We start from the raw sequence: 230,686 nt of genomic DNA, 5'->3' as shown, positions 1-230,686 counted from the left end.
AATCGTAATGTGCCATACATACTGCCTACTTCTGTTAGATTGATTTCATCTTTGTTTGAATGAATTTCTAATGCAGAAGTATTTTGAACCTCAATTTCGCTACCGTCACTTACGATATGTAGACTCTTGGCATCTTGCATATCGAAAGCCCCATTTTTAACTTCTATTGTACCGTAGTTTAAATTGCGAGCTTTGACTTCACCGTATTCAATCGAAATAGTCGCCTTGTTCAAATTATCATTGAGCCACATGTCACCATGTTCTATTTGTGATTTTAGCTCACCTTGCCAACCTTCAATAAAAACATCGCCAAATTTATTGGTTATATCAAGTTCAGCCTTGACAGGTAAGTATATTTTGTAGTCAACCTTGATAGTGCTTTTATCGGTATCGAACGGATTCGCCTTTTCGAAGAGCTGAGTAAAAAATCCTGAAGACTCTTCCTCAATTTCATAAGTAACCGAAACATAGTTTTCGGTATGTCTTAGAATAGGCTTAATACGTCTAAGCACTTCTTGGGCATCTTCTTTCTTTTTATGCTGTACAGAGATATTCATCGTAATAGAGAGTTCCTCTTTGTTCCAGCCATAAATATTGATGTTGCCATACTTATTTTCAATATTGAACTCACCGATATCGGTGAATGGGTAAGTCTTCGCCAACTTTTTACTAACTACCTCCTGAGCGTTCATAGCTAGTGTCATTGTGGCTAGTGCTAGTAACGAAAATACCAACCTTTTAGAGAGTATAGCCATAATCTTCTTCTTTAATTTTTGATTCATTCAGTTGGCGCAATAAATTCTCTATCAATTCAATACGCTTTTTATAGTTTGCAATAATTGCTTCCAGCAAAAGTTCGTTGTCAAGATTATTTCTCATTTCTATTTTGAGCTCATCATATTCCCTATCCAAATCATCCATAAATGAGAGAAACTCCGTTTTTTCAGCTTCACTTAGTTGTTTGTTTTCTTTGATTAAGTTTACCTGATAGGCTACCAAACCTTGATAGTGTGTGTCGATGTCATTAAGTTCTTGCGATACGAAGGTGTTAGAACCGGTTTGATTATTTCCGTAGAAGGTTATTCCAATGATTCCCGATAAACCTATAAGCAACAATACAGCGGCCGCCACTTGTATAATAGACCTTCTCCATAACGGAATCACCTTTTTCTGTTCATTTGATAATTTCTGCTCTATTTCGGCCCACATCTTACTTCTGTCAGCCCTATGTTCATCGAATTGTTCGAGATTCTCTCGTATGTGTTTTTCGAAATTGTCCATCATAGTTCTTTTATAATTTCGATTAGTTTCTTTTTGGCCCTATGGTATTGAGATTTTGAGGTAGATACGGTAATTCCTAAAACTTCTCCAATCTCCATATGATCATAGCCCTCAATTAAATAGAGGTTTAAAATTTGTCTATACCCTACTGGTAGTCGGTCGATACCCTGCTTAACCTTTCTAATGTCGACCGCTTCTTCCTTACAATCTGTCTCCTCATCAGTGATATGAAATTCATGTTCTTGCATAGGAGTCAAAGGCACTCGTTTAATTTTTAGGAAGTTGATACATTTATTGATGACAATCCTTTTTAACCAAGACCCAAAAGTACTCTCGTACTTGAACTGATCAAGATTCTTAAAAGCGTCAACAAAACTGTCTTGTACCACATCTTCGGCATCTTCTTTAATTCGAAGGAAACGCATACCTATATTATACATAGCATCGACGTAAAGCTCATACAATTCGTATTGTGAGCTTCGGTCACCTAGCTTGCTTTTTTCCACTAATGCCTTATGTGTAAATCGAATTTCGGTTTCCAATTATTAAAGGATGGCGATTGTTATGTCGTATCAGTTCAATATCAAAGACAAGATAAAATATTCAAGGTTGCATCATCCCACAAATTTTTTAATTGACAGGGTGCTGATTTATAAATACGGTCAGTGTCTTCTTTGTTTTTGAATATTTTCTTTTGAAATGCAACCAATTGATTTTTCATCTGTCAGTAAGGGTGTTCAACAATCAAAAAACAAATAGTATGAGCATATCAAACAAAACGAGAATACCCCCATTGATTAAAATTTGCATTGGCATCATCAGTTTGACAGCTGCAATTTTTACGGCAAATGCACAGCAGAGCTTTACTATAAATGGGTCGATTACCGATATCGATAATGGCGAAACCCTTTTTGGAGCCTCAATTTTATTGGAAGGTACCACCATTGGAGTGGTAACTAATGAATACGGTTTTTATTCATTATCCGCGCCTTCCGGTCAGTACAACTTGATCATTTCGTATATGGGCTATCATAGTCAAGTAAAAGAGATACAACTTAATCGTGACCAAAAATTGAATTTTGAGCTTGCCGAAGAATCAACCCAGTTAGAAGAGGTCGTGGTTACGGGAGACGAACCTGAAACCGTTGTGCTCAGAAAACCTGAAATGAGCGTGGCAAAGATGAATATTGGAACGGTTAAACAAATGCCAGTAGTTCTTGGGGAAGTGGATATTCTGAAGTCCCTGCATATGCTACCAGGCGTAACCAATAATGGAGAAGGCTCAGGCGGATTACACGTAAGGGGAGGCGCCCAAGATCAAAACCTTATTTTATTGGATGAGGCTATTATTTACAACACATCGCACCTTTTCGGCTTTTTTTCGGTGTTCAATGCCGACGCTATAAAAGACATGAAACTCTACAAAGGGGGCATACCGGCAAAATTCGGGGGAAGAGTCTCTTCTGTTTTGGATGTCAGACAAAAAGATGGCAACAATAAAAACTTTGAGATAAACGGTGGTGTCGGTGCTATTTCAAGTAGGTTGGCGGTAGAAGGCCCTTTATTCAAAGAAAAAGGATCCTTTTTGGTTGCCGGAAGAACATCTTACGCCCATCTATTCTTAATGTTGGCCGGCGAAGAAAACAGGGCTAGTTTTTACGATTTGAACTTAAAAGCTAATTATGAATTGACCGATAATGATAAGGTCTATCTCTCCGGTTATTTTGGTCGTGATGTTCTTAAGTTCGGCGATATTTTTGACAGCTATTATGGTAATTCTTCTGGTAACCTGAGGTGGAACCATATTTTCAATGACCGCTTATTCTCTAATATGTCTGCCATTGTAAGTAGATATAATTACAAAATTGGGTTTGATATGGAGGATTTTGATTGGCTGGCTTCCATCAATAATTATAATTTGAAATATGACTTCAAGTACTACTTTAACGATAGGTTCAAACTAGACTTCGGTGCCAGTGGAATTTTTTATGAATTTGATCCGGGTAGGTTAAAACCAACTTCAAGTGAATCTTCGATAAATCCGTTGGTATTAGATCAGAAAAAGGCCTTGGAATCAGCCTTGTACGTAAATGCCGAACAGAAGCTTTCTGAAAGAATATCACTCAAGTACGGCCTTCGTTATAGTCGTTTCAATCGGCTTGGCGGACAAGTGATGAATGAATATTTGAATGATTTGCCGGTACGCTACAATTCCGCATTGGGTATTTACGAAAGTGGAGTTGTTATCGGAGAAACCTATTACGAAAAAGGAGATGCCATAGAAACATTCGACAACTGGGAACCTAGAATAAATATTGCCTATCAATTAAACGATAATTCTTCGGTGAAGGCAGGGTTTTCAAGGGTGGCCCAATACATTCATTTACTATCGAACACAACTTCAGTTACGCCGGTCGATGTTTGGGCACCTAGTGGAAAATTCATAAAACCCCAATTATCAAATCAATATGCACTTGGTTACTTCAGGCACATCAATGACCAGGCCTATTCGGTCGAACTAGAAGGTTACTATAAAACGGTCGATAATCGCATCGATTACATTGACGGCTCAGAGCTGATAGGCCAAGAGACTATTGAAACAGAAATATTGAATGGCGAATCAAGGGCATATGGCCTAGAATTGCTCTTCAGGAAAAATAAGGGCGATTTAACGGGTTGGGTCGCCTATACCTTGTCAAAATCGGAACAGCGTACACCAGGTGGAAGGGCAGGAGGCTTGGGTATTAACAATGGCGACTGGTACAATACTCCCTATGACCGCACCCATGATGTTTCGGTGGCAGGCACTTACCGATTAAATGAAAAGTGGAGTTTTGGTACCAATTTGGTTTTTCAAACAGGCAGACCGGTCACGTACCCCAATGGCCAATATGAATATGAAGACATATCGGTAGCTAGCTACTCCGACCGTAATTCTGACCGCTTGCCGGCCTATCATCGTTTAGATTTATCGGTCAACTACCAACCTGACAGAAGAGAAAATTCTCGCTGGAAAGGGGAGTGGGTCTTAGGAATTTACAATGTGTATAATCGCAAGAATGCGGCTTCAATTTCTTTTGGCCAAAATAGGGAGACAGGTGCTAATGAAGCTACCAGAACGGCCATATTCGGTATTGTACCGTCCATTACTTACAACTTTAAATTTTAGGATCAAATGAAAAATTATAAAAATCATTTTTTGGCATTATTGAGTACGCTACTGTGCATATCGTGTACTGATGTGGTAGATGTTGATGTTCAGACGGCCCCTACGCGTTTGGTCATCGAAGCAAGTCTCGATTGGGAAAAAGGTACGCAAGGCAATGAACAAACGATTGACTTAAGTGCTTCCACAGAATTTTTCAGTAGCGGTAATGCCCCGATAATTACTGGTGCAATCATTCAGGTTACTGATTTGAACACAGGTGATTTATTTGATTTTGTTGATCAAGGCAACGGCAGTTATTACACTGATGAATTTATTCCCGCTGTTGGGCATAGATATCAATTGGAGGTAATCTATGAGGATGAAACCTATATCGCTGAAGAAACCTTATTTGCTGTACCTGACCTTACAGTCGTAGGGCAATCAAAAGAAGATGGTTTTAGTGAAGACGATCTTGAGGTAAATATGACCTTGATAGACCCAGAGGAGGAAGGCAACAGCTATTTCTTTAAATTTTGGAAACGGGGAGACTTGCTTCCCGATTTTGAAGAATTTGATGATGAATTTGTTAATGGTAACAAGGTTGATTGGTTCTACGAAATCGGTGAGGATGATGATACCGACGAAAAGGAAGCCTTTCAACCAGGAGATACGGTAGATATTTCCTTTTATGCCATATCACCTGCTTATCTGAAATACATGCGAATTCTAATCAATCAAATTGGGGGAATGGGTCTTTTTGAATCTATCCCGGTATCGGTTAAGGGCAACTGCATCAACTTGACCAATGCCGATAACTATGCGCATGGGTATTTTAGGGTTACCCAAGTGGTCAAAACGAGCTACACATTTGAGTGATTGAGAAGAGGGGAGGAAACATATTTTAGAAAAGCAGAAATCTATCTTCCTTCCCTAACTTTATAATTACCACCAAACTACAAATAGCTTTTGAATGGTTCCATCATTCTTTTTGAGCCAAAGCATAGGTGAATTTTCATTGATCATTCTCAGGTTAACTTCCATTAACGTCTCAAAATGCGACATCCATTCTACAGTTTTATGAGGCCTTATGACCCATTGCCATTTTTTAGGCATGTAGTAGTGATAACCTCGAAAAGCTGAACTCTCAAAATCTTTGAACCTAATCCAAAAGCCAGATAAACAGGCTTTGTTCAAAGGTCTAATATGGCTTTGCTCTTCTAGATAGTGATGGAATAGTTGCGCCTTAAAACAGCATAAATGGTGTATGCAGTTAGGGTCGATATTCTTTGAAAACAGAACTTTTTTCCCTTCCTCGCTGTGCAATAATTGAAATTGACGATTCTTGATTTTTTCCATTTTGGTAAAGAACATGTCTCTTCTGTTCGGGCCCATTAAACGATGTATCGGTTCTGAAATAGCACTATCGATTACATAAAACTTATAGGTAAGTTCTACGTGTATTTGTTGAAAGGTCTCTTTATTACCAAGAATAAAATCAATCTCACCTATGGTTTGTTTGCCAGAAAGAACGGGTTGATTGTAGAGAAGAATTTCATATGCACCGGACCTTTCAATAAGGTCTTTAAAGACAAATTCCATTTGATGCCCTAATCGCATTTTGGCAGGTATAGTTTCCGTGAACGGTGGTTGCAGGGTTACCTCAGGAAAATGGAATTGTTCAATACCAAACTGCTCGTTCAACCATAATGGTTTTGTTCTGTAAAAGCCTTCATGTAATGAGTTCACCATACTCGATTAAAATAGTTTGAATATTGTCTTCATCAAAATAAATCAATTGAATATGAAGACCTAAAGATTCCCTTTTTATTGTCTATCTTGTACGTTCAAGCCTTAAGAACTAAACTAAATATTACTACCAAATGAATTCCAACAGAAGAAATTTTATTAAAAAATCATCGATAGTAGGTGCGGGCATTACCTTGGTGCCTTCTTTATCGAAAGCAAACCTCTTGGGCCCGTCAAGACCTTTTGATGCGCAGTACATGGGTGGGTTTGCCGCTCCTAAAATAGATAAGGTTCGATTTGCTTTTATAGGTGTTGGTGCCAGAGGCTCTGGCCATGCCAAACAAATTGCGGCCATTGAAGGTACCGAAGTGGTGGCCATTTCCGATTTATATGAAGATTTGGCCCAAAGATCGGCAGATGCTTGCAAAGAGGCGGGCAAGGGTCAACGACATAAAAAAATAAAGCTGTATACCAACGGAGAGGAAGATTGGAAAAAGATGCTTAAGGAGCAGAAACCCGACGCTGTCATCATCGCCACCCCATGGAAACTGCATGCCCCTATGGCTATCGAGGCGATGAATTCGGGGTCTCATGCTTTCGTTGAAGTACCATTGGCACTTACCATTGACGAAATGTGGCAAATTGTCGATACTTCTGAAAAGACGAAAAAGCACTGTATGATGATGGAAAACGTCAATTACGGTAGGGAAGAACTTCTATATCTTAATATGTGCCGTCAAGGTGTCATTGGTGAACTTTTGCACGGTGAGGCTGCTTATATTCACGAACTACGCTCTCAAATGAACGAAGTTGAACGTGGTACGGGCTCTTGGAGAACCTATCATTACGCGAAAAGAAACGGAAACCTTTATCCAACCCATGGGTTGGGTCCCGTGGCACAATACATGAACTTGGCACGTGGTGAAGATAATTTCAAATTCATTAATTCTTTTTCATCGCCGGCCAAGGGAAGAAAATTATATGCTGAAAAGAATTTTCCTGCCGATCATCAGTGGAACGAATTAGACTATAAAGGTGGTGATATCAGTACCTCCATCATTAAAACCGACTTGGGAAGAACGATTATGGTTCAGTGGGATGAGACGAGTCCGAGACCTTACAATAGGTTAAACCTCATTCAGGGCACCAAGGGTACATTGGCCGGTTTCCCTACGCGTATGGCCATCGAGGGGGGTATTGAAGGAGCTACCGAAGACCATCACCAATGGGCTGAAGGCGACGGTCTTGCCAAGATTTATGAAAAGTATGAGCACCCTCTCTACAAAAGGTTGGGCGAACTTGCGGTAAAAATGGGTGGACATGGCGGTATGGACTTTATGATGCTATACCGAATAGTTGAATGTCTAAGAAACGGCGAACCTTTAGACCAGAATATGTACGAAGGTTGCCTATGGAGCGCGGTGGCACCGCTAAGCGAAGCTTCAGTTGCAGCTAATGGCGCCCCACAAGAATTTCCTGATTTTACCAGAGGTAACTGGAAATCTACTGATGAACTCGCTGTAGTAGAATGATATTAATACAGATAAGGGATTGGCCTGCAACCAACGGTGGGCCACTTCCTTACCGTTAACATTTCCTAAAAATAGAGGTGTTCACAGCTAAAAACACTAATTTTATGTAATGGCTATGAATACTAGAAACGGATTTCGCTTCACCCCATACGAAGCTCCCGAACAAACCCCATTTGAAAGACTTTTTGAAATTTTCCAAGAACTCATCACGCACACTTCTGGCGATTTTGATGAGGCGATAGATTGGTTGCGAGAGCTTGATAAAGAATATGAGCTTACCGACGACGATTATACTATCGACGATTTTATTGAAGAACTAAAGGCGAAAGGGTACATCAGGGAAGAGTTCAAAGATGGTGGCGGCGAAATGGGCGATGGGCAAGAAGGTGATGAAGGAGATGGTTCTGGAAACGGAAAAATTTCGATTACTGCCAAACTAGAAAGATTAATTAGGCAAAGAGCCTTAGATCAAATCTTCGGTAAATTAAAAAGACAAGGTTCTGGCAACCATAAAACGGGCAAATCTGGCCAGGGTGATGAACATACCGGTGATTTAAGGGAATATCGCTATGGTGATGGCCTAGAGCATATTTCAATGACCGAGAGTTTGAAAAATGCCCAAGTTAACCATGGTATTGGTAGTTTCTCTCTTAGCGAAGAAGATTTGGTCGTCGAAGATACCCAATACAAAGCGCAGATGAGTACGGTGCTCATGATCGATATCAGCCATAGTATGATACTTTATGGTGAAGACCGAATCACACCTGCCAAAAAGGTGGCAATGGCTTTGGCCGAATTAATTACTACCCGTTACCCGAAAGACACTCTGGATATATTGGTTTTTGGTAATGATGCTTGGCCGATTTCCATTAAAGAGCTCCCTTATTTAAAAGTAGGCCCATACCATACCAATACCGTTGCAGGTTTACGATTGGCTATGGATTTGTTGAGACGAAAAAGAAATACCAATAAGCAGATTTTTATGATTACCGATGGTAAGCCGAGTTGCTTGAGGCTTCCTGATGGTAATTACTATAAAAATAGTGTGGGCCTAGACGATTATATAGTCGAGAAATGTTACAACATGGCCCGTCAGGCGCGTAAACTTCACATTCCCATTACCACCTTTATGATTGCCCAAGATTCTTATCTAATGCAATTCGTTAGGCATTTTACCGAAGCCAATAAAGGAAAAGCCTTTTTTACAGGGCTAAAGGGTCTGGGTGAAATGATTTTTGAAGACTACGAAGCCAATAGAAGAAAACGTATAAAATAATTGCTATAAATAGTATTGTTTGCGCCTTTTGCAAATGATAAAATAGATACAAACCGAGAAGAGAATATGAGTATTGATCATTTGAAAATAAAAACCTTGGGCGATTTAAAAGCATCGGGGTATCGAAGTAAGAATATTAAAGATGAGCTTAGGGATAACCTGCGAGAGCAAATCAAGAACGGAGAGGATAGTTTTGAAGGTGTATGGGGTTACGAGAACTCGGTCATTCCACAATTGGAAAGAGCTATACTATCTAGACATAATATCAATTTACTAGGGTTAAGAGGGCAGGCCAAAACGCGGTTGGCCAGATTGATGGTGCATTTGCTGGATGAATGGATACCTGTTGTCAAAGGTTCTGAAATAAACGATGATCCTTTGCGGCCCATGTCTCGTTTTGCTGTGCAGTTGATTGAAGATAAGGGGAATGAAACCCCAATTATTTGGCTGCATAGAAACGAACGTTTTTCTGAAAAATTGGCAACCCCAGATGTGACGGTGGCCGATTTGATTGGCGATGTCGACCCGATAAAAGCGGCGAATCTTAAATTATCGTATGCAGATGATAGGGTCATTCACTTTGGTATGATACCTAGGGCCAATCGATGCATTTTTGTCATCAATGAATTGCCTGACCTTCAAGCCCGTATTCAAGTGGCGCTCTTTAATATTTTAGAGGAAGGCGATATTCAGATTAGGGGTTTTAAATTAAGAATGCCTTTGGATATTCAGTTTGTTTTCACGGCGAATCCTGAAGATTACACCAACAGAGGTAGCATTGTTACACCTCTGAAAGATAGAATTGGTTCTCAAATTTTGACACATTATCCTGAGTCTATAGAAATTGCACGAAAAATCACTGAGCAAGAGGCCCATTTAGACGATAGGCAATCGAGAACTGTATATGTACCCGATATGGCCAAAGATTTATTGGAGCAGATTGGTTTTGAAGCACGCAACAGTGAATATGTAGATGCCAAAAGTGGGGTCAGTGCGAGAACCAGTATCACAGCTTACGAGAACTTGTTGAGTACAGCAGAAAGAAGGGCTCTTCAAACAGGTTCTGAAACAACAATGGTTCGATTAAGTGATTTTATGGGTGTTATACCAGCAATAACCGGAAAAATTGAGTTGGTCTATGAAGGTGAACAGGAAGGTGCCGATTCCGTAGCGGAGATTTTGGTCGATGATGCGGTGAAAAGTTTGTTTCCTAATTACTTTCCGGCGATTAATAAATTAGAGAAAAAAGATGCCATCACCCCGTATGATGAATTAGTTACGTGGTTTTTTCAGGGGGAAGGGTTTGAATTGTTAGACGATTTTACCGATGAGGAATACAAAAGGGCGTTGGACAGTATTCCGGCACTTAATCAATTGGTAAAGGAGTTTCAACCTGATTTTCCAAAAGAGGATGTTTACTTTTTAAAAGAATTGGTTTTGTGGGGGCTGGTATCCCACAAAAAATTAAGCAAAAGTCGCTTTTCCGAAGGGTATCAATTTAAAGATTTATACGGTAGTTTTATAAGCGGATTATAAAAGAAAGTTTTCAAAAGCCCCGTTCACCGGGGCTTTTTCTTTATGAGATTTGATATGCCGGTAAATGAAAAGTAAAAGAGCTTCCTTCTTTTGGTTTACTTAAAACGGTGATAGTGGTGTCATGTAAATCCATTATTTTTTTGACAATGGCCAGGCCAAGTCCGTAGCCATGTTTCTTTGCATTTTTTTCTACTTGCTTGTACCTATCAAAAATAAAAGGTTGCTCGTTAACAGGTATGCCCGTACCTGTATCGGTAAGGTCAATTTCAATATTGTTTCCTTTTTTTTGCAATGACAGCGTCACATGTCCGCCGGCTTCGGTATATTTCAAAGCATTTTCGATCAAGTTCTGCAATGCCCTTTCTACGAGACTAACATCGGCATAGACCAAACAGTTGTCCTCAGGATTATCCATTTTCAAATCAATTTGCTTCTTGTCTGCCAACACCTTGAATTTGGCAATAAGATCGTGAGAAAGCTCGGTGATAGAGAACGGTTCTTTAATGGGAACCACTTGTTCCGCTTCCAATTTCGAATATTCGAAAAGCTGGTTGATAAGATTGGATAGGCGGTCTACATTGTCGTGAGTAATTTGAAGGTATTCGTCTTTCTCAACTTCTGAAAGGCTATCCCTTTTGATCTGTAGCGTTTCGATATAGCCTTTTAAAATGGCCAGTGGCGTTCTCAGATCGTGTGACACATTGGCTATCAGTTCTCTTCTCAATTGGTCGACCGATTGCATCTTGTCCATATTACTAACGATACTATCGGCCATTTCATTAAAAGACTTTGCAAAAACTTCAATATCGGATTTCTCGGGGTTCTTAATGCGAGCTTCAAGGTCACCATCGTGAAACCTACGTACGGTTTGAGTAATCAAACGCAGATTTTTAGTCAAGAACCAAATGGCCAACAAACCGATTATAGCCGAGAAAATCATGGTAAGAATGGTCGCTCCAATCCCCAATCGAGCGAAATATTGGCTCATTAGGTTATCGCTTACTTCTTGAAATTTTTTTCCGGCCAAAACGATGTAGATAAATCCTTGATGACCATCTACATTATAGGGTGCAGCAGAAAAGATCTTCTTTGCACCAGGGTTTCTTGGATCGTCTCCGAGAACAAATTTTTCCCCACTATCGGCAATAAATGATTTTACAGGAGCCAAATCTACCTTTTTTGCCGCATTCTTATCCTCGGGATCAAGAACCACGGAATAAAGTATATCTCCCTCCTGACCTAAAAGGTATACTTCGATACTTTGATTAACGGCCATCATATCATGCATGAGATCACCGAACAATTCTTTGTTGACACTTCCGTCGGCTAAAAAGGGCGATGCTCCACTGAATTTTTCGGCTATAACATGATTGGCGATATCGGCATTTAACCGTTGAGTGGTTTCTTGACTGTATTTATTCGCAAAATACCCCGTAATGAAAATATAGGATGCCCCCATCAAAAGCACTAAAAGAACGAACGCCAGCCACAATTTTTTGACCAATTTGGGTGTTAAGGTTTTTTCTCTTGTGCTCATAACGATATATCTTCATTGAATTTGTAACCAACTCCCCAAGTAGTTAGAATGTAGGAAGGATTGGCCATATCTGATTCAATCTTAGCCCTTAACCGATTGATGTGCGAGTTTACGGTGTGTTCATAACCATCAAAATTGTATCCCCAGATGATATTTAGAAGTTCGGTTCTTGTATAATTTCGGCCAGGGTTCGAGGCCATTAATACCAATAGCTCGAATTCTTTTGGTGAAAGATCAACTTTGTTCCCTTCGATTAGAACCTTTCGCTTGTCGACATCGATATGCATACCCTCAAACGACATATCGCTTGAATTCCCTTTTGCTTTGCCCTGTTGATTGGTTCTTCTCAAAACAGCCTTGATTCTAGCCAGAAGCTCCCTTATACTAAAAGGCTTGGTTATGTAATCGTCCGCACCTATTTCAAGCCCTAGTACGCGGTCTATTTCTTCTGATTTGGCCGTTAGCATTATAATAGGGGTGCTTTTCTGTGCTCTTATTCGTTTACATATTTCAACACCATCCATTGTAGGCAGTGTTAAATCAAGTAGAACCAAATCATACGAATGTTCTATGGCCATTTTTAGCCCTTGGGCACCATCAACGGCCTTGTCGGTCTTGTAGATTAAATCCGTTAGATGAATCTCCAACAACTTGATGATTTCCGGATCGTCTTCTATAATTAAAATTTCTTTCATCATCTCAAATACGAATGAAAACAAAAAGTATCACACAATTATCACGGCGATAATTGTACAATCAAAACACTTACTAAATCTTTAATACAATAACCTTCTGTCTAAGAGTCAGTCGTTCAAATAGTTGAAAGCTCACAGAAAATTCACAGAAATTCGATAAAAGTTGATTTTTATGTGATTTTGTGATGATATAGTATGGCTTAGTTTGTTTTCAACATAAAACGACATTATTATGAAAACAAAAAGACTATTACCAGTATTCTTGGGGGCCGCAATGGTTGCCTTTACAGCATGTGAAGAAGAAATTACAAGCACTGAAATTGATGAAAACGTACAATCTGTAACAGAGGGTACAGAAACTTCATCGGTAGATTCTGAAGAAAACGTAGAAGAGGAAATGGAATTGAATTCTGCTGATTTTACCGTAACAATAGAAAATGTGGTAACTCCAAAACCCATTTTTGAGAGCGGCGTGTTTGCCGTACCTATGGGTAAATCAGAACCTGCACCATTATTTCCTGGTGAAGCGTATGAGTTTGAGATAAACGCGGGCCCTCATGTATTGCCGGGCGATGGGGGCACCAGACTGTCATTCGTTACCATGTTTGTACAGTCGAATGACCTATTTTATGCTCCTAATGAAGAAGGTATCGCTCTGTACGATGAAAACGACTTACCTATTTGTGGTGACGGCCCTGTTGATATAACTGACCAAATTTATCTTTGGGATGCCGGTACTGAAGTGAATGAAAAAACCGGGGGACCTAATCAAAAGCCGCAACAGGCACCAGAAGCGATGGACCAAGGGGAAGAAGAAAATGGTGTGGTTACCCGAATAACCGATAATAGCTGTTCTTTCGGCAATGTGCTTCCTGAAAATAATGACGTTATAAAAGTTACTATTGAGTTAATTGCTCCTGCCAGGTTCAAGGTGAGAATTAAAAATGTATCCGATTCAAACACTATTGCTGTGCCCGCTATGGGAAAAGATGCTAGGGCCGCAGTACCCATCTCGCCCGGAGTGTATGCCGTTCATACAATACCAGCACCATTCTTTGTAGAGGGAGAGGTTGCTTCTGGCGCCGGATTGATAGGTAGTACTTCAGGCGTCGAAGATGTCGCGGAAGACGGCTTTCTTGATGATTTACTTATGGATACGAAAGCTGCAACAGGTTTGATTGTGCCACTTTCACCTGGGGTTTGGGCTATACACAAAGATGGCGATATGCCATTATATGAAAAAGGTATGGCCGATTTTGGTGAAGGATTGGAGGGAATTGCCGAAGATGGTTCGATTGCCATGCTTTCAGAGTCTTTAATGAATAAAGAAGAATTGATGCAATATGGCATTTTTAATACACCTGTTGGAGCATCCGAAGCAGGACCCATCGGTCCGGGGAATAGTTACCAATTCTCTTTTACGGCAGAAGAAGGTTATAACTTATCGATTGCAAGTATGTTTGCCCAAAGTAACGATTGGTTCTATGGATTTAAACCTGAAGGTTTACCCTTGTTTAAAGATGGGGAAGCGATGTATGGTGATATGACCGGATATGTTTACCTCTTTGATGCAGGCACCGAGGCAGATGAGCACCCAGGGGCAGGTTTGACCCAAGTTATTCGCCAAGGAAATCCGAATACAGGACCGGAAGACCCTAATTATACGGTGAGAATAGTCAATGGAGATGAGTTTGATAATATACCTGCAACCTCACATGTTATAAAAATTACTATCGAATCAGAGTAGGCAATGAGTTTAAAATTAAAAGGCTGGGGTTTAAAACCTGGCCTTTTTTTATTGTTCCCAAGAATCTATATGTCTGCTGATATCATCAAAATTATAATCCCCAACCAATTTTTTCCTATATCCAATGGCCAAGACGGTCATGAATATTAGAAACGTCTGTAAGACTAGAATAACTAGTGCCATTGGTAAAAATGACACTGGAATGACGTGGTTTTCAAAATCGGTGTAGCTCAAAAGTGTGTAAACTGTTTTGGCTAAATAAAATAGATATACCAAAACCACTGCATACAGTATATATTCTATAGTACGCATTTGAGGGTCGGTATCTTCATATTCAGTGATTTTAAACCAGAGAACATAGAGAAATACCAAGTGTACCAAAGCGATAATGGGAAATGCAAAGTTCTCAGGCCTAAAAACGGGAAAAGTCTGGGTATAGAGTCCGTAAAAATTAAGTACTGATAATGCCACCAACGTTACAATAGATAGTTGAATGGTTATCCTCCATGTGAAAAGCTTCTCAACTAGTTTCATAGTAAAGTAATCAAGATTCGATTGACAAAAAATAACAACGAATCTTAAAATTGGTTTATTGGATTAATTCGATAAACCGCACTTTTTGTAGTCTTGACTACCCATGCGGGGGAACTTACTTAGTCGATTTAAATGGAAAGATAGAATTATTATAAAGAGAAATTTAAAAAAATCGTTGACTACCCTAAATATCCCTTCTTTAGTGCATTTTTTGAAAACAATATAAGTAATACGCTGATAATTATGATGATGATAGGAAATATCATAGCCGATGTTCCCATTACTTCAAAAGTATTGCTCAAGAAAAACTGATATACGTTTTGGGCCAGTACTCCAATCAACGAAATGATAAACGCGGTGATTGCCCATTTCTTGCGTAGTAATAATGCAATAGCCCCTAACACGCCAGACCATACCGCTATAGCAAAAGAAGCGGTTACCCAAGCTGGTCTTGTCTCATAAAGAAGTCTTTGCTCTTCTGGTAATTGAGCCAGTGCCTCAGTTGACATAAAGGCATCGACGAGATATGCCATGGCCCCGATAACATTCCATATCAAGGCAAGAATGGCCACTACCCAGAAAACTGTGCCGGGTTTGTTCAGATGGGTTGTCATAATGGTGGTTTTAAAAGGTTGTCTTTACAAAATACAAAAAAATGGCTAGTTTGGTCTCAAATAAAAAGCATGTACAGTACCCGACATTATTACTTGATAGATGTACAATATTTAGGGTTTAGGTATAGTGGTTGGCAGAATCAACCGGGGCAAAAAACGCTGGAATCAATGCTACTCAAAACGTTGAAATTCGTTTTACCCAACAGAAGCTATAAAATATTAGGGGCTGGCAGAACCGATGCAAAAGTTTCTGCATTGGCCATGAAATTTGAACTTTTTTTAGAAGGGGAGGAGTTGAAGAATCTAAATGAGTTTAAGGAGACGTTCAACCGAAATTTACCGCCAGACATTCGAGCGACGAACATTGAAAAGACAACTGCGGACTTCAATATCATACAAGATGCAAAGGATAAGGAATACGTTTATCTATTCTCTTTCGGTGAAAAGAACCATCCTTTCTGTGCTCCTTTTTTAGCCAATATCATTGAACCTTTAGATATTGATTTAATGAAAGAAGGCGCTACACATTTTTGTGGCACCCACGATTTTTCTGTTTATACTGCACGGTTACGAGAAGGAACAAAGACCGTTAGAACCATCGAATCATGTTTTATCAAAAAAAACGACCTTATTCAAGCCAGCTTTTTTCCTGAGAATAGTTACGCATTACATATCAAAGGTGCTGGTTTTATGCGGTATCAGATTAGAATGATAATGGGAGCTCTAATACAGTTGGGCAGGGGAGAGCTATCACTTGAAAATATTACAGATTCGCTTCAACCGAACAGTGGTATAGAGCATACTTTTGTGGCGCCGGGTTCCGGCCTTTTATTAAATCGATTGGATTATCGATAAAGCCATTAAAATCGCATCTTGCTATCTTTATAAAAATACCTGTAGCTATGGCAAAGCCAAAGAAAAGAAAATTGCTTTCAAAGTTAAGGCCCCGTAAACAGTCAAAATTTGACAAAAAAATGGGCAAGGCCCCTGGTACCATCACGTATATGGGCAAACGAGAGGGAAAACCCAGTGTGGTCAATATCATGGAATATAATAACGATGACCTGAATATTACCAGCCCTGGTGATATAGAGACCATCGTAGCCCATCGTGACCCTCCGATGACCTCATGGATCGATATCATAGGTATTAGTGATGAACAGTTCATAGAACAGGTGGGCAAACGTTTTGGTCTGAATTCATTGGTAATGGAAGATACGGTCAATCCGCATCAAAGGCCTAAGATAGATGAATATGAAGAGTACATTTTTGGGGTCTTTAAAATGCTCTATATTGATGATGATACCAATGAACTTGTATATGAGCATGTGGCATTAATCTTATTGGAAAATTGTGTTTTGGTATTTCAAGAGTTGGAAGATGATGTATTTGCCGGGGTTCGAAGTAGGGTCAGAAACAAATCGGGACGTATAAGAAGTAGGGGGGCAGATTATTTATTTTTTGCACTCTTAGATGCCATTGTCGATAACTACTTTGTCATTTTAGAATTTTTGAACGACAAAATCGAAACCCTTGAAGAATTGGTCTATCAAAACCCCACCCAAGAAATTGCCCATGAAATTCAAGACCTAAAAAAGCAGGTATTAAAGGTGAGAAGGTGGATCTCGCCCGTACGCGAATTGGTCGGTAGACTTATCGATTCTGAAAACCCATTGATTACGAAAGATACCAAAGTATTCTTAAGAGATGTGTTGGATCATTCCCTTGAAATCAATGAAAGCCTACAAATCTATCGTGAAATGTCGATGAGCTTGATGGAGATGTACATGAGTAATATGAGTAACAAGATGAACGAGGTAATGAAGGTACTGACCATTATGGCATCTATATTCATACCCTTGACTTTTATAGCTGGTATTTATGGTATGAATTTCGACCATATGCCCGAATTACACTGGGAACACGGCTACCCAATGGTTTGGGGCATTATGATAGTTTTGTTTATCGGTATGATGATTTACTTTAAGCGTAAAAATTGGCTTTAAGCCCATATTTCCCTTCTTGAATGGTTTCAAATTTTGTTGCAATGAGCTAAGCAAGGTACTTCACCGACCGTAAATTGCAGCTTTAATCATAAAAGAGAAAATATGAAGTATACAAAGCAAATATTATTTTCTTGTTTGTTGATGGTAACAGGCGTTATGTGCGCCCAAGGAATAGACAGGGAAATTTCAGAGGAGACCACTGAAAAGAAATATGAAATGTATGAAGAAGGCAAATTGGTCAAGAAATCAGTAAAGATTCATACAGTGGTGAAACAGGATATCAAATTTGCCGAAGAAGACGAAGATAAAATCGACGCCAGAAGGGTTATAACTCCCAAAAAAATCTTCAAAACGGTGAGTATCGATAATGATACCGATGAAGATTATGACGAGGTACTTAAATTTAGCTACACTTCTGAAGCCAACAAAGATTTTCTATTCGGAACCAATGACAATGAGATTTTCAAGGCCTTAGAAAATAGTAAGTACTTAAATGTGGGCAATAAAGAGAATATGACTGAAAAAAGTCTTAATTCTTTAATTGTTATAACAGACGATAATGGACAAGTAGTTGAACTGGTACTTGAAAAACACGAAGAAATGTAATTCTGCAATACACTTATACTTGAAGAGAAGCGCTTTTGGGCGCTTCTTTTTTTGTCACATACCTAATTAAATTAGTATTTTTCTTTCCATTGAATTTCCGTTTTGAATGAGACGATTAAAAAAATGGGGCTTGGTCTTGATAGCTATTTATGCCCTTGTAACCCTGCTGGCCTACAATTTTCAGGAAAGGTTGATTTTCTTTCCATCCAAAATGCCCTTAAACCACGAATACGATTTCTGTCAGTCTTTCGAAGAAATTTTTATTGATACAGAGGATGGAGCTCGATTGAATGGAGTACACATTAAGCAGCCAGAGTCAAAGGGAGTAATAATTTATTTCCATGGAAATTCCGGAAACGTTTCACATTTGATACATGTAGCGAACATGTTTTCTCGAAACGGATATGAGTCTATTCTAATTGACTACCGAACCTACGGAAAAAGCACAGGTGAGTTGAGTGAGTCGGCCCTATATGAAGATGCTCAACTTTTTTACGATTACGCCAAGAACAGATATGACGAAAAAAACATATTGGTATACGGCCGCTCTTTTGGTACCAGCATCGCTACCTACCTAGCTTCTATGAACAAACCCAAAAAGCTAATTTTAGAATCACCATTTTACAGTGCTGTTGATTTAGGTCAGCATCGCTTTCCTTTTCTGGCAGTAAGCCTGCTATCTAATTTCAGGTTTCCTACGTACAAATATATCAAAGACGTAGAAGGGGAGATTTATATCTTTCACGGAAAAGAAGATTTCGTAATTCCCTATGATTCATCTAAACGCTTGTTTAAGGCCATTCCCGGTACTAATAAGCACTTGATTACCATCGAGAAGGGTGGCCATAACTACCTTCAAGATTATGAAGCATTTAAAAATGGTATGAAACAGGCCTTAAATTGATCAACCAAAAAGGTCGGAAGATAAATAGCGGTCACCTCGATCACAAACAATAGAAACGATAATACCGCTTTCCAATTCTTCCGCCAACCTCAGGGCAGCTGTTGCCGCTCCGCCACTGCTCATTCCTGAAAAAATACCTTCTTCTTTGGCGAGCCTTATGGCCATTTGTTTGGCTTCTTCTTCACTAACTTCCATAGTTCGGTCAACTTTAGAGGCATCGAATATTTTAGGAAGGTATTCTTGTGGCCATTTTCGAATGCCGGGTATGCTTGAATCGTCCGTAGGTTGAACACCTACGATTTGAATATTGGTATTTTTTTCTTTTAAAAAGGTAGAAGTACCCATAATAGTTCCCGTGGTGCCCATAGCGGAAACAAAATGGGTTATTTTACCTTCGGTATCCTTCCAAATTTCCGGGCCGGTAGTCTTATAATGGGCCTTCCAGTTATCATCATTGGCAAACTGATTGATCATGATATACCCATCGTTGGCCACTTTTGCTTCCGCATAATCCCTGGCGCCTTCTATTCCCACATCAGAAGAAGTAAGGGTAACTTTTGCCCCATAGGCTTTCATCGTTTGCACCCTTTCTTTCGTGGCATTTTCAGGCATAACCAATTCTATATCCAAACCATAAATTCCGGCAATCATGGCAAGTGCTATTCCCGTATTTCCGCTGGTGGCCTCAATCAACTTTGAATTGGAGTCGAAATCACCACGCTCTAAAGCGCTTTTGATCATATTGAGTGCGGCCCGGTCTTTAACGCTACCGCCCGGGTTGTGCCCTTCCATCTTAAAATACAACTTAACGTTGGGGTTGGTATTGAGAACTCTTGATTCGACCAAAGGCGTATTGCCTACCAAATCGAGAAGGTTATGAGACATGCGGTAAAGTTTTAATTTTTATTTCGGGAGTGTGAAAAACTGTTGAATTGGGCGGTACAGAAGCCGTTAACCAAGCGTTACCACCAATCACCGAGTTCTCACCAATTATGGTATCTCCGCCTAAAATGGTGGCATTTGCGTAAATGGTCACATTGTTTTCGATGGTAGGGTGCCTTTTGGTTTTTTGTAAATGCTTAGCGACATAAAGTCCACCCAAAGTAACACCTTGATATATTTTCACATGGTCTTTAATAATAGCGGTCTCACCAATTACAATTCCGGTACCGTGGTCGATATGAAATGAGTCGCCGATTTGTGCTCCAGGGTTGATATCTACACCGGTTTGACGATGGGCATACTCGGTCATCAACCTAGGCACCAAAGGAAAACCTTCTAGATAGAGCTCATGGGCCAGCCTATAAATGGCTATGGCATAAAATCCAGGGTAAGCCATGTATACTTCTTCAATGGAAAGAGACGCCGGATCGCAATTGACCGTGGCTTCGGCATCTAAATTCAAACGCTTCAAAATATTGGGCAATTTGGCCACATAACTATACCAAACAGCTTTACAGGTCTTATCAACATCCCAACATGCTAAATCGACTAGCCCATCAAACTGGTCTTCCAATTTATCTAAGTTCTTTTCAACGGCAGTATCAATGTCAAATAAGGTATAGAAGAGAAGATTGGTAAATACTTCTACCTTTTCTTTTAGTTTGTACCGTAGGTTGGGTTGTTTTTTGTGTTTTTTGATTTGATCGATAATCGACTTCTTGTTCATAAGAATCTATTGTAGTCCAAAAATAGGGATTATTGCCAAAGCCGATTTCCGAAATAAGGTTAACTTTAGCATAAATAACAACCTTTTGGTCGTATGTTACAATCAACTATTACGAAAGAAACACTAAATTTTCTAAAGCTCTTAAAAGAGAATAACAATCGGGAATGGTTTACCGAACATAAAACAGAATTCAAATCTCACGAAAAACAGGTCAAAAGCTTTTTTTCAGGAATAAAGGAACACCTAGAGACTCAAGACGACATTGAAAAGATGAAGATGTTCCGTATTTATAGAGACATAAGGTTTTCGCATGATAAAACCCCATACAAAACACATTTCGCTGGTTCATTTTCACGTCTAGGTGCCCAGTTACGGGGCGGGTACTATATTCATATTCAACCGGGCGAATCATTTATTGCAACAGGTTTTTGGAATCCGAACAAAGATGATCTCTTACGAATTCGAAAAGAATTTGAGCAGGATGCTTCTGAAATGAGAGATTTAATGAATGATAAGTCTTTTAAAGATATCTGGGGTACCTTAAAAGGCGATACCGTAAAAACGGCACCGAAGGGATTTGATAAGAATCATGAAAATATAGACCTTATAAAATACAAGCAGTACATTTTCATCAGAAATTTTACGGATAAAGAAGTACTTTCTAATCAGTTTAAGGATAAGGTATGCGAATCGTTCAAGGCCATACGCCCTTACTTTGACTATATGAGCGACGTTCTTACCACTAATTTGAACGGTGAGTCACTATTAAACTAACGCCGGTTCTTCAAAAAGCTGAATTTGATCCTTGAGCCTATTAATGACCATGTTCATCATTCGCTTGTTCAATGATGACGAATTTTTAATATAAATCTCATACTCCTCGGCGGTGAATTGCCCAATAACAATTCCTTTGAGGGAATTGCGAAATTTAATGTCTTTTTGAATCGCATTTTCAATATAAAGAAAGCGCTTGTTCAATGAAAGCTCATAAAATGAGTTCTTGTGCTTTGCGATATAATTTTTGAAGACAGCAATAAATAACTCGTTCTGTAATTTGATGACAGGCCTTAAAGTGCCGTTCTGAAACTGTTCATCAGCACTCATTCCATCGTGAACTATAGCTGAAGGTATTTCTGGGCGAATGCGCAGAAGACTCTGGGTTCGATCGCTCATTTTACTGGTTTTTATAAAGGTAATCAATTACTAACCTGGCTTTGGCCATACATATATTACTTTTTAACCGGGTTATAAACACCTTTTAATCTAAATCAGGCCTGAGTTCTAATCCATCAAATATTAGTTCTTTCAGTAAAAACTAGTAGAGCAATTTTTTGAAGTACAAGTATATATGTAGCTTTATTAAAATTCTATCCAGTTAAACATGAAGTCCTCGATAAATCCTTATACTCAAGAAAAACTCTACAGCTTTAAAGAATTGACCACTAAACAATTAAAAGAAAAGCTTCAACAATCGCATGAATGTTTTCTTGAGTGGCAAGAGACCACTTTTGAGCAGCGGTCTGACCTCATGAATAGGGCCGCCAAGGTACTTGTTGAAAACAAAACTCTGTATGCCGAGACCATAAGTAAAGAAATGGGAAAGCCTATTTCTCAGGCAGTGGCAGAAATTGAAAAATGTGCTTGGGTGTGTGAGTATTATGCCGATAAAGCAAAGGACCAACTTAAGGATGAAATTATTGAAACGGATGCGCAAAAGAGCTATGTAAGCTACGAACCTCTTGGGATTATTTTGGCCGTAATGCCCTGGAACTATCCATTTTGGCAGGTATTCCGATTTGCCGCCCCCAATTTAATGGCTGGTAATGTGGGTGTTTTAAAACACGCCTCAAACGTAATGAAATCTGCAGAACTCATAGCGGAGGTTTTCACAGAGGCCGGTTTTCCTGAAGGCTGTTTTCAAAACCTAATCATTGGTAGTGACTTGGTAGAAACTGTTTTGGAAAATGAATGGGTCAAGGCTGCAACTCTAACTGGCAGCAAGCCCGCTGGAGGCTCAGTAGCCGCTATTGCCGGAAAACATATCAAGAAAACGGTATTGGAGCTTGGTGGAAGTAACGCGCTGATTGTTTTTGAAGATGCCGACCTAGATTCAACGGTAAAAACCTGTGTTCAGGCTCGATTTCAAAATACAGGTCAAAGCTGTATAGCAGGAAAGAGGCTGTTGGTGCACCAGAATATAATGGAAGAATTTGTTGACCTTTTCATTAAACAGGTGAGAGAGCTAAAAAGCGGTGATCCTATGGATGAAAACACCTATATCGGGACTTTGGCACGTGAAGATTTAGCCGAAGATTTGGAAAAACAGGTATTAAAATCCATCGAAATGGGGGCAAAACTGCTTCTTGGCGGAAAACGCAATGGTTCCTATTACGAGCCTACGGTACTCACCAATGTTACCGAAAAAATGCCCATATTCAAAGAAGAAACTTTCGGGCCGGCTATCGGTATTACTGCGTTTCAATCTGATGAAGAAGCTATTAGATTTTCCAATAATTCAGAATTCGGTCTTGGAGTAAGTCTCTTTACAAAAGACACCGAAAAAGCTTTAAAATTGGCCCCTTGTTTTGAAGAAGGTGCTGTCTTCATAAACGAATTGGTCAAAAGCGACCCTAGGCTTCCTTTCGGCGGCATCAAAATTTCAGGATATGGTAGAGAACTTTCATCACATGGTATTAGGGAGTTTGTGAATAAAAAGACGGTTTATCTTAAAAATTAAAAGAAAGCCTTTATTTTTAAAATCCTCAACAGATAACTGACAGCAATGAAATTCGGAAAAGTAGAGAATCCTGAACTTATAGATTTTACATTACCCAAAGACCATCCTGATACACAAGTAGTATTGAACAGAGATGGAAAAAAAAGTCCTTTGAACGTTTATGTCGGATGTGCCAAATGGAACCGTCAAGATTTAAAAAACTTTTACCCGAGGGGCACCAAAGATGAATTGGAGTACTATTCGAGTCAATTCAATTGCATTGAATTGAATGCTACCTTTTATCGAATTTTTCCAGGGGAACAGTATACCAAATGGTACGATAAAACCCCTGAAAAATTCAAATTTTTCCCTAAAGTATCAAATGATATAAGTCATCTAAGACGCTTAAATGATGCGGTTTACCCCATTGTTGATAGATATTTAGAAGCAACGTCGAATCTGAAAGAAAAGCTAGGTACTATTTTCTTACAGATGCACAATAATTTCGGACCTAAAAACTGGGATAGGGTAGTTCGCTTCGTAGAATATTGGCCTAAAGAATTTCCTTTGGCAATCGAGTTTAGACACACCGATTGGTTCAATGATGAAAAAGTATCGGAAGAACTTTATCATTTATTGGAATCAAATGGAATTGCCAATGTTTTAGTTGATACGGCGGGTAGAAGAGATATGCTTCACATGCGATTGACGAATAATGAAGCATTCGTTAGATATGTAGGTGCTAACCATCAAAGTGATTACGACCGAATAGATGATTGGATCAACCGATTGAGCGAATGGCATTCTCAAGGGTTGAACAACATTCATTTCTTTGTTCACCAAAATATGGAATTGGAATCTCCATTAATATCAGCTAAGTTTATTGAAAGGTTGAACAAAAAATTAGGTACAAATCTTAAAATTCCGAAAACGCTTCATAAAACAAATGACACACTATTTTAAGGGCGTTATCTTATGTAATTTTGCATCGTAAATTTCCCCTTAATAAATAGATTTATGAGATTTCATACTAGAAAATGGGTAAAACCTGAAGATTTAAATGCCAACGAAACTTTGTTCGGAGGTCGTGTTCTGGCATGGATAGATGAAGAAGCAGCCCTGTACAGTATTATTCAGTTAGAGAATAAAAAGGTCGTCACCAAATACATGTCAGAAATCAACTTCACCAGTACGGCCAAGAAAGGTGATATTGTTGAAATCGGTATTGAAGTGGTCAAGTTCGGCAAATCGTCATTGACACTTAACTGCGAAGTAAGAAACAAAATGACCCGTGAAACGATTGTAACCGTTGATAATATTATTATGGTCAACCTTGGGGATAACGGCAAGCCAAAACCTCATGGCAAAAAGAAAGTAGAATACGTTAGAGATCGATTGGGATCTACCGACGATTAGTAGCTTGCAGCTACTTTTTGAACTTCATCAAGTACGCGAAGAAGGTTATCGCCCCACAATTTTCTGATTTCTTCTTCACTGTAGCCTCGCTTGACAAGTTCTAGTGTTACATTGAAGGTTTCGGATGCATCTGACCAACCCTCGATACCTCCGCCACCATCAAAATCAGAGCTGATGCCGACATGGTCGATTCCAATCAATTCTACCATATAATCGATATGGTTTACAAAATCGGATACATTTACCGCAGGCGGGGCATCTTTCAAGCTTTTAGCCTTTTCGGTGGCTATACCGACCACTGTTTGATAATTTCCAAAAAAGGTCTTTCTTTTATCGGCATCAAGAGTAGATAACTCTGAACGGTCGTACCACGGCAATTGCAGCGAATCGGCTACTTTTTTATAGATTTCACCCATAAATGCCTGGCGTAGGGTGTCCTTTTCTTGGTCGACGTATGAACTAAAAGCAACCGTTTGAACTACGCCACCGTTCTTGGCAATCAATTTAAGTTGCTCATCGTCAAGATTCCGGCTATTGTCACATAAAGCTCTGGCAGAAGAATGTGAAGCAATAATGGGTGCTTCACTTAGTTCTATCATTTGCATGATAGCTTCCTTGGAAGGGTGCGATATATCAATCATAATTCCGACCCTATTCATCTCTTTTACAGCTTCTTTACCTAAATCACTTAAACCATTGTTTAACCATACATCATCTTCTTCACCCGTGTGCGAATCACTAAATTGGTTATGGCCGTTATGTGCAAGCGAAACATAAAGTGCGCCCATCTCATGGTACTTCTCAATGTTCTTGATGTTTCGGGCCATCGGGTAGGCATTCTCAACACCTATCATAGCCACCTTTTTGCCCTCCGAATGAATTCTTCTGACCTCTTCTGAAGTGGTCGCCAATTCAATTTTATCCGGGGCATACTCTTCACATAAGCGGTGAATGGCCTCAAACTTGCTCATGGCATTTTCCTCGGCGTCTTTGAACCCCTTATCGGTTAAAGAATCTTGCCCGGTATAGACAATCAACCAAGTGACGTCTAACCCACCTTCTTCCATTTTGGGCAGGTTCACTTGTGTTGAGAGGCGTTGAGTATAATTTTTTTCTGAAGTAAAGTTACTGACATTAATATCGTTATGGGTGTCTATCGTAATAACTGCATTATGTATTCGTCGTGCGGTTTCTTCAAATGATTCCTCTTTTTTATGAGGTTTTTCGTTACATGAAAAAATCGTTAAAAGACCTAATAAATAGACTATTTGCCGCATACTGTAAGAATTTATACCTACAAATAAAGCATTTTGACAACATATATAATAGCATAGGTAACATTTAGTTGCCCTGCCTTATAGAAATAGGGAATTTTAGCAATATAAACAGCTTATTCTGTGAAATTGTCAAAGTTTTTCATGTGACCGAGCGGTTTAGAAATCCCAAGTCTAACAACTCAAATTAAAAATACAGTTTGAAACCTAAGAACCTACTTGACCATTTATGTGATATGGAAGCTCAATTAGTGGATTTTTCTTATGAAAATTTCACTGCCGAGGAAGCCGAAAGGGTGAGAAAATCTTTTCTATTGTTCAAAAACACCCTTTACAAAACAATCAATCCCTCTGAAAATCTTGAGCATAAAGAATATTTGAAGACCTCGCCGTTGCCCGAGAACCAGTCGGGCGATTTTGATATGCAAACCTACGACGCCGTTGTTCGGCATTACGAATCATACAATTCAGTACTCAAATCTTTAAAAATCGATGCCCCCATGAAAAGCGAAATTTATAGTTCTATTTTCTCTGGAAGCACTCCAACCCAAACCACCAACAGGCTCTATATTGACCTTCAACCCATATTGGACGATTGTATGGGCGAGATGGAACTTTTAGATGAACTTTTGCACCTCTACGAAAAGAATGCCCTAGAATTCATCGGCCAAGCCAAAATTCACATTCAAAATACCGACTACGACCGTTTAAAGCTAGCGGCACATAAAATTAAGGCCGGTTTGGCAATGTTGAACACGAATGACCTTTACACCATCATCAACCAAATAGAGCAGACCTGTAAGACCGATAACGATCCCAAGCACTTGCAGTTTTTGTACAATTGTTTTGTTACGGAATTCCCGGCAGTACAGAAAGCCTTGCATAACGCATACGAAGATTTAAAAAAGTTAAATCAATAGAATGATGAAGAAGAGCTTACTACTAGCCGAAGATGATGAGCTACTGGCCTCTTTACTCAATTTTAGATTGAAAAAAGGAGGTTACGATGTGACGCATAGTGGCGATGGCAAGCAGGTCAAAGAATTTCTTGCCCAAAAAATGCCCGATATCATAGTCAGCGACATCATGATGCCCTATTTCTCGGGTATGGAACTTATCGACTATGTACGAAACGAACTGAAATCGAATATTCCGATAATCATCATATCCTCTGCAGGAAATGAAGAAAATGTGCTCAACGCTTTTGAGTTGGGCGCCAACGATTTTATATCAAAACCAGTAAGCCCTTCAGAACTTTTGGTAAGGGTCGAAAGAGAACTCAATAAAAACTAATTTGTTCGGGGCCAAAACAACATATTCAAATATTCCATTAGTATCCGCACCAAAAATCGATACCGAAACATTGTGGATACTAACCTTGGTATTTGTTGGCCTTGCCTTACTTTACTTCATTTCTGTTTTCATTTTTAGAAACAAGATTTCTTCTACTTCCTCAAGAACCAAAAAACAGAAAAAAGAATTATCTCCGATGGTCAGTGAGTTTCTTTTCTACGAAGAGGATGCTGACAAAGCCGAAAAGTCTCACTACCTAGACCTAAAGATTCAGATAAGGGAGTTACTTAAGAATGACTTCAACAGAAAAGTGCTTACCGAAGTTCTGTTAGATTTAAGAAAAGACGTTTCTGGAGATACCAAAAAAAGACTTTTTAAGCTCTATCAAGATTTAGGGTTGGACCAAGATGCCTACGAAAAACTGAAGAGTTGGCGGTGGGAAGTCATCTCTAAAGGTATTTCACATCTGACCCAAATGCAGGTCGAGAGCGCTTATACCTTCATTACAAAATTCATCAATGACCGGCGCTCTACCGTGCGTAAGCAAGCTGAAATCGCTGCCGTTACCTTGAAACCGGAAGGAATCAATTATTTCTTGGACACCACCAGATATAAAATTTCTGAATGGCAGCAGTTAAAATTATTGGATGTACTTAGAAATCGTGAAGATTTTGAACCACCTCGTTTTAAATATTGGCTAACCAGTACCAACAGATATGTGGTATTCTTTGCGTTGCGCCTTATCAAGTTTTATAACCAGAATGATGCAAACGCAGCTTTGATCGAACTGGTAAAGCACAAAAACAACCAAATCAAGATGGAGGCCATTGGCTGCATAAAAGAATTTTTTGTACTTGATGCCAAACCTATGCTTAAACAAGTGTTCCCTAAGTGTAGTGTTGATGTCAAGATAGCCATATTAGGAGCTTTAGGCGAACTGGGCGACGAATCCGATATCGCATTTTTGAACAAAACTGCCCAGAGCGAAGGAAACTTTGCCGTTAAGAGCAAGGCTTTATCAGCCATTAATATGATTGCCCCCGACACAGTTATGCCTACAGAAGGTTTAGATAACAGGGGAATCGATATTACCCAGGATGCCAAGGAAAACGTTAACGGCGAAGATAATATTCAGCCAACCATTACAGAAGATGAAAATCATTCTGAAACCATTTTAGAGGAAGCGGCTGAGAAAATTCAACCAAATTCTACCGTTGAAGCTCCGGTAATTCCTCATTCAGAAACAGTTCCCGTAGATGTGATTTTAAGTGAATCAGAAGAATCAACCGATCAAGAAACCGTAGAAGTGAAATCCTCTGAAGCAATGGAGGAAAATGAGGAAGTTCCTAATTTTTCTACCAATGAAGAGGATGTTAATGAGCCCACCGAGATTCAGATAGAAAATTTAGAAGTTGATTTTGAGCTTATAGTTTCTGAAACTGAAGAATCCATGGTCCCCGAAGCGGAAGTAGAAACCGGAAATCTTACACCAATTGAAGAGGTAAATGATATAGAGATTACAGAAGAAGAAATAACCCACCAGCCTCTACTTGATATAAACTTTTTACCAATCGTAATATCTGAACAGCCCCCAGTTCAAAACAATGAGAAGCAAATGACAGACAAAAACGATTCCGAATATCCGCACAAGAAAATTCGCCAGATTGAGGTCAATTTTGAACAGCTAAATGGGGCTGAAGAAATAACTGAAAAAGTAAATGAAGAAACGTTTGATATAGAAGAAATAAGCTTTTTGCCCATTGTAGTAGAAAACGACAAAACCAATAAAGACAGCGTCCATCTAAAAGATGAAAGCTTATTAGAAGAAGTTCATAACCTTGATTTTCTACCAATTGTAACTGAATCTGAGGCTCAAACAAAACCTGAAGAAGAGAGTGCGGTAGAAGAATTGGATGGTTTTAAACTTTCGGATTTCGAAATTGATTTTGAACCACAAGATATTAAAGAAGAAACTAAAGAGTTTGATTTTGAGCTAAGTGGCGAATCATTAATCAATGTCGATTCCAATACCTCTAATGCCGATGATGTCATCAGTTGGCTGATGAGTCAAAATGAGATAGATGACATTGAAGTAGAGTATGAAGAAATAGTTGAAAACGAAGATTCTCAAATTACCAACGCCATACCCGAACCCATTTATTACGATGAGCATGAAGCTTATATGATGGGGTTACTAGATGATTTAGAAGAGTTAGGAGACCACCGGGAAATTGCTCTGCTCGAAGAACTTCTTGAAGATGAAAAGCAAGAATTCATTAAAGAGCGTATAGTTCGAATGATAGCTGTCTTTTCAAAAGAGAAAGATGGTCATATCTCCATGCCAAAACTACAGTTAGAGAATTTGAACCTCCCTAATTTCAGCGTATTTGCCGACTTGTTCAAGAATATCGACCGTGAGGCCAAACTAATTCTATTAGATGAAATTGTTGCTGTGGGCGATGAAAAAGAAATTGAATTTTTAGATACTCTTTTAGAGGATCCAGACCGTCGATTGCGCAAAAAAGCTCGAAAAGCATTAAAACTGTTGATCAGCAAGGTTTCGGAAAAAGAAAATCAAGAAGAGAGTAAAAAAAAAGACGAGGATGAGCAACTCACCAAAGAGCTTTTCGACAACCAAATGGCCAAAGAGAATCCTGGAGTGACCTATACCGAATCGGAATACAATGAAGTACTCGAAGAAATCGAGGCCGACGTAGAAGTAGAAACTATTGTGGATCCAGAGCTATTTGACATTGATTTCGAACTCTCAGAAGTTTTGCAAAAAACTCATACCCAACAAGTACTAGAGCTACCTGTTGTGGCTACCGAAATAACACCAAATGGGGCTTCGCTCATGTTTAAATTTATGAACTACCTAAACTTATTATAGGTAAATTTTATGGATAGTACGTTCTTCGATATCACCTTAGAATACATAAACATTGTCTTTCTAATGTTTACGGTGATATTGTTTACACTATTCACCATTATGGGATATCTATCCACCAGAAATTCCATCCATTACAGAAAAAAAAATAGTTTCGGTGACCTCTCTAAAATAATGGCTTCGCCATTATCCCCAAGCATTACAATCATTGCACCTGCCTATAATGAAGGTTTGACCATTGTAGAGAACATCCGTTCCCTGATGTCACTACGCTATGTCAATTATGAGGTAATGGTTGTCAATGATGGCAGTAAAGACGATACGTTACAGAAAATGATCGATGCCTACGATCTTGAAAAGATCGACTTTAAGATTGACCCCAATTGGAAAAACAAACCTATAAGAGGGGTGTATAAGTCGCCACATCGGGCATTTTCAAAATTGACGGTCATTGATAAGGAAAACGGTGGCAAATCAGACGCCTTGAACACTGGAATGGCTCTTTCTACAAGCCGATATGTCGGGTGTATCGATGTTGACTGTCTTCTTCTGCCAGATGCGCTTTTGCATGTTGTTAAATCATTCTATCAACGATCTGAAAAAAGGGTTATTGCCGTTGGCGGTGTCATCCGTGTGGCCAATTCCTGTATTATCGAGGGTGGCCAATTAGAAGAAATTAGACTGCCAAAAAATTGGTTGGCCAGGTTTCAATTATTGGAATACACCCGTTCATTCATTTTAGGAAGGATGGCCTGGGGTAGAATTGACAGCCTTTTGATTATTTCTGGGGCATTCGGTTTTTTTGACCGTGAAATCGCATTGGAAGTAGGGGGATACGACACCGGTACAGTTGGCGAGGATATGGAAATCGTATTCAAGATGCGAAGGCATATGCACGACCGGCGTGAACCTTATACCATAGAATATATTCCTGACCCTCTTTGTTGGACAGAGGTTCCAGAAGATGTTAAGATATTGGTCAACCAACGAGACCGTTGGGCGAGGGGCAATCTAGAAACCCTTTTCAAGCATAAAGACATGTTCTTTAACTCGAAATACGGTCGTTTGGGGCTTCTAAGTTATCCCTATTGGTTTTTTTATGAATGGCTAGCTCCCTTAATGGAGTTTTTTGGCTTTTTTACCATCATACTTTTCATGTATTTGGGCATTCTTAATTGGGATTTCTTTATCGCAATTACCGCAATGGTTTATGTGTTCTCGATTATGTTCTCTTTTTACGCCATTCTTTGGGACGTTTACAGCTATAACGAATACAAGAAAACAAAAGATATTTTGATACTCATGTTCTGCGCCATTGTAGAACCAATTGCTTTTCACCCCATTGTCGTATGGTCAGCGGTGCGTGGTAATTATAAAAAACTGTTTAAAATAAAATCAGGTTGGGGATCTCAGGTAAGAAAAGGTTTTGCCAAAGCCACCTAATTAGCATATGAACACAAGTCAGCGCGACAGATATAGTTTAAAACATTATACCAGAATGATTATCTCATTTTTTGGTAGTCTTGTTGTGCTTACGGTTTACCAATATGTCAGCCTCTATTTCAAGGGTGTGGTCGATATTATACTGAGCACCAGTTTTTTTATCGCCACGGTGCACCAATTGGGTTTTGCGTCTTTGGTGGGTGTGATACTAGTATTTCCTTTTAATTTTTGGGAAAATCTAAGGCCAAGATACGGTTTCAATCTCATTTTTGTCTTGTTGATACTTTTGCTGATTGTAGAAGCAATGCTGATCAGCTATTTCTGTACGGCTTTAGTGCCTCTAGGGTCTGATCTTTTGGGGTATAGCTTTGCCGATATAAAAACTACCATAGCCAACTCTGGGGGGCTTTCGATTTCACTTGTGGTAGGTGTGGTAATTATAATTGGGCTCTTTTTTTGGTTATACAAGATAACGAGCAAACACTACCATCATATCAGTAGAATGTATCCTTTTACCATCATTCTCATCAGTATGTTCGTTATGACTTCTTTTATCGAAGGCAAACCTATCAACCACAACAAAACCCAGTATTTAGCTCTTAACATATACGATTCGTCAACAGAGGATGCCTCCTATGATTCTGATGTCGAATACCCGTTAATTAAGTCAAAAAGAACTCAAAATGTTTTGAGGCCTTATTTCAATTTAAAAAACGAAAAACCCAATATTGTTTTCATAATGGTGGAAGGTCTAGGCCGTGATTTTGTGGGTGAGGGGGCAGAATTCGGCGGTTTCACACCTTTTCTTGACAAGTTGACCAAACAGTCACTCTACTGGGAGAATTGCCTTAGCAACACGGGTCGTACTTTTGGTGTTCTGCCATCTCTTATGGGTTCATTGCCTTTCGGCAAAAGTGGATTTATGGAATTGGAGAAATACCCCAATAAACTAACCCTTTACGGTATATTAAAAAACAATGGTTACCATACTTCATTTTATCAAGGCACTAATAGTGCTTTTGATAATGTCGATAGATTTTTGAATAGCGAGAATATCGATTTTATTCTCGACAAATCTGGTTTCGGAAATAAATATACCCTTCAAGCGGAAGATGCTGCAGGTTCTTCTTGGGGTTATCCGGACAAGGAGTTGTTCAAGAAAAGTATGAGTTTACCGAGGGATAATGAAAATCCGAGAATGGAGGTCTATATGACCATCAGTACCCATGAGCCCTTTATACCGCCACAGCAAGATAAGTATGAGCAAAAGGTAAAGAACATACTGTCATCGAGTTCCCATGAAGGAAAAACAAGAAAAGTAATCGAGAAGAACAGCAATGTTTTTGCCACTCTTATGTATACCGATGAGGCTCTGGAATATGTCTTCGAAGAATATAAAAAGAAGCCTGGATACGAGAATACCATATTTATTATAACCGGTGACCATCGATTGATACCCATACCACAGCGAAACAATCTAAGTCGTTTTCATGTACCATTGATTATGTTCAGTCCCATGCTCAAAAGCCCTAGAAAGATGAGCGCACTTACTTCGCACTTTGACGTAACTCCAAGCCTATTGGCGCTTCTAGATGGTAATTTTGAAATGAAAATGCCCAAAAAGGTGGCTTGGATGGGAGATGCCTTGGATATGAACGAAGAATTTAGGGGAAATAAGGATATCCCCTTAATGAGGAACAAAAATGAACTTAAAGAATACATCAGCGGCGAGAAATTATTCTCAGATGGAAATGTCTATAGCTTGGATAAAGAAATGAACCTTTCTTCAAGCTTTGGCGGTTCAAAAGTCGAAGGAAAACTGAAGGCTTTCAAATCTATGAATGCCTATGTAACCAACAACAATAAAATTATTCCCGATAGCTTGGCCATTTTCAGCGTACAGAAAGAAAAATTCAGCGATAGCGAAATCATTTGGATCAATAGTGTATACAATGGGGAGAATTTTGACAAGGTATATATGAAAGCGAGAGCTTTGGCGTTTGAAAAAGAGTACGATAAGGCATTGTTGCTTTGTAGGTACATTTTATCGGAATCACCAAGCCACATCGATACCAAGGTTTTGATGGGTCGAGTAAGTGTTTGGAGCGGCGATTATCCCTCATCCATCAAGATATTGAAAGAGTGTATTAAAATGAATCCTAATTATATCGATTCTTATTCGGCACTTTTTGATGTCTATTACTGGTCAGAGCGAACTAAAGAAGCTCTGGAGCTAATCGATTTAGTTGAACAGAATAGTTCAAGTGCCCATGAAATAGCCGATAAAATAGAACGAGCAAAAAGAGAGGCTCGAAAAAAGGGAATGGCGCACCAAACCAAATTAGCGAGTCGTTCTAAAGTTTCAACATTGTAGTGTATTTGTCTAAAAGTTACATAGCATCACTTTTACTACTGTTCATATCCATTGGCAGTGCACAAGATTTGGCTCTTAATGACCAAACTACACCCTCATATGAGAATGCCTATGGTTTGGCCTATGAAGGCAACCATAAGAGTGCCAAAGACATCCTTATCAAGGTAATAGCAGAAAAACCCGATGATAGTAAAGCCCGTGTTTTATTGGGAAACACATACAGTTGGGATGGCGAATATGATCAAGCAAGAATTGAATTCAACAAAGTAACATCATCAGATAAATACGATAAGGCCGCCTGGTCAGGGGCCATTAAAAACGAACTTTACGCCAAGAACGAACTAATTGCTCTAGGCCTGGCCAACAAAGCGCTAAGCTTTATTAATAATGATTCAGAACTGGACCGATTGAAAAAGATAGCCGAACAGAGAATCAATCAAACAGAATATCCCGAGAAGGGTTGGTACAATGTTGACTCTTCGATAAGCTCGGTCAAGAAATCAAATAAAAAAGGTGAGGAAGAAATGACAGAACCTGAGGATGAAACGGCTGAAAAAGAGCTTATTAAGAATAGTAATGAAGCCCAAAACGACGTCTTTAATAATAGGTTTGATATTCGAAATGCGGTAACTGTCTTTGACCAACGCTACGACCCAATGATATATACCAGTATCTCATACAGGCGACAAACTATGGCCGGTAGTATCATTCCACGATTGAATTATAGCAATCGACTAGGTAAAAATGGACTTCAGTACGATTTGGATTTTTATCCGAAATTTTCGAAAAGATTTTATGCCTATTTGAATTACGGTTATTCCAATTCATCTATTTACCCCAAGCATAAGTTCGGTGGTGACCTCTATGTTAACCTACCCGGGGCCATAGAATTCTCGGCTGGAGGACGACATATTACCTTTGCTTCCGGAAATGTTGGTGTTATAACCAATTCATTAGGGCATTACAGAGGCAATTATTATTTTTCTTTGCGTTCCTATATCACTCCCAAACCAAATAACTTGACCAAATTTTCGGGGAATTTATTGGTCAGGAAGTACCTGAAAGATGCGGAAAACTATTTCGGATTGAATGTCGGAATGGGTTACTCCCCAGAATTGAGACAAATTATTTCGGGAGATGAGCTTTTGGCAGAAACCTTACTCTATGTAGAATCTCAACGATTGAGTCTGGAATATCAGTTTACAGGAAAGAACAACCAAAACGCTTATAGGGCCAATCTAGGGGCTACCCGTCAAGAACTTGCCTTTGCTGCAGGTAAATTTTTCTACGGAATTTCCGCAGGTATCACTTATCAAGTAAAATTCTAATAAGGAAGAAAGCTTAGAGAGCTTATTTAGCTGACTTTTCTTTTGACATAGTATCAAATACCCATTTATCGGCATACATGCCGTAAACGAGGCCTAATTCATTATCATAAACATATTGTTCGTCTTTACCAGGGTCAAAATTGACATTGTAGACATAAACCTTGACCCCTTGTTCTTTTAACTGCAGCATTAGTTTCTTTTGGCTAGAAATTATTCTTCTCGATACTGCAGCATATTCAATGCCGTTAATGGACAAATAATCGGTTTTGTTGCCCTTTAACCTCATTAAGGGATCTTGAGATATAATCGTCTTAATACCATGCTGAGAAGCTTCCTCAATGGCCAATTGACTAAAAAGCTCCATCATAAGGCGCTTCTTGTCAACAAATTTATCGGCAAAAGCGACAGGGTCGTTTATTTTATCAGTAATCAAAATAGCATCGGGATGCGTTTTAAACCACTTATTGATTGCCTCCATATCCATGGTATGATAATCTCCGTAAATAGTATGTTTTTTGAATTCGGAAAGGCTAGGGGGCAGGTCACCTTGATAATCGGTGAAACGAGACCACATCTTCCAGTCATGGGCCGCTACCAAATGACCATCCGATGTCTCTATAATATCAAGTTCAAACAATCGAAATCCTCTACTATAACTATAATCCAAAGCTTCTTTTGAGTTGGTCGATTTAATACCATCAATTTCGCCACCGGCATGGGCTATATATCTGTTGTCGTTAGGCTCAAATTCATATTTGATTTTTGGAAAATAAATTTTAGTATCATCAATAGTCAGAGGTATCGAAAAAGTTTGTTCGATAGAATTATCATCGACTTGCTCGGTTATCTGAGCATCCGTCAGGTTATGCATTATATAAGCTTGCCTACTTTTAAGGCCTATAAGTTGATGAAGGCCCCATTTTTTTAGTACGGATGAATTTTTCAGATTGTCATTAGCGGCAGAGTCATGGGCCAGAATGGCAAGTTTAGAACCGTTGCCCATCATACTCTCAAGAGTTTTATCAAATTCGTCGCAGGCATCTACGCTTCCATAAGTGTCAAACGATTTGAATTCATATGTTCCCTCGCCCATAAAATGAATAATGGTCAAGCCTCTTTCTACATGTTCTGCTACCCCGTTATAAACAAAACGACTTCTTTGTTTGGCATTAAAACTATGGCTCATTAATGTTATAGATGAATTATTCTCATCTTCAAAAATCTCATTAGTTGTTATGGCAAAAAGTGAATTCGAGATAAATATCTGAATGCCCAAGAAAATAAAGCAGCTAAGGTGAATTCTACTTAATTGAATCGAATTGATCATAGTTGTAAGAAAAATGCCCGCTCGCGGGGTAATTAGACTTTAATTAAAACGATTCTTGTTTGAACCTTATTGTTCAAAAAAATATAAAATCATGAACCTCAAAACTGTTGCGACCACTATATTTTTGAGGGGTTAAGAACATTCTTCAATAAAGATATTTAATACGGTAAAAAACATTCGCTACGATATAGAGCTTAAAACTATATGATTTGAGCACTTAAAAAGTTGATTAATAATTGAGTTTTACAGAAAATTCTCATTTTACAACAAAATAGAAGTGTTACACCACAATTAATTGTAAACCCAAGAACATATAAATAGTTTTACTATGTAATCAAGCAACCCAAATTGCTAAAACATAAAAAGTCTAACTTAACCTATATACATCATGCTTTACGATACATACGGAGAAGAATACCTTTCATTCTTACAAGAACTAAATGAAATCTTAAGCGTAAACGAATTGGTAGAATTGGATTATATGTAATCCCCCCAATCAAGTCCTAATTCTTAATTTAAAACCTACTACTATGGCAAACCAAAACCCAGACAATGCCGCTTACATGAACTTTATTGAAAGCCTCAATGAAATTCTTAAAAGTCAACAGATAAGCAAATTAAATTATTCTTAGTATTTTTAGTTAATTAGTTAGTTGTACAGAAAAGGCCCCAGAGATGGGGCCTTATATTTTTATAAAAAAGTAGAGTTTGTTAGCCTAAATACGCCTTTAATAGCTTACTTCTTGAGTTATGGCGTAACTTACGTATTGCCTTTTCACGTATCTGCCGAACCCTTTCCCTAGTAAGATCAAAAGTCTGACCAATTTCGGCCAAGGTCATTGATTGTTGATCACCTATGCCATAATAAAGCTTAACGACATCGGCCTCTCTAGGCGATAATGTTTCTAATGCACGATTAATCTCAGTATTCAAAGACTGTTGCATTAAGGTCTTATCCGGTTTCGGAGACTCTCCCGATCGCAAAACATCGTATAAATTCGAGTCTTCACCTTCGCGTAGAGGAGCATCCATAGACACATGCCTACCTGAGTTTTTCATAGACTGCTTCACCTCGCTCACTGTCATTTCCAATTCTTTGGCAATTTCCTCAGCTGATGGTGGGCGTTCGTGAGCTTGCTCTAGATATGAAAAGGTCTTTTTGATTTTATTAATCGACCCAATCTTGTTCAAAGGCAATCTTACAACCCTTGATTGCTCTGCCAATGCCTGTAGAATACTCTGTCTAATCCACCAAACGGCGTACGAAATAAACTTAAAACCTCTAGTTTCATCAAAACGTTTGGCTGCCTTCACCAAACCTAGGTTACCCTCGTTGATCAAATCGGGCAATTTTAGACCTTGATTTTGATATTGTTTGGCTACCGACACAACAAATCTTAGGTTTGCAGTGGTCAAACGTTCAAGAGCAACTTGATCCCCTGCACGTATTCTCTGTGCTAGTTCAACCTCTTCGGCCGCATTGATCAGGTCTATTTTACTGATATCCTGCAAGTATTTGTCCAATGATTTTGATTCCCGGTTGGTTACCTGCTTGATAATCTTTAATTGCCTCATATATTTCGCTTATATTTATTAATACTACAAGTTCTCAGTATACACTTTTATTTGTTCTTTTCCAAAAGTTTGTCAGTATTATTATACAATATTTATGAGAAGTTTAAGATTTGAATTCCGCACGCTATTAGAACAGCAGTAATACCTTATTTTTGCCGAGAACCCGTAAAATATGAGTAAAAGAGACCTTAAAAAGTACCTTCGAGAATTACCAAAACCGGCTTTAGAAGAGCAATTGCTCGATTTATATGTAAGATTTCCCGAGGTCAAAACCTACTACGATTTCATATTCAACCCTAAAGAGGACAAACTTGTACAAGAGGCAAAAACTAAAATTGGGAATGAATATTTTCCTATTAAACGAAGAAAGCCAAAAGCCCGTCGTTCGGTCGCCCACAAATTCATAAAACACTTTCTCAAATTAGGCGTTGAGCCAGTTTTGTTGGCAGATGTGATGTTGTACAACATTGAAATTGCCCAATTGTTCGCCAAAGAAAAAAATGTAAACGAGGCATTTTATAAAAGTATGCTCAAATCGTTTGAAGAAAGTCTTCATTTTATATCAATCAATGCGTTATTACCCGATTTAAAAGAGCGTATCTTAAAAATTTATCAAGAGACTCAAGAAAGTAACTGGCCTTTTGCCGAGGGGTTTTCCCGTGCTTTGGATGTGATTGATTATTAAGGCAGTATATATCTTTACCACCCCAAAATTCATTCTTCAAGCAGTCCTGTTTTTCTTTTATAACGCTTTGCATTTGGGGCTTTCCGAAAGATAAATTTCATCCTAGCGCAATTTTCCTTTAGTTTTGCAAATTGAGGTTTGAGCGAAATCTTGAGAAAAACGACCTATAAATTTTAATACGGCCACCTACTTGGAAGTACAATCAGACAAAACCGAGAAAAAGCTCTATGACTATCAGATTCAGGATCTTCATAAGATTTTTGAACATCTTGAAAGTGATAATGAAAAAGGCAACCTACTTTATCAACTGCCCACTGGCGGCGGTAAGACTGTAGTCTTTTCAGAAATTGCCAGAAGGTATATTGAAAAGACCGGAAAGAAAGTAGTTGTTCTGACCCACAGAATAGAACTAAGTTCACAAACCTCTAGAATGCTAGAGGGTTTTGGGGTGAAAAATAAAATTATCAATAGTGAGGTCAAAGAACTGACCGACCAAGATAATTTTATGTGTTTCGTTGCAATGGTCGAGACATTGAACAACAGGCTGCAAGAAGAAAAGGTTGAAATAAAGAATATCGGCCTGGTTATCATCGATGAAGCGCATTACAATTCATTTCGAAAGTTGTTTAAATACTTCAGAAAATCGACGATTTTAGGGGTAACGGCAACACCTTTGAGCTCGAATATCAAACTTCCTATGAAAGACAATTATCAAAAGTTAATTGTAGGGGAGTCGATTTCTTCTTTGATCAAAAAGAATTTTTTGGCAAAGGCCAATGTTTACAATTATGATGTCGGTCTTCAAAGTTTAAAACTAGGTATCAGTGGTGACTATACGGTCAAATCTTCAGATGAGCTGTACAGTAACCACAACATGCTTACTAAGCTTATTTCCGCTTATAAGGATATCGCCGAAGGAACCAAAACCCTGATATTCAACAACGGTATCAATACTTCGCATTATGTCTATGAAACCTTCAAAAAAGCCGGGTATAATATTCGTCACTTAGACAACAAAAACACGGCAAGCGAACGGAAAGAAATTTTAGACTGGTTCTCGAACACACCTGATGCCATTCTTACCTCGGTAAGTATCTTGACCACCGGTTTTGACGAACCTTCGGTAGAAACTATCATTTTGAACAGGGCTACACGTTCGTTAACCCTTTATTTTCAGATGATAGGGCGGGGCAGTCGTATTCTTTCCAATAAGGATGAGTTTACTGTTGTAGATTTAGGTAACAATGTGGCCAGGTTTGGCCTGTGGGATGCCCCAATTGATTGGCAAGAAATATTTCATTTTCCTGATTTTTATTTGGAAAACATCAAGAACGATGAGGAAATCGAACGCGATTTCGTTTATGAAATGCCTCCAGAGCTTAGAGATAAGTTCAGTAAATCTGAAGATATTACCTTCGATATAAAAGCGGAATATAAAAGCGTTTTTGCTCAAGGTCTCAAATCAAAAATTGTTATTCAGCGAAGCATTGACCAACATGCCAAGATTTGTGTCGAAAATGCAGAAGATGTGTTTGACGCCCGAATCCTGGCCAAAGAGTTGAAAGACGAGATTGCCTATCGTGTAAGGCAATATTCATACTGCATCATGAATAACACCAAGAACTACAAAGAGTGGTTAGAAGAAGATTATGAGCGTAAGCTACGATCGGCCATTTCTAGAATGTTTGCAGAAAAAATGTAGTGGCCCCTTCATCGAAGTATTAGGTTGACTTAAAACGAGGTAATGCAAAAGACCAAAATACTGATTATTGGTTTTACCTGGCCTGAGCCCGCCACTACTGCGGCAGGTAATCGCATGTATGAGTTGTTGAACTTCTTTTTAGAAGAACAGCATCACATTACCTTCGCAAGTACCGCCAATAAAACCGATTTCTCCCTTAATTTGGAAAAATTCGGCATTGATGAACAACAAATCATTCTCAACGATTCTAGCTTCGACCTTTTCGTCAAGAAACTAAACCCTGATATTGTGCTTTTTGATCGTTATTTGACCGAAGAACAATTTGGTTGGCGAGTGCAAGAGCAGGTGCCCAATGCCCTACGTATTCTTGATACTGAAGACCTTCATTCCCTTCGTACAGTTAGACAATCAAGCCATAAAAAACAACGGCCTTTTGCTTTAGATGATTGGCTTACCCACGATATGACGAAGAGAGAAATAGCAAGTATTTTTCGATGCGACCTTTCCCTTATAATCAGTTCTTTTGAAATGGATCTTTTGGTAAATAAGCTTAAAATACCGCCAGAACTTTTACTACACCTGCCTTTTATGGTCGACATGAAAAAGAATTTAAATGCCATTAAGCTTCCTTTTGAAAACAGAAATCATTTTATCTGTATGGGCAACGGTCAGCACCAACCAAATGTTGACGCCCTTATTTGGCTTAAGAAGGAAATCTGGCCTCTTCTAAAAAAAGAATTGCCAAAAGCTGAACTTCACATATATGGGGCCTATTTAAAACAACAGATTCAAGAAATGCATAATGAAAAGCTGGGATTCTTAATTAAGGGCTGGGCCCAAAATGCCCAAGAAACCATGCAGCGCTATAAAGTGTGTTTGGCGCCGTTAAGATTTGGCGCAGGTATTAAGGGCAAATTGCTTTTAAGCATGCAGGCCGGCACACCAAGCGTTACTACCACGATTGGTGCCGAAGGTATGCACGGCCAATTGGCTTGGGGCGGATCTGTTGCAAACACGGCAAATGACATAGCCAACGAGTCTATAAGGCATTTTCTTGATAGTACCTGCTGGCAGGAAAGTCAGAAAAACGGATTTACTATTTTAAAAGCATGGTATGATAAAGAAATGCTACAGAATAGACTTCGAAATTGCTTAACCCATTTATCAAAAAATCTTAAGGAGCACCGTTCACAAAATTTTATTGGGGCCATGTTAAATTATCAGACCATGCAGGCAACTAAATATATGTCGAAATGGATTGAAGAAAAGTCTTCTCGCAATCAATCCCATAAGTAGTTGAACCTTAAAAACTAATTGTGTTCAAATTTTTGGTCGAAAAACTATATCTTGGGTGGTAAACACTAAATAACCATTAACACCCTTGAAAATGAAAAACTTAAATTTATTTACGATTGCCCTCTTTTTTTTAATAACTAGCCAAAGCTCTTTAGCTCAAACAACAGATATTGGTGTTATCGATAGTGCCTCCGTAGTCGATAAACGCTTAAAATTTGGATGCGGGTTCGGATTAAGTTTTGTCGGCGGTACCAACATAGGGTTAGCCCCAAATTTAATGTATGCTGTAAGTGAAAAGGTAAGTGTTGGTGCAGGCCTGCAAGGAAATTACACTTCAATAAAAGATGTACAGAGCACGACCACATTCGGTGCAAATGTCATCACTCAATATAATCCTATTCAGCGCTTGACTACCTTGATAGAATTTGCCGAGTTGAATGTAAATACAAAGAAAGAAGAGGTCACTGGCGAGATTAAAGACAGTTTTTGGGAGTCTATTCTATTTATTGGCGCAGGACTCAATATAACGGACAAAATCGCTCTTGGTGTCAAGTATAATGTACTATACAAAGATGATGAAAGTGTATATACAAGCCCCGTAATCCCCTTTGTGAATATCACCTTTTAGAGGGTGAAGGTTTAATTTTCGTTATCGAAAACTTTTAGCTTTTTGAGATATACATCAAATGTGGTGCCCCTGTCGACCTGACTTATGGCTTTAATAGTACCACCTAAGGCCTCTATTTGAGATTTGGTCATAAATAGTCCGACGCCTTTTGCCTGCGGATGGTTATGAAAAACTTTGTTCATTCTAAACAGCTGTTTTCCATACTTATCCATATCAATGCCTAAACCATTATCCTTGAAAGACAGTTTAATCTTATCTCCGACCAACTTAGAACTTACCTTTATTTTTGGCTTACGGTCAGGACTTCTATATTTTATGGCATTACTGATCATGTTCTGAAAAAGGCTATCAAGATAGATTTGGTTATAAACAATGGTATCTACCGCAGAAAAATCCATGATAATCTCTGCTTGACTATCTTCGATTTCGGCTGTCAATATCTCTTTGATCTTATGCAAAGTTTCGCTCAGCTTCAGTTTCTCCCTTTTTACCGGCTCACCTGTCTGCACTTTCAATGTGTCGACCAATGTATCTAAGGTTTGTGTCAAGTGCTCGGTTACTTTCTCAAACTTTTCAAAAAGCATCTTTTTTTCGTCATCCGTCTTAACCATTTTATAAACACTCAGAAGACCATTAAGGTTATTTACGGGAGAACGTAAATTGTGGGTTGTTATATGGGAAAAATCTTCTAGCTGATTGTTCTGCGATTTCAGCTCATTGGCCAAGGCTTCTAGCTTCTCATTAGAAGCAAGTATTTTTTCTTCGGCCTGTTTTTCTTTGGTAACATCGCGGGCAATCCAAGAACAAAGAATGCTATCTTCATTATTAATTGGGCCTACGGTTACTTTTACCGGTATTTCTTTGCCTTTTTTCGATGTCATGAACAGGTCTTCGCCGATATCGATATGCTGCACCTTGGGAGTATTGAAAAATGCCTGCCTTATCATTTTGCCCTTGTCATGAAACCTGGTCGGTATCAGCATTTTTATACTATTACCTATCAACTCTTGGCTTGAGTATCCAAATAGCCGTTGCGCCTCGTTATTTACCATCTCAATGGTAGAGTCTTGATTCAAAATAAAATTGGGGTAGGGGGCCGAGTCGATAATATTTCTAATTCTGGCCTCTTCTTTATACTGTTTGGTTATGTCTTGGCAAACGCCCACTATTTCCTCAACTTCGCCTTGCTCATTTTTGTATACCGTCTCATTTATTTTAATGGTTTTGACGGTACCATCGGCCAATATTATTCGATGAATAAAGTCGCCATATGTTCCATTTGATTCTATCTTCTTCTTATGGTCATTTAAAATTCCTCGATCATCGGGGTGCACATAACTTAGCATTTCTTCAAAAGTAACCTTACCATCTTCAGGTTTCATACCATACATGGCCAAAAGGTTTTTTGACCAAGTGGCGTATTTATCACCTGGTTTTAGATGCCAGTGTCCCATTTGCGCCTCCCTTTCGGCAAGACTTAGCAAATCATTGTTCTTTATTATCTGATTCTCAAAGTTCTTTTGTTCCGTAATGTCTTGAAAGATGCCCAAGATTTCCTTGATTTCATTTGAATCATCTTCATAGACTTCACCCGTAACCATGAGAGTTCTAACATCATTATTACCCAATATGATACGAAAGACCAATTGGTCTAATTTCTTTTCTTTCAGTGCTCGAATTCGGTATTTCTCAACCCTCTCGGCATCTTTAGGGTGAACAAATTGAAGAAGAGTCTGTATGGGAGCTTTTTCATCTTCAAATTCAATACCGAATAGTCTAAAAAGATTCCACGAACCCAAAATATAATTGGTTCCATTTTGCCAAAACCAATGCCCCATATTGGCTTTCTGCTCTGCAACATTAAGTAAGTGGTTTTTTCGAAGTATTTCGTTTTCAAATTTCTTCTGTTCGGTAACATCTTGAGATATTCCGAGAACATTAACTACTCTACCTTCCGAATCGGTATTAACTTCACCTATAACCTTGATAAATCTAATCTCGTCATCAATAATCACCCGATGTGTAAAACTTCGGTAGCTCTTGGTTTGCATGGTGATAGCCAAGCTTGCCTGAACATCGACCATATCTTCAGGGTGTACATCTTTGAGAAGCGTGTCAAGGGTAACTTTTGATCCTTTTTTAATTCCTAAAAGTTCACACATATTGTCGGAACAAGTGGCCAAATTTGTCTTTCGATCCCATAACCAATGTCCCAATTGTGCTTTTCTCTGGGCAACATTGAACAACTGATTTTTTTGAAGTAAATCACGTTCCAGTTTTTTCTGATGGGTGATATCAAGCGTAAGACCTTTGACTTGAAGGCAGCGGTCGTCTTCAAAGACAGCAGAAGCCGCCAAAATAACCCAGATGTAGTTGTTTTTTGGGGTTTTTAGGGGGACAATCTCGCAAAATGAACCTCCGTCTTCAATTATCCTGCTTAATTCATCATTAATGGTATCCTTATCGGATTCATTGACATAGAAAATATCTGTCTTATCTAAAGAAAGTCGAGAATTTTCAGGAATTTCAAGAATGTTACAGGTCACATCATCCAAAGTAGAGGTCATAGATTCAAAATCTAAATACCAATGACCAATTTTGGCGACGGAATAAGGATCGTTCTCTGTCAGATATGGGCTTTTCTGATTTTCTTTCACGTTTAACTGTTCTTGAAAGATGGGTTAGATGTTCCTACAAAAATATTTAACATTCAAAAAGAAAACTTGCACAAAGTTAGTACTTTACACCTTAAATATCAGTAATATTAGGCAATTTAACAAAAATATTTTTTTAACAGTATAAATCTTATTAAGAATTTATACCTACTTAAAATGTAAGAATAATAATATTAATTTTAATTAAAAATACAGAACGTTATATTTCAAACGTTAGAGTTCAACTTGTTACTTTAGGACATATTCACTTTAAAATAGTTTATTTTGCAATTGATTAAATAAAAAAATATGTCCGTAATAAATTGGGAAACAGCTATAGAATTCGAAGATATCACTTATAAAAAGTGTAATGGGGTAGCAAGAATAGCGTTTAACCGGCCGAATGTTAGAAATGCTTTTAGGCCGAAAACGACCAGTGAACTTTATAAGGCTTTTTATGACGCTCAGGAAGATACCTCCATCGGTGTTGTTCTCTTATCCGCTGAGGGGCCTTCTACAAAAGATGGCATTTATTCTTTCTGTAGTGGTGGTGACCAAAAGGCTAGGGGAGAACAAGGTTATGTCGGCGACGATGGTATGCACCGTTTGAACATTCTTGAAGTACAGCGTCAAATTCGTTTTATGCCCAAAGTTGTAATCGCCGTCGTACCAGGATGGGCAGTGGGTGGCGGCCATAGTCTTCATGTGGTTTGCGATATGACCTTAGCCAGTAAGGAACACGCCATTTTTAAGCAAACGGATGCTGATGTAACCAGTTTTGATGCAGGATATGGCTCTGCCTATTTGGCGAAGATGGTAGGTCAGAAAAAAGCCCGTGAAATCTTTTTCTTAGGCAGAAATTATTCGGCACAGGAAGCTTATGAAATGGGAATGGTCAATGCCGTGGTACCCCACGAAGATTTAGAGGCAACTGCTTATGAATGGGCCCAAGAGATATTGCAAAAATCACCGACAAGTATTAAAATGCTCAAATTTGCTATGAACCTCACCGATGACGGCATGGTAGGGCAGCAAGTATTTGCCGGTGAAGCAACCCGTTTGGCATATGGCACCGAAGAAGCGAAAGAGGGAAGAAATGCCTTCTTGGAAAAAAGAAAACCGGATTTCGGTAAAAATAAATGGATCCCTTAAAAAGGGTTGCTCACGAGTAGAAATAAAAAAAGCCTTCCTGCCGGGAAGGCTTTTTAATTGAGAACACACTATATGAAAAAATTAACTCCTGCTGAATTATGATATAAACATACAGCCGTTTGGCCTTAACATGAAATCTTTGTTGTCAGTCAAGGCACAGTTGTTGTCAATTTCTCTTTTTAGCTATTTTAAGCCAGAATTATCAGTTGAAGGAAAGGCAGCCAATACGTCTTTAAGAAAGGTGTTAATATTGAAATCAGGCTCTTCAGCCAATCCGGTTCTGACTATGACCAAATCTTTAGATGGAATAATAAAAACTCGCTGCCCTTGATATCCATTTGCTGAATACATGTCCTTTGGCACATCAGGGTATTTACCTTCTGCATTCAGCCAAAAGTGCCCCCCATAAGTGCCGTCGGAATGGGCGGTAGGGGTGGTTATGTAGTCGACCCATTGTCTATCGAAGAGATGCTGGCCATTCCATTCCCCCTCATTTAGGTACAGAATACCAAATTTTGCCCAGTCCCTGGTATTGGCCCATGCATATGAAGACCCTACGTAATTGCCGGCCTGATCAGTTTCTATAATCATTGAGTTCATGCCTATCTTGTCTATTAAAGCGGAATAGGGAAAGTCGAGATAAGCCTGTTGGGTTTCAAAATGGTCCCGAAGAATACCTGAAAGTAAGTTCGAGGTACCTGAAGAATAATTCCATATTTCTGTGGGCTTGGCAATGGCAGGTTTCTGCGCTTGGCCCAAAGTCATATCCGTATCTAAGAACAGCATACGTGTCACATCTGAAATTGATGAATAATCTTCTTCCCATTCCAACCCACTTTGCATTCGCAGCAGATGGTTGATGGTAATTTCTTTTCGCTCATCGGTTTTCCAATCTTCTATTGGCGCTGGTAGGTTCAAATCTATTTTATCTTGATATTCTAAAATACCGTATAGCGTGGCCAAAACACTTTTGGTCATACTCCAACCCAGCACCGGGGTTTCCGCATTAAATCCATCCACATAACGTTCTGCCACCATCTGATTTTTGTAGTTTACCAATACTGTTCGTGTTTTTTGAACCTCTGGTCTAGAAAATGCACTGTCTAAAGCCTTGTTTAATAATTGATAATCTACCTCGGGGAAAATGGTATCTTTTGGTTCTTTATTACCGTAAGGAAATGGGAGTTGAGCGGTAGATTTACTTCTAGAGGGAATTCTATAAGAGGCTTTCTCATCAAAATCATCATTGACCAAAATGCAACCGATACCTTCGAAGCAAACAGATGTACGTTGCATTAATCCGAATACGGATGCTTCGGCACTGGTTTCATTTGAGCTAACCTCTGCCAATTTGATCAAAGGAACGTTATTGTCATTAGCGTTGACCGATTCTGCACTGCGATGGGCCAAGAAAACGGTGGAGGCCATGTTCTTGGCGGCATAGCCCGATATAATATTTAGTTTGGGGTATTGGGTATAGATGACAATGGCCAAAATAATTAATACGGCCAAAAGAACTCTTTTTGCTATTTTCATTGAATCAAAGTAATGGTGAGGGTCTTTCTCTGAAAGTAAAAATAAAAGAATTTAGATTGCCGTACTTTCACAAACCTAAAATTAAATAAATGCATGTATTTGTCAGTTTGAATATTCCCGATTCGGGTATTGATTTAATGAAAGAGCAGGGTATCAAAGTAACCAAGTGGACTGAGGACATGCCCATGAGTCAAGAACAGTTTGTCGACCACATGTCACAGTTTGATGCCCTTTTGAGTACATCAAATTTTAAAATCGATGCAGAATTTTTAAAAAAGAACCAACACCTTCAAATAATTTCACAATACGCCGTCGGTTATGATAATATCGACATAAAGGCTGCGACCGATTTAGGTATTCCAGTAGGTAATGCCCCCGACTCAATGACCGATGCCACTGCGGATACTGCATTTTTATTGATGCTCGCAACTTCTCGTAAATTTCTTTTTCATCACAAACGAATCGCCAAAGGAGATTGGAAGCATTTTCAACCAAAATCAAATTTGGGTATAGAACTTAAGAACAAAACATTGGGCATTTTTGGCCTTGGCCGAATTGGTCTAGAGTTTGCCAAACGATGCCAAGGCGCTTACAATATGAATATCATTTACTTTAACCGAAGCCATAATCAAGGAGCGGAAGAACTATTGGGTGCCAAGAAAGTTAGTTTTGAAGAACTATTGACCGCTAGTGATGTTATCTCTGCGCATTGTGCCCTTACTGATGAGACACGCCATACCTTCAATAAGTCTGCATTCGAAAAAATGAAAAGTACGGCCATTTTCATTAACACATCTCGCGGAGCAGTACACCAGGAATCCGATTTGACCGATGCATTAAAAAACGGACATATATGGGGAGCCGGACTTGATGTGACCGACCCCGAACCAATGAACCCCTCTAACCCCTTATTGAATATGGAAAACGTCTCAATTTCACCTCACATAGGATCTGCTACGCAAGAAGCCAGAAACAGAATGTCGATTTACGCAGCAGAAAATATTATAGCCAAGTACAAAGGGGAAAAAATTCCTTATTTAATTAACAAAGAGGTGAAATAAGGCCTAAAGTATCTTTTTGTCGATAGTTGAAATTAGTCAAGTTCATTTTTAGTAGCACGTATGCTTTTAAATGTATTCATAAGATCGTTTTTAGTTATAGGAATCACTCTTTTCATAGGATGCGCGCCTAATAAAAAGGATAGACAGGTAGCGCTTTTCGACTCGTATTGCGCTTCTTGCCACATGGCACCTGATATTAATTCATTGCCAAAACATTTATGGAAAAACAAAGTACTGCCTGAAATGGCCGCAAGAATGGGCATACGAGATTCTACCAATAATCCATTTAAAGGAGTGTCTCTGGTAGAACAAGGCGAAATATTGAAAACAGGTGTATATCCGTCAAATCCCATTATTGCTATGGAAGATTGGAAAATTCTTGAAGAATACATTCTGAATAATGCACCAGATTCATTAAGCTCTTATCCTACAAGGCCTCTAGCGGAAGTTAAACAATTTCAGACCAAGACTTTAGCGATAGACAGTATAGAAGGAAGCAATATTTCCTATCTGAAGATTGATCAAAATAACCAGAAAATCTTAGCGGGAAGCCTTCAGGGTCAACTGTTAAGGTATGATTATGCCCTTTCAGAACTAGAACCTGTCATTAAAGCAGCTAGTACCATCACAGACTACACTCAAAAATCTGATAATACCTACCTGACCACTATTGGCTTTCTGTTACCTTCCGAGATAGCCTCCGGAGCCTTGGGAATAAAAAATGGGGAAATCATCAAATCACTGCCCCAAAAGCTTCATAGACCCGTTCATACGTTAATACATGATTTTGATAAAGATGGTATTGATGAAATTGTTGTGAGTGAATTTGGCGATTTAAAAGGACAATTGGCACTTTGGAAAAAAAATGCTGATGGCCACTTTATTGAACAAGTGCTGCTAAATCAGCCAGGCGTTATAAAAACAGAGGCAAGAGATATAAACAATGACGGTAAAGATGATTTAATTGCAGTTACCTCACAAGGGGAAGAAGGAATTACTATTTTATATCAAACGGAAGAAATGAAATTTAGACCAGAGCAGGTTTTAAGATTTCCTCCCAATTATGGTACTAGCTGGTTTGAAACGTTGGATTTTGACAAAGATGGCGACCTAGATATTATAACCGCTCATGGCGATAATGCCGATGAAACCTACACCATGAAACCGTATCACGGGTTAAGAATTCATTTAAATGATGGGCTCAATCATTTTGAAGAATCCTTTTTCTACCCCTTGAACGGCTGCACCAGGTTCTTGAGTGGCGATTTTGACCAAGACGGCGATGAAGATTTGGCGCTGTTGTCTACCTTCCCCGATTATGAAAATCATCCACATGAAACTTTTATCTATCTTGAAAATAGAAATACCAAGACATTTGATTTTAAAAGTTATAGATTGGCGGATCCCAATCTAGGCCGATGGTTTTTATTGGATAGCGGCGATATTGACCATGATGGTGATATTGATATTGTCTTAGGCTCGTTGACTTATGTCTATAGTCCCATCCCCAAAGAACTTCAGGAACGATGGAAAAATGAAAACGTCGATTTATTGATTTTAGAAAATATGTTGAATTGATTTGATAAAACTTAAAAACATATCGTCAATCTTGCTGGTCCTTACCTTTATATCTTGTGGAACTGCGGACAAGAATTATATTTGGAAAACCAGAGAAGTTACGGTTTCGGCCTATAATTCAACAAGAGCTCAAACCGATGGCCAGCCAAATATTGCGGCTTGGGGCGATACTTTGAAACCAGGTATTAAATCAATAGCCGTATCGAGAGATTTGATACCCATTGGTTTTGAATACAACACTCAAGTTAAGATTACAGGGTTTGAAGGCATTTACTTGGTCAAAGATAAAATGCACTACCGATGGAGAAATAAGATTGACGTGTATATGGGGCTAGATGTTGAAAAAGCCCGCGAATGGGGTCGCAAAAAACTAAAAGTTCACTATCGAGTTAAAAAAGACAGTCTGCCAAATACCAAATAATATGAACAAATATTTTTTACCTTCTTTATTTTTCTTGCTGTTTTTCATCAGCTGTGCGACACCCAAGCGAATTGTAGACAAGCCGATAGTTTTTGATGAAGAACGATTGCAATTGACATCTGAATATCTATTGAACAGATATGGTATTGACAAGGAAGAGCCGACCATTGAACCGAAAATGATTGTACTTCATTGGACGGCCATTCCCACTTTCGAGGGTTCATTCGATGCGTTTAAAGAAAGTAAATTACCGAATTGGAGACCGGATATCAAAAATGTAAGTGGACTTAACGTCTCGAGTCATTTCTTGGTCGACCAAGATGGAACTATATATCGCTTGATGCCCGAAGATATTATGGGACGGCATGTTATCGGGCTTAACCATGTTGCCCTGGGTGTTGAAAACGTAGGAGGAACCGAAGATACCCCTTTGACCGAAGCTCAGCTAAAAGCAAATATTTGGTTGGTAAAGTATTTAGCTGAAAAATACGATATCGACTATTTAATCGGGCATTATGAGTATACCAACTTTGAAGGCCATCCGTTGTGGCTGGAGGTCGATGAAAGCTACCGAACTAAAAAAACCGACCCAGGCGAAGACTTTATGGCAAAAGTAAGGGCTGCTACCAAAAAATTTAATTTTAAACCTGTACCCAATAAATAGACATAAATGAAATTGATTATCCTACTTTTTCTTGTGATAACGTTTACCACAGCTAACGCTCAAAACATCGATATCACAGAATCACTTTATGAAACCTACGAAAAATATAAAGAAACCGAATTGGGAAAAAGAAGAATCAAGCATGCCCAATTACAACCGCTGATTGAAAAATACAGAACCAAGGCAGGTTTTAAGGTCACCAAAGTAGGGAAGTCTATCGAAGGCAAAAGTTTAAATTTAATAAGTATTGGAGAAGGAGATACCTCGGTTTTTCTGTGGTCTCAAATGCATGGTGACGAGCCTACCGCCACGCAAGCCATATTCGATATTTTTAATTTTTTGGATAGCCCTGATTTCACCGCTGAAAAACAACGAATACTAAGCAATTGCACTCTTCACTTTCTTCCTATGCTCAACCCTGATGGTGCTGAAGTGTTTCAACGCAGAAATAGATTAGGAATTGATATTAATAGAGATGCTCTTCGTCTGCAATCTCCCGAAGGGAGAACCCTGAAAAAAGTGAGGGATAGTCTAGATGCCGATTTCGGTTTCAACCTTCACGATCAAAGTACCTACTATAATGCTGAAAGAACAGAAAAACCTGCCACTATTTCGTACTTGGCACCGGCCTATAATTACGAGAAAGAAGTCAATGAGGTACGTGCGAACGCTATGAAGGTCATCGTATTTATGAACGATATTATTCAAAAATATGCTCCGGGACAGGTAGGGAGATATAATGATGATTTTGAACCTCGAGCTTTCGGAGATAATATTCAAAAATGGGGCACCAGTGCCATTCTCATCGAATCTGGCGGGTATCCTGAAGATGTTGAAAAGCAGGAAATCAGAAAATTGAACTATGTCTCGATTCTGTCGGCCATTTATACCATCGCCAATAAAAGTTACCAAAACATTCCTATTGAAAGGTATGAAGAGATTCCTGAAAATGACCGAAAGCTTTTCGATTTGAAAATTGCCAATGCCACCTACAACCTTCTAGGAAAGGAGTATATTTTAGATGTTGCTGCCAACAGGCTAGAAGTAGACAAAGAAAAGCATAACGATTTTTGGTACAGCAGCAGAATTCTTGAGCAGGGTGATCTTTCTACCTACTACGGGTATGAAACGCTTGATGCTACCGGTTTGGAAATTGTTGCCGGTAAGGTCTATACCGAAACCCTTTCAAGTATGGATCAATTAAAATCGCTTGACCTAAAAAAAATGTTAGAGTCTGGCTACACTTATGTTCGCGTAAAAGATATCCCCAAAGAGAAGTTATCTTCCCCCGTTCCCATTCATATTATAGGGGATAAGACCAAATTACCGGATTTCAGAATGGAAATAGGCGTTAATCCTACCTTCCTTCTAAAAAAAGGCAATGAAATCAAATATGCCGTAATCAACGGATTTTTGATTGACTTTGCTAATTACAAAGAAACTTCCCAAAAGGTAAAAAATGCGATGATTTATAGGTAATCAATACGAAAACCTAACAATCATATCTGAGCCTTGCGACAACAGAAAGTAATAAGTCAACATTACGATAGACGCAATGGCTAAAAATAGTGTCAAAGTGAGCGCTTGGTACCATTTCGGCATACCTTGCAATGCGCTGTTTTCAATAATAGTGTTCAATACATCCATAATTTTGCTTTTTAGTTAAATAGCATTACGGTTTAGGATGTAGGTTTTTTCAATTTAGATATAGGGTTCTTTATGCATTAAACAACTTATTTCACGCAAACCCTAACTAAAATTCTTGTTTTCGATGAACCGCAAGAAAAAAGGGAGAACCGTCAAGTTCTCCCTTTTCCCAGATTATTAACACTGGTTTTAAACCAATTTTATGCAATTATAAGGTTTCTGCATCTAATAATGCAAAAAATTTGTCCAAATTTGGAAGAATTACAATTTTAGTACGGCGATTTTTTGCCATATTCTCTCTAGAATCGTTCTCTACTAGCGGTAAATAGCTACTTCTACCGGCAGCAATCATTTTGGCAGGATCAACGTTATACTTGCTTTGAAGGATGTCAACAACAGAAGTAGCACGCTTGACACTAAGATCCCAGTTATTACGGAACATCGCTGTATTAATGCTACGAGAATCGGTATGACCTTCTACCATTACTTCCATCGCAGGTTCTGAATTGATTACGTCGGCAAGCTTAGACAGAATTTTATTGGCCTTGCTGCTCACACGGTAACTACCGCTATTAAAAAGTAATTTATCTGAAATATTGATCATCACGACTGTCTTGTCAATATTCACATCTACATCTTCTTCATCGTCAGAAATAGATTTTTTCAAATTGTAGGAAATAGCCAAGTTCATTGAATCTTGAAGGGTTTTAGCCTCTGCTAACTTAGCCGGGTCAACATTTTTAAGTGTAGCCCTCATTTTTTTCTTTGTGTTGTTACTCATTACCGCAACATCATCAACTGTAGTATATTGGCTATCGTTGACTTCTTTTAGGGAACTGATTTTTTGGTTGTATTCGGTAACTCTGGCTTCAATCTTGGCCATTTTAGCCTCTAATTCTTCTTTTTCAACCTGAGTTTTCGTCAGTGCACTTTGGGTTTCAGAAAGGTTGGTTTCCAATGCAGTGTATTTCTTTTTAGAAACACAAGATGCCATCAAGGCTATTGAAAGTGTACCGACAATAATTGATTTCTTCATTTTGTAAAATTTAAATTATATGGTTCTAATTCATCTTAACATACGCTTCAAGTACGTTTTTCAGATGTTAAAGAGGTATTAACACACCTAATTTAAATGGATTCAAAAATCAATAAAAGGTTGTTATTAAGTAATTTGAACAAGATAAATTAATGAATAAAAAAAGTGCCCAAGTGGGCACTTTCTATTAAAATCATATATTTTCTTGCTGTTATTCGCAACCGCCAGTAAACCCGTTGGCACTGAACTTCGTTTGAACTGCACCTTGCAAACTACCGGTCTTAACTTGAATGGCTAGATTGTTATCACCACTGCCATCTCTTTTAGGGCTGCAGTATTCGAACAGGTAAAAACTATTGGCCCTTTCAGATACCAGATCCGAAATATCATTAAAGGTAGTTTCAAGTTCATCTTTGTTTCCTGCAAAAACGCTGGACGTCTTACCTAAATCTGTTAACACCTGTGTATCGATTTCTTCACCCAATCCGATAGTGAAGAAAGAAATATTAGGGTCAGCATTATCAACACGTTTTTGGGCATCTTCTTGGGTATAGCGTGATGCCTGATCCGTACCATCGGTAAAGATAACTACGGAAGCAGCACCTATTTTCTCTCCCTTGGTACTTTCAACCAATAGTTCAGAAGCTCTTTCGGTAGATTTAATGACGGCTCCATATAAATCGGTTGAAGGGTCGTTGCTAATATCTTCTGTAATACCTTGCACAGCGGCGGTTAACTCTTCTTTCGACGGAGTTAGAGGGTTCAACTCATGTAACTCTTTCTCTCCATCAAACCAGTAAATGGCCATTTTAAAAGATTCTTGGGTAGTTGCCGGCATCACATTGTTAATGAAACTGATACTCGCACTTTTAAGCTCTTCTAAACTGCTGCTCAAAACACTGTTACTCAAATCGAGCACCAAAAGAGTATTGTTACTAAATATCTGTGAATTTGGCGATATTCTTGCTTTCGACTCTGAAGTAGAAATGGTATTGAAACATTCATCGTTTCTACCTTGCTCGTAAATGGTAAACTGTTCAGCATTCAAACCGGAAACAGGGTTGCCATTGCTATCGGAAACTTTAAAGAATATAGACACCTTTCCCGGTAGGGTAGTGTACTGGTCTTGTATTGAAAGTACAAGGTCATTTTCTCCCAGATCGAGGCAGTCATCTACTGGCTTACCTTGCCCGAGTCCGTCGCCATTAGGTAAAGCAAAATTCACGTCATCATCAGCATTCCCGCATGAATTCAAGGCAATTACCGACAAAAATAAAAGGAGAAGTTTGTAGGAGGATTTCATTTTCTAAATTTTATGGTTCAACCATCAGAACGGCGAAAATCAATATAAAGTATGGCAATTCAAAAAAATAATGTTAAACATTGTTAACACTAAAGCCCCTGAATTTTGTAGCTTACACCACCAATTAAACCAAAATGACCCCAACCAACCCATTGCGAAGAAACGTTCTTCGCCTAACACCCTTATTTTGCCTTTTACTGACCAATTTTATCGTTCAAGGCCAAAAGAAAAATGCCGATTACCGACTTCATATCTCTAAACTCGTATCACCTGTAATTATTGATGGAAAAGGTGATGACGAAGCTTGGAAATATACCAACGTAGCCAAAGACTTTTTTATGGTCTTGCCTATGGATGATGGCAAGGCCAATGAGCAATCCGAAATTCGCATGGCCTATGACGAAGAGAATATATACCTATTGGCCACTTTTTATCACGGAAAAAAAGGCGCTTATACCGTAGAATCTTTGAGACGTGATTTCAGTTTTGGTAAAAATGATAATTTTCTGCTCTTTTTAGATCCCTTCAACAATCAAACTACCGGATTTTCTTTTGGGGCCAATGCCTATGGAGCCCAATGGGATGGTACCATGTACAATGGCGGAAGTGTTGATTTGAACTGGGATAGTAAATGGGTTTCGGAAACCACTCGTGATGAAGAAAAATGGGTTTTTGAAATGGCATTGCCGTTCAAATCGATAAGATATGAAGATGGCGTTTCTGAATGGGGTATCAACTTTAGTCGGTTAGATCTCAAATCAAGTGAAAAATCTAGCTGGACACCCATTGCAAGACAATTCCCCACGGCATCGTTGGCCTTGGCCGGCACTTTAGTTTGGGATACACCACCACCTTCCCCAGGTGTGAATTTTTCTCTGATTCCGTATGTTTTAGGTAACGTAAGTGAAGATTTAGAAAATGATGCCGATACCGATTATGACGTAAAGGTGGGGGGCGATGTGAAGTTCAGCCTAACATCTTCCCTGAATCTTGATTTAACGGTAAATCCTGATTTCTCACAGGTAGAGGTTGACCGTCAAGTAACCAATTTAGACCGTTTTGAACTCTTTTTCCCCGAGAAAAGGCAGTTCTTCCTAGAAAATGGCGATCTCTTTGCCAATTTCGGTTACGAAACCATTAGACCTTTCTTTTCGAGAAGAATTGGTTTAGGTGTTCCCATACATGCCGGGGCTCGTGTAAGTGGTAATCTGAATGAAAAATGGAGGCTAGGACTTATGGATATGCAAACGGCCAGTGTGGAAGAAACAGGCCTGCCAGCCCATAATTTTGGCGTGCTGTCTTTACAGAGAAAAGTATTCAGTCGATCAAGTATAGGTCTCATGTTCGTCAATAAGCAAGCGACCTATTACCCGCAAGAAAACGATTCAGTGAAGGCAATTCACCCTGAATTCAACAGAAATTTAGGCTTAGAATACAATTTGGCCTCTTCAGACAACTTATGGAACGGAAAAGCCTTTCTTCTCAAATCATTCTCGCCCGATGGAGAGAATAGGGGAGTAACCCAAGCGGCACACTTAGAATATAGAAGCCGTAAATGGAGCTGGCGTATTCAAGAAGAATGGGTATCTGATAATTACACGGCAGAAGTAGGTTATGTGCCACGAAACGGATATGTGAATTTTAATGGTTATTTGGGATACTTGTTTTTTCCAAAATCAGAAAAAATTGTTAGTCATGGTCCTCGAATTAATAGCAGTTATTATTTCAATGAAGATTTTTACAGAACTGACAATACCAGTTATCTACAGTATTTTCTAAACTTTAGAAACCGTGCCGAGTTCATGGTCTTTGTTTCTGACGACCATGTAGAACTGCTCTCACCATTTGATCCAACTCGATTAGGTATCGCCGACTTAGATACCGGCACAAAACATCAATGGAATGCGATAGGATGGGAGTATGTTTCAAAGCCTCAAAGTCTTTTTACCTACAGTTTGGCAGGTAGGTTCGGTGGGTATTACTTAGATGGAAATAGAACCAATATTTCTACTGAATTGGGCTATCGTTTTCAACCCTATGTTAGTTTAAGTGCCAGTTTAGACTATAACTATATTGAACTTCCTGCCCCTTGGAAAACCAATGAATTCTGGCTGATCGGTTCAGAAGTCGATATCACTTTTACCAATAAACTCTTTTTTGCCAATTTGTTTCAGTACAATGAGCAGACCAAAAATTTTAACCTTAACTCGAGGTTTCAATGGCGCTATAGTCCTGCTTCCGATTTGTTCCTTGTATACACTAACAATTATTTCATTGAACCTTTTGAGGGTCGAAACTGGGCACTCACGCTAAAATTCAACTACTGGTTCAATCGATGAGAGCTTTCATAAATTTGGTTTAACAAATTGTTAAAAGGCCTTAATCGTCTCTGATTTTTGGTAACTTGTTAACAACTAATCCAATGACTCCTAAAAAATCTATCTATATGCCAACGTATCAACTAAACGTAAATGGTAAAGTTCATTCTGTAGAAGCAAGCGACAATACCCCATTACTTTGGGTGCTTCGCGATGAATTGAATATGGTGGGCACTAAATTCGGCTGTGGTATAGCCCAATGTGGTGCTTGTACCGTTCACCTCGAAGGCAATGCGGTAAGAAGCTGCTCTTTACCGGTCTCCACAGTAGGTGAGAAAAAAATAACTACCATTGAAGGACTTTCAGAGGATGGTTCTCACCCTGTACAGGAAGCCTGGAAGGAAATTGATGTTCCTCAATGTGGTTATTGCCAGGCGGGTCAAATTATGACAGCTACCGCTTTTTTGGCTAAGAATCCCAATCCTTCCGATGAGGAAATCAAAGATGCCATGCACGGCAATATTTGTCGATGTGCTACTTATAACCGTATTCATAAGGCGGTATCAACAGCCGCCAAAAAAATGGTTTAACTCCTGTCATAATTAATTCAAACATCAACAAAACAAACTGAACATGTCTTCAACTTCGAATAATATAAAATTCAATCGTAGGGCTTTCTTACGAACCTCTTCTTTGGCAAGCGGTGGCCTATTAATAGGTTTTAATCTTTTCACCGCCTGTAGACCCGAGGCAAAACCTCCGGTAAACTTGGCCGACTTGAACTATTCCGATTTCAATGCCTTTATCAAAATTGCCAAGAATGGGGCTGTAACCATTTTTTCTCCCAACCCAGAGATTGGTCAAGGGGTCAAAACATCGATGCCCATGATTATAGCCGAAGAACTTGATCTACCTTGGAATATGGTGTATGTAGAACAAGGGCACTTAGATACCAAAAATTATACACGGCAAGTTGCTGGCGGTAGTCAAAGTATCCGATTTGGCTGGGATGCCCTTCGACAGACGGGAGCGACTGCGAAGCAAATGCTCATTAATGCCGCCGCAGACAAATGGGGCGTTGATGCAAGTGAAATAAAAGCCAGTGAAGGTATAATCACGAATGCTGCAGGTGAAACACTTGGTTACGGAGATGTGGTAGAAGAGGCTGCTAAACTGGAAGTTCCCGAAAATGTGGCATTAAAAGACCCAAAGGATTATAAAATCATTGGAACCGATCAGGTCAACGTTGATATTGATAAAATAATTACGGGACAACCTCTTTTCGGCCTCGATTACAAGGTTGATGGTATGGTCTATGCTTCCGTACTGAGACCGCCTGCCTTTGGTCAGGAACTGGTTTCCTTTGATGCTTCTGCCGCCAAGGAAGTTCTTGGGGTGATCGATGTCATAGAAATAGGCGAAAAGGCCAAATCATTATTAAGTAAGGAAGAAATCAATTGGACGGCTCAATTAAGCGGTACGGGCAAAGTGGTCGTTATCGCAAAGAATACTTGGGCCGCTCTCGAAGGTAAAAAAGCGCTCAAAGCCGAATGGAAAGAGGCTTCCCCCTTAGAAAGCACCGACTTTCATGATAAAAAGCTGAACGAACTACTTGATGGAAAGGAATTCGCGACCTTAAGAAAAGACGGTGATGTAGAAAAAGCGTTCTCACAAGCCGATAAGGTGTTAGAGAGAACATACGAATCACCTTTTCTGCCTCACAATTGTATGGAACCAATGAACTTCTTTGCTAATATAACCGATGACGAGATTCATTTGGCAGGGCCGATTCAAACTCCCGAAGATGCTGCCATTACCGTTGCCGAGCTATTGGGTAGGGATGTTACCGACATTAAGGTTGAAATGACTCGAATGGGCGGTGGGTTCGGTCGTAGGTTATACGGCGACTTTGTCTATGAGGTGGCCGAAATTGCAGATAAGATTAGAAAGCCGGTCAAAATGATTTCTTCTCGGGAAGACGATATGACTACAGGGGTTTATAGACCAGCCATAAAATACCGCATTAAAGCGGCCATAAAAGATGGCCAGTTAACGGGATATCAGCTAAAGGAAGCCGCCATCAATGGGAACATGTACGGATTGATTCCGAACTTCTTTCCCGCGGGTGCGGTAGAAAACTATCAAGTTGATGTTGCCAATTATACTAGCAACATAACAACTGGTGCGTGGCGTGCCCCGTATACGAACTTTTTGGCCTATGCAGAGCAAAGTTTTTTTGATGAACTGGCCGAAGAAATGGATGCGGATAAGATTCAATTGAGACTCGATTTACTGGAAAAAGTTAAAGGCACTACTGATGAGCGTATACAATATTCTCCGGAAAGGCTTCAAGGGGTCATTAAGATGGCTGTTGATAAATCGGGGTGGGGTAGTGCGCCCGAAGGCACCTATCAGGGCTTTGTTGCCTATTATTGCCATAATACCCATGTAGCCGAAGTTGCCGATGTTCAAATACAAAACGGCCTTCCTGTGGTAAAAAAAGTAACCTGTGTGGTCGATTGCGGTATAGTGGTGAACCGAACCGGAGCCATTAATCAGGTAGAAGGTGGCGTGGTAGACGGTATCGGTCATAGTATGTATGGCAATTACGCTTTTAACAAAGGAGTGCCAGAAGCTTCAAATTATGACAAGTATCGCTTGATACGCATGAAAGAGGCTCCCGTTGTTGAAACCTACTTCATTGAGAATGAACTGAGTCCAACAGGTTTGGGTGAACCAACATTGCCTCCAGCAGGGGGTGCCGTGGCCAATGCCTTAAAGGCTGCGACCGGAAAAAGAGTGTACAAGCAACCATTTATGCTTGATAAGGAAATTTGGAAAGTTACCGAAAAGCCCGTCTTAGGTTAGGTAATTTCTTTATATTCCTAAGGAAACTTAGATAGACTAGAAAAGTATGTTCGTGACCTAAATGGTAATGAATATACTTTTTGAGGTTTGGTCATTAATGAAATCAATTTTACGCATGACACATGAGCTAAAAACGATAGTGAATGCCTATAAAATGGCTAAAGAAGCCAACAGCGAATGCGTTTTGGCAACTGTAGTTGCATTAGACGGTTCTTCTTACCGGCGGCCAGGCGTTCGAATGCTTATTACCCGAACCGGCCAAATGATCGGAGCCGTGAGTGGGGGTTGCGTAGAAAAAGAAATTTTGAGACAGGCACAAACGGTATTTGAAAGTGGTATCCCGAAAATGATGACCTACGACGGTCGATACCGTCTGGGTTGCGAGGGTGTACTCTACATTTTGATTGAGCCCTTTATACCAAGCAATGAAACCCTTGCGACTTTCGACGATTTTCTAATTGCACGAAGAAGTTTTATAATCAGGGCAGCCTTTGATAAGGAAGAGAGAGAAAACAATGCGTTCGGTTCTTCTTTTGTTTTTGAAAATGAGTTTATGGGCTTAAGGCCGAATTTCAAAATGAATGAAAACAAAGATACATTCGAGCAAACAATGAATCCCTGTTTCAAATTGATCATTATAGGAGCTGAACACGATGCCGTACAATTGTGTTCCTATGCTGGTTTGACTGGCTGGGAAGTCACTATAATCGCCTCGGCTTCCGAACAAAAGAGTAAAGACGATTTTCCCGGGGCCGATAAGTTCATGACGGTCGAACCGGAAATGCTGTCTTTAGAGAATATTGATGACCAAACAGCAGTCGTTCTTATGACTCACAGCTATGTACGTGATTTAAAATACCTTTTGGCAATTAAAGAAACCCGCCCTATCTATCTCGGGCTGTTAGGTCCGGCCAATCGTAGGGAGCGATTGTTGGACGAGTTTATGGAGTACTACCCAGAAGTTAGCGACGAATTCTTTGACGCTATTTACGGCCCTGCGGGACTGAACATTGGGGCTGAAAGTGCTCAAGAAATCGCAGTATCCATTTTATCGGAAATACTTTCAGTTGTGCGAGATAAAAAACCGATGATGTTGAAGAACAAATCAGGTAGAATACATAGTTAATGAGCGATAGCCTTGAGCATATTGTCATCGTTATATTGGCCGCGGGCTCATCATCAAGAATGGGCGAACCAAAACAACTGCTTCCCTATAACCATACTACATTACTCGGAAACGCCATCGAACAGGCAAAAAAATCCGATGCACAAAAAATAGTATTGGTTTTGGGTGCCAATGCACAACTCATAGAAGAGGCACATAAAAGTGCAGAAGTAGAGTTCGTAATCAATCCTGATTGGGAAAATGGAATGGGAAGCTCAATTGCGGTAGCTGTAAATCATCTTTTGAACAACACAGGAGAGGTATACGGAATTCTTTTTATGCTGGCCGATCAGCCCTTGGTAGATTATGAGCACCTCAATAAATTAATTACTAAATTTAAAAGCGTATCCGAGTCGATAATTGCTTCCGAGTATGAAAAAAGAGCAGGAGTACCCGCAATTTTTAGTAAATCATACTATTCACAATTGTCCAAATTGGGCGCAAGGGCAGGTGCGCAGACCATTATCGAACTGAATATGAAGGAAGTGGCTACCGTAAAGTTGGGAAAAAAGTCCATTGATATTGATACCAAAGAAGAGTACCGAAACCTGTTGGAAAATAAATTATAGATGACAAAAACCTTCACTACCAGCTTAGTATTACTTCTCACCACGGCAATCGGCATCAGTCAAGAAATGGGTTTTGAAGATTACAACCCCAAGTCGACACTCATAGTTCCCGAACATAAAATTGAACAAGCCAAGTACCCTTTTATAGACATCCACAGTCATCAAAGAAATATGTCTGAACAACGGCTATTGGAGCTTGCAGCAGATATGGACCGTCTGAACGAGGCCATTATGGTCAATTTAAGTGGCGGGAATGGTGAAGGATTAAAGGAAAGCCAAAACAATATTGATAAAACATTCCCTAACAGATTTGTCCTTTTTGCCAACATCAATTTTGATGGAATTGGTAAAGAAGGATGGACTGAACGAGCTGTGACACAACTGGAAAACGATGTGAAAAATGGTGCAAAAGGCTTAAAAATTTTTAAAAGTCTCGGTCTTCGTTACAATGATACCAATGGCAATCGAGTTTCCGTCGATGATACCCGTCTTGACCCTATTTGGAGTATGTGCGGCGAATTGGGAATACCTGTTCTTATACATTCTGCCGACCCCAAATCTTTTTGGGATCCGATGACAAGCGATAATGAACGCTGGCTAGAATTAAAAACACACCCAAGGAGAATGCGAACCGATTCTGACCCTGCCCCTTGGCAACAAATTATAGATGAACAACATCGAATGTTCAAAAAGCACCCAAAGACAAAGTTTATTAATGCCCACATGGGTTGGTATGCCAACGACCTTCAAAAACTAGGAGGTCTTTTAGATGACATTCCTAATATGTACGTAGGCATAGCGGCCGTTATTGCCGAGCTGGGCAGACAACCACAAAACGCCCGTGCGTTTTTCATTAAGTACCAAGACCGAATACTTTTCGGTAAAGATAGCTGGCAACCTAAGGAGTTTCCTACCTATTTCAGGGTTTTAGAGAGCGATGATGAGTATTTTCCATATTACAAAAAGTATCATGCTTTTTGGGCTATGTACGGCCTGAACCTGCCCGATGAAGTCTTGAAAAAGGTATACTACAAGAATGCACTTGGCCTTATTCCTGGTCTAGATAACAGTCTCTTTCCAAAAGATTGAATTTCCTCTTGTCTAAAAAAACTCAAGCTTGTTAAATATTTAGCAAAGGGTTAACGACATTTATTTGTCCGCTTTTTAAAAAGAGTCGAAATTGTAGTACGATTACCCTAAATCATACATCATGTGCCAAGAGAAATGTTTTATTGTGCCACCCCACATATTGGAGGAACTTGCCAAAAGAGGAAATAAAAGCTGTAAAAGAACTTTAAACGACACTGGCCGCATTTTAGAGCGTAGACAAACCGCGCTGAACCATTTATTGGTTCGAGAACAGGAAGATGGAGCAGCAAATCGCCTTGTCTATGATTGTCAAAATAAATATCAGCAACGGGTAGAACTGGTAATGAACGAGGGCGACCAACCAACTGATGATGAAGTGGCCAATCTGGCTTATGACGGATCGGGTTTTGTTCGCGATTATTTTCAACAGACTTTCGGACTTAATTCCGTTGATGGAAACGGTATAGACATCATCTCAAACATACATTATGGCGAAAACTATAATAATGCCTATTGGGATGGAGACGAAATGACCTATGGAGATGGAGATGGCAAAGAATTCACCAATTTCGCCGGAGCAATTGATGTCGTAGCACACGAGATTGCCCATGGCGTTACCCAATTTTTGGCCAATTTGGAATACTACGGACAATCGGGTGCTCTAAACGAACATTTTTCAGATGTATTCGGCACAGTTATCAAGCAAAAGTATTTGGATCAAGATATTGAGGATGCTGATTGGTTGATCGGTGATTTGGTGGTTACTGAAGAATTTCCCGGTATAGCCATAAGATCAATGAAAGCCCCAGGTACGGCCAATGACTTTGATACTCAACCCGACCATATGGATAATTACTATAGTGGTACGGCCGACAATCAAGGGGTGCATATCAATTCAGGTATACCGAATAAGGCCTTTTATTTGAGTTGTTTAGAAATAGGTATCGATGACTGCGCCCTTATTTGGTTCGAAACGCTCAAATCACTTTGGCGAACTGCCAATTTTAATGATATGGTTGAAACCCTGATTAGTGTTGCCCAGAATTTATCCAGCGAAGGAAGGGTCAATGAGCAATCGGTAGACGCTATATCAAAAAGTTTTTCATCAGTCGGTTTAACCCCAATCGTTGTGTAATGAAATATAAGATTGAAATATCAGGTGGTTTCACGGGAATACCTAAGTTTTATGAAGGGGAGAGGCATTTGAATGAAATTCAGAAAGAGAAGCTGCTGGATTTGTTGAAAACCTCGAATAGCAAAAATTCTCCCATTCGAGACGGGCAGAAGTATTCATTTCTTTTCACTGAGGGGCAAGACATCTATACTGCCGAATTTGGGGAGAACAACCTTCCTTCGGAGCTCAGGCAAATTATGGATAGCATTATACATGCAGACTAATCATCAAGAAAGCCTGAACGTAATGAATCACTAAGTGTTAGCCTATTTTCTGACTAGGCTCAACTTCAGCATGGCCATAATCTTGAAAAATTCCGCAAGAGTATTCTTTTTTAATTAAAGAATTTGCTTCTTTTTTTTTCTTTTTGGCCAAAACTTCGATTTGTGGAGATAAGTAACCCATAACCATGTTTTTAAATGACATCTAACCTAACGAGCTGTACTCTACTTTGTTGTTCACTTTTCGATGTACCACTCAAATTCGAGGTAAAATTAGACTAGGTTTTCGATTAATTGTAACACTTTACGAAAAATTTGTGATTACTTAATCGAAAAGCCATGAGTTGTTATACCTGAAACTACATGGGCAGGGGGTTTGCCAACGTTTACAAAACCACTAATTGTTTGGCAATATAACTCTGAATCATCATCCAGTTCATTTTTAACACCAAAGCTGCCGAAGGTATATTGTCATCTTCGATAGCTGAAATGATGGCATCATGCTGATCGTTAGAGTTATAATGAAACGAATCGTTTGACATAAATGCCCTTTCATAAAAGAAAATACGTGTTTTTAAATCTTTAAGAATTTGTTGAAAAACTTCATTTTTATAGTTCTGTGTTAACAGTCGGTGAAACTCCATATAGGAGTGTACTCGATCGATAGCAGTCTCTGCATCGGCAATGATATTTCTTTGCTTCTTAAGCCTAAGAATATCCTTTTCGTTAAACTGCGATTCTTCAAGGGCCAATACCTCTAAGTGGGCTACTAGTTCATAAAGGTTTTTGGCTTCTTCAGTACTTACCTTCGCAATTACAAAACCTCTGTTTTTTATTGCTTTCACAATATGCGCCTGTTGTAGTTGGGTTAGGGCTTCTCGAATAGGTGTTACACTTATTCCCAAGACTCTTGCGACAGCGGCCAAATTTATATTCTGTCCTGGTTGCAAACGGCCCTTTTGCATTTCCTTCAGTAAATGCTCCCTTACCTTATCTCTATGATTAACAATATATGTCATAACTTCAATTAAACATCGTATACGATTTTAAATTAAAGAAAGAATTGTCATAGTTGCAAATCTATCTTCAACTGAATTATTAGATTATGATATTTAGCTTGCCTTGAATTGAGCTCGACTATAACTATAAGAAAAACCCTATAATTAAATGGCATAGACTGCATGAAAAGTGCATTTCGTCCAATATAGGCTCATAAAAACACTAAACCTCATATGCTTCCGTTCATAGAGCATAAACCTAAATTTTTGAATATGTGTTACTTAATTGCGAACACCAGAAGATTTCTGGGCCTTTCTGCCTTTGCTCTTATCCTTTTCAGCTGTAGCGATGACGGAAATAATGATTTAGAATACACCGAAGACGCTAAAGTGTCTCAAACAGAATTAAAGACAATAATCGAAACTGATAACGTTGCCAGTGTAGCCGACCAATTGGTTTCTGAGCTTTATGACAATGAACAATCGGGCACAACTGCAAAAACTGAAGAAACGTGCTATGTTGCTGAGTATTCCGAAACGGGCTTTACCTTAACCTTCGATAGCTGTAGTATTGAAGATGGCGGTGAAGTTCTAGATGGCGTTTTAAGTGTAGCATATGGTGGCGATAACGATTCATATGCTTTTGTAATAACTTATGACCAACTGATAGTAGGCAATACGTCTATTGATGGTACCAGAAGTTTTAAGGTCAACAGTTCTGAGGAAAGTCAATCAATCAGTTGGACCGTTGATAGCAAAATGGAAATTGTTCTAGCCGATGGTTCCGAAGTTTCAGAGGAAGGCGAAAAAACAATGGCCATCGTATTTGGTGAAGATTTTAGTGACGGTGCCGTTACCTTAGATGGGGAATGGATATTAAAATCTGATGGAAACACCTATATCGTTGACATCACCGATTTAATGGAAATTAAGTTCGGATGTGAGTATTTTGGTGAAGGAGTTATGGCCTTGAGCAAAAACGGGCTTGAGGTCTCAGTTGACTTTGGTGACAGTACTTGCGATGATATAGCAATGCTTACTTACCCTGATGGTACGGAAGAAGAAATCTCGTTAAAAGATTAATAAATACCAGATTTATAAATAAACGGGCCCTGCTAGATTTAGCAGGGCCTGTTTGTTTTAATAGGTTATTTTTCTATCGGTTATAGTTACGATACTCTGCCCATTGAACTCTTTTACTATTTCTTAAACTGGAGAAATAATTAAATGTTTTTGATTCTGTAACAGTTTTTCTTGATGATGCTTTCATGATGATTCGTTTTAAATGATGATTGTGATTGATGATTTTTTTTTTGATGACCTGATTAGTCCTTTTTTATTGGTTTCGTTGTCTTCTTATCATACCAATAATCGGTATTCCAACCGAAACCAATTGTGTAATAAACCCGAGGCCTTTTTAAATGAGGATGTAAACTTTTCATGACTATAATATTTTTTGATTGACTTATACAAAAGAGACGACCAAAGCCATAGCTTGTTACACACAATTGCTACCTAACCTTTTATTTATAAAATTTTTAACTTTCTGGATGTTAAGTACAAAGACTGTTTAAAGCTCGCTTGATCAAAGCGATTTTTTTGTCATAAGGTTTTCAAATACTCGAGCAAGGCCTCTCGTTCAGAATCGGTAAGAATATCTCCAAAAGTATGGCCTTCATTGCCATAACCTTTAAGCGTTGTGTCATAAGTGTATTTGTCCGTATTCCCACTCTCTTCGGAGTAGTTCCATCCAAGGTTATCCGAATCGTAATCAGTCGATTCAAAACTACGCTTCCAATATTTTGGCCTTTCGGTACTATTTAGAACATCTGCAATAGTGGGTACCGAACCATTATGAAAATAAGGAGCCGTAGCCCAAACACCATCCAGCGGAGGCGCAATGTAACCGCCTTCTGCCATAAGCATCAAGGCATTATCGCCACTGCCGAACCAACCGGTGTTGAACCAGTCGAAAAAATAATCGTTCAGTGCTGAATTTTCAGAATACCTATCTGAAAGGGCAGGGTCTGTACCGATAGTCGCCAAAGCTACCAGTAGATTTGGATACGATTCATCTTCGCCGTAACTACCATGGCATTTTACACAGTGTTCTTCGAAGACCAATTTGCCTTGCTGGGTCAAATTTGTATTTATAGAATAAGGATAAACAGGTGGTTCTAAACTCTCGATGTAAGCCAGAACATCTGGCATTTTTGAATCTACCTCTACAGCCTTATCCATTTCGGTCAACGTCAATAACGAAGAACCAATAAATGATTTGCAAAAATCTTTTCGGCCCAAGGCGTGGTAGAACATGGCGTTTTTTTTCCTTAAAAGCCACCAAGCTGGCACATCTGTGGGGATCACCTCATCATCTAAAGCTATCAACGGCTCATCAGACCACTCCAAAGTATTTTTATCCCTATGGGAAATCAAAACCTGAGTAATCCGGTCTGCGGGATTCACACCTACTACATCCGTCACCGTTGCCGGACCGATAGCCATAATTCCCTTTCTAAATTGGTCATAGGCATCCCATTCATCACTATTTTGACCATAAACAAATGAAATTCCGGTACTCACTAAAGCGATATCATCCGCTCTGTTCATCGTAAAATCAGCACTATGGTTGCCCAAACCTACAATCAGCTTATCGTCTAGAAAACCTGAGTGGCAAGACATACAATTGGGTGAAACGATACGAACCCCATTAGATGCTGTGGCAGCGGTGAAATCATGGGGTAGTTTGCTATTATCTCCAATTCTGTTTAGAAGATTTCTATTATCTTCTCCATATCCGTTGATATAAGCAGAATAGGGCACTCCGGAGCTCATATATTCTCCTGAAATCAAATACTGATAACCTATCTCTGGGTCCCCGGGGCGTTGTGTCGAAGGAGGAATTGCGTTTACCTCCAATAATGGGTTTTCTGGCTCCGGTTCCGGTGTTGGCGACTCAGGGTTTGGAGTTGGTTCTGGATCACTTGCATTATCACTGGAACATGCACATATTCCTAGTATTAAAGAACCGATAACAATCCATTTGAAACTCCTAAACTCCATCTTAACTTTTTTTGTTCAGTTGATAGCCAGAATACTACCAAATCTACGAATTATGTACATTCGATAAATTTTACTTCGGGGTTCTCACATTTTTTTCGACCAATCGTATAATCCCACCCTATCTCTTCATCGTTTTCAGGAACCTCAAATCAACAATTTTATAATCTTAATATTTAAACATTTGTTAAACCATTTATGCAGAAAAAACTCTATTTGTAACTTGCAAATCAGTTGCCAACAACACTTTTTTAAGGTGTTTTTTACTAAATTGATACAATATGGACTTGCTTAATAGAGCCGCAGATTTTGAAAACAGAAAATGGTCTGGCATGACCACTAGTGATAGAATTAACGCATCTCGTGAGGCCAAAGAACTAATTCTTTCCATCAACGAAATCTATAAAAAAACAAAAGACGAGGCCCTTATGGACCTTATGAAGCGATTAACCGTTATCAAGCGCAAGATTGAGAAACGCTTGAATAAATAGTTAATCGGCAAAATTTTAAATAACAATTAAAAAGAAAACGGCTGGGTATTCAGCCGTTTTCTTTTTATATAAATGTGTTGTACTTTAACCATGGTATAAGTCTGACTGACAGATTATGGAAACCATCATACCTTTTGGTATTTTTGAAAAAGAGATGATAATCAATAATAATATTACAAAACACTTCTTTCCCTGTTTACGTTTTTTTGGATGTCCTATCCCATATCAAGTAGGGTAAATTATTAGAGCAATTCCAGTTCTTTTAATTCTTTTTAAAAAAAGTATTTAAAAATTATCATAATTATAATTTCAAACGAAATTATTTATATATTCGAAACATCAGTTTGTGCGAAATCGTTTTCGCTATTGTAAACTGTAAGAACCCCCGATAGTAGTGTAATCGATTAAACATTTTGTCATCTCTCCTAAAAATGAGAGATGATTCGTACGCAGTTATACTCTTAATAATCACCAAAACCGAAAAAATGAAAAACCTTTTGCGAAGTAATACTTCGAGAATGTCATGGTTATTTGCATTACTTTTCCTGACAGTAATTTCAGAAGTAGGAGCGGTAGGTTCGACACCATACCGTGCTCTCTTAAAAGCGACTTATGCTTTTCAATCAGAAGTGACAGGTACTGTAACAGATTCTGATGGGATACCCTTGCCAGGGGCAACGATTGTAGTAAAAGGAACGAATACGGGTACAGTCTCCGACTTTGACGGAAACTATGTAATTCAAGCTTCCGCAAACGATATTTTGGTTTTCAGTTATATAGGGTATAAGACCACTGAACTTCCAGTAAGTGGAAATTCAACGGTGGATGCAAGCCTATCTATCGACGCCGGTCAATTGGAGGAGGTTGTGGTTGTGGGATACGGAACTCAAAAGAAGAAAAACTTAACGGGCTCTGTAGGTATAGCTGATGCCGAAAGACTAGAAAACAGACCTATTACCTCAGCAGGGCAAGGCTTACAGGGAGTTGTTCCTAACTTAAATGTTTCCATACGAAACGGTGATCCCACCCAAGGTGCCGATTTCAATATTAGAGGTTTCGAATCGATTAACGGAGGTAGCCCATTGGTATTGGTTGACGGGGTACCTATGGATTTGGAAAGAATCAATCCTAACGATATTAAGAGCGTTTCTGTACTTAAAGATGCTTCTGCTGCTGCCGTTTATGGAGCCAGAGGTGCCTTCGGGGTCATCTTGGTAGAAACAAAAAAGGGTCGCGTAGGCAAGACTAGCATCAACTTTAGCACACAACAATCGTATGCAAAACCCATTTTCAATATTGACCCGGTCACCGACCCATATGATTTGGTTACCTATTTAAACGAGGCTCAAATAAGAACCAGTGGTCAGCCAAGATATGATGAGGATTATGAAGCCGGCACTCTTAGGTATTCTCAAAATCCGATACCTGAAAATGAGTGGGGCGTAATTAACGGCAACCTTAGATACTATGGCTATAATGATTACAATAGTAAGGCCATCGCTGATTTCGCTCCTCAAAAGACGTATGATTTCAGTATAAGCGGTGCGACAGAGAAAGCTTCCTACTACGTTTCTTTTGGCTACCTAAGCAAAGACGGCTATATAAAAAATAGCGATAAGAACGAAAAATTCAAACGCTACAATGTTTTGATGAAAACAGAATACAATGTGAACGATTGGATGAGTTTAGATTCTAAAGTTGTTTTCAATGCACAAAATAGCGATAAACCACACTTCTATAATTGGGATGTTAACATCAATTCCGTGGCAAGGGTAAATGCGGTTACACCTGTACAATTTCCAGATTTGCCATATTATCAAACACCTGGTGATCGTGCAGATTACGAACAATACATCGGCAAATATTTCGGTGGAACTATATTTTTTCCATACTTAGAAGATGGTGGGAGAGACACATTTGTAACAGGCGATACGTGGTTGACCCAAGGTTTGACATTGACCCCTGCTACGGGCCTCAAAATCAGGGGTGATTTTTCATACAACACCTTCAATAGAAACGATAAGGAAGTTGCAAGCAAGATAGAGGTAGTAAGTACCGATTTGAATGCCGACCCTTTCATAACCAATGGCTTAAGTGGTAATGACTATATTCTCGAATCTAATAATCGCAACGAATATTATGTTCTCAATTCTTACGCAGAGTATGAATTTAATGCCGATCAAACTGAAAAAGATCATTTTTTAAAACTAATGGTCGGTTTTAATCAGGAATGGGGGCATCGAAGATTTTTCTCTTCAAGAGCTCAAACCCTAATTACACCTTTGATAACTAACATTAGTGCGACTACTGGCGCACAGACCACTAATGGCAATGAAAGTGATATTTCACTAAGAGGTGGATTTTATAGGGTCAACTATATTTTTAAGGATAGGTACCTCTTTGAGGCTAACGGACGATATGATGGAACCTCAAGATTTCCGAAAGAAGATAGATTCGGATTTTTCCCATCTTTTTCAGTTGGATGGAACATCTCGGAAGAACCGTTTATGCAAGGTGCTACGGGATGGCTCGACCAATTTAAAATCAGGGGGTCTTGGGGTGCATTGGGTAACCAATCAGTAGAAGATAGTAATGGAAACGACATTTTTTATCCATATATAACCAGTCTAAACTCAAATACCTCCCCTTATATTTTGAGCTCAGGAAGAACGCCTTATGTTAGTCCGGGTGGTCTTGTGAGCCCTAGTTTAACTTGGGAGACCGTGGTTAGTAAAAATATCGGTGTTGATTTGGCCCTCTTCAAAAATAAACTAGCCATCACGGCCGACTATTATATTCGTGATACAAAAGATATGTTGATGTCAGTCGACTACCCTGGTCTATTGGGCACATCTGCTCCTGCCACAAATGCGGCAGATTTAAGAAATGAAGGTTGGGAGCTATCTGTTACATGGAGAGATAGTTTTGGAGAAAATGGCAGATGGGGATTGAACTTGGCGTTGGCCGATAGTCAATCTGAAATCACGAAATACGAAAACCCTTCCGGGGCGCTTTCAGAATATTATGTCGGTCAGAAGATAGGAGAGATATGGGGGTATGAGACTGTAGGAGTTTTTCAAGACCAAGCCTCTCTTGACGCTGCACCCGATCAGGCATTCATTGATCCCAATTTTATGGTAGGTGATATGCAGTATGCCGATCTGAACGGTGACGGTAAGATTGATAGCGGTAGTAATACCTTGAGCGACCCAGGAGATAGAAGGGTAATTGGTAACACGACAGCTCGGTACTCTTTTGGTATCAACCCCGATGTTAAATTTAAAAACTGGTCATTAGACCTATTTTTTCAAGGGTTATTTAGAGATTATCTTCCTGGTAATGGTAACTGGAACGCTTTTTACCCCAACAACTCAGGAGTAACCGAAAAGTACTATCTGACCGAATCGTGGAGCCCTGATAACCGTGATGCTTATTTTGCCGCGCCATTGGTCGGTACATCGAACAAGAGAAATATTGTACCTCAGTCAAGGTATGTTCAAAATGCGGCCTATATACGGCTTAAGAACATCACATTGAGTTATGACCTTCCTTCCACCGTTCTCGACAATTTAGGCATGAGCAAATTTCAACTATTTTTGGCCGGCCAGAATGTGTGGGAATATACCAAAATGCACAAGCCTCTCGACCCCGAATCCGTTTTTACGGTTACGCAAGAATACTATCTACAGAGAATATTCACATTTGGCATCAATGCATCCTTCTAATATCAGTAAAACCTCATTATGAAAAATATCAATAAAATAAACGTACTGTGGTTAGCTACCATTATCATTTTTGTTGGCTGCAACGACGATTTCCTTGAGCGTGTTCCTCTTGACAATGTCAGTGACGCTACCTTTTGGAACACAGAGAGCGACTTACAGGTATATAACAACAATTTTTACGACTTGGCTAGAAATGATGATAATGTACCTATTATGATGGCCCATGACGATGGTTTTGATAGCAACAACATAAGTATATGGTACTTAGATGAAGCATCTGACAATATAGTGGCCCAGCATAATAGACATGACCGCTACAGAACTTTACGGGCAGGAATACACACCGTACCTGATAATGCGCAATTGTACGGATACAAGGGCTGGAACTTTATTCGCTCCTTAAACATAGGTTTGCAGAATTATGATTTGGCCAACGTTTCGGAAGAAATTAAAGATATATATAGAGGTGAGGCCCGCCTTTTTAGAGCATGGTTCTATGCGGATAAGGTTTCCAAATTCGGAGATATCACATGGATCGATACGGAATTGAGTACTGCATCTGAAGAGCTATTCAGCGCCAGAACCCCACGAAATGAGGTCATGGCAAACGTACTTGAAGATTTAAATTTTGCCACTCAAAACTTACCCGAATCATGGGGCGATGGCGGTAATCATGGTAGACTTAATCGCTGGGCCGCTTTATTACTGAAGTCGCGTATATGCCTCTACGAAGGTACTTGGCAAAAATATCATGGTGGAAGCAATGTTGAAATGTGGTTGACCGAAGCGTCTGAAGCTGCCAAAGAACTTATTGATAATGGTCCGTATTCTTTATATACTACCGGTGACACAGAGCATGATTACAATGCGTTTCACAGGCAACTGGACCTTGACGGAAACCCAGAGGTAATCTTATGGAGAAAATATGATCCAGGTCAATTTACCAATCATGTAATGTCTTATTGGCGCGGCTACAATGGGGGAGCGACCAAAAGTATGGTCGAAGATTATCTTTGTACTGACGGTCTACCCATATCACTTTCCGGATTGTATGCGGGTGACGAAAGTATAGAAACCGTATTTGAAAACCGTGATCCAAGATTAAGACAAACTATTTTACACCCTGACGATAGGGAATATTACAACTTTGGCAATAGTGCCGATTTCGAATATCCTCGGTTAACGGGTATGGTGGGCGGAGAAAAAAGTTCAACAGGTTATCATATCATCAAAGTGTATGAAGTAGAAGCTGCCTATCGTTCGTACAATACCTCTTGGACCCCGGCCATCACCCTTCGTTTAGCCGAAGCACTGTTAAACTATGCAGAGGCAGTAGCTGAACTGGGAACAATTAGTCAATCAGATCTCGATATAACGATTAATGCCTTACGTGATAGGGTTGGCATGCCGCATCTGGAACTTACCAATATACCTGATGACCCACGATATGCTGGTAGTGGTGTTTCTCCACTTATCAATGAAATTAGAAGAGAAAGAAGAGTTGAATTATTTATGGAAGGATTTAGGTATAACGACCTGATAAGATGGAAGCGGGGAGACCTTTTTCGACAGAAAGATTTAGGAATATTATGGGATGCTGCCGCTGAAGCGAGGTATGAAGGTGCTACCGTTAAAACCGCAGTAGACCCGGATTCTGGAAAAACTTACATCGACCCTTATGGTGATTCAGCTTGGGAAACCCCGCAATTTGATGAGAACAAGCACTATTTGTGGCCCATACCTTTATCCGAAATTTCTCAAAACCCCAATTTAGGGCAAAATCCGGGTTGGTAGCCTGTCTAATTTTTAAGCAATCTTAAAACAATTGAATGTTTGATAAAATCATAGGATCTAGAAAATGGGTGAGCTTGCTAGTACTAGTTTCAATAGGTTACTATGGGTGGGCCCAAAATGAACCTGCCAAAGAAGATTTTAGTCTTGAAAATCCGATATCGGTCAGGTATCTAAGTAAAAAGCTCCCAAAACAAGGCCCAAAATTGGTCTTAAATAGTAAAATAGAGAAACGTCTTAGAAAGCAAATAGCTACAAATGATGTTGTGCGAAACCTCTATGAGGCCATCAAGCTAAATGCCAATTCGATTTATGATGAACCTTTGCTCATCAGAGAGATGGAAGGAAGAAGGTTATTGCACATCTCAAGAGAGATGCTCTATCGAATGAATATGCTAAGTATGGTTTATAGAATTGATAAAGACGACAAGGCCTTGCAAAGAATTAATGATGAGCTTTTGGCAGTTTGTAGTTTTTCCGATTGGAACCCTTCACACTTTCTTGATGTTGCAGAAATGTCATTGGCTGTTGCTCTAGCGGTTGATTGGGCCGGAGAAGGTCTTCCGGAATCTACTGTAGCAATTGCAAAAAAGGCACTCATCGAAATGGGGCTGGAACCTAGTTTTAAAAGCAAACACTGGTGGATAGGAGGAGGCAACAATTGGAACCAAGTCTGCCATGGGGGCATGGTGGCAGCAGCTATCACAACAGCAGACGTAAACCCGCAACTCGCATCGAATACTATTAGTCGAGCACTCGACAGCATACCAAATGCATTGTATGCGTATGGCCCTGATGGGGTTTATCCTGAAGGCTCTACCTACTGGTCTTACGGAACCTCATTTACCGTTACGACAGCCGCTATGTTTGAAAGTGCTTTTCAAACAGATTTTGGCCTTTCCAACTATAAACCCTTAATGCAAAGTGCCATTTATAGAACCATGTGCAATGCACCTTCCAATATGTATTACAATTTTGCCGATTGTGGCGATAGTAGAAGTGATAAAGGAGATTTCACATTGGCTTGGTTTGCGAATAAAACAAATAATGGTGCATTCTTCGAAAAAGAAAGGTTTCTAATGCCAGCGGATAAGATGGGAAAATTAAGCAGGTTAGCTGCCGTCTCTTTGGTTTGGATCTCACAATTTAGCGAAGGTGATCTATTAGAGCCCCCTCTTGTTTATAAAGGTGATGGTGAAAATCCGATTTTTATTGCAAGGAATAAACCCGATCAACCATCTCAATTTTATCTAGGGGCTAAAGGCGGAAATGGAAGTACTAATCATGGTAACATGGATGGAGGCTCGTTTGTTTTTGAACTTGACGGGGTAAGATGGTCGGTTGATCCAGGTAATCAAAATTATCATAACCTAGAAAAGATAGGTTTCAAACTTTGGGATAGCTGTCAGGAGTGCCAGCGATGGACGTTGCTCACGAAAAACAACTTTGGCCACAGCACCTTGACCATTAATAATGAACTACATCAAGTAGATGGAAAAGCTTATTTTCTAAGTTACAACGATGGTAACAAGCCTGAGGCAACAATTGATTTAGGCCCCGCCTTCGGTAAATTAGTTGATTCGGCACAAAGAAAGTTCACCAAAGAGAACGAAACATCACTTCTTGTTGAAGATATACTGGTCATCAATGATTCTACCCAATCAATAACTTGGCAAATGATGACGACCGCCAAAATAAAAAAGTTAGACTCAGGTGTTATGCTCGAACAGGAAGGAAAGCGATTATTTGTGAACAACCTCAGTCATCCTGATATTTCATTTTCAGTCGTATCTCTTGACCCTCCGCCTCTACAAGTAGATCGAACGATTGAAGGGCTAAAAAGGCTTGAATTGCGTATTCCTGCATATACAGTGCAAAACAATCAAACGGAAATTAGAGTGAGGTTGACGAATGAGTCAAACTAAACATCCAAAACTTTTAAAGCTTTAGTACTAAGCCGATTTCTGGTTTCTTCGGTAATATACTTCTTCTGGTCAATTTGCTGTGGTTGGTCTATTGTGCAGAAATAACTATGGATGCTTCTTCTTGTTTTAGAGGTGTTATTAGTGGTGCCACCGTGCCAGACGTGTGAGTTGAATATAACTACAGAACCGGCCGGTGCATTGATGAGAATTTGTTTCTCATGTGGTAATAGCGGGTCGCTCAAAACCTCATCCGGTAACCGACTTGATTTATGTGTACCTGGCACGATTCGCGTAGCACCGTTATCGTTGGTAAAATCATCTAGCAACCAGATTGAATTGCAAACCTTATAACCTTGTTCCGCCACTGCATTTTTATAATCTACATGTAACTTTTGTAGTCCTTTCCCAGGTTTGGCTGCTCTGTAATTCAATGAAGACAATTTAAAATCATTGCCGAGTACCACCGAGATGGCTGCTAGAACTTTTTCATGGCTGTAAAAAATATCGAAAAGTGCTCCTTTATTCACTAAATCTGCCAAGCGATCAGCTCCTTCTTCCTTCGGGTGCCGAATATACTTTGATTCGGCAAGCTCACTTCCGGCATTTTCGCCTTCCGCATCCATTAATTCTTTAATTCTAGAATTTAAAGCAGCAACCTCGTCTGTTGTCAGCAGTTGACCTAAATTAAGGTATCCGTTCTCCTCAAGAAATACCTTTTCTTTATCTGTAATCATACTATAAAGTTAGTTTTCCTAAGTTAATCACTTCCAACGAAAAAGCATACCCTTTATCTACAGTATGTTTTTTATCCATCAAGAATATACCCAATAACACAATTCATAATGGTTCTACCTTCTTAATTTCATGACATAAAAAAAATTATGGAAAATATACTAGTAGCAGGTGCCCACGGCACGACAGGTCAAAAAGTTATCTCTCTTTTAAAAGAGTCGCAATATTTTAAACCGATTGCAATGGTTCGTAAAGAAGAACAAGCAGAAAGGTTTAAAAGTAAGGGTGTAGATTCGCGATTGGGAGACCTTGAAAAGAATTTAAACGATGTTACCAAAGGCATTGACAAGGTTATTTTCGCGGCCGGTTCCAAGGGTAAGAACCTTGAAGGCGTAGACCAAGAAGGTGCCAAAAAGCTCATTGACGAATCTAAAAAGGCTAACATAAAGAAATTCGTAATGCTCAGTTCGATAGGCGCTGGCCATCCGGAGGAATCTGATAGATTACAAGAGTATTTAAAAGCCAAACACAATGCCGATGAGTACTTAAAGAAAAGCGGACTAACCTATGCCATCGTCAGACCTGGAACCTTGACTAACGAAAAGGGTACAGGCAAAATAAAAACGGCGGATAGATTAGAAGAGCATGGTGAAATTTCTAGAGAAGATGTTGCCCAAATATTGGTAAGGGCACTGCATGACGACACGGTTATCGATAAGGCCTTCGAAATGGTCGCCGGTGAAGAATTGATAGGTGCCGCGATGGATAAGGTGTAAGGTAGGACCCTAAAGTTTAAGAAGTATTTAAATAGATTAATGGCCAAATCTTATTAACTTTTCGATATGCAACCACGATTTAAAAAATATCTTGTTTTTTTCGGATTGGGACTCTCTCTCTTTTTAGCAGTTTGCTGCGGTTCATCAAAGAATCAAACAGCGAAGCGCTCATTAGAGCTTCTTGATAGCTTGGTGGTTGCCAAGAGATTTATGGTCAGCGTTGATAGGGCCCAGCCCATGATGACGACTAGCATGCAAAGTATTGCAAATGCGGGTCTTTTTCCACCTGGCAGTGCACCTGGTCAGCTTTATCTTTCTGGCGGATACAATATTTTAAAAGTCAAGGGAGATAGCGTCGAGGCAAATTTGTCTTATTGGGGAGAACGACAAATGGGTGGAGGTTATAATACCAGAAATTCAGGTATTGAATTTAAAGGGTTGGCCGAAGATTGGGAATATTCTAAGAATGAAAAAAAAGGAAGCCATCGATTTAATTTTCAAGTAAAAAATGAAATGGAGACTTTTCAGGTGACTATCAATCTGTTTTCTCAAATGAATTCAAACATTCAGGTCAACAGCAACCAGCGTTTTACTATTGGGTACACAGGCACCGTCAAAGAATTGGAAAACGATTCCTTATAATCCCTAAAACAAACAATAATAAATAAACTACAGAATTTAATGAAGATTACTTTTTACGGACAGAATACACTGGCAATTGAAATGGGAAGTAAACATATAATTGTAGATCCCTTTATAACCGAAAACGGTCTTTCAAAAGACAAAGTGAACATCAATGATTTGAAGGCCGATTACATTTTTCTGACTCATGCCCATTTTGACCACACTTTAGATGCCGAGGCTATAGCTAAGAATACCGACGCCACCATTATCAGCAATTTCGAAATATACAGCCATTACGATGCCAAAGGTTTAAATGCTATGCCTATGAATCACGGAGGAGTTAGAACCTTTGATTTTGGTGAGGTCAAATACGTCAATGCTATTCATACCAGTAGTTTTTCAGATGGGAGTTATGGCGGAAACCCTGGCGGTTTTGTAATGTCTTCTGAAGGAAAAAGCATCTACATTGCCGGAGACACCGCTCTTACTATGGATATGAAGCTTATACCGATGTATAAAAAAATCGATTTGGCCATTCTACCAATAGGGGATGTGCTTACCATGGGAGTAGATGATGCTATAATAGCAAGTGATTTTGTGGAATGTAATCGTGTTCTTGGGGTGCATTACGATGCTTTCCCGTTTACCAAAATCAACAAATCCGATGCTTTGAAAGCCTTTAAGAAAGCTGGAAAAGAACTAGAGCTCCTGGAAGTTGGCAGCTCACTTACCGTCTAAATAAATTTTATTCGTCATCAAATTAAAAACCCCATGAATTTATTTCATGGGGTTTTCTTAACATAAGAATTCAACAAAAATCAACTAACGTTTCCGTCATTCAATGAAAAGGAGTTAAATCTTCTAACTCCTCTTCCTTAAAAATTCTTGATTTTATTACGAATCGGAGTCCCATCGGAATTTCAAGCGAAAAGCTAGAACCTCTTCCGGTTACCACATCAACGGTCAATTGGGTATGTTTCCAATATTCATATTGATCTTGGCTCATGTAAAACTCACAATCGTTTACAGTTCCTAAGAGAACATCGGTCTCGTTGAGCATCAGTTCCCCTTTGGTATAGCACATGGGTGATGATCCATCACAACACCCGCCGCTTTGGTGAAACATCAGTTCCCCATGTTGTTCCCTTAATTTATCGACCACCTTTTTAGCGGCATCCGTTATCAAAACACGTTCTATCATATTAGAAAAAACCCATGGCATTCTTATCGTGAGAAATAAGCATATTCTTGGTCTGTCTGTAATGGTCTAACATCATTTTATGCGTTTCTCTACCGATACCCGATTTCTTATAACCACCGAAAGGCGCGTGGGCAGGGTAGAGGTGGTAACAGTTGACCCAGACCCTACCAGCTTGCACGGCACGCGAAACTTGGTACGCTTGGTGCGTATCTCTTGTCCACACACCAGCACCTAACCCATATAAGGTATCATTCGCGATTTCAATAGCTTCTGCCTCATCTTTAAAGGTAGTGACACACGCAACAGGCCCGAAGATCTCTTCTTGAAACACTCTCATCTTATTATTGCCCTTTAACAGGGTAGGCTGTATGTAGTACCCACCTTCAAGACCTTCGTTATAGGCCGCTTCGCCACCTGTCAACACTTCGCAACCTTCATCTTTACCGATAGCTATGTAATTTAATATTTTCTCATACTGATCATTGGAAGCTTGAGCGCCCATCATAGTTGTCGGGTCTAATGGGTGTCCCATTTTTATGGCCTTGACCCGCTCGACCACTCTTTCAATGAATTGGTCATAAATACTTTCTTGCACCAAAATTCTGGAAGGACATGTACATACTTCCCCTTGATTGAGGGCAAACATGGCGGCACCTTCCAAGCACTTATCAAAGAATTCGTCGTCGGCGCTCATGACGCTTTCAAAGAAGATATTCGGACTCTTTCCTCCGAGCTCCAAAGTAACGGGAATGATGTTTTTAGACGCGTACTGCATAATCAATTGACCTGTAGTCGTCTCTCCCGTAAAGGCTACCTTATTGATTCTTGGGCTAGAGGCCAATGGTTTACCGGCTTCGACACCAAAACCATTGATTACGTTTAGAACACCTTCAGGTAGAATACCATCAATAAGTTCCATCAGTATCATAACTCCGACCGGTGTTTGTTCTGCTGGTTTTAGAACAACGCAGTTACCTGCAGCTAGGGCAGGGGCTACCTTCCATGTGGCCATCAACAATGGAAAATTCCACGGAATAATTTGTCCGACCACCCCTAGAGGTTCTTTAACATTCATAGAAATGGTAGTTGAATCGAGCTCACTTACCGTTCCTTCTTCAGCGCGAATAACCCCCGCAAAATAGCGAAAGTGGTCAACGGCAAGGGGAAGGTCGGCAGCCAATGTTTCGCGAAGTGCCTTACCATTATCCCAAGTCTCGGCCCGGGCCAATTCTTCTAAATGTTTTTCCATTACATCGGCAATCTTCAAAAGTCGATTGCTTCGGTCGGCGGCCGAACTATTGTTCCATGCCGGGGCGGCTTTCCAAGCGGCATCTAGAGCCAGTTGAACATCTTCTTCGGTCGATCTGGCCACCTGGGTAAAACTATTGCCATCTACCGGGGAAATATTATCAAAATATTGTCCTTTAACGGGAGCGACCCATTTACCGCCTATATAATTATCGTACTTACTTTTGAAATTGGGTTTTACCAATTCCTCTTTCTTGATAGTGCTTACATCACTCATATTCTGTAATTTTAAGGAGTTGAACTTTTGAATTATTGACTACCAAATTACTTGGTTCTCGTTCCACTTCTTAGTACGATACTATCAATCAAGTGAACTATTCTATCGAATTTTATTAAATCGATAAAAAAAGGAGGGTTGTACCATCAATTTAAAAATATAGTTAGTAGATTAAAGTGATTTTGAAATTTACGCTATGCAATTACCTGACTCATTTTATGGTTCTAGAAAGTTGGTCGACATAGTCGAAAACCAAACGACCTACGAATTGAAAGACTCGGCAATGCACATTTTTGAGACCCATGCCAAAGCAGAACTCGTGCAATTACAATTTGGTTCACCCGTGCTTGCGAGCATGTTGCAAGGAAAGAAAATCATGCATCTTAGCAACAAACAGTCTTTCGACTTTCTACCTGGTGAATCGTTGATCTTACCTTCGAACGAACTTATGTCAATCGACTTTCCTGATTCTAGCAAGAACACACCCACTCGTTGTCTCGCCCTGGAAATTGGTGAAGATCGAATCAAAAAAGTAGTACAGTTCATGAATGAACAGATGGAAAAAGCCGATGGTAATGAATGGCGGTTAATGGACTATAATTTTCATTTTACGAATGATCCGGGCCTTTACAAAATCATTCAAAGAATTGTTTATCTATATGCAGAGAAACACCCTTCTAAAGACTTTTTTGTCTCTAACATGATGCAAGAACTGATCGTTCGCATATTGCAGGCAAATACACGAAAGACATATAACGACCATAGCAAAGAGCTTTCAAGTACGCACCGTTTTGCCTATATCATTGAGTACATTAAACAAAACTTACCCCAATCGTTAACGGTTAAAGAGCTGAGTGAAAAAGCATATATGAGCGAAAGCAATTTTTATAAGGTATTCAAACAAGAATTAGGGCAGTCTCCCATCGACTTTATCAACCAAGAAAGAATTGCCAAAGCTACCGACCTGTTGAAGGATGAAGAATGCAATCTCACCGACGTTTTTCTATCATGTGGTTTTAAGAACCGTTCTTATTTTAACCGCATGTTCAAAAGAATTAACGGTACGAGCCCCAGTCAATACCAACAGCGTTTAAAGGAAGAAGGTCTGATAAATTAAGAAATCCGAAAAGGACCTTTGCTACCTCATTAACCTCAGAGAACATAGTTTTTACCGCAACAGTTTCAGATTTATAGACCGAAAGAATACTTTTATCTTTTAATTCGAAGTATGTATTCGTTTCTCAAAAACAGACACCTGTTAATCAATATATTAATAGGTTTGGCCCTCCTGAGCATACCTGTTCTAACTTCGCCTGATTTTGGTCGTGATGTATCTTTATTCAGTATTAGCGGCTTTCAACAAAGCCTAGTCTCCTATATTTTACTGATTTTCTTTTACTACCTGAACTACTACTATTTCATTCCCACGTTTTATTTTAAAAGAAAATGGTGGTGGTACGCCTTGCTAATGATTGTTTGTTATTTGATGGTAAGTAGGGTGCCCGAAGTTTTGTTTTTCAATCAACCCGAACCTAACGTACCATTTGAAGTGCCACCTCCTAATCCGTATCCTTTCAATGATTTACAACCCAGACCATTTGATATTTTTAGGTTTCGAGATTCTTTTATATTCCAATACTTAATGGTTTTGGTCTTATCACTACTTCTCAAGATGGACAATCAATTGAAAACCGTAAAAAGTGAGAAATTGAAAAGTGAAGTATCGTACCTGAAAGCTCAAATAAATCCACATTTCTTGTTCAACACCCTTAACAGCATCTATGCCTTGGCACTAACAAAATCGGACAAAGCCCCTAAGGCCATCTTAAAGTTGTCGGATATGATGCGGTATGTTGTTACCGAAAGTGACTCTGACAATGTTCCTTTGGAAAAAGAGTTAGCCTATATTTCAGATTATGTGGCACTTCAACAATTGCGTATTGGAGGTAGTTTAGACCTAACCTTTGAAATTAAGGGCAGCGCACAAGGTAAGGTTATAGCTCCCATTATTTTAATCAACTATATCGAAAATGCCTTTAAATATGGTGTTAACCCTAACGAAACTTCTAAAATTGATATTTACATTAGCGTTGATGAGCAAGGTGTTCTGCTTGATCTGACGAACATTATTTCGGTACACAAACAGACTTTATCGGAATCTACAAAAGAAGGGCATCTCAACACCAAAAAACGTTTAGACTATAGATATCCTAATAAATATAACTTGGATATCTTACAGAAAGAAAATACCTATCAGGTAAAACTTTACATTCAATTATTATGATCAAAGCGGTCGCCCTTGATGACGAATCGTTGGCACTACAAGTGTTGCAAACCTATTGTGAGAAGACCGATGAAATTGAACTAGTTCAGGTATTTACAGAGCAAAAAAAGGCCATTCGATACTTGAATAAGTTTGATGTTGACCTACTTTTTCTCGATATTCAAATGCCCGATTTAAATGGTATCGACCTTTATAAAACCTTGAAGCAAAAAACCAAGGTCATTTTTACCACGGCCCACAGCCAGTATGCGGTAGAGGGCTTTAACGTCAGTGCTACCGACTACCTTTTAAAACCCATTTCGCCCGAACGGTTTCACCAAGCCATCGAAAAGGTAAAAAGAGAACTTCGACTCGAACACAATGATGTTGACAGCACCCATATATCGATTCGGGCCGATTTTAAACTTCATCAAATAGCTTTGACAGACATTTTGCTAATTGAGGCATTGGACGACTATATTCAGATACATTTAGAAGGCGACCAACGTCTTACGGCAAGGGCAACCATGAAGGGAATTTTAAAAAAACTGCCTCAAACCGACTTCAAGAGGGTACATCGCTCCTTTATCGTACCGATCGGTAAAATCAGGTCGGTTTATAAAGACGTTATCAACATAGGTGCTTTTAAAATACCTATTGGCAGCACTTATAAAAAAGACATTTTAAAAAACCTTTAACTTTTTCAGCGCTTTTACCGCTGACAAACATGCTTTTACCTCAAAAATTGAAAAGTGACCTACCTTCATTTTAGTTTTGGGTCAAATACTAATACGAAAACTATGCAACGTAAAGAATTTATCAAGGGTTTGGGTTTGGCAGGCTTGTCGGTCAGTAGTCTATTGTTAATGGGCTCTTGCTCTAGCGACAATTCAGATTCTGTTTACGACGATGAAAGTGATACCGATTCTTCAACAGACGATTCGAGCGATACCGATACGGCTTCAAGTGATTGCCAAGTCACTCCAAGTGAAACCGAAGGACCCTTTCCTACCAAAAATCCGGAAGATTATGAAAGGGTGAATATCGTTGGTGATCGAACAGGAATTTCGTTGGATATGGATATTACCATCAGAAATGTTAATGATGAATGTAACGCTTTGACAGGTGCTTTTGTCGATATTTGGCACTGCGATAAAGACGGAAACTATTCGGAGTATGGTGGCTCAGGCATGCAGCCGACCAATTATGTCAACAATCACTTTTTAAGGGGAAGGCAAATTTCGAATTCAGAAGGTTTAGTAGAATTTACGAGCATATTTCCAGGTTGGTACAATGGCCGGTCTACACATATTCATGTTCACGTATACGATGAAGAAGGTTCTTCACTTCTAGTTACCCAGATTGCTTTTCCTGAAGGTGAAAATAGCGCTGTCGTCCGCGTCAATGCCGCCAGCGACCAAGGCTACACCAAGGGAATGAGCGGATATACTTATCATGAACGTGATAATGTGTTCGGTGATGGAGTAGAAGAGGAACTGGCCAATGTTTCAGGAAGCAACTCGGAAGGCTATACATTGACACATGATATTTATGTAAAAGCTTGATTGTAATGACATTCGTTCAAAAAGCTCGCATATTCAAATCGTTTCAGAGAGAATCGCTATTGTCGAGAACCAACGAATGCAAAAGCGTACCGTGCGGCAATTATGCACATGAACTAGGAATTCTCAAAAACTTTGATGATGAAATAGTTGCTCCCAACGCTACTAAAAGTTATAGAATGGTCGCGGGTGAATCGATGATTATCTTTCCCTTGGTCGAAAGTTTTAAGGTGGAGTTCAATAATAAAACAGTAAGCCTAAAACCTGAAGAGCTTATCATAATTCCGCATTCAGAAACCCCGACCTTAAATATCATCAATGCCCATCAATCGAAGCTAATCAACTACCTCATAATAAAGGTTGAGAAAGAATTAAATTTCAATCATATTAAATCCAACTATTTAAAATACAATTATTTTAATGATTTATTTAAAAGTGAAAGTTTAAATATCTCTTTTGGAGTTTTTGACGGCCGTGAGGAAGCAACCTATCAGATGACGAGTCCTCATCACCTTCTTTTTACGCACGTTATCAATGGTGCTTTTGAATTTCAAAATCGCCTTTTAGAATCTAAAGACTCTTTGTCGCTAGAAGGCTTCGATACCGTTGAAATGGAGTCGCTTTCCGAAAATGCCATCATTTTATTGTGCGAACTGTCCTCATCCGCACTAAATACAGTTAATTAATCCAAATATTCACTTCACCCATTAAGAACCTCATATCAAACCTTGTATTTAGATGGTATATTTTTAACAATATGCACCACCCATTTAGGATTTCTCAAAAAAAATAGCCCAAACATCCATCTCTCGTTTAGCTGCGTATTTTATCACAAAGCACGAACCAGTATTTCTTTTAGTTAGTTGTTAATCGATCCTATACTGGTAATATAAGAATTGAAATATGAAAAATCTAAACTACTTATTCACTAAGTTCGGTTACTTTATTATTGCGCTCTCTATCATCATGTGTGTTTCTTGTCGAGAGGAGGAAGTCGTAGATAAAGGTTTACCACTTCCTGTGATGAGTGTAAAGGAAACCAAAGCAGCGAAAAATTTTGAGTACATAGGTTCTATCGAGGGGGTCGAGTCCGTTGAAATAAGACCACAGGTAGATGGTATTCTTGAGCACATTTATGTTGATGAAGGAGAATTTGTCACCAAGGATCAAGTACTTTTCAAAATCAACAGTCAACCTTACATGGAAGACTACAAGAATGCAATGGCCAATGTAAATCTTGAAAAGGCAAAGCTAGAAAAGGCTCAAACCGACGTAGATAGATTACAGCCGCTTATTGACAACGAGGTTATTTCAGAAGTACGAATGAAATCTGTGAAAGCAGATTATCAAGTAGCACTATCTTCCTTACAACAGGCCCAGGCACAAGCAGCCAACATGCGTATCAACTTAGATTTTACCACTATAAAAGCTCCAGTGAATGGGTTCATGGGGCGTATTCCAAAATCCATCGGAAACGTAGTAAAGAAAACGGACTCAGAACCGCTAACCAATCTTTCAAATGTAAATGATATCTACGTGTATTTCTCGATGAGCGAGTCGGACTATTTATATTTTGAGCGGGCAAAAAACGATACATTATCAAAAAGGAATAAAGTAAACGACGAGGTAAAACTCGTACTTGCTGATGGCTCTGTTTATGAACATAATGGTAAGATTGATGCAAACTCCGGGCAGATTGACCGTTCTACCGGTTCTATTACGCTAAGGGCCAAATTTAGTAATCCGGATACTCTTCTAAGATCAGGAAATACTGGAAAAGTATTGGTAGAGGAAATTTACCCAAATGCAATACTGGTTCCACAAGGCGCTACCACTTTCATTCAAGATAAAAAGTTTGTTTTCGTTCTTGACGAAAATAATTTGGCCCAGCGTCGAGAAATTATCACCCGCGGACGATCAGGTGATAATTATATTGTTGATACAAAAAGCTTATCTCCAGATGACCGCATTGTTATTTCAGGTTTGGACAAACTAGCGTCTGGCATAAAAATAAACCCGATTCAACGCGGACAACTTACCAGCAACTTGTAATATTCCCCAAAAAATTTACTAGTACTTATTTCGTATTAAAATTAATAACGAAACAGATTAGCCAATGTTTAAAAAGTTAATAAAAAAGCCAGTATTTACATTGGTTATAACGATAGTATTGATACTTGCCGGAGCGGCCAGTATTACTTCACTACCTGTTGAACGTTTCCCCGAAATAGCTCCCCCCAGCGTGAGTGTGGCGGTTTACTACCCAGGAGGTAACGCCGAAACAGTGGCAAAATCTGTGCTGTTACCCATCGAGGAAGCCTTGAACGGTACGGAGAATATGACCTATGCAAATTCTACTGCAACGAATTCCGGTCGTGGAAGGGTAACCATATACTTCAAGCCAGGAACAGACCCCGATCAGGCTGCCGTCGACATTCAAAACCGTATTTCCGTGATTACGGAAAAAATACCCCCAGAAGTAACAGAGGCCGGTATTTCGGTTACGAAAAGAATGAAGGGTAGTATAATGACTATCAATATTTTTAGCAAGGATTCTACCTATGATGAAACCTTCCTTAATGCCTATACGCGTATCAATATAAGAAGGGAACTTAAACGAGTTGAAGGTCTTGCCGAAGCTTCTATATTGCGCCAGCGTGATTATGCCATGCGAATATGGTTGAATCCTCAAAAAATGGCATCCTATAATCTCACGCCCAGAGAGGTTTATAATCAGATAAGGGATCAGAATTTTGAAGCTGCACCGGGTAAGTTTGGTGAAAACTCAGATGAGCTTTTCGAAATTGTAATGAAGTATGATGGGCGCTTCAATGAGATTGAGGAATATGAAAAACTGGTAATAAAAACCAACAAGGCCGGTGCCCAATTGCGGCTAAAAGACATTGCCCGCGTTGAATTTGGAGCCTCTAATTATACCAGTGAAAACCGGCTTGATGGCAGACCCTCGGTGACCATTGATATAGTTCAGATGAACGGCGCCAATGCTAAAAGTATCGATGAAAGAATAAGGGAAATTCTTGAAGAACAGAAAAAACTTTTTCCTGAAGGTATTGATTACGAAATCACCTATAGTGTAAGGGATCAGATTGATGAATCGATGAGTCAGGTGATGCACACCTTGGTTGAGGCCTTTATTCTGGTGTTTATTGTTGTATTTATATTCTTGCAAGATTTCAAGGCCACTATTATTACGGCAATCTCAATACCAGTTTCGTTATTAGGTACCTTCTTCTTTCTCAACATTATTGGAGCCTCCATGAACGTACTTAGTATGTTATCACTTGTACTGGCAATCGGTATTGTGGTCGATGATGCCATTGTGGTTATGGAGGCTATTCATGAGAAAATGACGCACCATGGCCTTTCGGCCAGAAAGGCGGTTGCAGCGGCGATGGATGAAATTACAGGGGCAATCATATCTATTACCGTAGTGATTGCAGCAGTATTTTTACCCGTGGCTTTCTTGAGTGGCCCTGTTGGTGTATTCTATCAAGAGTTTGCATACACCATCATTTTTGCGGTATTGATTTCTGCAATCAATGCATTGACACTCACCCCTGTACTTACAAAAATATTCTTTGGAAAGAAAAAGCGTAAGAAGGAAAAAGAGGGAATGGCCAAAACGGTTTCGGAGCTCCGAACAGTACGAAAGGCCAAGGTTGCCAAACGTAAGGGACTACGCAAATTTGATTTAGGTTTCGATAAATTTACCAATAAGTACCTTAAAGCTGTACGTTGGTTATTAAACTATAAATGGGTTGGAGTAGGGGCCCTCGCAGTTATTATCCTATTAACAGTGTTCCTTTCAAGGGTAACCCCTAGCGCATTTATTCCGACTGAAGATGATAACTTCTTGATTTTCTCAATGAAAATGCCAGAAGGGTCATCACTACACAGAACGAATGCCGCACTGAGAAAAGCAGATTCAATTCTTCAGCTTGATCCCGCCGTTAAGGGCGTTAATACAGTGTCAGGTTTTAACGTGGTCGATAATGCCAATAGCCCATCTTCGGGATTAGGATATGTACAGTTAAAACATGCTTCTGAGCGTGGAGATATCCAAGAAATTTCGGAAGTAATAAAACATTTGCTTTCAAAACTTGATCAAATTGATGAAACGGATTTCAATATGTACCCAAGACCTACCATACAAGGTTTTGGTAATTTTGATGGGGTGCAATTCATGCTTCAGGACCGATCGGACGGTGATTTAGGTGAGTTTGGTCAAATCGTAAATGAGTTTATCAATACATTAAGTAATCAAAAAGAGGTAGATAATGCATTTACTTCCTACAATCCTAATTTCCCACAGTATCGCTTAAATATCGACTATGACAAGGCAAAGGCACTAGGTGTTAGTGTTAAAGACATGATGTTTACCGTTCAATCCTATTTTGGTCGTGTACAACCCGGAGATTTCAACCGATTTAGTAGACAATATGGGGTTTACATGCAAGCGGATATACCATTTAGGGAATCCCCAGAATCATTTAACAGCATATTTGTAAAGAGTGATAAGGGTTCTATGATACCCGTAAATACTATTGTTCGTCTTGAACAGGCCTATGGCCCTGAAGTGGTCAACCGCTACAATCTTTATAATGCCGCCAAAATAAACGTAACCCCTGCAAAAGGGTACAGTACCGGTGATGTGATGAAGAAAATTGAGGAACTGACCAGTGAAAAATTGCCTGCTAGTTTGAGCTATGAATGGACCAGCATGAGTCTGGAAGAAAAAAACTCGGGCGGTGATACGATTATTGTTTTTATAATCATTATTCTGCTGGTGTACTTTATCTTGGCTTCTCAGTATGAAAGTTTTTTACTTCCACTTGCCGTAATGCTATCACTTCCTGTGGGGATTTTTGGAGTCTTTGCCGCAATTAATATAGCGGGACTGGATAATAATATTTACGTACAGATAGGGATTATTATGCTGATTGGTCTTTTGGCGAAAAATGCCATTTTGATCGTAGAGTTCGTAGCACAAAAAAGACGTACGGGTCTTTCCGCCTTTGAGGCAGTCTTGGAAGCGAGTGCGTTACGTATCAGGCCTATTATCATGACTTCACTTGCATTTACGGTAGGTCTAATTCCTTTGATGTTCGCCGAGGGATCTTCGGCCCAAGGAAATCACTCGGTAAGTATAGGTACTGCCGGTGGAATGGTCGGGGGAATCGTCTTAGGTATTTTCGTCATTCCGGTAATGGCCTACATTTTTCAAATGTTGCATGATAAATATAACCTAGAGCGCTTTGGGGATAAAGAAATTATTGAAGATAACTAACCCGGTCACCATGAAAAAAATGATTGATATACTAGCCTCAAAAAGATTACCAAATAATGGTTCGTGGATTGGTGCTGGATTTATACTTTTTCTATTCATACTCATAAGTAGCTGTAAGGTGGGGCAAAGATATGAGCGCCCAGAGTTCAATGAAATTTCCGATGAATTCTATGTAAAAGATTCGGTTTTAAATGACTCTCTTGCAAGGACAACGATTAGTAGAGATAGCCTAATGATGTCTCAAATTCCGTGGAAGGAATTTATTGAGGATAGTATCTTAACAGCGCTTATCGACACTGCTTTAGTGAACAATATCGATTTACAGAAAGCGATGCGCAATATCGATATTGGTGAAGAGTATCTGGCGCAATCAAGGGCTAACTTTCTACCTTCTGTCAACGCAACCCCTTTAGGTTTTAGGAGGGAGTATTATTCGGAAAATTACAATAACTATGGCTCTAACCGTGCGAGACGTAATCATGGAGAAAATCCGCCAACAAGTTTATATACAGAGCGTTTGGAATATAGCTCGGCTCTACAGTCGAACTGGGAACTCGATATCTGGGGAAAACTTAGATGGAAGAAGGAAGCAGCGAGGGCAGCATTTATGAAATCCCAAGAATTCAAGAAAGCGGTACAAACCGAGTTGATTGCAGAAGTAGCATCAACCTATTATAACCTGATTATGCTCAGGTCTCAGGTTGAAGTAGCGCAGAAGAACTATGCCCTGAACGATAGTACCTATAACATTGTAAAGTTACAGTATGATGCTGGCGAGACAACTTCTTTAGCGCTAAGACAGACAAAATCACAGCAGTTAAAGGCGAAATCGTTAATCCCCCAATTAGAGCGTGAATATATCGTACAGGAAAATAAACTGAATAGATTGTTGGGCCGATCTCCAAGAAATATTGAACTGAATAGCGATTTTGACGAAGTTCAGTTTCAGAGCAAATATAATATGGGTGTTCCGATTAAGTTGATACAGAACCGACCCGATGTTGCGATGGCAGAATATGAACTGATGCGTAAAAACGCAAATGCAGGAGTCGCAGAAGCCTTAAAATACCCATCGTTAACCATTGATGCAGGACTTGGTTTAAATTCATTGGATTTTGGAAATTTAATAGACCCGCTTAGTTCAGCCTTTGCCCTGTTGAACGGTTCAATCTTTCAACCCATTTTTAATAATAGGAAGTTAAAAACTAATTATCGCGTGGCCTTATCGGAAAGGGAAATCGCTCAGTTGGAGTTCAAGGATAATTTAATTCGTGCAGTTGAAGATGTTTCTAATTCATTGACCAGACTCAATAAACTCACGGAAGAATATAAAATTGCCCAGGAGCGTATTGAAGTCACCCAAAGAGGTTTAAAGGATGCGGCTTTTCTTTTCAAAGGCGGATTTGCCAATTACCTCGAGGTAATCACCGCACAAAGTGACGCTTTGGAAAGTGAACTGAATGAGATCAATGCAAAAAGACAAATTTTAATTGCCAATATAGAGTTATATAGAAGTCTAGGTGGAGGCTGGCAATAAACCCTGAGAAAAATCAAACTTTTTGTCGGATATCATCACCTGAAAATTACCAAAAGTGATCTATCAACTACTTTGGGTCTAAAATAGTGGTAACAGCAGTTCTTATACCACTAAAGAAAACTTGTGGATTCTTAAAAAATCGTCCGATTTGGACAAAAAAAGCCCTCAAAAGGGCTTTTTTTATGCCATTCTCTTAAAATTTAAATCCAAACAGCTTTTTGTGTAGGCTATACAATGCCATCATCCATCTGTACAAATTACCCTACAATCTTTCCCGTTTCAGATTAATTTCAACTGATCTTTAAAAGGTACCCGCTCAAAAGCGGCTCTCTCCCGAACCTTCGCGATTTCAAAAAAGGAAACTTATAACTATCAAATCAAGAAAATGGAAAGAGTAAGTGTAAATGGTAGGCTCGTGCCGCTAGACGGGTCTTCAATTACCAATGAGTACACAGGTCACTTTTTAAAAGTGAGCTACAATCAGTTGATTCAAGGCCATTCAATTTTTAGCAAAGATCGGGTGGATGTTGATCCAGAAGGAATCTTTAGGTTCTTTGTGCCGAAAAAAGAACTGCTGGCCACCGAATTGATCATTGTTGAGGCATATGCCCCTGATGGTGAAATGATGGGAAGCCAGAGTTACAGCCATGGGGCTCTTAATTCTGCAGATATACCGATCGGTGCGGAAGACAACACCCAAGAACTGGAAATTAAGATCAACCCAAAGATTATCACCTTCAATCAATCTTCGCCCGCCGAATCGGCTACCAAAAAGCTGAACGGACGGGTCATCGATATATCTGGTGACGGAAAGACCTCGCACCTAGAGGTGCTCATCATGATTTCTGAAGATGCCTCTGCGGATTTTGATGTACAAAAATTCAAAACGGTATTCTCGGCGACTACCGATGGCGACGGCTACTTTTATGGTAGTGTCATCAACCAGACCGTACAACAGGCTTTTGGGGTCATCGCCGGTAGCGAAGACCAACCCATAACCATTCCGTTAGAGAACAATAAATTGCCCAAGCAGGTTCTGTTAGTTGCCGACCTGTCGGGCAGACCAGAGGAAGATGGGTGTGGCTGCTCGTCATCTACGCCCGTGCTTCCCGATGGTGAAGACTTGGTGCACTCCAACGCTTTTTCCCAAGATATAGGCGGTTCTTGTGTCGACTTTACCATACCCAACCGAACCTTGGAAGAGTTTAGCTTTTACCACACGGTTCGAACTACAGAGCCCGAAATAAAAGGACTCACCATTAACGCCAAGCAGACAAGACACATACGCGAAGAACTATTCGATATTAGCGACCATGCCTTTAAGCTAATCGGTAGAATGAACAATTCGTTCACTTCCTTATCCATGGTGCCCTATACTATCGAAGAGGATAATGCTCCCCAACAAAAAGTGGCACGGGCTACCGATGGCAATACCCAACCCGTTGCTCAAACCCTTAATGCGTTTCCGAACTATCTTCTTAAAATCAATACCGGATTAAAAACGCCGTTCAAGATTAATACCAACGACCTTATAGCCGTTGAAAACCGTTTAAGACCGGCCGATATCGTCAAGCTAGCGGCGGAACAGGCCAAAAAACGTAAAAAGCTTGAAGCGCTTCATAAAAAACTGGCCTCTGCCTATTGTGGAAAAAATGGAGTACAGGAAGCTAAAACCTATTGTGAGACCTTGGCCGAAAAAGACACGCTAGACCGTGAAGAGTTACGCTCTTTAATCGGCCATGTCGAGAATGTCAGGGCCGAAATGAACCTTTCGGCAGCCCTAAAAAAACAATTTGCGGGCGGACTATTAGATTTGGAAAAGTTGGTCGAAAAGCAAAATGCTGATGCCAAAACCATGTCCGCCGTAGGCAAAAAGATAGAGGCGCTGATTATTACGGCGGATAGCGACTCTAAAAATCCCGAGACAAAAGAAATTATGTTGGGCTATTTGCGCCGTATTGTAATTGAGCTCGCCCGTGCTGAAGAAGGTTCCACCCTTGATTTTGACCCCTGTGTCATTACCGCCAAACCCGATAATATGGGTATTCTCTGCTTGATACAGAAATTCAAGGAACTGAAAGAAACTTTACAGAACAAAAGCATCTTTACGTTGGCGGAGATTTTAGAGATCAAGGCCTACTACGATATATTTCTCAATAGCATAACCGCCTTTCTCAACCTGCTCGACGAATTTTACACATTCTACCGTTCCAACCTTCGTTTTGCCACCGAGCTTGACGATGATTATTTCTATGAGCACTACGACGAAATCAAGAACACGCTCACTAGCACCAAGCGTCAGGTTAATATCGCCCTTAAAAGGGTGGAAGAACTGCGCCGTGCCTATTTACAGAACCATCCGGGTAGGGTAGAGCTCAGTGTTGAAAATAGCATTGATTGGGACGATACCCCGACCATTTACGAAAATACGACCATTGCCAACGGACATATTCTGCATTTCAAGCAAAAGTGGAAAGCAGCCGGATATTCATTGGGTGACCTCCTATACAGCCTGCCATTGGCTCCCTGTCAAGAAAAGCATATTGCCATTGTTGACTGGGATCGCAATGAAACCGGTATTCGTACCGAAGAGCAGGTGGCTACCGAACAACTTCAGGCCCAAATTTCAAGGGATCGCGATATTACAGAAATTATGTCTTCTTCATTCGACGAGTCGATCAGTGCCTCTTCTTCCAACAAAACCTCCTCGACCAGTGCCGCCATCGGTGCCGGCGTGGGAGGTTTTCTCAAGGGCGTCTTGTTCGGTGTCGCCGGTGGTGTCGCCCATTCCGGAGCTTCCTCTAAAAGTAATGCCAACCAGAATTCATCAAGAAACCTTTCGGCGAATGCGCTCAACCGCTTGCAAGATTCTACATCGCAATCGGCATCAAGCCTTCGCAGTCAACGTAGTACGGTGGTGCAAAGTGTTTCGCAAAACGAATCGGTGAGCGTACAGACCGAGGTAATCAAGAATAACAACCATTGCCACGCCATGACCGTGGAGTATTTTGAGGTATTGAAGCATTACGCCATCGAACAAGAATTGGTCGATGTGCAAGAATGTCTTTTTGTACCCATGCCCATGAGTCATTTCGATTTCAAGAAGGTACTGCGGTGGAAGAATACCCTGCGAAAAGGAATGTACGGGCGAAAGCTTCTCCGTGGCTTTGATGCCATCGAGCGCATAGAAAACAATTATGCGAATTCAGACCTTCCCATTGGTACCTATGCCGATGTGCCGATTGAGGAGTTTACAGGTCATTTTACCATTTCTTTTGAACTGGACCGGCCCTATATCGCTGAAATCAATGAGGCCACCAAAACCGAACAATATGACCTTTCCTTACCGTTCCCATGGTTTTCGGGATGGCTCAAATTTCCTTTGGAGAGGGAAGTACCCCTCACCGAAGCTGAAAAGGACGCTATTTTTGAACAACAGTACGCTGCTGACATTGTGCGCAAGTTTATTGACCAAATGTCTTTTCACGCCATAGCCGATAACGGAAACGAGGTATTGCTCGACTTTGATGTGACGTTGTTAAGTACCTATCGAAAGGGTGTACCGTTAAAAATAAGTATCAATGCAGCGAGTGTGCCCGAGATTACACGCAGACAGATAAAACACCTTCGATTTAGGGCCAATACCGCAGTGAAATCCTCATCAAAAATCATCCTCCGCTCGGCATACCTGCATTATAGAACGGCCCATTTGAGCGAATACATTCTTCAGAAAAACAATATCAATAACGATATCATTAATTTGAAGACCGTGTCAATAATTAGTGGCACGGTACAAGTAACCGATGCCGCTTTGTTCTACACACCGATGAACAGCCGCGAAGTCCGCAATCCCCGAAAGGAAGACCGCGAAGCAGCCGATGCCTTGGTCACCTTTTTGAACGAATACCTTGAAATGTCACATAAGGTCATTTGGGCCAATATCGATAGCAGCCGCCTTTTCGGCCTGCTCGATGGGTATATCGCCCCACATAGTGGCGGAAGAAGTGTGGCCAGTGTGGTGGAAAATAAGGTAATGGGTATTGTGGGCAATAACTTGGTTCTTAAGGTGATTCCCGGGCAACGATTGGATCCTGTGTTCAGGAGCGTCGATGACCTTTTGGAATATTATCGACCAACCACCAAGCCCGACCCGTATCGTCTGAGCGTACCGACCAAAGGGGTCTATGCCGAATCGGTCATGGGCAAATGCAACAGCTGTGAAGAAATCGATGAGACCCGCCATTGGCGTTTTAGCGATGAGCCCTGCGGATGCGATGCCACCGAAATAGAACCTGTATCGACCGCTAGCCGTCGAAGCGAACCAGCCGACCTACAGCCCAAAGATTTTCCATCGAATATCATCAATATGCAGACCGCACCTGCGGCACCGGACCCAACGGGATTGGCAGCCGCATATGGATTGCTCGGCAAATCGGATGTTTTTAAGGATATGACCGGACTTGAAGGTACCCAGGCCAATGCATTGCAGGCCCTACAGACCACTTCGAAAAGTGCGACCGATATGGCCAGTATTTCCAAAGATTTTGCCAATCTGGCCTTGATGGGATCTCAAAAAGAGGATGGTGCCAAACAAATCGAACAAATCAAAAAACTGAACAAAGATGGTTATCTCAATGATGAGGAAACCACCGCACAGATTAAGAAAGTACTCGATTCGTATACGAATGCAGCCGATAAGGTTTCCGGTAAAAAAGAGGGAGAGAACAAAGATGCGCTGACCAAAGATCCTGAAATTAAGAAGGCCATTTCGAATGCCAGCAATTCAGAGAACGGAAACATCAATGTGAGCAGAACCACACCCGATGGCTCTGAAACGGTATCGGTGTCTAAAGATGACAAATCGGGAACGCCCCGTATTTTAGAGAATCCTGATTTAGATGCTGAATCCCGAAGCTTTCAACCGGCTACTTCAGCCGCTCCCGGTAATGGTAGCAAAACGGGCGAAGCCACCTTTTCGGTCAGTATTTCGAATATGCCTGCCGGTGGTTATGTAAAATGGAGCGTTCCACCTGCGAACGATGGCGATTACACCCTTAAAAACGGACCAAAAGCGACCATCGGCAAACAGGTAACTGTTCAAGGCATCAAACCGGGCCTCAGCCATATCGACGTAGAAGTGAAAAATGTGAGCGACCAAACGGTGCAGAGCTTAAAACTACCGTTGAGCATTCCGCAATTCGTAACTATTGAAGAGTCCGCAGCGGAGTTTGACCAGGCATTGACCGATTTGGGGCTGACCACTTTAAAAGATGCCATTATCGGTACGGCCAAAACCACCTGCGATCATCTATTGGTGGGCAGTAACGTACGTACCATTTGGCAACTGGGTACTTTCTCCGAAACCTTACCAGCCCATATTCCTGCGAATAAGGTGACAAAAATGACGGTTAGAAACCAGCATGCCACCGACTTGTACACCATGGGCGTTACCCATAACGTAGCCGGAGCGGTCGATAATATTGTGCCCAACCGTACCATTGATATCTATCCGAACGCGTTTGACGACTCGTTACCAAACGGAGCCGTTGACCCCACCGGATTAGATGTGGAAACACAAGCGCTGCTCATTCAGTTAAAATCGCAAGGGGTAGGGGGGGACCCTCAATTGGAGCAGTTCGCCAGTGATTTTTACGGTCGCCTAATCGGGGAAACAATGGCCCATGAAATCATTCACGCACTGTTATGGTATATTATTGAGAAAAACGGCCATAACGACCCAATGATTGCCGACGATATCATGAACAACGGTAGCCGACGCACCTATACCCAACGTACCGGGTTTGTCGATGATGCCATGCAGAGCCCCGTTGATCCCGATAACTTTACCGATAACGGTTTGGGGGCCATCAATAGGTTGCAAGCGGTCAATCAAGAGCGAATGGACCAGCATTTTCCGGTGCCAGGCGCGCGAATGACCTCCTTTAAATAAGCGTAGTAGTTAGTTTAGGTTGATAGTTGACGACCACTATTTTAAAAGGGTAGTGGTCGTTGCTTTATACGCCGGCGAACAGAAAACCCAAAAAATAGGGGGATTTGCTTGTGAGCGTTCGTCCCGCAAATTTTTACTTTTAAAGGTGAAATAGAGCCAACAGGTAATTTCTGAATGCAACAAAATAAAAACAACTGATGTTCAATATTTTAGCTTTAGATGGGGGTGGAAGCTGGGCCATTATTCAATTATTGACCCTCAAACATCGGTATGGCAATATCAAAGGGCATGAGCTGCTTCAAAATTTCGATTTGGTGATTGCCAATTCGGGAGGCAGTATCGTTTTGGCCGCATTAGCGGAAAACTATTCCCTAGATCAGGCGATCGGTCTGTTCAAGGAAAAGGAGAATCGGGAACGAATTTTTCATCAAAATGCGTTTTTAGACCGTTTTTTTCCGGTGGACCATCTACGTTTTTGGGGCATGCCGTTCGGCCCGAAGTACAGTACCGTTAAAAAGAAGGAAGCTTTTGAATACCTGTTTCCGAATAGCGATAGCGTACAGATGGAAGCCTTGCCCGAAATTATCGGAAAACCTTCCTTAAAATTGGTGGTATGTACCTATGATGCGCTGAACAACCGGGCCAAGTTCTTTAAATCGTATTCGAGCAACCAACACGGGTTTGATTCGGTACGCCTTACACAGGCCATCAACGGTTCATCGAACGCCCCGGTGCAATATTTTGATTTTCCGGTGCGGTTCAAGGCCAAGGAAAGCGAGATTTTCTATGAATTGTGGGATGGCGCCCTCGGCGGATTCAATAACCCCATTTTGGCGGGTATTATTGAGGCCCATAAATTGGGGGTAGACCTAAAGACCATTCGGGTCGTTTCGTTGGGTACCAGTAATTCGCTGATGTCGCAAGCGGATAAGGACAGCTTTTGGAAAGCCAAACAAACGGCGCAGCAATTTAGAAGAAAGAAATGGTACCTCTGGAAACTAAAGGCACAATGGCAATTTTTTAAATCGACCGTATTGAACCAGGCGAAGACCATTTTGTACCAACCGCCCGATACGGCCAATTATATGGCCATGATATTCTTAAAAGCTACAAGCGGACTCGAACCTAACGAGAATATCATTCGTTTGTCTCCATTGATTCATTTTGATCAACAAACGCCTACAGATGTCGTACCGCTGATTGAACAACTGTATTTGTTGGATATGGATTTAACCAAAGAAAACGAGATTCAATTGTTGCTGGATTGTTTTGAATCTTGGAAAAACGGACATCTGTACAACCAACCGTTAGATTTTCGTGTAGAACGCAATAATGACCTGACTTTTATTTCTGGCGATAAGTGTTTTGACGATGGAATGAAACGCTGGAAAGAGTGGAACATATAGTACTTAAAAGACCGCAACCCATCATCTACCTAAATATTCTATTTTACATAATATAAATTATAGTACAAATGCTTATATGGGTAAAACTGCGCCAATACCACCGTATTTGATATAATTGTAGATATGACTGCCTTTAGGCTCATATCGTCAACAATTATGTCATAGCAGTTTTACACGTTGGTTAGTTTCTGTTCCGCATTCGTAAGCTATAATTCTTAATGCTCGATTGCTTTTTAAAATCAAAATACTCAGGCAATTTATTTTAAACCCAATTTGTCATCGTTTACCAACGCTATTTAAAAGCTAGCCTTTGAGCTTTCTTCAAAATTCTCGTATTCAAGGAAATCTATGCAAGATTTTTTTCTACAGCATTCTTATCAGTTTGCCGCAACAGCTAACGGCAGTATTTTGGAAGGTCTAGTAGACCTTTTAAAATATGAGCGAGATGATGCGTTGGCAAAGCGAGATAATTTCTTAGCCCTTGCTAACCTCACATCTTGTTTGAAGTTTTAAGTACCTCTAACATTATGTAAAATAGGACAGAAATTTTAGAGATTAAGTATCTCTGAAATTTTGGGCCAGCTGTAGCGTTGGCATTTACCAATATGTCGTTGAAAGAAGTCTCCTTTCTTTTTTTCTTGATACGCCGAAATATATTTAGGGTGAGTCGGCGCGGTGGCGAAACAAAAAGATACTCATTCATACCTATTGTTTTTTAATGGTATTCGTGAATCTTCGATTTCAAGGCTTACAAATTCCCGATAAATATCGGGATTGGAAACAATGTACGGCTCAGCCGCTACATTTTAGGATCCATTGTAATTCTTAAGACTTCTCTAAGGTTTAAGAACCTTTTCAATTCTCAAGAAAACTAGTAACCAGCCCCCTAAAATTTTTAACGCTCCTCTCACCTACTCATTCAGCGAAAATTATCTCATGCCAATAATGTCCAAAACAAATGAATTATACAGCAAAATCTTCTTTTGTCAGGTAATCAAGTTTTAAACGCCCTTCTTCCAAAATATTATCAATGATTTTATTGGATTTAGCAATAGTTTTATCAACTCGCTCTTCTGTACAATATTGATCAAGAAGAGACTCAATGATATTTAACAACTCTTTCAAAAGCCTTACCTCTTTACTGTTTAATTTCTTTTCATTAACAAATGCTGCGATTTTTAAAATCATGGGATGTCTTGAATTGAAGTGAGCTTCACCATGGTAGGAGAACTTTTTATCTTTAAAGGATGGATGACCCTCCATATAGTTGATTCCAATTTTTTTGCTATCAAATTCTGAAAAGTTATAATAGAGATTATAAGGATCCAAGGAATTTTTTAACTCAAAAAGTTTGTTATATGCGGATTTCGAATAAGAAAGAAAGTATCGTTCTTCTATTTTGGTGAGAGAATTCCCGAATTTGCAAAATGAATTGAAAAATTGATCGATATCATTACGGTATCGGCTAGATTCGGATTTTGTCAAAGATGGAATATTTAAATATTTTGAATGTAGTTCAGCATCATTGACATCTTCGAAAATTACAAATTCTTTGAAATTTTCTTCAATTTGATTCAATGTATAATAGTAAGTTTTGCTTTTAATTAGGAATTCATAACAGAAACAATCTTTTACAAGATTTGCCATTTCTGATTTGTCCTTAAATTCTTCTGATGGCCAGTAATTATATATGAACCATCTAGTTAGCTTAACATGTTCAATACTGTTCGAACTATGATGGATAAAAAATTTATCAAAAACTTGCTTTACTAAATTTACTTCGAAAGCAGCTAACGAATTATTAACAGAATCCTGATTTACAAATTCAGTTCTACTAAGATTAATCTTCAATTTTTTAATAATATTTATTTTACCAAATGTAAAACCAACATTACTTTCATAATTATTAATTAAGACCCCTTTTTGTGAGAAAGCAATACTACCATGATCGGCACCATAGTTTGCTTTATCATCAAAAGAATTAACGTCAATTAGTTGATATAGGTTGACTGATGGTATTTCTTTAAAATTCTTCGGAACTAGTATACCTACAATACCCTCTAGCTCGCTATTACTTAAAGAATACGTCAAAGTTTCAAACATACTTGCAGTTTCACGTTGATTATAGTAAAAATGAGGTAGAATATCTTTATCGAAGTCAATAATCATTTTGTCAGAAGTCAAATTAAGCTTCTCATTTTCGTCCTCAACTGATATTGGTATTTCAGTAAACCGAAAAGTGTTTTCAACAAATTTGGATACCGTATTGACATTGAATTTTGTATGATATTTTGATTTTAAGTGCAATGTGATTTTAGTTCCCGTATTCTCTTTTTTAAAATCTTCAAAAAAATGAAAATAGGCATTCGGGTCTTTGTCAGTTCTAAACTTTAACCCTGGTTTTTCGGCTCTCTTTGTCTCCACATCGATAAATTCGCTGATGAGGAAGAAAGAAAATACACCTATACCAAATTGACCTATTGCTTGAAAATCACTTTGGACAATTTCTTGTTGATAAAAACTGCTAGCCAATTTTCCAAAATAGTTTTCGATGATAAATTCATCCATGCCCTGTCCATTATCCTCTACCGAAATGAAATCTTCTCCAATAACGATCTTTATATTAGGTTTATAGTCATTTTTGGAAAGAGTCCTTTTATAGTTACAGGCATCCACAGCATTTTGGACAACTTCCCGTAAAGCAGCTTCCTTGTTTTTATATAAATCTTCACCTATAAAAGCGTTAATTACATTTTTGACATCGAAGGAATATTTTATTCCCTTCGGATCAAAATCAATATAATTATAAATTGGTTCTAGAGTTTTTAGTTTTAATTCAAAACGCCGATTCTCAATTACATGAATTGATCTGATAGTCTTTTGACATTGTATTAATACGGATGTCACTTTATCAAATTGTTCATCTAAAGCTCCTAAAATATTATGGTCTGTACATTTAACTTCGATTAAAACCTTGTCATCCATAAAATTAATTTGTGTAGTCGCCTTATGTTTTTGCCATTCTTTTCTACTCACATCATTGTCTGGAATGTAATATTTATATAAAATATCAGGTGTTCTAAGGTTACTTATGTCGAGTTCATCAGCAATTCTCAAAATGCAGGACAAATAAGGCAAACAAACAAATTCCCTTCCGTTCTTCACAAAAAATTGGGGTTTGTAAAGTTCAAAATCATTAAGGTCTACTTTTCTATGACCTCGTGCAACCAAACCGATTGCCTCGGCATATTTAGCCGAAGGTATGTGCAATTTATTCCACTCTTCAATTATGAATTTATAGCTCAATTCATGGTGTATATCTCTTATATATCTTTCTGTTGAAAAATCTAAATTATCTTTTCTATACTGTATTAATTCATCGGTATTCGAGATTTCTTTTATCTTCTCTTCAGGAATGCACATTCCTGCATCATGTAGAATACTTGCCGTGCAAAGAATATACAACTCATCAGAGTTTAAAGAGTTAATTTCTTCTTCGGTCATTATTTCGCCAGCTAAATTTAATACCTCAAGTGTATGTTCAATAGAATGGTCAGTATATGTTGGGAAATTCTTTATATATTGCTGTAGTAATTTTGAAATTATGACTTTTGTTGCTTCAAAATCACTAAAAAGTTTTGGGTTTAATTTTTCAAGTTTGGCGGGTAATCTACTCATTGATAAAAAGTTTAAATTATTCTAAATATAATTCTTTTAACAAGAAATAAATTACGGGATTCCGCAATCAATTAAAAATATGTTTTAAAATCCCATTCCGCACACATTACCTTCCCCTCCTCCCGATAGCTATCGGGACGGGTCGCATAATAAGTGCTCCATAAAACTCCATTAACCCAAAAAGCCCCAACACTACGGTTAGGGCTTTCCATATAAAAATAGCTACTTTTTAATTCGTCTCTTTCGCGAGTGTAGGCTCTTTTATCAGTAGCTTTTCGCCTTTCTGTCTTTTACTTTTCCATGGGAGCCCGAATAAAGGGCGTAACACCCCTACCCTACGAATCAAGAGTTCGTACAGCAGGTAGCAGACGATAAAGGTGAATACGGTTAAGCATACAAACTGGGCCATGGGGTGCATCGCCAAGGGCAATAACCACCATGCGCCAAAAAACATCACGAACATATGTATAATATACACGGGGTAAGCGGCTTGGGTCAAATATACCAATACCCGACTGGGACGGTTTAAATAATGGTGTACGAGACCGAAAATGGCATAGATCCAACAATTCGATTCCAAAGCCATTAAATAGCCCGGGGCTTCCCGATTGAATTCGATATACCTAAGGGCATAAAGCCCCAATGCCAAAAGGAGGTAGCCCCACTTCCATTTTTTAACGGTCTGCCAAAAGGTAGGCCCACCATACATAAATAGGTACCCGAAAAAGAAGGCCAAAGCGCCCAAAAAGAACCCGTGCCATGTTTCCGCGTACAGCGAAAATATTTGGGGCTTGACCAGTGCGGCTTCCAACATAAAAAATACTGATACCAACAAAGGTCCTCCCGGGTGGGCCAACAACCGGCCCCATACTTTTTTGAACCGACCTTCCCCCCTATTCTTCAACGCATAAAAAACGGGCAAGAACAGCAGCACATAGCAAAAGATATTGCCCAAGAACCAAAGATGGCCCGCATGCGGGTAATAACCCAGCGGTACTTCGTTAATGGCCTGAAACAGGTACATATGCAGGGGCGAAATGGCCACAAACCCGAAAACGAAGGGTATGAGTATGCGACGGGTACGTTCACCGATCAGTTGTTTCCAGTTGCGTTTGCGCATGGCAAAATAGAGCCCCATGCCCGAAACAAAGAACAGAATGGGTATGCGCCACACGTTGAGCATGGTCATAGGGGTCCATAATCCTTCTAAGGGCCGTTCGCTTCGTACAAACCCTACGAACATGGCCCAGGGCTGAAAGATGATGGCTATATGATAGATCAATAACAGGGCGATGGCAATGATCCGTAACCAATCGATGTCGTATCGTCGTGCTGTTTCCATGGCTTTTTCCGGTCTTATTTTTTTATTGTAACATCATGGCTATCACGGGACGTGTCTTTTCCACTTCCGCAATGTCGATTTGCAGGCCGACAGGCGCCAATTGCTGCTGCATCATCTCATAAATGGGCTTCATCTGCTCAAAAGGGGCGGTAATCGTTTCGCGAGCGGTGGCCCCATAGTTGTTTTTGATGGTCTTATCGGCACCGGCATCAATCAACTTTTGAACGGACTCTACCCTACAGAAAAAAGCGGCCACGTGAAGGGCGGTTGAACCATCGTTGTTTTTGATGGATAAATCGGCCCCGGCATCGATAAGGGCGTCGGCAATCTCATCTTTTTCAAAAGTAATGGCGGTGATCAAAGGGGTCGAACCGCTGAGGGCCTCTTTTTTGTTCAGGTCGGTACCCGCTTTAATATGCTGCTGTACGGCATCAAGGTTGCCGCCCATCACAGCAGCGTTCAAATCGATATCGGGCGCTATGGATTCGGTCTGGGCGGTGGGTTGTGATTCCTTATTCCCTTTTTCTTGTCCGCACGCGGTCAAGCTTAGGGCCAAAATCAAGAAGGCATACTTACATGGGTTTACTAAAGTCATTGATGATTTTTTCATGGTGATTGTTTTTATTTGTTGAACATTAAATTTTACAAGGCAAATGTCCGCCAAGCGCCGACGCAGCACCAATCACCTATGCCGCTTTGTACATAAGCCTTGCACAGCCGATAGCACTTATGGCGCAGGCATATAAATTATGCGGCAAAAGGCGCATTTTCACCTTGAAGAACAATCGCTTATATTTGTTTTTGCCAGCATGGCGACCAACCCTTTTACTACCATGCAAGACCGACCAACAGGGCACCTTTTTACCGAACAGGCCAAGGCCATTTTGCTTGAAAACCTAGAAAACGAAAACTTTGGGGTTTCCGAACTGGCCGATGCCATGCATATGAGCCGTTCGAACCTGTTGCGCAAGTGTAAAAAGCAGACGCAGTTATCGGCGAGTCAGTTCATTCGAAAAATTAGGCTCGAACAGGCGATGGATATCTTAAAGGAATCACCGGAACTGACCGTTTCGGAAGTCTCTTACCGGGTCGGTTTTGGCAGTAGCTCGTATTTTATCAAATGTTTTAGGGAAGAGTACGGATACCCCCCTGGGGAAGTTGCCAAAATGAACCATGAGGAAAACGTTGCTACGGATGGGGATGTCGAAGCATCGGCTACTTCCATTCTGAAAAAATACCGTTGGGCCTTTTTATCCGGGGCCGCAGCCGTACTTCTACTGATCTTATTGGTGGTGGTCTTTCTTCCTTCCAAAAAAAATACGACTCATACGGAAGCTGGGGAATTAGAAAAATCGATAGCCGTTTTGCCCTTTAGGAACGAGAGTAACGATTCGACCAATCTCTATTTTGTCAATGGCCTGATGGAAGCCTCTTTGGGCAACCTTCAGAAAATTGAGGCACTGCGGGTCATCAGCCGCACTTCAGTGGAAAAATACCGTCATTCCGACCAGAATATTGCCGAGATAGCTCATGAACTGGGTGTAAATTATGTCGTAGAAGGAAGCGGACAAAAAATCGGAGATCAGGTACTGTTGAACATACAACTGATCGATGCGGCGACTGATACCCCGGTTTGGGGGCAGCGGTACACCCATGAAGTGGTCGACATCTTTGCCCTGCAAAACGAGGTGGCCAAAAAAATCGCCGATGCCATCAAGGCCTCCGTCACCCCTTCTGAACTGGAACAGATTGATAAAAAACCTACCGATAATCTGGTCGCCTACGATTATTACCTACAAGCGCAAGAACCCTTTTTGCAGCGAACGACCGAGGGACTCATGAAGGCCATTCCCCTATTTGAAAAAGCGTTGGAAGAAGATCCCGAGTTTGCCTTGGTCTATGCCGATTTAGCCGTTACCTACTATTACTTGGATCTTTTTAAGAAGGAAAAACAATTTACAGAGGAAATCAACAAGAATGCCGACAAAGCCTTGTTGTACGACTCGAAATTGACCGAAAGTCTGGTCGCCAAGGCCCTTTACTACATGCATACAGGCGATTATCGTTTGGCCGTACCGCATTTGCTTAAGGCCATGGAATACAACCCCAATTCGTCCGCTGTGGTTCAACTGTTATCCGACCTTTATGCGAATTACATACCCGATACCGGAAAATATCTCGAATATGCCCTAAAAGGAAGGCAATTGGAGGTGGCAGCAAACGATTCCGTCAGTCAGAGTTACCTCTACCTGCATCTGGGCAATGCCCTGATACAGGCCGGTTTTACCGATGAGGCCATTACCTATATCAACAAATCGTTGGCTTACAATCCCCAGAACTATTATGCCCCCTATGCCAAGGCCTATATCATGTATGCCAAGGATGGGAATCTCAAAAACACCTTAGTGGCCATCAAGAACGAATTGAAGAAAGACATCAACCGTTTGGATATTCTTCAAGAAACGGGTAGGCTCTACTATTTTCTGAAACAGTATGACAGCGCGTACGTTCATTACAAGCGCTTCGATTCCATTCGAAAAGTCAGAAACCTGAATATTTATCCCCATGAGGATATTAAAATCGCCTTTGTCTATGAAAAAATGGGCTTTGAAGCCGAGAGCGAGCGTCTCATGAACGCTTACACTACATACTGCGAGAATGACCAGTCTATCTACCAACCGGCGAGTATGGCTGTTAAATTGGCCTACGAAGGCCATGCCGACCAAGCCATTGAAGAGTTGAAGAAGTTTGCCACCAAAGACCACTTTCAGTATTGGGCGGTACTGTTTATGCGAAAAGATCCCTGTTTAGCGCCCTTACAATCGCACCCCGAATTCGAGCCGGTGATGCAAAAAATCGAAAACCGGTTTTGGAGCAACCACGAAGACCTCAAAAAGAACCTGGAAAGTAAAAATCTTCTGTAGTAAGCTAATTTACTGGTTCTCAAAAGGCAACGTTTACCCTATTCAAATTGTGAATATCTATTCTTGTTTTTAGCCCTAGAAGGTGTATGCTTCCTCCTATCTTTGGCAGCCCAAAAACAATGAAAAATGAGTGCAACCTGGTACGAGTGTAAAGTAAAATATAGAAAACTGGACGAAGCTTCCGGAACCTTGAAAGTGAAAACCGAACCTTTTTTGGTCGATGCCATTTCCTACACCGAAGCGGAAAGTAGAATTACCGAAGAAATGCAGGCCTACTTGGCCGAAAGTGAAGAGATCAAGATAACCAATATCAAAGTGGCCAACTATGCCGAGATACATCCCTTTGAGAATTCAGACCGTTGGTTCAAATCGAAAATCTCTTTGATCGCTTTTGATGAGGAAAGCGGTAAAGAGCGCAAGACGAACGAATATTTACTGGTTCAGGCTAACGATGTAAAAGAAGCCTATGACAATACCGTACAGGTGATGAAAGATACTATGGGCGATTATACCATACCGGCCATTACCGAATCGCCTATTATGGATGTTTTCCCTTACTTTTCGGGAGATGAAAATGAAATGGAGAAGCTTGAAAAATTCAATGCCTTAAAAGATTCCGTTCCCGTGAATTTGGAAATGGATGAAAAATTGGAGCTGGCCGATGTGATGGCCGACTCTGAAGAGGAGTAATCCGCACACGGACATAAAAAAATGCCTTCCAAAAACCAAGCTTCTGGAAGGCATTTCTATTTAATATGATGAAGGATTTTTTACAATCCCTAGATGGATTCTATTCAACCGTTCGATGGTTCAGGCGAATTAACTACTCATTCGATACTCCAAATTACTGGTTTCCGGTTTTTTGATTTTTTCAAGATACACGGAAATATTATGAGCCAACAGCTTGGTACGCTTGAGATGGGTATCAATAAGATTCGAAATCTGGTCAAGAGCTGTTTCGTGTGTACGAATTTTCAAATAGATGAACGTACATGAATTTTCAAGGTACGACACTTCGGTATTCAACTTATAGAAGACAGAAAAATCTTCATGGGTTTTAGGTTCTACCAAGTAAGACCCCAATTGTTTTTTAAAAAACTCAATGTCCCTCTCATTTCTATCCAATCTATTGAGCTGAACGGCAAAACTCCGCCGCAACAGAGAATTACTTTCGAATAAGCTAGCTTTCTTTTCCATCTAAAACGTTGTAGTTAAGTGTTCTTCGTGCGACAAAGGTATCTGTAACTTACTGAAGTTCTTACAATAAACAGATATTTAACCCAAATTTCACATCGAATTTACCAATCTGCAAAAGAGATGTTAATAAAGTTAATAAGTCCTTAAATTTGAAGCACTTATATTATCATTCCTCCGATTCGCCCTCGGCACAATTGATTAAATAGCTCTCTACATTCTTGTGAATTTCGCGAAATGCGTTCAATTGTTTTTTGGCCTCTACGATGTAACCACTCATAGGTATTTGGTCACTTTTGAGCCCCGTAATGATATCTTTGTTATTCTTAGAGCAACGGTCCATTGCACGTCGCAATTGATCGAGCCTTTCATAAAGACTGTAAGTGGTAGGTTCTGAGCGGTAAGAGCTCAGCTGCCCCCTTAATTGCATAAGGTTTCTTTGGTTTCTTTCCAGTCGGGCCACCAGCGCATTATTGCTGTCCGATTCCCAGTTCAGGTAGCGATTTTGTTTAAATTTTTCCATAGCAGTAGTGTTAAGATGTTGAGTTTTGTAAGAAAGTATCAGGGATGTCTTCTAAAGTTACGAAAAAAAATACTACATCGATTTCGTAAAAGTCATAAAATCAGAGTTTAACACATTTTAACTATTGGCAGTTTTTACCTGTGGCAATAAATTGTTTTTTACGGCACCATCGGGCCACGGGCTACCAGTAACTTGCAGTATGAACATAAATTTTGAATACGATAACGTAAGTGCCAGTGACCGCTTAGAGCAGTTGGCAACAGATAAAATCAGTAAACTTTTCGACAGATACGATTTTCTGGTTCGGGCGGATGTTTTCTTCAAAAAAGAAAATACCTCAAGCCCAGAAACAGGCCTCATTTGTAACATACGCCTCAGTGCACCAGGCCCTCGCCTATTCGCCGAGGCCAGTAACGATACTTTTGAGACCTCTATCAGGGAATCGGTGTCAGAGTTGGAAAGACAACTGAAAAAGAGAAAAGATAAAATGAAAAGTCACTAAACTATGGAAGATATGAGTGTATTAAGTACCGATGAAAATATGTTGACTTTGGTCTATAGCTCAAAGTCGCACTTGGGCAAGCAAGTGCTTGGCTACGTTCAAGGAGCAGGTGATGCCCTACGTACCATAGATATTGCTGAAACGAAATTGGGCCATGCCGTATGGGTAACCTTGGCAGATGGGCTCGGAAAAGACTTGGGTGAACTGTTCTCGCTCGACAATACCGAAACGTTGGATATTGAGGATAGCGATTCGTTCGATACCGATGATTGGTTAAAGCTAATCGATAACAATCCGGAGCTTTTGCAGAACCCGATTGCCATTAAAGGCAAAAAGTTTATGCAGGTCACCAGTCGCTCGGAAGTATTAAAATTCTTTGAAGTCGATTCGGCCGGTCTTGAAAAGAAGAATATGGGTGAAGAGCCGGTCACCAAGTCGACAACGAAAGACGAATCTTTTATTTAAACAAACACTTAACATCAAAAAAGCCACCGTAAAGGTGGCTTTTTCTATTGTTGGCTATCCTCATCCTCGAACTCCAGTTTGGCCATGGTCTTGGACAAACGGGCGGAATAAGGTTGGTCTATAATATCTTGTAATAATCGTTCTCTTTTACGTTCCGAGATATCGAGTGTATCAACGATATCGCGCGTGCGCCTCATATCGGCAACTCTTTCTTCCTTTAAATTGATGCGTTCTTCAGGGGTCAAAATCATCTGAGGCTCAAAACGTTCCATCACCGTATATTTGGTAACCTCATGTTCTTTTTTTGATTGCTCCTGCGCCTGAAGCGCCACATTACCTGCGGTAAATGCCATAACCAGGCATATACCCTTAAAAATTAATTTTTTCATAGGGGTTTTTCATATAGTCTCGTGAGCTAAGTTAGAAATTGGCACTAGCCATCGTATGCAAACGGGTTGAACGGCATAACAAATCGATAAAACGAAAAATTAATACCTTACCAACAACCAACAATAGTTCTTATGTTCAAAAAAGCGGTTCTCTTAATCCTATTCTGTGTCTCAGTATCAGCAATCAGCGCCCAAAATGCCCCATCCATCTCATCGGCCACCGTTTCTTTTCGATTTGAATCGAAAGGCGTAGATGGCAGCATTGGCGGTTTTAAATCTACCTCCCAAATCAATTCTAATGATCTGATCAAGGCCCGATTATCGGGTTCTGTACAAGTCGAAACCCTGAAAACCGGAAACTTTTTAAGGGATTGGTCTTTAAAAAGTGAAAAATACTTTGATGCCGACGCCCACCCAAAAATACTATTTGAAAGTAATGAAATTAAAGCAACGTCACAACACAACGTTTATGAGGTAACCGGTACTTTGACCATAAAGGGCATAAAAAAACCGATTACCCTAACTTTTGAGCAGCAAGGTAATCGGCTTATCGGTACTACCAGTCTTTATACGTCTGATTTTGACATTCAAATTAAAGATGAGCGTACCGAAAATAAGGTGTCGGTTCGTATACAACTGACTTTAGGTTCAGGCCATCTCAAGTAGTGAGCGCATTTCCTGCTGGTCGGTAGTAACACCGTACACTTTTTCATCTACTTCCATCGCCTTGGTCGCGCCTAAATTACCCACGTACAGCGGTACAAAGCCTATGTCAGAAATTAGTTGCTCCGTGACCTTTCTACTCTTTACATCTTGGGCCGCAAAGGGTATGGCAATAGGTTCCTGCTCATCAAAGGCTCTATTTTTTAGGTCTTTATGGTAAATCGTATTGAAAGCCTTGGCTGTTAAAGCCGTCGTAAACTTCATCGCCGTGTACTCAGATGCGTTTCTATTGTCATCTCTCACCTTTTGAGCCACGTCACCATCTCTTTCAGGATATGGATTGGTGGCATCAATGATAACCTTATCACCATATTCCCCGGCATAAACCTCGGCGGTCTCATCAATTGCTTTAAAAGGAGTGGCCAGTAAATACACATCTACACTTTCTTCAAAAGCATGTGCAACACTCACTGCTTTCGTGTTCTTACCACCCTCCAAAACCAAATCTTTTAATTCTTCAGGATGTCTGGAACTAAACAAAACTTCATGACCGGCCTTGGCCCAATGTTTGCCTAACGTTCCTCCTATTTTACCGCTTCCTATAATTCCAATTTTCATATTCTGTATCGATTTTATTCCGTAATCACGGAAGTTCTTTTTTATTTTTTCCTAAGCGAATTGTTCTTCTGCTTGCAACTGAAGCTCTCCCCTGGCCGGGTAATTTTCTTTTTCCACATAATCAATCATACTTAATATGTCGTCGAAAGAAGGTCTAGCAAAAGGCATGGTCTGTACCGAAGCAGCATATAGCGTTCGATCAGGCTTCACCAAGAATAATCCTGGTTCTGAAAACTGTTCGGGTTCTTTATCCGAAATACCTTTGGAAAGATAAAGTCCCCAATCGGTAGCCTGCTGCTTGGTCAAGCCATAGGCCAACGGCAATTCGGGGATATTCCATTCTTCTGCCGTTTTTTGGGCAGTTTTTTCATCATTCATACTTATGGCCACCACATTAACATCTCTATCAATGAACTTGTTGAGCTTTTGTGATAATTCTTCTAACTGCTTTTTACAAATCGGACAATGCAGCCCCCGATAAAAAACAATCATGGTAAAGGAGCCATTATCTTGGGCATCCATTTTCCATTTGGTACCATTTATTAAGTTCAATTCTAGTTGGGGTACTTTTTCTCTTGGTATTAACATGTATTAAATTTTAATGATTTAGGGTATCGACCACTACGGACACCGGTTGAATTTGGTCTTTGACCTTTTCGTAACGTCTAAGTTGTGGTCGTGTTAAAATATTCGACATTTCGGCCCTCTGCTGATCGGCCAACTGAGACAGCAAGAACATCTTATCTTCGGGAGACATTTCAGCTTTCTGAATCTTGTTCTCACGAATCAAAAATTCTTCGAGCTTTTTCTGAAACAAGAGCACTTGATCACTACCAAGCACCAGCTCGGGCTGATAAGCCCTGGTCAGGCTTTTGGCCCAGGTTTCACTGCTTTTGCTTCCCTCTTGAAAATACGTGTCTTGACCTCTCATGATGGTTACCAGTCCGAAACCGGAAAACAACAAGGCCCAAAATGTCGAATTCTTTTTCATAACATTAGTCTTTCTCTTTCCATTCGTTTTCAAATGCGAAACTTTTCTGAGGTTTTCTCTCACGCTCCGCTTGTTCCTGCTCCTGAAGTTCGTCGGACAGGTTTTCAAGTTCACCACCATAATAACCTATGGCTACAGCAGTAGAAATATGATATCCTTTCGGTACATCGAATACCTCTTGTGCTTTCTTCCAATCTACGCCGGCCATATGGTGAATTGCAATGCCCATATACTGTGCCTGTACGGTCATATTACCCATCGAAAGGCCCAAATCATGTAGCGCATGAAAGTTCTCTTCTCCCTCAGGAGTTTTCTCTTTATAAGCGGTCAACATCAATACAGGGGCGTTTTTTGCCCATTCTTGATTGAAATCGCTTAAAGTGTTCATTATTTTGTCATAACCTTCGTTGCCTTTAAAGGCATAGATGAATCGCCACGGTTGCCAATTGTAACAACTGGCAGCCCAGCGAGCTGCTTCGAATAACTTTTTCATATCATCCTCCGTCACCGGTTTCTGGTCAAATATTCTAGGACTGTAGCGCTGTTTTATCAGAGCATATAGCTCATGGTCGTTATTAGCAATTTTATCCAACGCAATTTGTTCTATCTCGTTCATATCATTCTTGTATTAAAGTTTTTCTTCAAGATAGCAGAACATGAGCCAAGGGATTGATTCATGCGATTCGATTTTTGATGGAAAAAACATCGTATCGAATGGGGCTAAGAGCAACTCAAAAGGGTCAATCGAAACCCTAATTTTGTTTAACTTCGCCGCTTCAAAACAGCTTTTTTATGTGGGTGTGGATAATCTTCATTGCAGTAGTAATCGTATTCTTGGCATTGGACCTTGGGGTATTTCACAAAAATGAACACGTTATTAAAAGTAAGGAAGCTGGTATATGGACCGCCGTCTGGGTGTCCGTAGCCCTGGGCTTCAGTGGAGTCATTTACTGGCTGTTTAGTAGTGGATTGGTCGAAAACCCTACCGGACTCACGCCGAACAATGCCGTTTTAAAGTATGTTACCGGCTATTTGATTGAACTTTCGCTCAGTATCGACAATGTATTTGTTATTGCCGTTATCTTTTCGGCATTTAAAATTCCCGCGTTGTACCAACACCGGGTCCTTTTTTGGGGCATCTTGGGCGCCATAATCTTTAGAGGATTAATGATTCTCTTTGGGGTGGCGCTGATTACCAAATTTGAATGGATTATTTACGTGTTCGGCGTATTTCTGTTATACACGGCCTTTAAGATGTTAAAGTCCGATGACAGTGATTTTGACCCGAAAAACTCATGGATTTTTAAACAGGCGAAAAAACTTTTCCCGATTACAGGTCAACTGCACGGGCATGATTTCTTTGTGAAGCGAATGGGGGTTCGGGCAGCCACCCCATTATTTATGGCATTGATAGTCATCGAATTGACCGACGTTCTTTTTGCCCTCGATAGCATACCGGCGATTTTGGCGATTACAGCGGACCCATTTATCGTATTCAGCTCGAACATATTGGCCATTCTAGGGTTGCGCTCTATGTATTTTCTTATTTCCCGCATGTTGGAGAAGTTCCGGTATATCAATTACAGTTTGGTGGTCATTTTGGCCTTTGTTGGTCTCAAAATGCTCTTTTCGCACTATATCGAGCTTCCGGAATGGGTATCATTGACCGTGATATCGGTTTCGTTGCTGGCTGGTATAGTCGCATCACTGCTCATTCCTGAAAAGGAAGGTGAAGAACCTATCTCCACCGAAGGGGAATGATTTATTTACCTTTAAATATTGAATGGTAGATTTTGCCTACTACCCAATTCCCTACAGGAAAGTAGAGCGCAAAAAACAAGGCCATACCCAAAGAGAAATTTCTGATTCCGAAGAATTGGTCCAAAAGGTTGTTGGGGTACGCATAGGAAGTCTCCAATCCATAACCTGCGAACTCCAAAATACCCATTGCGATGAGTCCGTACGCATATTGCATGTGAAAGGGCAAGTTTCTCAGCAATAATGAAATGGGAACCATGTAAAGAATATAGCAAGTGATGACCTGCCACCAATACGTAAACTTGGCAATTTCAACAGCTGCACCGAACCAGTTCATCAAGAGCCCCCATAAAAAATAGACCACACAGTAAATGGCTATCAATCGCTTATCAACGTTTAATTGTGTTTTGGCCCAAGAAATCGGTTGGTTCATAATAGTAGTGATTAGGCAAGTTTAGCGTCGATTATCTCCAAGGCATCCTTGACAGTTTGCATCTGCTCCATATCTTCATTTTCGAGCATAATGTCAAACTCATCCTCTACATCTAGTACAATATCTACCAAATGGGCCGAATTGATATTGAGCTCATTGATAAAATGGCTGTTCATTTGAATATCATCTACCGAAACATCGTCCGGTAAATAAGTAGATATGATCGCCTTAAGCTTATCGTACTTTTGGTTTTCATTCATAGGTTCTTTCCAATTTAAAAACGCTTAAAAATAGTACAAGCATTCACATCGCCAAAACCAAAACTTGCCTTGGCCAGAACCTGAACGGAATAATCCATCGTTTGGGTAGGAATTTTGGAGGGATGCACCCACTTCTCTATTTCAGGATGTAGGTCTTCACAATTGACGGTTCCAAAAAATTTGTTCTCTCGCATCTGAAGGATGGAAGCAACCAATTCAATGCTCCCGGAAGCTGCCAAGCAATGACCAAAATGCCCTTTGAAGGAATTGATAAAAGGAAAATCTTTGCCCGAACGACCTAAGGCCTGGCTCCAATTCGAAATTTCAACGGGATCTTTGGTAGTAGCTGTTAAATGCCCGTTTATGGTATCGATATCGTTGGTCTCAATTCCCGCATTGGAAACGGCTTGAGCAATGCAGCGTTGCACCGACTCGCTATTGGGGGCGGTCATGCTTCCCTCTCCCCTTTGTCCGCCACTATTGACGTGCCCACCCAACACTTCGGCATAGATGTTGGCACCCCTTTGTAGAGCGCTCTCCAAAGACTCCAAAACAAGAGCTCCCGCCCCACTGCCCGGTACCAATCCCGCAGCGGATGCACTCATAGGGCGGCTGGCCTTTTCCGGTTGATTATTATAGGTTCGAGGCAAGATGCGCAGAGCGTCGAAGCCTCCCCAGACATAAGGGCCACTATCGCTGGTACTACCTACGAGCATTCGTTTTGCTTGTCCGTTCTTGATACGTTCATAACCCATCAATAGGGCCTCTGTTCCGGTACTACAGGCAGAAGAATTACTTGTCACCTGATTTCCGCAACCTAATTTTCCCCCTAGAAAAGCACTGATACCGCTCGACATAGTCTGAGCTACCGCGGTACTTCCCAATCGGCGTACTTGTCCCTTATCAATATTATGAATGGCCTCATGAAATTTATCGACCCCTAAGGTTCCCGAACCAAAAACCACTCCGGAATCCCAATCAGGTCGGTTTTCTTCGGAGGGATGCAAACCTGCATCTGACCACGCTTGTGAACCTGCAATGACACCGTAAATAATACCGGTGGACTGGAGTCCCTTCAACTCTAATGAATTAAAGTATTTATTTAATACAGCATCGTTAACTATGGGTTTACTTGCAATTTGACAAGAGAAATTCAACTCTTTTAGTTGAGGGACGTAGCGTATGCCGCTTATGCCCTCTTGCATTGATGCCGTGAACTCGTCCAGACCGATTCCATTTGGGGCACAAACCCCCAACCCGGTAATTACCACCCTATTGCTCACTTGAGTTCTTTTTAATCATTCCTGAAATCGTTCCCTTACAAACCAATTCTTTTTGAGCGTTGAACATTCTCACTTGACACTTCAATTTATTGAACCGAAAATAGACCTTTTCAGATGTGACGGTGACCTTCTCGCCCGGAAATACCGGTGCCAAGTATTCCATTTCAGCACTGCTCATGGCGACCAATAAATTACCATAGCCCTTATCATCATCCTTCAGTAAAAATATTCCCAAACAAACAAGCCCTATTTGGGCGCAACACTCGGTTAGAAGCACTCCTGGGGTCACCGGATGATTTTTAAAGTGGCCTTCATAAAAATAGGCATCGACAGGAAAGGTATAGAACCCTTCCGTTCCATCATCACTCACGGAGTTCAATCCATCCACAAATAAAAAAGGCTCGGTATAGGGTAACTGATCAAGTATTTCTTCGTAGGGCATAGTTTTTTCATTGATTAGCGCAAACTTTCTCCTCCGTCCACGGTGATTACCGTTCCTGTAATCCATCGGGCTTCTTCCAATGTCAACAAATAGACGGCATTGGCTACATCTTCGGGTGTAGTCAACCTTTTGTTCGGATTTCGCAATAAGGCATTCTTCTTTAACTCTTCATGCTTCGGAATCATTCGAAACGCCTTGGTATCGGTCGTTCCGGCCTGAATGCAGTTTACTTTAATTCCGATAGGCGCAAACTCCAAAGCCATATTTCTTGTCAGGGCCTCCAACGTAGCCTTGGCGGCGGAAACAGCGGCATAGCCTTCCCAAGCCTTCTTATTGCCTTCTGAAGTAAAGGATATGATTCGAGCATCTTCGGCGAAAAGTGAATGCTTGATCAAATCTTGTGCCCATTCGTACATGCTCAAGGCCATAGCGTTCAAAGTCAATTGAAAATCCTGCAGGTTCAAAGAAGTGCCGTCATTACCACCCATTGGTTTTAAACTGCCCTTGGCAATGCTGTGAACCATTACTTTAATACCCGATGAAGTGGATTGTAAAGAGCCTATTTCTTGCAAAACCGCTGCTCTTTTATCGGCACGGGTAACATCAACATTAAAACTTTTCACCTGAGCACCCATTAAAGTAATTTCTTGATAATAACGTTTAATTTCTTCTAAATCAGATTTCCTGTCTCGGTGAACAATGAGAATATTATAATTCGCTTTGGCCAATTTCTTAGCAGTAGCCAAACCTAGTCCGCTACTACCTCCCAGTATCAAGGCCCAGTATTTTTTTGGTTCTTTAGACATCATCATTTGCTACAATTACCATTTTAGCAAAACCCTTTGGGCGGAAAAACCAGGTCCAAAACTCAGCATCAGCCCCTGCTCGCCCTTTTGAATATCTTTTTGCATAAACCGCTCCAAAACATACAAAACCGTGGCACTGCTCATATTACCGAATTGCCGTAGTACCTCACGGGTGTCATCGATGTTTTTATCCATTTGCCCAAAAAGTTCTTCTACCGTTTGTACAATTTTTCTACCGCCAGGGTGAAAAATCAAATGATCGACTTCCTCAATTGAAGTTCCGTTCTTTTTTAGAAACGGATGGATGATGGATGGAAAATGTTCAGCAATGGTATCCGGAACCGCAATATCCAGAACCATTTTCAACCCTAAATTCGTCAGGTCGAACCCCATCATATGAGTGGCATCCTTAAAATGGTACATCTCACCGGCTACCAATGCTGGTCCCTCTGCATTTTCTTCCGAGGATAACAAGACACAGGCCGCTCCATCGCCAAAAATGGCGGCGCTGACCATATTGGGCATGGAATAATCATTTAATTGAAACGTAGCGGTCGGACTTTCAACTGCCACTACCGCGGCCCTTTTTCCAGGATTGGACCGAAGGAAATTATTGGCGTAAATCATTCCGGAAACCCCCGCAGCACAACCCATTTCGGTAACAGGAAGCCGCACAATATCTTGCTTGAGCCCTAAATCGTTGATGAGATAAGCATCAAGGGAAGGAATCATGATACCCGTACAACTTACCGTAATTATATAATCTAACGATTCGGGTGACCATGATTGTTGCTGTAATGCTTTTTCAAGCACAGCCTTCCCCAATTTCTTGGCCTCTCGAGCATACACTTCATTTTTCTCTTCAAAAGAGGTGATGGTGAACACCTCTTCAGGCCGCATAATGCTGTAGCGCCTATCGACAGCCGCCCCTTCGAACATTTTAACCACCTTGCGGCGAAATCGCTCTTCTTGATCCGATAGCCATAAATCAACTAACGGTATGATATCTTTGGTATCCCGCCAATATGGGGGTAGTTCTTTGGTTACGGTCGTAACTCGTACATCATTCATATATTCTGCTTATTCTTACGGGTCATGACCCAGCTGTATCGAAAGGCCCATTGCCATTTAATTTGATGTTCCACAAAGGTCAACCCTTTGGACATCTCTTTGAGCTCCTTTCTCAAAAACCCCCTTTTGATGGAGGTAGCACCATCTTTTCTGGCCATTTCGGTCTTTATAAAAATAGTACTAAAGAGCTCAAATAAGTAGTACGCCCAGGTACTTCTTTGTAAATCGTTTATAATCAAAGCGATTGAAGGAATTTGTGCCAATTTCTTCAAAAAAGCTGATAATTGAAATTCTTTGATATGGTGTAAGGTCAAGGTACACAAAACAAAATCTACGGGAATATTGAGATTTTCCCAGTCGAAAATGTTTTGATTTAGAAAGACAATCTCTGGATACTCTTTTGATTTTTCTCGAGCTATAGCCAAAGCAGTTTCGTTTAGGTCAACTCCGTAGCATTTTACCTTTCGATTTTGTTTTCGGGCCTGTAAAACTACTTTTCTAAGCATTTCCCCATCCCCGCAACCCACATCTAATATCGTATACGATTCTTTGTCGAACCTGTTTATATTTTGATTCAGGTGACTTAAGGTAATTTTAGTACCACCTAAAATTCGATTGCATCGATTGATATCTTCAAAAACAGGTAGTAAGGTTGCTTTTGGTATGTTTTTGCCATCCATCAGCTCTTCTCCTTTAAATCTATTTTTTAAGTTAATCATTAGCTGATAGGTTTACCATGAGTACACTTGACCATAAAGTTTAACAACCCCGGTGTTTTGCCCACTGCCTTCAATAGTATGTTTGATAGTTTCGGTTTCAACAGTATTTTCTGCAATTGCCTGCCCCACCAAATTCTTTTCTGAAAGGCTTTCTTCCACTTACGGATATAATTTTTCTCCAATTGCTCACGGGTCATGGTGGAGCCCGAAAAAAAATCGACCAGTAACTCGGAAGCAATTTTTGCGCTATGAATGGCCATCGCCATACCGTTACCACATAAGGGATGTATGAGCCCCGCCGTATCTCCGCACATGATGATATGGTTTTCTACCGCTTGTTTTGGTTCAAAAGAAATCTGGGCGATGGTCAAAGGTTGGTCAAAAACAGGTTGTGCCTCTTTTAAGAAATTCCCCAGGAATGGGTTTTTAGACACCACCTGCTGGTTGTAATTCTCGATATTTCCGGCCTTTTGAAAGCTATCGTAGGATGCGAGATAGCAGAAATTGACCGCCCCGTTTTCAGTTTTGGATAGTCCGCCATATCCTCCCTCAAAATTATGCAAGCCTACCAGGTGTTCAGGAAAGTCCTCTAAATGATAATGGTTTTTAACAGCCATCCAACTTGATTTGTTTTGGATGAAACTTCTATCCAAAGCCTTATCAAGCACACTTCTCTTTCCGTATGCTCCGATTGTAAATATTGAAGTAATAGTTTCATTTAAACTTGTATTCACCTCAAAATAAGAATCTTTAAACAAAACATTATTCACTTGACCTATTAAAAAATGGACACCGACCTGTTGGGCCCTTTGAAAGAGATGATGGTCAAAGGCATAACGACTGATACCTACTCCTCCAAGCGGTAATTTACTTTTGACAGAGACGCCCCGAACCGTACTGAACTGCAATTCTTGAATGGACACCGCACCCTTTTCTTGCAACCCGACATCCAAGCGCTTCAAGTAGGGAACCACTTCGTTGGACACATATTCACCACAAACCTTATGATTCGGATATTCGTTTTTTTCAATGACCAGAACACTTCTCCCCTCCAATACGAGATGAATGGCAGCCGTAAGTCCTGCCAAACCACCACCAATTACGATAATTTCATAATCACATTTCACTCTTGGAAGATAGGGTTTTGTATAAAAAATCCCGACCTGCATTAGGTCGGGATTTCTAAAGGAACTTATTTAGCGGGAACAATTATCCCTTCACTTGCTGTTTTGCTTCTTCTTTCAAGGCTTCACTGGCCACAATAGCCAATTCTACCCTTCTATTCTTTGCCTTACCTTCTTTTGTTTCGTTGTCGGCAACCGGCTGCGCTTCGCCATACCATTTGGTAGTCAATCTACCGGAATCGATACCCTGCGATACCAAATAATTGCTTACCGAGGTAGCCCTACTTTTTGACAACTGCATGTTGTAATCATCAGGACCAGCACTATCGGTATGCCCTTCAACCAATACGTTCGATTTAGGATATTCCTTTAAAATATCGGCCAGACTATTCAATGTCGTCTGCGAAGTACCTTTTACATCACTTTTGTTGGTGTCGAAATACACTCCGGCATCCTCATTAAAGGTAACGTTGATACCCTCACCAACCCGTGTCACTTCAGCTCCAGGAATTTCTTCCTCGATACGCTCTGCCTGTCTATCCATTCGGTCACCGATATATCCACCGGCAACCCCGCCGATAGCGGCACCCAAAATAGCACCCAACACGGTATTATTACCATTACCTACATTGTTGCCGATAACACCACCTATGGCAGCGCCACTACCGGCACCTATCACGGCTCCTTTCTGTTTGTTGTTCGCATTCTGTACGGTTTTACAACCGACTACCATGGACATTGCCATGATGATATAAACTGATTTTATAGCTAACTTCTTCATTTGTAGTTTTTTATTGTTTATTAAACGTGTACACCACCGCAATTGGGGAACCGTTCACGTTTACATTTGACTTTAAGGTCATACTGGCACTTGATAAGGAAACAATATCCATACCGTAACCAGTTCTACCGTTAATGTCTTTTTTCTTTTCGTCGATATACTTAAACTGTAAGCGATCGGCCCCAGCTTCGTTTTCTACCACCGACCATCTAATATTACGAACTCCCGAAGGGCAGGCACCCGTACTACTGTTGATGTTGTAGTTACCCGTACTGTTGTTTTCCAAAAAATACCAAGTACTTCCTTCAAAGCAGTAGGCGTCGGCATCGTTGAACAACTTGGCTTTGTAATCACCTTGTTCACCTTCATACGATACATCATTAAGAACCCATGTTCCGTTGATGGTATCACGTTGCTGTCTTACTTCCTTTGAGAGGGAACAGGAGGTTAAGACCAGAAAAAGTGCACCTAGCACCCAACTATTCTTTATCATAATTAAAAATTTAGTTTGAATAGATACGAGAGCATCGCTTATAACGACCAGCCCTACACGTTAATCTATCGTTAATTTCGATGGCAAGATGCCACCATTTGTCGAGACAGGTGCGTTTTAAAAAGGAAGATTTTTGCTCGATTACTAATACGCAAGTAGTTCATTCAATGCCTCGGCAAACCTAGTTTTTGGAAGGTATCCATTTTCCAAAGCTTTGGCGAAGGGTATCGGCGTTTCTAAACTGGCCACCCTTTTTATGGGAGCATCTAAATATTCAAATCGATTTTCGGTAACAATGGCAGAAATATCACTGGCAACACCCCCAAAAAGGCTATCTTCTTGGAGAATAATTAACTTACCTGTTTTCTCTACTGAGACATAAATGGATTCGATATCCAACGGGCAAAGGGTACGCAAATCCAAAAGGTCGGCGCTGATATCTTTACGTTCATTTAAAACTGCCAAAGCCCAATGCACAGCGGCGCCATAGGTAACGATAGTTACATCACGACCTTCTTTTAGCAACGCAGCATGACCGAATGGAATGTTGTAATATTCATTAGGAACCTCTTGATAAATACTTCTATACAATGCCTTATGTTCAAAAAACATGACGGGATTGGGGTCTTCAATAGCAGTAGCCAAAAGTCCCTTAGCATCAAAAGGAAATGCCGGATAGACCACTTTGAGTCCCGGGGTTTTCGTAAACCATGCTTCGTTGGTTTGCGAATGAAACGGACCGGCACCTACATCGCCTCCACAAGGCATTCGAATGACTACTTGGGCAGATTCGCCCCAACGGTAGTGTGATTTGGCCAAATAATTAACAATGGGATTGAACCCTGAGGTGGCAAAATCGGCGAATTGCATTTCCATCACCGCTTTCATGCCGTTTATAGATAGGCCCATGGCGGCCTCCACGATTCCCGATTCGCAAATTGGCGTGTTCCTGACCCTATTCTTGCCGAACAACTCAACAAAACCCTCCGTCACCTTAAAAACCCCACCATACTCCGCTACATCTTGGCCCATTATCACCAAATCATTGTTTCGTTCCATCGACTGCTTTAGACCCTCTGAAACAGCATCAACAAATCGGATGTTAGAAGTAGTACCTTTTGGTTTGATTTCCTCAAAATTATGCGGATGGTATACATCCACTAATTCTTGGGTTAAATTGAATTCTACAGAGGGTTCATCAAAAGCAATTTTCAAGTGCTCACTGATTTCATCTTCTATTTTTGTCCTTAATTCTTCAATTTGCCCTTTATCGAGCAGACCCTCTCTTATTAAGAAAGATTCGTAGTTGCTTATAGGGTCTTTTTCGGCCCATTCCTGCAATAGTTCTTCCGGAACATATTTAGTACCGCTTGCCTCTTCGTGGCCACGCATGCGAAACGTAATGAATTCCAGCAGTACAGGCCTAGGGTTTTCCCGTATGGACTGGCATAAGGTCTTCACTTGGGTATAAACCTCGGTAATATTATTCCCTTCAATCGTATACGATTCCATTCCGTAGGCCTGTCCCCTATCGGATAAGCGTTTGCAATTGTATTGTTCATTGGTGGGGGTAGAGAGACCATAGCCATTGTTCTCAATACAGAACAGTACTGGTAAATTCCACACCGAGGCGATGTTCAGCGCTTCATGAAAATCTCCCTCACTCGTACCTCCTTCGCCGGTAAACACCGCGGTAACCTTTTCTCTTTCATTGATCAGATCGGCCAGGGCAATTCCATCAGCCACGCCTAATTGGGGACCTAAATGGGAAATCATACCCACAATCTTATATTCTTGCGTACCAAAATGAAAACTACGATCCCTTCCTTTGGTAAATCCGCCTAGCTTTCCCTGCCATTGGGCGAATAAACGCGAAAGTGGCACTTCACGGGTCGTAAAAACCCCTAAATTTCGATGCATCGGCAAAATGTATTCATCCGCATGCAGGGCACTCGCAACACCTACCGAAATGGCTTCTTGCCCCATGCCGCTGAACCATTTTGATATTTTTCCTTGCCGTAGCAAAACCAGCATACGCTCTTCGATCATACGCGGTTTTAGCATTCGCTCATATAACTGCACCAAAGTAAAATTGCTGATTCCTTTCTTTTGAAATTCCATGGAGAAATTTGGGATACCTTTAAATTAGTTACCAATGTAAAAGTAGAAAAAAGGCATCATTCCCAAATACGGATGTCGGCGGCATACTATGCAATATTTTTTACCTTTGCCTAAATATTAATGTTGATGCTATGAGTGCGATACCCAGTGTTGATTTAAAGGATTTCGTTTCTGAAGACCCAAAACGAAAGCAAAAATTTATAGAAGAAATTGGAGCCGCTTTTGAAAATATCGGCTTTGTGGCCCTAAGCGGACACTTCCTTTCCGATGAGTTGGTAGAAAATCTTTATACGGAAATCAAAAGATTTTTTGATCTGCCCCAAGATATAAAAGACAAGTATGAAATAGAAGGCATCGGTGGCCAACGCGGTTATACCTCATTTGGTAAAGAACATGCTAAAGGAAGAAAAGAAGGCGATTTGAAGGAATTTTGGCATTTTGGCCAGTATGTGGAAAACAATCCCAAGCTAGAGGAGGAATATCCTGATAATGTAACGGTCGACGAATTGCCCGAATTCAATGAGGTAGGTAAGGAAACTTTTCAAATGCTCGAGAAAACGGCCCAGTATGTATTGAGGGCATTGGCTCTTCACCTTGATTTAGAGGAAACGTATTTCGATGACTACATCAAAAATGGCAACTCCATTTTAAGGCCCATCCACTACCCCCCTATCACTAGCGAACCTAAAAATGCGGTTCGAGCGGCAGCCCATGGCGATATTAACTTAATCACCCTTCTAATGGGTGCCCACGGTAGAGGTTTGCAAGTACAGAACCTCGAAGGGCAATGGGTCGATGCCATTGCAAGGCCTGACCAACTGATGATCAACGTTGGGGATATGCTTTCTAGATTATCGAACAATAAGCTAAAATCAACGATACACCAAGTGGTCAATCCGCCAAAGGAATTGTGGGGCACTTCGAGATACTCCATTCCTTTTTTCATGCATCCTATCAGTGAGATGCCATTGAACTGTTTGGAGAACTGTATCGATGAAGACCACCCAAAACAATACGCCGATATAACGGCTGGCGAGTTTTTACATGAAAGACTCATTGAATTAGGATTGATAAAAGCGTAGTATGGATTTAAAAGATCAGCTTAAAAACCTTTTTCCGGATCACGAACCGCCAAAAGAAGAACCGACAGCACAGGAGAAAAGCGATGTTTGGCTTCAAGACAATCCTATTATCTGTAAATACGAAAAGAGGAAGGGAAAACCCATTACCATATTAGAGGGTTACAACGGTGCCGATAGCGATTTTAAGAAATTAGCGAAAGAGATCAAGACCAAACTGAGCGTAGGCGGTAGTTTCAAGAACGAACAGATTATTATTCAGGGAGATTATCGTGAAAAAATAATGGAAATTCTAAAAGAAAAAGGCTTTTCGGTGAAACGTGTAGGAGGTTAATTACTTCAGCAAAAAGGACCGACCTTTTTTGTCATCACTTAGTGATTTCTGTTAATTATTTTTTGTTTTTTTTGATTAAATAGTACTTTTAATCGTCAAACCCTAATCCACCCAAAATAAATGAGTTCCCTTTTGCACATCACCAATGGAGATAGCTTTACGGAGAAACTAAAATCACTTAAGCTCAAAGGCGACATTATTACATGGCGCGAGATGTTATGCGAGGGCAAAACCCTCACCACAGTGGGCAGTGAATCTTTCTGGAAAACACGCTTTGAATTTCTCAATAAAAATTACAAGGTCTCGAAATCATGGTTTATTGAAAAGACCTTAAAAGAATACCGTTCTCTTTGCAACCACAAACAACAAGATGAGATCGTACTCTGGTTCGAGTACGATCTTTTTTGTCAAATAAACATGATTGCCGTTCTGAGCTGGTTAAAGGCGAATCGAAAATACGCGCAAATTTCATTGGTATGTAGTGGCAAAGAAGACGAGAGCGGTAAACTATATTCTTTGAGTGAACTGAGCGACGAGCAATTGCTTCATCTCTACAAGAACAAAACGGAGCTTACGCAAGATGATATCGAATACGCCGATTATGTTTGGCAACTTTACTGTAGTGACAACCCGATCCGTTTAGAGAATCTTTCCGATTTTTCGGAATTTCAATTTGAGTACCTGCCTGATGCACTTCATACGCACCTGCAACGCTTCCCTAGCATTAAAAACGGGTTGAACTCTATGGAGAATAACATTCTTCAAATTGCTTTGGACAAAAAGCCTGCCTCAAGAAAGGTCTTTTTGGCCGAGATACTTCAAAACCAAGGTTTCCTAGGTTTTGGCGATTCTCAATATGAGCGTGCCATTACCAGATTAAAACCATTGTTCTCAGGTTTTAACCCAGTTCGTTTGACCAAAAAAGGAAAGGAAATCTTAGAAAAACGCACCAGTTATTATTCTTGCATTCAAGACAATGATGTTTATTTAGGTGGTGCTTTGAAATACAATTTTCTTTTTAATACCGATTCTGGTAGGATCTTAAAACTATAGTATGAAATTAAGCCCTTCGGAGCTTATTCTCAATGCCGACCAGAGCATTTACCATCTTAATCTTTTACCTCAAGACATTGCGCCTACGGTAATCACGGTAGGCGACCCAGATCGTGTTGCCGATGTTTCAAAGCATTTTGATACCATCGAACTTCAAAAAGGTAAAAGGGAGTTTCACACCCATACAGGTACTCTTAATGGTCAGCGGTTAAGCGTCATCTCGACCGGTATTGGCACCGATAATATTGACATTGTTCTTAACGAACTGGATGCCTTGGTCAATATCGATTTTAACAATAGAACTGTAAAGGACCAAAAGACCAGTTTGAACATTGTACGAATTGGTACCTCAGGCGCCATTCAACCTGATATACCTATTGACTCGTTTTTGATCAGTGAGTATGCTATAGGTTTTGATGGGTTATTGCACTTTTACGACAGCGTCGATGTTCAGGTTCCGGAAATTACGGAGGCCTTTGTTGAGCATACGGAATGGCCCAAAAGAAAATCGACACCTTATGCGGTAACCTACGACGAGAGCTTGGCCTCTCAATTGAAATCAAATCGTATACGATTAGGCGTTACTGTTACCAATATTGGGTTTTACGGTCCTCAGGGTCGTTCCCTTCGTTTGGTACCCGACGACTTGAAATTAAAAGACCGCTTACAATCATTTCAATACAATGATTTACGAATCACCAACTTGGAAATGGAGACCTCGGGTATCTACGGGCTCTCAAAATTGTTGGGTCATAGAGCAGTTTCGATGAACTGTATCTTGGCCAATAGGGCAACCGGTGAATTCAGCAAAAAACCAGGCGAAAGTGTTGATGAACTCATCCGGTATACCTTGGACAGACTTTGCCCCTAACTCCTTAACCATTACTTTAACTACCGACCAAGCAGATTGGTTATTTTTACTATTCTATGAAGGAACGATTATACAGGCACCGCGACCTAAGCTGGTTGAATTTCAATGGGCGCGTTTTACAGGAAGCCAAGGACAATAGAAACCCTCTTTATGAGCGGATCAAGTTTTTGGCCATATTTTCCTCCAATCTAGATGAGTTCTTTCGAGTGAGGGTCTCTAAGTTGAGACAGATTAAAAATGTGGAGAAATCCATTCGAAAGAAATTAAAATTACGCCCCACCAAGACTCTTAAAGAAATTATTCAGGTAGTAGAAGCGCAACAAGAGGCTTTTGGTCGCATTTTTAGCGAAGAAATTGTTCCCGAACTACGAACAAACGGTATAGACCTGATTGAAAAGCAAGATTTCACTGAAAAACAGAGTGCCGAAATCCGAACCCTTTTCGAAAAAGAGGTTAAGAAGCATGTTGAAGTTGTCTCCGTTGTAGATGGAGAAACGCCATTCTTAAAAAACAACGCTCTTTACTTTTTTGTGCGATTTGCCAATGGCGACACTTGTTTTGTCTCTATCCCCTCTAATCAGCTGAACAGGTTTATAAACCTATCCCCAAACGAGGGTCATTATCCCGTTACTTTTTTGGATGATGTCATTGCTCAAGAAATTCCTTATTTATTCAAAGACAGGGTAGTACAATCTTTTTATGAAGTAAAGCTTTCACGAGACGCCGAGTTGTATTGGGAAGATAATTTTGATGGAGATATCGCCCAACAAATCGAGGAGTCATTAGCCCAGCGACACATCGGACAACCAACAAGACTGCTTTATGATTTTCGTATGCCCGAAGAAAATCGAGAGATGCTACGCACCTTATTAGGTCTTGGCAAAGTGGATATGTTTCCTGGGGGGAAATACCACAACTACAGCGATTTCATGTCTTTTCCTGACCCAACAGAAAATCCGAAGTTGCATTTTGAACCTCTTCCTCCACTGCCCCATCCTGAATTGAGTAAAGAAAAGTCTTTATTCGAGCAAATCAGTAAACGGGACCAAATCGTTCATTTTCCGTATCATCAATTTGACCCAGTGCTGAACTTTCTCGAGCAAGCGGCTACAGACCCATCGGTTACAAGCATTAAAATCTCACTGTATCGCATCGCCAAAGATTCCAAATTGGCACAAACCCTATTGCAGGCCTTGGAGAACGGTAAAAAAGTCATGGTCTTTGTAGAGCCCAAAGCCAGGTTCGATGAGGCGAATAATTTGGATTGGAGCCGAAAACTCAAAAAAAACGGAGCCGAAGTCTATCACAGCGATTTAGAAATAAAAGTACATAGTAAAATACTGCTTATAGAGCGAAAGGAAGAACAGCAATCGGTCAAATACGCCTACATAAGCACAGGCAACTTCAATCGAAAGACTTCTAAAATTTATGCGGACCATGGCCTATTCACGGCCAACGAAAAAATAGCAACGGAGTTACATCAGGTTTTCGAAGTGCTGGAGCGTAAACGCCTGGCCCCTGTCACAAAACATCTTCTGGTTTCCCCCTTTAGCACCAGAACCCAATTCATGCAACTGGTCGATACGGAAATCAAAAATGCCCGAACCGGCAAATCGGCATCCATCCGAATAAAAATGAACAGCCTGCAAGATCAGCGTATGATCGACAAACTTTATGAGGCTGCAGAAGCTGGAGTAAAGATCAGATTGCTTGTTCGCGGATTCTGTGGTGTCCACCTAGGGAATGAAGAAGCTGCCAAAAACATCGAAATCACAAGTATCGTCGACCGTTTTTTAGAGCATGGTCGTATCTATTGGTTCGAAAATAGTGGTGAGCCAAAAATGTACATAGGGTCTGCCGATTGGATGACCCGAAACCTTGATCGCAGAATTGAAGTGCTAACTCCCATATTCGATGAAGCCGTTTTCAATGAGTTGGAATATATTTTAACCTTACAGCTGACTGACAATGTCAAGGCGCGACTGGTCGATGAAACGGAAAGTAATACCTATGTCAAAAATGAGTCCGTACCAAACCGCTCACAGTATTCGATTTACGAATATTTACACAAAAAACCTTAAAAATACCGATATCATTGACGAAAATAATTAATCGTATATGATTTATTAGAAGTCTATTTATCCATTCATCTTTATTCTACTCCAAAGGCATTCGTATCTTTGATCAAAACACTAAAAATCGGCTTCATGAAAAAAGTGAAAATAGTTGGCGTTCCCGAGCATTTCAATTTGCCATGGCATATGGCCATTGAGGATGGCATTTTTGAGGACAAGGGTATTGATTTGGAATGGACCGACGTTCCGGAAGGCACCGGAAAAATGTGCCAACTATTACAGGAAGGTCAAACCGATTTGGCTATTATTCTAACAGAGGGTATTGTCAAGAGCATAACCGAAGGCAATTCTGCCAAGATTATTCAGGAATATATCGGTTCTCCATTACTTTGGGGCATACACGTAGGCGCTAAGAGCCATTTTAAAGCGATTTCAGAGCTCAAAACCGCAAAAGCGGCCATCAGTCGGTTTGGTAGTGGAAGTCACCTCATGGCATACGTAAATGCGCAAAACGAAGACTGGGAAACCTCTAATCTTCAATTTGAAGTCATTAACAACCTAGAAGGGGCGATCGAGGCCTTAACGACTGGCCAGGGCTATTACTTCATGTGGGAGCACTTTACCACCAAACCCTTAGTCGATAACGACACTTTTAAAAGGCTGGGCGATTGCCCTACCCCATGGCCTTGTTTCGCAGTAGCGGCCACCGACGCATTTTTAAAAGAAAATGAAGGCACCGCGCGACATATCTTGAAGGGAATTAATGACTACACGCAAGAATTCAAACAAATACCCAGTATCGACAGAACTCTTGCCAATCGATACGAACAAAAATTAGAGGATATTAAAGAATGGCTTTCTTTGACCCGTTGGAGCCAAAAGTCATTCGACCCTGTCGTTTTGAGCAAGGTGCAAGACACCTTACTTTCGCTAGAATTGATTCAAGAAAAGCTTCCAAAAGAAAAACTGCTGGTTGACTTGGGATGAAATAATATTAAACTGACAGTTTTAATAAATTAATCTAAGTCTCTTTTTATAAAATACTTACATTCAATAAGTATCACCAATTAATTGGATTTTTCCCTTCTTTCGTTAATATTTCGTTAGCCCGACTAAAATGTCTATTCCCGAACCAATAGCCCCGATTGGCACTAAGAGGAGAAGGATGGCCGGAAGTCAAAATATGATGCTTTGCCTTATCTATCAATGCAGCTTTTTTCTTGGCATATCCTCCCCAAAGTAAAAAAACCAAACCTTTCTTTTCTAGTGATAATTTTTGAATAACGGCATCGGTGAAGGTTTCCCACCCCCTATTTTGATGACTGCCCGCTTCGTGCGATCGAACGGTTAAAGTCGCATTAAGAAGCAATACGCCTTGTTCAGCCCAACGCTCTAAATTTCCGCTACGCGGATAGGGTTTACCGGTATCCGTTTCTATTTCCTTAAAAATATTGATGAGGGATGGTGGATGCGCTATACCGTCTTTCACCGAAAAACAGAGTCCGTTCGCCTGTCCCGGTCCGTGATAAGGATCTTGCCCAATAATAACCACCTTGGTCTCGTCAAAGGGGCAATGGTCGAAAGCGGCAAAGACATCCTTTCCTTTTGGGTAACAGGTATAAAGGGCATATTCGGTCTTTACAAATTGGCTCAGCGACTTAAAATAGGGCTTTTCAAACTCTTTTTTCAAATGGAACTTCCAGGTCTCCTCGATGGTTATGGGCATTTTCTTTTTTTCACTTTATAGGTTCACTTACGAGCATAAAATTAATCAAAATCGAGGATTTGATTTTTAGAATGTCGGGGCGACCCATAACTAAAACAGAGCGGGAAGTGTTGTAATATGTATCTTAGTTGATGTCGCGGTAGACCCTGAACTTATAAAGTGTTGTGTTTATCAATAAGTTGATTTTATAATTCTGGGAGTATTGGAATGATGATTGATGTAGGATTTAAGATCACGAGCAAAGATGCTCGCGCCAGCAGGGGGAATCGCAACTTTAATATTCTACCCGCTTTCGAGTTTTAAAGTATTCATCCATAATAAGTAATGGTTTTTTATTAAAACTGAAACTCGTAAACGTTGGAGCCATTTTTCCTTATGTGGCTTATGACTTCAAAATTCTTATCGATACCTCCAATGCTCTCGTAAAATTTTTCATGGACTACATAAACCCTTACATAAATTTTTTCGCCAGGTGTGAATCCTCCATTTTCCAAACTTTTACCAGTGCCGGACCATGTTGAAGACGGGGAATCTACGACATAACCGTTGTAGGGTGACGAAGATTCTTTGTTTCCCCCTTGATAAGAACCCGACCCTAATCGATAGTCGAATTTTTGAAAGGAAACATCGGGGGTTCTACTAAAATAATACTCCTTGCTGACTAGCAACCACTCATCATTTTTAAAATGCAAATGTATCGTTTCCCCAAATGAGGAATTTCCATATTCAAAGAAAACAATAGTTGGTTCAACAGTTGGGTATTCCAGTAGTTCTATTGTTGATAAAGTATCAATTTTTGTAGTGTTGTTAATTTGAATAGTATCATAAGTGCCATACCCCTCTTTTTCAGTAACCATCTTGTAGCTTCCTATCTCTAAATTTTCAAGCGAAAATGTTCCCTTTGCTGACAATGAAGTTTCCTGCACTAAATTATCCTCTTTGAATAGTTTAATAATTGTCCCATCATATTCTGTTGATTTGTTGTTGGACATGTCGAAGAGGATAACGTCTCCTACAATTACACCCGTCTCTATTTCAAATTCTATTTTTGGTTCTTCCGAATCAGATTCCATATCCGTATTTGGGTCCTTATCACATGTAATTAATAATAAACCAATAAGAATGGGGAAGTATTTTAGGCAAAATTTGTTCATAGATTACAATTAATAAAGACTTAAAAATAAAGTTAACGTTTAGAAATATCACGACTACTAAAATATTTAGAACTTAGTCCTGTGGGCAAATTTTTAGGTCAAAGGGGATATTTTTGATTGACAAACATCGATAGGAAATGCGAAAATGCAACCCATTACCAGCGGAAGATTTATTTACGTGTAATTATTTTCTATTTGAGAAAATTTATAAAAATGGATATATCTCAAAGTAAAACAGCATCATAAAGTTCTGAACTTGGGCATCCCCCACTAGCGCGAGCGTCACGCTCGTGCCCACAACAATAAAAAAAAGTAAATGATTATTAGAAAAAATGAAAAACAATAACAAGACTCACCGGTCAGGGATGGGGTCGTTGGACCAATGAAAGAAACTTCAGGGACTAATAGCGGACAAATTTATTATGGTAATCAACATCAATACGAGTTCATAGAGTATTTAGGCAGCAATACATGGGAAAAGTATTTCGACGTTGAAAACATTAAAACATATCAACTTAAATAATGGAGAAATTTAATTTTTTCTACGAAAATGATAGAGGAGAACTTAACCAAATTCATGTTGGTTATAACATGCCTATTTATCCAGTCTATGATATAGATTTCACCGAAAAAAGCTATAAAAACCTTATTCTAAGAGGTAAAATCAACTTGTTATGGAGACATAAAAATGATTGGATTAGAGTTTCATCTTCCGAGAATGTCACAGGTTATCCTTCGGTTGATCAACAAAAAATTGTTTCTATTTATCATGGCGTGAATTCTAAGTTTACTTCCCCAAATAACGCTGTGATATACAACCTAGATGGCAGCATTCATAGAGTTATTGAAGTCCCTGTCCTCTTGTCCGAGAACATGATAAGAAGGATAAAGTTAAATAAAGATTCCAACCCTCCGATTGAAAGTGCCGAATATGAAGGAGGGCTTCACTTCGGAGGCTTTGATTGGGGCAAAGATGATAACGGTAATCTAATCAATAGGATCGAAATCATATATGATCGAGATTGGATTGAATGGCGTGAAATAAATGCGGAAACAGGAGAAATAACAAAACTTTTGGGCAGCGGAAGACGGTAGGCAATAAAATGAAAGAAGCCAAATTCATAATAATTTCAATTTTGTATACGCTCATTGCTGCGGTGTTTACATTCAAATTCGGGCCCGATTTCATAAAAGAAATGAACGATGTGGGAAATGTGTATCAATTTGATCGTATAAACAGGATTGACATGGATTTTAGAAGCCCCTCAAATACCGGCTTGTTACAATTAGGAGACTCTACCATAACTGTTCCCATTCGTAGAGATTTTGACACTGCTTCTTTCAAACCAAGATATCTGGAGGTGGCCCTTCAATTTGATACTTTGAACATTCAATTGGTATATGATTGGGAAAAACACTCCGACAAACGGGAAAGGCTAGTTGACTTTCTCGAAAAGAAGCGAATTATAGACAAAATTCGTCCCTTGGCAGAACAACTCCCCATTACCTTCACCACACCAGTGGACACAGAGGTGAAAGTGGTCTTGGATGAAGCAAACGATTTTAGGAGTAGAGATAACTATCTCACGCTAGATAAAACCCACGTATATGGCACCAATAGCCGTCTAAGGTATTTTTTCGGAAAGGCGATGGCATATTTAATCACTATTTGTTCGGCCTTGGCCTTGATTCTGATTGTAGTCAATGGGTATTTACAATATATGGGCCACCATAAAAAAGGAAAAAACTATTATGCTCCCTCATGGGGAGAAGGAATCAAAACCTTGTTTGGAAAAAAGGAAGGAAAATTATGAAGATCATATAATAATCTCTCTCAATAGTAATAGGGTGCTGCTCGTGCCAGCCCAGGATAAGGGCATCATAAAACAGGGAGTTTGGAACGCAAAGCACGGGAACGTTCAAATTATCCGCTTGTGAGGAATTGAAACAAAGTTTCTTGAAGTTAGGAGAATTTAGCGACCAAGCACAGCGTAATTGAAAGCCCTACTTCACTCTTACCAAAGTCTAAAACACAACCAAAACCTCTAAGCCACCAGCCAATTGCTGAATGAGGACTTACTTTTCGGCATCAATCCCTACCTTTGCCCTCGATTTTTAAAACCATGGCGGGTATACATCCAAAAACATTACAAGATTTAGAATTTCCGACGGTGCTCAAACAAATAGCGGCCCGTTGCGGTACCGAGCTGGGAAAAGCCCAAGCTTTGGAGATTAGCCCCTTTACCGATGAAGAGGCTATTTTGTCTGAATTGGGTCAAACGGCCGAATATCTTTCTTCGCTCGTCAGTGAAAACCGAATACCATCACACAGTTTTGAAGGTATCGACAAAGAATTAAGACTTCTAAAAATAGAGAATACCGTTTTGGAAATCGAAGGTTTTAAAAAAATGACCAGCATATGCCGTACGGTTTCCGTTCTTAAAAAGTTTCTTAAAAAATTCGAGGAGTATTATCCACTACTTCACCAAAGTGCCGATACCATAGAGGAAAACAAGGAAATTCCCGCAGAAATAGACCTGGTTATCGACCGTTTTGGAGAGGTTCGCGATAATGCCTCAGAGAAATTGGCAAGTCTGCGCAGGCAGATTTTACAGGTCAGGGGTAAAATTGGCCAAAGTTTCTCATCGGCCTTGAGCATGTATAGCAGTTCTGATTACCTGGACGATATTAGGGAATCGGTGGTAGAAAACCGACGTGTTTTGGCGGTCAAGGCCATGTACCGCAGAAAGGTCAAAGGTACGGTGATGGGTACCTCAAAAACGGGAAGCATTGTTTATATCGAGCCTGAAGCCACTTTGAAATACAGCCGCGAATTAAATAATCTAGAGTTTGATGAGCAAGAAGAAGTACAGCGTATACTCAAAGAACTCACCAATAAAATTCGCCCCTATTCGCCCCTGCTACGCATCTACCAGTCGTATCTGGCTCATTTAGATGTTACTTCGGCAAAAGCCAAACATGCGGTTGACATAAACGCCTTGCTGCCCAATATCAATTCAGAGAGACGTCTTTACCTTCGAGATGCCTTTCACCCGTTGCTCTTTATGAGCAATAAATTCAAGAAAGAAAAGACCTTTCCGCAGACCATCGAATTGCACCCAGAAAATCGTATTATCGTCATCTCTGGTCCGAATGCCGGCGGAAAAAGTATTACCCTTAAAACAATCGGTCTACTTCAAGTAATGCTTCAATCAGGGCTTCTAATCCCCGTTCATGAAAGAAGTTCCGTTTCTTTTTTTGATACTATACTTACGGATATCGGTGATAACCAATCAATAGAGAACCACCTGAGTACCTATAGCTATCGTTTAAAGAATATGAACAACTTCTTAAGGCTCTGTAATGACAATACCCTCTTTTTGATTGACGAATTCGGTACTGGTAGTGATCCCGAACTTGGTGGGGCTTTGGCAGAGGCCTTTTTAGAAGTTTTCTACGAAAGGGAGTCTTACGGAGTAATTACTACCCATTATGCCAACCTTAAGGCATTGGCGAACGAGTTGCCCCATGCTACCAATGCCAATATGCTTTTCGACGGAAGAACTTTAGAACCTACCTTTCAATTGGTATTGGGGGAAGCCGGTAGTTCTTTCACATTCGAAGTAGCGCAAAAGAACGGCATACCCTATTCCTTAATTAACAAGGCCAAGAAGAAAATTGAGCGGGGTAAGGTTCGTTTTGATGCTACCATAGCCAAGTTACAGAAAGAACGCAGTAAAATGGCCCGTACGGGCTCAAGACTTCAGGAAGAGGAAACCAAGGCCAAAGAAGAAGCGGCTCGTTTAGAAAAGCTGAATGCCAAGATTAAAAGCAAACTGGAAAATTATCAGGAGCTTTATGACCATGACCAGCGCATGATTCAACTGGGCAATAAGGTCAATAAGGCGGCGGACAAATATTTTCACGATAAGAAAAAGAGGCCGTTGGTTTCTGAACTATTGCGAATCGTAGAAACCGAAAATAGCAAGCGCAAGAAAAAAACGGCCAAGGAGGCAAAGGCCGAAAGGGCGAAAAAAGCGCAAGTGGCTCAAGAAGTGCAAAAAGAGGTGAAGGTCATTCGAGAAAAGAAAAAGGTAGAGCAAAAGAAAGCGGTCATCAAAGAACAGAACAAGCCAAGACCTGTCTTTAAGGTAGGTGACCGGGTGCGAATGCAAGACGGAAAAGCGGTAGGTACCATCGATTCTTTGGAGAAGGGAAAAGCTATTGTCAACTACGGAATGTTCACCACCAATGTTAGCGTAGACCAGTTGGAAATGGTTCAAAAAATGAAATAACTCTTCAAAATACGGCTTTGACAATCGTATACGATAATAGCGCTATTAGCCATTCATAAGTAGTTTTTTTACCTTAATACTCAGCAAAAACTTTTTGATTGATGGAATAAGGGTGGACCTGAAAAATGGACCGACACCAAGTTGTTGAATCGCAACTTATAGTGCCGGCCATCAAAATTACACGAACATACACTTACCTGGTTTCTTTAGAAAAGTGGTTGATCAATCCTCTTTTACTGAAATCGTCTTGCAGAAGCCCAAGAAATCTTTTTCGGAACAGTAGACCTTAAAATCCCTCTCTTTGGAAAGGTAACCAAGGTGAAATTCACCCATACGGTCCCATTGCAGTAGGGCATTTTGCAGGTCGAATTGAACATAAACATCATGCGCACCGTTTGGCGGACTTTTGGCGACCCTTTTATCATTGTTTACGGCATAGTACCCTGTTTGTGTCACGTCATTGGTTCCTGCCTTTTTATAAATGAATCGGAACCTGGTATCGTAGTTCGAGTCATTGACAACAACAATGTTCTCATGGTCATACTCAAAAGTTCCGCAGGTTTCAATATTATAATCGGTTTGGTAGCCCATTTTTGCGATGGTGTTATCCTTTAAATATTTTACGGTGTAACCGATGGGCGCACCAGGGTTTTCCCTATTGTATTCGGCACCTTCCTCAATCACGTAATAGAGTCCGCCCTCCCCTTCTTCCAGATTGTTTCCTGTAATGACCTTGGTGGCTACTTTGGCGTTTCCTCCAATGGCGACTACGTTGAAGGTAGATTCACGGATTACTTTCTCATAATTGGCATTGACCTCTCCATTAATGGTTTTCGCTTTGGTGGCATAATCCAAAACAGCTTCTAAATTGACCTCGGTGGTTGTGTCTGTGGTCTCCATACGGATCATGATGATCCTACCATATTGAACGGAACTGACATAAGCTGGCGGATTATCTTCGGAAACCAATGATTTCAGTCCTTCGGCGGTCACCTTACTCCCAAATACCGAAGCTGGGCTATCGGGCGTTTCCATCACCACATCATAGTATACTTGTCGATATAAAGAGGCGGCCACTCTTTTCTCCGTTTCCTTCGAATAATCAAATTGTGATTCGAAAGACGACCCCGTGGCCCATTCGGCGCCAACCTTTAGCGAAAGGCTCATTTGCTCCCGAGAGTAGACGGTGGTTTTTTCAAAATAGGTATCGGCATCTATAGAATACCCTTGCGTGGCTATATTCGAATTCCAATATTCCAAAGCATCATCGATTGCAGCTTGGGTATTTTGATAAGTAGGTTCGTTGATGGTCAGGTTTCCACCATCTCCAATACCCGGTAGTTCAACCCTCAATTTCACAGGGGCCTTTTCTACTTGTAGAGGCTGGGGCGCCCCTTCGAGCAAAACCCGATTACCCAGAACCAGTGCGCCCGGATAAATGACTCCCAAAGTGGGATCGAACATGACCACATTTTCAAAATTCGATTTGATATCGTGGTACACCGTTTTACATTCTGTAATATAGCCCCTGTTGGTGTTCTTTTGAGGATTTCCTTCATTAGAAGTAATGCCAGTGGTCGATTGCACATTTAAAAGGTCGGTCGGCTCATAATTCAGGTCTTTTATAAAAGCATTGATGTTTGAAGCTTCTTCATCGGTCAACTGCTCTTTGGGCTCTTCACCTTGAGGTTCTTCATTTGAGGTAGTGTCGTCTTTACTACACCCCATTAGAAATAATAGCACGAATGGCAGACATAAATGTTTTAAATGGATTGGTCTTGTTTTCATTGTATCAGGTTTTAGGATTCAACAAGCCTAAACTACCTCATAATCAATGCGAAACATAAAAACGGACATGGACAAAGCATGGACAGACGCTCAAAAATGTTATAAAACAATCTCGAACTTTCACTTACTTATCTTTAAATAAAAAAATTTAAGTATTTGATTTTCAACATATTAAAAATAAATATCTGAGAATTTATCTTTTAAAAAATATAGACCGAGCATAGACAAGTGCATTTCGACTATGGACATGCCCTTTTTACAAGAGTCATTTCTCCTTATCTTTCAAATGCTTAAACCAACCGATATGAAACTGATTATCAATCTCTTCCTTATTTTATGCCTTTGCTGTTCAACTGGCTTTTCACAAAATAGGCAACAAGAGTTGGATAGCCTGATCCAACGTGCCAAAGACCTACCGGATAATATTGAAAAGGCACAGGTACTATCACGAATTCACGAACGCATGATGTTTATGGATAATGAACGCGCCTTGCTTTTTGCGCGTGAGGCATTCGATTTGGCTCAGAAAATTAACTATGAGAAAGGGGTCGCCAACGGATACCTACAGTTTGGTAATTACTATTACAATCAGTCTAAAAATGACTCCGCGTCTTTCTTTCATCATAAGGCGCTAAATGCTTTCAAAGGAATGAAGTCTATCAGGGGTCAGATTTTTGCCTTACATTCCCTTGCGACCATTCAACGTGAATCAGGAGATTTCGATAAAGCTATAGAGACAACCCGTTCCATTCTTGACATGTATACGGAAGAAAATAGAAATAATTCCGATTTGGGTAATTTCGATTTGAGAGGTTCTGAATACGAGGTCTTGGGCGGAATATATTTTGAAAAAGGAAACTACCTCATTGCCCTGGAAAATACTCTAAAAGCTCTAAGGTTTTTTGAAGAAAAAGGAGACGAAGTTAGAACGGCCGACGCCTTAAAACAGTTAGCAGATATTGAATTTCAGCAGGAAAATTATACTACAAGCCTCACCTATGCCACCAAAGCAATTGACATATATAAAGAAAACGATGATAAAATATACTCGAGTTATGCACTAAACACAGCCGGTCTGGCTGCTGAAAAACTTGGTGATAACGATAAGGCGAAAAACTTCGTAGAAGAATCTCTAGAACTTGCCAGGGAAATGAACGTACAGAGCATGATGGCGAACTCTTTAAAGGATTTGGGCAGGTTAGTCTATAAAGAAGGAGATTTTGAAATGGCCCAATCCCTTTTGGTAGAATCTATTGAAATTGCTAAAAAGGAAGATATTAAACTCGATTTAACTGCAGCTCTTCATGAAATGGCCAACTTAAAGTTGGCCCAAAAAGAATATCAAAGTGCATTGATAGACATTAACGAGGTAATCGCCATATCAGATGAAATTAAGGCTTTACCCACCCTTCGGGATGCTTTAAAAACGAAAGCCGAAATTCAAAGCCTTTTGGGTGACACTAGCAGTGCTTATGCCAATTTCAACCGCTATGCCACTATTAATGACAGCCTCTACTCCAACCGAAAGGCACAACAAATCGCAGAACTCAAAACCATTTACGAAACCGAAAAGAAAGAGGCGGCTTTGGCACTTCAAGAAGAAGAAATAGCCGTTCTCAATGAAAAGGCGAAAGTGGACAAACTGACGAAAAGCCTATATGCTGGTGGAATGGTCGCTTTTATTGTCATTTCCGGATTGTTGTATTTCGGGTTCCGGCAGCGGATCAAAAGAAATAAGATTGCCCGTGAAAAACAGGAAGCCATCTACCAACAAGAAATTGAACACAAACAAAAAGAACTGGCCAGCCAGACCCTGCATTTAGTGCAAAAGAACACCTTTATTCAAGAGTTGATGGAGAACTTGGAGAACGTAAAAAACTCACCGGACAAGTTTAAGACCGAATTCAGGCGAATGGTCATGTTGCTAAAAAAGGAGAATGCTTCCGATAAAGACTGGGAAGTCTTTAAAACCTATTTCTCTGAAGTTCACAATGATTTTGATCAAAAGCTGAAGACCATTTATGCCGACATCAGTGAAAAAGAAATTCGATTGGCAGCCTTTTTACGCATGAACCTCACCACCAAAGAAATTGCCGCTACCCTCAATGTCTTGCCCGATAGTATTTTAAAGTCTAAATACCGATTAAAAAAGAAATTGGGACTAGGCAAAGAGCACGATTTAATGATTTTCCTCAATAATTTATGAATTACGAAAATATAGCGGAAAGTATTTTGGCCTTGTGAATTTTAGGAAAAAGCTTAACATTAGTCAATTCTACGTTTAAAGAACTGGATCAAATGCATAGTTTTATAAGATAGTACTAAGAATAAGTTGCCAATAGAAGTTTTTAAAAGCATTAACTTCACAAGAGGCAAGGGCCCCCAAAAATTTCCCATATGCAAATGAAAAAATTTACCGATTTTAAATCATTTAATAATTTCATTGGTGTTGATGAGCCAATCGATGAAGATATTGATGTTGGGCGCTATCCGGAAAACACCCTTCTAAAATCTGATGGGATTTATATTGATTTTTATCGAATTTCCTTTAAAACGAATTATATAAATCCCGACTCCCCAAACTTTGACCATACTGACCCAAAACCTATTACAGCAGTATTTTTCAATAGCCCTGGAAAACTTTATGAATGGGGGTTAGATGATTTATTTGAAGGTTTTTATCTACAATTATCAAAGAAGATAATTGAAGATAACCGTTACCTTTTTCAAAACTTTCTCGAATACGGCTACCATGAGGCCTTGTTTTTGAATGAGGAGGAAGAGAAGGAGATTGTTCTTCTTTACGAGAATTTGATGCAGAAGGCGAATAATAAAAATACAGGTCAAGATGTACTTTTGGCCTATGTGAATCTAATTCTGAATTTGGTAGAATCTTTCTATAAAAGACAGTTTTCTACAGAAGCAAAAAAGTACAACTATATAGTAAGCGAGTTTCAACAGCTTCTGAGAGACTACTATGACGGTAGAACCAAAGGCGTGCCCTCGGTACACTATTTTGCCGAGAAGATGAAACTGACACCTAATTATTTGGGTGATGTTTTAAAAACTTTCACCCATAAATCAGCAATTGAAACTATTCATGAACACATTACGCATGAAGCAAAAAAACTACTTCTCGAAAGCAAACTTACTAATTCGGAAATAGCATTTGAATTAGGTTTTGACTACCCCAACTATTTTGCCAAACTATTCAAAAAACAAACACAGCTTACCCCAAAACAGTATAGAATAAAGCAAAGAGCTCTTAACAACGGCTAGAATACCGCTTATCTGTAAAATGTTTCTTTTTTTTCAGTAAATCGTCCAGTAAGAAGTTCATATTGTTGGGTAATATTGATAAACGTATCATTATTAATATTAAAACTCTATATGATGTCACAACAAAAAATTTCTTACAAGAACACAAATAACGGGCTGATGATGTCCGCTTATCTAAATTTTCCTGATGATTTCGATGAAAATAAAAAACATCCTGCATTGGTAATAACGCATCCTGGAGGTGGTGTAAAAGAACAAACTGCGGGTATTTATGGGAGGAAGTTTTCAGAGCACGGTTTTATAACTATAGTCACAGATGCTTCTTATCAAGGTGAAAGTGGCGGAGAACCTCGTCAATTAGAGAATCCTTATGTAAGAACTGAAGATGTCAGTTCAGCAATTGATTACTTGAACACTTTAGATTATGTAGATAGTGATCGTATTGGTGCTTGGGGGATTTGTGCCGGCGGTGGCTATACGGTAAATGCTGCTATCAACGATAAAAGAATTAAAGCGGTTGGTACGGTCAGTGCTGTAAATATCGGTCATATGTTCAGCAAAGGATGGCTGGGTGACCAAGACATGAAAGATGCTATCAAGTGGCTTGAATTTGGAGCTACAGCGCGCTCACAAGAAGCAAAAGGTGATGATGTAGTTCAAATGCCAATGGCTCCAATGAAGAAAGAAGATACGCCATATACTGATTTAAAGGAAGCTTGGGAGTATTATCATACTGACAGAGCGCAATGTTCAACTGCTCCTGGCTATGGCACAGCCCGAAGCTTGACCCAATTGGTCACTTACGATGCATTTAATATGGCCGAAATCTATCTAACACAACCGTTATTTGTAGTTGCGGGAAGTGCGGCTGAATCTAAGTGGATGAGTGATGACCTGATGGAGCGTGCCGGATCGGATAATAAAGAAATGTATATTGTTGAGGGAGCGAATCATATGAAACTATATGACATTCCAGAATATTTGGACGAAGCCGTCGCTCAATTATCACCTTTCTTCAAAGAACACTTGGGAGTTTCTGAACCTATTGAGGCTTAAGACGAAATTAAGAAATGGGCCGAATAATCCCATCGGCCCATTTCTTTATTATTTCCATAAACTTATTCAATCACTTATCAGTTATTAAAATTCACTTTCCCTTTTAAGCAGTTACCTTTAATCACTATATCTTTGCATCGCAACCTTAATTTAAAAAAGGTCGCTTGATAGCAGCATGGAAAAAAACAAACAAATCATTCTTTTTGACGGGGTATGCAATCTTTGCAACAATGCCGTTCAGTTTGTCATCCAAAGGGATAAAAAAGATGTTTTTCGATATGCCGCCTTGCAAAGTGAAATTGGCCAGCAACTGACCAAAGAGCGTGGTATCGATACCTCAAAGGTAGATTCCATAATTCTCATTGACCCTGGTACGGCCTATTACACCAAATCGACCGCTGCCCTCGAAATTGGCAAACAGCTTTCAGGCTACAAGGGCATTTCATCGGTATTCGCTTGGATTCCCTCACCTATCCGCGATATCGTATATGATTTTATAGCGCGTAATAGATACAACTGGTACGGTAAAAAAGACCAATGTATGATTCCCACTCCTGAGCTAAAGGCCAAATTTTTATAGTCGATTTTCAAATCGCCTAAAAGTTGTTTTTATAGAGCCAACACCCTCTATTTCAATCAAATAATATTGTCATTCAAAACATAAAAAATTGGATGATAAAATAAAAAAGGCCGCATTTGCAGGTTTTATAGCCAAAGGTGCCGTATATGCGCTCTCCGGTTTATTGGCTCTTTTGTCCGCCTTCAATTTAGGCGGCTCAAAAGCAGGAAAGTTTCAGGTAATCGAGTTCTTAGAGCAACAACCCTTCGGAAAAATATTATTGGCCTTATTGGGGCTAGGTTTGATTTGTTATGCCTTTTGGCGGTTTATACAGAGTATTCGAGATCCTGAAGGCATTGGTTCTGATAAAAAGGGAATGGTGAAACGAGTTTCCTTTTTTATTAGTGGCGCCATTTACTTGGGCCTGGGCCTGTTCGCCATTTTTGAAATTTTTTACGAGCCGGCAAAAGGTTCGGGCGGTACGCTGGGCTTTTTGGGTAACCGAGTAAAAACCTATGCTTTTATCATCATCGGTTTTGCTCTGGCAGGAAAAGGCATTTACCAATTCATCAAGGCATATAAGGGTGACTTTCTAAAGAAGTTTCATATTAGTTCCCTTTCGGATGAGACCAAAAGAAAGCTCATCAAGAATACGGGATATGCTGGATTAATTGCCAGAGGTATTCTTACATCTATCGTAGCGTATTTTTTTCTGAAGGCAGGCCTTAGCTATTCCGGAGCAAGCTCGGAAGAAATGAAGGGTACCGGTGAGGCGTTCTCCTTTCTTCAAGAAACGACCTCAGGACCTTGGCTCATGGGAACCGTGGCGGCCGGACTCATCTGTTACGGAATTTATATGTTCACTCTGGCGCGTTACCGGCAGTTTGATGGTTAAAACTATTACCGAACCTCGTCAAGGTTATCGTCCCAATTTTTCACTTTAGGCTTGATGGTTTGCCCTACCGACTTCGCGACCATCATAGAAACAGTGGCATCCCCCGTAATATTCACAACGGTTCGCAACATATCCAATGGTCTATCGACCGCAAAGATCAAGGCAAGACCTATAGCCAATTTATCGGCAGGAAAGCCGATAGCCTCAAGAACAATGACCAACATGACCATTCCGGCACCTGGTACAGCAGCCGAACCGATCGATGCCAACAAAGCAGTTAAAACAATGGTCAATTGTCCACTAAATGTAAGTTCAAAACCAAGTGCCTGCGAAATAAAAACGGCTGCTACCCCTTGATAAAGACTTGTACCATCCATATTGATGGTGGCACCTACCGGCAGTACAAAACTTGAAATTTCCTTATCCACACCGATATGTTCCTCTACCCTTTCCATAGTGACAGGCAAGGTCGCCGCACTGGAGCTGGTACTAAAGGCCAACAGTTGAGCAGGGCTGATTTTTTGCAAAAATGTCCACGGGTTGTAGCGTGTAAAAGTACCCACAACCAAGCTATAGAATACAATCATCAGAATTAGGCCCAGAACGACCACTCCTGAATATTTTAAAAGGGCCAAAAGCAGGTCGGGATCACCAGAAGAGACCACTACGTTCGATAGTAAGGCAAAAACGGCTATCGGTGCCGATAACATGATCAGATCGACCATTTTAAGCACCACATCGTTCAACGAATCGAAAAAATCTTTTAGAGGTTTTGCCTTTTTCTCACCTATTAAAAGCATTGAAATACCCAGAAATATGGTGAAAAATATCACTTGAAGCATTGAACTATTGTCCCCAAGCGCATTAAAAGCATTATCAGGAACCATATCTTCCAAAAACTGTAGCGGTCCACTTTCTTTTTGTCTTGAAGCTTCCTCTAATTTTGAGGTAACGCCACTGTCATTGGAATAGGTTTCGGTCAATTGCGCTATGGTGTCCTCAGAAATACCGTTACCAGGTTTAATCAAATTGACCAATAACAGGCCGATAGTGATGGCAACAATCGTAGTAGCGATGTATATGGCAATGGTTCTTAGACCGATGTTCCTGAACTTTGAAATATCCTTCAAGTCAGAAATACCCTTAACCAATGATGCCAAGATGAGCGGAATGGCGATAAGCTTCAATAGCTTGACAAAAATAGTACCGAAAGGGTTGATCCAATCTTGTATGAATTTAGGTCCCCATTCAAAATTGGTCATTAAAAATCCAAAGAGGATTCCCAAAACCATTCCGATGAGAATCTTCCAGTGTAATTCCATTTTTCGCATGCATCGCTAGTTTAGGTAAGTAATATACTGTTTTTGACTTGAAAGCCGAAAAACTATATCTCGCACCTCAAAGGAAATATCAATTTCCTAAAAAGAACTATCCATTTCTTTGTATCGTGCGATTAAGCAGGGTATAATCTGCCAAAACCAAGGCCGTCATAGCCTCAACAATGGGTACGGCCCTAGGCACTACACAAGGGTCGTGTCGGCCTTTGCCTTGGGTCTGCACCTTATTGCCTTCTTTATCAATCGTCTCGTAAGGCTGTATAAGTGTAGCTACCGGTTTAAAGGCCACATTGAAGTAAATATCCATTCCATTACTGATACCGCCTTGAATACCCCCACTGTAATTGGTCTTAGTGGTACCGTCCGACTTAAATTGATCGTTATGGGCACTTCCCTTCATTTCAACACCTTCGAAGCCACTACCATATTCAAACCCTTTTACGGCGTTGATCGATAACATGGCCTTACCCAGTTCGGCATGTAATTTATCAAAAACAGGCTCTCCCAGACCAATTGGCACATTTTGCGCTACACAGGTAATAACACCACCAATGGTATCGCCCTCTTTTCTAATTTCTTTAATATAATCCTCCATTTTTACCGCCAAGGCCGGATCAGGGCACCGCACCGGATTCGATTCAATCTGCGCAAAATCAAGTTCTTGGTAAGGTTTATCTAATTTAAGAGTACCAACTTGCGAAACAAAGGCGTTGATTTTGATATCTGACAAAAATTGTTTGGCAATGGCACCGGCCACTACCCTACTGGCCGTTTCCCTGGCAGAACTGCGTCCTCCACCTCGATAATCGCGAAAGCCGTATTTCTGATCATAAACGTAATCGGCATGAGAAGGTCGGTATGAGTCTTTGATATGTGAGTAATCTTTCGATTTCTGATTGGTATTATGAATGGCAAAGCCTATAGGTGTACCAGTGGTCTTTCCTTCAAAAACACCGGAATAGAATTCGACGGTATCGGGTTCTTTCCTTTGGGTTACAATGGCCGATTGGCCCGGTTTTCTTCGGTTTAACTCCTTTTGAACTGCTTCAAGATCAAGGGTGATTCCTGATGGGCATCCGTCTAAGACCCCTCCTATTGCCACCCCATGAGATTCACCAAAAGTGGTCAGTTTAAAAATTGAACCGAAAGTATTTCCCGCCATTTAAAATCGTTAAATTGGTTAGTTGTAAAAGACGGTCGGCTACTTCAAATAAATCGGCAAGATTTACGATTTTAAAGTAACTACCTTTTGCTTTCACGCGCTCAAAGTTAATTCTTAATTAACAGTCGTGCAAAGTTATCGCCTATGCATTGATACAGAAGATAATGCATTCTTTATAGCTTGTTTACCTTTAGTTTATATGGGTTTGGTTTATTGTAATTAAAATAGATTACATTGAAAAAACGTAAACTAGAGGTTGCCGTTATCTCCGATGTTCATTTGGGTTCGCTCGATTGCCATGCCGATGAGCTCAACACCTACCTAAACAGTATTCAGCCCAAGAAACTGGTGTTGAACGGCGATATACTCGATATAGGCCAGTTTCACAAACGTTACTTTCCGCAGCCACATATGAAGGTTATTCGCAAAATACTGAATATGGCCGCTAAAGGCACCCAAGTATTCTATGTTACCGGAAACCGCGATGAAATCGTTAGAAAATTGACCGGTACCTCTATGGGAAATGTTCATGTGGTGGATAAACTTATTTTACGATTGGATGGTAAAAAAGCATGGTTCTTTCATGGCGACGTATTTGACACGCCCATTATCAAGGCCAAATGGCTGGCCAAATGTGGCAGTCTAGGTTATCATTTACTTTTCAACCTTAACAAGGGTGCCAATTACATCTATAAAAAAATGGGGCGCGAACGCCCTACGCTTTCCCATAAGGTCGAGAACGAAGGTGCCGATTCGAAATATGTTGAAGATTTTGAAAAATACACTGTTAAAATGGCGCTTCGAAAGCACTATGACTATGTGGTCTGTGGACATTTGCACCAACCTAAAAAGGAAGACTACATTACAAAAAAAGGCACCTGCACCTATTTGAATTCGGGTGATTGGGTCAAAAGCCTCACTGCGCTGGAATACAGCCTAAAAAGATGGAAACTGTACCGTTACCAACATGACAAACTATCGCCATTCTTTATGGATATGGAACTGCGTGAAATGGACATGCAAGAACTATTCGAAATCATCACCACCCAATCGGAGGCCAAACTACTGAAGCAAAGGCGAAAGAAAAAGCTTTAGCCTACAGCAACGCATTCTTTAATATGGTAACCGGGTGCAGCGCCGTTCTTTTGGTTCCGTCATAAATTTGGTGTCTACAACTGGTACCGTTCGCGGATATAATAGTATCCTCCGAACTTTTTCTAACAGCCGGGAACAATTTTAGCTCACCTATCTGCATACTTACCTCATAATGCTCCTTTTCATAACCGAACGATCCTGCCATACCACAACAACCGGAGCTTATTATGGAAACCGTGTAGTTTTTGGGAAGGTTAAGTACGTCAAAAGTCACCTTTTGATTGCTCAACGCCTTTTGGTGGCAATGCCCATGAATTTTAACGGTTTTGGCCTCTTGCGTAAACAATTCGGATGTCAGCTCGCCTTTCTGAATTTCGATGGATAAAAATTCCTCTAACAGATACGAGTTCAAAGCGACGGCATTGGTAGCCTCTGCATCATTTGAAAATCGTTTGTATTCATCCCGAAAAGATAATACGGCTGAAGGCTCTAACCCTACAACAGGCAGCCCTTGATCGGCAAATTTCTTAAGTGCCGGAATATTCTTGAGCGCCAATTTTTTTGCTTGTTTTAAAAAGCCTTTTGATAAATAAGTACGCCCGCTTTCAGCATAAAAAAGCTGAACATCGTAACCTAGTCGGGTCAAAAGTTCAATGGCATCTTTACCGAGTTCAACATCTAAATATTGACTGAATTCATCAATGTACAACACCACACTTCTTTTGGATGCAGTATATTGATTTTTATAATTTAAAAGATGGTTATTGAAATTAAAACTTGAAACTTTTGGCAAGCTTCTTTGGGGTGCCACATCAGCGCCCTTTTTCAATAAACCACCTAATAATGCGGAATCGTACACAGCATTTGTAAGACCGGATACCTTACTTCCTAATTTGTTCAATTTGGTATTGTGAGCGAATAATTTGCTTCGCAGAGAATACCCATTTTTCTCTTGATACTGGTATAAGAACTCTGCTTTTAACGCTGCAATATCAACGTTGCTGGGGCATTCACTAGAGCATGCTTTACAACTCAAGCAGTAGTCTAGCACCTCCTTTAGTTCCTTTTGGTCAAAACGGTTAGGCTGTTCCGCATTGGTCAAAAATTCCCTAAGAGCATTGGCCCGACCTCTTGTGGTGTGCTTTTCATTTCTGGTAGCGTGGTAACTGGGGCACATAGCGCCCTTCATGCTTTCGGTTTTTCGACAGTCGCCACTACCATTGCATTTTTCCGTGGCACGCAAAATTCCTTCGCTATCCGAAAAATCCATCAAGGTTTTTATTTCGGGTTCGTTGCGGTCTATTTCATATCTCAAGGATGCATCCATCGGATAGGCATCCACAATTTTTCCAGGATTAAATAGGTTCTGAGGGTCAAAATAAGACTTCACCCTTTTGAGCAGTTCGTAGTTTTTCTCACCGATCATTAAGGGAATAAATTCGGCCCTTACGATTCCGTCGCCATGTTCCCCACTAAAAGAGCCTTTGTATTTCTTGGTAAGTTTGGCCACATCGGTAGTAATATCCCTAAAAAGACCGACATCTTCCTTCTTTTTTAGGTTGAGTATAGGCCGTAAGTGCAGTTCGCCGGCACCTGCATGAGCATAATACACCGCACTTTGTCCGTAGCCCTTCATAATCGCTGTAAATTCAGAAATAAAAGCACTGAGGTCTTCGACTGCAACGGCCGTATCTTCGATACAGGCCACCGCTTTTTTGTCTCCCACCATATTACCTAAGAGCCCAAGACCGGCCTTTCTCAGTTCTATGGCTTTATTGATATCGCCTCCATACAGAATGGGATTGGCATAGCTAAGACCCGATTTTGAAATTGTAGCCTGTAAAGACTGTATCTGTTCTTGAAGGTTTTCCTCTGAATGGGCCTTCATTTCCAACATGAGCAAAGCGGCAGGATCACCCTCGACGAAAAAACGGTTTTGTAACTGCTCCCGATTGTTTTTGGTGCAATCTAAAATCACCTTATCCATCATTTCGCATAAATGCAATGAATGTTCCATAACGGGAGCCACATCTAACAGGCAATCTTCTAAAGTCTTATAATGGGTTACTACCATTGCGGAATAAGAAGGAGGCAAATCGTCGAGCTGCACCGTTATTTCGGTTGTGAAGGCCAAGGTGCCCTCAGAACCGCTCAAAAGTTTGCACATGTTGAATTCTTCTTCAGAATCTGAGAAAACCCCATTATGCAATAGTTCGTCTACAGCGTACCCCGTATTTCTTCTGTGAATTTCCGGTTTGGGAAATTCCTTTACAATCTCATTCTTTATCTCGGCATTCGAAAGCTCGTTGAAAAGCTGATTATAGATAGTTGACTCCAATGTATCTCCCTTGAGCTTTTCTTGAAACTCGGTCTTGGTCAAAGAACTGAATTCAGCTTCACTGCCATCACTTAAAATAGTTTTTATAGAAACTACTTTATCGCGGGTCACCCCGTATTGAATAGAAGTGGTACCTGATGAATTATTTCCAACCATGCCCCCTATCATACACCTATTGGCCGTAGAAGTATTGGGGCCGAAAAATAGACCGTAAGCGGCAAGATATTGATTGAGTTCATCCCTAATCACACCAGGCTGTAGCGTTATTTGCTTTTTCTTCTCATCGAAGGACAAAATTTTTGTGAAATGCCGTGATACATCAACAACAATACCATCGCCAACACACTGCCCTGCCAAAGAAGTACCGGCAGTTCTCGGAATTAAACCCACCTTATGCTCCCCTGCAAAACGAATGATTTTCTTTAAGTCTTCTTCATTTTTAGGAAAAGCAACTGCCGTTGGTATTTTTCTATACACCGATGCATCCGTTGCATATAAAGCCTTGGTAAGTTCGTCAGATAAAAGTTCACCCTGAAGTGAATTGCCCAGTGATTGGAGTAAATTTTTATTCAATTGAAAACAATTTTGCCAGCTAAATTAAGTTTTTATGCTTGAAAGGGACAGTTTAAAACTGTTTTTAGACAAAATTGAATATGATTATGAAAAAAATGAAATTAGTATTTAGTTTAATTTTCTTTACCGCCGTTTCAGGGCTCTATGCCCAAGAAATAGCAGACCACGCCCTAGGCCTTAGGCTGGGCGATAGCGACGGCTTCGGAGCCGAAATATCGTACCAAAAATCAATTGGTAGATATACCAGGGCCGAAATCGATTTGGGTTGGAGGGATAGTAGAGAGTTTGATGCCCTAAAACTGACCGGACTCTATCAATGGGTACATAACATCGACCGTGGCTTCAACTGGTTCTACGGTGTTGGTGGTGGTGCCGGAAATGTTGATTTCGAACCGCGACTTAACAATAACAATCAGCCCTACCACCCAGATGGAGGCCTATTTCTTTTCGTGGCCGGTGATGTTGGGGTCGAATATAACTTTGATTTTCCGTTGCTGTTATCACTAGATTTTAGGCCCGAACTGGGGCTTATAGGCTATAGCGATTTTGACAACAGCTTTAATTTTGATATTGCTCTTGGTGTACGGTATCAATTTTGATAAAAAATTTGCGTGCTAAAAAGGCCCTTAACGCTATTTGTTAAGGGCCTTTTTTTATTTTAGCGATATGCCTACTTTTACCGCACCTTAAAATAAAACAATGAAGAAATTAGTAGTTACATTATCTATTTTGATCGGTCTAAGTGCCTGTAACCAAAAACCTGAGGGTTATACTTTTACCGGAAACTTGACCGGAGAGGTTGAAAATGGCACCAACGTATATTTACGGGCGGTGGGTGAAAACGGTCAACCTGTTGATATTGATACGGCTACCGTCGAGAATGGCAAGTTCACTTTCAATGGGGAAATGCCTGCACCGGAAATGCACTATGTCTTCGTTGAAAATCTTATGGGTTTCACTCCTGTTATTCTTGAGAACGGAGAAATCATGATGAAGGCCCAAAAAGATAGCCTTGGTATGGCCGAGGTAACCGGTACACCTCAGAATGAGGTTTTTGTCGATTACATGGAAAAATCAAAGGAACTTACCCAAAGGGCCCAATCCATTCAGCAAGATATGCAGCAGGCAAACATGTCAAGGGATACGGCTACCGCTATTTCCTTACGTGATGAAATGATGGAACTTCAAGAGACGTATAAGGATTTTGAAATCGACTACATCAAGACCCACCCAGATGCCTTGATCTCGGCTTTATTAATCGAAAGGGCTATTGGAACCGGGGCCATTACTTCTGAAGAGGCACAGGGTATGTACGATGCCTTATCCCCAGAAATTAAGGAGACCAAGACCGCAAAGGGAATTTTAGAAAAACTTGAAGCTCAAAAAAAAGCAGAGGAAAATGAAAAGAACACCTCTATAGGTGCAAAAGCTCCTGAGTTTTCTGCACCAGATCCCGAGGGCAACCAATTGGCCTTGGCCGATGTTTTAGGAAAAGTGACCTTGGTCGATTTTTGGGCCGCTTGGTGCAAGCCCTGTCGTGCCGAAAACCCTAATGTACTAGCGGTTTACAATAAATATCATGACAAAGGACTCAATATTATAGGTGTTTCTTTGGATAGAACCGCAGACGCATGGAAGGAAGCTATCGAAGATGACGGACTTACTTGGAACCATGTTTCTAACGTGGCTTATTTTAATGATCCGATTGCCAAACTATATAATGTGAATGCCATACCTGCCGCATTTTTGTTGGATGAAAACGGAGTCATCGTGGCGAAAAATTTAAGAGGTCCTGCTTTGGAAGCCAAAGTGGCCGAATTACTGAATTAATGCGAACGTACCTAGTGGAAACAAAAATCCCCGAACCTTGGTTCGGGGATTTTTTATTGTGTATATTTCTTACTAGAATTTGTTTCTTACGTCTTCGAACTCACCTTTGATGGTTACGTTACCCAACTTTTTAACGCTTCCAAAAACATTCACTTTAGAATCGCTACCCAAGAACTCCAATGTAGAACCTTCATTAAGAATCAAATCTCCGTAAATAGTTAGGTTACCCTCTACTCTAAAAGTAGCTCCCTGATTCACGGTGATATTCTTGCGCTTGTTGTTTCTTCCAATAACAAACGTACCGTTCATTTCAAATAGACCGTTGCTATTTATATATGAATTGTTGTTTACCGTCCAAGAACCGCACAATAAAAGGGATCCATTTACTGTAATTCTATTGAATCTCTTAGCTCCTCTATAGGCTTTTTCCTCGCCTTCATTAACCGTTAACGTTGAGCTACCCCAATAAGTTGGCAAGTCTTGGCAACGAGTTTCCAAACTGGTATCAGGTCGGTTCAATTTTACGATTTGAAGACCAGCTTTACCAGAAGCTGCAAAAATGTAATCTCCTTTTGATTCTACATAATTGATGGAACCGTTCAAGTCGATGATACCCACCATATCGGTATTGTCTGCCTGCGTTTCAGAAAGACAAAGACCGGCACCACCATTGGCCATTAACAGAATATTTTCGTTGGTAGCTACGGCATTGGTTACATTATTGCTCTGCTCAGAACCTTCAGGATTGATCATAATCGGGACGTATTCCAACAAACTTCCATTGGAACGGTCATAAATACCGGCACCTTTAGAACCTTCCGATACGACAATCTTATCATCTGAAATATCTAAAGTTCTTTTACTAAAGTCCCCAAAATCGGAACTAATGGCGATTTCCTGAGACACGTTCAAGCCTTGATCCATCAAAACTACCCCAGTGCTTGCATCAAGAACAGCAACCGTTTCATTATGAAGGGCTACGGAACGTAAATCAGCAAATGAAGCATCGTTCTTAACAGATAGATTTGCTTTGTTATAGGCAGTAAGCAAACCGTCTTTACCACTTGTTACATAAACGGTATTACCTGTAATTTCAATATCGGTAGCGTTGAAACCTTCTTGAAATCCATAAGCTAAACCACCGGTATCCATTCTTCCTCCAGAAACTGGAATCTTAACTACAAAAGAATTGGATGTGGCCCTAACCGATTTTTCGGAATCCACTCCCCCTACGGCATAAACATAACCGTCATTGTATTCTACAGAGTTGATATCAGCGTTGGTGTAGTACAATCTAGAAGTTACCCTTGGGTCGTTGGGATCACTCACATTTACAATGTCGATGGCCCCGGCATAACCGTCCTCAACCGTATTATAGGCTACATAAGCGTAATCACCATCAACATGAACATGCGATGCCGTTAGGTTTTCTGCGCCACTGTACGAAGGCGGGTCAACACGGGCGACCAATGTCAAGGGGTAATCACCTGCTTCTTCATCGGCACCTTTTGCGGTCTTGCCCGTTAAAGCAGCTTCGCCGGCAATTTCCAGAACACCGGCATCATCAAACAATATACTATTTTGTAAAACGGATTCGCTCTTTTCTACCGAAACATCTTCGGAAGGATCACTGTACACCGTGGTTTCGTCGCTACAAGAAGCAGCCAACACGAGCACAGCTAGAGCTGTGAGGGAAACTCTTTTCATTACTAGTAGGTTTAATTCAATTAGATTTGGGTTCTAATCTAACGGCGAAAATAAGCGAAGTGTATATTAAAGGTCAACTTTTTTCGACCAATGGTTTATTTTCTATAGTTGAAATGACCTAAAATGTAGTTTACTGGAAATAAATCGAGTAAACTGAGTCATATCTATATCTTTCCCAATTTTTCCATGGCAAACAAAATTATAATGGGCACGGCCAATAAGAGAACCATCAAAGTTTCGTCTACCAATAATCTTGGCATGAAAATCAGCACGGTAAGATAACCGCCTATGGCGCCACCAAAGTGGGCCGTATGGCCAATATTGCCTATACGACTCTTCATACCGTAGATAGAATAAAGCAAATACCCGATGCCGAACACATAAGCGGGCATGGGTATCGGAATGAACATGATGCCTAGCTGCATATTAGGTTGCAGCAAAATAGCCGCATATAATACGCCGGTTACGGCACCACTGGCACCAACTGCGCTATAATAAGGTTCATTTTTATGGAAGACCATTGCCAATAAACTACCGGCCAGAAGACTTACGAAGTAGACAATAAAAAACTTGCCGGTACCCAACCACCCGATGATAACAGGTGCAAAAAAATAAAGGGTAAACATGTTGAAAAATAAGTGCGCCCAGTCTACATGCAAAAACCCGGAAGTAACCATGCGATCCTTTTGACCTGAATTGATGGCCGCAATATTGAACTTATAGCGTTCAAAAAATGATGTATCGTTAAAACCTTTTAGGGAAACCAAAACATTGGCAGCAATGACCACAATGGTAGCCAAATCGAGATTGTACATAGAGGACACCTTAAATTCGGGCCAAATATAGCTATATTTGCCCATTAAAACCGAACCATGCAATTGCTTGTCTTTGTCTTGGCCTACCCTCTTTTGTGGATCATTTCAAGACTTCCTCACCGCTTATTTTACGCCTTCTCAGACTTTATCTGCCTTATTGTTTATAGACTTGTTGGGTACAGGACAAAGGTCGTCAGAAACAATTTAAGACTTGTATTTCCAGAGAAACCAGAGGCAGAATTGAAATCTATTGAAAAGAAATTCTACTCACATCTTTGCGACACTTTTTTAGAAATGGTCAAAACCATGTCTATAAGCACCGAAAAGATCAAAAAGAAATACAACGTTATCAATCCGGATATGATCCATAATATCGAGAAGGAAAAAACAGTATTGGTCGTATGTTCGCACTATGCCAACTGGGAATGGAACGTAAGTATCAACAATTATTTTTGTTCTAAAGGCTACGCCGTTTACCAAAAAATAGGCAACCCCTATTTTGACCGATGGATCCGTAAAATACGCTCGCGGTGGAACACAACCCTTATTACACAAAAACAAGTAGTACCAACGGTAGTCAAAAATCATAAGAACGGAGTGAGAGGCATCTTCGGAATGGTCAGTGACCAATCTCCGCAAAAGCACTTGGCCCATTATTGGACCGAGTTTATGGGCATTAAGGTGCCCGTGGTAAACGGTGCTGAAATAATGGCCAGAAAAATGGATTTGGCAGTTGTATTTCTTAAGGTATCGAAAGTAAAAAGAGGGTTTTACGATGCCAGGTTTACTTTGATAACCGACTCGGGTTCAAAAACTTCTAAAAATGAAATTACCGACGCATTCTTGCGGCTTACCGAACAGCAAATACTGGAAAGACCAGAGCATTACCTTTGGACGCATCGCCGTTGGAAGCATAGAGATAAAGTTCCTGAAAAGTTTAAATCGGAATAGTAAATAGTTCTTGGTATATTTCAAGACCAAACAACTTATTACTATCCAAAAAAATTTAAATTATTCATGGAAATTTTTGAAACTATTTATGATGAACTTATCGGTTTTTTAGGTATTTCCCGAGCATGGGAAATTTTAAGTACCGGCAATTACGACGCCCTAAGAACTTATGAAGGCGTAACCTCTTTTATCTTACCGCTTATACCGTTATTGGTTATTTTAGAATTGATTCTCGGCCTCATCTACAAAAAGCCCCATACGAAGGTTTACCGTGTCAATTTTCTCATCTATATTTTCAATCGATTCATTGGCCGATTTATTGCCATCGCAATGGTGACACTATGTATCGGGTGGTTTCAGCCATTGGCCTTATTTCAGACAGAACCCACATGGTATTGGTTCATCTATGCCTATATAATCTGGGAGTTTGGCCATTTCATTTATCACTACCTCGGTCACAAAGTACGCCTATTTTGGTGCTTGCACTCTACCCACCATGCTCCTGAAGAAATGAACCTATCGGTTACCTACGCCCATTTTTTTCTTGAGGCACCTTATGCCGATACTATTCGAACTACAGTATGTATACTGGCAGGGGTTCAGCCAGAAATGCTTTTCATTATCATGTTTATTGACGGAACATATGGCGCATTCATTCACGTAGGAGAAAATGTAATGAAAAAGGGCCAATTCGGTTTTTTGGGAAAATACATCCTTACCCCATCGCACCATCGGGTACACCATGCTAAAAATCCACTATATATGGATACCAACTTCTGTAACCTTCTAAATATTTGGGATAGGGTTTTCGGTACCTATCAAGAAGAACACGAAGATGAAAAAATAAAATATGGAATTACTCGAGAAATGGATTCCGGTAATTTTATGGATGTCTATTTTGGTGAAATTACAGCCTTGGCCAAAGATGTCTGGTCAGCACCGGGTCTAAAAAACAAGATGAGCTATATCTTCATGCCTCCCGGGTGGCACCACACCGGAGACCATAAAACGGCAAAGGTGGTACGTGACGAATATTTCAACACCCAAAAGGTTACGGCGTAAAAACAAGCGTTGACATTACTATACAATGGTCACTGGCATAGTTCTCGCATAAAACTTGATAATCGATAACCTCCCATAAATCGGGTTGGTTGTAAAGTATATAATCGATTTTCTTTTGAGGCCCATTTGAAGGATAAGTCCCCTGCTGGGCTTCTTTATGTTCAGGTTCGGTAAAGACCGTCTTGATAATCCTGATTGTCTCGGAATCGGGCTCGGCATTTAAATCACCCAAAAGTAAAGTTGCATAGTTCGTATCATGAAATTGCTCTACCAATGCCCTAGCTTGCATCTCCCTATCTTTTTCGTCTTTCTGATGATCTAGATGGGTTCCGACAAACTGAATGGTATTTCCATTTTTGGTTTTGATAAGTGCGACTGCGGCAGCACGAGGCTCAGAATCAGGCAAATGCGGTAAGGCGATATTCTCCGTAGCAATAAAACTGTATTTCGATAAAATGCCCTCACCATACTCCCCTCCATCATAATACATCGCTCTGGCAAAAAGTGAGGCCATTTGAGTACGATAGCCTAACTCGGTCGGCAAATCATACTTTATAGCTCTTTCAGTCTTAAAGTCAACTTCTTGCATGGCAACCAAATCAGGATTGTATGATTTAATAACACCTGCGATTGAATCTAGGTTGAAATCATTCTCTACGGTCGCCCCGTGAAGAATATTGAAGCTCGTTACCCTAAGAGTATCGGTCTGCGCCCAATTTTTCGATGCAAACAAAACTACAAGAACAAATAGAATGCCCTTTGCTTTCATGATTTTCATTACTTAAATACCGGCAATATTCTTGATGTCGGCAATAATGTCATCAGCCAAAACATCTGCCTTCTCTTGAGTGGAAGCTTCCGTATATATTCTGATGATCGGTTCGGTATTCGATTTTCTCAAGTGGACCCAATTTTCAGGAAAGTCAATTTTCACACCATCGATGGTAGAAATATCCTCATTTTTATATTTATCGGCCATGGCCTTTAAAATACCATCCACATCCAATTCGGGTGTCAATTGTATTTTCTTCTTACTCATAAAATAAGCTGGATAACTTGCTCTTAATTCGGCAACAGTACCCCCTCGCTCTGCCATGAGCATCAAAAACATAGCCGTACCGACCAAGGCATCCCTCCCATAATGACTTGCTGGATAGATAATTCCACCATTTCCTTCACCCCCAATAATGGCATTGTTCGCTTTCATTTTAATAACTACGTTCACCTCTCCTACGGCAGCTGCCTCATAAGTGCCTCCATGCTTTTGGGTTATGTCCCTTAAAGCACGTGAAGATGAAAGGTTTGAAACGGTATTACCTTTTGTTTTACCCAAAACATAATCGGCACAGGCCACCAATGTGTATTCTTCACCGAACATTTCACCCTTATTATCTATAAATGCCAAACGGTCTACATCTGGGTCTACTACGATACCAAAATCGGCCTCCTCTTCAACTACCAATTTGCAGATGTCTGCCAAATGCTCTTTTAAGGGTTCAGGATTATGAGGAAATTGGCCAGTCGGTTTGCAATACAATTTGACGACTTCTACACCCAACTCCTCCAGAAGCTTTGGTATGGCGATACCCCCGGTGGAATTAACACCGTCTACAGCCACCTTAAATTTTGCTTTTCTAATGGTATCGGCATCGATTAAATCAAGATCTAGCACTTCATCGATGTGAATATCGATATACGAATCATTCTTGGTAATAGTACCCAGGTCATCTACCTCAGAGAACGCAAAATCTTCCTTTTCAGCAATCTCTAATATTTTAGCGCCCTGCTCTGCATCTAAAAACTCTCCCTTTTCATTTAAAAGCTTGAGCGCGTTCCATTGTTTCGGGTTGTGACTGGCCGTCAATATGATTCCACCATCAGCCTCTTCCAAAGGAACCGCAATTTCGACCGTTGGTGTTGTCGACAAATCTAAATCGATCACATCGATTCCCAGACCAATCAATGTCGAGACCACCAAATTTTGGATCATTTCTCCCGATAAGCGGGCATCTCTACCAATAACCACTTTCAACTTATCTTTTTTGGAATATTCTTTTAACCATATACCATAGGCCGCAGCGAATTTTACGGCATCAATAGGGGTTAAATTATCACCAGGGTTTCCTCCGATGGTTCCCCTTATTCCAGAAATAGATTTAATCAGTGTCATATTGTAGTAAAAGTTTTAGCAAATATACAGGTCTGGTATAAAACCTACGTAAGCAATTTGTAAATTCGAACCAATGAATTTCTTGGCCCATATTTATCTTTCCTTCAATGACAACGAAATCACTTTAGGTAATTTCATTGCCGATAGTATTAGGGGAAACAAATTCAAACACCTACCCAACAAAGTTCAAAAAGGCATTTTATTGCATCGGGAAATAGACACCTTTACCGACACTCACCCAATACCTAAAAAAAGCAGTAAGCGATTGCATAAAAACTACAGTCATTACAGTCGGGTCATCGTTGACATTTTCTATGACCACTTTTTGGCAAAAAACTGGCATCTGTATTGCAAAACACCTCTTGATATTTATGTTGAAAGCTTCTACGATTTATTAGAAGACCACTATGCCATTTTACCTGACGGAACCAAAAGAATGATGCCCTATATGATTGCCGATAATTGGATCTACAACTATTCTAAAATGGAAGGCATTGGCAAGGTTTTGAACGGAATGAACCGTCGTACCCAAAACCGTTCTAAGATGAACTTTGCCATTTTAGACCTTGAAAAAAACTACGATGCCTTTGAACAGGAGTTTACCGATTTTTTTGAAGAATTGGTTGTATTCGCAAAACATAAATTCATTTCGTTAAATGACTAACCTCTAAAACAAACCACCGACCATGAAAAGACCACTTTCCCTACTCCTCTCCTTCTCCCTTCTATTTTTACTGGTATTGACCAATTGCAAAAGCAGGCCTGCAGCACCAACGGGTTTAGTAACCGAAAAGGCAATGGTCGTCTCTGCAAGGGAGGAAGCCTCAAAAATAGGTGCGGAAATCATGAAAAAGGGTGGCAATGCCTTCGATGCCATGGTCGCCACAGAAATGGCCCTAGTGGTCGCCTATCCATTCGCGGGAAACTTAGGTGGCGGCGGATTTATGGTCTATAGAAAATCGGATGGTGATGTGGGCGGGCTCGATTATCGCGAAAAAGCGCCCCTGGCTGCCCATAAAGACATGTATTTAGATTCTTTAGGAAATGTCATCCCGGAAATGAGTACCAAAGGAGCCACGGCCGTAGGTGTACCCGGAACGGTCGCAGGCATTATGGCGGTACATGAAAAATTTGGGTCATTGCCTTTAGAGGAAATTTTCGAACCCATTATAGAATTGGCTGAAAACGGCATAGTGGTTACTGAAAACCAGGCCAATCGTTTTGCTGCCGTCAAAGACCGTATTTTGGAGGTCAATGATAGTGTAACGACGTTTCCCATCGATTGTAAGGTGAACGATACGGTACGATATCCTGCATTGGCGCGAACCATGCGAAAAATAGCAAAAGAAGGTCATGATGGTTTTTATAAAGGGGAAATCGCAAAAACTCTGGCCAGTTTTATTCAAGAAAAGGGTGGGTTCATCACTGAAGAAGATTTGGCCAAATACGAAGCGGTTTGGCGACAGCCCATCATATTCAATTACAAAGATTTAAAGATAATCTCCATGAGTCCACCCAGTAGCGGCGGGGTAACCATCAATCAAATCCTTAAGATGATCGAGCCTTACGACATAGGCGATTTTGATCATAATTCAGAAAAAAGCATTCAATTGTTTACTGAGGCGGCCAGAAGGGCTTACGCAGATAGAAATTATTATTTGGGCGACCCTGACTTCACCGAGATACCACTAGACGTACTTCTCGGAAAAGCATATTTAGAAAATAGAATGGCCGACTTTTCATTTGAAAAAGCTACTAAATCATCAGACATTAGCGAAGGGAGTGTTCAAATGGCAGAAAGCATGGAAACTACCCATTACTCTATCGTTGATGCACAAGGCAATGCGGTTTCGGTTACCACGACTCTAAACGGGGCCTATGGTTCTAAGCTCTACAGCGACGAACTAGGTTTCTTTTTAAATAATGAGATGGATGATTTTAGTGCCAAGGCCGGTGTACCTAATATGTTCGGTCTCATAGGTGCCGAGGCCAATAGTATCGCCCCAGAAAAAAGAATGCTTAGCAGCATGACTCCTACTATTGTTGAAAAAGAGGGCGAGCTTTGGATGGTCGTAGGCACCCCAGGTGGTTCGACCATTATTACTGCGGTTGCCCAAACCATTTTGAACGGTTACGAATACAATATGAGTATGCAAGAGGCCGTAAACGCACCTCGCTTTCATCATCAATGGCTACCTGATGTCGTTATTTTTGAACCCGAAGGTTTTTCAAACGACCTGATTGAAAGCTTAAAGTCAAAAGGTTACCTTATCAATGAAGAGCGCACACCCATTATTGGCAAGGTAGATGCCATAAGAGTATTGGCCGATGGTCGTTTAGAAGGTGGAGCAGACAAAAGGGGCGACGATACTGCGGTCGGTTTTTAAATATGAACAATGATTTTTTTACCCTTGCGATTTGTTTTTAATTTTATGCCTGAAATAAGACTCACATGACGATAGAAGTACTACATAAATTCGAATTAAACGATAAGAACCAAGCCCGCATTCGTGCCTTGTACAGGCAACTGAACGCTACGATCACCCCAAGAGCTTTACATCAGGTTTTACAAGAGGATAACCACGTCATCTTTATGGTCTGTAAAGATGAAAAAGGAGAAATTGTCGGCATTGCCCTAATGGCCACCTATAAGGTAGTTTCAGGATTTAGAGGCCTTGTTGAAGATGTGGTAGTAGATGAAGCTTACCGAGGAAAAGGCATTGGTAGAAAACTTATGGATAGCTTGTTGGAAGAAGCTCGGCGAAAAGGAATCGACGAAGTAATGTTATTTACCGGTCACCACAGAACTGCGGCTATCAACCTTTATAAAAGCTTAGGATTCAAAATAAGGGAAAGCGGGGTCTATAACCTAAGTTTTAGAAAATAACGCTACACTTTTTTTACATGCTGTAGCTGGCCCTTTAGCTCTTCCATAGATTCTTGAAGTTGCTTGAGAAGGCCTTTTTCGGTACTGGCATCCTCACCAAAGGTGATTCTACTGCTCACCTGCCAAAGCTCTTGAATTTGAAACGGTTTGATTTCGTAGGGTGGATAAGCCTCGTTGAGGGAAACCAATGTTACATTGTTCGAATTGGGTCTTCGCTCAATTTTCTTGACCAAAACGGCATCTTGTAAAACGACCACGTACATTTTATTGGGGCTAACATCATCGATATGCTCTACGGCCTTGGCCAGAACCCATTCCCCTGGCCTCAAGTTGGGCAACATACTATCACCCTCTACTTGAAAACCCCGATAAGTGGCATTTCTAAATTCCGGAATAGGCAAATCAAAGGCCGGTAACTGACGGTACCAACTGGTATCTTGAATGTTTTGCGGATATCCTGCAGCGGCCTTGGCATTCACCAGAACCATATTCTCGCGATCTTCACTATCAACGGTCACTACTTTTGGAATAACACTGGTTTGCGATGTTTCCAAATATTTGTTCTCACTTTCCCCGAACAACCACAGAGGATTTATCTTGAATTGCTTTAAAAGTTCGGCTACCACCTTACCTGACAGCTTTGTTCGACCTCTTTCTATATCGGCTGTAGTACTTGAAACCCCAAGCAGCTTGGCAAATTCGGCCTGGGTAAAACCTAAATCACGTCTGATATCTGTAAATCTCTTCAAGGTTAATTCATTCTCCATACCTATTCAAATTTTAAATCCCACTGGGATAAATTCCTTCCTATCCGCTCAAATATACGGTTTTTGGAAATATTCCAATATATTTTTTGGATTATTTCCATAATTAGGATTTATTCCATATTTTTGGAATAATTACAACATCATTATGTCGTTCGAAAGAATTAAGGAAAAACTGAACATTCTGGCCGATGCCGCAAAGTACGATGTGAGCTGTGCCAGTAGCGGAAGCACCCGAGCCAATAAGAACAAGGGGCTTGGTAATAGTAGTGGCATGGGTATTTGTCATAGCTATACCGAAGATGGGCGTTGTGTATCGTTGCTTAAAATTTTAATGACCAATCATTGTATTTATGATTGCGCTTATTGTGTCACTAGAAAAAGTAACGATATCAAAAGGGCTGCCTTTAAAATTCAGGAGGTAGTTGACCTTACTATCAACTTTTATAGAAGAAATTATATTGAAGGGCTGTTCTTAAGCTCAGGTATTTTCAAGAATGCCGATTATACGATGGAACGTTTGATAGCTGTTGCCAAAAAGCTGAGGGAAGAAGAGAATTTCAATGGGTATATTCATTTAAAATCTATTCCGGGGGCAAGCGATGAGCTAATGAGGGAAGCCGGTCTTTACGCCGACCGACTCTCTGTTAATATTGAGGTGCCTACTGTTTCTGGGTTAAAGCTGTTGGCTCCTGACAAACGTTACGAAGATTTCACCAAACCCATGCTCAAGGTCAAGAATGAAATAATTCAATACAAGGCCGAAAAAAAAATAATCAAGAGCACACCGAAGTATGCTCCTGCTGGGCAGAGTACGCAAATGATAATTGGTGCCACGGGCGAATCCGATAAAGACATCATGTACTCTGCCACGCATTACTATCAAAAATATCATATGAAACGGGTGTATTATTCCGGTTATGTACCTGTTGCGGAGGATAAAAGATTACCGGCTATCGGTTCGCAGGTGCCTCTTTTAAGAGAAAATCGATTATATCAAACCGATTGGCTCTTACGTTTTTATGGGTTTCATGTAAAAGAACTATTAAATAACCAGCATCCGAATTTAGATATGGATGTTGACCCTAAATTGGGTTGGGCCTTAAGAAACCTTCATTTATTTCCAATTGATATCAATAAGGCTCCGAAAGAACTTTTGGCACGAGTGCCGGGTATTGGTATGCAGTCGGTTCACAAGATTATGAATGCCCGAAAGTTTAGGAAATTGAATTGGGATCATCTTAGAAAAATTGGCATTGCTCTCAATAGGGCTAAGTATTTCATGATTTGTGATTCGAATAAATGGGAGAAACGTGATTTACAGGCCGACACCATAAAAGGCATGATTTTGCAAAACTCAACGGGTAAATTCCGTAAAGAATATAGCAACCAGCTTCAACTTTTCGATAAAATGGCAGTATAATATTTCAGCTATGGATAATTCAAAAATCTTAATATACGATGGCAGTTTCAACGGGTTCTTAACTGCTGTTTTTGTTGCTTTTGAAGAAAAAATCGCAGTTTCGGACATTCAGAGGGAATCAGATAGCCAAAACGGACTTTTTTCTGAATCTGAAACCGTCATTACCGATGCCACAAAAGCCAAAAGGGTATGGTTCGGTATCGATAAAAAAAGTCACTCTGCCATCACCAACATTTATTTTGCTTTTTTAAGTGAAGCCCAAGGTGTTGAAATGTTACTGTACAGATATATCAGAAAGTTCTTTGCTAAAGATAAAAGCATTGCTTTTGATTACTCAGACGGTGTCGTCTTAAAAATAAGCCAGTTGGCCAAATCGGTGGGAAGAGAAAAACACAGAATGGAGGCTTTTGTGCGTTTTCAATTAACAAAAGATGGTATTTACTTTGCCAATATAGAACCTGATTTCAATGTTTTGCCCCTCATATCCAAGCACTTTAGAAACCGCTATGCAGACCAATATTGGCTGATTTATGATATAAAAAGAAAATACGGCCTTTATTACGATTTAGAAAAGGTCGAAATAGTCACGATGGATTTAAAGGAAATCATTACCAATAGCGTACATAAAAGCAAAAGCCTTGTGGATGAAGAGTATGATTTTCAAAATTTATGGAATAATTATTTTAAAAGCACCAACATTAAAAGTCGCATAAATTTAAAGCTTCACAAGCAACACGTGCCCAAACGGTATTGGAAATATTTGAGTGAAAAAAGGGAAGTGGTCTAAACTTTTATATTCAGGTTTATATAGATACTTTTTGAATGCTTTGAGCACCACAAATAAACAGTACCAACTTCTCGATTCGCCCTTAAAACCGTACCTTTGCAGCTTTGCTATCGAAAATGATCAATTACGAAGAAAACATTGAGGTTCAAGGGGCCAGGGTTCATAATTTAAAAAATATTGACGTTACTATACCACGTGAAAAACTAGTGGTGATTACCGGTCTTTCCGGTAGTGGCAAATCGTCTCTGGCATTCGACACAATTTATGCCGAAGGTCAAAGAAGGTATATCGAAACTTTTTCTGCCTACGCCCGCCAGTTTCTAGGCGGATTAGAACGACCCGATGTCGATAAAATCGATGGGCTCTCTCCCGTAATTGCGATTGAACAGAAAACTACTTCGAAATCGCCTCGATCTACCGTTGGTACCATTACCGAGATTTACGATTTTTTACGCCTGCTTTTTGCGAGGGCCGCAGATGCCTATAGCTATAATACAGGTGAAAAAATGGTCAGTTATAGCGATGAACAAATAAAGGAACTTATTAAAGAAGATTACAATGGCAAGAAAATAAATGTTCTGGCCCCGGTAATCAAATCTAGAAAAGGTCATTACCGCGAACTTTTCGAACAAATAGGCAAGCAGGGGTTTGTAAAGGTGAGAGTCGATGGAGAGATTAAAGATATCGTGAAAGGTATGAAGGTCGACCGGTACAAAACCCATGATATTGAAATAGTAATCGATAGGCTTAAAATTGCTGATTCAGAGGAGCTAGACAAACGTCTGACCGAAACTATAAATACGGCCATGTACAGCGGTGATAATGTGCTCATGGTTTTAGAAGAAGGTCAAGCAGAGGCTCGTTATTTTAGCCGTGACCTCATGTGTCCTACTACCGGCATATCTTACCCTGTTCCCGAACCCAATACTTTTTCCTTTAATTCCCCGAAAGGTATGTGCCCCCATTGCAATGGTCTTGGCCATGTATATGAGGTAAACGAGAATAAAATCTTTCCGAATAAAAAGCTGAGCATTAAATCAGGGGGCATTGCTCCCTTGGGAGATTATAAAAAATCATGGGCCTTCAAACAAGTAGAAACCATCGCGCAACGGTATGGTTTCGAGTTGACCGACCCTATCGAAAAAATACCTCAAGAAGCTATCAAGGTGCTTCTTCATGGAGGAAATGAAAGTTTTGATGTCGACTCAAAAACCTTAGGGGTCAAGCGCACCTATAAAATCGATTACGAAGGTATTTCTAACTTCATTAAAACTCAATACGAAGAGGCGGCCACCACTTCCTTAAAAAGGTGGGCGAAAGACTTTATGGATAAAATAGTGTGCCCCGAATGTGAAGGGTCGCGCTTACGCAAAGAATCTTTGAATTTTAAGATTGGCGAAAAAAATATTGCCGAGCTTGCCCATTTAGATATTTCTGATCTTTCCGTTTTCTTCGAAGGGTTGGAAAACGAGCTAACTGGCAATCAAAAAAAGATAGCTGAAGAAATAATTAAGGAAATTAGGGCCAGAGTACGGTTTTTACTAGATGTCGGGCTAGATTACCTATCCCTAAACCGTAGCTCAAAATCGTTATCCGGCGGGGAGGCACAACGTATTCGCTTAGCAACACAAATTGGTTCGCAGTTAGTAGGTGTGCTTTATATTTTAGATGAACCTAGTATCGGCCTGCATCAACGTGACAATACGCGACTTATTCAATCTTTGGAATCACTTCGGGATATTGGCAATTCGGTAATCGTGGTCGAGCATGACAGAGATATGATAGAACGCGCAGACCACGTTATTGATATCGGACCAAAGGCCGGTAAACACGGTGGGGAAATTATATCTGAGGGTAAGCCGTCCGAATTAAAAAAGCACAACACTTTAACTGCCGGATATATCACAGGTGTTAGAGAAATTGCCGTACCCGAAAAAAGACGGGAAGGCAATGGCAAAAAGATTGTTCTATCCGGTTGTACAGGCAACAACCTTAAGAACGTTACGGTAGAATTTCCTTTAGGAAAAATGATTGGTGTTACAGGTGTTTCCGGTAGCGGCAAGTCGACACTGATCAACGAGACCCTCTACCCTATTATGAACGCCTATTATTTTAATGGCGTTAAAAAGCCCATGCCATACAAAAAAATTAAAGGTCTTGAACATATCGATAAAGTAATCGATATCAATCAATCGCCCATTGGTAGAACGCCTCGGTCAAACCCGGCCACCTATACCGGAGTTTTCAGTGAAATTCGTTCTCTATTTACCAAAACTCCTGAAGCCGCTATTAGAGGTTACAAACCCGGGCGGTTCAGTTTTAATGTGAAGGGTGGTCGGTGTGAAACTTGTCAAGGCGGCGGATTGCGTGTCATTGAAATGAACTTTCTGCCAGATGTATACGTTGATTGCGAGACTTGTAATGGCAAACGTTTTAATAGAGAAACCCTTGAAATTAGATACAAGGGCAAGTCAATTGCCGACGTATTGGAAATGACCATTAATGAGGCAGTTGATTTCTTTGAGAATATTCCTAAAATATATAGAAAACTTAAGACCATTAAAGATGTTGGTCTTGGTTATATTTCGTTAGGGCAACAATCTACGACCCTATCAGGTGGCGAAGCTCAACGGATAAAATTGGCCACTGAACTATCTAAAAGAGATACGGGCAATACGTTTTATATCTTGGACGAACCCACTACCGGATTACATTTTGAAGACATTCGTGTACTTATGGAAGTTTTAAACCGTTTGGTAGACAAAGGAAATACCATTTTGGTGATAGAACACAATATGGATGTAATCAAAATGGTCGACTACATCATTGACATTGGTTACGAAGGTGGCCGTGGCGGTGGCATGGTAGTTGCAAAGGGAACGCCAGAGGAAGTGGCCAATGACAAAAAGAGCTATACGGCCCAATTCTTAAAAAAAGAACTTCATTGACGAAATCAGTCCATTAAAGGATTCCTTTTCTAGATTTTCTAAAATAAAGCTTATTTTCGGCTCCGCCGAAGCGTAAAATAAATAGTATATGCGTAAAGAACAGCACCATAAGGGTTGGAATGAAATTAAAACGAACGATTCATGGGCCATATTCAAGATTATGGGCGAGTTTGTTAATGGGTTCGAAAAAATGGGAACTATTGGCCCCTGTGTTTCCATATTTGGTTCTGCCCGTACAAAAGAAGGCGCCCCTTATTATGAACTGGCGGTAGATATAGCGCAAAAAATCGCTGAAGCCGGCTACGGAGTTATTACTGGGGGCGGCCCGGGAATTATGGAGGCGGGAAACAAAGGAGCTAATTTGGCGGGTGGTACTTCGGTCGGTTTAAATATAGACCTACCTTTTGAACAGCATGACAACCCGTATATTGACTCTGATAAAAGTCTCGATTTCGACTATTTCTTTGTCCGTAAGGTAATGTTCGTTAAATACTCTCAAGGTTTTGTCGTAATGCCCGGTGGTTTCGGTACCCTCGATGAACTTTTTGAGGCGATTACCCTGATTCAGACCAACAAAATTGAGAAGTTTCCGATTATTTTGGTAGGAACCGAATTCTGGACCGGATTAATGGATTGGGTAAAGAATACCATGCTAGATGTCAAAAATATAAGTCCCCATGACCTCGATTTGATAAAACTAGTCGATAGTGCAGAGGAAGTTGTTGAAATCATCGATGCCTTTTATAAAGGTCGCACCCTAAGCCCCAACTTTTAAGATTAACTTGATTGTTAGGCATTCCATATCAACTATTTTGGCTTCTGCCCTTGCCATGTTGGCAACGGTGTTCTCTTTTGCCCAACACACCAATACCCTTACAGTAACTCTTGATGGCGACACCAAAGAAATAAGTGTTCAACAAGAATTCGCTTACGAGAACAATTCAGACATCATTTTGAATGTTCTTTATTTCAATGATTGGGCGCATGCCTATTCTAACAAAAATACAGGGCTTGCCAAACGGTTTGATGAAGAATTCAAGCGAAGTCTTCACCTGGCCAAAGACAGCGAACGGGGTTATACCAAAATTCTAAGTGCGGTAGATGATAATTATCGGGGTCTTCGATGGAAGAGAACCACCGAGCAAGACATCATTAGAATTGAGTTGAACTCGCCCTTAATGCCTGGCGAGTCCGCCAAATTTTTTCTCACGTACACCGTCAAGCTTCCGGCGAATAAATTCACGCCCTACGGTTACGACAAGAACAATAATTACTATTTGAAAGATTGGTACCTCACTCCCGCTTATTTTGATGGGGAGTGGCATCTATACAGTAATAAAAATTTAGAAGATCTTTACACGGGTGTCACCAAAACCAATGTCAATTTTAACTTTCCTACATCATTAAATCTGGTCTCCAACTTTGATGTATTGGGTAGCAGCAGTTTTCCTAACGGGCAAATTGCCCAACTACGGTCGATTCAGCAAAAGAATTGTGAAATCATTCTAACTTCAACGAAGAGATTCACCACCCATGTCACGCCTGAAATGACCGTTATAACCGACATAGAATCAGCTCGGTACAATGATATCGCTAAGGGAATTTCAGTAAATAGAATCACCAAGTTTATCGAAGAAAATCTAGGGGTTTATCCGCATTCGCATTTATTGGTCAGCGAGATTGATTACAACAAGAACCCGTTATACGGTATTAACCAATTACCTTCTTTTATAAGGCCCTATGAAGAACAGTTTCAGTATGAAATGAAGTTCTTGAAAACGGCCCTTATCAACATTCTTGAGGAAACACTTTTCTTAGACCCCAGAAAAGACCAATGGCTTAGCGATGCAATTGCGAACTACCTCATGATAGCATATGTAGAAGAGTTTTATCCCGATCAAAAATTACTGGGTAAACTCTCAAAGATATGGGGACTCAGAAGCTTTAATCTTGCCAAAATGGATTTTAATGAGCAATATCCGTTTCTGTATATGCTCACGGCACGAAAGAATTTAGACCAACCGCTTTTGACGAGTAATGATAGTCTGATAAAATTCAATCAAAAAATAGCGAATAAGTATAAAGCCGGCCTTGGGTTGTCGTATTTGGCCAGTTATGTGGGTAAAGACAAAGTTGATAAGGGAATAAAAACGTTCTACAAACATTATAAATTAAGTCGCGTAAAAACGCTTGATTTTGAGTCGATTTTAAAACGAATGACCAATAGCAATATTGATTGGTTCTTTCAAGATTATGTTTCGACCGACCGTAAAATTGACTTCAAAATAAAAAAGGTCGAAAAAACCGAAGATTCTCTTTACGTCACTTTAAAAAACAAAAAGGGTACCAATGTACCTATTTCCCTTTTCGGGCTCAAAAACGATTCGGTGGTCTCAAAATATTGGTTTTCAGATATAGAAACCGAAAAAACGGTAGCCATACCCCGAAAAGACGAAAAAAGACTTGTACTAAACTACGATCAGAAAATACCGGAGTTCAATCAAAGGGACAACTGGAAATCTTTGGGAGGTTTTTTTTCAAGCAATAAGAAATTAAAGTTCACTTTCTTTAGAGACTCTGAAAACCCATATTACAATCAGGTTTTTTATGTGCCGGTTTTGAATTTCAATATTTATGACGGATGGACGCCCGGTATGCGCCTTTATAATAAAACCTTATTGGAAAGGCCTTTTGTTTACGACTTCTCTCCCTCCTACTCCTTTAGGGAAAAATCATTTGTGGGCTCCGGAAGTTTCAGTTACCGAAAATACCTTAGCAAAAGTGGACTTTATGTAGCAAATTATGGTTTAGGCGCTTCAACCTACCACTTTCAGGAAAATTCACGGTATTCGAAAATAACGCCTTCTTTCTCATTGGGTTGGCGACCGGAAAACCTTATTTCTAACAAAAGGGAATTCTTGACTTTTCGGTTCGTTAACGTTTTAAGGGATAAGGATGAAAGTCTCACCGATTTTGAAACCCCCCCCGATTACGGGGTCTTCAATGCCAGATATACCAATAGAAATCCGGGAATCATCAATTACCTGTCTTGGTTTGCCGATGCCCAACATGCCAAAGATTTTAGCAAACTAGCTTTTGAGTTGGAGTACCGCCAACTTTTTGAAAATAACCGGCAGTTTAACTTGCGATTCTTTGCAGGCAAGTTCTTAAGAAACAAGACTACCGATTATACAGACCCCAATTATTTTAGCTTTGCTCTAGACCGACCGACCGATTATTTATTCGATTATGGTTATTTGGGCCGCTCCGAAGATTCCGGTATTTACAGCCAGCAGATTATAATAGCCGAGGGTGGTTTTAAATCGTTCTTGCCACAGCAATACCGATTTGCAAATGATTGGATGACCACCATAAATACAAGCGTTAATCTATGGCGTTGGATAGAGGTTTATGGAGATTTGGGCTATGTGAAAAATAAGGGTATTCCCGGTAAATTTGTTTATGATTCCGGAATAAGACTTAATCTGTTGACCGACTATTTCGAATTGTACTTTCCGCTTTATTCCAACAACGGTTGGGAAGTTGGCCAACCCAATTACGGTGAGCGAATTAGATTCATTATCACTGTTAGCCCTAAAACTCTTACGGGCCTATTTACACGAAAGTGGTTTTAAAAAGTTTGAAAAATCCTCATTAAAATCGACTATTTTTCATTTTTATTGATTTTTCATTGATCGTGACAATTTATTTTTAAAAATAAATTAGATTTTTTAAGATTTTTTGTGATTGTAAAAATGTAATTGATTTGCTATTTTTGTGAAAACCGATATAGCTTCAATGGATATTTCACCTAAGACCAGTAACGATATTTCCTTCGATGATTTCAAGACCCAGATTTTAAGTGATTACAAAATTGCCGTTCTCAGTAGAACATGCAGTTTAATGGGTAGAAAGGAAGTACTTACAGGTAAGGCCAAATTCGGGATATTCGGTGACGGAAAAGAGCTTCCGCAATTGGCTATGGCCCGTGCCTTCAAAGATGGTGACTGGCGCAGCGGCTACTACCGCGACCAGACTTTTATGATGGCGTTAGGGCTATTGACCCCTAAAGACTTATTTCACGCCCTCTATGCTACTACCGATATAGAAAAAGAACCTATGAGCGCTGGTAGGCAAATGGGCGGCCATTACGTTACCTATAGCTTGAACGAGGACGGTAGTTGGAAAGACTTGACCAAACAAAAAAACAGTAGTGCAGATATTTCTTGTACTGCAGGTCAAATGCCGAGATTATTAGGTTTGGCTCAAGCTTCAAAAATGTACCGTAACCTTAAGAACATTGACGCTTCTAAATTCTCTAAAAATGGTGATGAAGTAGCTTGGGGTACTATCGGTAACGCAAGTACGAGCGAAGGTATGTTTTTAGAAACAATTAATGCTGCCGGAGTTTTACAAGTGCCCATGGTCATCAGTATTTGGGATGACGATTACGGTATTTCTGTGCCTGCCGAATACCATGCCACCAAAGAAGACATTTCTGAAATGCTTGCAGGTTTTAAAAGAACGGATGAAAAGGCAGGTTTTGAAATGTTAAAAGTAAAAGGGTGGGATTACACGGCACTGATGCACGCATACGAAAATGCCTCTGATATTGCTAGGGAAGAACATGTTCCTGTGGTCATTCATGTTACAGAACTCACACAACCCCAAGGCCATTCCTCTTCCGGCTCACACGAAAGATATAAAAGTGAAGAGCGGCTTAACTGGGAAAAAGAAAACGATTGCAACAAAAGGTTCAGGGAGTGGATTCTTGAAACAGGTATCACCTCAGAAGAAGAATTGAGCACCCTTGAAAAAAATATTTCAAGACAAGTTCGTTTGGCCAAAAAAGAGGCTTGGTCCGAATATTTGGCTACCCATCAACCTCAGAGAAAAAAGTTGATTCAGCTGTTAGATACTGCGGCAAATAAAAGTCAGAACAAGAACTTTATTACCAAGATTAAGAATGATTTGATTGCCAATGAAGAACCTTTAAAAAAAGATATGGCAGTAGCAGCTCGTAAAGCCCTACGCTATCTCATTGGCGAGAACAATAATGAAAGGGAAGCTTTGGTACAATGGACCAATAATTTTCTAAAAGATTCTCAACCAAAATATAGTGCCGACCTTTATAATGAAGGCACCATGAGAGCGACCAATATTCCAATAGTAAAACCTTTATATGCCGAAAAAACGGAAGAGGTTGATGGACGCATTATATTGAGGGACAATTTTGAAAAACTCTTCGAGAACTACCCGAACGCTTTAGTTTTCGGTGAAGATACTGGAGCTATTGGTGATGTTAATCAAGGATTGGAAGGTCTTCAAAGTAAATTCGGAAAGTTACGCATCGCAGACACCGGCATTCGAGAAACCACGATTATTGGCCAAGGTACAGGAATGGCCTTGAGAGGATTGAGGCCCATTGCCGAAATTCAATATCTAGACTACATATTTTATGCTTTGGCCACTTTGACCGATGATGTAGCCTGTTTAAGATATCGAACCTTCGGGAAGCAAAAAGTACCATTAATTGTAAGAACAAGAGGGCATCGACTCGAAGGTATCTGGCATTCAGGTTCCCCTATGGGAGCTTTAATTCATTCCCTTCGAGGCATGTATATTCTCTCGCCGAGAAATATGACCCAGGCTGCCGGGTTCTACAATACGCTCATGAAAAGTGATGAACCCGCTATTATTATTGAAAGCCTAAACGGTTATCGATTAAAAGAAAGAAAACCGGAGAATTTAGGGGAGTTCTGTACTCCAATAGGCGTGGTAGAAACAGTTAAAAGCGGAACCGATATCACTTTGGTTTCCTATGGCTCAACCCTTCGCATAGTTGAACAGGCTGCCCAAGAGCTTAAAGAAGTTGGTATTGATGCCGAAGTAATCGATGCACAAACGCTCTTACCTTTTGATATTCATCATGATACGGTTAAAAGCGTGGAAAAAACCAATCGCCTATTGGTAATCGATGAAGATGTTCCCGGAGGCTGTTCTGCATATATCTTAAATGAAATTGTCGAAAAACAAGGTGGTTATCAATATCTTGATAGCCAGCCACAGACGCTAAGTGCCCAAGCACATAGGCCTGCCTACGGTAGCGATGGTGACTATTTCTCAAAACCTAATGTCGAAGATGTTTTCGAAAAGGTGTATGCCATGATTCACGAAACCGACCCGGATAGCTACCCAAAATTGAGGTAATTTTTTTTGGAATATTATTTCAATTTAATTTTTTCGCCAATTAGCGATTTATATCTCTGTTTTACAGACAACTAGATTTTCACATCTAAGCTTGCTTAAAAAATTGTTCAAATAAATTGCTGTCCACCATTTGGATTAAATATACCGATTGTGCTATTTTAGTAGCAATCAACGGTCTAGGCCGCTATTTGAAGAAAAAATAAATTACTTTTAAGCCTCTCTAAACAACAAAAGAACATGAACAATTCCCTACTTAAAGATATTGGCCTAGCCATTTTACGAATTGGAGCATCGGCCATGATGCTTACCCACGGTTATGGCAAATTGCAGATGCTGATCAACGGTGCCGAGTTTGGTAACCCTATCGGTATTGGTTCAACACCTTCACTTTTTTTGGCTATGATTGGGGAATTCGTTTGTCCTATCTTGATCATCTTCGGGTATAAGACCAAATGGGCGGCTATTCCTACGGCTATCACTATGGCAGTTGCCGCTTTTATAGCCCACGGTGCAGATCCATTTCAGAAAAAAGAAATGGCCTTGCTTTACCTTACCATTTTTGTTGCTTTGGCCCTAACGGGACCAGGTAAGTTCAGCGTAGATAGAAGATAGGTAATTTATCAGATTATTTTAACGAGTAACTCTTTAAGAAGGTCGGCCTGCGAAACGGTATTGGCGCCCACACCTTTTCCTTTAAGATCTATTTCTCTCAAATGAGCCACAATATTGCTCACTTTTTTCATGGGATAATTTCTGGAAGCCGTCTGAAACTCGCCCACGAAAAAGGGACTAATATGCAAAGCGCTGGCCACGTTCTTAGCAGAATGGTCGGTTAGCCCATGGTATTGCAGCAATTGGGTGAAAAAGGTGTTTAAAAGAGAGACGGTCAAGACCAAAGGGTTATCTTTTGGATTTTGAGCGAAGTAATTGATTATTCGAGTGGCTTTTAGAACATTACGCTCACCAATGGCTTTTTTAAGCTCGAAATTATTATAATCCTTACTGATACCGATATGGGTTTCGATATGTTGGGGGGTAATTTCAGATTGGGCCGGCAAAACGAACTGTAACTTTTCGAGTTCGTTATTAATTCGGCTTAAATCAGTTCCGAGATATTCGGTAAGCAGCACAGCGGCCTTATGTGAAATACCATACCCTTTCGATTTAAGATTTTTTATAATCCAATCTGAAACCTGGTTCTCATATAACTTTTTACTTTCAAAAAGAACACCATTGCTTTTTACTGCTTTGTAGAGTTTTTTTCGTTTATCGAGCTTTTTGTACTTGTAGCAAATGACCAAAACCGTAGTGGGTTGCGGTTGGTTGACATAGTCGGTCAACTGCTCAATGGTACGCGATAAGTGCTGTGCCTCTTTTACAATCACCACTTGCCTTTCAGCCATCATAGGGTAGCGCTTGGCATTGCCCACAATATCGTCTATACTGACATCTTTGCCGTATAAAACCATTTGGTTGAAGCCTTTTTCTTCTTCTGAAAGTACATTTTTGTCTATGTAAGAAGAAATAGCATCGATATAATAAGGTTCTTCGCCAAACAAGAAATAGACCGGTTTAATGGTTCCTTGTTTTATATCCTTTACTATTTGTCTAGCTTCATCCATATATAACACAATCAAAAAAGTAGAATGATGAACCCTATTCCTTAATAGGTTTAATATTTATTCTACTTTTGGGAAAACCACTTAAATTTTTGGTTTCGAAATGCTTCCTTTAAATTTTCCCGATTATAACTTTCGGTTCAAAAATAGCGAAAATAACATCCTTATTTTTGACGTCATTCGTAAAAAATTCGTAGTTCTTCAACCTGAGGAATGGGTACGGCAACATGCGGTCAATTACCTTATAAATGAAAAGAAATACCCGAAAAGTCTCGTCAATGTTGAAAAACAGTTGACCGTGAATAATTTGAGTAAGCGTTATGATATCGTAGTTTTTCATTCCACCGGAAAAATCAATCTTTTGATTGAATGCAAAGCGCCACAAATTACTATTGACCAAAAGACTTTTGACCAGATTGCACGTTACAATCTGCAACTTGAGGCTGATTATCTCATGGTCACCAATGGTTTAAATCATTTTTATTGTAAAATGGATTATGATTCAGAAAAGTATATGTTTCTAAGGGATATTCCTGAATTTAGCCGTTAATTTGCCAACGTTTTGCAGATTGCCGTAGTCATACTTAACTGGAACGGAGAACTACTTCTCGAAAGATACCTGGGAACGGTCATAGAGTATTCCCCGGGTGCCGACATTTATGTGGTTGACAATGCATCGACCGACGGATCGGTGGCCTACATCAAAAACAACCACCCAGAGGTAAAGGTAATAGTCAATTCTGAAAATGGCGGATTTACCACAGGCTACAATCTAGGTCTTCGCACTATTGAAGCAGATGTATACTGCCTATTAAATTCTGATGTAGAGGTCTCTCCCGATTGGCTGATCCCTATCGAAAAACTTTTTCAAGAGAACAAAGAGGTAGCCATCGTACAGCCAAAGATTCTCGATATGCTTAAAAAAGACTACTTCGAGTATGCCGGGGCCGCTGGCGGCTATATTGATCAATTGGGTTATCCGTTCTGTAGAGGTAGAATTTTTCAATCTTTAGAGCAAGATACGGGTCAGTACGACGATACCATAGAAATATTTTGGGCTACCGGGGCTTGTATGTTCATTAGAAAAGAGGTTTTTTGGGAGTTGAATGGTTTTGATGAAAGCTATTTTGCCCATCAAGAAGAGGTCGACCTTTGTTGGCGGGCCAAAAACAAGGGGTATAAAGTTTTTTATACGGGAGCTTCGAAGGTATATCACCTCGGAGGTTCTACCCTTAGTAATATGAACCCCAAGAAAACATTTTTGAATTTTAGAAATTCCCTTTTTTCAATTACAAAAAACTTACCGAGAAGAAAGGCCTTTACCATCATATTCATTCGCTTGCTTCTTGATGCAGTCGCCGCGATTCGTTTTATTTTTCAATTAAAGTTCAGACACTTTTTGGCCATTTTAAAAGCTCATTTTAGCTTCTACTGGCATTTTAGAAAAATGTACAAAAAAAGAGAAAAGGTGAAATTTCTACTAAAATACTACCAAACAAAATCCATTGTATGGGCCCATTTCGTACATCATATAAAGAATTTTAACGTTTTAGTAAAAGATTAACTAATTTTGGAAAAAGTAAATTTGGCGATTATATAATTTTGTCGCTTATTGTCGATAACAAAACAAATAACAAAAATTAATACTTAGTAACCCACATCACACATTATGAAAAGAATGATTTTAGGTTGTTTAGGTGCAACCCTGCTTTTAGGCTCATGCGTATCTTCTAAAAAATATGCCGATCTAGAGGCTAAACACAAAGAAACACAAGACTTGTTGAACTCTGCCACTGTTAAGCTTAACGATTGTTTAGAAGAAAAAGCTACAGCAGACTCTAGAAATAAAACCTTATCTGATCAAAATGCTTTCTTGAAAGCTAACAATCAAGAATTGATCAATAATATGGGCAACCTTACTACTTTGACTACTAAAGGTGCCGAGAATTTGGAAAAATCTTTGGAAAGCTTGAAAGAAAAAGATTTGACCATTCGCAAACTTCAAGACGCTATCACCAGAAGAGATTCTGTTAACCTATCGTTGGTACAGAGCTTGAAAGGTGTTTTGGGCAACTTGGATGATGAAGACATAGAGATCAGCGTAGAGAAAGGTGTAGTTTTCGTTTCTATCTCTGACAAATTATTGTTCAGCAGCGGAAGCTATAACGTAACCAGAAAAGCTAGAGAAGTTTTGGGTAAAGTTGCTCAAGTAGTGAACAACAAACCTGATTTCGAATTTATGGTTGAAGGTCATACCGATGATGTACCTTACAGAAGCGGTGTTCTTTTAGATAACTGGGATTTGAGTGTAAAACGTGCTACTGCCGTTGTTCGTATTCTTCAGAACGATTACAACGTAGATCCTAAGCGTATGACTGCTGCCGGTAGATCAGAGTACATTCCTGTATCTTCTTCAGAGAAATCTAAAAACAGAAGAACCCGTATCGTTGTTCTTCCAAAAATCGATCAGTTCTATAGCATGATCGAAGAGGGTATGAAAGACCCAGCAATCAATAACTAAGATTGTATTTTTAAAAAATAGCGAAAGCCGCGACCTTAAGGTCGCGGCTTTTTTTGTTTGATTATTTTCCCCGATAAATTCCTACATCGAAAGAAGGCATCTTGTATAACCGACTACATTTCATGGGCATTTAGTTCTACCAACTATACATAATTAAGATACGGTCAAACAAGATTTGTCTACACTCAATAAATTTCAATTGTCATGGCCTTGGTAATCAGATACATTTAGACCGGCTTCAAAAGCCGACTTAAACGACCTTTTAACCAACCACTATTGATATGATTCGATTGAACAAAGCAATTTTATGCTATGTATTGGCATTTTCAGTTTTCACAAGCTGTTCTAAAAGTGAAAACAACCCGGAACCTACCAATTCAGCGCCGAACAATTTTACCTTGACTGAAGTTGCCAATAATTCAGTAGAAGTCGATTTACTTCCTGAATTTACTTGGCAAAAAGCAGTAGACCCCGATGGGGACAATGTGAGCTATAACTTCTATTTGGACACTGATTCTGAACCTTCAACTCAAATAGGTAGTAATCTAACGAGAGAGTCATTAATATTGACCGACGAACTAGCTTTAAACACGACCTATTATTGGTATGTTGAGGCAAAAGATACTGAAGGCAATATCAAAAAGAGTGCAATATTCACTTTTAAGACTATAGAGCGCTTACCAAATGAATCTCCTGAAAACTTCAGCCTTCTAACTCCTGAAAATAATAGCATTGATGTTGTTACCTTGCCATTACTATCTTGGGAGCAGTCAACCGATCCTGATGGAGATAGCGTCACCTACGCCGTTTATCTAGACCAAAATGAAGACCCGAAAACCATTATTGCATCAGACCTTAGCGATACTTCTTTTGAACTTTCCAACCCTTTGGAAGGCAACAAAGTATACTACTGGAAGGTAATTGCAAATGATTCAGAACTCTCGACAGAGAGTGAAATCTTTCAATTTACAACAGAAGAAAATTTTGACGGCTCCATTTCAGCGGTTGAGAATTTTTATTCAGCCGAACATGTTCAAGCCCTAGAAGATTTAGGTATTTCACTGAATCTGGGGGATAACCCGCCAAGTTTAGAAGGTGCCTACCTGATCAGCCCAGCCATCTTGGTAGAAAGTTCCGTTCCAGGAGATGCCCCGGGAATGAGATTTCCTGATTACAGGGCTGAAATCAGCAATCAGAACAATGAAAGCCTGACTCTGGATTATTACGGGCAAGGTGGATCCCAGGTAGATGAAGGCGATGGTTCTTTCATCTCCGGAGAAGGCAATAATTTCACCATCTACTTAAAGACAACCTCTCAGATAGGCTCATACCCTGTTGAAACTACATTCACCATTTCAGGAACCGTGGTAGAAGGTGGCTTTGCCGATGTTCGATTAGCTGCTCTAATGCTTGACGACAAAGGTGACCCACAACATGTTTATATTTCTAATGATACAGGAAGACTTATTGAAGATGGAGATGGTTTTTCACCAAAACTAGAGGAGGCTGCTAAATTGATAAAAGCGAGTACAGACAAAAAAATGTTAAGTGGCGGTGTCGTGGGAACCATCAATTATAATAACTAAGAACTATAAGTGAGTGTGTTCAATAAAGGGAAGTTCTCAAAAAATATCGAGGCTTCCCTTTCCTTCTCTTACCACAAAAGGTTCGCTTTCAGATAAATCGATTACCGTAGAGGCGATATTATCTCCGTATCCCCCATCGATAACCACATCTACGAGATTTTGCCATTTTTCAAAAATAAGTTCGGGATCGGTAGTGTACTCCAAAACCGCATCGTCATCCCGAATAGAAGTTGAAACTATTGGGTTCCCCAAGCCTTCCACCAGCGCTTTGGCAATATTATTATCGGGAACCCGAATACCAACCGTTTTTTTCTTTTTAAAGTCTTTAGGTAGGTTATTGTTTCCAGGCAATATAAAGGTATAAGGGCCTGGAAGGGCCCTTTTTAATATTTTGAACGTTCCGGTATCTATTTGGCGAACATAATCGGAAAGGTTACTCAAATCGGCACAGATAAACGACCAATTGGCCTTGGCCAATTTGATACCCTTGATTCGCGCAATTTTTTCCAAAGCCCTAGAATTCGTAATATCGCATCCTAGACCATAAACCGTATCGGTCGGATAAATAACGAGACCTCCCTTTCTAAGGGCCTGTACTACTTTATTTACCTCCTTGGGATTAGGATTTTCCTCATAAATTCGAATAAATTCGGCCATTGGTCTACTACTTGGAATATGACCACCAAAGTAAAACATTTTTAGATTAAACTAACCCCTAACCATTTTACTATTAGTTCATTCCAAAGATTTGGTAACGAACAATGTTCATAATTCTTATTTCAAAGAATGAACACCAAACATATTACCTTCGGTATCAGTACCAAGACAAATAAAACCATATTCCCCAATACTCATTTTGTTCTTAAAAATTTTGCCCCCTGCAGATTCGATACGCCCTTCTTCTATGGCACAATCATCGCTATGAAAATAGATAACTGTACTATTGGCCCCTGCCTTGAAACCTGGCATATGCACTAAGGCCCCTGAACAGCCATGTTGGCTCATGTCGGCCGGAAAAGAGCGCATGACCAATATTTCTCCTGATTGCTCGTTCGGGTCCGCCAAGTTATCAAGTTTTACCTGTAAAAGGTTTTCATAAAATTTTTGGGCGCGTTCGATATCATCAACATAGATTTCGAACCAACCCACGGGATTCTTAACTTCCATTTTTTGTTGGTTTTGAATTATGTAGACAAGATAGAAAGTATAGTAGGCCTTCAACTTGACCTATGGCAAGAAATGAAATTATTTCGCCTTGCGAATGCGGCTTAAAGAACTATCGGTAATGCCGAGGTAAGAGGCAATATGTTTTAATGGCGCCTTTTGGCTTACCGACGGCCGGTGTTTCATCAGGTGTTCGTACCGCTCTTTTGCAGAATCGACAATCATGGAGGTAGAACGCTGTTTGAAATCAAAAAGGCTTTTAGACATCCACGCGCGGCCCCATTCTCTAAAGCCTTCCATTTCATGAAAAAGCTGTTGAAACTCTTCAAAATCCACTTTGTACACAGTACAGTTGGTCAAGGCCTCGATATTTTCAGAACTAGGTATGCGTTGAAAAAGCGAAGCTACTTCAATAATCAGTTCGCCTTCGGTAAAGAAGTTAACCGTAATATCTTTTCCATTATAATCGTGAACAAAAGAACGTAACAAACCGCTCTCAAGAATGTAGTATTCTTGCGGTACACTCCCTTTTTCGAGAACAAATGTCCCTTTTTTAATGAATTCCCTAGTGTGTATTCCACTAAGTTTTACAATATCGTTACGGCTCAACAAAGGATGATTGTATACCTGAGCTAAAAACGATATGTCTACGGAAGGTTGCATGTCTTAACCCACTACCTCTAATTTGGCAAAGCGAAGCAAAAGTTTCTTTACATCACCTTGATCAAACTTAATTTCGGCCTTTCTATCATTGCCCACACCTTCTATTTTTAAGACCTTGCCACGCCCAAAACGTGTATGGTTGACCAGGGATCCGACATCTAAATTTTCATCTAAAGCACTGGTGTTACCTACGGGATTTGACAGTTCTGGCTTTAATTTTCTCAATTTTCTCAACTGAGATTCATTAGGGCGCTTATGGCTTGGTGGTGTACTGTTCGTTGGTTTGTTCTGCCTTAATCTACTTTTATCTACTTCACCGAAAATATCGCTATCTACCAGTGGTTTGTAGCGATAACCCGTATCAATAGGCGTTAGGTTCTCAATATATTTCTCGTCTATTTCCTCTAAAAACCTGCTAGGTTCGGCATCTATGAGCTTACCCCAACGATAGCGATTTTGGGTGTAGGTTAAGTACGCCTGCTTTTCAGCCCTTGTTAAGGCCACATAGAACAGTCTTCGCTCTTCTTCAAGCTCACTTCGGGTGTTCATACTCATAGCCGAGGGGAAAAGGTCTTCTTCCATACCTACAATGTACACATAGGGAAATTCCAAGCCCTTGGCCAAGTGAATGGTCATTAGGGCCACACGGTCATCGTCGCCGGTATCCTTATCCAAATCTGTTGCTAACGCTACGTCTTCCAAGAATTCGTTTAGGTCGCCTTTGGCATCGACCACCTCTTTTTGCCCTTCGACAAAATCTTTGACCCCGTTCAAGAGTTCTTCTATGTTTTCCATTCGAGCTATTCCCTCTGGCGTGCCATCCTTTTTAAACTCGAGCAACAAACCTGTTTTTTTGGCCACATGCTCTGCCAAGGTAAATGCATCGGAACCTTCGTTCATGATCTGAAAACTCTTGATCATGTTTACGAAATCTTCCAGTTTACGCTTGGTGCCGGCATTTATGCTCAAATTGAGTTTGCCCAAATGCTCCATCACCTCAAAAATGGAGCGATTGTAATGATTGGCGGCGACCGTTAATTTATCTACGGTCGTCTGGCCGATGCCTCGAGCAGGAAAGTTAATGACCCGTTTTAAGGCCTCTTCGTCCTTAGGGTTGACCACTAACCTTAGGTAACTTAGTACATCTTTAATTTCTTTGCGCTGGTAGAACGAAAGTCCGCCATAAATTCTATAAGGTATATCGCGTTTTCTAAGGGCATCTTCAATGGCCCTTGATTGCGAGTTGGTTCGATAGAGTACCGCAAAATGACCATTCGGTGTATGCTGGTTCATTCGGGTATCCCAAATATTACCGGCAACATAGCGCCCCTCCTCTGCATCTGTAGGGCTGCGGTGAATTTTTATCAATGCACCGTCATCATTATCGGTCCATACCGATTTTTCTAATTGGTTCTTATTTTTGGCAATAATCGAGTTGGCGGCGTTTACGATATTTCTCGTAGAACGGTAGTTCTGCTCAAGACGGTACATTGCAACATTGTCATAATCTCTTTGAAAATTGAGAATGTTACTGATATTGGCCCCTCGAAACGAATAGATACTTTGTGCATCATCGCCCACCACACAAATATTCTGAAAACGGTCTGCCAGGGCTTTCACAATCAAGTATTGCGAATGGTTCGTATCTTGATACTCATCTACAAGAATATACTTGAACCGCTCTTGGTACTTCATCAACACTTCAGGAAACCGGTTCAACAACTCGTTGGTTCTCAAAAGAAGATCATCAAAATCCATGGCACCCGCTTTAAAACAGCGATCAACGTAATTCTGATAAATTTCTCCCAATCTTGGTCTTTTGGCCATGGCATCGGCTTCCATTAATTCCGGATTCTGAAAATACGCTTTAACCGTAATGAGACTGTTTTTGTAGGATGATATTCTATTCTGAACCTGTTTGTATTTGTAAACATCCTTATCGAGACCCATCTCTTTGATAATAGAAGCTATCAATCGCTGTGAGTCTTGGGTGTCGTAAATGGTGAAATTGCTCGGAAAACCCAACTTGTCTCCATCAAAACGTAACAACTTGGCAAATACGGAGTGAAAAGTACCCATCCATAGGTTTTTGGCTTCCGAACTACCCACAATTTGGGCAATACGTGCCTTCATCTCCCTGGCCGCCTTATTGGTAAAGGTGAGGGCAAGAATATTGAACGAATCGACCCCTTGTGCCATTAGATGGGCGATACGGTAGGTCAAAACCCTGGTTTTACCTGAACCCGCACCGGCAATTACCATTAACGGACCATCTTTATGCAATACCGGAGCCCTCTGGGCATCATTCAATTCATCGATAAAATTCTTCAAACCTAAACCTTCTTTTTTAGCGCTGTGAATTTAGCCATTATTGGGCTTATGCTAAAATTTGCCCACCAATTCTGAGGATATTCTTTTCAACAAACAAGAAACAACCAAGACTTAGGTGGTTTTGGGCGCTATGTGTATATTTAAACAAGCTAAGCTATTATGAAAAAAATACTCTTCAGTTCATTAATGTTGACTTTTTCGGGTCTTTTTGCTCAAAGTCTTCGTTTCGATAAAGATTATACTGCCATAGAACCTAAGGTCGTTGAATGGCGCAGAGAAATTCATCAAAACCCTGAACTTTCAAACCGTGAGTTTAAAACGGCCGAAAAAATTGCCGAACACTTAAAATCCTTAGGCATAGAGATAGAAACCGGAGTTGCCCATACCGGGGTAGTTGGTATCTTAAAAGGCAAGAAAAAAGGAAAGGTGATAGCACTTCGTGCCGACATTGATGCCTTACCGGTACCTGAACGTAATGACTTGCCCTTCAAATCAAATGTTACCGCTGAATTTAGGGGCGAGACCGTTCCTGTTATGCATGCCTGTGGCCACGATACACACATTGCCATTTTAATGGGGGTCGCCGAAATTCTTTCAAAACATACCGATAAGATTAAAGGCACCATAAAGTTCATCTTTCAACCGGCAGAGGAAGGCCCACCACCTGGGGAAGAAGGCGGAGCTTCTTTGATGATTAAAGAAGGTGTTCTGAAAAACCCTGATGTTGAGGCTATTTTTGGCCTTCATATCAATTCGGAAACTCCGGTAGGCACGATTAGATATAAGCCAGGTGGTACTATGGCGGCAGTACAACATTTCACCATCAATGTTAAAGGGAAACAGAGCCACGGTTCGCAACCTTGGTCGGGTATCGACCCCATTTTGATCAGTGCTAAAATAATTGACGGACTACAAACCATTATCAGCCGTGAAGCCGAACTTACCAATGAAGCCGCCGTTATTACCGTTGGCAAAATAACCAGTGGTGTCCGTTTTAATATTATTCCCGAATCAGCGGAAATGATCGGTACAGTACGTACTTTGGATTATGACATGAAAGAGCAGATCACCCGACGAATGCAAGAAATGGTGCCTGCTATCGCCCGTGCTTATGGGGGTGACGCTACTTTTACGATCAAAGACAATACCGACATTACTTTTAACGACCCCGATTTGGTCGATAAAATGCTTCCCAGCCTTCAAAAGGTAGCAGGAAAAGATAAGGTAGAATTGCAAAAAGCGGTTACCGGAGGTGAAGATTTCAGCTATTATCAAAATGAGATTCCAGGATTTTTCTTCTTTTTAGGAGGAATGGCTCCGGGTACAACCGAATCTTTCCCTCACCACACGCCTGATTTTATGATTGATGATAGCGGATTGATACTGGGGGTTAAAGCGCTCACTGAAATGAGCCTCGATTATTTAGAGTTATAATATTATCACATATAGAGTACACATATTTTTGATTTACGGAATTTTCGCAGGAAAGCAGAAAAATATATTTTTGTGCCCTATAAATTGTACCCAACATTAGAAGTATCATAATAAATCCCCATAAATGAAAAGAAATTTACTTGCTTCCATTCTACTTGTTTTCACCGTTATTTCCGTTCAGGCGCAACGCAAAAGTGATTTGATCGCTGAAATCGATCAGTTAAAAAATGAGTTGGACTCTGTGAACAATGAGCTATTGGAAACGAAAAAAACCGAACGTATTGCGGTAGCCAAGGCTGAATCTTTTGAAAGTCAGGTAAACGAATTGCAAGACGCCAACAATACCTTAATGGCTAACATGAAGAGTTTTGCCGAAGTATCCAATAAGAACAGTAACATCGTTACCAGTGCCATGGCCAGTCTAGAGGCGAAGGAAAATCAATTGAAATCGATTAAAGACGCCATTAGCAGTAATGATTCTACGGCCATTGTGGTATTGACCAATGTAAAGCAAACTATGGGAGAAAATGCCAAAATTTCTGTTTCAAACGGGGGCGTGGTTATTTCATCGGACCTGAATAGTCTTTTTGGAAGCGATACGGGCGACCAACTTACGGCCGAAGGAGGGTCATGGACAGAAAAAGTAGCCCAAATTCTAGCGGCCAATCCTAAAACTTCGGTAACGGTAGAAGGTTTGAGTATGACGGGGGATATTCATATACCCGCTCAACAAGCCTTGTCGGTGGCAAGAAAGCTGAAGGAAGCCGGTGTAGAGGCCGAACGCGTTTCGAGTCTTGGAAGAGACGGTAATTTAAAAGAAGGAATTCAAGTGAATATTCACCCTGCCTATGACCAATTCTACCTCATGGCCAGGGAAGAGATGAAAAACTAGTTTTTCAATTACTATATAGGTTGATTTTGAGAATTATTTTATCAACCTGAACAGGTAATTCACAAAGGAAGTAAAACACCATACTTTTTTTAAAAATAGACCGTTCTCTAAACAAAGTAACCGGCTATCTTCATCGATGGCCCCAAACCACCCAAAAACATGTCTGGAGAAACTATTTTACAATTTTTCGGTTTTTTATTACCTGCCGTTGTTACTGGTCTTGTCGCCTTCTATTTTTTCAAGTTACATACTCGAAACGAAGAAGGGCGAAGAAGATTTCTATTACATAAAGACACACAAAAGAATACATTACCCGTACGTTTGCAGGCCTATGAGCGAATGGCTCTTTTTCTAGAACGCATTGCCATACCTAGCTTGGTGGTTCGGGTAGCGCCTAAGTCGACCAATAAAAACGACTACGAACAGCTACTTATCAGAACTATTGAAACCGAATTCGACCACAATCTGTCACAACAAATTTATATGACCGATGAGTGTTGGAACGTAATCAAAGCGGCCAAAAGTGCTACCGTACAAATGATCCGCAAAGCGGCTATGAGCGAAACGGATGCAGCCGATAAACTCAGGGAAGACATTCTTACCGAAACGATGGACAAAGAATCGCCATCGGCCACTGCCCTATCGTTCGTTAAAAAGGAAATTGGCGAGCTCTGGTAAGCTTTTGAAAAATCTAAATAAAAGGCGAGGTGCTCTATAGTTAGAGTACTTCGCCTTTTTCAGGTTCTATCTGATTAAGTTCGGTATTCTTATATTTTGCATAGTTGAATCCGCTTTGCCACCAAGCCGTCATTTTTTCCTTATCAAAAACCAAAGAGTTGGTGGTTAAAACGGTTGGTGTATAATAAAAGTTAATGATAGCCTTGTTATGCCCCGCCGCGTACTTTCCTATTTTAATATTCTGAAACTCGATACGGTCAAGCATAAACTCAAACATGGTCGTTAACAATGAGAAAGCGTTCTTTGAAGGCAGGCGGTTCAGATGCGTCACTTCGGTCTGTAAAACTATCACATCGATTTCGGTAGCACCTCTTCTTACGGCCTCTTCAATTGGCACCATATTTCCTAGGCCGCCATCGGCATATTCACATCCGTTTTTTCGAACTAAACTCATAAATGGCGTGTAGTTGCAAGATATCCAGACCCATTCACAAAAATCTTCGTAGCTATAATCGTTGATGGATTTGTATTCTACTTGATTTAAAGATAGATTGGCCACTGTAACGACTATTTCCTTGGGTCCGTTCTTTAAAATCTCAAACTCTTCTTTGGTAAGTGTATTTTTGATGAGCTTGTGTAAATTTTTGCTTTCGCCAAAGGTTTTTCTGCCTCTATAGAAATTACGGAGAACGTTCCAGTGATTGATGCCAATCGTATGAACGCCATACTTTTTTTCAATGGTAAAGGGGCAATTGCTAAAGATGCTGTCTTGATTGACCGAAGTATAGATCTCTTTGATCTTATCTATTTTCTGTAGTGCCAAATGCGAAATCAGTAGGCTGCCTGTGGAGGTACCTAGAAAAAGATCGTACTCGCATTGCTTTTCTTGCATGAGATATTGTGCTACCCCACCCGCAAATGCTCCTTTGCTACCGCCTCCAGAAATGACCAATGCCTTCATTCTTCCTTTAATTTACTGTTTATATAACGGAAATCGTTTTGGTTTAGTTTCTTAAAAACGGTCGCTATTCTTTTTTGATATTCTTTTTGTTGCAATAACTCATCGGTTAAATTACGAGCGTATTTCTTGAACTGCCAACTATGGTGTTCGGTAGCGTCGATTAAATTCACAAGAGCATCATCGGAAAGACCTATTTCAGCTAGATATTGAAAAGCACCCATGCGAACATCCCAAGAAAATGAGGGGTCGGTATAATCGACCAGTTCATTATAATATTCATTGGTGCTTTCGGGTTTGAAACTTTCGGTAACAATGGCCAAAGTCAACCATAACAACCGAACATTTTTATTAGGCAAACCTTCTACACCCTCGGTAACTTCAAGATATTTTTCTCTGTCATTAGAAAACGATGACCATAGTTTATACAAAGCCAACTCTTGGCTTATGTAACTTTTATCACCGAGTAGCGTTTCTATATCTTCCTTAGATTCCATCGGAATATCTTCTACTAACTGAAGCATTTTTTGTCTGGTTAGTAAATCCGATTCAATAGCTGAGTTAATTAAAGCTTCTGAAGACAAGGTGCTTTTGAACTTTTCCAATAACGCTATCTTGTATTGATGAGGATGATTACCGCTTAAAACATTCTTCAATTGGTTACCATTCATCTCATTGTCAACAAATGCCCTTATCGATTCATTGTATTTCTTAAGATAGGTGATGGCTTCTTCCTCAGGAAATTTATCGGAGTTCAACCAAGACTGTTCAAATTCAGTGAGATCGGTGTTGGTTTCCGCTTTTATTTCATTCAAAAAATCTTCTATGGTCGCATTTTGAAAACTGTATTTGGTAAGGTAGCTCTTCATCCCATTTTGAAAAGCATCCTCCCCCACTCTTTCCCTTAAAATTGCCAAGGCCCATGCGCCTTTTTCGTAAAAAGTAAGACTACTCGATTTTGGGTCGGTCAAAGCTTCGCCCCGACCAGCTTCTGACATTCGGTGTAGCTCTTGAGCGGTATCCCACAATTTCCAATAGAAAAAATCATTACCAAAAACCTTTTTCTCTGCCATATATGCGTAGTAAGTGGCAAAACCCTCGTGCAACCAATGGTGATGCCCATCCTTTTCTGTTACTAGATTGCCGAACCATTGATGTGCCAACTCATGGGCGTTCACGTTGACATAGTTCTTGTCTACAAACCCTGTGGAATCGACCACATAACCCTCGGAGAAAATGGTGCAGCCGGTATTTTCCATACCAGCATATATAAAATCACGAACCGGCACCTGTTTGTAATTTTGCCAAGGGTACGTCACCCCTATCTCAGATTCTAAAAAATCAAAAATTTCTTGAGTGTATCTATAAGTGGGCTCTACTTTAAGACTATCTGAAGGATAGTAATAGTTATCGATGGAAACGCCACTCTTCGAAATAAACTTTTGTTTATTATAATTGCCTATAGCAAAAGCCAAAAGATAGCTACTCATTGGCTTTTGCATATCATACTGCCACAACGTTTTATTGAGGGAATCTTTCTGTGAACGTAATTGACCATTAGCGATAACCTCATAGTTCTTTTCGGCAAGAATGCTCACATCGAATTCTACTTTTTCTTGCATGTCATCAAAACTGGGTAACCAATGGCTGGTGTACTTTCCCTGACCTTGGGTCCATATTTGTTCGTTATGCCTAATGTTATCATCCCATCCTAAAAAATAAACTGTCTGTTTGGGCTTAGTGGTGTATGCTATTTTAAGTTGATACGTTTTATTCTTTTTGAACCTCTTCTTTAGAACAAGCCTTTTTCCGTTATTTTCAAATGCCGTTTTTTCACCATCAATACTTACCTCGTTCAAATGAATGTTCTGGGCATCTAAAAAAACAGAATCGACTGCGCTCAAAATTTTGAAGGTATAACTTACCGTTCCTTTTATTGCCTTTTCCTTTGGCAGCGGTTCAATAACCACTTTTGATTCTACAAAGTTGACATGCTGTTGATGCTGGCCATAAAACCTTCCACATAAAAAAAAGAAAACCAAAAAAAATCTAATCATAATAATTGCAGAACAAAAGGTGAACCAAATTTAGCATTTTTAATAGGGTCTGCTGAAAATGACTATTGCCATAGCTTTTGTTGCTATTAATTTGCCGAACCGCTAATTTAGTCGCATGATTGGCCAATTGCTACAAACACCTATTGCTTATTTGAAAGGGGTCGGGCCCAGTAGAGCCGAGACACTACAATCAGAGCTGGGTATTCATACCTTTCAAGACTTATTAAGTTTTTTTCCTAATCGTTACCTAGATAAAACCCAATATTACAAAATAGGCCAACTTCAACGTAGCAATGCCGATGTTCAGATTGTCGGTAAAATAGTCAACCTTAAAACCGTTGAGCAAAAAAAAGGTAAGCGTTTGGTGGCCACATTTGTCGATGATACTGGCGAAATGGAATTGGTCTGGTTTCGAGGGCAAAAGTGGATTCGTGAAAATCTAAAAATAAATGTCCCCTATGTAGTTTTTGGGCGATGTAATTGGTTCAATGGTAAGTTTTCTATGCCGCATCCGGATATGGAATTGCTGACGGAACACCAAAAAGGACTAAAAGTAGCGATGCAGCCCATTTACCCATCCACAGAAAAACTAGGTAACAAAGGCATTACCAATCGTGTTATCAGTAAAATGATCCAGCAATTGTTTATGGAAACCAAAGCAAGGTTCTCAGAAACTTTATCGGATCAATTGTTACAGGAGCTTCACCTTATGCCAAAGCCGGAAGCCCTATTGAATATACACTTTCCAAAAAATCAAGAATTATTGGCCAAAGCCCAGTTCCGATTAAAATTTGAAGAGCTGTTTTACATTCAACTACAACTTTTAACCAAAAAGGCACTTCGAAAACAAAAAATTAAAGGTTTGGTCTTTGACCAAGTCGGTGAGCGGTTCAATGAGTTTTATGAAGAACACCTTCCTTTTGAGCTGACGGGCGCACAAAAAAGAGTTCTTAGAGAAATAAGGTCCGATTTGGGCAGTAATGCCCAAATGAACCGTTTGTTACAGGGCGATGTAGGTTCTGGCAAAACAATCGTCGCGGTAATGAGCATGTTATTGGCCATAGATAATGGTTACCAAGCATGTCTAATGGCACCAACTGAGATTCTTGCGAACCAACATTTTACAGGAATCAAAGAATTATTAGACAAGGTTGGTGTTAGTTGTGCCCTGTTGACCGGATCAACCAAAAAATCGGACCGCAACCAAATTCATGAAGCCCTTGAAAGCGGGGAACTCCACATTTTGGTGGGCACCCATGCGCTATTGGAAGATAAAGTACAGTTTCAAAATTTAGGATTAGCCATTATTGATGAACAACATCGGTTCGGAGTTGCACAAAGAGCTAAACTGTGGCATAAAAATTTGCTCCCCCCTCATATTTTGGTAATGACGGCTACCCCCATACCAAGAACGCTGGCCATGAGCCTTTACGGAGATCTGGATATTTCGGTAATCGACGAGCTGCCTCCTGGAAGAAAGCCGATAAAAACCGTACACCGTTACGATACCAATAGACTCAAGGTTTTTGCTTTTGTGAGGGATGAGATCAAAAAAGGAAGACAGGTTTATATCGTGTACCCACTTATTCAAGAATCGGAAGCGTTGGATTATAAAGATCTGATGGATGGTTATGAAAGTATCGCCCGTGATTTTCCGCTGCCCGATTATCAAATTTCTATTGTTCACGGTCAAATGAAACCTGTCGATAAAGATTATGAAATGGACCGTTTTGTGCGCGGAGAAACCCACATTATGGTAGCTACTACCGTAATCGAAGTCGGCGTAAACGTACCCAATGCTTCTGTCATGATTATCGAAAGTGCCGAACGCTTTGGGCTTTCACAATTACATCAGCTAAGGGGGCGTGTAGGCCGAGGGGCAGACCAAAGCTATTGTATTTTGATGACCAGCCATAAACTTTCTTCCGAAGCCAAAACCAGATTACAGACCATGACCCAAAGCAATGACGGGTTTGAAATCGCAGAGGTCGACCTTAAATTACGCGGGCCGGGCGATTTAATGGGTACACAGCAAAGCGGTGTGCTTAATTTAAAGATTGCCGATATTGTCAAGGATAACGATATTCTCAAGACGGCTAGGCATTACGCCCTACAACTTTTAAAAAGTGACCCTCAACTTGAAAGACCTGAAAATTTAGTTGTCAGAAACACCTATATCAAAATTTTAAAAAACAAGAATATCTGGAATTACATTAGCTAAACACCTCTTTTAGTTCTGTTTTTTATTTTTAAACATCATTGTAAAAACCGAACCGAAGAATGCTAATTTGAGGGTTGAACATCGTAATTTTAAAATGTAATAATTTCTTAAAATCTTCATGTTTCACTAGTTTTGTTAGCTTAGAATTGAAAGATTATGAGTGCTAAAAAGACATTGTTCGATAAAGTGTGGGATTCTCATGTAGTCCACCAAATAGAAAACGGGCCAGATGTGCTGTTCATTGACCGTCATATGGTTCACGAGGTAACGAGTCCAGTTGCTTTTCTCGGGTTGAAAAATCGCAACATTGGGGTGATGCATCCTGAAAAAACATTCGCGACGGCCGATCATAACACCCCAACCATCAACCAACACCTTCCTGTGGCCGACCCATTATCGGCGAATCAGTTAAAAATGTTGGAAGCCAATGCCAATGAGCATGGTATTTCTTATTGGGGTCTGGGTCATGAAAAGAACGGCATTGTTCACGTAGTCGGTCCGGAGTACGGCATAACGGTTCCTGGGGCTACCATTGTCTGTGGTGACTCACATACTTCTACACATGGTGCTTTTGGCGCTATCGCTTTTGGTATCGGTACTTCAGAAGTTGAGATGGTTCTGGCCACTCAATGTATTATGCAGCCAAAGCCTAAAAGAATGCGTATCAACATCACTGGTGAACTGCAATATGGCGTAACACCTAAAGATGTGGCTCTTTTTATTATTTCACAATTGACCACTTCGGGTGCAACGGGCTATTTTGTCGAATACGCGGGCGATGTGTTTAAAAATATGAGTATGGAAGGTCGTATGACCGTCTGTAACCTTAGTATAGAAATGGGTGCCCGCGGCGGAATGATTGCTCCTGATGAAAAAACATTCGAGTATATCAAAGGCCGTGAATTTGCTCCTACCGGTTCTGCTTGGGATAAGGCGATGACCTATTGGGAAACTTTATATACCGATGACGATTCTATTTTTGATAAAGAACTGACTTTTGATGGTTCTGCCATCGAGCCGATGATCACTTATGGTACCAATCCGGGTATGGGTATGGGTATCAGTAAATCCATTCCTAACTACGATGAAACGCAGGGCGCTGCTTCAAGTTACAAAAAGTCTTTGCAGTACATGCAATTCGGCGAGGGCGATGCGATGATCGGCAAGCCAATAGATTTTGTATTTATCGGTAGTTGTACCAATGGTCGAATTGAAGACTTTAGGGCTTTTGCTTCCGTTGTAAAAGGAAGAAAAAAGGCGGATAATGTTACCGCTTGGTTGGTTCCTGGTAGCCATAAGGTAGAAGCTGCCATTAAGGAGGAAGGACTTTTGGATATTTTCACAGAAGCAGGTTTTGAGCTTCGCGAACCCGGCTGTTCTGCGTGTTTGGCCATGAACGATGATAAAATTCCGGCGGGCAAACTAGCGGTGAGTACCTCGAACAGAAACTTTGAAGGAAGACAAGGCCCAGGTTCAAGAACCTTATTGGCCAGCCCGTTGGTGGCCGCTGCGGCTGCTGTAACCGGAAAAGTCACTGATCCTAGAGAACTAATGCAAGAAGTGGTAGCCGGTTAAAAAAGAGCTTTGGGCTCATTTTTTCATACCTACCATTTATTAAATTTCAAAGAACAAAAAGATGGCATACGATAAATTCAATATATTGACTTCTACAGCGGTACCCTTACCAATTGAAAATGTAGATACCGATCAAATAATTCCTGCTCGCTTTCTAAAGGCTACCGAACGTAAAGGCTTTGGCGATAACCTTTTTCGCGATTGGAGATATAATCAAGATAATACCCCTAAGGAAGATTTTATTCTTAACAATCCTATTTATGGGGGCGAAATTTTAGTAGGCGGTAAAAACTTCGGTTCGGGCTCCTCAAGAGAGCATGCGGCTTGGGCAGTCTACGACTATGGTTTTCGCTGTGTAATTTCAAGCTTTTTTGCCGACATTTTCAGAAACAACTGTCTTAATATCGGGGTATTACCGGTTCAGGTAAGTGCTGAATTCCTTCAGAAGATTTTTGGTGAAATTGAAAAAGACCCAAAAGCCAAGTTTGAAGTGAACCTTCCTGAACAAAAAGTAACCATTTTGGCAACGGGTGAAAGCGAATCATTTGATATCAACACCTATAAAAAAGGCAATATGACCAACGGATTCGACGATATCGATTACCTTTTGAACATCAAGAAAGATATTCAAGAATTCGCAGAGAACAGACCTATCTAAAAAAATCGGCCCCAGTTTTTTCTAACTAGGGCCTTCAAAATCCTTGAATTAAAAAAGGAACGCTATAACCTTAGGGTAGAAATGAAAAGACAGCTGGAAATAATGGACACCACGCTACGCGATGGCGAGCAAACTTCTGGTGTATCATTTACCGCTTCAGAAAAACTTACCTTGGCAAAGTTGTTGTTGGATGAGCTGAAGGTCGACCGAATAGAGGTGGCTTCCGCTAGGGTTTCTGAGGGAGAGTTAGAGGCCGTAAAGCAGATAACACGTTGGGCCGACGAACAAAACTATCTTGACCGTGTCGAGGTACTGACATTTGTTGATGGTGGTGTTTCTTTGGATTGGATGGAGAATGCAGGTGCCAAATCTCAGAACCTTTTAACGAAAGGGTCTATTAATCACCTCAAATATCAGTTAAAGAAGACTCCCGAACAACATTTCGGCGAGATTGCGGAAACTTTCAAAAAAGCATCCGATAGAGGCTTTATCAATAATATTTATTTAGAGGATTGGAGTAATGGAATGCGCAACTCAAAAGAGTATGTATTCGCTTTTCTTGATTTTCTATCATCTCAGCCGGTTAAAAGAGTACTGCTACCGGACACCTTGGGCATCTTGACCCATAATGAAGTTTCTGATTATCTAACAGAGATTATATCAAGGTTTCCTAATATGCATATCGATTTTCATGGTCATAACGACTATGATTTAGGGGTTGCCAATATCATGGAAGCTGTTAAGGCAGGCTGTCACGGTTTGCATCTAACCGTTAACGGAATGGGTGAACGAGCCGGTAATGCACCCATGGCCAGTGCTATTGCGGTAATAAACGACTTTTTACCTGACGTCTCCATTGAAGTAAATGAAAAAGCACTTTATAAGGTAAGCAAATTGGTTTCGGCATTTACCGGGGTGGGCATACCTGCCAACAAACCTATTGTTGGTGAAAATGTATTCACTCAAACTGCTGGAATACATGCGGATGGAGACAATAAAAAGAATCTCTATTTCAGTGATCTAATGCCTGAGCGCTTTGGCAGAAAGCGAAAATATGCATTGGGCAAAATGTCGGGGAAAGCCAATATTCAAAAGAACCTTTTGGAATTGGGCCTTACTCTCAATGATGAAGAACTGAAAAAAGTTACCGCCCGAATAATTGAACTCGGCGATAAAAAAGAAAAGGTCACCAAAGAGGATCTACCTTACATCATTTCCGATGTGTTGGATACCGATTATCATCAAAAGGTGTTTGTAAAATCTTATGTGCTTACACACTCAAAAGGTTTAAGACCATCCACTACCCTATCTTTGGAAATAGATGGGAAAATTCATGAGGAAATCGCTTCCGGAGATGGGCAATATGATGCCTTTATGAATGCCTTGCGTAAAATTTATCATGGCCGCAAAATGGAATTGCCCAAATTGGTAGACTACGCCGTTAGAATACCTCCCGGAAGTAATTCAGATGCCCTTTGCGAAACCATTATTACTTGGGATTTCAATGGAAAAGAATTCACCTCGAGAGGTCTCGATTCTGACCAAACGGTTTCGGCCATAAAGGCTACCGAAAAAATGTTGAACATAATTTAAAACGTTGTGCGATTGGTTATGGCTTAAAAGCTAAATGCCAAAGTCAACTTGAATTTGAAAATCATATAAATGAAACTAAATATTGCCCTTTTGGCCGGAGATGGAATCGGCCCTGAAGTTATTGATCAAGCGGTGAAAGTATGCGACGCCATCGCAACTAAGTACGAACATGAAATTGCTTGGAAGCCCGCTTTGACCGGAGCTGCAGCAATTGATGCGGTAGGTGAACCTTATCCTGATGATACGCATGAAGTATGTGCCAGTGCCGATGCCGTTCTTTTCGGTGCTATAGGGCACCCTCGTTTTGACAATGATCCTTCTGCCAAAGTACGTCCCGAGCAAGGCTTGTTGAAAATGCGTCAAAAACTAGGGCTCTTCGCAAACGTAAGACCAACCTTTACTTTTCCTTCTTTAATAGATAAGTCTCCTTTGAAAAGAGACAGAATTGAAGGAACCGACCTTATTATTCTTAGAGAATTGACCGGTGGGGTTTATTTTGGTAAACGCGGGCGCGAAGATGATGGCAATACAGCATATGATACGATGACCTACACGCGTGCTGAAATTCAGCGTTTGGCAAAAAAAGGGTTTGAAATGGCGATGGCCAGAGGAAAAAAATTGTGCTGTGTCGATAAAGCCAATGTGCTGGAATCTTCTCGCCTATGGAGAGAGACCGTACAAGCTATGGAGAAAGATTATCCTGAGGTAGAAGTTTCTTATGAATTTGTTGATGCAGTCGCGATGAGATTGGTCCAATGGCCTAAAGCCTATGACGTAATCATCACTGAGAATTTGTTCGGAGATATCTTAACCGATGAGGCTTCCGTGATATCGGGATCGATGGGATTAATGCCATCTGCCTCCGTTGGTAGTGAGGTTTCCCTATACGAACCTATTCACGGTTCTTATCCTCAAGCTGCCGGTAAAGACATTGCGAACCCTTTAGCTACCGTGCTTTCAGCAGCCATGATGTTTGAAGATTTAGGTTTACAACAAGAGGCCGATGATATACGTCGTGTTGTAAATAAATCCCTTTCCGAAGGGGTTGTTACCGAAGATTTGTCCGAAGGAGGTAAATCATACAAGACTAGTGAGGTCGGTGACTGGTTGGCTAGCAATATTTAATACATTTTTTAGGTCTTACAGACCGAGAATATAAAAAACGGCTATCATTGATTTGATGGCTGTTTTTTTGTCTACTACTACCTTAGTCTTGATAACTATACTGTTTCTATATATGAATTAAGACTTTTTTTCGTTAATGATGTGTGTAAACTTTTTCTTACATATATCAATGAAAATTTTTAGAAGACAAATCACGACTAAAAGTGACATAGCCCATCTCGAGCTCTCTTTTGAACCGGATGTGGTGTTTCTTTTTGTCTCGCTATCCTACGAGGGAGTTGAGGAATCTTTAACTGAGATAACAAAAAGATATCCGAGAGCTATAATTATAGGTGGCACTACGGTAGGAGAAATTATCGGCCGTGAGGTCGTTGATGGTACCATAGCGCTAGCTGCCGTTCATTTTGAGTCTACCAAAATCCAACTATATGGTGTTGATTTGCCCGCCGAAGCGGACGAGATTTATGCTACCGGTAAAAGTTTTGCCAACGATATCGATCAAAGTAACCTTAAGCATCTTTTTATTCTCTCAGATGTTCAGACCCTTAGCGCTTCCGATTTACTCAAAGGTCTGAGCGACAACTTGAAAGGTGAAATAGGAGTTACCGGTGGTTTAGCGGGTAGAAGTACTTATATCGATTCTAATTTTATCATCGAAAATGGTGAACTCAAACGCAATAGAATTGTTGCCCTGGGTCTTTATGGTGATTCACTTCAGGTCAATTACAATGCTCGAGGAGGATGGGACAGCTATGGCGTGGAATGCTTAGTAACCAAATCTTCCAATAACAGGATTTTAGAAGTAGACGGACGCCCTGCACTTGATTTTTACAAATCCCGAATTCCATCAAATATCTTTAACGATGTTGATAACGAAGGGTTTAAATACCCAATCAAAGTTCGTAACGAACAGCATACCAATCCGGTAATAAGGGCCTTATTATCGGTTGATGAAGACGAAAAAAGTCTCATTATGTCAGAAGAAATACCTGAAGGCTCTTACGTTAGAATAATGAGGGGCAATATCGATCGATTGATTTACGGGGCCGAAACTTCGGCCAAAACAATTATAGAACGCAACGACAACGACCACCAGCTGGCCATTTTGATCAGCTGCGCGGGAAGACGAAAAGTAATGGGCGATTTGGTTTCAGATGAAATTGTGGCCGTCATGGACCAGTTTCCTGAACACACAAAGTCCATTGGCTTTTACTCATACGGTGAAATATCTCCGTTTTACGGATATAAAACCACCTCACTACACAACTTGACCATGTGCATCACCACATTTTCAGAATCATGAAGTACCATCACAAATTACGCAGACAACTGCAGTCGGCCCAACTTGATTCTAAACAGCTAGAACAACTCGCCCCGTTTTTAAAAATGGTAGATGATAGCTATCGTCTTTTCGATTTTGACATGCAACATGCCGAATCAATATTGGAAGAAAGCTCAAAAGAACTTTTCTTAAGAAACCAACAGCTAAAAAATAATGTAAAGGAGGTAAAGGGCCAATTGAACAAAGTGGCCAGCAATATCAAAGATGTAATTTTTGAAATCGACCTTAACGGAAATTGGTCTTATCTGAACAATGCCTGGGAAGAACTCACCGGACAACCGGTAAAAGAAACCCTCGGCAAACCCGTTGGGGAATGTTTGAAAAATACGAAAGGGAAGCCATTTTTAAACTTAATCAATCTAGAAAGTCCTGAAACAAATACATTTAGCAAAACCCTGGAATCACTTGATAGAAACGGTAAGAAGATTTGGCTGAAGTTTACCATCAATTGTATTAAATCTGATTTAGGCACCATTGACGGTTATATCGGTACTATTGCCAATATTACCAATCTTAAGCGAACCGAATTGCAGCTCATTAAATCGCGGGAAAAAGAAATCAAGGCCAATAAGGCAAAGGGAGAGTTTCTTTCTACCATGTCGCATGAAATCAGAACTCCGTTAAATGCCGTCATCGGTATCGCCCATTTACTTTTGATCGAAGATCCCAAGCAAGAACAAATTGAAAACCTGGAAACACTTAAGTATTCTTCCGAGCATCTTCTGGGGGTTGTGAACGATATTCTTGATTATGATAAGATTGCTTCTGGTTCACTTCATTTAGAAGAAGCCAATTTTAGTTTAAAACAGGTATTGACAACTGTTGAAAGCATCTTCAGTAACATAGCATCCAAAAAAGGAATATCCTTTAAAATAGAAAAGGATGCCTTATTGCAAGACTCTATAATCGGTGATAGCACGCGTCTATCACAAGTCTTGACCAATCTGGTGAGTAATGCCATTAAGTTTACCGAAAAGGGTCAAGTAAATCTCAAAATTAAAGTCGTTGAAGAATCGGAAGATGATTCAAAACTATCTTTTACCGTAATCGATACGGGTATAGGCATACCCGATGACAAGATTGAAAAAATCTTTGAATCTTTCGCCGAAGCGAACCCTAGTACTACGCGTCTTTATGGGGGTACAGGCCTCGGTTTGGCCATATGTCAAAAATTATTGGAACTGATGGGCACATCGCTCAAAGTGGAGAGCACTTTTGGCACTGGCTCTTCATTCAGCTTTGAAGTGAAATTGAAGAAAGGCAACCCTATTGCCTCACTTTTCGAAGATGAGTTGCACGAGAAAGATACCCCAGACCAGTCAAGCTTGTTCGGTCGACGCTTTTTAGTGGTCGATGATAATCGAATCAACCTTTTGGTGGTCGAAAAGTTTTTGAAAAAATGGGGAGTCGGCTTTGATATTGCCACTAATGGTAAAATTGCCGTGGAAAAAGCGGCTTCGAATGAATATGACTTAATTTTAATGGACCTTCAAATGCCTGTTATGGACGGATATAACGCCAGTTTGGCTATAAGAAAATTAGATAGGCCCTACACTCGAAAAGTTCCTATTTTTGCTTTATCAGCCTCCACATCTACTGCCATAAAAACCGACCTTCTGAAATTTGGTATCAACGGACTAATTACCAAACCCTTTAATCCCGATGAACTATTTGCAATTTTGTCGGAAACACTGAATAAAAAAATTGAGATTGATTTGGACTAGTGCTATAACTCAAATAAAAATTGTATTTCCTCTAAAAAGATGGATGATCAATACTGTGGATAGGTTAATAAAAAAGACCGGCTTGTTGGCCGGTCTTTTACTTTAAGAGATAATCTTTATTTAATTTCCGAAGGCCATCTTTTTTAGGCTGTACCCAGCTTTGTGCCGACGGTATAATATAATTCCTATCGCAATCATAACTCCCAATCCGGCTAAAACAGAGCCAACAACTCCTGCATATACCACGCTCAGACCAAAAGTCATTGGCAACCCTGCTAAATAAGCACCGGAAGCATTACCCATGTTAAAGGCACTCTGGTTCATTGAAGAACCGAGCATTTCATTACCTTTTGAAGTATTTATAATCGCCATTTGAATTGGAGTGGATACCGTAAATGCTGCCATACCAACTAAAAAGGTCATACCCAATACGATATACGGGTTAAATGCCAACATAGAATTGACCAATAAAAGCACCACCATTATCGATAAACTTATAGCGACAGCCCTTAAAGGCGAAAAGATTTCTGCCATTTTGGCTCCGATAAAGTTTCCGAAAACCATTCCCAAACCTGCTAAAATCATGGCATAACCTACCATATATTCACCCCAACCGGCCACATCAGTGATTAAAGGTGCTATGTAACTGTACCAAGCGAAAAAGCCTCCCGTACCAATGGTAGTAAGTGCAATCAAAGCCCACAGTTCTCCATTCTTAAGCCCTTTGTTTTCCTTAGAATAGGGCTGCGGTTTTTGGGCGGCAAATTTCGGCATCCATAACAAAATACTGGCAACGGCCAAAAGACCGACCAAGCCCACCATATAGAAAGAAATACTCCAATTATAATGGTGACCGATATATGTACCCGCAGGAACACCGATGACGTTAGCAATGGTAAGGCCCGAAAACATGACAGCAATGGCTCTTGCAGCCTTACCCTCACGTGCCAATTTACCGGCAACTACTGCTCCGATACCAAAAAATGCACCGTGTGGAAGACCCGATAAAAATCGAACCAGCAACAATGCGGTGTAATTGGTTGCAAAACCGGATAAGGTATTAAATAAAGTAAACCACCCCATCAACAACAAAAGAATGGTTCTTGAATTCATTTTAGTACTAAAACGAGTGAGCAAGGGAGCTCCTACTACTACACCCAAAGCATAAGCAGCAATAAAGTGGCCTGCTTGAGAGATGGTAATATCCAAACCCTTTGCTACGTCAGGTAAAATACCCATGATTACAAACTCCGTAAGTCCTATTCCAAAGCCGCCCACCGCTAAGGCGAACAAGGCTTTACTATTATTTATTTTTGTTTCCATAATCTTCCAAATTGTAGGTTCAACTTAAATTCCCTCTTTACTTTAAAGTTGACAACCGGGAACTTTGTCTAATTTGTTGATACAAAATTACAGTGGTTAATTTGGAAAAGACTTTACACGTTTATCCAATATATATGCAATATTACCCCTACTGGCTATTTTTAGCCTAACATAGAGTTAAGAATTAACACAAGTCTAACGATTATAAGACTTTTCTTTAACAAATATGCTGGTATTCAAGGTCTAACACTCATATGAACTTTTTTTGCATTAAAAAGAAAACCCTTGCTTCCGCAAAGGTTTCATGGTCTAAAAAAGACTAGTAAATCTATAAAATATAGTCTGTGCTTACGAAATTCGACAACTTAGCTTCCAACAACTGCTGAATAGTCTCGTTGTTCAAATCATTATCTTTAAACGCAACGAATGTTCTAATTGAAAAAGAACGAAGTGCATCATGAACGCTTAGGGTAGCTTGGGCCGAATCTTTTCTACCAGTAAACGGATACACATCAGGACCTCTTTGGCAAGAACTGTTTAGGTTTACCCTACATACCAGATTCACCAGTGTATCGATTAAAGGTGAAAGCGTATATACATCTTTGCCAAACAGACTTACTTGCTGCCCATAGTTACTTTCTGCCATATCGTTCAAAGGCTCTTCAATATCAGAAAAAGAAAGAACTGGAATAATCGGGCCAAATTGTTCTTCTTGATACACTCTCATATCTTTTGTAACAGGATGTAAAACTGCGGGCCAGATATAATTGTCAAAATGCTGCCCCCCTTTTTTATTGTTTATCTGCGCACCTTTTTGAACGGCATCATCAATCAGCTCTTGAATATAAGCTGGTTTTCCAGGCTCGGGAAGCGGTGTCAACTTAACCCCATTATCCCAAGGATTACCGAATTTAAGGGAATCCACTCGCTTAGTAAACCGTTTCATAAACTCATCTTTTACCTGCTCATGAACATAAATTACTTTGAGAGCGGTACAACGCTGCCCGTTGAACGATAAGGTTCCCGCAATACATTCATCAATGGTCAAATTTAAATCAGCATCTGGCAATATAATCGCCGGGTTCTTGGCCTCAAGACCCAACACCAATCGAAGACGGTTACTTTTAGGGTGTTGTTCTTGCAGGGCATTGGCCGATTTGCTGTTTCCGATAAGTGCCAATACATCTACCTTTCCCGTTTGCATGATAGGGGCGGCCACGGCCCTACCCCTTCCAAAGAGAATATTGACCACGCCTTTAGGAAAACAACTTTGAAACGCTTCAAGAAGAGGCGTAATCAATAGCACCCCATGTTTGGCCGGTTTGAAAATGGTGGTATTGCCCATTATAATGGCCGGAATCAACAGTGCAAAGGTTTCGTTCAATGGGTAATTGTACGGCCCTAAACAGAGTACAACCCCCAACGGACCTCTTTTTATGTGAGCATAAACGCCGTCATGCTTTTGAAATTTGGCCGAATTTCTGTCTAAGTCTTTGTACTCTTCGATCGTATCATAAATATACTCTACGGTACGGTCGAACTCTTTTTGCGAATCCGGTAGCGATTTACCGATTTCCCACATTAAAAGTTTCACTATCTGCTCGCGCTTGGTCTCCATCTTACGAACAAAATTCTCCATGCACTCAATTCTATCCTTTACATGCATGGTGGGCCAAACCCCTTGCCCTTTACCATAGGCCGCTAGAGCAGCATCTAAGGCTGCCATAGCTTCTGGTTCACCCATATCGGGTATACTGCCCAAAAGTGTAGGTTTATACTCTTCGGTGGAAGAAATACTAGAGAATACCTCTGTTACGTTACCGGCCCAAGTTTTTAATTCACCGTTTACTAAATATTTTTTCTGTTCAATGAGCTCCTTAATTTGAAACTCTTCAGGAATGCTTTTCATTAGTGGCTATATAAAAATGTATTGTCAAATTTGTTATCTAACGAAAATACGGAATAAAAAACTCAGAAATATTACTAAATCGTTGCGGATTAACTTAAATCACAGAACAATTCAATAATTTTAAATAAGATACTGAAACAAGTCTGGCTTATCATTCAGGTAATCGCCAAAAAAGTTATTGGCCTTCATCCTATCCATCAATGGGCGTAAATCTTCAGGTCTCTTTAACTCTATACCAACGATGGCAGGTGCATTTTCTCTGCTCGATTTCTTTGAATATTCAAAGTGGGTGATATCATCATCAGGACCTAAAATTTCGGCTACAAACTGTTTTAAAGCTCCTGGCCTTTGAGGAAAGCGAACTATGAAATAATGCTTCAATTTGGCAAAAAGGAGGGCTCGCTCCTTAATCTCTGCGGTTCGTGTAATATCGTTATTGCTGCCACTTAGAATACAAACCACATTTTTACCCTTTATTTCTTCAGCATAAGAGTCTAAGGTAGCAATGGTTAAGGCCCCTGCAGGTTCAACAACTATAGCATCGCGATTATACAAGTCTAATATGGTTTGACAAACCTTACCTTCAGGTACCACCACCATATCGCTCAAATTGTCTTTGCAAATCGAAAAAGTCAAATCGCCAACTTTTTGAACGGCCGCACCATCGATAAACTTATCAATGGCCGAAAGCTCGGTATTCACTCCCTTTTCAATTGATGTTTTCATAGATGGGGCTCCTTCTGGCTCCACACCTATGATCTTAGTACTTGGCGATAAAGGTTTAAAAACACCTATGAGACCAGAAACCAGTCCCCCGCCCCCAACGGCAGCGAAAATATAATCTATGGGCTGATTAAATTGCTGTAGCAATTCGAGACCTACCGTACCTTGACCTTCAATAACCTTAGGGTCATCAAAAGGATGGATAAATGTTTTGTTGTTCTCGATACAAAAATTCATGGAACTCTTGAAAGAGTCATCAAAAGTGTCCCCTTCCAATACCACCTCTACCCAGTCGCCACCGAACATTTGTGTTTGCTCAATTTTCTGTTTGGGGGTGACCGAAGGCATATAAATGGTTCCTTTAATTCCCAAATGATTACAGGCAAACGCTACCCCTTGCGCGTGATTACCAGCACTGGCACAGACAATACCGTTTTGCCGCTCTTTTTCGGTTAAGGAATTAATTTTATTAAAAGCACCCCTTATTTTATAGGACCTCACTTGGTGAAGATCTTCGCGCTTGAGCATAATGTTTGCCCCATAACGTTCAGACAACCGAATACTTTGCGTCAAAGGAGTTAAAGATGCAACCTGACTAATGGTCTCGGCAGCACTTCTTATATCTGCTATGGAAGGAAAATATGGCATAGAAAAAACCCTGTTCGATAAAAACCACCCAAAGGTAGTAGTTAATTACAGAACAGGGTTTAAATAAATTTATACAATCGGCTTCATATCCGTCATAGACGCACGTAATCTAGCGCCTACAATTTCGACGGGATGCTCACGTAAAGCTTTGTTTACAGCGATCAACTTGGCATTATCAACACCATTGCCTTCACCTTCACCAAACTTTTTACCTACTACGTCAACATCTATTTTCTTCATGAAATCGGCCAAAAGAGGCTTGCAAGCATGATCGAACAGGTAACAACCATATTCAGCGGTATCTGAAATAACACGGTTCATTTCGAACAATTTCTTTCTAGCTATAGTATTGGCAATCAATGGAGTTTCATGAAGTGACTCGTAGTATGCCGACTCACCGATGATTCCTGACTCGGTCATACTTTCATAGGCCAATTCAACACCGGCGCGAACCATCGCTACCATCAACACACCGTTATCATAGTATTCTTGCTCGGAAATCTTCATATCTCCGGCAGGAGTCTTTTCAAAAGCGGTCTCACCTGTCTCGGCTCTCCAAGTCAAAAGATTCTTATCATCATTCGCCCAATCTTCCATCATTGTTTTTGAGAAATGACCGGTCATGATATCATCCATATGCTTTTGGAACAGCGGACGCATAATTTCCTTCAATTCTTCCGAAAGTTCAAATGCCTTAATTTTAGCAGGATTAGAAAGACGGTCCATCATATTGGTGATACCACCGTATTTCATTCCTTCGGTAATGGTTTCCCAACCGTATTGAATCAATTTGGAAGCATAAGCGGCATCAACCCCTTTTTCCAACATTTTATCAAAACAAAGAATACTTCCTGTCTGCAAAAGACCACAAAGTATGGTTTGCTCACCCATAAGGTCTGATTTTACTTCGGCCACAAAAGAAGATTCCAACACACCAGCTCTGTGTCCGCCTGTTGCAACCGCATAAGCTTTTGCTTGTTCTAGACCTTTACCTTGTGGGTCGTTATCAGGATGAACGGCAATTAACGTTGGTACCCCAAAACCTCTTTTATATTCCTCTCTAACCTCAGAACCTGGGCATTTTGGCGCCACCATGATCACTGTAAGGTCTTCACGAATTTGCATGCCTTCTTCCACAATATTAAAACCGTGAGAATAAGAAAGGGTGGCACCCTCTTTCATCAATGGCATTACCGCTTTGATTACACCTGTATGCTGCTTATCAGGGGTAAGGTTGATCACCAAGTCTGCACTAGGCACCAATTCATCATAAGTACCTACATTGAAACCGTTCTCGGTAGCGTTGATATAAGATTGTCGCTTTTCTTTAATAGCACCTTCACGAAGGGTATAAGAAATATCCAAACCGGAATCTCGCATGTTGAGACCTTGATTAAGACCTTGGGCACCGCAACCTACGATGACGATTTTCTTACCTTTTAAAGCGGATACACCATCGGCGAATTCCGAAGACTCCATAAATCTACATTTACCCAATTGGGTCAGTTGATCTCTTAGCGATAGTGTATTAAAATAATTTGCCATAGTTAATTTTTCTTTTCATCCTGCCCGGCAGGAAAATGTTCAATTATTGGTTTTAAACTTTCGACGAGCGAAAATATAGATATTAATAGATTATTTACTTATTTAATTAAGCCTCTTCATAAAATTCTTGAAGAAGCGCCGAAATCTGCATTTCAGATTTTGTTACCGATATTCTTCCGGAACGAACAAATTGCATAATGCCAAAAGGCTTTAGTTGCTCGTGCATCTCATCAATTTCGTTTCTTCTTCCCGATTTAGCGATTACAAAAAACTCACGGGCCACGGTGACGATTTGAGAATTATTGTCTTTAATGATATTCTGAATCTGACGTTCGTCAAATAGCAAATTAGAAGCTATTTTGAATAAAGCCGATTCTTGATATATCGTTTCTTCATCAGTGTGATAAAAGGCCTTTATGACCTCAATCTGTTTTTCTATTTGCCCTACAATGTTACGAACCCACTTCTCGGTCGTATTGACAACAATAGTAAATTTGCTAACACCTTCTATTTCTGATTTTGAGACATTTAAGCTTTCTATATTAATGTGTCTCTTTAAGAATATACCTGATATTCTATTTAAAAGTCCTACGTTGTTTTCGGAGTAAACCGAAATGGTAAACCATTGTTTTTTCATGATTCAATTGCTAAATAATCTTTCGAGCGCAGCCGATATACAAGCTTCAAATTTGACACCTCCTCTCGACTGCGCCCGAGAGGTTCGAACTATATTTTTTGGGCCACAACCCTAATTCTTTTATAATCTGCCAACCATTTACCTTCTTGGTATAATTCTGGTTTAATAGTTTGTTCTACTTCAGAAATTATTTCGGACACCATTTTCTTATCGACCCCTTTGAAAAAAGGTTTCGCAAACATGCCCAACCAATCACGTAAACCGGATTCTTCATCTGCAAGTTCTGTTGATCGTTCATACCATTGGGCAAAAGTTACCTTAAAACCTTCGGCTTCCAAAGCCCAAGTGTATTCGCTAACAGAGGGAAAATACCAAAGTTTTAAATTCGACTGCTCGACAAAACCATGGGTCAACAAACTATGCCTAAGAGCGGAAACTATGGCCTCTACGTTTCCTTCACCACCCAGTTCTACAACCAATCTACCGCCCGGTTTCAAATTCTGGTACATTTTTACGATTGCCTCTTGATAATCGGTTACCCAATGTAATGCTGCATTCGAGAAGACGGCATCATATGTACCTTCGGCATCATACGAAGTGGCATCCCCAACTTCAAAATGAAGATTCGGGAACCTCTTTTTAGCCTCTTCAATCATTGATTCAGACTTGTCTATGCCCGTAACCTCACTACCAAAGGCAGCTATTTCAGAAGTGAGCTGACCTGAGCCGCAACCTAAATCAAGAACTTGCTCTTTCGGTTGCGGGTCTAGCAATTTTATTAGGCTTTTACCATAATCGTATACGAATGAATACTTATCATTGTACTGTTTCGCATTCCATCTATGTGCAACTTGTTCCATCTTCAGTATTAATTAGAAGCGACTTTTGATGCAATAATCAATCCGGTCGACCAATTCAACTTAGTCAACACTAAATCATCTCTATCTTCTAAATCATTTACCAGTCTATCCACATTATCTTGATGACCATCGGGCCAGTTTGGCTGGGCCCTCATATCATCAATTACATAAAACCCGCCGACCTTTAACAGACTAATAACTTCATCGAGATGACTGTATTTACCTGGCCAAGCATCAGCAAAAATTAAATCGAAATTCGGGCCATCATATTCCATGATCCAATCTGCTCCATCCATACATTCTAGTTGAACCCTTTCATCTTTTACATAATCACCAACAATTGATATCAATTCAGGGTCATTATCAACACTGATTAAAGTGGCCTTCTCAGCCAAACCTTCCAACATCCAAGAAAGACTTAGGCCCATTCCCGTCCCTAGCTCCAAAAAATGTCCGTCTGGTTTAGAGCCGATCAAAGTTTTAAGCAGGGTACCGATATATACATCAGAAGGCATTGAGAAATTCAACTCGGCGGTTTTCGCCAGCAATTCGGAGTACACTTCAGGAAAGTCTAGAATATTGGAATCTAACATGATAAATAACGTTATTTAAACCAATTTTTAGTTATTTCAAACGGATGTCTGACACAGACGCACCCGTCGGAATCATTGGGAAAACATTATCTTCTTTCTCAACTTTAACCTCTAGAAAATAAGGCTTATCCGAAGCCATCATTTCTTGAACTACGGCAGACAGATCTTTTCGCTCAGAAACTCTTTTGGCCTCGATATGATATCCTTCAGCTATTTTGACAAAATCAGGATTCACCATAACAGTCGATGCATATCTTCGATCAAAGAACAACTCTTGCCACTGTCTTACCATACCTAAGTGATCGTTGTTCAAAACCACGATTTTCACAGGAAGGTTATGTTGAAAAATGACACCTAGCTCCTGAATGGTCATTTGATAGCCTCCATCGCCTATAATGGCCACTACCTCTCTATCCATAGCACCCATTTTGGCACCGATAGCTGCAGGCAGGGCAAAGCCCATGGTACCTAAACCACCAGAAGTAATGTTACTTTTTGACTTTTTGAACTTAGCATAACGACAACCTATCATTTGGTGTTGACCAACGTCGGTTACAATAACTGCTTCATTACCAGAAGCCTTATTAATTTCTTCAATAACCTCGCCCATGGTCAGACCTTGCTTGGTCGGGTGTATATCTTTTTCAATGACCTCTTTGAATTCAATTTCATATTTTTTCTTGAATTCATTGTGCCATTCTTCGTGACTGTTCTCTTCTATTAAAGGAAGAATCAAACCTAAAGTCTCTTTGCTATCGCCCAAAACGGCCACATCTACGTGAACATTCTTATTAACCTCAGCCTTGTCAATTTCAAAATGAATGACCTTGGCCTGTTTGGCGTAGGTGTCTAAATTTCCTGTCACACGATCATCAAATCGCATGCCTATAGCAATAAGCAAATCGCACTCATTGGTCAATAAGTTAGGACCGTAATTACCATGCATACCTACCATGCCCACATTTAAAGGGTGGTCTGTATCAATTGCAGAGGCACCCATGATGGTCCATGCCGCAGGAATACCGGCTTTTTCGACCAAAGCCTTTAGTTCTTCCTCTGCTTTGCCCAATATGACACCTTGACCCCAAACTATCATCGGCTTCTTGGCCGCATTGATCAAGTCGGCCGCCGCCTCAAGCGCCTTTGGGTCTGGTTTGGGTACCGGTGTATAACTTCTTACCCCAGTACATTTCTTGTAGCTGAACTCGAACTCATCGAACTGTGCGTTTTTGGTAATATCAATCAGCACAGGACCAGGACGACCAGACTTAGCGATGTAGAACGCCTTTGCCATGATTTCCGGAATTTCTTCGGCCTTAGTGATTTGATAATTCCATTTGGTTACCGGTGTTGAAATACCAATGATATCAGTTTCTTGAAAAGCATCTGAACCTAATAAATGGCGAGTCACCTGGCCCGTAATGCAGACCATGGGGGTTGAATCAATCTGTGCATCGGCTAAACCGGTCACTAAATTGGTCGCACCCGGCCCTGATGTTGCCATGGCAACACCAACCCTACCAGAAACTCTGGCAAAACCTTGAGCCGCATGAACGGCACCTTGTTCGTGACGAGTGAGAACGTGATTAAGTTTGTCTTGAAACTTATAAAGCTCATCATAAACGGGCATTATAGCACCCCCAGGATATCCATAGAGAACATCGACCCCTTCAGCCAATAGACAATGCATAATCGCCTCGGCCCCTGAAATTTTTAATTTGGTCTTACTCTTTGTCTCTTCGGTTTTCATTTTAATTGCTTCCATCTTTAAACGGTCATTCTAACATGGTGAAGATTGTCACCACGACTTTTTAAACAATCAGAAAATAATCTCTTTATTAAAACTCATCGGTAACACAGCCTTTTGAAGCCGACGAAACCGTCTTTGCATATTTATACAGAACTCCTCTGTCAAATCTTAATTTCGGAGCCTTCCATTGGGCCCTTCTCTTCTCAAGTTCTTCGTCGGATATCTCTATGTTGATCGTATTTTTTACGGCATCGATGACAATGGTGTCTCCATTTTCAACCAAGGCAATATTACCACCTACTTGCGCTTCCGGAGCCACGTGACCCACAACAAAACCGTGGGAACCACCTGAAAATCTACCATCGGTAATCAATGCTACATCTTTACCCAAACCAGCACCCATAATAGAGGATGTAGGTTTTAACATCTCTGGCATACCCGGACCACCTTTAGGACCCTCGTAACGAATAATCACTACATCGCCCTTCTTGACCTTTCCGCCTTTGATGCCTTCATTTACCGCAGCTTCACTATCAAATACATTGGCTGTACCTGTAAAAGAAAGGCCTTCTTTACCCGTAATTTTAGCAACTGCGCCTTCAGTGGCCAAATTGCCGAACAATATTCTAATATGTCCAGAATCTTTGATGGGATTATCGACCTTTCTAACGATATCTTGGTCTGCATCCAATTCAGGGGCATCCGCCAAATTCTCAGCTAGCGTTTTGCCAGTCACCGTTAAACAATCACCGTGCAGCATTCCCAATTCAAGCAAATATTTCAACACGCCCGGAACGCCGCCAACGGCGTGTAAATCTTCCATTGCGTATTTACCGCTCGGTTTCAAATCGGCCAATAATGGTGTCGAATCACTTATTCTTTGAAAATCAGCTAATGTAAAGTCAACCTTCGCCGCCTTTGCAATAGCTAAAAAGTGCAATACCGCATTGGTAGACCCGCCTAATATAGTTACCAAACGTATGGCATTCTCCAATGACTTTTTGGTTACGATGTCAGATGGTTTAATATCTTTTTCCAACAATAATCTAAGTGCCTCACCAGCCCTCACACATTCTTTCTCCTTCAGATTACCACCACTAACGGCCGGGTTGGAGGAATTAAAAGGTAATGACATACCTAATGCTTCAATTGCCGAGGCCATGGTATTCGCTGTGTACATTCCGCCACAAGCTCCTGCCCCGGGGCAAGCCTTATGAATGACCTCTTTGTATTCTTTTTCATCAATGGTACCGGCCACTTTTTGACCAAAAGCCTCAAATGCCGAAATAATATCTAGCTTTTTACCATTATGGCACCCCGAAGCAATGGTACCGCCATATACCAATATAGATGGACGGTTCAATCGAAGTTGTGCCATTAGTGCACCAGGCATATTTTTATCGCAACCGACAACGGTGACCAAGCCATCATAGCCCTGTGCCTCCATTACGGTTTCCATCGAATCAGCAATCAAATCTCTTGAAGGAAGCGAAAAACGCATTCCCGGGGTACCGTTCGAAATACCGTCACTTACGCCAATTGTATTAAAAATCAAGCCTACCAAATCAGCATTCTCAGTTCCTTGCTTTACTTGTTTGGCCAAATCGTTCAGGTGCATATTACAAGGGTTACCTTCATAACCTGTACTGGCAATACCTATCAAAGGTTTTTTCAAATCTTCATCGGTCAGGCCAATGGCATGCAACATAGCCTGTGCTGCTGGAAGGGTTGGGTCTTGAGTTACGCTATAACTGTATTTCTTTAAATCCATCTATATAAATAATGTGTTGTTTTTAGCTGGTTGTTCAACTTCTATTTCAAAAGTATATATTTATAAAAGTTCAATTCTTGAGCTTGAAAAGGCTTTCTAAAGCCAATATTTTATATTTAAATTTAAAATATTGATAGTCAGATACTTAAATGTTATTTTTTATCATATTCAATAGTTTTCTTTTCTAGGGAAAACTTCTTGTTTATAGTAATTGTACTCTTTGAAACCTTGAGAAAATAAAAAAGCCTGCATCAAATTCGTTCTGATACAGGCTTCTTAGGTCAATAGAATTCCGTATCACCCCCACTGAGGGACGACCAAAATCACAATGACTTCTAGAATTCTTTGTTTCATAAAGACAATATTAATCAAAATACCGAAAATCAAAAAAGTTTACTGACAATTTGTAGTAATTATTATCAGAACCTTGGTTTTTTAAGGGATTAATTTAAAATTAATCAAATCGCCAAATTTTTTCTGGGCCAACATATTGATAGCATCATCTGATAATTGCAAGATTCTGGGATAACCTCCTGTCGTTTGCCCATCTTTCATCAAAATTATTAGTTTGCCGGACGGTGTCAATTGCACGGTACCCGGCAACGTTGCGGAGGTAAGCATTGAAATTTCATGACCAGGAATTGTCTCTTCTAATTGATAGGCCATTCTGTTATTCTCGTTGGCGATAGAAAATTCTCTAGCAAATAAATATTCGAGCTGCTTATCATTTAAAAGTTCGTACTCAGGCCCTTTATTGACGGTCAACTTAGCTTTATCATAATAATTGGGCACTTTTAGCTCCATAATTTTTGGAGAAAACTCAACAACCTCATCAAACTTCAATACATCTCCTTCACTCGAATGGTTCTTTTCGGTTACCGATATAAAGAACGAGCGACTACCCAAAACTCTCACAGTTTTAAAGCCATTTTTAACACCCAAATAGGCCCGAAAACCTTGCACTAATTTACCATAGGTTAAAATGTCTCCTTTCTTGACTTTAACGACTACATAGTTTTTTATAGGTTCATCGTTAAGCTTGGCAGAGATTTCGGCACCCCCCAAACAAATAAAAGTTGCCGCTTCAAACTGAATCTTGGGACCGGTCATGGTTATTTCCATAAGGGCCGCATCAATAGAGTTCTCCAACAACTTATTAACTTTGGTAGCCGCAAAAGTATCCATATACCCCGCGACGGGTACTCCTTTATTTAAATAGCCGTATCTACCATTATCTTGTATAGTAGTGAAAAGTCCTGATTTTAGCACCTTAAGCATTCCACACCGATTTATCCAGTTTATAAATACCGACTTCCCCCTCTATTTTATGCAAATCGTACTCCGCTTTTTCAATAGGATAAAACTGAACTTTATCACCCACATTAATAAAGCAGGGTTCCTCTTTTCGGGGGTCGAACATTCGAACCGAGCAGTTACCAATAATATTCCATCCCCCAGGGGAATCTTGAGGGTAGATACCCGTCTGTTTTCCTGCCAAACCAACCGATCCCTGTATTACCTTGGCCCGTGGCTGTGATTTTCTAGGTATTTCAAGTGCCTCAGGCAGACCGCCCAAATACATAAATCCGGGCAAAAATCCGATACCATAAAGTGTATAGGTATGTGATGTATGTAAGCGAACTACCTCTTCCTCACTTATATGAAGGTTTTTTGCCACCAACGGCAGGTCAATTCCAAATTCTTCATCATAACAAACCGGTAGTCGCCAAAGGAACCTCTTTGTTTGGGTCACCGACCATTCGTCATTATACCATTGGCTTAGTTTTTCCTTGAAAGAATTAAAATCTATAGGTCGGTCTCTGTGGATGAGTGTCACGGAGTTATAAGCAGGAACCATTTCCCAATGTTCGCCCTGTAAACAAACATTCTTCAAATAATCGGTGAAGTTGAGAATATCGGTTAAAATCGTTTCTTCTACCCTTTTGGGCCACTCGATGAGTATTGCATGCGCCCCAAAGGGCCTTATTGATATAGGAAAGCCACTCACTAATGCTTCGGTTTTTGGTTTGGTATTGCCTGCCTAATATACGACACAATTTTAAATGCAGAAGCGGTATCGCCGTGCACACAGAATGTGTCTGCCTTTATCGGTAATTTATCACCACCAATTGTCTTCACCATACCTTCTTCGCGCATCATCAGTATGTGTTCAAGGGCCTGATTCGGGTCTTCAATAAGAGCATTCGGCTCTTGCCGTGACACCAATTTTAAATTAGAGTTATAATTTCTATCGGCAAACGCTTCGTACTTAATCTTGAAACCATTCTCAATAGCCAATTTTTCAATTTCCGATTGGTAGGGGACAAAAAGAAACAAACCTTCTTTATAATCTTCGATACTCTCTAGAAATACTTCCGACAAATCTTTGCTCGCGGCCATATCGTTGTACAAAGCACCATGTGCTTTTATATGGTGCAAACAACCTCCTTCATTATCAACAATTGCTTTTAATTGCCCGATTTGACTCTTAATAGACCGTTTCAAAACATTTCTATCTATTTCAATCGATTTCCTTCCAAAATTCTCCAAATCAGGATATGAAGGGTGAGCACCTACGTTTAAATCATTTTGCAAACCTAAGCGAACTGTGTTGATCATGGTATGATGATTTCCAAAATGCCCCCCACAGGCAATGCTACAGGAATCTATATAACCAAATAAGCGCTCTTCATTAGCCATGCCCTCACCAGCATCGCAATTCAATTCTAGATTCATAACAGCGTTCATTATACTACAAGATAACAATCGAAGCAATTTAATGGCTATCGCTACAAAAATCAAAACTACCCCATTTAAAAGGCTAAAAATTATCAAATCGATAAATTAAATAGAGCGAATTAGCTCAACCCTGACTTTCACAACAGTTTTAACACTTTTTAATGTCGTTTATCTAAAAAAATGTAGTTCGTCTAATAATGGGGTGCGATACATCGATTCAACATACTATTCCAAAAAATACAGGGTTATTATATTCCCAAATCAAACGAAAGTGGGTTACAATCCCCCGAAATAAATTAACCTATTTTATGACCTGTTTAGAATGTAATAAACAACTCGACCACTCTGAGCACAAGCTCGCCATGGAGTCGTTAGGAGTAGAACTTTGCCAAGCGCACCGAAAGCGTATGGTGAAACTTATTGAAAGCCATAAAACTCCAGTAGAGGCTATTCAATTGTATTACGGCTTAAAAGAAGCCGGTGTTACCGCCATGTTAGAGTGGTGGGATGGTACCAAGTCAATAGACATTGCCATTTCTAGGGTAAAACTCAACATCGAAATTGATGCAGAGTACCATATGCTTACACACGAGCAAGCTATAAACGATCTGGAAGAAGCCATGCATTCTTTCAAAAACGGTTTTACGACCATCAGAATACCTCATGTACTTATAAAATATTATCTGAAGGAAACCGTTAATAATATTCTTGGAATTATGGAAGGACTACGTGTGCACATAAAGGCCATCTAAACCAAATACTTTCATTATGCCTAAAAAAGAGAAAATTTTAAAGGTACCTTTAAGAATTTCAATGACAGTCATCTTACTTGGCATGCTATTGAAAATTCTTGAATGGCCCTACGCTATACCTATTGTGCTCTTTGGTTTTGCCAATACCGGAATTTTATACTTCTTTAGGTTCTGGAACAAATCTGACAGAAAATTTCTTGATATTGTAAAGCTGGTACTTGTTTTAAGTTGGACAACCAATGGAATACTTCGGATTTTAGACTTTCAACATACCCTCTTTCTACAAATCATTGTCGGCATTTCATTTATGACATGGTTCATCATGGAAGGTACGGCCTATTTTCTAGATGAGGACCGAAAAGCGAAAAATCAGAAAATTCAGGTCATGTGGAACTTTGCCATGGTCGTAGGCGCCTTGGCTATCATTGCCGGAAGCCTTTTGAATGTAATGAATTGGAAATTTGCTATTCCGCTGTTGGTTCTAGGTATCACCATTATTGCCGCTTACATTTTAAAAGACCTATTTTCGGCGGGAAAAATTGAAAACAAAGACCGGAATAATGAGGAGTACCAACTGTAACCCCTTACGACCGCTTTATACTCAATAAACCATTACACAGGTATCACCAGCACTCGTTTTATAGTACAAACGAATGTTGACAATATACTTTTTGCCTTTTAACAATTTTATCTGAATTGAAGAGTTTCTATCTTCACCACTATCATCATCACCTGAAAGATATTGGTTTTCACCATCTACAACTTCAGATAGTACCATAACCGTGTCCATATTACCAAAGGTTCGTACGGTAAAGGTTCTCGACTCTTCAGGAGAAAATTCTAAATTAATCTGGTCACCTGCATTAATAGATATAATCTCTGAATGAAAGGCTTTTAATTCTACGAAGGTTCTCTTGTCTATTTTTGGATAAAACTGCTTTACCCAGGCAATATCTCTCTCAGAAAGACCATCTTCGGGTCTAAGGCCATCTTTATATTCTTCAGGGGATATTATCATGTTGGCCCCGAACGGGTAATGCATAATAGAATTGGGATCCCAACTGGAGCCCTGAACATCATCGGGCGATATTTTTCTAATGATATTGTGATAGGTCTGATCTCGAGACCAATAGTTTGGCGGGCCGGCCAGTGAGGTGTAAACAGCCTCTTCATCCCATACTATACCAGCTTTGGGATTTTGATGTTCATGCGGAAAACCCATAGCATGACCTATTTCATGTAAAATGGTATCCTCGTCTGAAACTATATCCCACCCAAAGTTCATGGTTCTTTGCTCTTTTGGTATATCCCAAGCATCGCGACCAACGTATGACCAAGAACCCTCTCCTTTGGCAAAACCGATACGAATAATCGAATCTCTAAAATCTGAAGATTCTTCAAACTCAAGACCTATTCCCTGACTCTTCCATTTCTTAAAGGCATTACGTACCGCTTCTTTTTCGCTTTCTGTTCCTTTCCAAAATAACTTTGACTGATTACCTGAGCTATCGGTTACTGTAGTAAAAAACCCATCCCCTTCAAAAAAGGAATATTTTAATTTAGTACCGTTTACCCATTTTTTGGCCATCACTAAAATAGCTTCCAAACGCATAGGTCCCACAGGAACATTGAAAGCCCTTTGTGGCATTTGCGGAAGATTGCAATATCGAATTTCATTTTGATTGCCCATAACCAAGATTTTTTAGATTACACCAGTAGAGATTTTTCCATACTTACAAAACCAAGTAAGAATTACTACTAAATTAACGATATACGGCAATTCTATAATTTGTGATTGTACAAAACGTCAGATTATATGTATCGATGAACCACTATACGGCATAATTATAAAAATGGTCATCTAATCGTTTGTCTTTAAGAAGAATACAGGGTTAGGGAAACCCAATGAAAGATTTTATCTTACCGAATATCGAGGTACGGGTGGAAAAACGAAATAATCGGTTCTTTCTCGAAAATTGAATAGGGAATTACTCTTCTAAACGTTTTAATATAAAACCCATGTCATGAAAGATAATGCATCCTCTAATGACTACTTAGTCTACCTTCTATGCGCCATTTGTTTTATATGGTCACTCTATGTCATATTCTTTAAGACTGTGCCTTGACCATTGTTCAATACTTTTGCTTATAGATTAATAAAGTTTTGGGTTGTTTTTCACTTATTGGTTTATTGAATTTCTTATTGTAATTTCTGTGCTTAATTCTCTAAACTCAAGAAAAACAACTACAAATGAACAACAGACGCACCTTCTTAAAGCAAACCGGACTACTGGCGGCATCAACGGCTTTTGCCCCAAACCCTCTTTGGTCGAGTACTTTTCAACAAAAAGAAAAACTAGGTATTGCCCTGGTAGGCCTAGGTTACTATAGTACCGATTTATTGGCCCCGGCGTTACAATTGACAAAACATTGTGAACTGCGGGGAATCGTTACCGGAAGCCCTGAAAAAATACCGGTATGGAAAGAAAAATACGGTATTGCCGATAAAAATATTTACGACTATAAAAATTTTGATTCGATAGCGAACAATTTTGATATCGATGTGGTTTATGTGGTGCTACCGCCTTCGATGCATGCTGAATATGTTGTAAGAGCAGCAAAAGCAGGAAAACATGTTTGGTGCGAAAAGCCAATGGCTCCATCAGTGGCCGATTGCGAGAAGATGATCAAAGCATGCTCCGACAACAAAGTGAAGCTGGCAATTGGCTATAGATGCCAGCACGATCCCAATATTCAAGCCTATATGAAATTGGCCAAAGATAACACCTTCGGCAAGGTACGTATGGTGACATCGGCGGCAGGGTATGTTGATAACCGTACCGATCATTGGAAGCAAAAAAAGGCCATGGGCGGAGGCGTTATGGGTGACATGGGTGTTTATGCGATTCAGGGTGCGCGATTGGCCACGGGTGAAGAACCTATTTCAGTTTTGGCCCAAACTTTTACTACAAGACCAGAAATCTACCATGAGGTGGAAGAAACAGCTATGTTTCAGCTTGAATTCCCCAGTGGGGCTCGAGCCGCCTGTCATACAAGTTTTGGAATCAATATGAACTACTTGAAGATTAATTATGAAAAGGGATGGGCCCAAATGGAACCGCAGTCGGCTTACTTAGGTAACAAAGGAATCATGTCAAACGGAACAGAAATAAATTTTCCCATTGAAAATCAACAGGCCAAACAGATGGACGACGATGCGCTCGCACTGCTCAACAATACAGAATTGATGGTGCCTGGTGAAGAAGGGTTAAGAGATATTCGCGTTGTAGAAGCTGTCTATAAGTCGGCAGCAAGCAATTCTCTTGTTAAATTATAAGTATTCAATCAATTGTAGATAAAGAATACCCTAAATCAAAATTAGAATCACCCCATTATTTTAGGATAATTCCCTCAAAATTATGGGGTTTTTCTATGTAAAGTATTCTTAATTAGTAGGTATATTCGTTTAGTGATAATGAGACACATTAGAAAATGAAATTTAAAGACAAACTTACCTACATCTACGTGGCCTTCAACATTGTGTTTATCATTGCGATGACTATTTTCTTAATTTATAGTTATCCCTTTTAAACAAAATGCACAGGTATTTCAATAAATGCAAGTGTACCTAGTGTAGGGTAAAACCGTACAGTTTGAGATACCTCGATTTACAATTAGTCTTTTAATCAAAAACCGCGACATCTGATTATAGTGTCGCGGTTTTTACTTGATGGATGAACCTAAAAGTGCATTTCATCGAAAAAATATGCACTTTATCTTTCCATTAAAATCTGAAATGATATATTTGGGTTCTCTAAAAAACCCCTAGAACAATGAAGAGAATCCTACAGGTATTTAGAAGATTAGAAGAAGAGCGTCAGCTTTTTATTAGAATAATGAAAGACATCGAGCGCTAGTCAACAAACGAAATATTAAAAAAAGGAACCCCGCTAAAATTTTAGCGGGGTTCCTTTTTTTACAATCAAATCTACTTCAACCCAACCATCCTTCTCTATCCAAACTTCTATATTGAATAGCTTCAGCTATATGATTGCCCTGAACAGATTCTGAATTATCTAAATCGGCAATAGTTCGGGCCACTTTCAAAATTCTATCATAGGCCCTGGCAGATAGGTTCAATCTTTCCATAGCATTTTTGAGCAGTTCTTTTGAGTTCGAATCTAATCGACAGAACTCCCTAATTTGCTTAGTACTCATTTGGGCATTGTAATGCACATTTTCAAGGCCCTCAAACCTCTCGGTTTGAACCTCTCTTGCGGCCGTTACTCTTTTCCTAATATCTACACTGCTCTCCCCCTTTCTGTCATCGGACAACTTCTCAAAAGGAACCGGTGTAACCTCGATATGAATATCGATTCTATCTAAAAGAGGTCCTGAAATTTTACTGAGGTAGCGCTGCATTTCAGCCGGAGAAGAAGTTACCGGTGCATCCGGGTCATTAAAATATCCTCCGGGACTAGGGTTCATACTGGCTACCAACATAAAGCTACTAGGATAGGTTACCGTAAATCTTGCTCTTGAAATAGTTACTTCACGATCTTCCAAAGGTTGACGCATGACCTCAAGAACGCTTCTTTTGAATTCGGGAAGCTCGTCTAAAAACAATACTCCGTTATGTGACAATGAAATCTCCCCGGGTTGAGGATAAGCTCCCCCGCCAACTAATGCGACATCCGAAATGGTGTGGTGAGGACTTCTGAACGGCCGTTGGCTCATGAGCCCCATGTTTTTCAGCTTACCGACTACGCTATGTATTTTCGTAGTTTCAAGAGCCTCGTGTAATGTCATCGGAGGTAATATGGAGGGTAATCTTTTGGCCAACATAGTTTTTCCGGCTCCGGGTGGACCGATGAGAATGATATTGTGTCCGCCAGCCGCAGCAATCTCCATGCAACGCTTAATACTTTCCTGGCCTTTGACATCTGAAAAATCAAACTCGGGAAAATCAAGGTTTTTATAAAATTCTTCGCGAGTATCGATGATTGTTTGCTCTAAGGGCTCACCTTTATCAAAAAATGAAATGACTTCGGCTATATTGTCGACTCCATAAACCTTCAGGTCTGAAACTATGGCAGCCTCTTTTGCGTTCTCCTTAGGTAGAATAAAGCCTTCAAAGCCCTCTTCCCTTGCTTTTATAGCAATGGGTAACGCCCCTTTGATGGAATGTAAACTTCCATCTAAAGACAATTCACCCATGATAATATACTTCTCTATATTTTCCGATTTAATCTGTCCGGAAGCGGCAAGAATACCGATTGCCAAAGTCAAATCATAGGCAGAACCTTCTTTTCTTAAATCGGCAGGCGCTAAGTTTAAAGTTATTTTCTTTCCGGGAATGCGATATCCGTTATTAAGTAGAGCAGCCGCAATACGATAATTGCTCTCTTTGATAGCGTTATCGGGCAACCCCACCAAATGATAGCCTACCCCTGTATCTACATTGACTTCACATGTTATTGTAGTGGCCTCGACACCAAAAACGGCACTTCCGAAAACTTTTATAAGCATATTTAATTTTTATTCGAAGGGAGGAATTTCAATACAGATTCAGCTTGATCCTGAATTTCCTTTTTGTTCATCATCATTTTTCTAAATTTACCTTCTGCATACATTTGAGCCTGGTCTTTGTAATGTTCACTAAAAGGATTGCCGGATTGGCCAGTCGGCAAAATGCTCATGCTATTTTCTATATCTGAAAAATCAATCACTCTACGGGTCGAAGGACCTGAACTGACTTTATAATTGCCATCTTCACCATAAGGAAAGTACATATTGTTGATTACCTCTCTTGAACCTTCTACTTCAAAGGGGCCGACATTAAAAAAACTTCTTAACATTTCTACTTGCCCTATCGGGTGCCCGTGTTCTAGAGTATGTACCCGTTGCCAAAACCATTTTTCCCTATCGCTTCCCAACGATTTTTCTAAATCTGAAATTGCTTGGTGAAAAGCCTGGGTTACTATTTCTTTTGCGGTTTCTTCTTTTTCAGTGGCAACATCATTCCACCAAACCGAATTTTCATTGTTTACAAGAGGTGCTATACTTCGTTTAATTAGATGCGTAGACATAAACTCATCAAACAACCCCTGCCCTAGCTCGTCTTTGAACACGTCATTTAAAACATAGAACATCCAACGATGAAAAACCGTTGCTTCTAAATCATCAAGCTCATAACCACCTTGCCATGCGCCTAAATCATCAAGCGTTCCCAAATCAGATTCGCTTAAACCTTCCATATCTATTAGCTTCAGCAAACTCTTCACAGTCGCTACATCAACCGGTGAATTCACATCATTGATCATCTTTTGAACGTCTGACATTACCCAATCGTCTTTCGCATCCAACAAATCAACAATTCTTCTAGCTCTGTTTTCGGGCAGATAATACCCCGGATAGAGCATACCGGCAATACTATCAGGTTGATTGTTGGCCGAATAGACATAATGCCAATCGGGATTTTCTGCATGCGGATTTTGACTAAAATCCAAATACTTCTTCTGGTCGTCTAAATAATTAGTGCCATCATAAATTAATTTGGTATTGACGGAATCTGGTATTTGATAAAGATGGGCACTTGCCCACCATGCTACATTGTCTTTGGCATCACCATACATAATGTTTAACCCAGGCGCGTGAATATATTTGAGACTGGCCCTGAATTGATCTATATCGTTCGCATGCGATAGTTCGTACAAGGCTTTCATAACCTGGTTATCGTGTTGGGTGTATACCCACCACATAGATACGGGCCGTTTCATGTCGACCTGATCGGCGATACCGTTCAATATAGGGCCTCTATGGGTTTTCTTAAAGGTAAATTCAATATCTGTTGAATCTTTGACCTTTATAATCTTATCAACCATTTCATAACTACGCCAGCTATCATTGACCCTATATCGTGATTTGTCTTCCGGGTTTTCATCTTCATAATAAAAATCGACATCATCATTTTCGAACATGGTCATTCCGTAAGCCAAATTGCGGTCATGGCCCAGAATAGGAAAAGGAACTCCCGCCAAATGGTAACCATATTTCTCGTATTGAGGTGTCACCACATGGGCCTCGTACCATACCGAAGGCTGTGAAAAACCAATATGTGGGTCATTGGCAAATATTACTTTTTTGTTCTTGGTCTTTTCTGGGCCTAAAACCCAACTGTTACTGCCTTCAAATTGTGGAATATTCAACGCTTCCAGAGTTTTGAAAATTCCAGCGATAACCTCATTAGTTTTCAAGGAAACACTATCGCTTTGTAAAGTATTTTTCAACCATACAGTAGACGTGTCGCTGTGTATACTCAAATCTTTTAAATATTGTGGTCCTAACTGTTCCTTCATTTTCGTCAACAACGGGTCTGTTTTATGGGCCATGGCAAAACTAAAGGCCATGTACCCCATAACATTATATACATCAGTCAACTCAAACGGGCGCTTTTCAATACCGGTCAGGTAAAACTCTACGGGTGTCGGGCCTTCTTTTAAGAACGAATTGATACCATCGAGATATGCTTGGGTCAATTGTACCCCTTCATCATTTTTATTGAGCTGAGAGACCGTTTTGGCCGAGGCATCGTCTATGCCCAAAGCAAGAAAGAACTTATCGGTACTTATGAGGTCTTTTCCGAAAAGTTCAGAGAGCTGCCCTTTGCCAATTCTTCGCAACAACTCCATTTGCCAGAGCCTATCTTGTGCGTGAATATAGCCTAAGGCACGAAAAGCGTCTTTTTCACTACTTCCGTATATATGTGGAATTCCGTAGGAATCATAATAAACCGAAACCTCTTGTTGAAGACTTTCCAATTCCAATTCGCCGTCATAATCCGGTTTTAATGTTTTAATGAAGAAAAAGCCCGCTATTAGAACTATGCCGAGCAAAACAAATAACACCCAAAGTATTCTTTTCAAGGTTTATGTTTTTAGGTAAAGTGTAGTTCAAGTTAGCTTTAATAGTGAAATAAAAAAAATAGTCGAAATCATTTATGGACTGAATAAAAAACTCTAGAGTTGTTAAAAATGTTTCTTTTTTAACAAGTATTGTTAAAAAATCTTAATATTTTCATGCAAATTCAAAAACACGAACCTATATGAAAACAACGATTACAAAAATCCTTCCGTTAGCTCTTTCAATGGGAGTTCTAATCAGCTCATGTTCCGATGACCTTTCTGTACAGGATGATGCGACCCCAGAAGCAGTCGTAAAGGCCCAGGCATCTACCAACTTAGAAATACCATCGACCGGCCATTTTGATTTGGAATCCTCCGGATTGGTCAAAGATTTTGATTTAAAGCTTCAATTGTCTGAAGTGGTTGAACCTTCTGAATGCGGACCTACCCCTTTCAACGAGGTTGCCAACTACTATAACGACCTCTTGATAGATGGGTTTATAGCTGCATGGGATGGCAACCCTGATGCCATTGGCATCATCCTAGAAGATTATTTTGCCATCAATCAAATAGCCGCTGCTTATGAAGGTAAGAATACCGATTATTTCGGTGAAGATGGTGAATATACCAACTATGTTAAAAATCGTGTTCGAAGTCTTGAAAAGTTCTGGGACATGGCCGATTTGATTGAAGTTAATGGGCAGCATACCGAAACTCTCGAAGACCTTGATTTTATACGATATATCTACGAAAATTATTCGACCGCTACTCCTGAAGACATTGACTACATTCTTGAGATTGCCGAAACCTTTAATACCAACAGTGATCAAATACCGGAAAATCCATTCTTTGCTTCTGATGGCTTTGCGACCTTCGACAGGACGATTGTTGTAGGTGACGGAATTGTCACCTTTTTAGAGGACACCGGTTTAGACCCAAAAGTAGTATGGTCAAGTATTTTGGCCCACGAATGGGGGCACCAAATTCAATTTTTGAACTTCGGTGTTTGGGATTATCCCGTACCCGCTTTTATCAATACTCCTGAATCGACTAGAATGACCGAGTTAGAGGCTGATTTTATTACCGGTTATTATCTAACTCACAAGCGTGGGGCTACTTATAACTGGAAAAGAGTGGAAGACTTTTTGACCGCATTTTTCAACATTGGCGATTGCGGATTTGATAGTTCAGGCCATCACGGAACACCGGCACAAAGACTCGCTGCGGCAAAAGCTGGTTTTAATCTCGCTAACAATACCAAAAAGAAAGGCCAGATTCTTAGTCAAGAAGATGTGCACGACGCTTTCATTTCCAAGCTTGACTTAATCATAGACGGAACCATTTACTAAAAAGGAATATTTATAATAGAAAGGCCGCTCGATAAGCGGCCTTTTTTTTATTGAATGTTGGCCAATGCGCGGTTTTCAAACCGCTTTAAGCCTGTTTGAAGCCAATTTTTGTAGGTTTCTTTATCAGTGTACTGAACAGCTTCATTTAAAATTTCTAGTTCAGGTGTCATCAGCACGTAATACGGTTGTGAAGCAGCGTTGAAATTAATGGTCTGAAACGTACCCCACTTTTGACCGATAGTCTTTATATTTTTAACTCTACCCGAATCGAATTTATAGCTAAACTGTTCGGAAGCAGGTAATTCTTTACGATCATCTACGTAAAGGGATATCAGAACATAGTCTTCTTTGAGTATCTCGTAAACATCAGACTCACTCCACACGTGTTCTTCCATTTTTCTACAGTTAACACAGGCCCACCCCGTAAAGTCAAGCAATATGGGCTTATTTACTTGTTTTGCATACGATAGTCCGCTTTCAAAATCTTTATAGCAGTCCAACCCCAATGGGCAGTCGCTCTCATTTTCCAGTACAGAATAAAAGGTAGGCGGTGGAAAGCCACTCAATAATTTTAAATTCGATACTTGAAATGCCCCAAGAATCAAATAAACCGTAAACGCCGCACTTAAAAAACCAATTAATTTTCTAGAAACAGATAGCTTTTGTTTCGGCCCGTCGTGAGGAAAACGAAACACCCCGAACAAATAAAGACTCAAGAGCGCGAACAGCGCTATCCAAATCACTAAGAACACTTCTCTCTTCAAGATACCCCAATTGCCAACCATGTCTGCGTTGGACAAAAATTTCAGTGCCAAGGCCAATTCCAAGAAGCCTAACACCACTTTAACGGTATTCATCCACCCTCCTGATTTGGGCAAAGAATTAAGCCATGCCGGAAAAAGAGCGAACAAAGCAAATGGCAAAGCCAATGCCAAACCAAAACCGGTCATACCCATACTGAGATTCATCGCCACATCTCCTTCTTCAAGAACAGTACTTCCTAAAAGTCCACCCAAAATTGGCCCTGTGCAAGAAAATGAAACAATGGCCAAGGTTACCGCCATGAAAAATATACCGATTCCGCCCCCGACTTTGGTAGAGGCAGCATCCATTTTATTAGCCCAAGAACTGGGTAAAGTCAGCTCATAATAACCAAAAAAGGAGAAGGCAAAAAAGACAAAAACGAGAAAGAAAACGATATTTAACCAAACATTTGTTGCAATGGTGTTAAGAACCTGTGAATCAACTGAATCGAATATATGAAAAGGCAGGCTCAATAAAAAATAAATAAGCACTATAAAGAAACCATAAAGCAATGCATTCGCAATGCCTTTTGACCTCTTTTCCGAATGTTTCGTAAAAAATGATACGGTTAAAGGTATCATAGGAAACACACAGGGTGTCAATAGGGCTATCAGGCCCCCAAGAAAGCCCAGACCAAAAACCATCCATAAACCTGTTTCACCCTGCGAGACATCACCGGCCCCTCTTAAACGCTCTTTATTTTTAAGTTCTAAATTGAGTGCCTCACCAAGGGCTTGGCTGTGTTCGTCTATGCTCTCTTCTGTAGTAACCTTCTCTCCACCATCTAAAACAAAGGCAAAATCGTGGTCAACAGGAATACAGACCTCTTTACAAACTTGATAGAAGAAATTAACGTCAATTTGCCTGACCTCTGCATTTAGCAAACGTATACTCTGTGTAAAAACGGCCTCATCTTTAAAAAAGGTCTCATCCACCTCAAAAATATCGCTGTATTCCGTTACAGTTTCACTCTCAAAAGTTTCGCCCACTAACTCATAGTCTTCACCTGCTTTTTTATATGTGAATTCGCTAGGTAAAGAACCTCCCTCAGCCGTATATTGCGAGTATACGTGCCACCCCTCATAAATCTTCGCCCGAATTTTTAGTTCATACTCAACATCCGATATTTGACGAACCTCGGTAGTAAACTGAACGGGATCATCATCCGATTGTCCATATACATATAAAACACTGAAAAATAGTAATATAAAATATTTAATTTCCTTCATTACTGTAAGTTAATTTCAAGACCTTCTTTGTCTTGTCGGTTACCTTAAACCTTTCATCTGCCCTACGACCAATGACCCATACAATTGAATTTTCAGAACAAAGTAACCACTGCTCTTCCTTTGCTAGCGTATTGTATTTCTCGTCTTTAAAATATTTGGAAAGCTTTTTTTTACCTCCTAGACCGAACGGATGGAAATAGTCGCCATTTTCCCATTTTCTTACTGTCAATGGATATTTTAACGCATCCCCATCAACATAAATTATATTTTTAGTGTGTTCTCCTACACCTGAAACCTCCTCCACCTTCAAATTTAGCGGTCGGACAATTTCATGATTTTCATAATTGATGGTGTATGAAGGAGATTCAGTAATCTTTATTTCGCTTAGTAGAAGACGCTTTCTATCTCTTATCAGCCGATGCGATTTAGAACGCAGTTCCTTTCCTGAAAGACCTTCAGTCAATTGAATTAACTCTTGAGGCTCTCTGAACCCATATGTACAAAACAGATGATACATATACCCTTCCAGAGGTTGTAAAGCTATCAATTGCTCTATGTCTATTTCAATAAATTGGTCACCTTCAATGAACAACTTATTCTTTAAGTGAAGAATCGTATCTTCTTTTATATCAAATACTTGATTTAAGTATTTTATCGAGTTATTGAAGTTGTCAAGAAATGCGGGGCTCGAACTCTTTAGTAAAGGAATAATGTCGTGTCGCAACTTATTTCTCAAATACTTCGTGTCGGAGTTACTTCGGTCTTCTCTCCATTCAATACTATGCTTTTTAGCGTACTCCAAAATCTGCTCTCTTGAGAATGGTAAAAGAGGTCTGCAAATTGAACCTGTCTTTTCGGGAATACCTGTTAATCCGTCCAGACCAGAACCCCTTGAAAGATTGATCAAAAAGGTTTCTAAATTGTCATCAGCATGGTGAGCGGTTACTAAAAACTCTATTCGATTTTCAGTCATCAAATCTGAAAACCAATCATATCTCAATTGTCTAGCGCCCACTTGAAGTGAAAGATTATTTTTATTTAAATAACCTACTGTATCAAAACGTGTTACAAAATAATTAACTCCTTTATTTACAGCCTCTATTTCAACAAGTTTCTCATCTTCATCACTTTCTTCGCCACGCAGCTGAAAGTTACAGTGGGCGACATTAAAATGAAGGTCTAATCGTGAAAACAAATGAAACAAAACCATACTATCGATCCCTCCGCTGCAGGCAAACAGAAATTCACTCTGTCTGAGTTCGGGAAACCTATGGTCGATATGTTCCTTAAAGGCCTTAAACATGTTTGCAAAGATAATGAACAGGCAAAGATTACTAAATGAAACGACTACTTACTAGGAACTAGCTATTTTCTAAAACCTGTCTCATTGCTCTTGCCTTTAACAGGCACTCTTCATATTCCTTTTCGGCATTTGCCCTCGAAGTAATCGCACTACCCACTGAAAAGGAAACATATTTTCTACTGGAATTGTATAGAATGCTTCGGATGACCACATTAAAATCAAAATCTCCATCGGGCTTAAAATAGCCTACAGCACCACTGTAAAGCCCCCTTTTGAAGTTTTCATGCTTTTCAATAAGGCGCATAGCTGAAATTTTTGGTGCACCGGTCATGCTGCCCATCGGAAAGGAGTCCTTAATGATATCAACTGGTTTTACCCCTTCAGGCACTTCTGCTACCACCGTAGAAATCATTTGATGTACCTGCTCGTACGTATAAACCTCACAAAGCTCTTCGACACGCACCCCTCCTTTTATAGCACTTTTCGAAAGATCGTTACGTACCAAATCAACAATCATGACATTTTCTGCCCTTTCTTTTACGTCTTTTTTAAGATGATTCTTGTACGCTTCATCAATTAGGGAATCGTCAGACCTTTTGGCCGTTCCTTTGATGGGTTGTGATATCACATGCGTACCCTTTTTCTTGATATATCTTTCTGGGGAAGCGCATAACAAATAAGAATCCCAAAACCTACAAAAGGTTGCAAAAGGAGCTTTGGAAATCGAGTTCAGGTTCCGGTAAGTTTTCAATGGATCGATAATAGTATTCTCGGCATAGAATTCTTGGCAGAAGTTAGCCTCATAAATATCACCCCGCTTAATATGGCTAAGTAAAGAATTGACACGCTTAAAATATTCATCTTTGAACATTCTGAGTTTAATGTGAATGTTTTTAGAATGCCCATCTTCATCCTCATCCACAGTCCTAACAATCTTAAGTTCTTCAAAATCCGAATCAATCTCATCCGCCACCATACCTAAATAACAAAAGGTTACTTCATCTTCTTTAACCCAAATAATTCTCTTAGGTTGAAAAAAGTAAAGTTCAGGTAATTCCAGACCGTCATAATTATCTGAATCAAGCTGCTCGAGGTCGTTTTTTAGGTCATACGAAAGGTAACCGAAAATCCAATCTTGGGTTTGCTGCTGGTATTCCGAAAGCTCGTTAAAAGCATTTTCGCTATCGGTCTTGATACTCGTTAGACCGTCGACTGCCAGCAAAGCATCGAAAGCGGTATACTTGTTCTGATGGTTGTTGCTGTCTAGCCAAACTACCTCTTCAAATTGTTTTGACCACTTAAGCAGTCTCTGTTTGAAAACATCGGTGTTATCTAGACTTAAGGTATTTAAGATGCGCAAACGCCGTCGGGTTTAGATTTGCTCAAGAAACGTTTTAAGGGCCTTCGAATGAGCCTCTGCCAGTTCTGTATCTGCGATTTGATTGCTAGTACCTAGATTATCGGCAAAAAACGGCAGTGAAAATGTTGCGGTAACATTTGCCCCAAATCGAGGCAATATATTTTTAACCACTTCAATGGCTCCCACTCCCCCTCTTTTACCTTTTGAAGTAGACATGAGCAATACCGGCTTATCTTGAAGAAAGGTGCGCTCTAGTCTTGAAAGCCAATCAATTAGGTTTTTAAAATATGCAGAAGGATTGCTATTATGTTCGTTCACCGCGATAATGATACCATCGGCATCGGCAATGTCATTTTTTAATTCAATCAAAGAATTCGAGTAGCCGTTGTCCCTCTCGTAATCTTCACTGTACATAGGAAAAGGAAAATTGGCCAGGTT

Annotated in this window: 193 protein-coding genes (2 of these 193 cut by a window edge); 109 read left to right on the top strand and 84 right to left on the bottom strand. The window is 40.2% G+C overall.

The window, feature by feature from the left end; all coding sequences use genetic code 11:
• The 3 genes in view from IL356_RS10480 to IL356_RS10470 are tightly spaced (at most 46 nt apart) and all read right to left on the bottom strand, a layout consistent with a single transcriptional unit that may run on beyond the window.
• On the bottom strand, positions 1-692 hold the 5' portion of the coding sequence (locus IL356_RS10480) for a hypothetical protein (protein ID WP_162987889.1). The gene continues 337 nt to the left of window position 1, outside the view; the window shows 692 of its 1,029 coding nt (coding positions 1-692); the start codon lies at positions 690-692; its stop codon lies beyond the left edge, outside the window.
• A 46-nt stretch (positions 693-738) separates the two neighbouring features.
• On the bottom strand, positions 739-1,284 hold the full coding sequence (locus IL356_RS10475) for a hypothetical protein (RefSeq protein ID WP_162987890.1): 546 nt from the start codon (positions 1,282-1,284) through the stop codon (positions 739-741).
• The gene (locus IL356_RS10470; protein WP_240467914.1) at positions 1,281-1,787 is read right to left on the bottom strand and encodes an RNA polymerase sigma factor; all 507 of its coding nucleotides are present in this window, start codon (positions 1,785-1,787) and stop codon (positions 1,281-1,283) included. Before IL356_RS10470 ends, IL356_RS10475 begins: the two co-directional genes overlap by 4 nt.
• 254 nt (positions 1,788-2,041) lie before the next feature.
• Here IL356_RS10470 and IL356_RS10465 point away from each other — a divergent pair, with 254 nt between their 5' ends.
• Complete coding sequence (locus IL356_RS10465) at positions 2,042-4,450, top strand: TonB-dependent receptor (protein ID WP_121850709.1); 2,409 nt, start codon at positions 2,042-2,044, stop codon at positions 4,448-4,450.
• Positions 4,451-4,456: 6 nt separating this feature from the next.
• Positions 4,457-5,305 (top strand): DUF4249 family protein, encoded by an 849-nt coding sequence (locus IL356_RS10460; RefSeq protein ID WP_121849057.1) that lies wholly within the window; start codon positions 4,457-4,459, stop codon positions 5,303-5,305.
• A gap of 66 nt (positions 5,306-5,371) precedes the next feature.
• Here the strand turns inward: IL356_RS10460 and IL356_RS10455 are convergent, their stop codons facing one another.
• The gene (locus tag IL356_RS10455) at positions 5,372-6,178 is read right to left on the bottom strand and encodes a DUF1853 family protein (protein ID WP_121849058.1); all 807 of its coding nucleotides are present in this window, start codon (positions 6,176-6,178) and stop codon (positions 5,372-5,374) included.
• A gap of 131 nt (positions 6,179-6,309) precedes the next feature.
• On the opposite strand from IL356_RS10455, the gene IL356_RS10450 reads away from it, so the two are divergent.
• The 3 genes from IL356_RS10450 to IL356_RS10440 all read left to right on the top strand — a co-directional run bounded on the left by IL356_RS10450 (position 6,310) and on the right by IL356_RS10440 (position 10,519).
• The gene (locus IL356_RS10450; RefSeq protein WP_121849059.1) at positions 6,310-7,707 is read left to right on the top strand and encodes a Gfo/Idh/MocA family protein; all 1,398 of its coding nucleotides are present in this window, start codon (positions 6,310-6,312) and stop codon (positions 7,705-7,707) included.
• Positions 7,708-7,816: 109 nt separating this feature from the next.
• Positions 7,817-8,983, top strand: a complete 1,167-nt coding sequence (locus IL356_RS10445; RefSeq protein WP_121849060.1) for a vWA domain-containing protein — start codon at positions 7,817-7,819, stop codon at positions 8,981-8,983.
• A gap of 66 nt (positions 8,984-9,049) precedes the next feature.
• Complete coding sequence (locus IL356_RS10440; RefSeq protein WP_121850710.1) at positions 9,050-10,519, top strand: MoxR family ATPase; 1,470 nt, start codon at positions 9,050-9,052, stop codon at positions 10,517-10,519.
• A 40-nt stretch (positions 10,520-10,559) separates the two neighbouring features.
• Here IL356_RS10440 and IL356_RS10435 read toward each other — a convergent pair whose 3' ends face one another.
• Together IL356_RS10435 and IL356_RS10430 are read right to left on the bottom strand one after the other, a co-directional pair.
• Entirely contained in the window at positions 10,560-12,056 is a 1,497-nt protein-coding gene (locus IL356_RS10435; protein ID WP_121849061.1) for a sensor histidine kinase, read from the bottom strand.
• Positions 12,053-12,754 carry a response regulator transcription factor gene (locus IL356_RS10430; RefSeq protein ID WP_317125470.1) on the bottom strand — a complete coding sequence of 234 codons (702 nt, stop codon included), beginning with the start codon at positions 12,752-12,754 and terminating at the stop codon, positions 12,053-12,055. Before IL356_RS10430 ends, IL356_RS10435 begins: the two co-directional genes overlap by 4 nt.
• Positions 12,755-12,983: 229 nt before the next feature.
• On the opposite strand from IL356_RS10430, the gene IL356_RS10425 reads away from it, so the two are divergent.
• Positions 12,984-14,498 carry a spondin domain-containing protein gene (locus IL356_RS10425; RefSeq protein WP_121849062.1) on the top strand — a complete coding sequence of 505 codons (1,515 nt, stop codon included), beginning with the start codon at positions 12,984-12,986 and terminating at the stop codon, positions 14,496-14,498.
• A gap of 48 nt (positions 14,499-14,546) precedes the next feature.
• Here IL356_RS10425 and IL356_RS10420 read toward each other — a convergent pair whose 3' ends face one another.
• Together IL356_RS10420 and IL356_RS10415 are read right to left on the bottom strand one after the other, a co-directional pair.
• Positions 14,547-15,032, bottom strand: coding sequence for a hypothetical protein (locus tag IL356_RS10420; RefSeq protein WP_225621465.1), 486 nt, complete (start codon positions 15,030-15,032; stop codon positions 14,547-14,549).
• Between the two features lie 179 nt (positions 15,033-15,211).
• A complete protein-coding gene (locus IL356_RS10415; RefSeq protein WP_121849063.1) occupies positions 15,212-15,646 on the bottom strand; it encodes a hypothetical protein in 435 nt (144 codons plus the stop codon).
• 69 nt (positions 15,647-15,715) lie between these two features.
• On the opposite strand from IL356_RS10415, the gene IL356_RS10410 reads away from it, so the two are divergent.
• From IL356_RS10410 to IL356_RS10395, 4 genes are all read left to right on the top strand, one after another.
• Positions 15,716-16,501 (top strand): tRNA pseudouridine synthase A, encoded by a 786-nt coding sequence (locus IL356_RS10410; protein ID WP_121849064.1) that lies wholly within the window; start codon positions 15,716-15,718, stop codon positions 16,499-16,501.
• A gap of 119 nt (positions 16,502-16,620) precedes the next feature.
• On the top strand, positions 16,621-17,652 hold the full coding sequence (gene corA / locus IL356_RS10405; protein WP_225621464.1) for a magnesium/cobalt transporter CorA: 1,032 nt from the start codon (positions 16,621-16,623) through the stop codon (positions 17,650-17,652).
• Between the two features lie 102 nt (positions 17,653-17,754).
• A complete protein-coding gene (locus tag IL356_RS10400; protein ID WP_121849066.1) occupies positions 17,755-18,258 on the top strand; it encodes a hypothetical protein in 504 nt (167 codons plus the stop codon).
• A gap of 106 nt (positions 18,259-18,364) precedes the next feature.
• Complete coding sequence (locus tag IL356_RS10395; RefSeq protein WP_121849067.1) at positions 18,365-19,162, top strand: alpha/beta hydrolase; 798 nt, start codon at positions 18,365-18,367, stop codon at positions 19,160-19,162.
• On the opposite strand, the gene cysM is transcribed toward IL356_RS10395, so the two are convergent.
• Both cysM and epsC read right to left on the bottom strand, forming a co-directional pair.
• The gene (cysM, locus tag IL356_RS10390; RefSeq protein WP_121849068.1) at positions 19,163-20,047 is read right to left on the bottom strand and encodes a cysteine synthase CysM; all 885 of its coding nucleotides are present in this window, start codon (positions 20,045-20,047) and stop codon (positions 19,163-19,165) included.
• Positions 20,037-20,831 (bottom strand): serine O-acetyltransferase EpsC, encoded by a 795-nt coding sequence (gene epsC, locus IL356_RS10385; RefSeq protein WP_121849069.1) that lies wholly within the window; start codon positions 20,829-20,831, stop codon positions 20,037-20,039. Before epsC ends, cysM begins: the two co-directional genes overlap by 11 nt.
• A 93-nt stretch (positions 20,832-20,924) precedes the next feature.
• Between epsC and IL356_RS10380 the strand changes: the two genes are divergently transcribed.
• Positions 20,925-21,605, top strand: coding sequence for a DUF2461 domain-containing protein (locus IL356_RS10380; protein ID WP_121849070.1), 681 nt, complete (start codon positions 20,925-20,927; stop codon positions 21,603-21,605).
• Here IL356_RS10380 and IL356_RS10375 read toward each other — a convergent pair.
• Positions 21,597-22,004 (bottom strand): glyoxalase, encoded by a 408-nt coding sequence (locus IL356_RS10375; protein ID WP_121849071.1) that lies wholly within the window; start codon positions 22,002-22,004, stop codon positions 21,597-21,599. The genes IL356_RS10380 and IL356_RS10375 overlap by 9 nt on opposite strands.
• 208 nt (positions 22,005-22,212) lie before the next feature.
• On the opposite strand from IL356_RS10375, the gene IL356_RS10370 reads away from it, so the two are divergent.
• Genes IL356_RS10370 through IL356_RS10360 form a run of 3 tightly spaced genes read left to right on the top strand, consistent with a single transcriptional unit; the run spans position 22,213 to position 24,963 of the window.
• The gene (locus tag IL356_RS10370) at positions 22,213-23,568 is read left to right on the top strand and encodes an NAD-dependent succinate-semialdehyde dehydrogenase (RefSeq protein ID WP_121849072.1); all 1,356 of its coding nucleotides are present in this window, start codon (positions 22,213-22,215) and stop codon (positions 23,566-23,568) included.
• Between the two features lie 45 nt (positions 23,569-23,613).
• Complete coding sequence (locus IL356_RS10365) at positions 23,614-24,510, top strand: DUF72 domain-containing protein (RefSeq protein ID WP_121849073.1); 897 nt, start codon at positions 23,614-23,616, stop codon at positions 24,508-24,510.
• 54 nt (positions 24,511-24,564) lie between these two features.
• Entirely contained in the window at positions 24,565-24,963 is a 399-nt protein-coding gene (locus IL356_RS10360) for an acyl-CoA thioesterase (RefSeq protein ID WP_121849074.1), read from the top strand.
• On the opposite strand, the gene IL356_RS10355 is transcribed toward IL356_RS10360, so the two are convergent.
• Positions 24,960-26,240, bottom strand: coding sequence for a dipeptidase (locus IL356_RS10355; RefSeq protein WP_121849075.1), 1,281 nt, complete (start codon positions 26,238-26,240; stop codon positions 24,960-24,962). The two genes, IL356_RS10360 and IL356_RS10355, sit on opposite strands and share 4 nt — an antisense overlap.
• Before the next feature lie 197 nt (positions 26,241-26,437).
• Between IL356_RS10355 and IL356_RS10350 the strand changes: the two genes are divergently transcribed.
• Genes IL356_RS10350 through IL356_RS10325 form a run of 6 tightly spaced genes read left to right on the top strand, consistent with a single transcriptional unit; the run spans position 26,438 to position 35,562 of the window.
• Positions 26,438-27,157 carry an Hpt domain-containing protein gene (locus IL356_RS10350; RefSeq protein WP_162987891.1) on the top strand — a complete coding sequence of 240 codons (720 nt, stop codon included), beginning with the start codon at positions 26,438-26,440 and terminating at the stop codon, positions 27,155-27,157.
• Position 27,158: 1 nt separating this feature from the next.
• Entirely contained in the window at positions 27,159-27,530 is a 372-nt protein-coding gene (locus IL356_RS10345) for a response regulator (RefSeq protein WP_121849077.1), read from the top strand.
• Between the two features lies 1 nt (position 27,531).
• Positions 27,532-30,420, top strand: coding sequence for a HEAT repeat domain-containing protein (locus tag IL356_RS10340; protein WP_121849078.1), 2,889 nt, complete (start codon positions 27,532-27,534; stop codon positions 30,418-30,420).
• Between the two features lie 9 nt (positions 30,421-30,429).
• Entirely contained in the window at positions 30,430-31,860 is a 1,431-nt protein-coding gene (locus tag IL356_RS10335) for a glycosyltransferase family 2 protein (RefSeq protein WP_121849079.1), read from the top strand.
• Between the two features lie 55 nt (positions 31,861-31,915).
• Entirely contained in the window at positions 31,916-34,234 is a 2,319-nt protein-coding gene (locus IL356_RS10330) for a sulfatase-like hydrolase/transferase (RefSeq protein ID WP_162987893.1), read from the top strand.
• 5 nt (positions 34,235-34,239) lie between these two features.
• Positions 34,240-35,562 (top strand): YaiO family outer membrane beta-barrel protein, encoded by a 1,323-nt coding sequence (locus tag IL356_RS10325; protein WP_225621463.1) that lies wholly within the window; start codon positions 34,240-34,242, stop codon positions 35,560-35,562.
• A gap of 22 nt (positions 35,563-35,584) precedes the next feature.
• On the opposite strand, the gene IL356_RS10320 is transcribed toward IL356_RS10325, so the two are convergent.
• A complete protein-coding gene (locus IL356_RS10320) occupies positions 35,585-36,889 on the bottom strand; it encodes a PI-PLC domain-containing protein (RefSeq protein ID WP_121849081.1) in 1,305 nt (434 codons plus the stop codon).
• 711 nt (positions 36,890-37,600) lie between these two features.
• The gene (locus IL356_RS10315; protein ID WP_121849082.1) at positions 37,601-38,464 is read right to left on the bottom strand and encodes a sigma-70 family RNA polymerase sigma factor; all 864 of its coding nucleotides are present in this window, start codon (positions 38,462-38,464) and stop codon (positions 37,601-37,603) included.
• A 172-nt stretch (positions 38,465-38,636) separates the two neighbouring features.
• Between IL356_RS10315 and IL356_RS10310 the strand changes: the two genes are divergently transcribed.
• The 4 genes from IL356_RS10310 to IL356_RS10295 all read left to right on the top strand — a co-directional run bounded on the left by IL356_RS10310 (position 38,637) and on the right by IL356_RS10295 (position 42,775).
• Positions 38,637-39,149: a DUF6155 family protein gene (locus tag IL356_RS10310; RefSeq protein ID WP_121849083.1), complete on the top strand. Its 513-nt coding sequence runs from the start codon at positions 38,637-38,639 to the stop codon at positions 39,147-39,149.
• Positions 39,150-39,339: 190 nt separating this feature from the next.
• Positions 39,340-40,851 (top strand): DEAD/DEAH box helicase, encoded by a 1,512-nt coding sequence (locus tag IL356_RS10305; RefSeq protein WP_121849084.1) that lies wholly within the window; start codon positions 39,340-39,342, stop codon positions 40,849-40,851.
• A gap of 42 nt (positions 40,852-40,893) precedes the next feature.
• Positions 40,894-42,147 carry a glycosyltransferase family 4 protein gene (locus IL356_RS10300; protein ID WP_121849085.1) on the top strand — a complete coding sequence of 418 codons (1,254 nt, stop codon included), beginning with the start codon at positions 40,894-40,896 and terminating at the stop codon, positions 42,145-42,147.
• Positions 42,148-42,238: 91 nt separating this feature from the next.
• Positions 42,239-42,775, top strand: a complete 537-nt coding sequence (locus IL356_RS10295) for a hypothetical protein (RefSeq protein WP_121849086.1) — start codon at positions 42,239-42,241, stop codon at positions 42,773-42,775.
• An 11-nt stretch (positions 42,776-42,786) separates the two neighbouring features.
• Here the strand turns inward: IL356_RS10295 and IL356_RS10290 are convergent, their stop codons facing one another.
• Positions 42,787-45,432 (bottom strand): PAS domain S-box protein, encoded by a 2,646-nt coding sequence (locus IL356_RS10290; RefSeq protein WP_121849087.1) that lies wholly within the window; start codon positions 45,430-45,432, stop codon positions 42,787-42,789.
• Between the two features lie 306 nt (positions 45,433-45,738).
• Between IL356_RS10290 and IL356_RS10285 the strand changes: the two genes are divergently transcribed.
• Positions 45,739-46,581, top strand: coding sequence for a 1,4-dihydroxy-2-naphthoyl-CoA synthase (locus tag IL356_RS10285; protein WP_192466543.1), 843 nt, complete (start codon positions 45,739-45,741; stop codon positions 46,579-46,581).
• A 183-nt stretch (positions 46,582-46,764) separates the two neighbouring features.
• Here IL356_RS10285 and IL356_RS10280 read toward each other — a convergent pair whose 3' ends face one another.
• The gene (locus IL356_RS10280; protein WP_121849088.1) at positions 46,765-48,117 is read right to left on the bottom strand and encodes a serine hydrolase domain-containing protein; all 1,353 of its coding nucleotides are present in this window, start codon (positions 48,115-48,117) and stop codon (positions 46,765-46,767) included.
• Between the two features lie 89 nt (positions 48,118-48,206).
• Here IL356_RS10280 and IL356_RS10275 point away from each other — a divergent pair, with 89 nt between their 5' ends.
• The 5 genes from IL356_RS10275 to IL356_RS10255 are packed head-to-tail and all read left to right on the top strand — an operon-like array spanning position 48,207 to position 53,320.
• Entirely contained in the window at positions 48,207-49,178 is a 972-nt protein-coding gene (locus IL356_RS10275) for a 2-hydroxyacid dehydrogenase (protein ID WP_121849089.1), read from the top strand.
• A 60-nt stretch (positions 49,179-49,238) separates the two neighbouring features.
• Positions 49,239-50,756 carry an FG-GAP repeat domain-containing protein gene (locus IL356_RS10270; RefSeq protein ID WP_121849090.1) on the top strand — a complete coding sequence of 506 codons (1,518 nt, stop codon included), beginning with the start codon at positions 49,239-49,241 and terminating at the stop codon, positions 50,754-50,756.
• A 31-nt stretch (positions 50,757-50,787) separates the two neighbouring features.
• On the top strand, positions 50,788-51,177 hold the full coding sequence (locus IL356_RS10265) for a 3D domain-containing protein (protein ID WP_317125471.1): 390 nt from the start codon (positions 50,788-50,790) through the stop codon (positions 51,175-51,177).
• A 1-nt stretch (position 51,178) separates the two neighbouring features.
• Positions 51,179-51,841, top strand: a complete 663-nt coding sequence (locus IL356_RS10260; RefSeq protein WP_121849091.1) for a peptidoglycan recognition protein family protein — start codon at positions 51,179-51,181, stop codon at positions 51,839-51,841.
• A gap of 6 nt (positions 51,842-51,847) precedes the next feature.
• Positions 51,848-53,320: a M14 family metallopeptidase gene (locus IL356_RS10255; RefSeq protein WP_121849092.1), complete on the top strand. Its 1,473-nt coding sequence runs from the start codon at positions 51,848-51,850 to the stop codon at positions 53,318-53,320.
• Here IL356_RS10255 and IL356_RS10250 read toward each other — a convergent pair whose 3' ends face one another.
• From IL356_RS10250 to IL356_RS10240, 3 genes are all read right to left on the bottom strand, one after another.
• The gene (locus IL356_RS10250; protein ID WP_162987895.1) at positions 53,321-53,488 is read right to left on the bottom strand and encodes a hypothetical protein; all 168 of its coding nucleotides are present in this window, start codon (positions 53,486-53,488) and stop codon (positions 53,321-53,323) included.
• A 208-nt stretch (positions 53,489-53,696) separates the two neighbouring features.
• Positions 53,697-54,524, bottom strand: coding sequence for an OmpA/MotB family protein (locus IL356_RS10245; RefSeq protein ID WP_121849093.1), 828 nt, complete (start codon positions 54,522-54,524; stop codon positions 53,697-53,699).
• A 211-nt stretch (positions 54,525-54,735) separates the two neighbouring features.
• The gene (locus tag IL356_RS10240; protein ID WP_121849094.1) at positions 54,736-55,827 is read right to left on the bottom strand and encodes a vWA domain-containing protein; all 1,092 of its coding nucleotides are present in this window, start codon (positions 55,825-55,827) and stop codon (positions 54,736-54,738) included.
• Positions 55,828-55,961: 134 nt separating this feature from the next.
• Here IL356_RS10240 and IL356_RS10235 point away from each other — a divergent pair, with 134 nt between their 5' ends.
• From IL356_RS10235 to IL356_RS10200, 8 genes are all read left to right on the top strand, one after another.
• Positions 55,962-58,166, top strand: coding sequence for a DUF5916 domain-containing protein (locus IL356_RS10235; RefSeq protein WP_121849095.1), 2,205 nt, complete (start codon positions 55,962-55,964; stop codon positions 58,164-58,166).
• Positions 58,167-58,273: 107 nt separating this feature from the next.
• Positions 58,274-58,735 (top strand): (2Fe-2S)-binding protein, encoded by a 462-nt coding sequence (locus IL356_RS10230; protein WP_121850716.1) that lies wholly within the window; start codon positions 58,274-58,276, stop codon positions 58,733-58,735.
• A 43-nt stretch (positions 58,736-58,778) separates the two neighbouring features.
• Positions 58,779-61,013: a xanthine dehydrogenase family protein molybdopterin-binding subunit gene (locus IL356_RS10225; RefSeq protein WP_121849096.1), complete on the top strand. Its 2,235-nt coding sequence runs from the start codon at positions 58,779-58,781 to the stop codon at positions 61,011-61,013.
• 67 nt (positions 61,014-61,080) lie between these two features.
• Positions 61,081-62,139 (top strand): XdhC family protein, encoded by a 1,059-nt coding sequence (locus tag IL356_RS10220; RefSeq protein WP_317125472.1) that lies wholly within the window; start codon positions 61,081-61,083, stop codon positions 62,137-62,139.
• On the top strand, positions 62,139-62,747 hold the full coding sequence (locus IL356_RS10215; RefSeq protein ID WP_121849097.1) for a nucleotidyltransferase family protein: 609 nt from the start codon (positions 62,139-62,141) through the stop codon (positions 62,745-62,747). Before IL356_RS10220 ends, IL356_RS10215 begins: the two co-directional genes overlap by 1 nt.
• Entirely contained in the window at positions 62,748-63,836 is a 1,089-nt protein-coding gene (locus IL356_RS10210) for an amidohydrolase family protein (RefSeq protein ID WP_121849098.1), read from the top strand.
• A gap of 121 nt (positions 63,837-63,957) precedes the next feature.
• Positions 63,958-64,971 (top strand): M4 family metallopeptidase, encoded by a 1,014-nt coding sequence (locus tag IL356_RS10205; RefSeq protein WP_121849099.1) that lies wholly within the window; start codon positions 63,958-63,960, stop codon positions 64,969-64,971.
• Positions 64,971-65,234 carry a hypothetical protein gene (locus IL356_RS10200; protein WP_121849100.1) on the top strand — a complete coding sequence of 88 codons (264 nt, stop codon included), beginning with the start codon at positions 64,971-64,973 and terminating at the stop codon, positions 65,232-65,234. Before IL356_RS10205 ends, IL356_RS10200 begins: the two co-directional genes overlap by 1 nt.
• A 37-nt stretch (positions 65,235-65,271) precedes the next feature.
• On the opposite strand, the gene IL356_RS10195 is transcribed toward IL356_RS10200, so the two are convergent.
• Both IL356_RS10195 and IL356_RS10190 read right to left on the bottom strand, forming a co-directional pair.
• Entirely contained in the window at positions 65,272-65,415 is a 144-nt protein-coding gene (locus IL356_RS10195) for a hypothetical protein (RefSeq protein ID WP_162987896.1), read from the bottom strand.
• 202 nt (positions 65,416-65,617) lie between these two features.
• Positions 65,618-66,250, bottom strand: a complete 633-nt coding sequence (locus IL356_RS10190) for a GntR family transcriptional regulator (RefSeq protein WP_121849101.1) — start codon at positions 66,248-66,250, stop codon at positions 65,618-65,620.
• A 252-nt stretch (positions 66,251-66,502) separates the two neighbouring features.
• Between IL356_RS10190 and IL356_RS10185 the strand changes: the two genes are divergently transcribed.
• A complete protein-coding gene (locus IL356_RS10185) occupies positions 66,503-67,312 on the top strand; it encodes a hypothetical protein (RefSeq protein ID WP_121849102.1) in 810 nt (269 codons plus the stop codon).
• 519 nt (positions 67,313-67,831) lie between these two features.
• On the opposite strand, the gene IL356_RS10180 is transcribed toward IL356_RS10185, so the two are convergent.
• Entirely contained in the window at positions 67,832-69,292 is a 1,461-nt protein-coding gene (locus IL356_RS10180; RefSeq protein WP_121849103.1) for a c-type cytochrome, read from the bottom strand.
• A 278-nt stretch (positions 69,293-69,570) separates the two neighbouring features.
• On the opposite strand from IL356_RS10180, the gene IL356_RS10175 reads away from it, so the two are divergent.
• The 4 genes from IL356_RS10175 to IL356_RS10160 all read left to right on the top strand — a co-directional run bounded on the left by IL356_RS10175 (position 69,571) and on the right by IL356_RS10160 (position 77,221).
• On the top strand, positions 69,571-69,780 hold the full coding sequence (locus IL356_RS10175) for a hypothetical protein (protein WP_121849104.1): 210 nt from the start codon (positions 69,571-69,573) through the stop codon (positions 69,778-69,780).
• Positions 69,781-70,265: 485 nt separating this feature from the next.
• On the top strand, positions 70,266-73,505 hold the full coding sequence (locus tag IL356_RS10170; protein ID WP_205601245.1) for a SusC/RagA family TonB-linked outer membrane protein: 3,240 nt from the start codon (positions 70,266-70,268) through the stop codon (positions 73,503-73,505).
• 18 nt (positions 73,506-73,523) lie between these two features.
• Positions 73,524-75,299 (top strand): RagB/SusD family nutrient uptake outer membrane protein, encoded by a 1,776-nt coding sequence (locus tag IL356_RS10165; protein ID WP_121849105.1) that lies wholly within the window; start codon positions 73,524-73,526, stop codon positions 75,297-75,299.
• Positions 75,300-75,334: 35 nt separating this feature from the next.
• A complete protein-coding gene (locus IL356_RS10160; protein WP_121849106.1) occupies positions 75,335-77,221 on the top strand; it encodes a heparinase II/III domain-containing protein in 1,887 nt (628 codons plus the stop codon).
• Here the strand turns inward: IL356_RS10160 and IL356_RS10155 are convergent.
• A complete protein-coding gene (locus tag IL356_RS10155; RefSeq protein ID WP_121849107.1) occupies positions 77,218-77,955 on the bottom strand; it encodes a phytanoyl-CoA dioxygenase family protein in 738 nt (245 codons plus the stop codon). The two genes, IL356_RS10160 and IL356_RS10155, sit on opposite strands and share 4 nt — an antisense overlap.
• Positions 77,956-78,102: 147 nt before the next feature.
• Here IL356_RS10155 and IL356_RS10150 point away from each other — a divergent pair, with 147 nt between their 5' ends.
• From IL356_RS10150 to IL356_RS10140, 3 genes are all read left to right on the top strand, one after another.
• The gene (locus tag IL356_RS10150) at positions 78,103-78,729 is read left to right on the top strand and encodes an SDR family oxidoreductase (RefSeq protein WP_121849108.1); all 627 of its coding nucleotides are present in this window, start codon (positions 78,103-78,105) and stop codon (positions 78,727-78,729) included.
• A gap of 66 nt (positions 78,730-78,795) precedes the next feature.
• Positions 78,796-79,371 (top strand): DUF4251 domain-containing protein, encoded by a 576-nt coding sequence (locus IL356_RS10145; protein ID WP_121849109.1) that lies wholly within the window; start codon positions 78,796-78,798, stop codon positions 79,369-79,371.
• Positions 79,372-79,410: 39 nt separating this feature from the next.
• Positions 79,411-80,091: a metal-dependent hydrolase gene (locus IL356_RS10140; protein ID WP_121849110.1), complete on the top strand. Its 681-nt coding sequence runs from the start codon at positions 79,411-79,413 to the stop codon at positions 80,089-80,091.
• Between the two features lie 100 nt (positions 80,092-80,191).
• On the opposite strand, the gene IL356_RS10135 is transcribed toward IL356_RS10140, so the two are convergent.
• Complete coding sequence (locus tag IL356_RS10135) at positions 80,192-80,554, bottom strand: DUF779 domain-containing protein (protein WP_121849111.1); 363 nt, start codon at positions 80,552-80,554, stop codon at positions 80,192-80,194.
• A gap of 1 nt (position 80,555) precedes the next feature.
• Positions 80,556-82,079, bottom strand: coding sequence for an aldehyde dehydrogenase family protein (locus IL356_RS10130; RefSeq protein WP_121849112.1), 1,524 nt, complete (start codon positions 82,077-82,079; stop codon positions 80,556-80,558).
• Positions 82,080-82,275: 196 nt separating this feature from the next.
• Between IL356_RS10130 and IL356_RS10125 the strand changes: the two genes are divergently transcribed.
• The 10 genes from IL356_RS10125 (at position 82,276) to IL356_RS10080 (ending at position 100,105) form a co-directional block, all read left to right on the top strand.
• A complete protein-coding gene (locus IL356_RS10125) occupies positions 82,276-83,196 on the top strand; it encodes an AraC family transcriptional regulator (protein ID WP_121849113.1) in 921 nt (306 codons plus the stop codon).
• A gap of 111 nt (positions 83,197-83,307) precedes the next feature.
• Entirely contained in the window at positions 83,308-84,363 is a 1,056-nt protein-coding gene (locus tag IL356_RS10120; RefSeq protein WP_121849114.1) for a sensor histidine kinase, read from the top strand.
• Complete coding sequence (locus tag IL356_RS10115; RefSeq protein ID WP_121849115.1) at positions 84,360-85,040, top strand: LytR/AlgR family response regulator transcription factor; 681 nt, start codon at positions 84,360-84,362, stop codon at positions 85,038-85,040. Before IL356_RS10120 ends, IL356_RS10115 begins: the two co-directional genes overlap by 4 nt.
• Before the next feature lie 102 nt (positions 85,041-85,142).
• On the top strand, positions 85,143-85,907 hold the full coding sequence (locus tag IL356_RS10110; RefSeq protein WP_121849116.1) for a dioxygenase family protein: 765 nt from the start codon (positions 85,143-85,145) through the stop codon (positions 85,905-85,907).
• Positions 85,908-85,912: 5 nt separating this feature from the next.
• On the top strand, positions 85,913-86,590 hold the full coding sequence (locus IL356_RS10105; protein WP_121849117.1) for a pirin family protein: 678 nt from the start codon (positions 85,913-85,915) through the stop codon (positions 86,588-86,590).
• 217 nt (positions 86,591-86,807) lie between these two features.
• The gene (locus tag IL356_RS10100; RefSeq protein ID WP_121849118.1) at positions 86,808-87,956 is read left to right on the top strand and encodes an efflux RND transporter periplasmic adaptor subunit; all 1,149 of its coding nucleotides are present in this window, start codon (positions 86,808-86,810) and stop codon (positions 87,954-87,956) included.
• Between the two features lie 64 nt (positions 87,957-88,020).
• Positions 88,021-91,212 (top strand): efflux RND transporter permease subunit, encoded by a 3,192-nt coding sequence (locus IL356_RS10095; RefSeq protein WP_121849119.1) that lies wholly within the window; start codon positions 88,021-88,023, stop codon positions 91,210-91,212.
• Positions 91,213-91,222: 10 nt separating this feature from the next.
• A complete protein-coding gene (locus tag IL356_RS10090) occupies positions 91,223-92,749 on the top strand; it encodes a TolC family protein (protein WP_121850719.1) in 1,527 nt (508 codons plus the stop codon).
• 385 nt (positions 92,750-93,134) lie between these two features.
• Positions 93,135-98,699 (top strand): hypothetical protein, encoded by a 5,565-nt coding sequence (locus IL356_RS10085; protein WP_121849120.1) that lies wholly within the window; start codon positions 93,135-93,137, stop codon positions 98,697-98,699.
• A gap of 197 nt (positions 98,700-98,896) precedes the next feature.
• Positions 98,897-100,105, top strand: coding sequence for a patatin-like phospholipase family protein (locus IL356_RS10080; protein WP_121849121.1), 1,209 nt, complete (start codon positions 98,897-98,899; stop codon positions 100,103-100,105).
• Positions 100,106-101,068: 963 nt separating this feature from the next.
• Here IL356_RS10080 and IL356_RS10075 read toward each other — a convergent pair.
• The 4 genes from IL356_RS10075 to IL356_RS10060 form a co-directional block, all read right to left on the bottom strand.
• Entirely contained in the window at positions 101,069-103,783 is a 2,715-nt protein-coding gene (locus IL356_RS10075) for an HD domain-containing protein (protein ID WP_121849122.1), read from the bottom strand.
• A gap of 71 nt (positions 103,784-103,854) precedes the next feature.
• Positions 103,855-103,995, bottom strand: coding sequence for a hypothetical protein (locus tag IL356_RS10070; RefSeq protein ID WP_192466542.1), 141 nt, complete (start codon positions 103,993-103,995; stop codon positions 103,855-103,857).
• Positions 103,996-104,012: 17 nt separating this feature from the next.
• Entirely contained in the window at positions 104,013-105,125 is a 1,113-nt protein-coding gene (locus IL356_RS10065) for an acyltransferase family protein (protein ID WP_121849123.1), read from the bottom strand.
• Positions 105,126-105,147: 22 nt separating this feature from the next.
• Entirely contained in the window at positions 105,148-105,735 is a 588-nt protein-coding gene (locus tag IL356_RS10060; RefSeq protein ID WP_121849124.1) for an ankyrin repeat domain-containing protein, read from the bottom strand.
• 139 nt (positions 105,736-105,874) lie between these two features.
• On the opposite strand from IL356_RS10060, the gene IL356_RS10055 reads away from it, so the two are divergent.
• Together IL356_RS10055 and IL356_RS10050 are read left to right on the top strand one after the other, a co-directional pair.
• Positions 105,875-108,049 (top strand): helix-turn-helix domain-containing protein, encoded by a 2,175-nt coding sequence (locus tag IL356_RS10055; protein WP_225621462.1) that lies wholly within the window; start codon positions 105,875-105,877, stop codon positions 108,047-108,049.
• Positions 108,050-108,175: 126 nt separating this feature from the next.
• Positions 108,176-108,739 carry a DUF4494 domain-containing protein gene (locus IL356_RS10050; RefSeq protein WP_121849125.1) on the top strand — a complete coding sequence of 188 codons (564 nt, stop codon included), beginning with the start codon at positions 108,176-108,178 and terminating at the stop codon, positions 108,737-108,739.
• A gap of 129 nt (positions 108,740-108,868) precedes the next feature.
• On the opposite strand, the gene IL356_RS10045 is transcribed toward IL356_RS10050, so the two are convergent.
• Both IL356_RS10045 and IL356_RS10040 read right to left on the bottom strand, forming a co-directional pair.
• Positions 108,869-109,246 carry a hypothetical protein gene (locus IL356_RS10045; RefSeq protein ID WP_121849126.1) on the bottom strand — a complete coding sequence of 126 codons (378 nt, stop codon included), beginning with the start codon at positions 109,244-109,246 and terminating at the stop codon, positions 108,869-108,871.
• A gap of 166 nt (positions 109,247-109,412) precedes the next feature.
• Positions 109,413-109,766 (bottom strand): hypothetical protein, encoded by a 354-nt coding sequence (locus IL356_RS10040; protein WP_121849127.1) that lies wholly within the window; start codon positions 109,764-109,766, stop codon positions 109,413-109,415.
• Positions 109,767-109,965: 199 nt separating this feature from the next.
• Here IL356_RS10040 and hpf point away from each other — a divergent pair, with 199 nt between their 5' ends.
• Positions 109,966-110,268 carry a ribosome hibernation-promoting factor, HPF/YfiA family gene (gene hpf / locus IL356_RS10035; RefSeq protein WP_121849128.1) on the top strand — a complete coding sequence of 101 codons (303 nt, stop codon included), beginning with the start codon at positions 109,966-109,968 and terminating at the stop codon, positions 110,266-110,268.
• A gap of 12 nt (positions 110,269-110,280) precedes the next feature.
• On the top strand, positions 110,281-110,733 hold the full coding sequence (locus IL356_RS10030) for an arsenate reductase family protein (protein ID WP_162987897.1): 453 nt from the start codon (positions 110,281-110,283) through the stop codon (positions 110,731-110,733).
• A gap of 44 nt (positions 110,734-110,777) precedes the next feature.
• Here the strand turns inward: IL356_RS10030 and IL356_RS10025 are convergent, their stop codons facing one another.
• A complete protein-coding gene (locus IL356_RS10025) occupies positions 110,778-111,122 on the bottom strand; it encodes a hypothetical protein (RefSeq protein WP_121849130.1) in 345 nt (114 codons plus the stop codon).
• A gap of 132 nt (positions 111,123-111,254) precedes the next feature.
• On the opposite strand from IL356_RS10025, the gene IL356_RS10020 reads away from it, so the two are divergent.
• Positions 111,255-111,788 carry a YceI family protein gene (locus IL356_RS10020; RefSeq protein ID WP_121849131.1) on the top strand — a complete coding sequence of 178 codons (534 nt, stop codon included), beginning with the start codon at positions 111,255-111,257 and terminating at the stop codon, positions 111,786-111,788.
• On the opposite strand, the gene IL356_RS10015 is transcribed toward IL356_RS10020, so the two are convergent.
• The 4 genes from IL356_RS10015 to IL356_RS10000 are packed head-to-tail and all read right to left on the bottom strand — an operon-like array spanning position 111,771 to position 114,010.
• Positions 111,771-112,403, bottom strand: a complete 633-nt coding sequence (locus IL356_RS10015; protein WP_121849132.1) for an NADPH-dependent F420 reductase — start codon at positions 112,401-112,403, stop codon at positions 111,771-111,773. The genes IL356_RS10020 and IL356_RS10015 overlap by 18 nt on opposite strands.
• A 51-nt stretch (positions 112,404-112,454) precedes the next feature.
• Positions 112,455-112,991 (bottom strand): peroxiredoxin-like family protein, encoded by a 537-nt coding sequence (locus IL356_RS10010; RefSeq protein ID WP_121849133.1) that lies wholly within the window; start codon positions 112,989-112,991, stop codon positions 112,455-112,457.
• Between the two features lie 10 nt (positions 112,992-113,001).
• Positions 113,002-113,394 (bottom strand): hypothetical protein, encoded by a 393-nt coding sequence (locus IL356_RS10005; RefSeq protein ID WP_121849134.1) that lies wholly within the window; start codon positions 113,392-113,394, stop codon positions 113,002-113,004.
• Positions 113,395-113,398: 4 nt separating this feature from the next.
• Positions 113,399-114,010, bottom strand: a complete 612-nt coding sequence (locus IL356_RS10000) for a nitroreductase family protein (RefSeq protein WP_121849135.1) — start codon at positions 114,008-114,010, stop codon at positions 113,399-113,401.
• Between the two features lie 176 nt (positions 114,011-114,186).
• On the opposite strand from IL356_RS10000, the gene IL356_RS09995 reads away from it, so the two are divergent.
• On the top strand, positions 114,187-115,155 hold the full coding sequence (locus tag IL356_RS09995; RefSeq protein WP_121849136.1) for a TerC family protein: 969 nt from the start codon (positions 114,187-114,189) through the stop codon (positions 115,153-115,155).
• A 1-nt stretch (position 115,156) separates the two neighbouring features.
• Here the strand turns inward: IL356_RS09995 and IL356_RS09990 are convergent, their stop codons facing one another.
• The 11 genes from IL356_RS09990 to IL356_RS09940 all read right to left on the bottom strand — a co-directional run bounded on the left by IL356_RS09990 (position 115,157) and on the right by IL356_RS09940 (position 124,685).
• Positions 115,157-115,585 (bottom strand): hypothetical protein, encoded by a 429-nt coding sequence (locus IL356_RS09990; RefSeq protein ID WP_121849137.1) that lies wholly within the window; start codon positions 115,583-115,585, stop codon positions 115,157-115,159.
• A gap of 11 nt (positions 115,586-115,596) precedes the next feature.
• Positions 115,597-115,845, bottom strand: coding sequence for an acyl carrier protein (locus tag IL356_RS09985; protein ID WP_121849138.1), 249 nt, complete (start codon positions 115,843-115,845; stop codon positions 115,597-115,599).
• Positions 115,846-115,859: 14 nt separating this feature from the next.
• Positions 115,860-117,128: a beta-ketoacyl-[acyl-carrier-protein] synthase family protein gene (locus IL356_RS09980; protein ID WP_121849139.1), complete on the bottom strand. Its 1,269-nt coding sequence runs from the start codon at positions 117,126-117,128 to the stop codon at positions 115,860-115,862.
• On the bottom strand, positions 117,118-117,570 hold the full coding sequence (locus tag IL356_RS09975; RefSeq protein WP_121849140.1) for a 3-hydroxyacyl-ACP dehydratase FabZ family protein: 453 nt from the start codon (positions 117,568-117,570) through the stop codon (positions 117,118-117,120). Before IL356_RS09975 ends, IL356_RS09980 begins: the two co-directional genes overlap by 11 nt.
• Positions 117,571-117,584: 14 nt before the next feature.
• Positions 117,585-118,382 carry an SDR family NAD(P)-dependent oxidoreductase gene (locus IL356_RS09970; protein ID WP_121849141.1) on the bottom strand — a complete coding sequence of 266 codons (798 nt, stop codon included), beginning with the start codon at positions 118,380-118,382 and terminating at the stop codon, positions 117,585-117,587.
• 9 nt (positions 118,383-118,391) lie between these two features.
• On the bottom strand, positions 118,392-119,447 hold the full coding sequence (locus tag IL356_RS09965; protein ID WP_121849142.1) for a type III polyketide synthase: 1,056 nt from the start codon (positions 119,445-119,447) through the stop codon (positions 118,392-118,394).
• Entirely contained in the window at positions 119,444-120,166 is a 723-nt protein-coding gene (locus IL356_RS09960) for a methyltransferase domain-containing protein (protein ID WP_121849143.1), read from the bottom strand. Before IL356_RS09960 ends, IL356_RS09965 begins: the two co-directional genes overlap by 4 nt.
• Entirely contained in the window at positions 120,166-121,293 is a 1,128-nt protein-coding gene (locus IL356_RS09955; protein ID WP_240467915.1) for an NAD(P)/FAD-dependent oxidoreductase, read from the bottom strand. The genes IL356_RS09960 and IL356_RS09955 overlap by 1 nt, the downstream gene beginning before the upstream one ends.
• Positions 121,294-121,375: 82 nt before the next feature.
• Complete coding sequence (locus tag IL356_RS09950) at positions 121,376-122,071, bottom strand: OmpA family protein (RefSeq protein WP_121849145.1); 696 nt, start codon at positions 122,069-122,071, stop codon at positions 121,376-121,378.
• A gap of 10 nt (positions 122,072-122,081) precedes the next feature.
• Positions 122,082-122,564 carry a lipocalin-like domain-containing protein gene (locus tag IL356_RS09945; protein WP_121849146.1) on the bottom strand — a complete coding sequence of 161 codons (483 nt, stop codon included), beginning with the start codon at positions 122,562-122,564 and terminating at the stop codon, positions 122,082-122,084.
• A gap of 144 nt (positions 122,565-122,708) precedes the next feature.
• Complete coding sequence (locus IL356_RS09940) at positions 122,709-124,685, bottom strand: alpha-ketoacid dehydrogenase subunit alpha/beta (protein WP_121849147.1); 1,977 nt, start codon at positions 124,683-124,685, stop codon at positions 122,709-122,711.
• Between the two features lie 131 nt (positions 124,686-124,816).
• Here IL356_RS09940 and IL356_RS09935 point away from each other — a divergent pair, with 131 nt between their 5' ends.
• From IL356_RS09935 to IL356_RS09910, 6 genes are all read left to right on the top strand, one after another.
• Positions 124,817-125,767 carry an isopenicillin N synthase family dioxygenase gene (locus IL356_RS09935; protein ID WP_121849148.1) on the top strand — a complete coding sequence of 317 codons (951 nt, stop codon included), beginning with the start codon at positions 124,817-124,819 and terminating at the stop codon, positions 125,765-125,767.
• 1 nt (position 125,768) lies between these two features.
• Entirely contained in the window at positions 125,769-126,098 is a 330-nt protein-coding gene (locus tag IL356_RS09930) for a translation initiation factor (RefSeq protein ID WP_121849149.1), read from the top strand.
• Positions 126,099-126,218: 120 nt separating this feature from the next.
• On the top strand, positions 126,219-127,151 hold the full coding sequence (locus tag IL356_RS09925; RefSeq protein ID WP_121849150.1) for a DUF1835 domain-containing protein: 933 nt from the start codon (positions 126,219-126,221) through the stop codon (positions 127,149-127,151).
• Position 127,152: 1 nt separating this feature from the next.
• Entirely contained in the window at positions 127,153-128,022 is an 870-nt protein-coding gene (locus IL356_RS09920) for a nucleoside phosphorylase (protein WP_121849151.1), read from the top strand.
• Between the two features lie 56 nt (positions 128,023-128,078).
• The gene (ppk1, locus tag IL356_RS09915; protein ID WP_121849152.1) at positions 128,079-130,103 is read left to right on the top strand and encodes a polyphosphate kinase 1; all 2,025 of its coding nucleotides are present in this window, start codon (positions 128,079-128,081) and stop codon (positions 130,101-130,103) included.
• A 126-nt stretch (positions 130,104-130,229) separates the two neighbouring features.
• On the top strand, positions 130,230-131,084 hold the full coding sequence (locus tag IL356_RS09910; RefSeq protein WP_121849153.1) for a substrate-binding domain-containing protein: 855 nt from the start codon (positions 130,230-130,232) through the stop codon (positions 131,082-131,084).
• Between the two features lie 73 nt (positions 131,085-131,157).
• Here IL356_RS09910 and ung read toward each other — a convergent pair whose 3' ends face one another.
• On the bottom strand, positions 131,158-131,823 hold the full coding sequence (gene ung, locus IL356_RS09905) for a uracil-DNA glycosylase (protein ID WP_121849154.1): 666 nt from the start codon (positions 131,821-131,823) through the stop codon (positions 131,158-131,160).
• A 335-nt stretch (positions 131,824-132,158) separates the two neighbouring features.
• Positions 132,159-132,977, bottom strand: coding sequence for a carboxypeptidase-like regulatory domain-containing protein (locus IL356_RS09900; protein ID WP_121849155.1), 819 nt, complete (start codon positions 132,975-132,977; stop codon positions 132,159-132,161).
• A gap of 522 nt (positions 132,978-133,499) precedes the next feature.
• On the opposite strand from IL356_RS09900, the gene IL356_RS09895 reads away from it, so the two are divergent.
• The 3 genes from IL356_RS09895 (at position 133,500) to IL356_RS09885 (ending at position 137,272) form a co-directional block, all read left to right on the top strand.
• On the top strand, positions 133,500-134,072 hold the full coding sequence (locus IL356_RS09895; protein WP_121849156.1) for a hypothetical protein: 573 nt from the start codon (positions 133,500-133,502) through the stop codon (positions 134,070-134,072).
• A gap of 152 nt (positions 134,073-134,224) precedes the next feature.
• Entirely contained in the window at positions 134,225-134,791 is a 567-nt protein-coding gene (locus tag IL356_RS09890; RefSeq protein WP_162987898.1) for a hypothetical protein, read from the top strand.
• A 309-nt stretch (positions 134,792-135,100) separates the two neighbouring features.
• The gene (locus IL356_RS09885; RefSeq protein WP_121849158.1) at positions 135,101-137,272 is read left to right on the top strand and encodes an endonuclease MutS2; all 2,172 of its coding nucleotides are present in this window, start codon (positions 135,101-135,103) and stop codon (positions 137,270-137,272) included.
• Between the two features lie 222 nt (positions 137,273-137,494).
• Here the strand turns inward: IL356_RS09885 and IL356_RS09880 are convergent, their stop codons facing one another.
• A complete protein-coding gene (locus IL356_RS09880) occupies positions 137,495-139,060 on the bottom strand; it encodes a thiol-activated cytolysin family protein (RefSeq protein ID WP_121849159.1) in 1,566 nt (521 codons plus the stop codon).
• Between the two features lie 304 nt (positions 139,061-139,364).
• On the opposite strand from IL356_RS09880, the gene IL356_RS09875 reads away from it, so the two are divergent.
• From IL356_RS09875 to IL356_RS09855, 5 genes are all read left to right on the top strand, one after another.
• Positions 139,365-141,266 (top strand): tetratricopeptide repeat protein, encoded by a 1,902-nt coding sequence (locus IL356_RS09875; RefSeq protein WP_162987899.1) that lies wholly within the window; start codon positions 139,365-139,367, stop codon positions 141,264-141,266.
• A gap of 191 nt (positions 141,267-141,457) precedes the next feature.
• Entirely contained in the window at positions 141,458-142,339 is an 882-nt protein-coding gene (locus IL356_RS09870; protein WP_225621461.1) for a helix-turn-helix domain-containing protein, read from the top strand.
• A 159-nt stretch (positions 142,340-142,498) separates the two neighbouring features.
• Positions 142,499-143,395 carry an alpha/beta hydrolase gene (locus tag IL356_RS09865; protein ID WP_205601246.1) on the top strand — a complete coding sequence of 299 codons (897 nt, stop codon included), beginning with the start codon at positions 142,499-142,501 and terminating at the stop codon, positions 143,393-143,395.
• A 175-nt stretch (positions 143,396-143,570) separates the two neighbouring features.
• On the top strand, positions 143,571-143,975 hold the full coding sequence (locus tag IL356_RS09860; RefSeq protein ID WP_121849161.1) for a thiol-disulfide oxidoreductase DCC family protein: 405 nt from the start codon (positions 143,571-143,573) through the stop codon (positions 143,973-143,975).
• A gap of 88 nt (positions 143,976-144,063) precedes the next feature.
• Positions 144,064-144,849: a DUF1206 domain-containing protein gene (locus tag IL356_RS09855; protein WP_121849162.1), complete on the top strand. Its 786-nt coding sequence runs from the start codon at positions 144,064-144,066 to the stop codon at positions 144,847-144,849.
• 5 nt (positions 144,850-144,854) lie between these two features.
• On the opposite strand, the gene IL356_RS09850 is transcribed toward IL356_RS09855, so the two are convergent.
• Positions 144,855-146,180 carry a dicarboxylate/amino acid:cation symporter gene (locus IL356_RS09850; protein ID WP_121849163.1) on the bottom strand — a complete coding sequence of 442 codons (1,326 nt, stop codon included), beginning with the start codon at positions 146,178-146,180 and terminating at the stop codon, positions 144,855-144,857.
• 97 nt (positions 146,181-146,277) lie between these two features.
• Entirely contained in the window at positions 146,278-147,348 is a 1,071-nt protein-coding gene (aroC, locus tag IL356_RS09845; RefSeq protein WP_121849164.1) for a chorismate synthase, read from the bottom strand.
• A 234-nt stretch (positions 147,349-147,582) separates the two neighbouring features.
• On the opposite strand from aroC, the gene IL356_RS09840 reads away from it, so the two are divergent.
• Positions 147,583-148,443, top strand: coding sequence for a UDP-2,3-diacylglucosamine diphosphatase (locus IL356_RS09840; RefSeq protein ID WP_121849165.1), 861 nt, complete (start codon positions 147,583-147,585; stop codon positions 148,441-148,443).
• A gap of 1 nt (position 148,444) precedes the next feature.
• Here IL356_RS09840 and IL356_RS09835 read toward each other — a convergent pair whose 3' ends face one another.
• Positions 148,445-151,354, bottom strand: a complete 2,910-nt coding sequence (locus IL356_RS09835) for an FAD-binding and (Fe-S)-binding domain-containing protein (protein WP_121849166.1) — start codon at positions 151,352-151,354, stop codon at positions 148,445-148,447.
• An 86-nt stretch (positions 151,355-151,440) separates the two neighbouring features.
• Between IL356_RS09835 and IL356_RS09830 the strand changes: the two genes are divergently transcribed.
• Entirely contained in the window at positions 151,441-151,953 is a 513-nt protein-coding gene (locus IL356_RS09830) for a hypothetical protein (RefSeq protein WP_121850723.1), read from the top strand.
• Between the two features lie 100 nt (positions 151,954-152,053).
• Positions 152,054-153,184, top strand: coding sequence for a TlpA disulfide reductase family protein (locus IL356_RS09825; RefSeq protein WP_121849167.1), 1,131 nt, complete (start codon positions 152,054-152,056; stop codon positions 153,182-153,184).
• Between the two features lie 72 nt (positions 153,185-153,256).
• On the opposite strand, the gene IL356_RS09820 is transcribed toward IL356_RS09825, so the two are convergent.
• Both IL356_RS09820 and IL356_RS09815 read right to left on the bottom strand, forming a co-directional pair.
• Complete coding sequence (locus tag IL356_RS09820) at positions 153,257-154,891, bottom strand: LVIVD repeat-containing protein (RefSeq protein WP_121849168.1); 1,635 nt, start codon at positions 154,889-154,891, stop codon at positions 153,257-153,259.
• Positions 154,892-155,055: 164 nt separating this feature from the next.
• Complete coding sequence (locus IL356_RS09815; protein WP_121849169.1) at positions 155,056-155,706, bottom strand: rhomboid family intramembrane serine protease; 651 nt, start codon at positions 155,704-155,706, stop codon at positions 155,056-155,058.
• A gap of 57 nt (positions 155,707-155,763) precedes the next feature.
• Here IL356_RS09815 and IL356_RS09810 point away from each other — a divergent pair, with 57 nt between their 5' ends.
• Positions 155,764-156,657 carry a lysophospholipid acyltransferase family protein gene (locus IL356_RS09810; RefSeq protein ID WP_121849170.1) on the top strand — a complete coding sequence of 298 codons (894 nt, stop codon included), beginning with the start codon at positions 155,764-155,766 and terminating at the stop codon, positions 156,655-156,657.
• Positions 156,658-156,723: 66 nt separating this feature from the next.
• On the top strand, positions 156,724-157,719 hold the full coding sequence (locus tag IL356_RS09805; RefSeq protein WP_121849171.1) for a sterol desaturase family protein: 996 nt from the start codon (positions 156,724-156,726) through the stop codon (positions 157,717-157,719).
• On the opposite strand, the gene IL356_RS09800 is transcribed toward IL356_RS09805, so the two are convergent.
• Complete coding sequence (locus IL356_RS09800) at positions 157,709-158,488, bottom strand: endonuclease/exonuclease/phosphatase family protein (RefSeq protein WP_121850724.1); 780 nt, start codon at positions 158,486-158,488, stop codon at positions 157,709-157,711. The genes IL356_RS09805 and IL356_RS09800 overlap by 11 nt on opposite strands.
• A 12-nt stretch (positions 158,489-158,500) precedes the next feature.
• Positions 158,501-159,889 carry a phosphoglucosamine mutase gene (glmM, locus tag IL356_RS09795; protein WP_121849172.1) on the bottom strand — a complete coding sequence of 463 codons (1,389 nt, stop codon included), beginning with the start codon at positions 159,887-159,889 and terminating at the stop codon, positions 158,501-158,503.
• Between the two features lie 73 nt (positions 159,890-159,962).
• On the opposite strand from glmM, the gene IL356_RS09790 reads away from it, so the two are divergent.
• From IL356_RS09790 to IL356_RS09780, 3 genes are all read left to right on the top strand, one after another.
• Positions 159,963-160,553 (top strand): acyl carrier protein phosphodiesterase, encoded by a 591-nt coding sequence (locus tag IL356_RS09790; RefSeq protein ID WP_121849173.1) that lies wholly within the window; start codon positions 159,963-159,965, stop codon positions 160,551-160,553.
• Between the two features lie 22 nt (positions 160,554-160,575).
• Entirely contained in the window at positions 160,576-162,276 is a 1,701-nt protein-coding gene (gene ggt, locus IL356_RS09785) for a gamma-glutamyltransferase (RefSeq protein ID WP_121849174.1), read from the top strand.
• A gap of 65 nt (positions 162,277-162,341) precedes the next feature.
• Positions 162,342-162,776 (top strand): GNAT family N-acetyltransferase, encoded by a 435-nt coding sequence (locus IL356_RS09780; RefSeq protein WP_121849175.1) that lies wholly within the window; start codon positions 162,342-162,344, stop codon positions 162,774-162,776.
• Positions 162,777-162,778: 2 nt separating this feature from the next.
• On the opposite strand, the gene IL356_RS09775 is transcribed toward IL356_RS09780, so the two are convergent.
• The gene (locus tag IL356_RS09775) at positions 162,779-163,543 is read right to left on the bottom strand and encodes an XRE family transcriptional regulator (protein ID WP_121849176.1); all 765 of its coding nucleotides are present in this window, start codon (positions 163,541-163,543) and stop codon (positions 162,779-162,781) included.
• 145 nt (positions 163,544-163,688) lie between these two features.
• On the opposite strand from IL356_RS09775, the gene IL356_RS09770 reads away from it, so the two are divergent.
• From IL356_RS09770 to IL356_RS09740, 7 genes are all read left to right on the top strand, one after another.
• Positions 163,689-164,963 carry a putative DNA modification/repair radical SAM protein gene (locus IL356_RS09770; protein WP_121849177.1) on the top strand — a complete coding sequence of 425 codons (1,275 nt, stop codon included), beginning with the start codon at positions 163,689-163,691 and terminating at the stop codon, positions 164,961-164,963.
• A 10-nt stretch (positions 164,964-164,973) separates the two neighbouring features.
• Positions 164,974-165,750 (top strand): TIGR03915 family putative DNA repair protein, encoded by a 777-nt coding sequence (locus tag IL356_RS09765; protein WP_121849178.1) that lies wholly within the window; start codon positions 164,974-164,976, stop codon positions 165,748-165,750.
• A 116-nt stretch (positions 165,751-165,866) separates the two neighbouring features.
• On the top strand, positions 165,867-168,698 hold the full coding sequence (gene uvrA, locus IL356_RS09760; protein WP_121849179.1) for an excinuclease ABC subunit UvrA: 2,832 nt from the start codon (positions 165,867-165,869) through the stop codon (positions 168,696-168,698).
• 88 nt (positions 168,699-168,786) lie between these two features.
• Positions 168,787-169,473: an LOG family protein gene (locus IL356_RS09755; RefSeq protein WP_121849180.1), complete on the top strand. Its 687-nt coding sequence runs from the start codon at positions 168,787-168,789 to the stop codon at positions 169,471-169,473.
• A 37-nt stretch (positions 169,474-169,510) separates the two neighbouring features.
• Positions 169,511-172,333 carry a metalloprotease gene (locus IL356_RS09750; RefSeq protein ID WP_317125473.1) on the top strand — a complete coding sequence of 941 codons (2,823 nt, stop codon included), beginning with the start codon at positions 169,511-169,513 and terminating at the stop codon, positions 172,331-172,333.
• Positions 172,334-172,496: 163 nt separating this feature from the next.
• Entirely contained in the window at positions 172,497-174,908 is a 2,412-nt protein-coding gene (locus tag IL356_RS09745; RefSeq protein ID WP_121849182.1) for an alpha-ketoacid dehydrogenase subunit alpha/beta, read from the top strand.
• Positions 174,909-175,145: 237 nt separating this feature from the next.
• Entirely contained in the window at positions 175,146-175,520 is a 375-nt protein-coding gene (locus IL356_RS09740) for a DoxX family protein (protein ID WP_121849183.1), read from the top strand.
• Between the two features lie 8 nt (positions 175,521-175,528).
• On the opposite strand, the gene holA is transcribed toward IL356_RS09740, so the two are convergent.
• Entirely contained in the window at positions 175,529-176,530 is a 1,002-nt protein-coding gene (holA, locus tag IL356_RS09735) for a DNA polymerase III subunit delta (RefSeq protein ID WP_121849184.1), read from the bottom strand.
• Positions 176,531-176,630: 100 nt separating this feature from the next.
• Between holA and IL356_RS09730 the strand changes: the two genes are divergently transcribed.
• The 4 genes from IL356_RS09730 to IL356_RS09715 all read left to right on the top strand — a co-directional run bounded on the left by IL356_RS09730 (position 176,631) and on the right by IL356_RS09715 (position 180,634).
• Positions 176,631-177,077 carry a type I restriction enzyme HsdR N-terminal domain-containing protein gene (locus tag IL356_RS09730; protein WP_121849185.1) on the top strand — a complete coding sequence of 149 codons (447 nt, stop codon included), beginning with the start codon at positions 176,631-176,633 and terminating at the stop codon, positions 177,075-177,077.
• Between the two features lie 12 nt (positions 177,078-177,089).
• Positions 177,090-178,091: a glycosyltransferase family 2 protein gene (locus IL356_RS09725; protein WP_121849186.1), complete on the top strand. Its 1,002-nt coding sequence runs from the start codon at positions 177,090-177,092 to the stop codon at positions 178,089-178,091.
• Positions 178,092-178,196: 105 nt separating this feature from the next.
• Entirely contained in the window at positions 178,197-179,048 is an 852-nt protein-coding gene (locus IL356_RS09720) for an OmpA family protein (RefSeq protein WP_121849187.1), read from the top strand.
• Between the two features lie 281 nt (positions 179,049-179,329).
• Positions 179,330-180,634, top strand: coding sequence for a fibronectin type III domain-containing protein (locus IL356_RS09715; RefSeq protein ID WP_121849188.1), 1,305 nt, complete (start codon positions 179,330-179,332; stop codon positions 180,632-180,634).
• 36 nt (positions 180,635-180,670) lie between these two features.
• On the opposite strand, the gene IL356_RS09710 is transcribed toward IL356_RS09715, so the two are convergent.
• From IL356_RS09710 to IL356_RS09695, 4 genes are all read right to left on the bottom strand, one after another.
• Entirely contained in the window at positions 180,671-181,291 is a 621-nt protein-coding gene (locus IL356_RS09710; RefSeq protein WP_121849189.1) for an L-threonylcarbamoyladenylate synthase, read from the bottom strand.
• Between the two features lie 117 nt (positions 181,292-181,408).
• Entirely contained in the window at positions 181,409-181,801 is a 393-nt protein-coding gene (locus IL356_RS09705; protein ID WP_121850725.1) for a VOC family protein, read from the bottom strand.
• Between the two features lie 78 nt (positions 181,802-181,879).
• The gene (locus tag IL356_RS09700) at positions 181,880-182,461 is read right to left on the bottom strand and encodes a Crp/Fnr family transcriptional regulator (protein WP_121849190.1); all 582 of its coding nucleotides are present in this window, start codon (positions 182,459-182,461) and stop codon (positions 181,880-181,882) included.
• Between the two features lie 3 nt (positions 182,462-182,464).
• Complete coding sequence (locus tag IL356_RS09695; protein ID WP_121849191.1) at positions 182,465-184,792, bottom strand: ATP-dependent helicase; 2,328 nt, start codon at positions 184,790-184,792, stop codon at positions 182,465-182,467.
• Positions 184,793-184,951: 159 nt separating this feature from the next.
• Here IL356_RS09695 and IL356_RS09690 point away from each other — a divergent pair, with 159 nt between their 5' ends.
• The 3 genes from IL356_RS09690 (at position 184,952) to IL356_RS09680 (ending at position 187,796) form a co-directional block, all read left to right on the top strand.
• Positions 184,952-186,226 (top strand): amidohydrolase, encoded by a 1,275-nt coding sequence (locus IL356_RS09690; RefSeq protein ID WP_121849192.1) that lies wholly within the window; start codon positions 184,952-184,954, stop codon positions 186,224-186,226.
• Between the two features lie 124 nt (positions 186,227-186,350).
• The gene (locus IL356_RS09685; RefSeq protein ID WP_121849193.1) at positions 186,351-187,118 is read left to right on the top strand and encodes a hypothetical protein; all 768 of its coding nucleotides are present in this window, start codon (positions 186,351-186,353) and stop codon (positions 187,116-187,118) included.
• 159 nt (positions 187,119-187,277) lie between these two features.
• The gene (locus IL356_RS09680; RefSeq protein WP_121849194.1) at positions 187,278-187,796 is read left to right on the top strand and encodes a DUF7935 family protein; all 519 of its coding nucleotides are present in this window, start codon (positions 187,278-187,280) and stop codon (positions 187,794-187,796) included.
• A gap of 40 nt (positions 187,797-187,836) precedes the next feature.
• On the opposite strand, the gene IL356_RS09675 is transcribed toward IL356_RS09680, so the two are convergent.
• Positions 187,837-188,757: a patatin-like phospholipase family protein gene (locus IL356_RS09675; RefSeq protein WP_121849195.1), complete on the bottom strand. Its 921-nt coding sequence runs from the start codon at positions 188,755-188,757 to the stop codon at positions 187,837-187,839.
• The gene (locus tag IL356_RS09670) at positions 188,754-190,811 is read right to left on the bottom strand and encodes a M1 family metallopeptidase (RefSeq protein WP_121849196.1); all 2,058 of its coding nucleotides are present in this window, start codon (positions 190,809-190,811) and stop codon (positions 188,754-188,756) included. Before IL356_RS09670 ends, IL356_RS09675 begins: the two co-directional genes overlap by 4 nt.
• 115 nt (positions 190,812-190,926) lie before the next feature.
• On the opposite strand from IL356_RS09670, the gene recG reads away from it, so the two are divergent.
• The 7 genes from recG to IL356_RS09635 all read left to right on the top strand — a co-directional run bounded on the left by recG (position 190,927) and on the right by IL356_RS09635 (position 201,049).
• A complete protein-coding gene (gene recG / locus IL356_RS09665) occupies positions 190,927-193,032 on the top strand; it encodes an ATP-dependent DNA helicase RecG (RefSeq protein WP_121849197.1) in 2,106 nt (701 codons plus the stop codon).
• 156 nt (positions 193,033-193,188) lie between these two features.
• Entirely contained in the window at positions 193,189-194,607 is a 1,419-nt protein-coding gene (gene leuC, locus IL356_RS09660; RefSeq protein WP_121849198.1) for a 3-isopropylmalate dehydratase large subunit, read from the top strand.
• 61 nt (positions 194,608-194,668) lie between these two features.
• Entirely contained in the window at positions 194,669-195,265 is a 597-nt protein-coding gene (leuD, locus tag IL356_RS09655; RefSeq protein ID WP_121849199.1) for a 3-isopropylmalate dehydratase small subunit, read from the top strand.
• An 81-nt stretch (positions 195,266-195,346) separates the two neighbouring features.
• Positions 195,347-196,858, top strand: coding sequence for an alpha-isopropylmalate synthase regulatory domain-containing protein (locus IL356_RS09650; RefSeq protein WP_121849200.1), 1,512 nt, complete (start codon positions 195,347-195,349; stop codon positions 196,856-196,858).
• Positions 196,859-196,927: 69 nt separating this feature from the next.
• The gene (gene leuB / locus IL356_RS09645) at positions 196,928-197,983 is read left to right on the top strand and encodes a 3-isopropylmalate dehydrogenase (RefSeq protein ID WP_121849201.1); all 1,056 of its coding nucleotides are present in this window, start codon (positions 196,928-196,930) and stop codon (positions 197,981-197,983) included.
• 169 nt (positions 197,984-198,152) lie between these two features.
• Complete coding sequence (locus tag IL356_RS09640; RefSeq protein WP_162987900.1) at positions 198,153-199,286, top strand: FIST signal transduction protein; 1,134 nt, start codon at positions 198,153-198,155, stop codon at positions 199,284-199,286.
• Entirely contained in the window at positions 199,283-201,049 is a 1,767-nt protein-coding gene (locus IL356_RS09635) for a PAS domain-containing hybrid sensor histidine kinase/response regulator (protein ID WP_121849203.1), read from the top strand. Before IL356_RS09640 ends, IL356_RS09635 begins: the two co-directional genes overlap by 4 nt.
• Before the next feature lie 120 nt (positions 201,050-201,169).
• On the opposite strand, the gene IL356_RS09630 is transcribed toward IL356_RS09635, so the two are convergent.
• The 12 genes from IL356_RS09630 to pxpA form a co-directional block, all read right to left on the bottom strand.
• Positions 201,170-202,372 (bottom strand): MFS transporter, encoded by a 1,203-nt coding sequence (locus IL356_RS09630; protein ID WP_121849204.1) that lies wholly within the window; start codon positions 202,370-202,372, stop codon positions 201,170-201,172.
• Between the two features lie 328 nt (positions 202,373-202,700).
• Complete coding sequence (locus IL356_RS09625; RefSeq protein ID WP_121849205.1) at positions 202,701-204,281, bottom strand: NADP-dependent glyceraldehyde-3-phosphate dehydrogenase; 1,581 nt, start codon at positions 204,279-204,281, stop codon at positions 202,701-202,703.
• Between the two features lie 120 nt (positions 204,282-204,401).
• On the bottom strand, positions 204,402-205,652 hold the full coding sequence (gene ilvA / locus IL356_RS09620; protein ID WP_121849206.1) for a threonine ammonia-lyase IlvA: 1,251 nt from the start codon (positions 205,650-205,652) through the stop codon (positions 204,402-204,404).
• A 69-nt stretch (positions 205,653-205,721) separates the two neighbouring features.
• Complete coding sequence (gene ilvC / locus IL356_RS09615) at positions 205,722-207,197, bottom strand: ketol-acid reductoisomerase (protein ID WP_121849207.1); 1,476 nt, start codon at positions 207,195-207,197, stop codon at positions 205,722-205,724.
• A gap of 106 nt (positions 207,198-207,303) precedes the next feature.
• Positions 207,304-207,834, bottom strand: coding sequence for an acetolactate synthase small subunit (gene ilvN / locus IL356_RS09610; RefSeq protein WP_121849208.1), 531 nt, complete (start codon positions 207,832-207,834; stop codon positions 207,304-207,306).
• Positions 207,835-207,923: 89 nt separating this feature from the next.
• Positions 207,924-208,694, bottom strand: a complete 771-nt coding sequence (locus IL356_RS09605; RefSeq protein WP_121849209.1) for a class I SAM-dependent methyltransferase — start codon at positions 208,692-208,694, stop codon at positions 207,924-207,926.
• An 8-nt stretch (positions 208,695-208,702) separates the two neighbouring features.
• Positions 208,703-209,287, bottom strand: coding sequence for an O-methyltransferase (locus tag IL356_RS09600; protein ID WP_121849210.1), 585 nt, complete (start codon positions 209,285-209,287; stop codon positions 208,703-208,705).
• A gap of 31 nt (positions 209,288-209,318) precedes the next feature.
• Positions 209,319-211,052, bottom strand: a complete 1,734-nt coding sequence (gene ilvB / locus IL356_RS09595) for a biosynthetic-type acetolactate synthase large subunit (RefSeq protein ID WP_121849211.1) — start codon at positions 211,050-211,052, stop codon at positions 209,319-209,321.
• Between the two features lie 73 nt (positions 211,053-211,125).
• Entirely contained in the window at positions 211,126-212,808 is a 1,683-nt protein-coding gene (ilvD, locus tag IL356_RS09590; RefSeq protein WP_121849212.1) for a dihydroxy-acid dehydratase, read from the bottom strand.
• Between the two features lie 435 nt (positions 212,809-213,243).
• Positions 213,244-214,086 carry a 5-oxoprolinase subunit C family protein gene (locus IL356_RS09585; RefSeq protein ID WP_121849213.1) on the bottom strand — a complete coding sequence of 281 codons (843 nt, stop codon included), beginning with the start codon at positions 214,084-214,086 and terminating at the stop codon, positions 213,244-213,246.
• On the bottom strand, positions 214,079-214,816 hold the full coding sequence (pxpB, locus tag IL356_RS09580) for a 5-oxoprolinase subunit PxpB (RefSeq protein ID WP_121849214.1): 738 nt from the start codon (positions 214,814-214,816) through the stop codon (positions 214,079-214,081). Before pxpB ends, IL356_RS09585 begins: the two co-directional genes overlap by 8 nt.
• The gene (gene pxpA / locus IL356_RS09575; protein ID WP_121850726.1) at positions 214,816-215,544 is read right to left on the bottom strand and encodes a 5-oxoprolinase subunit PxpA; all 729 of its coding nucleotides are present in this window, start codon (positions 215,542-215,544) and stop codon (positions 214,816-214,818) included. Before pxpA ends, pxpB begins: the two co-directional genes overlap by 1 nt.
• Positions 215,545-215,855: 311 nt before the next feature.
• Between pxpA and IL356_RS09570 the strand changes: the two genes are divergently transcribed.
• Together IL356_RS09570 and IL356_RS09565 are read left to right on the top strand one after the other, a co-directional pair.
• Positions 215,856-216,299 carry a hypothetical protein gene (locus IL356_RS09570; RefSeq protein ID WP_121849215.1) on the top strand — a complete coding sequence of 148 codons (444 nt, stop codon included), beginning with the start codon at positions 215,856-215,858 and terminating at the stop codon, positions 216,297-216,299.
• 16 nt (positions 216,300-216,315) lie between these two features.
• Positions 216,316-216,879 carry a hypothetical protein gene (locus IL356_RS09565; protein WP_121849216.1) on the top strand — a complete coding sequence of 188 codons (564 nt, stop codon included), beginning with the start codon at positions 216,316-216,318 and terminating at the stop codon, positions 216,877-216,879.
• 21 nt (positions 216,880-216,900) lie between these two features.
• Here IL356_RS09565 and IL356_RS09560 read toward each other — a convergent pair whose 3' ends face one another.
• Entirely contained in the window at positions 216,901-217,989 is a 1,089-nt protein-coding gene (locus IL356_RS09560) for a M12 family metallopeptidase (RefSeq protein WP_121849217.1), read from the bottom strand.
• A gap of 561 nt (positions 217,990-218,550) precedes the next feature.
• Here IL356_RS09560 and IL356_RS09555 point away from each other — a divergent pair.
• A complete protein-coding gene (locus IL356_RS09555) occupies positions 218,551-219,636 on the top strand; it encodes a Gfo/Idh/MocA family protein (RefSeq protein ID WP_121849218.1) in 1,086 nt (361 codons plus the stop codon).
• A 656-nt stretch (positions 219,637-220,292) separates the two neighbouring features.
• On the opposite strand, the gene IL356_RS09550 is transcribed toward IL356_RS09555, so the two are convergent.
• Together IL356_RS09550 and IL356_RS09545 are read right to left on the bottom strand one after the other, a co-directional pair.
• A complete protein-coding gene (locus IL356_RS09550) occupies positions 220,293-221,828 on the bottom strand; it encodes a YifB family Mg chelatase-like AAA ATPase (RefSeq protein WP_121849219.1) in 1,536 nt (511 codons plus the stop codon).
• 2 nt (positions 221,829-221,830) lie between these two features.
• Positions 221,831-224,224, bottom strand: a complete 2,394-nt coding sequence (locus IL356_RS09545; protein ID WP_121849220.1) for a penicillin acylase family protein — start codon at positions 224,222-224,224, stop codon at positions 221,831-221,833.
• 179 nt (positions 224,225-224,403) lie between these two features.
• Between IL356_RS09545 and IL356_RS09540 the strand changes: the two genes are divergently transcribed.
• Complete coding sequence (locus tag IL356_RS09540) at positions 224,404-225,552, top strand: hypothetical protein (RefSeq protein ID WP_162987901.1); 1,149 nt, start codon at positions 224,404-224,406, stop codon at positions 225,550-225,552.
• Between the two features lie 47 nt (positions 225,553-225,599).
• Here IL356_RS09540 and IL356_RS09535 read toward each other — a convergent pair whose 3' ends face one another.
• The 4 genes in view from IL356_RS09535 to IL356_RS09520 are tightly spaced (at most 58 nt apart) and all read right to left on the bottom strand, a layout consistent with a single transcriptional unit that may run on beyond the window.
• Positions 225,600-227,585 (bottom strand): protein-disulfide reductase DsbD family protein, encoded by a 1,986-nt coding sequence (locus IL356_RS09535; protein ID WP_121849222.1) that lies wholly within the window; start codon positions 227,583-227,585, stop codon positions 225,600-225,602.
• Positions 227,572-228,888 (bottom strand): tRNA lysidine(34) synthetase TilS, encoded by a 1,317-nt coding sequence (gene tilS, locus IL356_RS09530; RefSeq protein WP_121849223.1) that lies wholly within the window; start codon positions 228,886-228,888, stop codon positions 227,572-227,574. The genes IL356_RS09535 and tilS overlap by 14 nt, the downstream gene beginning before the upstream one ends.
• Before the next feature lie 58 nt (positions 228,889-228,946).
• On the bottom strand, positions 228,947-230,248 hold the full coding sequence (locus tag IL356_RS09525) for an anthranilate synthase component I family protein (protein WP_121849224.1): 1,302 nt from the start codon (positions 230,246-230,248) through the stop codon (positions 228,947-228,949).
• Positions 230,249-230,260: 12 nt separating this feature from the next.
• On the bottom strand, positions 230,261-230,686 hold the 3' portion of the coding sequence (locus IL356_RS09520) for an NADPH-dependent FMN reductase (protein ID WP_121849225.1). 108 nt of this gene lie beyond the right edge of the window; only the last 426 of its 534 coding nucleotides appear in the window; the start codon falls outside the window, past its right edge — the gene reads right to left on this strand; the stop codon is at positions 230,261-230,263.

The organism is Euzebyella marina (assembly GCF_014855515.1).
Lineage (GTDB): Bacteria > Bacteroidota > Bacteroidia > Flavobacteriales > Flavobacteriaceae > Euzebyella > Euzebyella marina.
Note: the sequence above shows the minus strand (reverse complement) of the source record. Positions and strands in the feature narration are given on the sequence as shown.

What these genes read in the sequence shown, in the direction of transcription:
- IL356_RS10475 (WP_162987890.1), bottom strand. Translation starts at nt 1,284, where the DNA reads ATGATGGACAATTTCGAAAAACACATACGAGAGAATCTCGAACAATTC.
- IL356_RS10465 (WP_121850709.1), top strand. Translation starts at nt 2,042, where the DNA reads ATGAGCATATCAAACAAAACGAGAATACCCCCATTGATTAAAATTTGC.
- IL356_RS10460 (WP_121849057.1), top strand. Translation starts at nt 4,457, where the DNA reads ATGAAAAATTATAAAAATCATTTTTTGGCATTATTGAGTACGCTACTG.
- IL356_RS10455 (WP_121849058.1), bottom strand. Translation starts at nt 6,178, where the DNA reads ATGGTGAACTCATTACATGAAGGCTTTTACAGAACAAAACCATTATGG.
- IL356_RS10450 (WP_121849059.1), top strand. Translation starts at nt 6,310, where the DNA reads ATGAATTCCAACAGAAGAAATTTTATTAAAAAATCATCGATAGTAGGT.
- IL356_RS10445 (WP_121849060.1), top strand. Translation starts at nt 7,817, where the DNA reads ATGGCTATGAATACTAGAAACGGATTTCGCTTCACCCCATACGAAGCT.
- IL356_RS10440 (WP_121850710.1), top strand. Translation starts at nt 9,050, where the DNA reads ATGAGTATTGATCATTTGAAAATAAAAACCTTGGGCGATTTAAAAGCA.
- IL356_RS10435 (WP_121849061.1), bottom strand. Translation starts at nt 12,056, where the DNA reads ATGAGCACAAGAGAAAAAACCTTAACACCCAAATTGGTCAAAAAATTG.
- IL356_RS10430 (WP_317125470.1), bottom strand. Translation starts at nt 12,754, where the DNA reads ATGATGAAAGAAATTTTAATTATAGAAGACGATCCGGAAATCATCAAG.
- IL356_RS10425 (WP_121849062.1), top strand. Translation starts at nt 12,984, where the DNA reads ATGAAAACAAAAAGACTATTACCAGTATTCTTGGGGGCCGCAATGGTT.
- IL356_RS10420 (WP_225621465.1), bottom strand. Translation starts at nt 15,032, where the DNA reads ATGAAACTAGTTGAGAAGCTTTTCACATGGAGGATAACCATTCAACTA.
- IL356_RS10415 (WP_121849063.1), bottom strand. Translation starts at nt 15,646, where the DNA reads ATGACAACCCATCTGAACAAACCCGGCACAGTTTTCTGGGTAGTGGCC.
- IL356_RS10410 (WP_121849064.1), top strand. Translation starts at nt 15,716, where the DNA reads ATGTACAGTACCCGACATTATTACTTGATAGATGTACAATATTTAGGG.
- corA (WP_225621464.1), top strand. Translation starts at nt 16,621, where the DNA reads ATGGGCAAGGCCCCTGGTACCATCACGTATATGGGCAAACGAGAGGGA.
- IL356_RS10400 (WP_121849066.1), top strand. Translation starts at nt 17,755, where the DNA reads ATGAAGTATACAAAGCAAATATTATTTTCTTGTTTGTTGATGGTAACA.
- IL356_RS10395 (WP_121849067.1), top strand. Translation starts at nt 18,365, where the DNA reads ATGAGACGATTAAAAAAATGGGGCTTGGTCTTGATAGCTATTTATGCC.
- cysM (WP_121849068.1), bottom strand. Translation starts at nt 20,047, where the DNA reads ATGTCTCATAACCTTCTCGATTTGGTAGGCAATACGCCTTTGGTCGAA.
- epsC (WP_121849069.1), bottom strand. Translation starts at nt 20,831, where the DNA reads ATGAACAAGAAGTCGATTATCGATCAAATCAAAAAACACAAAAAACAA.
- IL356_RS10380 (WP_121849070.1), top strand. Translation starts at nt 20,925, where the DNA reads ATGTTACAATCAACTATTACGAAAGAAACACTAAATTTTCTAAAGCTC.
- IL356_RS10375 (WP_121849071.1), bottom strand. Translation starts at nt 22,004, where the DNA reads ATGAGCGATCGAACCCAGAGTCTTCTGCGCATTCGCCCAGAAATACCT.
- IL356_RS10370 (WP_121849072.1), top strand. Translation starts at nt 22,213, where the DNA reads ATGAAGTCCTCGATAAATCCTTATACTCAAGAAAAACTCTACAGCTTT.
- IL356_RS10365 (WP_121849073.1), top strand. Translation starts at nt 23,614, where the DNA reads ATGAAATTCGGAAAAGTAGAGAATCCTGAACTTATAGATTTTACATTA.
- IL356_RS10360 (WP_121849074.1), top strand. Translation starts at nt 24,565, where the DNA reads ATGAGATTTCATACTAGAAAATGGGTAAAACCTGAAGATTTAAATGCC.
- IL356_RS10355 (WP_121849075.1), bottom strand. Translation starts at nt 26,240, where the DNA reads ATGCGGCAAATAGTCTATTTATTAGGTCTTTTAACGATTTTTTCATGT.
- IL356_RS10345 (WP_121849077.1), top strand. Translation starts at nt 27,159, where the DNA reads ATGATGAAGAAGAGCTTACTACTAGCCGAAGATGATGAGCTACTGGCC.
- IL356_RS10335 (WP_121849079.1), top strand. Translation starts at nt 30,430, where the DNA reads ATGGATAGTACGTTCTTCGATATCACCTTAGAATACATAAACATTGTC.
- IL356_RS10330 (WP_162987893.1), top strand. Translation starts at nt 31,916, where the DNA reads ATGATTATCTCATTTTTTGGTAGTCTTGTTGTGCTTACGGTTTACCAA.
- IL356_RS10320 (WP_121849081.1), bottom strand. Translation starts at nt 36,889, where the DNA reads ATGATCAATTCGATTCAATTAAGTAGAATTCACCTTAGCTGCTTTATT.
- IL356_RS10315 (WP_121849082.1), bottom strand. Translation starts at nt 38,464, where the DNA reads ATGAGGCAATTAAAGATTATCAAGCAGGTAACCAACCGGGAATCAAAA.
- IL356_RS10310 (WP_121849083.1), top strand. Translation starts at nt 38,637, where the DNA reads ATGAGTAAAAGAGACCTTAAAAAGTACCTTCGAGAATTACCAAAACCG.
- IL356_RS10300 (WP_121849085.1), top strand. Translation starts at nt 40,894, where the DNA reads ATGCAAAAGACCAAAATACTGATTATTGGTTTTACCTGGCCTGAGCCC.
- IL356_RS10295 (WP_121849086.1), top strand. Translation starts at nt 42,239, where the DNA reads ATGAAAAACTTAAATTTATTTACGATTGCCCTCTTTTTTTTAATAACT.
- IL356_RS10285 (WP_192466543.1), top strand. Translation starts at nt 45,739, where the DNA reads ATGTCCGTAATAAATTGGGAAACAGCTATAGAATTCGAAGATATCACT.
- IL356_RS10280 (WP_121849088.1), bottom strand. Translation starts at nt 48,117, where the DNA reads ATGAAAATAGCAAAAAGAGTTCTTTTGGCCGTATTAATTATTTTGGCC.
- IL356_RS10275 (WP_121849089.1), top strand. Translation starts at nt 48,207, where the DNA reads ATGCATGTATTTGTCAGTTTGAATATTCCCGATTCGGGTATTGATTTA.
- IL356_RS10270 (WP_121849090.1), top strand. Translation starts at nt 49,239, where the DNA reads ATGCTTTTAAATGTATTCATAAGATCGTTTTTAGTTATAGGAATCACT.
- IL356_RS10260 (WP_121849091.1), top strand. Translation starts at nt 51,179, where the DNA reads ATGAACAAATATTTTTTACCTTCTTTATTTTTCTTGCTGTTTTTCATC.
- IL356_RS10255 (WP_121849092.1), top strand. Translation starts at nt 51,848, where the DNA reads ATGAAATTGATTATCCTACTTTTTCTTGTGATAACGTTTACCACAGCT.
- IL356_RS10250 (WP_162987895.1), bottom strand. Translation starts at nt 53,488, where the DNA reads ATGGATGTATTGAACACTATTATTGAAAACAGCGCATTGCAAGGTATG.
- IL356_RS10245 (WP_121849093.1), bottom strand. Translation starts at nt 54,524, where the DNA reads ATGAAGAAATCAATTATTGTCGGTACACTTTCAATAGCCTTGATGGCA.
- IL356_RS10240 (WP_121849094.1), bottom strand. Translation starts at nt 55,827, where the DNA reads ATGAAATCCTCCTACAAACTTCTCCTTTTATTTTTGTCGGTAATTGCC.
- IL356_RS10235 (WP_121849095.1), top strand. Translation starts at nt 55,962, where the DNA reads ATGACCCCAACCAACCCATTGCGAAGAAACGTTCTTCGCCTAACACCC.
- IL356_RS10230 (WP_121850716.1), top strand. Translation starts at nt 58,274, where the DNA reads ATGCCAACGTATCAACTAAACGTAAATGGTAAAGTTCATTCTGTAGAA.
- IL356_RS10225 (WP_121849096.1), top strand. Translation starts at nt 58,779, where the DNA reads ATGTCTTCAACTTCGAATAATATAAAATTCAATCGTAGGGCTTTCTTA.
- IL356_RS10220 (WP_317125472.1), top strand. Translation starts at nt 61,081, where the DNA reads ATGAATATACTTTTTGAGGTTTGGTCATTAATGAAATCAATTTTACGC.
- IL356_RS10215 (WP_121849097.1), top strand. Translation starts at nt 62,139, where the DNA reads ATGAGCGATAGCCTTGAGCATATTGTCATCGTTATATTGGCCGCGGGC.
- IL356_RS10210 (WP_121849098.1), top strand. Translation starts at nt 62,748, where the DNA reads ATGACAAAAACCTTCACTACCAGCTTAGTATTACTTCTCACCACGGCA.
- IL356_RS10205 (WP_121849099.1), top strand. Translation starts at nt 63,958, where the DNA reads ATGTGCCAAGAGAAATGTTTTATTGTGCCACCCCACATATTGGAGGAA.
- IL356_RS10200 (WP_121849100.1), top strand. Translation starts at nt 64,971, where the DNA reads ATGAAATATAAGATTGAAATATCAGGTGGTTTCACGGGAATACCTAAG.
- IL356_RS10195 (WP_162987896.1), bottom strand. Translation starts at nt 65,415, where the DNA reads ATGGGTTACTTATCTCCACAAATCGAAGTTTTGGCCAAAAAGAAAAAA.
- IL356_RS10190 (WP_121849101.1), bottom strand. Translation starts at nt 66,250, where the DNA reads ATGACATATATTGTTAATCATAGAGATAAGGTAAGGGAGCATTTACTG.
- IL356_RS10185 (WP_121849102.1), top strand. Translation starts at nt 66,503, where the DNA reads ATGTGTTACTTAATTGCGAACACCAGAAGATTTCTGGGCCTTTCTGCC.
- IL356_RS10180 (WP_121849103.1), bottom strand. Translation starts at nt 69,292, where the DNA reads ATGGAGTTTAGGAGTTTCAAATGGATTGTTATCGGTTCTTTAATACTA.
- IL356_RS10175 (WP_121849104.1), top strand. Translation starts at nt 69,571, where the DNA reads ATGGACTTGCTTAATAGAGCCGCAGATTTTGAAAACAGAAAATGGTCT.
- IL356_RS10170 (WP_205601245.1), top strand. Translation starts at nt 70,266, where the DNA reads ATGAAAAACCTTTTGCGAAGTAATACTTCGAGAATGTCATGGTTATTT.
- IL356_RS10165 (WP_121849105.1), top strand. Translation starts at nt 73,524, where the DNA reads ATGAAAAATATCAATAAAATAAACGTACTGTGGTTAGCTACCATTATC.
- IL356_RS10160 (WP_121849106.1), top strand. Translation starts at nt 75,335, where the DNA reads ATGTTTGATAAAATCATAGGATCTAGAAAATGGGTGAGCTTGCTAGTA.
- IL356_RS10155 (WP_121849107.1), bottom strand. Translation starts at nt 77,955, where the DNA reads ATGATTACAGATAAAGAAAAGGTATTTCTTGAGGAGAACGGATACCTT.
- IL356_RS10150 (WP_121849108.1), top strand. Translation starts at nt 78,103, where the DNA reads ATGGAAAATATACTAGTAGCAGGTGCCCACGGCACGACAGGTCAAAAA.
- IL356_RS10145 (WP_121849109.1), top strand. Translation starts at nt 78,796, where the DNA reads ATGCAACCACGATTTAAAAAATATCTTGTTTTTTTCGGATTGGGACTC.
- IL356_RS10140 (WP_121849110.1), top strand. Translation starts at nt 79,411, where the DNA reads ATGAAGATTACTTTTTACGGACAGAATACACTGGCAATTGAAATGGGA.
- IL356_RS10135 (WP_121849111.1), bottom strand. Translation starts at nt 80,554, where the DNA reads ATGATAGAACGTGTTTTGATAACGGATGCCGCTAAAAAGGTGGTCGAT.
- IL356_RS10130 (WP_121849112.1), bottom strand. Translation starts at nt 82,079, where the DNA reads ATGAGTGATGTAAGCACTATCAAGAAAGAGGAATTGGTAAAACCCAAT.
- IL356_RS10125 (WP_121849113.1), top strand. Translation starts at nt 82,276, where the DNA reads ATGCAATTACCTGACTCATTTTATGGTTCTAGAAAGTTGGTCGACATA.
- IL356_RS10120 (WP_121849114.1), top strand. Translation starts at nt 83,308, where the DNA reads ATGTATTCGTTTCTCAAAAACAGACACCTGTTAATCAATATATTAATA.
- IL356_RS10115 (WP_121849115.1), top strand. Translation starts at nt 84,360, where the DNA reads ATGATCAAAGCGGTCGCCCTTGATGACGAATCGTTGGCACTACAAGTG.
- IL356_RS10110 (WP_121849116.1), top strand. Translation starts at nt 85,143, where the DNA reads ATGCAACGTAAAGAATTTATCAAGGGTTTGGGTTTGGCAGGCTTGTCG.
- IL356_RS10105 (WP_121849117.1), top strand. Translation starts at nt 85,913, where the DNA reads ATGACATTCGTTCAAAAAGCTCGCATATTCAAATCGTTTCAGAGAGAA.
- IL356_RS10100 (WP_121849118.1), top strand. Translation starts at nt 86,808, where the DNA reads ATGAAAAATCTAAACTACTTATTCACTAAGTTCGGTTACTTTATTATT.
- IL356_RS10095 (WP_121849119.1), top strand. Translation starts at nt 88,021, where the DNA reads ATGTTTAAAAAGTTAATAAAAAAGCCAGTATTTACATTGGTTATAACG.
- IL356_RS10090 (WP_121850719.1), top strand. Translation starts at nt 91,223, where the DNA reads ATGAAAAAAATGATTGATATACTAGCCTCAAAAAGATTACCAAATAAT.
- IL356_RS10085 (WP_121849120.1), top strand. Translation starts at nt 93,135, where the DNA reads ATGGAAAGAGTAAGTGTAAATGGTAGGCTCGTGCCGCTAGACGGGTCT.
- IL356_RS10080 (WP_121849121.1), top strand. Translation starts at nt 98,897, where the DNA reads ATGTTCAATATTTTAGCTTTAGATGGGGGTGGAAGCTGGGCCATTATT.
- IL356_RS10075 (WP_121849122.1), bottom strand. Translation starts at nt 103,783, where the DNA reads ATGAGTAGATTACCCGCCAAACTTGAAAAATTAAACCCAAAACTTTTT.
- IL356_RS10070 (WP_192466542.1), bottom strand. Translation starts at nt 103,995, where the DNA reads ATGGAAAGCCCTAACCGTAGTGTTGGGGCTTTTTGGGTTAATGGAGTT.
- IL356_RS10065 (WP_121849123.1), bottom strand. Translation starts at nt 105,125, where the DNA reads ATGGAAACAGCACGACGATACGACATCGATTGGTTACGGATCATTGCC.
- IL356_RS10060 (WP_121849124.1), bottom strand. Translation starts at nt 105,735, where the DNA reads ATGAAAAAATCATCAATGACTTTAGTAAACCCATGTAAGTATGCCTTC.
- IL356_RS10055 (WP_225621462.1), top strand. Translation starts at nt 105,875, where the DNA reads ATGCGGCAAAAGGCGCATTTTCACCTTGAAGAACAATCGCTTATATTT.
- IL356_RS10050 (WP_121849125.1), top strand. Translation starts at nt 108,176, where the DNA reads ATGAGTGCAACCTGGTACGAGTGTAAAGTAAAATATAGAAAACTGGAC.
- IL356_RS10045 (WP_121849126.1), bottom strand. Translation starts at nt 109,246, where the DNA reads ATGGAAAAGAAAGCTAGCTTATTCGAAAGTAATTCTCTGTTGCGGCGG.
- IL356_RS10040 (WP_121849127.1), bottom strand. Translation starts at nt 109,766, where the DNA reads ATGGAAAAATTTAAACAAAATCGCTACCTGAACTGGGAATCGGACAGC.
- hpf (WP_121849128.1), top strand. Translation starts at nt 109,966, where the DNA reads ATGAACATAAATTTTGAATACGATAACGTAAGTGCCAGTGACCGCTTA.
- IL356_RS10030 (WP_162987897.1), top strand. Translation starts at nt 110,281, where the DNA reads ATGAGTGTATTAAGTACCGATGAAAATATGTTGACTTTGGTCTATAGC.
- IL356_RS10025 (WP_121849130.1), bottom strand. Translation starts at nt 111,122, where the DNA reads ATGAAAAAATTAATTTTTAAGGGTATATGCCTGGTTATGGCATTTACC.
- IL356_RS10020 (WP_121849131.1), top strand. Translation starts at nt 111,255, where the DNA reads ATGTTCAAAAAAGCGGTTCTCTTAATCCTATTCTGTGTCTCAGTATCA.
- IL356_RS10015 (WP_121849132.1), bottom strand. Translation starts at nt 112,403, where the DNA reads ATGAAAATTGGAATTATAGGAAGCGGTAAAATAGGAGGAACGTTAGGC.
- IL356_RS10010 (WP_121849133.1), bottom strand. Translation starts at nt 112,991, where the DNA reads ATGTTAATACCAAGAGAAAAAGTACCCCAACTAGAATTGAACTTAATA.
- IL356_RS10005 (WP_121849134.1), bottom strand. Translation starts at nt 113,394, where the DNA reads ATGAAAAAGAATTCGACATTTTGGGCCTTGTTGTTTTCCGGTTTCGGA.
- IL356_RS10000 (WP_121849135.1), bottom strand. Translation starts at nt 114,010, where the DNA reads ATGAACGAGATAGAACAAATTGCGTTGGATAAAATTGCTAATAACGAC.
- IL356_RS09995 (WP_121849136.1), top strand. Translation starts at nt 114,187, where the DNA reads ATGTGGGTGTGGATAATCTTCATTGCAGTAGTAATCGTATTCTTGGCA.
- IL356_RS09990 (WP_121849137.1), bottom strand. Translation starts at nt 115,585, where the DNA reads ATGAACCAACCGATTTCTTGGGCCAAAACACAATTAAACGTTGATAAG.
- IL356_RS09985 (WP_121849138.1), bottom strand. Translation starts at nt 115,845, where the DNA reads ATGAATGAAAACCAAAAGTACGATAAGCTTAAGGCGATCATATCTACT.
- IL356_RS09975 (WP_121849140.1), bottom strand. Translation starts at nt 117,570, where the DNA reads ATGCCCTACGAAGAAATACTTGATCAGTTACCCTATACCGAGCCTTTT.
- IL356_RS09970 (WP_121849141.1), bottom strand. Translation starts at nt 118,382, where the DNA reads ATGATGATGTCTAAAGAACCAAAAAAATACTGGGCCTTGATACTGGGA.
- IL356_RS09965 (WP_121849142.1), bottom strand. Translation starts at nt 119,447, where the DNA reads ATGAATGATGTACGAGTTACGACCGTAACCAAAGAACTACCCCCATAT.
- IL356_RS09960 (WP_121849143.1), bottom strand. Translation starts at nt 120,166, where the DNA reads ATGATTAACTTAAAAAATAGATTTAAAGGAGAAGAGCTGATGGATGGC.
- IL356_RS09950 (WP_121849145.1), bottom strand. Translation starts at nt 122,071, where the DNA reads ATGAAGAAGTTAGCTATAAAATCAGTTTATATCATCATGGCAATGTCC.
- IL356_RS09945 (WP_121849146.1), bottom strand. Translation starts at nt 122,564, where the DNA reads ATGATAAAGAATAGTTGGGTGCTAGGTGCACTTTTTCTGGTCTTAACC.
- IL356_RS09940 (WP_121849147.1), bottom strand. Translation starts at nt 124,685, where the DNA reads ATGGAATTTCAAAAGAAAGGAATCAGCAATTTTACTTTGGTGCAGTTA.
- IL356_RS09935 (WP_121849148.1), top strand. Translation starts at nt 124,817, where the DNA reads ATGAGTGCGATACCCAGTGTTGATTTAAAGGATTTCGTTTCTGAAGAC.
- IL356_RS09930 (WP_121849149.1), top strand. Translation starts at nt 125,769, where the DNA reads ATGGATTTAAAAGATCAGCTTAAAAACCTTTTTCCGGATCACGAACCG.
- IL356_RS09925 (WP_121849150.1), top strand. Translation starts at nt 126,219, where the DNA reads ATGAGTTCCCTTTTGCACATCACCAATGGAGATAGCTTTACGGAGAAA.
- IL356_RS09920 (WP_121849151.1), top strand. Translation starts at nt 127,153, where the DNA reads ATGAAATTAAGCCCTTCGGAGCTTATTCTCAATGCCGACCAGAGCATT.
- ppk1 (WP_121849152.1), top strand. Translation starts at nt 128,079, where the DNA reads ATGAAGGAACGATTATACAGGCACCGCGACCTAAGCTGGTTGAATTTC.
- IL356_RS09910 (WP_121849153.1), top strand. Translation starts at nt 130,230, where the DNA reads ATGAAAAAAGTGAAAATAGTTGGCGTTCCCGAGCATTTCAATTTGCCA.
- ung (WP_121849154.1), bottom strand. Translation starts at nt 131,823, where the DNA reads ATGCCCATAACCATCGAGGAGACCTGGAAGTTCCATTTGAAAAAAGAG.
- IL356_RS09900 (WP_121849155.1), bottom strand. Translation starts at nt 132,977, where the DNA reads ATGAACAAATTTTGCCTAAAATACTTCCCCATTCTTATTGGTTTATTA.
- IL356_RS09895 (WP_121849156.1), top strand. Translation starts at nt 133,500, where the DNA reads ATGGAGAAATTTAATTTTTTCTACGAAAATGATAGAGGAGAACTTAAC.
- IL356_RS09890 (WP_162987898.1), top strand. Translation starts at nt 134,225, where the DNA reads ATGGATTTTAGAAGCCCCTCAAATACCGGCTTGTTACAATTAGGAGAC.
- IL356_RS09885 (WP_121849158.1), top strand. Translation starts at nt 135,101, where the DNA reads ATGGCGGGTATACATCCAAAAACATTACAAGATTTAGAATTTCCGACG.
- IL356_RS09880 (WP_121849159.1), bottom strand. Translation starts at nt 139,060, where the DNA reads ATGAAAACAAGACCAATCCATTTAAAACATTTATGTCTGCCATTCGTG.
- IL356_RS09875 (WP_162987899.1), top strand. Translation starts at nt 139,365, where the DNA reads ATGAAACTGATTATCAATCTCTTCCTTATTTTATGCCTTTGCTGTTCA.
- IL356_RS09870 (WP_225621461.1), top strand. Translation starts at nt 141,458, where the DNA reads ATGCAAATGAAAAAATTTACCGATTTTAAATCATTTAATAATTTCATT.
- IL356_RS09865 (WP_205601246.1), top strand. Translation starts at nt 142,499, where the DNA reads ATGATGTCCGCTTATCTAAATTTTCCTGATGATTTCGATGAAAATAAA.
- IL356_RS09860 (WP_121849161.1), top strand. Translation starts at nt 143,571, where the DNA reads ATGGAAAAAAACAAACAAATCATTCTTTTTGACGGGGTATGCAATCTT.
- IL356_RS09850 (WP_121849163.1), bottom strand. Translation starts at nt 146,180, where the DNA reads ATGCGAAAAATGGAATTACACTGGAAGATTCTCATCGGAATGGTTTTG.
- aroC (WP_121849164.1), bottom strand. Translation starts at nt 147,348, where the DNA reads ATGGCGGGAAATACTTTCGGTTCAATTTTTAAACTGACCACTTTTGGT.
- IL356_RS09830 (WP_121850723.1), top strand. Translation starts at nt 151,441, where the DNA reads ATGAAAAAAATGAAATTAGTATTTAGTTTAATTTTCTTTACCGCCGTT.
- IL356_RS09825 (WP_121849167.1), top strand. Translation starts at nt 152,054, where the DNA reads ATGAAGAAATTAGTAGTTACATTATCTATTTTGATCGGTCTAAGTGCC.
- IL356_RS09820 (WP_121849168.1), bottom strand. Translation starts at nt 154,891, where the DNA reads ATGAAAAGAGTTTCCCTCACAGCTCTAGCTGTGCTCGTGTTGGCTGCT.
- IL356_RS09815 (WP_121849169.1), bottom strand. Translation starts at nt 155,706, where the DNA reads ATGTACAATCTCGATTTGGCTACCATTGTGGTCATTGCTGCCAATGTT.
- IL356_RS09810 (WP_121849170.1), top strand. Translation starts at nt 155,764, where the DNA reads ATGCAATTGCTTGTCTTTGTCTTGGCCTACCCTCTTTTGTGGATCATT.
- IL356_RS09805 (WP_121849171.1), top strand. Translation starts at nt 156,724, where the DNA reads ATGGAAATTTTTGAAACTATTTATGATGAACTTATCGGTTTTTTAGGT.
- IL356_RS09800 (WP_121850724.1), bottom strand. Translation starts at nt 158,488, where the DNA reads ATGAAAGCAAAGGGCATTCTATTTGTTCTTGTAGTTTTGTTTGCATCG.
- glmM (WP_121849172.1), bottom strand. Translation starts at nt 159,889, where the DNA reads ATGACACTGATTAAATCTATTTCTGGAATAAGGGGAACCATCGGAGGA.
- IL356_RS09790 (WP_121849173.1), top strand. Translation starts at nt 159,963, where the DNA reads ATGAATTTCTTGGCCCATATTTATCTTTCCTTCAATGACAACGAAATC.
- ggt (WP_121849174.1), top strand. Translation starts at nt 160,576, where the DNA reads ATGAAAAGACCACTTTCCCTACTCCTCTCCTTCTCCCTTCTATTTTTA.
- IL356_RS09780 (WP_121849175.1), top strand. Translation starts at nt 162,342, where the DNA reads ATGACGATAGAAGTACTACATAAATTCGAATTAAACGATAAGAACCAA.
- IL356_RS09775 (WP_121849176.1), bottom strand. Translation starts at nt 163,543, where the DNA reads ATGGAGAATGAATTAACCTTGAAGAGATTTACAGATATCAGACGTGAT.
- IL356_RS09770 (WP_121849177.1), top strand. Translation starts at nt 163,689, where the DNA reads ATGTCGTTCGAAAGAATTAAGGAAAAACTGAACATTCTGGCCGATGCC.
- IL356_RS09765 (WP_121849178.1), top strand. Translation starts at nt 164,974, where the DNA reads ATGGATAATTCAAAAATCTTAATATACGATGGCAGTTTCAACGGGTTC.
- uvrA (WP_121849179.1), top strand. Translation starts at nt 165,867, where the DNA reads ATGATCAATTACGAAGAAAACATTGAGGTTCAAGGGGCCAGGGTTCAT.
- IL356_RS09755 (WP_121849180.1), top strand. Translation starts at nt 168,787, where the DNA reads ATGCGTAAAGAACAGCACCATAAGGGTTGGAATGAAATTAAAACGAAC.
- IL356_RS09745 (WP_121849182.1), top strand. Translation starts at nt 172,497, where the DNA reads ATGGATATTTCACCTAAGACCAGTAACGATATTTCCTTCGATGATTTC.
- IL356_RS09740 (WP_121849183.1), top strand. Translation starts at nt 175,146, where the DNA reads ATGAACAATTCCCTACTTAAAGATATTGGCCTAGCCATTTTACGAATT.
- holA (WP_121849184.1), bottom strand. Translation starts at nt 176,530, where the DNA reads ATGGATGAAGCTAGACAAATAGTAAAGGATATAAAACAAGGAACCATT.
- IL356_RS09730 (WP_121849185.1), top strand. Translation starts at nt 176,631, where the DNA reads ATGCTTCCTTTAAATTTTCCCGATTATAACTTTCGGTTCAAAAATAGC.
- IL356_RS09720 (WP_121849187.1), top strand. Translation starts at nt 178,197, where the DNA reads ATGAAAAGAATGATTTTAGGTTGTTTAGGTGCAACCCTGCTTTTAGGC.
- IL356_RS09715 (WP_121849188.1), top strand. Translation starts at nt 179,330, where the DNA reads ATGATTCGATTGAACAAAGCAATTTTATGCTATGTATTGGCATTTTCA.
- IL356_RS09710 (WP_121849189.1), bottom strand. Translation starts at nt 181,291, where the DNA reads ATGGCCGAATTTATTCGAATTTATGAGGAAAATCCTAATCCCAAGGAG.
- IL356_RS09705 (WP_121850725.1), bottom strand. Translation starts at nt 181,801, where the DNA reads ATGGAAGTTAAGAATCCCGTGGGTTGGTTCGAAATCTATGTTGATGAT.
- IL356_RS09700 (WP_121849190.1), bottom strand. Translation starts at nt 182,461, where the DNA reads ATGCAACCTTCCGTAGACATATCGTTTTTAGCTCAGGTATACAATCAT.
- IL356_RS09690 (WP_121849192.1), top strand. Translation starts at nt 184,952, where the DNA reads ATGAAAAAAATACTCTTCAGTTCATTAATGTTGACTTTTTCGGGTCTT.
- IL356_RS09685 (WP_121849193.1), top strand. Translation starts at nt 186,351, where the DNA reads ATGAAAAGAAATTTACTTGCTTCCATTCTACTTGTTTTCACCGTTATT.
- IL356_RS09680 (WP_121849194.1), top strand. Translation starts at nt 187,278, where the DNA reads ATGTCTGGAGAAACTATTTTACAATTTTTCGGTTTTTTATTACCTGCC.
- IL356_RS09675 (WP_121849195.1), bottom strand. Translation starts at nt 188,757, where the DNA reads ATGAAGGCATTGGTCATTTCTGGAGGCGGTAGCAAAGGAGCATTTGCG.
- IL356_RS09670 (WP_121849196.1), bottom strand. Translation starts at nt 190,811, where the DNA reads ATGATTAGATTTTTTTTGGTTTTCTTTTTTTTATGTGGAAGGTTTTAT.
- recG (WP_121849197.1), top strand. Translation starts at nt 190,927, where the DNA reads ATGATTGGCCAATTGCTACAAACACCTATTGCTTATTTGAAAGGGGTC.
- leuC (WP_121849198.1), top strand. Translation starts at nt 193,189, where the DNA reads ATGAGTGCTAAAAAGACATTGTTCGATAAAGTGTGGGATTCTCATGTA.
- leuD (WP_121849199.1), top strand. Translation starts at nt 194,669, where the DNA reads ATGGCATACGATAAATTCAATATATTGACTTCTACAGCGGTACCCTTA.
- IL356_RS09650 (WP_121849200.1), top strand. Translation starts at nt 195,347, where the DNA reads ATGAAAAGACAGCTGGAAATAATGGACACCACGCTACGCGATGGCGAG.
- leuB (WP_121849201.1), top strand. Translation starts at nt 196,928, where the DNA reads ATGAAACTAAATATTGCCCTTTTGGCCGGAGATGGAATCGGCCCTGAA.
- IL356_RS09640 (WP_162987900.1), top strand. Translation starts at nt 198,153, where the DNA reads ATGAAAATTTTTAGAAGACAAATCACGACTAAAAGTGACATAGCCCAT.
- IL356_RS09635 (WP_121849203.1), top strand. Translation starts at nt 199,283, where the DNA reads ATGAAGTACCATCACAAATTACGCAGACAACTGCAGTCGGCCCAACTT.
- IL356_RS09630 (WP_121849204.1), bottom strand. Translation starts at nt 202,372, where the DNA reads ATGGAAACAAAAATAAATAATAGTAAAGCCTTGTTCGCCTTAGCGGTG.
- IL356_RS09625 (WP_121849205.1), bottom strand. Translation starts at nt 204,281, where the DNA reads ATGAAAAGCATTCCTGAAGAGTTTCAAATTAAGGAGCTCATTGAACAG.
- ilvA (WP_121849206.1), bottom strand. Translation starts at nt 205,652, where the DNA reads ATGCCATATTTTCCTTCCATAGCAGATATAAGAAGTGCTGCCGAGACC.
- ilvC (WP_121849207.1), bottom strand. Translation starts at nt 207,197, where the DNA reads ATGGCAAATTATTTTAATACACTATCGCTAAGAGATCAACTGACCCAA.
- ilvN (WP_121849208.1), bottom strand. Translation starts at nt 207,834, where the DNA reads ATGAAAAAACAATGGTTTACCATTTCGGTTTACTCCGAAAACAACGTA.
- IL356_RS09605 (WP_121849209.1), bottom strand. Translation starts at nt 208,694, where the DNA reads ATGGAACAAGTTGCACATAGATGGAATGCGAAACAGTACAATGATAAG.
- IL356_RS09600 (WP_121849210.1), bottom strand. Translation starts at nt 209,287, where the DNA reads ATGTTAGATTCCAATATTCTAGACTTTCCTGAAGTGTACTCCGAATTG.
- ilvB (WP_121849211.1), bottom strand. Translation starts at nt 211,052, where the DNA reads ATGGAAGCAATTAAAATGAAAACCGAAGAGACAAAGAGTAAGACCAAA.
- ilvD (WP_121849212.1), bottom strand. Translation starts at nt 212,808, where the DNA reads ATGGATTTAAAGAAATACAGTTATAGCGTAACTCAAGACCCAACCCTT.
- IL356_RS09585 (WP_121849213.1), bottom strand. Translation starts at nt 214,086, where the DNA reads ATGCTTAAGGTGCTAAAATCAGGACTTTTCACTACTATACAAGATAAT.
- pxpA (WP_121850726.1), bottom strand. Translation starts at nt 215,544, where the DNA reads ATGAATCTAGAATTGAATTGCGATGCTGGTGAGGGCATGGCTAATGAA.
- IL356_RS09570 (WP_121849215.1), top strand. Translation starts at nt 215,856, where the DNA reads ATGACCTGTTTAGAATGTAATAAACAACTCGACCACTCTGAGCACAAG.
- IL356_RS09565 (WP_121849216.1), top strand. Translation starts at nt 216,316, where the DNA reads ATGCCTAAAAAAGAGAAAATTTTAAAGGTACCTTTAAGAATTTCAATG.
- IL356_RS09560 (WP_121849217.1), bottom strand. Translation starts at nt 217,989, where the DNA reads ATGGGCAATCAAAATGAAATTCGATATTGCAATCTTCCGCAAATGCCA.
- IL356_RS09555 (WP_121849218.1), top strand. Translation starts at nt 218,551, where the DNA reads ATGAACAACAGACGCACCTTCTTAAAGCAAACCGGACTACTGGCGGCA.
- IL356_RS09550 (WP_121849219.1), bottom strand. Translation starts at nt 221,828, where the DNA reads ATGCTTATAAAAGTTTTCGGAAGTGCCGTTTTTGGTGTCGAGGCCACT.
- IL356_RS09540 (WP_162987901.1), top strand. Translation starts at nt 224,404, where the DNA reads ATGAAAACAACGATTACAAAAATCCTTCCGTTAGCTCTTTCAATGGGA.
- IL356_RS09535 (WP_121849222.1), bottom strand. Translation starts at nt 227,585, where the DNA reads ATGAAGGAAATTAAATATTTTATATTACTATTTTTCAGTGTTTTATAT.
- tilS (WP_121849223.1), bottom strand. Translation starts at nt 228,888, where the DNA reads ATGTTTAAGGCCTTTAAGGAACATATCGACCATAGGTTTCCCGAACTC.